Source organism: Streptomyces sp. Y20 (assembly GCF_043195475.1).
In the GTDB taxonomy this organism is placed as follows: domain Bacteria; phylum Actinomycetota; class Actinomycetes; order Streptomycetales; family Streptomycetaceae; genus Streptomyces.
This window is the reverse complement of the sequence record NZ_JBIDDP010000012.1, coordinates 57,672-258,711: the sequence shown is the minus strand read 5'-3', so window position 1 is coordinate 258,711 and position 201,040 is coordinate 57,672. Positions and strand designations below refer to the sequence as shown.

Below are 201,040 nucleotides of genomic sequence, written 5' to 3'. Positions count from 1 at the left end.
TCTCCCGTCCGAGAGGCGGGCGGCACGACAGGGCTCCTCCTCACCGGTCGGCCCCGGTGGGTGCCCGTCACCCGTTCGCCCGTCCCCCCGCACGAGGTCTCGCCGGCTGGAGATCCACCTGATGAACACCATCGTTGTCAAGCGCCCACCGCGAGCAACGGGACCCCAGACGCCGGAAGGCCAGATCGAGCTGGCCCAGCCGCCGGTGCTCGGCGAACCGGCCATGGCCGACCTCGGTTCCGTCGTCGTCATGCTGCCCATGGGCATCGGCGCCGGGGCGATGGGCATGATGTTCGTCGTCGGCGGCTCCGCGACGACGTACATGATGTCCGGGATGATGGGCGTCGCGATGATGTCCATGGGCCTCGGCCAGCTCGGCCGGTCGGGCCTCGAACGCAAACGGCGGATGCGGGCGGAACGCCGCGACTACATGCGCTACCTGGCCCAGTTGCGCGGACAGGTCCGGGAGGCCGCCGCGGCACAGGTCACCGCGGCCGTGTACGACAACCCCTCGCCCCGGCAGCTGTGGTCGCTGGTCCAGGGCTCCCGGGTGTGGGAACGCCGGGCCGCCCACGACGACTTCGCCAAGGTCCGCATCGGACTCGGCACCCGGCGTGCCGCTCTGGAGCTCGTCCCGCCGCAGACCAAGCCCGTCGAGGACCTCGATCCGCTCACCGCCATCTCGCTGCGCCGCTTCACCGAGGCGTTCCAGACCGTGCCGGGCATGCCGATCCCCGTGGCCCTGCGCAGCTTCACCAGCGTGGAGTTCGCCGGGGACATCGATGACGCCCTGGACCTGGTGCGGGCCATGCTCGGGCAGCTGACCGCCCTGCACTCGCCCGACGAGCTGCGTGTCGCCGTCCTGTGCGACCGGCGGGACCGGGACGACTGGGAGTGGGTGAAGTGGCTGCCCCACAACGCCCACCCCCGGGAACGGGACCAGGCCGGTCCGCTGCGCCTGGTGGCCACCGACCACGGTGAACTGATCGACCTGCTCGGCCCGGACGTCCTCGACCGAGGAGACCACGATCCCCGGGCCACTCCCAGCGCCGCCGAGCCCTTCATGGTGGTCGTCGCCCACCGTGCGCAACTCCCCTCCGACTCGCGCCTGCTGGGCAACGGGCTGCGCAACACCGTCCTGCTCGACCTCACGGGAGCCATGCCGGGCGGCCCTTCCGTCCTGCGCCTGACCGCGGAGAACGGCACCGTCTCCTTCCCGGTCGGTGACGACGCGCGGGCTCGGGCCGAAGCGGACGCGCTCAGCCTGGACGGAGCCGAGAACCTGGCCCGGCTGCTGGCCCCCATGCGCACCGGCGGCACCATCGACCTGACGGACAACCCGTTCGAGTCGAACTTCGAACTGACCGCGCTGCTCGGCATCCGCGACCCGCGCGCCTACGACGTGGCCGCCCAGTGGCGGCGCCGCGCCGACCAGGCGGCGCGGCTGCGCGTGCCCGTCGGGGTCACCGAGGACGGCGAGGTGGTCGAACTCGACCTGAAGGAGTCCGCCCAGGCCGGTATGGGCCCGCACGGCATGATGATCGGTGCGACCGGCTCCGGCAAGAGCGAACTGCTGCGCACCCTCGTCATCGGCCTGGCGGCCACCCACTCCTCCGAGATCCTGAACTTCGTCCTGGTCGACTTCAAGGGCGGCGCGACGTTCCTCAACATGGAACGGCTGCCGCACACCTCGGCCGTCATCACCAACCTCGCCGACGAACTGCCGCTGGTGGACCGCATGCAGGACTCCATCAACGGTGAGCTGGTACGCCGTCAGGAACTGCTCAGGTCCAGCGGGTACGCCTCGCTGTACGAGTACGAGAAGGCCCGGCTGGCCGGTGCCCCCCTGGCGCCGCTGCCCTCGCTGCTGGTCATCGTCGACGAGTTCTCCGAACTGCTTGCCAGCAAGCCGGATTTCGTGGACCTGTTCGTCACCATCGGCCGTGTGGGGCGCAGCCTCGGCGTGCATCTGCTGCTGGCGTCGCAGCGGCTGGACGAGGGACGCATCCACCGCGTCGAAGGGCACCTGTCCTACCGCATCGCGCTGCGCACCTTCTCCTCCATGGAGTCCCGCAGCGTCATCGGTGTCGCCGGGGCGTACGAGCTGCCCTCCACGCCCGGCAACGGCTACCTCCGGGTGGACACCACCAACCTGGTGCGCTTCAAGGCCGCCTACGTCTCCGGCCCCTGCCCGGAGGCACCCGCCACTGGTCCGGCGCATGAGCCCACGGCGGCGACGCCCGGCGAACTCGTGGACTTCGGCCTCGACCAGCAGCGGCCCGTACCCGGCGCGCAGGAGCCGGCCGAGACCCGCCCGGAGCCCGAGCCCGCCGCCCAGCCGGAGAGCGACGAGAGCCTCCTGGACGTCCTCATCGAACGGCTCACGGACGCCGGCCCGCCCGCCCGGCAGGTCTGGCTGCCGCCGCTCGCCGAGTCGCCCAGCCTGGACCAGCTGCTGCCCGGCATCGTCCCCGACCCGGTGCGCGGCATGACCGCCGAGTCCCCCGACCTGGGCAGCCTCCGGGTGCCGCTCGGCATGGTCGACCGACCGCACGAGCAGGTCCGCGAACTCCTCGTCGCCGACCTCTCCGCAGCGGGCGGGCACGTGGGCGTGGTCGGCGCCCCGCAGACCGGCAAGTCCGCGCTGCTGCGCACCCTGATGCTGTCGCTGGCGCTCACCCACACTCCCGAGGAGGTGCAGTTCTACTGCCTGGACCTCAGCGGCGGCGGTCTGGTCTCCACCGCCGGCCTCCCGCACGTCGGCTCGGTCGCCACCCGGCTGGAGCGCGACAAGGTGCTGCGCAGCGTCGAAGAGATCGCCCAGCTCCTGGAACGCCGCGAGCAGATCTTCACCGCGCACGGCGTCGAGTCGATGGCGGCCTACCGCGAACTCCGGCGCGCCGGCGGGGCCGACGACCCCCACGGGGACGTCTTCCTGGTCGTGGACGGCTGGGGGACGCTGCGCCAGGAGTACGAGGACCTCGACGACCGCATCACCTCCATCGCCGCGCGCGGCCTGTCCTTCGGCGTCCACGTCGTGGTGTCCGCGGTCCGCTGGTCGGAGATCCGCAACAAGCTGCGCGACCTGCTCGGCACCAAGTTCGAGCTGCGGCTCGGCGACACCATGGAATCCGAGGTCGGCGCCCGCCAGGCCGCGGGCGTCCCCCAGCAGCCCGGCCGCGGCCTGACCTCCTCCGGCCACCACTTCCTGTCCGCGCTGCCCCGGCTGGACAGCTCGTCGGCCACCGACGACCTCACCGCCGCCACCAAGATCGCCGCCGCCGAGATCGGAACCTTCTGGACCGGGCGCACCGCTCCGGGCGTACGGCTCCTGCCCAGCACCCTGCCCGCCGACCGGCTTCCCCCGCCCGAAGGGGACCTGCGTGTCTGCCTGGGCTGGGACGAACAGCGTCTGCAGCCGGTCTGGCACGACTTCTCCGCCCACGCGAGCCTGCTCGTCTTCGGCGACGGCGAGACCGGCAAGACCAACGCCCTGCGTCTGATCGCCCGGGCGATCACCACCCGTTTCTCACCCGGCGAGGCCCGGATCCTGCTCGGCGACCCCGAGCGCGGACTCCTCGCCGACGTGCCCGAGGAATACCGTGCCGGGTACACCGTCGACGCCGAAGGGCTGCGGGAACTCGCCCAGAGCGTGGTGGTGACCATGAGCAAGCGGCTGCCCGGCGCCGGTGTCTCGCCCGAGCAACTGGCCCAACGGGACTGGTGGCAGGGGCCACGGCTGTTCATCCTGCTCGACGACTACGACCTGTTGGTCGCCAGCAGCCTGGACAGCCCCACCACCCCGCTCGTTCCGCTGCTGGCCCAGGGAGCCCACATCGGCATGCACCTGATCATCGCGCGCTCCACCTCGAGCGCCATGCGCGCCATGATGGAACCGCTGCTGCGCCGGGTGTGGGAACTCGGCAACCCGGCCCTGGTGCTCTCCTACCCCAAGGAGGAGGGCAAGTTCATCGGCGAGGCCAGGCCGCGCACCCTCGTACCCGGCCGCGCCCAGCTGGTCACCCGGCGCGACGTCCGGCTCGTCCAGACCGGTCTGGTGGACGACGCCTGACCGCTCCTCCGGCGGACCGGACCCCGCCGCACCGCCACCGCCCAGGCCGTCCCTCAGGAGTCCCAGCCCCATGTCCCTCTCCAGCATCATGCCGGACCTCGACGGTACGGCCGTCTGCCGGATCACCGTCGTCGGGCCCGAGAGCCGCGCCGACCTGGGCGTGCCCGCCAACGTCACCCTCGGCACGCTGCTGCCGGTCCTCACCGCGCGGCTAGCTCCCGACGGCGCGCCCGCCGGCGGATACGTCCTCCAGTCCCTGGGCGAGGAGCCGCTGGACCCCGACGACACCGCCGACTCCGCGGGCCTGCGCGACGGCGACATCCTCCACCTGCGCCCGGTGGAGGAAGTCCTGCCACCGCTCGTCTTCGACGACATCGCCGACGGCGTCGCCACGGTCGTCGGCTCCCGCTCCGACCGCTGGCGGCCCGAGCTGACCCGGCGCCTCTTCCTCGCCCTGGCCTGTCTCGCGCTGACGGTGCTCGCCCTGTTCACCCTGGCCGCCGAGCCCGGCGCAGCCGCGGCAGCGCAGTCGGGCGCCGTGGCCGTGGCCCTGCTCACCGGATGCCTTGTGGCGGCCCGGTCCGGCGCCGACGCGGCGACGGTGCTGGTGACCGGGGTGGCAGGCTGGGCGTTCGCCGCGGCGGCCGGCCTGACCCCCTGGCGCGGCGCGACCGCGCTCCTGGCGCCGACGGGGCACGAACTCCTCGTCGGCGCCGCCTGCGCGGCCGTGGCCGCCACCGCGCTGCTGCTCTCCGGCAAGGTGTCCGTCCGGGTGTTCGGCGCGCTGCTGACGGTGGCGGTCGCCGCCGAGGCCGGCTCACTGCTCCGTCTCGACCTGGACTGGTCCGCGACCACCGCCTGTTCGGTGGTCGCCGTCACCATGTTCGTGCTCAGCACCGTCGCGCCCCGGCTCTTCCTGCGCCTGGCCGGACTGCGCGTGCCCCAGCTGCCGCGCAACGCGGACGAACTCCAGGAAGACATCGAGCCCGTCACGGAACCGGCCGTCGCGCGCCGGGTCGCCGCCGCCGACGCCCATCTCACGCTCTTCACCGTCGGCGCGTCCGTGGTCTACGCCCTGGACCTCGTGCTCCTGACCCGCCGCTCCGGCTGGTCGGACTGGCTGCTCGCCCTGACGCTCGCCGCCGCCGTGACCCTGCGCTCCCGCAGCGTCACCGAGATCTGGCAGCGCGTCTCACTGGCCCTCGCCGGGACGCTCGGCCTCATCCTCGCCGTCGCCTGGCTGCTGGTGCCCGGCGGTCCCCAGGCCCGGGCCGTGCTGGCCGTGCTCCTGCTCGCCGCGGTGGCGGCGCTGCTCGCCGCACGGCACCTGCGCACCCTGCGCCTGCTGCCGATCTGGGGTCACACCGCCGACATCCTGGAGACGGTCACCGCCGTCGCCCTCATCCCCCTGCTCCTCCAAGTGCTGCACGTCTACTGGTACTTCCGTACCCTGGCCGGCTGAGAGGACCCCGTGCAAAGCCGTCGTGACCACGTCCACGCCTACCAGTTCGCCACCGGAAGACTCGCGGCGGCACTGGTGACGGGAGAACCCGCCACGGGGGAGCCGCCGGCCCGGCGGAGCGTCCTCGGCGTGGTGCTCGGGGTGCTCCTCGCCGTCCTCACCTGTGCCGGATTCGCCGTCTACGGGCTGATCAAACCGGGCGGCAACACGGCTTGGGCCAGACCGCACGCCATCGTCGTGGAGAAGGAGACCGGGACCCGCTTCCTCTACGTCGACGGCGTCCTGCACCCGGTGGTCAACTACGCCTCCGCGCTGCTGGGCGCCGCCGGCGGGGGCGGCGGCAGCGACGTGCACACCGTCTCCCGCAACTCGCTGGCCGGCGTGCGCCGCGGCACCGAGATCGGCATCCCCGCCGCTCCGGACTCCGTACCCCAGGCCGCGGCGCTGCTGAGCGGTGACTGGACCCGGTGCCTGACGCCGGGCCGCAACAAGGGCGAGACGCTGGACTTCGCGCCCGACGACTCGCCCGCGGCCCGTGCCCCGGTGACCGGCCGGCGCGCCCTGCTGCGCGCCACCGACGGCACCGAGTACCTGCTGTGGAACGGCGTCCGGTACCGCCTCGGCGACCGGTCCACCCTCATCGCGCTGCAACTGGACAGCCAGGACCCCCTCCCCGCCCCCGACGGCTGGCTCGCGGCGCTGCCCGCAGGCCCGACCGTGAACGCCGCCGGCCTGCCCGGCCGCGGTAAGCAGGGCCCCCGTGTCGGCGACCGCCCGGCCCGTGTCGGCGACGTGTTCACCTCCGCCGCGGACGGCAAGGGCGCCACCCAGTTCTACGTACTGCGCACCGACGGCCTGGCCCCGCTGACCCGTACCGAGTTCCAGCTGCTCGCGACCAGCGAGGGCGCGGCCGAACCCCGCGAGGTCACTCCCCGGGACATCGCCGCCGTCGGCGGGTCGGCCGACCGTTCCCTGCTGCACCGGCTGCCCGACTTCCTCGCGGGCCCCGTCCTGCGTCCGGGCGGATCGGCCCTGTGCCTGCGCCAGCGCGTCACGGGCGGTACCAGGGTCCGCACCGCGGTGACCCTCGAGGAGCGGCCCGCCGCGACGGCACCGCCCGTCGACGTCCCCGTCGGCCACGGACTGCTGGTCCAGGCCCTCCCGCTGCCGCCGCGCGGCGTCACCCCGCAGCTGTACCTGGTCACCGAACTGGGCGTGAAGTACCCGCTCGCGGACCAGGACACGCTCTCCGCACTCGGCTTCGGCGGCGGGCAGGCGCGCACCGTGCCCCGGGCCGTCCTCGACCTCCTGCCCACCGGCCCGGCGCTGTCCCGCACCGCCGCCCTCGCGACCGTGCCCGCCAACCCCTCCGCCACCCCCGCACCGTCCGCCACCGCCTCGAAGGGCCGCTGATGGCACTGGTGGTCCGGCTGCGCCGGGACGCGGAGGCACCCGACCTGGACACCCGCCGGGTCGGCCACGCAGTGCTGATCCACTCCAAGGGCGAGCCGAGCGCACAGGCCGTCGCCTTCGCCGGGGGGCTGCCCGCCGACGCCGACCACCAGGTCGTCGTCCTCGATCTGCCCACCGATCCCGGCGACGCCGTCTGGACGGCCGTCGCCCGGCTGCTGGGCCGCGGCCACCCCGGCGGCTACCGCCTGATCACAGGCCACCCGCTGCCCGGCGGGATCGTGCCCGTCGGACAATGGCTCGCCGACCGGCTCGACCGCGCGGTCGTCGTGGCCGACGGCGCGATGGTCCCGGCGGCGGGCGGCGTGCTGTACATCCCCGCCGACCGCGGACCGGGATGGGTACGGCTGCTGCCGCGCCGGCCGCCCACCCCCGTCTCACGCCGCTTCCCCGAACCTGCCTGGGAGTTCACCGTCTCCGACCGGACCTGGCGGACCAGCGACCACGCGGTGGTCGATCCGCTGCCCAGCGGGGTGTGGCTGCACGGCGACGGTCCCGAGGACGCGCACTCCCCCCACCGCGGCCTGCTGGTGTCCCGGCTGGCGTACCGGCCCGACCTGCTGACCGTGGTCCTCGGCTGCCCGGGCGGGGACGCCCTGTCGCTGGACGACGTGTCACGGTTCTGGCGCTCGCTGCTGCCCGGCGTCCGCGATCTGGTGCGGTTCGTGGCCTACGGCCCCCTGGCGGTACCGGACGGCCCCGGACCCGGCCAGGCCCTGGCCGACCGGCTCGACGTCCCCGTGACCTTCGACAACGGCCTGCCGGTGAGCCACACCCCGGGGGACGCCCCCGAGGTGCACGCGCTGGACGCCGACGGCTCTCCCGGCTGGGCAACCTTCGCCCGGCAACTGCGCTTCACCCCGGCCCGGTCGACCGGCGGGCGGCCCACCGAGCCCGTGGTGGTCGGCCACCGGCCCGTGTTCGGCGACCTCCCGGAGACAGCGCCGGGCCGCTACCGGTACGACGGGGCCGTGCTGGAGGTGGTGCCCAGCGGACTGTGGCTGCGTCCGTCGGAGGAACCGGACGAGGCGGCGGTCATCCGCTCGGCCGCGCCGTCCGCCCGGCACGTCGACGTCGTCTTCGGCACCACCGCGCACGGCGGCGGCCGTATGCGCGAACTCGCCGAGCGTCTGCTGGAACGGCTCGACCCCGCGCTGCGCGCCCTGGCCAGACTGGTACCCGCGGCGCAGATGGTGCGGCAGGCGGCGCCGCGTGAACCGACCGCGCCCCGTGCCGCCGAGGCCGGGACGGGTGAGGGCACGGTGCCGTTCCCGGGCTGGTACGGCACCGCGGCGCCCGGCTCCGCGGCCGGTCCGGTGCCCGCTCGGCCCGCCTTCCCGGACGGGGCACCGGCGACGGCTCCGGGGCCGGAGGGCACCGGCCCGCGGGTCCGGCTGGCGACCGCCGCACCGGACCTCGGCGACCCGTCCGCCGAGCGGGCCCCCGGGACGGCCACGGCCGAAGACACCCCGGCGCAGGCGGCCCCGGCCGGGGTGGCGGCGGCCGGGGGCACGGCGAACGGCACGGCGGCGGGTGCGGCCGGCGCCGAGCCGTACGGTCCCGGCCGTGCGGGGGACGTCACCTCCCACTCCCGCCCGGACGGGGGCGGTGCCCCCGCGCCCGCCGGTGCCACGGAGCCCGCCGCCCCGGGCCCGCCGCCCCGTCCCTCCGAACCCGCCGGTGCGGCACAGGACGGCGCACCGCCCCCCGGGCGGGCCGCCCGCCCCCTGCCCCCCGGGCCGCCGCTCCCCTCGGTCCGGCTGGTCTCGGCCCCCGGGCTGCCCGCCCCCGGCGCGGTGCGCGAGTCCGCCGGCGTGGACGGCGAGGCATCCGGCACCCCCGTCACCGGCCGGCCGGACGAGGGCGGCGAAGGGCACACCCGGGCCACCCCCGTCCCGTCGCCGGCGGCACCCGAGCCGTCCGCCGACGGCGCCGCCCGCACCGCAGCCGTACTCCCGGCCCCGCCCGCCGTGGCCGGGGCCCCGGAGCGGACCGCGGCCACGGAACCGGCGGCGGGCGGTGAGCGACCGGCGCCCGGGACCGGGCCCGGTTCCCGTGTCCAGGCCGTACCGAGCCCGGCCGCCTGCGCGGTCCCGCCCCGCAAGGGCATCGCCCGGGAACGCGAGTGGATGCGCAACGCCTTCCGGCAGCAGTACAACGACGGCGCCGGCGCCGTCGCCCGCCTCCTCTCCGAGTCACCGGGACTGCGCGGGACCGTCCAGACCCCCACCGAGGACATCCTCACCGACCTGGTGGCCGCCCGCCTCTACCTGCGCGGCGACAGCGCCCTGCTGGACCGTCAGATCCGCGAGGCCACCGTCGGGCCGCACGTGCCGCTCGCCCGCTGCGTGGCCGCCGGACTGCGCAGGCTGCCCTCCTACCGGGGCGCCACCGTCCTGCGCGCCGGCCTGGGCGGCGCCGAGTGGGACTGGTACCGGCGCCGTACCCTCGTCACCGAATGGGCGTTCTGCTGGGCGCTCACCGCCGCCGCGCCGGAGATCCCCGGCGACGCCGACATCCTGATCTGGTCGATGACCGCGCGCCGGACCGCCCTGCTCGACCCGGACCAGCCGTCCCGCGTGCTGTTCCTGCCCGGCACGACCTTCAAGGTGCTGGCGGTCCGTGACGGCGACCGGCGGGCCGTGCTGCTGCGCGAACTGTCCGCGTCGGAGATCTCCGCCGACGGCCGGGTCGACACCGCACGCACGGCACTGGACGACATGGCCCTGTCGGGGCTGGAACAGGCGGACCGCACCTGGCAGGCGGGCGAACCCGAGGCGGCCCCCCACCCGTCGCCCGAGCAGGCCGCCCGGTTCACCGCCCCGCCCGGACTCATCCTTGCCCCACCCCCCGCCCCACCAGCCCCACCCGGAAAGAGGACAACACCATGAGCCGGCAGATGCTGCTGGTCTCCCAGGACGGCTCCGCGCCCTACCGCACCATCGGGCAGGCCCTGGCCGACGCCGACGACGGCGCCCTCATCACCATCTCCGCGGGCACCTACCGCGAGGCCCTCGTCATCGACCGGGTCGTCACCCTGGCGGCGGGCTCCGAACCGGGCGGCGTCCGCGTCGACGGCGGCACCGCCAGCGCGGTGGTGATCGCCGCCGAGGCGGCCCAGCTCAACGGTCTCGCCCTGGAGGGCGGCAGCGAGCAGATACCCGTCGTCGAGGTGCGCCACGGCGAGGCGTCCCTCCAGCAGTGCACGGTCTCCGGAAACGCCTGGGCCGGGATTCTCGCCTGGCAGCGGGGCACCCTCATCGCCCGCGCGTGCCGGGTGACGGGAGCCGGCGGAGCGGGCATCGTGGTGACATCGTCCGGCGCCAATGTGGTGGAACAGACCACGGTGGCCCGGACCGCGTCCTCCGCGATCGTGGTGGCCGAACGCGGACGACTGACCGTGCGCGACTGCCGCCTGGAGGAGCCCGGCGGCAACGGCGTCTGCGTCAACGGAAGCGCCCGTGCCGTCATCGAGACCACCGACATCACCGCCAGCGCGCAACCCGCGCTGGTCGCCGAGCAGGGCGGCAGTGCCGAGATGCGCGCGGTCACCGTGAACGCCAGCGCGGGACTCGACGCCTACCTCACCAGCCGTGGCGAGGTCGTCCTCACCGACTGCGTGTTCACCGGCTCCGGCGCCGAGTCCGTGCTCGTCGGCGGCGGCTCGGCCCCGGTACTGCGCGGCTGCTCGATGACAGGTGCCGCCCGCACCGGCGTGCGGATCACCGAGTCCTCCAAGCCGTACCTGGAGGGCTGCCAGGTGTCCGGCTCACCCGTCGGCATCCGAGTGGACGGCGGCAGCGGCGCCGTGCTGCGGTCGGTGCGGGTGAGTGATGCCGGCGGCGAAGGACTGGTCGCCGACGGAGCCACCGTGGACGGTGAGCGGCTGTCGCTCTCCGGCGCCACCGGCGTACGTCTGGCCGGCGGAGCCGAGCTGGCGCTGCGCGACACCGAGGTGGCGGCCGGGTCCGGCCCGGCCGTCGACGTCCGTGAGGGCGCGACCGCCCGGCTCACCGGTGTGCGCCTCGGCGCCTCGGGCGCGCCGGGCCTGGCGGTCACCGGGGCCGTCGCCGTCGCCGAGGGGTGTGTCCTGCGCGACTGCGGGGTGCTCGTCGCGACCGACGCGCGGGCGGAGCTGAAGGACACGGAGGTGGTCGCGTCGGACGCGGACGGCGTCCGCGTCGCGGGCGGCGGCGACCTCACGGCCGTCGGCTGCCGGGTCCACGGCGCCCACGGCCACGGAGTGCACATCCAGGCCGGCGGTCGCGCCGGCCTCGCCCACTGCGTGGTCTTCGACAACACCGGGGACGGTATCCGCACCAACACCGAGGAACCGGTGCGGATCGACGATTGCGAAATAAGGGACAACGGCGGCCAGGCACTCCACCAGCTGCGCTCCAACTCCCGGTTCGACGCGGTGAACGTGACCGGGACGGACGAGGGCGGGAGCGCGGCACCCGAGGCCGGGCACCGGTGGTCGGACACCGGGAACGCTCCCGGCCGGGACGGGCGGCCCGCCGCGCGCCACGCCGGCACCGGTCCGCTGGCCGAAATGGACGCGCTCGTCGGCCTGGAGAGCGTCAAACAGGAGGTCACCGGCCTCATCAACCTCAACAAGATGGCCCGGCGGCGCGAGGAGATGGGCCTGCCCATGCCGCCGATGAGCCGGCACCTGGTGTTCGCCGGCCCACCCGGCACCGGCAAGACCACCGTGGCCCGCCTCTACGGCGCCGTCCTCGCCGAACTCGGCATTCTCGCCCAGGGACACATGGTGGAGGTGTCCCGCGCCGACCTGGTCGCACAGATCATCGGCGGAACGGCCATCAAGACCACGGAGGTCTTCAACAGGGCTCTGGGCGGTGTGCTGTTCATCGACGAGGCGTACACCCTGACCAATCAGTCCAAGGGAACCGGCCCGGACTTCGGTCAGGAGGCCGTCGAAACCCTCATGAAGCTCATGGAGGACCACCGCGACGAGGTCGTGGTGATCGCCGCCGGCTACTCGGAGCACATGGACCAGTTCCTGGCCTCCAACCCCGGTATGGCCTCGCGCTTCTCCCGCACGGTGGAGTTCCCCAACTACACGGTCGAGGAACTGGTCACCATCGTGCAGGGCCTGTGCGCCAAGCACCAGTACGAACTCACCGACGGAGCCCGGGACGCGGTGAGTCACTACTTCGGGCACATCCCTAAGGGGCCCACGTTCGGCAACGGCCGGGTGGCCCGCCAGGTCTTCGAAACGATGATCAACAGACAGGCGTCCCGGCTCGCCGCCTCCCAGCCGGGCAGCGACTCCGAGCTGAGCCGGCTCACCGAGGCCGATGTCGAGACGGTGCCCGAAGCCCCGGCGCGCCCGGACGAGAACGCCGCGGCGGCCGTGGGCGCGGTGCCGGGCCAGGCCCCGCCCGACGCCGCGCCCGGCCGCGGCGTCGCCCGCATCGCCGGGCTCGTCGGCCTCGACGACGTGCGCCGCGCGCTCCACGACCGCCTGGCCGCACTGGTGCCGCTGCGGCGGGCCGGCGAGCCGCTGGCCGGACGGGCCAACCTGGTGTTCGCCGGCCCGGAGGGCAGCGGCCGTGACGCGGTGGCGGTGCTGTACGCACGGGCGCTCGCCGAACTCGGCCTGCTGCCCACCGGTACGGTGCACCGGACGCTGATGTCGGCCTGGCCGGCCCGCTGGCCCGGCCAGGCCGAGGCCAACGTGCTGACCGCGTTCGACGAGGCGGCGGGGGGCGTACTGGTGCTGGAACTCGACGAGTTCTTCGAAGCCCGCACCCTCCCCGAACGCACCGCGCTGGTCACCGCGGTAGGGGAGAGGGCCGCTTCACAGGACGACGTGGTGCTGATCCTCTCCGGCGGACCGGGGCCGCTGGCCGGCTTCCTGGGCAGCGCGCCGGGAACCGGCCTCGCCGGCGCCTTCGCCGGGCGGGTCGACTTCGCGCCCTACTCGCCCGGAGAACTGGCGCTGCTGGCCGTGACGCGGCTGACGGCGACCGGGCTGGAGGCCGGGGACGGGATGCTGGAGGCCCTGGCCGAGCACTTCACCCGGAATCCCGCCGCGCGGGGGGCCTTCGACGCGCACGCCGTCGCCGACCGGCTGGCCGATCTGGCGGTCTCGCGCGTACTGCGCGGTACCGACGTGTCCGACCTGCTCGCATCGCTCGACGAGGACGCCCTGGACGACGCCCGGGAGACGACGACGGTCCTCGCGTAGGCGGTGTCGTCCACCTCCCGTCGTCCGCCCGCAGGGCGGGCGCCGCCGAGCGGGCGGGAGGCCGGCGACACGGACCGGCGGCCGGCCGGAGGCCCGCAGGCCCGGCGCCCAGGGCACCGCACCGCCGGAGCGCACGGGCAGAGAGCCTGTCCCAGCGGGCAGGGCAGCCACCTGTCACTGTGCTTCGGGCCCGATGGCGAACAGGATGGAAACACGCGGGCGATGAGCCTCGCGACACTCTCGAGCTGACTGGAGGGAATCGGTATGGCATCGTCCACCGAGGCCGTAGACCTACTCGGAATGAAGCAGTCTGCACAGGTCCACCTGCAGACTTTGGAAAGCCACAGAGTGTCCTTCGCGCGGATGAGGGAGCTGGCCAGCAGGGCGGAGCAGGGGTGGACAGGCGAGGCCGGCGCCTCTTTCCAGACGGCCCTCGAAGGGTGGATGAACAACTACAGCAAGGTCGGCTCGGTCCTCGACGCGATGCACCAGCGCATCATCGGAACGGGGAACGCCCACACCCAGGCGCACCAGGCGACCACGCAGACCACGGCCACGCTGGCCAGCGGGAGCGTCGAGCCCGTCAAGCTCATGGGCTTCTGAGCGGCGCGTCCCACCAGCTCTCGCGCGGTGCCGCCGACGCACCCATAGGGGCACTGCGCGCTATCCATCGAGGAGAGACACATGGCCGAGACCTATGCGGTCGACTGGCAGGCCTTCAACGAGACCCTGACTCAGTTGAGCACTGTACAGAAAGAGATCAACGAGCTCAACGACGCGTTCGCCGGCGGCAACACCAAGGCGCTCGAAGGCTGGGTCAGCGAGGTCAAGGAGTTGTTCGACCAGCACAAGATCAATTGGAACCAGACCGTCACCGAGATGCAGGCGCAGGCCGCGGCTGCCCAGAAGGCGGCTGACCAGTGCCGGGAGGAGTACCTGCAGGCCCACAACTACGGCGTCAAGACCTGGGGCGGCTGATCGTGGCAGCCATACCGGTCCGCCCTGACATCCCCAAAGGCAACGACCCCGCTCCGGACCCCGGACCGCCCCAGGCCTGGGACCCCACAACCGTCCACAAGCCGGACACGGTCAACAATCCCAGCAGCGGCGGTGTCCCGGACCCGCCGCCCGTGCCCAAGGGTGGTGAGGGCGGCTCCGGCAAGGAAGCCGTGAACACGGCGTCCATGGACCAGTTCGCCAAGAACATCGCCACTTTGGTGCCGCTCGTCATCGAGGCCCGCAACCGGATGGCGTCCGGCTCGGCCACGATCGTGCTTCCGGGCGCCTTCTACGACGCCTACCAGTTGCGGTCCAGCACCTCGGGCGCCAACGGAGGCGGCGGTCTCCAGCAGCGGTACTACAACGTCCTCGCCGACCTCGCGGAAGGCCTGCAGGACATCAGCGACGGGATGCGGGCGGTCAGCAAGAAGTACACGACGGCCTCCCAGCTCGCCAAGATGAAGACCAGTGAGCTCCAGGACGCGCTGAACGACGCCCTGGCGGACTTCCAGAGACTGGGAACCGAAAGCGGTGCGACCGCCGGCACCACCGGCGGTTCGTCGAGCAGCTCGGGCTCCGGAAGCGGGAACGGCTCCGGTAACGGCAAGACAACGTAGTCGAGGTACCCGCCGCTGCCGGCGGCACCGGACGCCGGTGCCGCCGTCAGTGGCTCAGGCATGGACGTAATCAGCGCTCGGTCCTTCCGCCGTCGTCGTGTTCGCGTGCCGGAGGCCGACGCCCCAGACGAGAGCGCAGGCTTATGCCGGACTACAACCAGGGCGGATTCCACGAGGACGGCAGCGGCATCTACGCCGACCCCACGGTCCAGGGCTCCCCGTCCGACTATGACAGCTGGGACTGGAAGCAGATCATGGCGGCCATCACGGGTGGCTCCGCTCTGGTGCCCGGTGAAGGCGGGGACGGCCGCGCGTCCTCCGTTTCCTCCCCGCAGACCCTGGTGAAGGCGGCGAACGACTTCCAGTACGTCCAGGAAGTCATGGCGATGGTCGCGAAAAGCCTGGCCGACCAGGCCAAAGCCCTGGCCGGAGGCAAGGGCGCGCCCTGGCAGGGCGGGGCTGCGGACGTCTTCATGGACGCGATGACCACCTTCTCCAAGCAGGTCGCCTCGAACGCCCAGGCCCTCGGCGGCGGTTCCACCGGCAGTTCCGTGGCACAGAACCTCGTCTGGAGCGCCAACGCGCTCACCGTCGCCCAGGTCAACATCCATGCCATCGACGCCTGGTACGCCAACCAGGCCGCCCGGCTCGGCGTCAGGCCCATGGCCAACGGCCTCATGCCGATCAGCCAGAAGCCCGAGCTGGTGAAGATGATGACGGACGACATGCGGGCCGAGCTGAAGAAACTCGCCACCAACTACGCCCAGGTCAGCCAGAACCTCGGCCGCGTGCAGCCCAAACCGGTCGTCTCACCGACCAAGGACCCCGGCAGCACCGGCGGCGGCGGCACCGACGACACCAAGTTCCCCACCGGCTCACTCGATCCCAACACGGGCAAGGGTGGCGGTGGCGCGCCCCCACCCGACTTCAGCGAGCTGAACACCGGTGGCGGCGGAGGAGGCGGCACGGGCTCGCCGTCGCCGTTCCCCGGCGGCACATCCCTGGCCGACATGCCCACGACCGGCGGGGGAGGAGCCGGGGACCCAGGCGCGATCGGGGACCCCGGAGGCACCGGAACGATCTCGCCCTTCCCCGGCGGCACCTCGGCCGGGGGGCCCGGATCCGGGGACACCGGCGCCGCGTTGCCCGACCTGACCCTCCCCGACACGGGCACGGGCACGGGCACCGGAGGTACGGGTGGGACGGGGGGCGCCGTGGATCCGTTCACCGGAGGTGCCACGATGCCCGGCCTGCCCACCGGGACCGGTGGCACGGACGGCGGTACCGGCACGGTCGAACCGTTCCCCGGCCCGGCCGGCACCGGTCTGAACGACCTCCTCGATCCGGCCACCGGCTCCGGCTCCGGCTCCGGCATCGGCACCGGCTCCGGCATCGGAACCGGAACCGTCCCGGCCAGTGCCGTCCCCCTGCCCGGCTTCGGCTCGGTGGCCGCACCGACGACGGGCGGCCCAGGTTCCTCGACGGCGGGCCAGGGCCTGGCCGAGCCCGTCACGGCCTGGACCGGCGGCACCCAGCCGCCGGGACTGGAGACCGGCGGCACGGGGAGCACACTTGCGGACACCGGAACGATCGGTACGCCGGACGTCGGGACCGTCGGCGGTACCGGTGCGGCGCCGCTGCCGAGCGACCTCGTGACCGGCGCCCCCGGCCTGGATACGCCCTCCGCGATGCCGTCCTCCAACCTCGTCTCCGCACCGGGCCTGCCCGAGGGATCCGCGTCGGGTGCCGGTGGTGGTGCCGGGATGCCGATGATGCCGATGATGCCTGGTATGGGGGGTTCCGGGGCTGGTGCGCAGGGGGCGGGGGCTGCCGAGCGGCCGGATGCCTCGGGTCTGCTGGGTGGTGAGGTGAAGCCGTGGTCCGGTGGCGCGGAGCTGGGTGCGTTGCCGGAGGTCGAGCCGGTGGGGGGTGCGGCGGCCGGCGGTGCCGGTCTGTCCGGGCTGGACGCGGGTCAGGAGGCCGCTCGGACCCCGGGGGCGGCGTCGCAGCCGTCGTCCGGTGTGCCGGGTGCTGGTGGAACCGCCGGTGCGGCTGCCGGAACGCCGTTCATGCCGATGATGCCGGGCACGGGGGCGGCGGGCGCCGGGGCCGCGGGTGCGTCAGAAGGCGAACGGCCGGACTCCTCGGGGCTGCTGGAGGCGGCGACCGCTCCGTGGACCGGCGACGCGGAAGCGGGCGCGGAGGCGCGAACGGATCCGGTGGCCGGGGCGCCGGCCGGCGGTTCCGCACTGTCGGGTACCGCGTCCACCACGTCGCCGGCGGCCGTGCCGGTGCTGGCCCCGGCGGTGCCGCCGACGGCGCGCAGGGGCACGGACGGCGCGGGTCCGGGTGCCGGCGGGTCCGTGGGTGAGAGCGCCGCGTCCGCGCTGCTGGGCGGATCGGCGGCTGTGTGGTCCCCCGACGACGCGGAGACGGCGACGCCGCCGGCCGCCGCCGCACCGGAACAGGCACGGCCCGCCGTCGCCCCGACCGGTGTTCCGGCCCCGACGGCCGCGCAGGTGGCCGCCGACCCCACCACGGGGCAGGGGGCAGCGGAGGCAACGTCCGGTGAACCGGCGGTGGCCGCCCCGCTGCCGGACCTTCCCGATGACCGTGTCCCCTTGCCGGCGCAGTCCGAGACAGCGGACGACACCGCCACCTGGGACGTGGCGGCGGCCGGCTTCGGCATGCTGATGCTCGCGTTCGCGGGCCAGGGATCGGCCGACGGCGAGCACGGGGAGAACACCTCCGGGTACGCGGTAGCCGCGCCGGACGTCTGGGAGGCGGAGGCCACGAGTGCCGTCCGCGCCGCCGAACGCACGGTGGACCCGGGCACCACCGCGTTCACAGGACCGGAGCTGACCACCTGGCGACCGGCCTCGCGGGCCGCCACGACCGCCCAGGGCCCAGCGGCGGCGGGCATCGCCGACGACGTCGGGATCCGCTGCGGGAACGGGGACGCCGAGCTGCCGGACGAGCCCGAGTCCGAGGCCGCGGGAACCGGGCCCGGAGGGGACGGCGAACAGGAGGACGACGAGGCCGGCGACAAGGGCATGGTCGACCTGCTGACGCAGGACGCCTCGGCCTGGGGCACCCGTCCCGCCGTACCGGACTCCATCGGTTAGGCGCCACCCACCCGATGTGCCCCCCGCCCGTGCCGGACGGCCCGCCGCCGTCCGGCGCGGGCGGATCACCCCGACGTCACTCACCCCCCCCACCGGCCGCCTCGGCCGCCCAGGAGAACGGACCCATGACCGACACCAGCACCGCACCCGCCGCACCTGCCGTCCCGGAACCGCCGGAGGACATCCGGGAGGCCGCACGCCAGGCCCCGGACCACTGGTTCGGAATGGTCGACCCGGCCTGGGACGAGGGGGTGGGACCACCCCCGGACTGGGCCGTCATCGGCCGGTGGCGCGCGGACGCCTCCGGAGAGATCGTCGAGTGGCAGGAGAACGACACCTACCGCCCCTCGCCCGCCGCGCTGGGCTGGGCCCCGCCCACGGATCCGGCGGACCACGCGGTGCAACGGGCCGCCACCGGCTACGGCCGCCCCGAGGATGTCGTGCACGCCCTGGTCGGCAGTGAACTGGCGGTGCACGTCCGCCCGGACGGCGGCGTGGTCACCGCGCTGACACCGGAGGGCACCGCGGTGGTGTCCGCGTTCACCGCCCAGCCCCAGGTGGACGCGGCCGGGCGCCTGGCGTACCGGGTCATGCCCTGCCGGGACGTCGTCGGACTCCTTCCGCCCGGTCATCTGCTCTACCTCAACCCGGCCGGAGCCGTCTCCCTCACCGTGGAGACACAACCGCTCCTCGACGCCCTGTCCGAGGCCGGGGGCGCGGAGTGACCCGCCGCCCCCCACCGGCCCGACGTCTGTTCGGACAAGGCCGGTGTTCGAGCGGGCACGCCTCATGAGCTGCGGTTCTCTCCCGCCCCGGGCCGTGCTTTCGTGAGTGGGCAGAGGCGCTGACCGCCTCATCGTCCCCGGGCCCGCGCCGGGTGCCACCGTCCGAGCGTCCGACCCATGAGGAGTCAGCAGGTGTCCACGCCGTTCGACGAGCAGATCGAGGAACTGCGGGCGGGCTACCAGGCCCAGCTCGCGCAGATCGGTGAACTCCAGAGCCGTATGCGCGAGGTGACGGGCACCGCCACGGCCAAGGCGCAGGCCATGAAGGCCACGGTCGGCCCGCAGGGCGAGGTGCTGTCCGTGGAGTTCCCCACCGGCGCCTACCGCAGCATGGCCCCCAAGGAGCTGGCTGACCTCATCGTCGCCACCGTCCAGGAGGCCAGGGGGAAGGCCACCGCCGCCCTCGCCGAGGTCATGACGCCGCACCTGCCCGAGGGCCTCGACGCGGCACAACTGCTGCGCGGTACGGCTGACGTGGCGCAGCTGATGCCGTCGGAGCCGGCCATGCCGGACGGGGTGCGGGAGTACGTGGACCAGGGTCGTACGGGTCGGCGGGCCGGTGAAGGGCCCCGGATCGCACGCAACTGATCCGTGCCGCCGGCCCGCTCCCGCCCGTGGCCCCGGGCCACGCCCGCGCTCATGGCCGCCGGCCGATCCCACCGACCCGCTTCCTGACCCGTCCGTCCCGAGAGGAGCCCCGCCGTGCCCGAGAAGTTCGTCGTCAACCCCGACGGGATCCAGCGGGCGAGCGTGCCGCTGGTCGCGCTGGCCGAGCGCCTGGGCGGAGCCTTCAAGGAGGCCGCGGCACGGCTGTCCGCGGACGGGTCCAGGGCCTGGGGGAACGACGCGCCCGGCCAGCGGTTCGCGAGCCGGTACGTCCCGACCGCCGAGGACATCATCAAGGCCGGCAGCGGCGTCGGCGAGGTGCTGGGTACGTCTGCCGAGAACCTGCGGCTCATGGCCAAGGTCCTCACGGACGCCAACGAGGCGGCGAAGACGACCACGGGCCGGCTCAACGGGCAGTTCGGCGGGAACCAGGGCCGGGGCGGCGGCGGGCGCGGCGGCCGGGCGTGAGTCCCGTCCCCGAGCCCCTCAGGTGGGCCGCGCTCATCACCGGCACACGGCTGCCGGAGGCCGACCCCGCCCTGCTGCGGCAGCAGGGCGAGGTCTGGGGCGAGCTGGCCCGGCAGGTCCAGGGCATGATGAGCGAGGTCAACGCCGTCCGCACCACTGTGCTGTCCAACGTCAACGGCCAGCCGGCCGAGGCGTTCGACGCGTACATGCGGGCGCTCGGCAAGACGATCCCGGAGCTGGCGCAGGCGGCCGACGGACTGCGGCTGAAGGCTGACGAGTTCGCCCTCGAGGTCGAACACGCCACCTACATGGTCGAGGCGATGCTCGCCTGGATGCTCGTCGAACTGGCCTTCCTGGCGAACACGTTGTTCGGGCTCGCCGCCGTACCCGCGCTGATCACCGGTGTGCGGCAGGTGATCCAGGCGATCCTGCGGCGGCTGCTCATGTCGGCGGCCATCGGCGCGGGCACCATGGCGGGGCTGGAGACCCTCCTCCAGGGCATCGAGATCCTCAAGGGGACCCGCAAGCACCTGGACCCGAACGCCATCAAGAACATGGCCGCCGGCGGGGCGATCGGCGGAGCCGTCTTCGGCGCGTTCTCCGGCGTCGCCTCCCACTTCGTACCCAAGTTCGCCAACTCGCTCATCGGGCGCACCGCGATCGGTGGTGTGGCCGGCGTGGTCGGCGCCGAGATCCTCAACAAGACGCTCGACGCGGACCAGGAACTGTCACTGGCCTTCCTGGCCGGCGCCGTCGGTGCCATGGTCGGCGGCGCGGGCACGGGGGGCCGCCGGCAGGACGCCACACCGACGGAGGGGCTCGCCGACGCGGTCAAGTCGCTGTCCACCAAGGAGCCGTTCACCCCGCCCGACGGGGTGAACAGCACCTCGCTCACGGGCCCCGGCCTGATCGGTCCGGGCGGGCTCAAGGACATCGTGACGGCGGCCGCCCCCGAGAAGGGTGCGGGCGCACCGGGCGGCACGAGGAGCACCGTGACGCCGGGTCCGGACACGTCCACCGGCACACCCGGTGGCGCACGGACCGCGGACACGCCGTACCCGGCCACCGCTGACGGCAGCCCCGGCCACCCGTCCGCCGCCTCCGTGTCGCCGGCCCCCCGGAACGCCGGCCCCGTGCCCGCGTCCGCCGCCGCGGGCACGGGGACGGCACATGGTGGCGCCCCGGAGGCGGGCACGACCGCGGAGGGCGCCGGCCGGACGGGGACGGCGGTGCGCGGCGGGGCGGCGGAGCCCACCGCGACCGGTGCCGTACCCCCGGGCACGCGGCAGGCCACAGGACTGCCCGGCTTCGAGGGCGGCGAGCACGCCCCGGCCGCGGGCGGTACCGGCAGCCGTACGGCACCGGCGGATCCGACGGCGCCCGGGCAGCAGATGCCGCAGGCACCTGACCATGGCCGGACGCCGACCGGAACGAGCCTGACGGACGAGCGGCCCACGGTCCCGTCCGTGGCCCGCACCGGCGGAAGCGCTGATGGCGAGCCGGCCGGGGTCCGGGGTGCGCAGGCGGGTGTCGCGCGGCCGGAGGGTTCCGCTGCGGTGGGTGGCGGTACGAGGGTGGGGGAGACCGGCGGGGTGCCGGACCGTGCGGTCGCCGGTACCGGTGGCGAGCCGGCCGGGGTCCGGGGTGCGCAGGCGGGTGTCGCGCGGCCGGAGGGTTCCGCTGCCGCGGGCGGGAGCGTCGCGCCGGAGCGGGCCGCGGAAGAGAGCGCCGGGGCGCCGGGGCGCGCCGCCGTCGGCCGTCCCGGAGAAGTCCGGGGCACCGGCGGCGAGGCCGGGACCGCGATCGGCGCGGGGCCGGCGTCCGGCCCGCGACCGGGTGTCACCGATGCCGGGGCTGCGGCTGCCGGACGGGCGGACGGAGTGGCTCGGGGTATCGACACGCCTGCGGCAGCCGCGGGAAACGCCGGGCCGTCCAGGCCGTCCGGCACCGAGCAGCCCGGCCCCTCCACCACGGCCCCCGCGGCCGGCGGGACGCGAGTCGCGGCCGGAGGCGACGGGGCCCCCGCGGTCCGTACCGAGGCCGCACCGGGTACCGGAAGCGTGGCCAGGCCCGGGGAGGGGACTGGCTCCGGCGGACGTGCCGCGGTCGCACCGGGACCGGGCCGTGAGGCGCCGGCGACCGGCGGAACGGCACCGCGACCCGCTGGGGCGGACGGCCGCGCCGGAACTCCCGTCGTGCGTACGGAGACCGCGCCGGGCGCCGGTGCGGGACCGCGGCCGGGCACGGCCGGCGAGGGACTGGTCTCCGCCACACGTACTCCGGGCGGACCCGGTGAGGGTTCCGCCACGCGACCGGAGGGCGTGGTCCGTGACACCGGGGACGCGCGGACCGGTACGGCGGCCGGGCAGGCCGCGTCGAACGTGCGTACCGTGAGCCCTGCCGGTGGCGGGGACGCGCGGACCGGTACGGCGGCCGGGCAGGCCGCGTCGAACGTGCGTACCGTGAGCCCTGCCGGTGGCGGGGACGCGCGCGCCGGTACGGCGGCCGGGCAGGCCACGTCGAACGTGCGTACCGTGGACACCGCCGGTGGCGGTGACGTGCGGCCGGGTGCCGTGCGGACCGAGGCGGGAGCCCCGCCCGCGGCGGCCGGCCGCGAGGGCGGAGACGTCCGTCAGGATCCGGCGTCCGCCGACGCCGGGCCGGAGCGGCACCGGACGCAGGAGGCCGCGGACCAGTCGTCGCCGCAGACGCGCGACGGCCACCCCGGCACCGACGGCGGGGACCCCCCGCCCGGCCCGGGCATCGGCGGTAACAGCCCGGACGTTGCCGTGGGCAGCGGCACCGGTCGCTACGAACCGTACGTGTTCCACGGCGACGATCCGGCGCGCGCCCAGCGGTGGAGCGAGGAGCAGGGGCGCCTGCTCGACACGCACCGGGGCCGGTTCGAGGAGGAACAGGACCGGTTCCGGCAGCAACAGGAGGCCGATCGCCGGGTGGAGGAGGCGTTCGCCGGGCGCCTGGCCGACCCGGACCCCGCGTTCGTGGGTCCCGACGACATCGATGCGATCCGCGCCCGCATCACCGACGCGGAACACCTGCGTACGGCCGAGGAGCGCACGACGCTCACCGAGAACGCCGACGGCCCGGCGGCGCGGGATCAGGCCGCCCGGGAGTCCGGTGCCGGAGCGGACGCCCCCAGGCGTGCCGAGGACGAGCAGGCACTCGTCGAGCAGGTGCGCCGGCAGTGGACGCAGGAGGTGAAGTCCCGCTTCGACGAACGCTGGCAGGCGGCGTTCGACGAGTATCTGCGCGGCGACATCTCCCGCTCCGAGTTCGCCGAGACGTTCGACCGGCTCTCCGCCGGCCTGCACGACGAGTTCGAGCTGTCCGCCGCGGCGCACCTCGCCCGGCGAGCGGCGAACGAGGCGTTCGACGACGAGTCCGCAGCGGGCAGCCGGGCCCTGTCACCGGAGGACCTGCGCCAGGTACGCGAGGAGTTCGCCGCGGACGCCGTCGGCGAGGTGTACCGCGCGGCCGCGAGCATGTGGCGCGACGGCGAGCGCGTCGACACGTTCGACTGGTCCCAGGTGCACCGCGCCTACGACAACGCGCTGCGGGACCTCACCCGGGGCCTGCGCACCCGGCTGGACCTGGCGGCCGAGGCCGCGGACACGTTCGAGTTCCTCGGCAGGCGCGTCGGCGCCGACGCGAAGGCGCCGTGGGTGCGCGACGCCCGGACCGACTTCCGTTCCGAGTTCGAGGCGACGACCCGGACTCTGCCCGGCGGCGACGGCACGCCGACCCGCCGGATGGACCACGCCGAGTGGCAGACCGAGCGCCACGCCCTGCGCTCCGAGGTGGAGCGGTTCCGCGAACGGTGGGAAGCACGGCTGCGCGCCCGGGTCACCGAGGAGGAGCTGAAGGCACAGGCCGGGCGGGAGGTCGAAGCCCTGCGCGCGCAGTGGCAGCGCGCCACGAGGCACGATCCGGTGGAAGCCGCCATGGTCGACACCGAGGCGGTGATCGCCTCTCACCGCGCGGACCTGACGGCCGAGGCCGAGAGGATCCTGGCGGGTAGGGACCCGCGGGACCTGACCGGCGAACAGTGGGACGCCTACGCGGCATCGCTGCGCGACGCGCGGGACAGGCTGGCCGGCGAGCTGCCGGCACGGCTGGAGTACCAGGTCGGCCTGGAGCGCGCCCTGACCCGCGCCGACCGGCTGTTCGAGCGTCTGGGTGCCGAGGGCCCCGGTGCGCAGCGCGCCCACGAGGGACTGCGGGAGGACGTCACCCGGGTCTACCGCGAGCTCGCGGGGCGCGGCGAGGACGGCGCATGGGGAATGGACCGCGTCGCGGCGGGCGAGGAGCAGTTCACCCGCGCGTACCTGCCGGCCGTGGAGCGGTCCCTGCCGGACCGGTTGCAGTTCGAGTGGGGCATGGAGCGGGCGCTGCGCGACGGCGGCGGGGCCTTCCACCGGATGTCCGGGCCGAGGCTCGACGAGCTGACCGAGCGGCCCGAGCGGAGCTACACGGTCACCGAGGAGACCTTCGACCGGCTGGCGCAGGACTTCCGCGGCGACTGGGCCCGCCGCTACCAGGACATCTACGGTCCGTCCGGACGTGATCTGCACGGCTGGCTGGAACGCGAGCGGGAGCGCGGTGACGCGTTCGGCAGCACCGTGCGCGAGCAGTGGGAAACGGACAGCACCGAACTGCGGGCGCCGAGGGACGCCGCCGTGCGTGAGCGCGCCCAGGCGGAGAGCCGGGAGTGGCGGCAGCGGGTGGCCGGCAACTTCCAGGGCATGCTCGGCAAGGGCGCGGTGCTGGAGGACCTGGCGCGGCAGACGGAGATCCCGCGCGGCGAGATCCGCTCGGCCCGGGTGTCCGCCGAGTACGAACGCGGCCTGTCCGACCTGAAGTCGTGGTTCTCCCAGGAGTGGGACGCCGCCGCCCGCACGCCCTCGCCGGACGGCGAGCGGGCGGTCCGCGCCGCCCTGGCGGACGAGGCCCGCGGGCGCTGGCAGGAGCTGAGCGAACGGACCCGGGCGCAGGACGAGGCGGTACGGGCCTGGCAGCGCGACCCGCGGTGGTCGCTGGACCTGGCGCGTATGGAGATCACCCAGCTCACCCGTGCACCGTTCGAGGAGCCGGCCGCCGGCGGCGGCGCCGGCCGGGCGGCCAGGGGCGGCGCGGAGGACGGGCAGGTCCAGGCCCAGGAACTCCTCGCCCGCGAGGAGCAGCCGGCACCGCCACCGCTGCCCGCTTCCGTCCGTCCGGCGGCCTCCCGGACCGACGCACCCCCCGCCCAGGCACCCGCCCCGGAGGGCCTGGCGGGGCTGCGTGACACCGTGGAGGCCCGCGACCGGGCGTACGGGGAGTTCGAGACGCGGCTGACGCGGTTCCCCGAGCTGCGCACCCCCCGGGCGACGGGCGAGGTCGCCGCCGCCCGGGAGGCGTTCGCCGACGCCTGGGCGCACGACCGTACGGCCACGGGCCCCGCCGAACTCACCCCCGCTCGCGGCGCGGCGCTCGCGGAACTGTCCACGCGGCTCACCTCCGTCCAGGAGCGACTGGCCGGGTACGCGCACGCGTCGGAGGTGTTCCACCGCGACATCGCCTCGACCGTGCCGGACCCGCGGCACGGCGAGGCCTTCGCCCACGCACAGCCGGCCCTCGCGCTGGCGGAGGAGTTCCAACGGGAGGCCGCCGGGCAATCTCCGGCCCGCCTGGCGGCCCTGGTCCAGGAGTTCGGGCAGCGATACGCCGAGGCGCACGCCGCCTGGGCCACCGAGCAGCAGGCCCGCGCCGCCTTCGACGCCGCCCTCGGCGGCCGCGCGGACCGGAGCGCGGACCTGACCGACGGCCGGGCCCAGTGGAGCGGCCCGACACGCCGCTGGTATGCCGGCCGGCTGGCCCAGCTGCGGCAGCAGTACGTCACCGACCGCGCCGAGGCCCTGGCCGTCGCGGAGGAGACCGAACGTTTCGAACGCCTGGCGCGGCTCGACGAGGACGTGCGCCAGGCGGCGCTGTACGAGCAGCGGCAGGCGCAGACGGTGGTGGCTCACAACCGCCGCTTCGCCGACCACGCGGCCCGTTTCACCGCCGACTCCGCCTGGGACCGTGAGCTGACGGCCTGGTACGAGGAACGGCGCCGGGCACTCGCCGAACCACTGACCGACCGGCTCCACCTGTACACCCCGCGGACGCGCGAGCGGGTCCTGGCGCGGTTCGACGCGCAGAGCGCCGCGCTGCGCGAGGTCGCCGAGGCCCGGCACCAGGCGCACCAGGATGTCGCCCGGCAGCTCGACGCCCGCGTCCAGGGCACCGTGACCCTGTCCCACGCCGCCACGGTCGACTGGACCCGGCGCCACATCACCGCTCTGCGTGACGCGCACCTCGAAACCGCCCTGGCCGCCCGGAACACCGCCGTGCCCGCGGAGTTCCTCGCACCGCACCCGCCGGCCGCCACCGAGGACGACTGGCGGGTCCCGGCGTGGCACGAGGCGCAGCGGGAGCTGCACCGCGAGTACGCCGGCCTGCTGGCACGGGACCGTACGGAGGACCCCGGGGCCGCGCCCGCCCCCCACGGCGGGGAATCCACCGGGGAAACGGCGGCCGGCGCGGCCACGACGGACGAACGGAGCGCCGTCGACGAGGCGTTCGGCCGGTGGGCCCGGGACCGGGCCCCGGGAGTGTCCGAGGAGCGGCTGGCCGCGGTCAGGGAGCGGGTCCGCGAGAACCCCGGCCGGTTCCGGGACACGACCGCCGGCCGCCCGGCGGAGGACGACCTGTGGGACGACTTCTCCCTGCGGGCCGCCCACGAGCTGGCCAGGGTCCGGGGCGAGGAGGCGTTCGGCCAGGCCTTCCGCCGGTGGGGCCTGCGGCTGACCGAGGCCTGGCGCAACCGGCTCACCGACCCTGCCGCGGCGCCGTTCGAGCTGGTCCTGGACATGGCCGAGACGGTGCGCGAGCTGGCCGCCGGCGACTTCCGGGACCGCTGGGAGGCGATGCTCCAGGACACCCTCGTCTCCGGCACCGACGTCCGCACCGGTGGCGGCGGCGCGGTGCGGCAGACGGCCCGGCAGCTGCGCGCGCTCGTCGCCGGTCTCGACGGGGAGTTCGACCGGCACGCGTTCCTCTTCGGGCAACTCGCCCGACTCGACACGGTGTTCGAGCAGCTGGCGGGTGGGTCCTTCCGTGACCGCCTCGACCGGGACGGCCGTGACCTCCTCGCCGCCTTCGGGGCCTCGGACACCGAGGTGTCCGAGGCGGGCCGGGCCCGTGTCCTGGAAGACACCCGCCGGGCACTGAGGGAGGCGTTCGACCGGCTCCTCCCCACCCCGGCCGCCGTGGCCGCGCTGACCACCGGCGGCGGGGCACTTCCGCAGGTGTGGCAGGACCAGGTACGCGACGTCCTCACCGGGCTGCCCCGCCGGCTGGCCCTCCAGGCGGCCCGCGAGGCGCAGATCCTCCGCGCCCGGCAGGACGTCACCGATGCCGTGGACTCCTGGGCCGAGTCCGTACCGCGGGCGGGCCGGGCCTTCCTCGACCGGTTCCCGGTCTCCTCCGACCAGGTGCGCCCCATGCTCCACCGCACCCTGGACGTCTCCGTGGCCACCGCCGTCAACGACCACTTCGAGCAGCTCTTCGGACACGACGGCGTACCGGCCGCCCTGGCGGACGTCCGGGGCCGGCTGGAGGGCTGGCGCACCGCGTACGGCGAGATCACCGGACGTGAGCGGCTGCACACCTGGCTCACCGTGCAGCATGCCCGGGACACCGTGGTCACCACCTCCGGGCGCCTGTTCGACGAGCAGCTCGACCGGTGGCGCGCGGCCCACGGCCACCACTCGCTCACCGGGGCCGACATCGCCCGCGCCCGGGCCGGCCTGGACGAGCGGCTGCTGGCCGCCTTCGACGCGCTGTTCACCGGCCGTCCCATCGCCCCCGACGAACTGGCCGGCGCGGTACGGCAGTGGGACGTCCTGCTCGCCGAGCAGGCCCGCGCCCTGCCCGCACACCTCACCTTCGAGTCCTGGGCCGATGCCGCACTGCACGACGCCGCGCGGTCCTTCCACAGCCTGCGCCCGGACGACGGCACCGCCCGGCAGCGGTGGGAGGAACTCGCCGAGGACTTCCGCGCCGACTTCCTGGCCGCGTACGAACTGCTGTGGGCGCCCCAGCCCCTGTCCACGTCCTGGGCCCAGCACGAGGCGGCGTACGCGGACGCGTTCGGCGCGGGCCTGGAGGCCGCGGACCTGCACGCCACCCGCGGCGACGTCAAGGGCAAGGGGCGGGCCGCCGGGGAGAGGCCGGCCGAGTCGCTGCCGCCGGAGCTGCGCGGACTGGACCACGGCCGGCTGGCCGCACTGATCGGCAAGGCCGGCCAGCTCGTGCCGTCGAAGCTGACCATCAGCGCGGAGGCGGAGACCGAGGCGCTGCGGGAGGCCCACCGCCGGCGCGTGCTGGAGGTCGCCCTCGTCCTGCACACCCAGGGCGAGGAGGCGGCAGGGCACCGGGCCGCGGAACTGGGCGCCGGTCCGGCCCCGGCCGGGATCCGCGCGGGCGCTCCGCTCGCGGGCACGACGGAGCGGGAGGCCGGCCCTTCGTCGTCCTCGCAGGGGCTCGCCGGACTGTTCATGCCCCGCTTCGGACGCGGCGAGCAGCAGCCGGGCGGCATGCCGCGGGAACACTCGGACGACCTGATGGCGGACCTCTTCGGGGACAGCCCCGCCGCGCAGGACCGCGACGAGTCGGAGGAGCCGGGACCCGGCACCCGTACGCGGCCGATCGAGGTGACCGAGGAGGAGCAGGGCGGTGCGGACGCCACTTCGGGGTGGCGGTCGACACGGTGGAGTTCCCGGCCGCAGCCGCCGTCCGTACGCCCCTTCTGGAGCGACTGGCTGACACTGGACCAGCAGGACGAGCTGTTCGACCAGCTGCGGGAACGAGGTGCGCAGTCGCCGGAGGTGACGTTCGGCAGCGTCGCCGACGCGGCTTTCACCACCTGGGGCAAGGTCCTGGAACCGCGGCAGCTGGAATGGCTGCACGCGGAGTACTGGGAGCAGAATCCGCGACGGCGGGGTGGTCCGCCGGTGCCCGGGCAGAGGCACAGGCACCGCAGCTACGTCACCGGAACAGCGGCACATCAGCTGGCAGCGGCGGCGGACTACTTCGCGACGCACGGGCATCTCGAAACGTCCGCCCGGGTGGGCGGACGGCCCGATGCTCTCGGCCATTACGTGGAACTGCTGCGCCGGACGCCATACTCAAGCCTGCCCCAGACGACGGTGGACGCCTGGAACGCGATCGGTATGCGCTGGCCGACCTCTGCTGCGCTGAAGGCCGCCAAGGCGTACCTGAGCAGCCGGGACGTCACCGGTCGGCAGCTCGACGCACCACCGCCGCGGGAAGAGATCCGAGCGGTGCGGGTGCCCGGCTGGACACCCACGTTCGACCTGGCCCACTGGGGCGAGACGCTCCCCCACATGTCCCGGATACCCCAGGCCGAACGGAACGAGATCCGTGACGTCCTCGGTCCGTCCTGGGCCGCGAGCGTCCTGCCGGGCGAGGCGTCACCCACCGAGGGCTGGCTCCAGTTGTGGGGCGCCCCACGGCGCCCCTTGCCCTCGGCCGGCACCCAGGCCGTCGCCCCGGTCCCCCAGGACTCGGTGACGCCCGAGGAACGCGGGAAGCTGTTCACGTACGTGCGGAAGCTGGAACGGCAGCGCACACGCAGGCTCACGTTCAGGGACGTGCACGGCTACGCCCTGAAGGCGCTGGGCAGGAGCCTGAGCCTCCAGCTGGTCTCCCAGCTGAGCAGCGAGTATGCCGACCGGCCCGGCAGGTCCAAAGGCGCTCCTCCCACCGGTCGGCGCGCCGTCCGGCTCCCGCGGCGGTCCGCAGCGCCCGCCCAGGGCCTGACCGGCCCGGGACCGACCACCGCTTCCGGTGCGACGGAGGGCCAGGACGCCCTTACGGGCAGCCGGGGGGAGACGAACACTCTCGGCCCCGTCGGTGACCTGACGGCTGAGCCGGGGCTCGGGCACCTCGTACCCGACGACGCCCTGCCGGATATCGCCGGTCCGTCACACGACACCGGGATGCACGACGGCACCGGCCAGGATCTCCCGGTGGGCTGGGACGCCGGGTTCGACGCCGCGGGCGTCGACTGGGACCAGTTCGGTCTCGGCCATCCGGACGCCGGTGCGATCGACCTGGAAGCCGAACTGGCGACGCTGGCCGGTTTGCTGCCCGATGCCCACCAGAGCCAGGACGTGCTGTCCGCCGACCCCTGGTGGGCGTGGCTCCAGGCGGACACCGCCGGCCCGGCGCCGGACGAGTCGGTACTGCGCCTGCCGGGCGGTGGTCCGGGCGACAACGCGCCGGTGACGCCGCAAGCCGGGCCGTCGTCCATGGGTGCGGTTGCCGACGGGAGGGCCCGTCCGCGGGGTGTGTCCTCGGAGCCCCGCTCCCACGCGAGGGCCGACGACTCGATGCCCCTCCGGCTCCGGGACGTGCCGGCCGCCGACACGGTGCGCGCGCCCCAGGGCGACTCCGGTGCGCAGACGACTCACGCCATGGAACTCCGGCTGCGTCAGGAGTTCGGTGAGGACACTTTCGAGGCTCTCGTCCGTCAGGCGTCCGCCCTGCTGCAGCCCGCCACGCTGGTGCCCGCGGACCCGGCGGGAGAGCAGTTGCGTCAGGCGCAGCACCGGGGGCTGCTGCGCATCGTGGAGACGCTCGGCCGGACGAACAGTGTCGCGAGGGCCGTGGCGCTGGTCGACGAGCTGACGGTGGAGACACCCGGTATCTGGTCTCCCGTCCACATGCTGGGCGGAGGCGCCTTCGCAGGCGCGCCCGCGACGGAAGGGGAGGCCACCCCGTCGGTCCGGGAGTTGCAGCGTGGGCTCGCATCCGGTGTCGACGTCCACCGGGGTCCCGGCCTCGGCGCTGACCCGGACGCCGCTGCGATCTCAAGGATCCTCGGACCGGATCTCTACGGGCAGCGGCAGGCGCCCCCGGCGCCGCAGTTCCTGCGCGGCTACGACTTCTCGCGGCTGAAGGCGGCCCAGCGCGCCGCGTTCTTCACCGCTGTGGACATGACAGTCGGGGCTCCGAGCGCGGACGAGCTGCGGCCCTCCGCGCTGCCCCGGCAGCCGCACACCGTGGTCGAGTCGGGCCGGCGGTCGATGAGCCGCGCCACGGTGCCCGGTCTGCCCAAGGCCACCCGGATCGCCAAGCTCATCCACACCATCTGGCTCGGCGGACCGCTGCGGGACGAAGGGGCAACGCGCGGTTTCCGCCTGAACATCGCCGGACTGGCAGCCTCGCACCCGGACTTCAGCGTCATTCTGTGGACCGACGTGTCGCGGGCCGAATTCGACGCGGCCCGGGCCGCCGCTAAACAGTCGGCCGACGCGTGGGACGCGGACCGCCGCCTGGCCGACGTCCTGGACATGCTCGAGTGGGCCCGCTCCGTGCGGGTCGGACTGGTCAACGTCGACGAGATCTTCTCCGCGTCGTCCCCCATGGTGCTGGAGGGCCTCTTCAAGGCGGAGACCGCCCGGGGGATGGGCGCCGCGTACGCGGCCGCGAGCGACATACTGAGAGTCGAGCTTCTGGCCCGGTTCGGTGGTGTGTACACCGACGGGGACAACGCGGTCTCCGGTGACCTGGCCGGTGAGGTCCGTCGAGTCGCCGACTCCGAACACGGTTTCGGCATCGCGCGCCACGTGGGCCGCCCCTGGAACGCGGCTCTGATCGCACCCGCCGGACACGCTTTCCTGGACCCGTACCGGGACGTGATCCGGGGCAACTACACGCGGACCCCGGCCGAGAACCACCTGCGGGCCCTTCAGCTGCAGAACGACGAAGCACCCCCGGACGACCGGTCCGCGCGCCGTCCGCTCGCCCCCGACGTCCTCAACCACACGCAGCAGACGGTCCGCGACGAGGTGCTGATGCGCACCGGCCCCAGCCCGACGGTCTGGCGAACGCTGGCCCGCCGCGTCGGGCTGTCCGACACGCTGGGCGGACTGCTCACCCTCTCGCCCGAGGTGTTCCGGCTCGGTTCCGCGCAGTCCTGGCTTCCGCCGAATCCCGCCGAGGGCCCGGCGGCGACCGCGGCCACCGCACCGGCGTACGACCCCGCGGAGGAACTCCGGGTAGCCCGCGGCGTGGTGGTCACCCTCGTCCAGGGTCTGCACCGACAGCCCGGCAACCTCAACCTGGCACAGGTCGCGCCGGTCATCCGCAGCCGCCCCCGCCCCGACGAGATGTGGGACGCGGTCGTCGGGTTCCTGGCCTCCTCCCCCGTTCTGCGTGACCTGGTCCGGTCCGTCACCTTCAGCACGCTGGCCGGGAACCCGCTTCGCCCGGTCGACACGGTCGTTCTTCCCCCGTGGTCCCGGCGCCTGGTGCAGACCATGCCCGGCGCGCCCCGCGACGGCCTCGGCAGTCATGTACTGCCCGCCCGGCTCCTCGACCCGGCCGAGGCCGACTCCGGCCTTCTCGGGACCGTTTCCGAGGGCGGGCAGGACCACGGGACCATGCCGGGCGGCGCGCCGTCGCGCCGCGCGCGTGGGCCGCTGCCGGACACGTCGCCGATGGCGGGACCGTCGAGGCTTCGGCCGACCGGGCGTGCGGAGGATGCCGGTTCGTCGTCGCGCGGGTCACTCACGCCGCGTTCGGACGGACGTGAGCCGACGTCCGGCGACGCCCTGATGGAGGAGCTGTCCGACCTCGCTCCGCAGCCGGAGCGGCAGGAGACTCCGGTGGTCGGCGCCACCGCACCGATCGACGTGGACGCCGGCGGGACGCCTGGGACCGTGGAGACGCGGGAGTGGGGGACCACGCCGAGGAACCCCCTGGCGCAGCCGCGAGGCGATGAGCGGCCGACGCCTCAGGAGCCCGACCGTCTCCTCACGCACCGGCTGGGGCTGCCGTCCGATGTCCAGGAGGCCCAGGCCGGGCCGAGCGCCGTCGAGGCCGAGCCGGTCGTCGTGCCGGTGGACGACACGACGGCGGCGGAGCTGGACGCGGCGGTCCTGGGCCCGCGGACCGGGGAGCCGCAGAGCCTGGACGCCGTCCTGCACCGGTTCCCCGGCGACCGGTCGGCGGAGCGGGGGCCCGGGCAGGCACGGCCGGAAGCCCGCCCGGAGCCGCGGTCCGAACAGCAGCCGCGGCCGGCCGGGGCCGAGGCCCTCCGGGAACCGAACCAGCACGTGCGCGCGTACGGTGCGGCGTTCGACGGAGCCCAGGGCACCACCCACCTCGGCCTGGTGCCGCAGGAGACCGTCGCGTGGCTGCGGGACCAGGTGGCCCGGCAGCTGGAGGGGACGACCGGGCCCGACGAGGACCTCCGCCGGCGGATCGGCGCCCGGCTGACCTCGTCCTACCTGGTCCACGAGTGGGCCGACGTACGCGGCGAGACGGGACTGCGCCTGCCGCTGGAACACCGCGGCGCCCCCCGCACCGTCTACGTACGGCTGCGACTGGACGATCCCCGGTACGCGCCCGGGCTGCTCGCGGGGCTGGCCGACGGGGTCCCCGACCGGGTGCAGCGCTGGGGCGCCGGGCATTCGGAGGCGGGGAACAGCTCCGGCTCGGCCGACCTGCGCACCTTCCAGTTCAACTACAGCCACGTGTGGGACGTACCGGCCGCCGGCCCGCTGCGCCAGGTCGTTGTGCAGCCGCAGGTCAACGTGGTACGCAACCAGTTGTCGACGGCCGTGAGCGCCACGGGCGGCGCGCAGTCGCTGTCCATCACCACCGTGCTCGGCGGGACGGTGCCGTTCGAGTACCGGATGCGGTGGCAGGTGCGGACCGACACCGCCCAGGCGGCCGGTGACTGGACGGCCGAGCAGGAGAACGGCCGGATCGCGGTCTGGTTCCCGGAGTACCTGGCCCGGCCCGAGCCGTCGGCCACCGCCCAGGACCCGGCGCGGGAGAGCGGGGCCGGCGCATCCGGCGGCACCGCCGAGGACCGGCGGAGCGCGGCCGGGCGTGAGGCCGCCCCGCTGCGGGCGGCGGTGCACGAGACACCGCTGTACGCCGTCGAGACCATCCTCGGCCCGGACCGCGTGCTGCACGCGGTCGAGGAATCCTTCGCGGCGCACCTCGGCGGGGCGACCGAGGCGTCCCGGGAGGACCTGCGGCGGTTCTTCGGTGCCCGCAACCTGCGCGACGCACTGCCCAGGATGCTCAGCGGATGGCACAGCTCACCGGTGCTGCTGACCGGTGACGGCTCCGTGCTGGGCTACTTCCGGGTGCGCGCGGACCTCACCGGCCGAGAGGAGACCGTCGGCCCGGCGGCTCCCGAGGCGGACCTGATGCAGATGGTGGTGCGCACGGTCCGCGTCACCGGGCAGTCGACCGTCACCAACGCGGCGGGTGGCGACCTCAGTGTCTCGCTCGGCTTCTCCGCCGCCCCGTCCGGCGGCGTGACCGACCCGGTCGGCGGCTCGGTGTCGCTGAACGCCGGAGCACGCCACCAGGTGGCGTACGGACTCGGCTCCGGCGGCGAGGTCACCAGGTCCCAGGCGCTGGAGTGGGGCGGACCGCTCTTCCGGGTGCGCAGCCGGGTGGGCCTCGTGGTCGAGCTCGTGCGCCCCGGCCGGGACCGTGTGTTCCCGGCGCCGGGCAGCCCGCTGGACACCCGCGCCGGGCTGGGCGCGTACCCGGTGGTGTTCCAGGTGCCGTCCCGCGCCGCGCTCGAGGGCGTCCAGGACGACGCCCCCCGCCGGCTCCCGCCCGAGGCGGCGCGGTTGCGTTCGCTGGGCATCTCGACCACGACCCTGCGCGTCGACGGCGGTGAGCCGCTGTTCGCGCTGGCCGAACGCTGGCTGCGCGAGAACGGCTTCCTGCCCTCGGCCACCGGCGGCGGCTGGACCGGCGAGGCCACCCGGGCCCGCCAACTGGCCAACGCCCGAGCCCTGGACCACGCCCGCTCCGGCGAGGCGCTGCGCGCCGTCGCGGACGAACTCCTCGACGGCGGCCACACGGTCTGGTTCGAGCTGCCGACCCTGGCCGACACCCAGCGGGTCGCGCTGCGGCTGTCCGCCGAACGCCGGGGCGACGGACCGGTGGAGGCCGTCCGGGCGCTGCCCGGCGTCCAGGTGAACAACTGGTCCGGGTTCGCCCGCCCCGGCCAGGAACAGCGAACCGTGACCCCCATGGCCTGGTCGGTCACCGGGGCCGGCCAGGTCAGCAACCCCCTGGAGCGCCACGGCGACCTGCCGTTGCAGGGTCTGGGACCCGACTACTCGTACAGCCGGCAGACCGCCACCACCACCGGCACCGGGTCCCTGGTGGGCCAGGAGAAGTACGTGGTCTCCTCGGCGGACGAGGGCCTCCAGCTGTTCGACGTCCCGGTGCGCCTGCGGCTGGAGCTGACCTGGAGCCACGGCCCGGCCCCCCGGCCGGCCGTCGCGGACGGCACCCTCGGCATCGCGGTGCCGACGTACCGCACCGAGACGGCACCGGACACGGCCGAGCCCGCACGGCCCGCGCCCCGGCCCGTCCCGGGGGACGCCGTCCAGGTGAGCGACGAGGAGCTGGAGCGGCTGCGGGCCGCCGCGGACTCCGGCGAGCTGACCCGGCTCCCGGAGACGGCCTTCGTGGACCGCGTGTCGGGCGGCGGCGCCCTGGCCGAGGCGGTGAGCCGGCTGCTGGGGACGGTCCGGCCCGCACCGCGCACCGAGGACCCTCTCGACCTGTCGGCGGGCCTGCCCGACGACCAGGAGGCGGCCGAACGCCTGGTCCGCTCCTGGGCGTCGGACGGCGCACCGGGGCCGCTGGGGCGTGCCGTCCGTGCCGCGGACGGAGCCTGGCGGTGGACGGTGCGCTCCGCGGTGGGCGGCTCGCTCACCGACCTGGACGGCATGGCGCAGCAGGTGCTGCGCTCCGCCCTCTCCTCGCAGCAGCTCACCGGCAACGCCCTCGCGGTGTTCGGTGACGGGTTCGTCCTGGAAGGGGTCGGCAGCTTCGGACTGGCCTCGGGCACCGACGTGTCGGTGACGGTGCGGGGGTACCTGACCGACGCGCAGCTGCGCGACGCACCGCCCCCGATGAGCCTGGAGACCTGGCTGTACTCGGCGGACACCTCCTCGGTCACCCGGTCGACGGGCAGCGGACGGCAGCAGGGCGTGACCGTCAGCGGTGCCTACGGTCCGACGGTCGGGCTCTTCCCCAGCGGGCGGTACGCGTACTCCTCGGGCGCCTCGGCCGGTGTGACGGTCGCGGACAACGCCGCGAACGCCCGGGTCACCGCCGACAACAACGCCCGGGTGCACCGGTTCACCGCCACCGCCACGTTCGAGGTGACGGTCCGTGCGGGGCGCCGCAACGTGGTGTCCGGGACGCTGGCCGCCGGCCCCCACACGGAGCGGACCATCGGCATCCGAGTGCCGGACGCCGTGGAGTTCCTGCTGCCGGACGGCGAGCTGTCCCGGCATTTCCCGCTCACGACCGTTCTCGGCCTCACCCCGGCCGTGCCGGCGGCCGATCTGGTCCTGCCGTCGTGGTACCGGGCGACCGGCCAGATCGGGCAGGGGGCCGTCATGGAGACCGTCCTCCAAGGCCCGCGCGGCGGCTTCCGGCAGCAGATCTCGCACGCCGTGGAAGAGGCGGCACCCGGGACGACCGTTCCGGGGCACGCCGCCTACCTGCCCGGCGTCGCCACCTGGATCGCCGACCGCACCTCCCCGGTGGCGCTGCGCGCCCTGGTCGCCGCGGGTCCCGAGGGACGCGTGAGCGTGCACTTCGTGCACCGTGGCTGGCTCGGACCACGACTGGTGGAGGTGGCACTGGCGGCCGGCCCGGCGCCGGGCGCCGATCTGGACGCGCTGCGCGGGCGTCCCGCCCCTCGCACCTCGGAGCTGACCCGCTCCTCCGCCCACGGCAGCGGGCGCGACGGCAACCTGCCGGTGGCCGGTGCGGTGGGACAGAGCGTCTCCCACTCCCGGGGCCACGAACTGGACGCCATCCCCGTGGTGCAGTACCAGGGCCGGCGGGCGCAGACCACGCTCGGGCTGTCCGCCGGACGCGCGGTGGACGCCTCGGTGTCCTCCTCCCGCGAGGCGCGTTCCTGGCAACGGTCGGGCCAGCTGGCGGAGTTCGAGGTTCCGTACCAGTTCCTCGCCTCCGTGCGCAGCATCCCGCTGACCGGGGCGTCCCTCGCCGGGCTCGCCGACGCGGTGGCCGGCGGCGTCGCCGTCGCGGACCTCCACGCCTCCGTCGACGCGCGGGTGACCCTCCGGTTCGACCGCACCGACCTGCCCGCCGAGCCGGACACCGCGGCAGGGCCGACCAGGCCCGAGCCCGCCGTCCTCACCCACGACCCCGGCGAGTGGCGGGTGGCGCCCGAGGACGCGGTCGCCGTCGACGTGGAGGGCCTGCCGCTCGCCGTACGCCCCGCCCTGACCGGCGGACACTGGGTCCCGGAACGGCCCTTCGCCGTCTACGCCTTCGACGGCGCGCAGCAGCTGGCAGAGGCACTGCGAACGGTCGACCCGGCACTCGCCGGAGTGGACCGGATGCACACCTCGCTGTCGTACGAGGCGCTGATGATCCGGCTCGCCCGGCTGGTACGGCCGGGTGGCGACGACGCGGGTGAACTGCTCGACTCCAGCGCCGTGGGCCGCCTCATGGGACGTACGGGCACCAGTGACGCGACGTCCGTACGGCTCAGGCTGTACCCGCAGGAGATCCTGGCCGAGGGACCCACCGCCCTGGACGACGTCCGGGTCGCCTCCGACACGTCCGCCGCGAGCGCCGCCACCACGGTCACCCCCGCGGTCAGCACCCGGTTCACCACACCGCTGACGGCGGACCAGACCCACCGCGTCCGCCTCACGCTGCCGAACGCGCAGAACCGCGCGAGCCAGGGCCAGTCCTCGGCGACCAACGCCTACCGGCGCGACTACCTCAAGTTCGGTGTCTCGGCGCCGGCCGGCGCGGACGGTCCCACCCCCGGCCACCTGATCCGCTCGCTGGCCGTGCTGCGGGTCGGGGGACCGGCCGGCACCCGCTGGGTGGTCGGCACCATGGTGCTGCGCGCCCTGGACCTGCCGCCCGGCCTGACGGCGGCCCGGACGGCTGAGGAGGCCCAGCGGCCGACGCCGGCGGACACGGGAGCCGAAGCACAGCCGGAGTCCGGGCGCGCGCACGGCGCGGGGCCCGCGTCGGCCCACACGCGGGACTCGCGGGGACCGGCGCGGTCCGAAGCGCAACCGGCCCGGACGCGGCAGTCGGAGCCGGTTCCGGCCGCGCAGCCGGGCCGGCCGGTGGAGGAGCGGCCCGAGCCATCCCCCCGGGTGAGCGACGACGTGCTGATCGAGCTCGCCGGTGACGATCCGGCCCAGGCCCCCGCGGACGCGGCGCCGCGCGGCGGCAGGTCCAAGCGGCGCAAGGCGGGCCAGGGCGGCGCCGACCGGACCGCCGGGCAGCGCACGGCCCCCGCCTCCGCCGGTGAGACCTCCGCCGCCGGCCGGGCCACGGGAACCGCACCTCAGCCCGCACCGCTCACCGCGGAGGGGCGCAGGCTGCTGGAGGCGGCCGTGCGGGAGCTCGCGATACCCGAGTTCGGGAAACACACCGTGCGGGCGCAGCTGATCGCCGCCGCCCAGCGGTCCGGCTGGCACGACACGTGGCCGGCGCGGGCGATGGCCCGGCTGCTCGGCGAGGACGCGCGGTGGACCGAACCCGACAACCTCACGGCCGTGACCCGGATGCTGCAGCCCGACGCCGTCCACCTGGTCGAACAGGCCGCGGAGCACCCGGCACTGACGCCTTTCCTCTTCGCCCACCCGGACATGCCGGAGGTGCTGGCGGTCTCGCCGGCCTTCCTGGACGCGCTGAAGACCCTGCCGGACCGGTTCCCGTACAGCGCGGACGACCTCCTCGACACGCCCGGATACCTCAACGCCCTGCTGGCGAAGTCCCCTTCGGGCCGCCGGGAACTGGTCGACGCGATCGAGAGCCGGGCACCGTGGGCCAACATGCTCCTGCGCTATCCCGCGGTGGCGGACCACCTGAACGGGCACACGGAGCTCATCCGGACCGTGCTGGGCGCGAAAATCACGACGTTCATGATGATCCTCGACGCGTTCCCGGAGGCCGCCGAGGCGCTGCTCCGCGCCGAACGTCCGGCACATCAGGCCGTGTCCCTCCTGGAGGACTGGGCCCTGCTCACCGGCCTCGCGGCGGCCTCACGCGCGTCCTCACCGGTCGAGATCGACTACCGAAGGCTCTTCGCCCACCGGGACCTGCGCGCGGCTCTGCGGACCCACGCCGACCAGACGTACGCCTTGTTCCAGGTGCCCGGCCTGCTGGACCTCGCCATGAGCGACACCGCCGTGCTGGACGTGCTGGCAGGCAGCCCGTGGCTCGTCGACGTACTGCCCGACGTTCCCGGCTTCGGAACCCGGATCGCCCGCTCCAGGGAACTGGTCGGCGCCGCCGCCGGCAATCCGGCGGTCGCGGAGGTGCTCTCGTACGACCCGCACGCCTTCGACGGGGTTCCCGACGGCCGGCTCGCCGCCGCGCTGCGGGCCGCGCGTTCCCCCGAGCGGACCGCACGGGACGTGCCGCCGAACGCTTCACCCGTGGAACGGCTGCGGGCCGCCGACCCCGCCCTGGACGCCGCGCTCACCCGGCCGGACCTGGCGCGGGTGCTGGAAGAGCAGGACGGGCTGGTGACGGCCCTGGAGCGCCACCCCGGACTGCTGTCACGTCCGCACGAGTACCGCAGGCTGCTGCTGCCGAAGAGCGCTCCCGTCAGGGAACGGCTGGCCGGCGATGACGACGGCGCTCTGCTGAGGCCCGACCTGCTCCGGGCGGTCCTTCGCCACGACCAGTTGCGGGGAGAGGTCGTCGGGGCGGACGGTGACGCCGTCCTGGCCCGTATCGAGGAGGCCGCCGACGTCGCCCCCTGGCTGCCCGCCGTGCTCAGTGCGAATCCCGTGATGGCGGCATTCGCCGCGCTGTCGTCCAGTGTGATCGATCTGACGCGCGCGCTGTCCGGCCTGGAGTCCCGGCTGGCCACCGACGACCGGCTCATCACCTTCGGCGCCGGGGCGGTCGGATCCCTCAACCTGCTCCATCGGCTCGGTGGGACGGAGGGCCTGGAGGACGCGCTGCTGGAGCACGACGGCGCACTGATCAGGTTCTTCAGCAGGAACCCCGGAGCCATGGCCGCCGTCGCGTCCCCGCAGCTGGAGAACCTTCGCCCGCACGGGGCCCTCGTGAGCGAGCTGGCGGCCCGGTTCGGCACAGCCGTTTCCGTCAAGCACTGGGAGCGCCTGTTCAGCACGCCTGAGCTGCTCGCCGCATTGGCGGATCCCGGCAACGCCGGGGCACTCGATCTGCTGCTCTCCGCCCCCGAGGCGTTCGCCGAGGCCATCGCGCGCCCCGATTTCGCCAAGGCGCTGGACGACGGGAGCCTCGAAACCGGCTTCACGCGGGTCGCGGAGCTCCGCAAGGCGGGGCGGAAGAAGAAGAGCCGTGCCTGGATCCGGGAACTGCTGACCCTCGTCGGCACCACCGGTGACCCCGTGCTGTCGCCGGAGGGCATCGAGTACCAGGACGGGGACGCCTGGTTGGCGGAGACCCTCAGGTTGCCCCAGGAGGAGGCGGCGAGGCGACTGGACGCATGGGCCGAGGAAGTCGGCGCGGCCCCCGACGTACGCGCATGGATGCTCAAGACGAACACCGCGGTACGGACCGACCAGGGCCTGCTCGACCTGGCACGCGAACGGGAGTCCTTCGCCGCCGCCTTCTACCGCAACCAAGAGCTCTTCGAGACGCTCCGGGCCCGGCCCGCGCTGACCGCGCTGCTCGCGGACGCCTCACAGAACGTCCTGCCGCTGCTCTACGGCAACCGGGAACTGACCCGGGCCCTGCGCACCAACGACTACCTGTACCGGCTCTTCCTCACCAACCCGGGCACGCGCACCTGGCTCGTCAGCACCCCCCAGGCCGTCGCCGAATACGCGGGCAACCCCGAACTGAGCCGGCTGATGCTCTTCGCGGAGGGCACGTACTTCCACCTGAACGGGAGGAGCGACTACCGGCTCATCTCCAGGAGTGCCGACGCCGCACGCGTCTTCGCCGACCAGGGGCCGATCGGCGACGTACTGATGGCCAGCCGGGAGCTGCGGGAGGAACTGTCGGAGCAGGTGCTGCGCGAAGGAGGGCTGGCGACGGTGCGCGCCGCGGTCAGCAGCCTGCCGCTGGTCAAGGCACTGGCGACCCGGCCCGATCTGCTGCTGGTGATCCAGACCGTGCCCGGGCTGGCGGAGGCGCTGGCCGAGCGTCCCGACCTGTTCCCGGACGAGGCCGACTACCTGAGGCTGCTCACCACCAAGCCGCTGCGTTACGCGTTCTCGACGCACCCCGGGCAGGTGCGGGTGGTGCTGGCGGACGCCGAACTGGCGAGGACCGCGCTGGCCGCCCCCGCGGTGGTGGCGGCCCTGGCGGCGGACGAGGGCGTGGCCCGGCTGCTGGCACGGCAGCCGGCGGTCCACCGACTGCTGCGTGAGCAGCCGCAGGTGGCCGGGGACCTGGCCCGCGACGGGCAGGCGCTGCGGCGGGCCCTGACCGCGGTGCGCGGCCTCGCCGAGGCGATGGCGGACCAGCCGCGGATCGCGGAGGAGCTGCGTCAGGCGCCGTGGCTGGTGGGCGCATTGTCGCGCGGCCACGGTCTGCTGGAGCAGGCACGGACGGACGGCCCGCTGTGGCGGGCGGCGCGGGCCGGCGAGGTCTTCGCCGAGGCGCTGACACCTCAGCTGGCGCGCCGGCTGACCACCCGGGAGGCACTGCTGACGGTGCTGGCGGACCGGGCGCCGGTACCGGACGCCATGCCCGCGGCGGACCTGCGAAGGCTGCTGGCGAACGCGGATCTGACGCACTTCCTGAACGACCACCCGGCGTTCGCCGAGCGGTTCCTGCGTACGGCTCAGTGGTACGGGCAGGCGCTGCGGACCACCGACTTCGCCGCCGGGCTGCGCACGCTGGCCCAGGACGCCGGCCGTTTCCGGCAGCTCGTCGAGGACGCCTCGCCGGAGCCGTTGCTGGGCGCGGTGTCCGCCGCCCCCGGTCCCGTACGGACGGTGGCGGGGCGGGAGCGCGCGCCCAAGGACGACCGCCGCGACCGGTCGGCGGGCCCGGGCTCCACCGCGAGACAGGCGGTGACGCGGCCCGCGCGGGGTTCGGTCTGGGCGCAGGCGGTCGGCTCGGTGCCCGAGGCGGCGGAACTGCTGCTCGGACCCGCCGGTGGCGTGGTGAGCGCGGCGCTGGGCGAGAACCCGGAGCTTCTGCCGCTGCTGATCGCCGTGCCGGCCCTGGCCGAGGACCTCAGGCAGCGCCCGAGCCTCTGGACCGACTACGCGTTCGGTACCTTCCTGCGTACCGCCGAAACCGCGGGGGAGCACTTCGAGAGCGACTTCCAGGACTGGCTGGACCGCACCGGTGTGATGCCGGCGGGCGACTACCACGGCCGGGTCGTCGACGCGGCGCGCGCCGTGTGGACGCGAGCGCGTGCCGAACGGGAGGCCCGCCAGGCGGAGGAGGCCGCCCTGATCGCCGGCCGGCTGGCGGCGTTCTCCCCCCACCGGGCCGACAGGTGGGAGCACAGCGGACGGCTCGTGTACGCCAGCCACGTACGTCCGGGGCAGCTGACGCAGGAGCAACTGGCGGTGCTGCGGCGGGTGGCCGAGGGGGAGCTGCGGCCCCGCGAGAGCGAGGTCCGGGCCAACCAGGCACTGCACGTGCACCTGGCAGGCGGCAGCGGCGGAGCCTCGTTCGCCTACGTCCTGGCACCCGACGGCCGTGTGGACACGCTCGTGTACGCCGTCAGCACGGCACGCCAGGGCAACAAGTACAAGTGGGAGGGCCACAGCAGCCAGTACAGCGACGGCCCGCTGGACATCGACGCGGTGCGCAACCATCCGGCGCTGGCGGCGTCGGTGGCCCTGGTGCGGGAGGCGGCGCAGCGCGCCGAGGCGGAAGCGGCGGCGGCGCGTGCCGCGACCGGCAAGGGCAGGGCGAAGCGCGAGGACACCGCAGCGGGCACGGCCGCACGGCCCGCCGTGCCCCCGCTCACGGTGGACCCCGAACTGAGGGGCCTGACCGAGGCGCTGACGAAATACCACACCGCCCTGGCCGAGGAGAACGCCGCACAACGCGCCCACAACACCCGCGCGCTGCCCAAGACGCAGGCCCGGCTGGCGGAGACCCGGCGAGCGCTGCGGGAGCTGGGGCTGGACCCCGACGCGTACGGCGAGGGCATCACGCTGAGCGCCACCGGCCCGCTGGCCCAGTGGGCCGGCACGGAGGCACAGTGGGCAGCCACGGAGGCCGACGCACCGGCGTCCCCGATGTCGGACGACGGCACCGAGGACGGCAGCTCGTCGTCCTCGATGGACGGAGACGCACGGCGACTGCCCGACCTCGACGCCCGGGTGCTGTTCGACACCGTCGGCAACGCCGCGGGACTGGATCTGCTCGGCAGCGCGCGTGAGGGTGACAGGGACGACGTGCGTCCGCTGACCGTGCTGGACGGCTTCGTCCTGCGCTTCGACTACGACCCGGGCGTACCCCCCGCCGCGCCCTCCGTCGTGGCCTACGAGGACGGTGAGCCGGTACGGCTGTCACTGGACGTGTTCGCGGACGTGGCCGCCCACAACCGCATCGGCGACCGCCCGCTGTGGCTGGTGACCAACGACGGCGCGCGGTACGGGCTCGACCTGGCCAGGACGCTGGCCGACCGGGCGGGTGTCACGGTGTGGACGCACAGCGGCCGGGTGGACCTGGTCGGCAACGCCTTCGGGGTCATGGAAGTGCGCACCGTCCGGGACGTGGACGGCAACCTGCCCGAGGGGCACTGGATGCGCGTCGACCCCGGCCAGGCACCGCCGCCCGCGGCCGCGCAGGAGGAGGGCGGCGGATCGGACGACTACGTCCCGTCCGTGACCGGCGAGCGGTTCCACTTCCGTTCGGTGCTGATGACGCCGTTCGCCGACCCGCGCACCGGCCGGGTCATCGGCCACATGTCGCTGAGCACGGACGAACGGGCCCGGACGGAGTTCGCCTTCCGTACCCTTCCCGACACCAGGAGCTTTCGCGCCGGGCGCGCCATGGGAGTTGACATGGCAGTCACCGGAACCAATCCCTGGGAGGACGGCGCCCCACGGCACTATCTGGTCGCCCATGGCCCGATGGGCCGCGCCACCGTCCGTCTGTACACGCGCGACGGCCGCGCGGTCGAGTTCACCGGTGAGCAGACGGGCGCGCTGCTACGCCGCCAGGCCGGCTTCGAGGCGTTCAGGCGTGGCGCGGTGAACCGCGTGGACAGCGCCGTGATCACCGCGATCTGCTACGCGGGACGCCCGGGCTCCCTGACCGAGACGCCCTACATCCAGGGCCTGGCGAACAGCCTGGCAATGACGGTGACCGGTCCCACCGGAACCCTCGGCGTCGGATTCGGCAGGGTGTACATCGAGCCGTTCCGGAACCGGGCCGGCTGGCTGACCGCGCTGCCCGGAATGACGGGCACCACGTTCCGGGGCGAGGAGATCGTGGAGGTCGCCGACGTCGCCGACGACGCCGGCACGGCTTCCGTGGCCGCCGGCGAGGACGTGCTGCGGCTGGCCGCCGAACCCGGTACCCCGGAGGCGGAACGGCTCGACCGCGCCGTGCTGGAGCCGCGCCCGCAGGCCGAGCCCAGCCTGGACACCCTTCTGTCCACCGGCGGCGGTGCCTCCGCGACCGCCGCGCCCCGGCCCACCCGAGAGGAGCCGACCGCCACCGCCGCCCGGCCCGCCCGGACCCCGGGGCGAACCCGCGACCGCCGTGACGAGGACCTGGTCTTCGCGCCGCCCGCCTACACCACGTCCCCTCGCTTCCGCCACGGTCTCGGCGCCGAGACGTACGAGTTCGCCGACGACCGGCTGCCGGCGGCGATCCGCGACGGCGTCCAGGCACTGCTGCCGGAGCGGCTGCGGCAGCCGGCCGAGGACGCGCTGACGGAGTACTTCGACACCGCCGGCCCCGACAACGCCCTGCGCCAGGCCATCGGCGACCGGATCACCCTGGTGCTCGGGCTGCCCGGCGGCCCGGTCGCCGTCACCGTACGGCTGCGGCTGGGCGACTGGACCCAGATCACCGACCCGCGCGGCGAACCGCTCACCGAGGACGCCGGCACCGCGCGGCGGTACAACCGCGACCGGCGCACCCGCCAGGTGCTGGACTGGCGGGAGACGGCATCGGCCAACCGCGCGGTCAGCCACGGACTCGACGCGGCCGTCACCCTGCCCTTCTCGCAGGCGCTCGCGCTCGTACCGCCCCTGGCACAGGCCGGCGCCGCGCTGCGGACGCTGCTCACCGGGTTCGGCAAGACCTCAGACTTCACCCTCTCGTCCACCTTCGGCACCACGCGGACCGTCAGGCCGGTCTCCGACCGGGCCGTGGACTTCCGGTACGACGTGGGCGTCGACCTCGTGGTCCAGCGACGCGGCCGGGCCCCGCAACGGCGGCAGACGGTGGTGGAGCGCTCGCTGACCGGCCGTCACCCCCGCGAGGCCGTACGCGAGCTGCCGCGCCCGGACGGAGTGCGGCACGCCGACTCCGCCCTGTGGCAGCAGTGGTCCGGCGCGGCGGAGGGCGGCACCGCCGGGTTGCGCGCCCTGGAGACCACCGGGGACAGCCGTGCCCTGACGGCCGACGCGCATCACGGGGACGCGGCCGGGCGGGCGCCCCGACCCGCCGTCGTCGGTGAACCGGTCGTCCTTCCCCGCGTCTCGTGGCTGGACTCGGTCACCGGCGCGGCCGACTACCGGGCCGCGGTGTTCGCCGCGGTGGACCCCTCCCTCGCCGACCCGTTCTCCCCGGCCTTCGCACCGCTGGACGCCTTCGCCCGGGTGCAGACCCTGATGGCCGGCCTGCACCAGGCCGCCGCCGGCGGATACCGGTCGGCGCCGGTGTACTCCTCCGCCACCGGCCGGGTCGACGCGGTGCGCGTACGCGCCTCCTTCCACAACCCGAGGGTCGTCGACGGCCCGGACGACCTGACACGGGTGGACGCCGAGGACGTCCGCGTCGGCAACGTGGGCGCGCGGGTCACCCAGTGGGACGCCTCCACCACCGGTGTCTCCGACGCCCTGTCGCTGGCGGCGACCGCCGTCGGGGTCCCGCTGCCGCTGCCCTCGCTGTCCTACGTGCGGTCCGTGCGCTTCTCCCGCCCCGGCCAGCAGGCCGGCAGCGTGGAACTGCACAGGCTCAAGTACACCGACGAGCCCACCGCCGTCGTGGAGTTCGACGTCCGGGTGGAGACCCGGGGGCTCGGCGGACGCGGCGGCCCCGAGACATGGCTCACCGCCCGGGTGCGCATGCTCGCCACCGACGCGGACCGCCTCGGACTGCGGCCCCGGAGCCCGGCGGCGTCGGCCGCGGACCGGACCGCCGCGGACCCGGACGTCCTGGCCAGGAGCGCCACCGGCCGCACCCTGCGCCTGCCCGCGCTGTTCCGTGACTGGCTGCCGCCCACGAGCCGCGTCGGCCGCCTGGACGGCACGGCCGTCGAGCGGGTACGGCTGCGGACGCTGCGGCTGGTCGACGACCACTTCCCCGGGTTCCTGGCCGGCCGCGACCCGTGGCGGGACGTCCCCGTCCCCGAGGCCGCCGCGCTGCCGGCCGGTGACGCGCCGCTGGAGCACCAGGTCCGCAACCAGCTGGCCCTGGACGAGGCACTGAGCGAGACCGGCCTGACCCGCCGCATGCACCTGATGGCCGGCCCGGGCCACACCGTGGTGCTGACCCGGACCGGTCCCGGCGCGGTGGAGCGGATCCGGGTCACCGTCCGCGCCACCGTGAACCCGGACGACTTCACCTACGTCCGCTCCCGGCGCGGGCAGACGGACGTCTACTACGGCTCGTACTTCGACCTGACCGCCTCGGCGACCCGGCAGTGGAAGCTGGCCGCGGGCGTCGAGCTGCCGGTCACCGGCCTGCTCCCGGAGGCGGACGGGTCCGCGGAGGCCGCCGGTGGCCGCCTCGCTCCCGGCCTCAGCTGGAGCCGCTCCGTCACCGAGGCCGGCGGCTTCTTCGCGGGTGGCGCCTCCGGCGGCGGATCGCTGTGGCTGTCCGAGTTCAGCGGCACGGTGCGTCTCGACGTCAGCGTCGAGCGGATCACGGGTCCGGGGCGTCCGGCACCCGCCCCCGCCGCGTCCGGCCCGCTGCCCGTGGAGGCCGGCCTGGTCGTCCCCGAGGACCTGGTCATGGAGGACGACGGCAGCGGCCGTCTCCTGCGCACCCTTGACCTGGAGAGCGCGTTCGACGACAGCGGCACGGCCGTCAGGACACCGCGCACCACCGGGGACCGTCCGGCACTCGCCTGGACTCCCGAGGGCGGCCGCCTGCCGCAGGACGTCCTGCACATGGTGCGCACCGACCACCTCCTGCCCCACATCACCGACCTGCTGCGGCAGACCGGCGTGCCCGCACTGGACCCGCTCGACGAGGCCGCGCTGCACACCGCCGTGACCGGACTGGGGCCCCGGGTGCGGGACTTCGCCGGAGCCCCGTACCCGCTCTGGACCCGGCCGGTCGGCCGCAGCTCTCTCGGCCTGCGGCAGTGGGTGGAGGTCTCGGTGCAGGCCACGGCCGGCCCCCTGACCGCGATCGGGCAGAGCGAGCACGCCTACCTGTACGACCACACCGCGGGCACCGCCATGGTCCGGCACACACAGACCGACGACACCCTTTCCCTGTACGCGGCCCTCGGAACGTCCCTCAACTTCACCCCCGGTGCGGAGGCGGAGGGCAACCCCGTCGACGTGCACGTCTCGGACATCAACCGCGACGGGGTGGAACACAGCTACGGGCTCCGTACCCAGGTGCCCGGGGACCGGGCGGCGAGCGGACAGAGCGACCGGGTCGACGTCACGACCGGCGCGCACGTGTGGGCCGACGCGCCCACCACCTTCCGCGTCACCGTGCGCCGCTGGTCCGATCAGCAGCACGGTGTCCTCGGCCGCTTCGGCCCCCGGCGCGGCTCCCGGCAGGAGACCACCGGCGAGCCGGTCACGGCGCCCGGACTGGCGCTGATGCGGCGTGAGCCGGCACGGGAGCGCGGACTCGTGGCGGCACCGGCGCCGGAGCCGGTCACGGCCCCGGACACCACCACGGCGGCGCGGACGCCGGCGCCGGAGGCGCCGGCACTGGCCCCCGCCAACGTCCTGCGCGGTGACGGCTTCGACCACACCGCACTGCTCGCGGTGCCCGACCTGCGGCCGTTCGTGCGCGACCTGCTGCCCGCGCTCCGCCAGGCGCTCTCCCGTGCGCACGCCGACGCGGTGGAGGCCGAGCTGTGGAAGGTGGCCGCCCAGCAGGGAACCAAGGCGCTGCTGGAGACCATGCTGGTCGGCCTGCCGATCCTGGTGCCCCACCGGCACGAGATCTGGACCACGATGGCCCGGGTCACCCTCACGGCCAGGCTCACCGCCCCGCGGGCGCTGGGCCAGGAACCCGGCGGGCACGTCCTGGAGGGCAGGAACGTGCGCTCCGTCGAGCGCGCCGGCCCCCCGGCCGGCCACGGGAGCGGCGACCTGCGGTCCGCGTACACCGAGCACCGCTCCCTGGTCGACTCCGACGCACCGCAGCGGGCCGAGTCGGGCTTCGCGCCCGCGGTCGGCCACGCCTCGTCCCCGGGCGGGCAGGCGAGGACGGGTCACCAGACGAGCGCCGCCCTTGCGCACACCACCCGGCCCTGGACGACCGCGTTCGACGTGGAGGTCACCGCCCGGCTGGACGCGTACTGGGCCCTGAGCGCGGCGTCGCCCGGCGTCGGCATGGCCCTGCCGCTGATCGGGCGGCACCAGCACCACCTGCTCGGGACCCGGATGCTGCCCGGCGCGCTGCGCCTCGCCTACCGGGAGGAACTCACCCAGCCCCACCCGCGTCCGGCCCCGCGCCCGCCGGCTCTGGTGGAGAAGGCACCGGCCGCGTACGAACGCCGGGGAGTGCGGCTGACCCCGGAACTGCTCCGCGAGGCCTATGTGGGCACCGTCGGCGGCCTGGGAGCACTGCGGGCGGCGGCCGAGGACCTGTTCGCGGCCCGCGGGCTGGGCACCGGCGCGTCCCCGGCCGCCAACTCCTGGCAGGGCGGTCTGTTCGTCCTGCGCTCCCAGATCGCGGCGGTCTTCAGCCCGCCCTACATGAGCCAGTGGTTCCTCGACCTCGCCGGGCAGGGCACCCTCCACGAGCCCGTCACCCTGCCGGGTACGAGCAACGACCAGCACGGCCACCTGGAGATCACCGCCGACATCCGGGGACTGCGCGAGTCGGCACCGCGCCCGGAGGGCGGCAGCACGCTGCCCGACACGATCGTCCGGGACGACCACCGCTCGCTCACCGGGACCTCGGGCACCGTCGGTTCGGGGGCCCGGATGGCGAGTGCGCTCAGCGCGGGCACCCTCACCGGGACGGAACGGCTCCAGCAGGACCACCGCCCGTTCTCCCGGGTGGAGGCGACGTCGATCACCTGGCACCTCGTCCACCGGCCGGTGAGCGGCACGCCCCGAGCGGTCGACGTGACCGTCACCGACGAGGCGGCCGTCTTCTACGTGCCCACCGGGACGCTGGAGACGCTGCTCGCCCGGGACGGCGACGCGGCTCACGCGCGGCCCGTGCCGGACAAGGGCAAGGCGCGGCAGGAACCGGCGGAGCAGGATCCCGCGGAGCCGGCCGCGACCGCGCGCTCCACCCCCGAGGAGGAGGCACTGGCCTGGCAGGAGTACACCGACGCGGCCCTCGAACTCTCCCGCGCCGAGTCGGCGCTGGACGCCCTGACCGCCCACACCAGCGCGGGCGCGCCCCCGGTGGCCGTCGACCGCGTGACGACCGCCCGCAGGCGACTGGCGGAGGCGGCGGCGGCCACACAGGCCCTGCCACGGCGGTCCACGCCGGAGCCGCCCACCGAGGAGGACCTGAGGGCGCGCCCCCGGTTGCTCGGCGGCAGCCCGCTGGACCGCTTCCGGGAACCGGCGGACGATCACGTCTCCCACCGGATCGTCTTCGCCGCCGGCACGATCGTCGGCCGCGCCTATCTGGGACCGGCCGACTGGGCGGCCCGCGCGGGTGACTGGGCCCGGTACGACCCGGCGACCACCGGTGTCTACATGCGTCAGCGGCAGCCGAACCGGCTCGACCAGGTGCCGGAGCCGGTGCCGTGGCGCGAGCCGGGCCAGTACTACCTCACCTCGCACTCCAACGAGGCCCAGTTCGCCATGGAGGACGCGGCGGGCGACCGGCGGCGGCTGTACGGCGCGGAGCTGGCCGCCGTGCTGCGGCGGCGCCCGAGCCTGCGGGAGCTCAGGGCGCAGAACCCGGGTGCGGGCGTGGTGATGGTCGCCTGCGACGCCGGGGCCCTCGACGACGGCCTCGCCCAGCAGACGGCGGACCACCTCGGCGCCACGGTTTACGCGCCGACCACCGTGGCGGGGATGTACCGCCCCACCGTGCCGGCCGAGGAACCGGGCGGTCCCGCCCGGGAGCTGCCCGCCCGCCCGTACGCGAGCGGTCCGGACGGCCGGTACCGCGTATTCCGTCCGCGCCCGCACGAAGCGGTCAGCGTCATGTTCACGAGCGGCACGAAGGTGGCCGCCGAGGACCTTCTGGTCATCGACCGCCTGGCCGCCGAGACAGCGTCGGCCGCGCCGGCGGCCCGGGGCAACCCGCGGCTGAAGCCGGTGGTCACGGTCACCGGGTACGCGAAGGGGCGTTTCCCGGACAGCAAGGGCATCAACACCGGCCGGCAGCGTGCCGAGACGGTCGCCGGACTGTTCCGGCAGAGCCTGGCCCGCCACCTCGCCGCCCGGCAGAACGGCCAGGCGGAGCCGCTCGGCACCGAGGCGGTCGTCGTGCTCGCGCTCTCCCGGGGCCAGGATCTCCCGGCGGAGGACGTCGCCACCGGTCAGGACCGTTCCGCCCTGCTCAGCCGTGCGACGGTCACCCTTCACGTGCCGCGGCCGCGGCAATCCGGACCCGCGCGGGACCGCGAGGCGGTCGCGGCCCCGGGCCGGAGGGGCTTCTCCGCTCCCCGCCCGGAACTCGACAGCAGTGACGCCGGCCCGCCGCACCGCTTCCGCGCGCCGGAGGACGACATCACCAGCCACCGGATCGTCTCCGACGCGGGCACCGTCGTCGGGCGGGCGTTCCACAACGAGCAGGACTGGGCCGCCCGCGCGGAACACTGGGCCGCCTACGACCCGGCGTCGGACACCACCTACCTCCAGGTCGGGCCGTGGTCAGATGTCGAGGCGCCGGTCCCGTGGGCGGGCGACAGGCACTACTTCGTGTCGGCCCACGGCCACGGGGGCATCCTGGCCGTCGAGGACGCGACGGGTGGCGAGCGGAACCTGCACGGCGCGCAGGCGGCGGCGATGCTGCGCCGGCGCCCCAGCCTGCGGGAGCTGCGGGCGCGGCACCCGCAGGCGGGCGTGGTCATGGTCACCTGCGAGGCCGGCGCCTTCGACGACGGCCTCGCCCAGCAGCTGGCGGACCACCTCGGGGTCACCGTCTACGGGCCGACCACGTCGGTCGCTCTCATGCGCACCCCAGGGGGGCCGGCCGCCCGTCCCTGGCTGAGCAGCGTCGACGGCGTCGCCGAGTACCGCACCTTCCGCCCCCGCCCCGACGCCGCGACCACCGTGTCGTTCGCCGACGGCTCCAGCGAGCCGGCCCCCGGGCAGCAGACGGTCGTCGACGACCTGGCCGCCGACACCGTCCGTACCGTGCTGTCCGGCGTCGGCACCCCCAAACTGAAGCCCGTCGTCACGGTCACCGGCTACGCCGCCGGCACCGACACGGACCCCGAGGGCCACGACACCGGCCGCCGACGGGCCGAGAACGTCGCCGCGGCCTTCCGGAGCGCCCTGGCCGGCCACTTCACCGCCCTCGGCCAGGACGGGGCGGCACGTGCGGCGGCCGTCGTGGTGCTCGCGCTCTCCCGGGGCCGGGACGTCCCGGACGACGACCTGGCCGGTGCCCAGGACCCGGCCGCCCTGCTGCGGCGCGCCACGGTCACCGTCCACGTGCCCCGCACCCCCGCCCGGCCGCAGCAGCCGGCGACGGCCGAGGACGACGAGTTCGGCGGTTATGACCAGGATCTCGAGTACGGGTACAGCCGCGTCGACCCGGAACTGCTCAACGCCCTCCCCTCGGGTGCGGACGATCCTGTCTCCCGCCCGATCGTCTCCGGGACGGGCACGGTCGTCGGCCGCGCCTACTTCAGTGAGGCGGACTGGGAGAACCGTTCGCCCGACTGGGTGCGCTACGACCCGTCCGCGACCGATGTCTTCATGCGGCAGCGGCAGTTGTACGACGAGTACATCCCCCAGCCCGTGCCGTGGTCCGGGTCCGGCCACTACTTCGTGTCGTCCCACGCCCACCAGGCCCAGTTCGCCACCCAGGACGCGGCGGGCGACCCGCGGCGGCTGTACGGCGCGGAGCTGGCCGCCGTGCTGCGCCGCCGTCCGAGCCTGCGGGAGCTGAGGGCGCGGCACCCCGACGCGGGTGTGGTGATGGTCGCCTGCGAGTCGGGCGCCTACGACGACGGCCTCGCCCAGCAGGTGGCCGACCACCTCGGGACCACGGTGTACGCGCCCACCGGCCTGGCGGCGCTCGACGGAGTCGCCGAGTACGGTTCGGCCCGTCCCTACGTGACGAGCGCCTACGGCTCGGTCCCGGGCGACTACCGTACGTTCCGCCCCCGGTCCGCCCCGGCCGCCACCGTCGTGTTCGCCGGGGACTCCGGTGAGATCCGGGCCGACCAGGTGCCGGTCATCGAGGGGCTGGCGGCCCGGGTGGCGGCGGACGCCGTGCCGGGGCCGTCGGAGCCGCGGCTGCGACCGGTGGTGACCGTGACCGGCTACGCGGCAGGGCAGGACGCTGACGCACTCGGCCTGGACACCGGTCGGCAGCGTGCCGAGACGGTCGCCGCGTTGCTGCGCACGTCCCTCGCCCGGCGCTTCGCCGCGCTCGGACAGCAGAACACGGCAGGAGGGGAGCCCGTGGTGGTCGTCGCCGTCTCCCGCGGCCAGGACCTGCCCGAGGACGACCTGGCCACCGGCGAGGACCGGGCGGTCCTGCTGCGACGCGCCACGGTCACCGTCCACGTCCCCCGGGTGCCGGACCTCGGCGAAACGTTCGACGACGAGGACCTGGGCGAGATGTCCTTCGGGCCGCCGGGCGGCGGCCACCCCGACAGTTCCGACGAGGACTCGTCGGCCGGTCCCCAGCGCTCCTACTACGCTCTGACCGAGGAGGCGCCGGCGCCGGCCACCGCCCGGACCGAGGCGTCCCCCGTCCCGCCCGGTGCCCTCGCCGAGGCCCCGCGCCCGCGTCCGGAGCACCCGTGGTACCTGGACCACGGCCCGCTCGGTCACGCCTCCGTCAGCGACACCGGTACCTTCGACGACGCGGGTGCCCGCGCCTGGGCCCGGCAGGTCGCCGCCGCACTGCCGCACCCGGAGCTGGCCGCCGACGTCGAGAACGCGCTGCACACGATGCTGGCCACCACCGACCGGCACGCCTGGGACGACCTCCTGGCCCACGGTGTGACGCTGGCCTCCCACGGCCGGCTGGTGTGGCTGCGCCCGCTGCTCACGGACCTGCGTCCCGCCGAGGCGACGGAGTCGGCCGTACGCGAGTACAACGTCCGGTTCGCGACGACCTCCGGGAGCGGGGCACGCACCCGCGAGCGCACGTTCGGCGCGGACTCGGCCCTGCTGCTCGGCCTCAGCACCGCCTCCGCGGTGGCCTCGTCGATGATCCTCGGCGTGCCGCAGTTCCGGGCCGAGTCGGCGGCCGGTCGCTCCGAGACCCAGCGGCGCAACGTCATCTCCGGGCGGACGCTGTTCATCGGCGGGAACAAGCCGTTCCTGGCCGGGCTGCGGGCGGAGGTCTTCGTGGACGGTGTCCGGCACCGGCCCGACGCCGTCTTCGGGCGGGGCCTGCGGGTGGAGTTCCCGGGCGAGTACACCGGCGCCGGCGCCCCGCGTCCCGACATGGCCGAGACCGCCGCCGCCCTCCCACCCGGCGAGGCACGGCTGGGACCCGACCGGGTCGTGCTCAACGCCGTCGACATGGGTCCGCCGGTCGCCGCGCTGCACCGCGAACTGCTGGGGGCCGGGCTGAACGCCACCACGGCCGAGCGGTTCATGGCCCATGCGCGGGACCTGCTCAACGAACGGACCGCCCGCACGCGCAGCCGGTGGTGGCTGACCAACGGCGACATCTCCGGAGAGGTGTACCTGCCGGGCGGCGCCGGCCGGCGCTCGTTCCGCGGCCGGCTCAGGGTGCGGGCCCAGATCGACGGCCTGGAGTTCGCCGGGATCACCGACGGCGTCCAGATCCGCGAGGACCTCGGGGGCGGCGCGGCGCGGGGTCTCGGCCGGGCGGGCAGCGGCAGCGCCGGCATGTCCTTCGGCTACAACGCGTACGGCTTCGCGATGCCGGTCACCGACGGCGCCGCCGCCCCGGCGGCCAGGGGCCTGCTGCCGCTGTTCGGCGTCGGGTTCGACCGCGGAACGAGCAGCGGTCTGTCGGTCACCTCGCAGACCCTGGGACACACCGTCCTCAACTTCCGTGAGACCCAGGCCCGCTACCGGGCCCGGCTGCGGCTCACGGTCACCGTCGAGTCCGCGACCCACCCGCGCATCGGTGCGGTGTCCGAGGTGACCGAGGCGGAGATCGGGGTGCCGTGGCGCGACGGGCACGGCGCGGCCGGCTTCGAGACGCGCGTGCTCGGTGCCGTACGCACCCCCGAGCTCGTGCCGTTGCCGGAGGAAGCGCAGGACCGCCCCGAACCGGTGCAGACCTCCGCCCCCGTGCGGGAACTGCTGCGGCTGTCCGGCACCGCGCCGGTACGGGCGATGGAACCCCCGCGGCCCCCTGCCGCCGGCCGGCGGCAGCCGGACTCGGCACACCCGCCGGAAGCGGGCCCCGCCGAGCCGCCGGCCCTTGCCGCGCGGCGCGGCCTCGGCTTCGCCACGGCCCTGGACATGGCGGGCTCGGAGGTCGTCCAGGACCAGCTGAGCTGGGCGCTGAGGGAGATGGTCCCGCCGGCCGTCCGCCGTTCCGCCGACTGGACGGCGGTGGAGGCCCAGCTCGCCCTGCACTTCGGCAGGCCCGCGCTGGAGGGCCGGCTGCCGCTCGAAGAGACCGTGCACATGGTGACCGTGGGCGGGGAGCGCTACCGGGCGTCGGTCAAGGCCGTCCTGCGCGACCGCAGACCCGGACGCAGCTATGCCATGACCGTCAACGCACGGGCCGCCCGCACCGAGACCGTCACCGGGCAGCGAGGCACCGAATGGGGTGCCGTGGCCGGCGCGGGCGGTGGCGTACTGGTGCCGCTCGGCGGCTCGACACGGCTCCGGATCGGCGGCCTGACGGTCCGGGGCGGATTCGACCGGTCGCGGGAGGAGCAGTTCACCGCGGCCAACACCGTCTACCGCCGCACCGAGACCGAGGGCGACGTCGACGAGCACGTCTACGACACGGTGTACGAGCTGTCGCTGCGGCCGGAGAACCCGGCCCGGGCCCGGCGGGGTGAGCGCTGGTGGATAGAGCGGCCGTACCTGACCACCACGATCGTGGTGCCCCGCCAGAGCGCCCCCGCCCAGCCGCGCGAGAGGATCCCGGCCGCCGAGGTGGGCCGCGTCGCGTTCCTGCGCGCCTGGCCCGCGACCACCCGGACGGAGGTCGACTTCACCCGGGGCGGCACCGGCGGCGTGTACCCCGCCTTCCTCGTCATGCCCGAACTGACGCGCCTGGCCGCCACGGGATACGCCCGGCTGGCCGGACTGCCCGAGAGGTGGCTGGCCGACTCCGCCAACTGGCCCCAGGAGCTGGCGGAACTGACCGACGCGGCGTCTCTCGCGGCGCGCCTGGGTGCCCTGACCGGCCCGGACGGAAGCGGCGCCGTGCTGCCCAAGCGCGACGGATGGCGCTACGAGGTGCGGTTGAGGCTGCGCGCCCTCTCGGCGGAGGACCTGGGCGAGACCGCCGGCGACACGGAGATCGAGCAGTACGCGCAGTCGACGGACCGGCACGCCCGCGCGGAGAGGACCGGGTGGCAGGTCGGCCTGAACGCGAACGCCGGACCGCAGATCGGCGTCGGTGCCCTCGCGAGCGGGGGCTCGCACCACGAGGGTGCGTCCGTACTGGCCCGGCAGGAAGGCGCGGAGGGCTCCGCCCACGAAGGCCACCGGCCGGGCGGAGCCGGCCTGCGGGCCGTCGCGCTGGCTCAGACCGGGGCGCGGTGGGCGTGGGGCCGCGGCCGGGAACGCCTGCGGGGCACGGTGGAGATCAGCCGCGCCACGTACCGGGAGAAGACGCACGTCATCCAGGCATCCCCGGTCTTCGAGGTGACCGTGGCGCGGTCCAGGGGCAGCAAGCGCGAGGAGTCCGTCCGCTATCTGCGGGTGGAGCACGGGCTGGAGATGCTGGTGCCCGCACGCCGCGTGCCGGACCTGCTCCCGCCGCGCACCGCACCCGTTCCCGCCGCGGGGACCGCCCCGACCACCGGGGCGGGGGCGGGGGGCGGCACACCGACCGTACTCGACGACGCGCCGCAGGCCGGACCCTCGCACACCGGGCGGACGGAGGCCGGGCGGACGGAGGCGTCACCGTCCCAGGCCGGACCGGTGCGGCCCGGTCCGTCGTCTTCGGCCCCGTTTGGCGAGCCGCTCGCCCGTACCCACCTGCTCGGCCGCCCCCTGCCCGGCGCCGCCCACGTGGAACGGCTGCGCGCCGACGACGTGCTGCCCGCGATCGTGGAGCGGCTGGACGGACGGGGCGCGCTCGGCCGGGGCGGCTCGGCCCGCGAGCACCTCCTGCGGGCGCTGCGCGCCACCTTCTCCTCGGACGCGCTGCAGACCCAGTACACGGCCCTGACGGGTACCGGCGTCGCACGGTGGTTCCCGGTCAGCGGCCCCTTCGGCAGCACCCGGTACGTCTGGGTCATGGTGAGCGCCGACCTGGCGGCGCCGCACGCCCACCGCTCCCGCCCGAAGGTCAAACTCACCCTGCGCTCCGAAGGGATCACCGAGGAGAAGACCGGCGGCGAGCGCTCCTTCCACGCCGGTGCCGGGCTCAGCGCCCGCTTCCGCATCGGTGACCACGACGGCCACGGCGGCACGGAGTTCGAGGCGTCCTACGGCATGAGCCGGGAGCGGTCGCACGAGACCGCCCGGCAGACCGTGGACATCGCCCGGGCCAACACCCGTGAGGGCTCCGAGGAGTTCGAGCACGCCCTCACCTTCCGCATCCGGATGGGCGCGACCACCGAGCCGCCCGCCGCGCTGTCCGTGCCGGCGCAGGCCGTGCGGGACGCGGTCCTGCGCGTGGCGGCGCTGGTACGGGGCCGCGACTCGGCCCGCCGGAGCGACCCGGTGCGGGTGTGGACCTGGCAGGACGACGGCCTCGGCGACCGTCCGCCGGTCACCGGTGACGTACGGCTGCTCGTGCCGACGCACCTGACGGTCCCGGCCGGACAGCCGGTGCCGCCGGTCGTCGCACCGGTGCGGCCCGAGGAGGCGCCGGCGTGGACGGCTCCGCTCGCGGAGCGGTCCACGGCCCTGCCCGAGGCCCTGACCGACTTCATCCACCCGTGGGACGTGCCGGCCGCGCACGCCGTACAGCGGTGGGCCAAGGCCGCGGCGCACCGGTCGGTGCGCGAACCCGACCTGAACCGCGACAGCACGTGGGAGGTGCCCGGACTCGACCCCCTCACCCCGGCCGGCGTGAGCTACGACCACCACACCTCGACCACGATGCTGCGGGCCAACGTCGCGCGGCTGCTGCGACACCGCTACCAGGTGCCGGTCGGCGGACGCACCGTCACGGTCGGCTTCGAACTGACCACGGCAGAGGTCGTCGGCCCGGTGGAGGGCGTCGAGTTCAAGGCGCGCCGCTACCAGCAGGACCACACCAGCCCCAAGAGCGAGCGGAGCAGTTCCCGCGGCGGTGTGGTCTCCGTCGGTCCCGAGGCGGGCGGCACCGCGCACGGTGACCGGATCTTCGACCGGATGACCCTCGACGTGTACGGGGTGCGCACCGGCCGCAAGGAGGGCTTCGAGGCGGGGGAGACCCGGGAGTCCAACCGGGAGGCCACCCGCAGGTACCGCCACTACCGGTTCGGTGTGAGGGTGGTGGCACAGCTGGAGAACGGCGCCCGCCGGGCGCTCACCGTCACGGTGCCCGACGGTCTGTACGCGATGCTCCCGCTGACCGGCGACGGCCACCTGGCCGGCGGGCTGGAGCAGGCCCTGCCCCACCTCTTCCCGCCGCCCCGGCCCGCCGACAACCCCCAGGGGCCGCCGCCCGGCGAACCGGTCGAGGTGCATCCCGCGGCCCGGACGATCGGCATCCCGCGCGCCGAACTGCCGTACGTCCCCGAGGTCGTGCGGACCCTGCGGACCCTGGTCGAGCGCACGGGACAGAGCGTCCCCGAGGCCGTCTGGGACCAGCTGCCGCAGCGCCTGCTCGGCAACTACCGCTATCTGGTGCCGGGCGAGGGCGACTTCGCGAACGCGGGGCTCCTCGTCCCGCTGGGCGGTGCCGAGGCACTGATCACGCTCGACCCGCGGAGCCCGAGGACGCTGGGCCACCCGGCCGCCTCGTACGACGTTCCGTCGGCCCTGGAAGCCATCCCCGAGGAGCCGGAGCCCGCCGAGTCCGCCGCGTCCGCGTCCGACGCTCCGTCCGGGCCCCTGGGCCTGGTACCGGCGCGCGATGCCGCCCCCGAGCGGTTCCACGCCAACCAGGCGATCAACGCCTCGTACCTGACCGGTGCCCACGTGCAGACCCACTCCGGCCCGACGAGCGCCACGCGGGGCGGGATCTCGATGTCGTACGGGATCGGTCTCGGCCCCGGCGTGCTGGAGGTCGCGCGGGCCGGCGCGGGTGTCTCCGGTACGACCAACGCCTCCATCCGGTCCACGAGTTGGGTGGGCGACGCGGAGGGCGGCCATGTGGAGCTGGCCAACGCCGACTCCACGATGGTCGCCTACCAGCCCCACTGGACGGTGCGCGTGCGCACGGACGCGCAGCGCCGCTGGGAGGACGTCCCCCCGGTCGAGGTCGCGACGGAGGGCGACCGACGGCTGATGCTCTATGTGCCCGAGTACTACCTCCGGCAGGCGCCGGAGCAGGTCGTCGCGACAGGAACCGCAGGGCTGGAGCACCGGCTGCCGGCCGTGTACTACGCGTCCGGTCTCACCGGCCTGCCCGCTCTGTTCGACCGGATCGTCGCCGCCGCGCGACAGCAGGGGCTGGAGCTTCCGGTCGGCAGTGTGCCCCGCAACGAACTGCTGCAGAAGCTGTGGAATCTCGACTCCCACCTGGACGCGGCCGTCGGTGACGCGCACGGCTACGCCTTCGCCCTGCACGACCGGCACGGCAGGCCGGTCGCGACCGTCCAGGTACGCACCCTGCGCCCCTCGCGCGGTACCCGGGTCGGTGCCACCAGCGACAACGCCCCGATCGAGAACGTCAGGACGGCGATCGACGGCACCAGCGGCGCTCACACGATCGGCAACTCCACCACGGTCAGCCTGCCGTCGGCCGAACTCGACCTGGCCCCGCTGCCGTTCAAGCATCCCGACGCAGGCCTCGGGGTGAGCGCCGCGCTGGCGATGACGTGGTCCAACTCCAACGGCGTCAGCGCCGGCCGTACCGGCCTGTGGGTCGTGGTGCCGCGGTTCACCGGGCACACGGCGGCGTACCGGCTGGAGCTCGTCCACAGCGCGGTGGTGGCGGTGCGTGGCGGCGCGGAGCCGGTCGAGACGCCGTCCGTGTCCGGCCAGGGCCTGGTGCGGGTGCCGGAACCCGAGGCGTTCCGGTACGGCTTCCCGGTGGACCGGGAGGCGCTGTCGACGGACGGCGGTACCGCACCGCCCGCCCGCAGCGCGGAGACCGGCGAGGCAGCGGCGATCACGGAATCGGGTGCGGCGACGCCGGTCGCCGGATCCGGTGGGTCGGCGGCGGTCGTGGAGGCCCGTGGGGCGGCGGCCACGGAGACCGGCGAGGCGACGGCGGTCACCCCCGTGCCGTACGAGCCCGACCGGATCCGGGGCACCGTCCGCCGTCCGGACGAGCACGTGGACATCCCGCCGCATGCCGCCGAGGGGCACGGCATCGGCATGGGCATCGTCGAGTTCGACGAGGAGACGGTGCGCAAGCTGCGCGACGGGCTGACGCGGGAACTCGTCCGGCTCGGTTTCCTGCCCGCAGACGAGGCGTCGCCGCTGACCGCGGACCGCTGGTGGAGGCACGCCGACGAGCTGGACAGCCGGCTGGAGAACCTGGAGAAGCTGAGGAAGTGGGTCTCCGCGAGAGGACTCGAGGGATACCACGACCAGCTGCACCAGGGGGGTCTGACCTTCCACATGTACCGGCCCCGCGGCGCCCTCGGTGTCGACGTCGACCTGGACGCCGTGAAGATCACCATCAAGGCGGCCCCTTCGGCCGGCATGGCGCCGGAGTACCTCGGCTCCACCGACGAGATGGCCGTGGTCAACCTGGCGATGGGCATGGACACCGCCGGCCAGTCCAGCGGCGACGGCAGGTCGATCGCGCTCAGCTTCCGGCTCAAGGCCCTCACCAACCAGCTCAGGGGGGCCGTCACCGGCTTCGACGTTCGGCGCGGGGTGGGCGCCACCGACAGCGTCTCCTTCCTCAACAACCGCCCCGAGCTGCTGGAGTACCCCGGCACCGTCCACAAGCACGCCCTGTACGTCGACCTCACGGCCACCCTGGAACTCCAGCACAGCGGCTTGCAGGGCCGGATCCGGCCGGGAGCGCGGGACCCGGAGCCGATCAGGCTGACCCGGCAGCGGACCGTGGCCTACCTGCCGCCGCTCGGCGGCCTCCAGCACCCCGGCAGGACGTCGCTGCGCCGCCACACACCCGCCTCGGTGCTCGACCGGGCGGTGGTCTACCACGTCGACGCCACCGGCCTGCGCGACGCGGCCACGACGGTGCTGGGCGAACTCACCGGCCCCCAGGGGCAGGCCGACCAGGAACTGACCTCCTTCACCAACACCATCCAGGTGCGGGCACACCTGAAGGAGATCCTGAACGGGCGCTACACCAGCGACCAGTTCTTCGACACCGGTTTCCGGAACACCTTCGGCGCGGTCGACGTGCGGGGCCGTATGGGTCCCTCCGCGTTCGCCGGGGCCACCAAGGACAAGTTCGTCCTGGGCGTGATCAGTCTGTGGATGACCCAGACCAACAGCACCGGCGCCTCGTCCGCCGGCGTGTCCTGGGCGCAGGCCGGTGCGACCGTCGGCGGGGCGGCGGGCGGCGCGTCCGTCCAGGGCGAGGTGGGCGCCTCCCGGAGCTGGCAGTGGAACACCTCGTCCAGCCAGGGACGCACCGGTGCCAAGGAACTGATCCAGCTCGACTTCAACCGCGCGTACGCGTACCGCACCACCGTGGACTTCACGGTCTTCAGCCACCTGGAGAAGACCGCGAAGCTGCTGCCGGGCACGTACCGGTCCGACCGGCGGGAGGTAAACGGCCGCACGGTTCTGTACCTGCTGTCCGAGCCGGAGGCACTGGAGCAGTACGCCAGGGACATCGTCCCGGTCTCCGACGAACAGCTCGTCGACGTCATGAACCGCTGGTACCGCGGCGAGGTCAGGCTCAGCGGCAACACGGTCGCGGGCCTGCTGTCGCGCTGGGTGCTGGACACCCCCGGTCCGGAACCGGCTCTCGACCAGCTCGCCGAGAGCCGCACCGCCCTGGCGGACCTGCTGGCCCGGCTGCACGAGGACAACGCGCTGGTGGTGCTGGACCAGCGGACCAGAACCGTGTTCAACACCCGGTTCGGGCATGCCCTGAAGGAGCCGGCCGGTCCCTTCTCCCAGGTCGGGTTCCCCGAGTACCTGACCCGGCAGGACCCGGGCGGCCGGATCCTGGGCCACAGCGGGGTCCACGCGTTCGGCTACCGGGACGGCCGGTCGACGTACGACATCGTGCGCGCACAGGTGGAACGGGTCGCTCCCGGGCTGCTGGCGTCCCGGCCGGAGTTGTGGACCGGTTCCGGACGCAGGGTCGGCAGGCTCCAGGGTGCCGTGAACATCCTCCAGTCCCTGCTGGCCGAAGGCCGCGACTCCGCGATGCTGGAGGACCTCCTCTCACCGAACGGCCATACGTTCTACCTGGTCAACCCCATCGGCTGGCTGCTGTCCGACGTCGTCGAGATCAACCTGACCGCCACCTTGGACTCAGGCCCGCGGGTGTACGACTTCCGGCCCGGCACCGGTCTGGAGAACTACGGACACGGCTATGTGAGCACCGCGGCCACCACCTCCCGGGACGCCTCCCAGACCTTCACCGCCGGCAGGCTCGGAGCCGGTGAGACGCACACGTCCCACAGCGGCGGGATCGGCGTCGGCCAGGGAGCCCACCGGGGTGTCACCTCGGCCACCACGGAGGTCGCGGAGCAGACGGTGGCCGCGTGGAAGGGCGGCGTCTACCTGGCAGCCTTCGACCACACCCTCACCGTCCGGGTCCGCCGCCTCGACATGGCCGGCCGGCCGTTGAACAACTGGCTGACCGGGCTGTACCGCGGCCTGTCCACGGCCCGCTCCACCACCGGCACCACGAGCGTCCCCGGTGTGCTCGAGCTGCAAGTCCCGCGCGGCCTCGGCGAGTTCCGGCCGCTGTTCGGACCACAGGCCGACCGCGACCTGCGGCCGCTGCCCGCGCTGCCCGGCGACGCCTACGTCACCGGCGTCCTGCTGGACGACGCGCTGCCGGCCGCCCTGAAACTGATGACGAGGCTGTTCGGCCCCGACGCGGACGGCGCGCGGGTCCGCACCAGCCTCACGCTGCGGCAGCTGATGAGCCGCGGTCACCTGACCAACCACCTGCTCCCGGCATCGACCGGCCGTCGCCACCGGCTCACCGACGCACTGCACGTGCCGGGCCACTCCCGCGAGCAGGCCAGCCTCGACATCGAGGGACACCTGTTCGACCTGCAAGTCATCGGCCCGGTCCACGGCACCGGAACCGGCCGCTACAGCAAGCACCAGAGCGGTACGACGGTCAGCGCCGGCCACGACCACTGGCGCCCCTCCGCAAGCGCGGGCACCTCCGCGTCCGGAGTCCTGCACCCGCACGACCCGGCGCAGACCCCCGACGGCCACGCCTACCCGCCGTACACAGGGTCGGGCGGCGCGTCGGCGTCCTGGAACACCGGCAGCGGCCTGGCCGGCGCGGGCACCGAGAACTACCGGCGCGAACAGCACATCAAGCAGCAGGGCCCGCTCCACCTGGTGCGGGTGCGCGGTCGCTACCGGCTGGTGGCCGAGCGGTACACCCGGCACCTGCTGCGGCCGTCGGCCTCCGAGCACGGCACTGTGCACAGCGACCCGTTCACCGGTGATGTGTACGTGCAGCTGTTCGAGTCCGAGGTCGAGGAGCTGATGGGCCGCCTGGGGCAGAGCTCTGCCCCGTCCGCCCTCGACGCCGCGCGCTGGGCCGACCTGGACGACGCCGAGGCCTTCGACCTGGGTGCGCTGATGGAGGAGGCCGCGGACGAGCCGGGCATGGCCCCGGCCCGGCTGTACCAGACGGTGGCCCGGCGGGTCCGGGCCGCGTCCGCCGACCCGCTGGACGCGGTGGTGCTCCGCCTGGACCGCACGGCACTGGACGCCCGTGCCCGTGGCGCCGCCCTGCGCTGGGCGGTGCGCACCCTCCGCGCCGACCTGGCCGCCGCCCGGTCGCTGGATTCCACGATCGAGGAGCCCGAGAGCCTGGCCCGGTACGCGCGACTGCTGGACGAGGACCGGACGGAGCAGCCGCCCACCGGCGGCGACTCTGCCGATGCGGTCGTCGGCGATGACGACCGGGTCGATGAGGTCGTCGGCGACGACTCCGTCGACGCCGTCATCAGGGAGGTCAACCGGGTCCGCACGGCGCTGACCACCGGGGAGGGTCCTCTTCCGGCGCCGGCCCGGCTGCCGCTGCTGCTGACGTTCACCGCTGTGTCCATGGACCACCTGGCCCGCGACGTCGCCCATGAGCTGGACCTGCCGGTCCGCCTCGACATCACCGGACCGGGTGACCGGACCGTCAGCCGCTGGGCGGAACCCTCCGGCCGCGTCCACCCCTTCCACCCGCTCGCGCCGGAGGCGGCCGACACGGCCGGGCTGACCGTCGAGCAGGCCGAGGCCGCCGGACTGCTCACCTCGGTGTCCCGCACGGCCATGGAGCAGCTGGGGCTCGACCAGGCGGCACTGGGCGCGTTCCACCGGGAGCCCTGGCGGCCCGGCCTGACCCTCGACCACGTGGTCCGCACCGTGATCGAGGACCGCCTGAAGCCCCTCCACCCCGACCTGCCTGACCTGCTGTACCGAGCATGGGCGGTGTCGGAGCGGCTGGCGGCGCAGCACACGGCCGGCGCGGTCCGCGAGGCCCGGCGGGCCCTGAACTCGCTGCGGGCACTGGCACGCGAGGTCCACGACAGCGAGGACGGCGCGGCTGGGCGGCTGAACGACATCCTGGCGCGCACCGAGGCGCTCCTCGCACCGCACCTGCCCGCCGACGTCCCGCTGACCGAAGAGGACCGGGAACGCCTCGGCCTGGCCTTCCGGCTCAGGCCCGGCCACGCGGCGGTGGAAGCCCTGGAGGACCTCCTGCTGGCCGCCGGACCCGGCGCCCGGTCGCTGGTGGTGCCGGAAGACCCCGCCGGGGGCACCGACGGCCCGGTGTACGCGGTCAACGACCGGGGCCGGGTGGAGTGGACCGGCGCGAACGGCCGCGTGCTCGGGGAGGCACCCCGGCTGACCGGCATGGTGGCGTCCATCGACCTCGATGCGAGTGGACGTCTGCTCGACCCGCCCCGGCAACTGCTGGACCTGGGCCCGAACGCCGTCCGCTTCCCGCAACTCGCGCTCGGCACCGACCTGTCCCGCCTGCTGGAACGCAGGGACGAGCCGCGCCCGGGCCGACCCGTCCCCGGACATCGCCGTCGGCGACCGGACGCCGTGGGGCGTCGCCGCCGCGCGGGCCACGATCAGCGCGCGGTGGGCCGCGACCAGTCCGACCTCGGGAACGCGCCGCGGACCGCGACGGCGAACGCCGCGGGCCGTGCCGACGCCGCCCGAACCGGTGATCAAGGCGTTTCCGACACGCCTCCCTCAGTCGACTACACCCTCATCGCGCCCGGCGAATCGGCGACAGTCAGGGAAAGCCATCCAGAGGAAATACTCTGGCACTTCTCGGACATGCAGGATCCGGGTTCGATTCTGGCCAACGGGTTTTCGGCTCGCAATATTGAGGCCGGCCTCGGACTGTCCCGGTGGGTCCATAATATTCTTCCGTCGCAATTCATAAGCACCACGCGCAACAGGTACATGTCGCGCGATCATACCGTCTACCACGATCGCCGCTATCGATTCAAAATCGAGTCGGCTCGTAACTCCGATCGAACTGGCATCGACATAGGTGCCACTCTCGGAGGCGAGTATCAAGGGGTGTTCCACGAAGAACAAGAGGTGGCGTTCACGCGCCGCATCGATCCGGAAGCCGTCGTGAGCGTATACGATGAGAAAGAGGACAGAACGGGAAGATGGAATAAGGCAACAAAGCAGGTGGACTGGGTCGCTGGGAACTGGCAGAACCCCTTCGGACCTGATGATTTCAATCATGGCGATCATCTCGAACTCACCGCTGCCCTGACTCGCCCACTGTCCACCGACGAGCAGGCGCGCGCGCATCAATTCGCTACAGCCGTGCTTCAGGCCGCCCAGAACGGCCCGGTCGTCGTGTCCATGGAACACGCGCCCTCTTCCCCTCACCAGGAATCCGCACAGTCGGTCATGGAAGAGTTCCTTCGCGCGGATCTGGAGCACCTGCAACGCGACCACGGGCATGCCCCATATGCGATTGCTTACCGCTCCCTCCCCGCAGTCTCGTCCCTGGCTGAAGGCGTGCGCCTCAGGATCGAAGGGCGCTTGCACGTTGATCAGCACATTGCATCCCAAATGGGATTCCACTTGCGTGGCTCTCTCCAGGTGGACCCTGACTCGGTGGTCAATCTCCTCCTGGAACATGCGGGCAGCGGCAGTCCCGTGACGGGTCTGGAGAGCAGGTTCAAGCAGCTCACCGGAAGAACCCTGACGCAAGCAGTCGGCCAGGCGGCCGAAGACATGCTCCTGGACGAGGGTGCGGCACAGTTCATGTTGTCCACCATCGAGGCGGGGCAAAGAATGGCGAGCCAGTCGGATGGTCGGCCGGCTCCGGAGCACGACGGCCATACTTCGTTGGGGATCACCTCGCCAACTCACCGGAGAGAGCCTGATTCTGCAGTCGCCGACGAGGCCACAAGTCAGTCGTCCGGCGAAGTTGACACCGACCGGTGGATCCCGTTCGGTGGAGAGAACGAGGCTTTTTCATTCCACCGAAATCCTGACGGCAAGTCCATTGTCACCCGGCCGGTGTCCTCGGGTGAACGCACGCGAGTCGCCTACTCCTGGACCTGGCACCTCGATGCATCGGGCAACGAGCGGCTGCGATTGGCCAGGCGTTTGCATCTGCAGGCAGCGGATGCAAGCCTGCCCCAGGTCGAGAACCTCAAGAGGGAAATACAGCGGACACTTGACACCAGGGTCAACGAACCGGGCTATCGGGTACCGGTACCAGGGCTGTCCGCCGATCCGGGCCCGGTACTCCAGGTCGAGGTGCAGTTCGTAGCCGAAGCCGACGACGCACATGACGTCATCCAGGTTCGCGCGGGCCTACCGTCGACGGCCCGGGAAATGGTCCAGAACATCTGGTTCACAGGCTTCAGGCCCGAAGCGCATGTACACGAGATCCTGCACGGCCTCGGCATCTGGGACGATCAGGCACCACCTCACGCGCTGCTCACGCCAGGCGGCCGCAACGAGCAGGAAGTCGGCGAAGGCGCGGCCAGCTTCATGGGACCGTTCTCCGGTGAGAACGAGTGGAAGAAGCCCGTTCTGACGCCTGATCACCTGCGCCAGATCGGTGCGGTCCTCGCACCGCATGCCCAGATGCCACCGCCTGTCTCACGGTCAGTGCCTGCGGCACAACCGGCAAACGGCTCTGCGCCCGCGCTCGCACCCGAACGCGTCGACCTCGACCAGGCCCGCGCGGCGTTCGAGCAAGTCCCCCTCCCCGGAATCGGCCGCGCCCCCGACTCCCCGCACGAGCAGGAGGTCGCCTTCACCGGCAGCATCAGCCCGGAGGCGGTCGCCAGGGTCCACGACCACGACAACCGCCTGACGGGCACCTGGGGCCCCGGGGCCGAGCGGGTCGTGTGGACGCCGGGGGACACGGCCGCGCCGGCCGCCGGCCGGCGGCTCAGCGACGTGGCGCCCGGACTGCCGGAAGGCTGGGCGGAGCCCGTCGCCACCGTGGCCGGCGACCACCGAGGATCGCCGGATACGCGGGAGGCCGATTCCGGCGCGGACCCCGAACACCGACAGGGACGGAGCGACGGCGACGCAACGCTCGGGGACGGAACCGGGTCCGCGGTCCTGTCCTCCGACGCGCCCTCGGATCAGGACCTGCCGCCGGCACGAACGGCCGGACCGGCCCTGTCCGAGCCGCCGGCGCGGGTGCCGTGGCAGCGGAGCGTTCCGGTGCCGGACGCGGTGCCGATCGTGGCGGACGCGGGCACCGGTGGCGCCCTGGGGCTGGACTTCCGGCCCGCCGGCGCCCGCCCCCTGGACGTGGCGGCGCCGAGCGGCGACGAAGTGGCCACGGCCTCCGCGGACAGCCGGTCGCCGTGGTCCTCCGCCTCCGCGCCGGCACCGTACTTCGTGCTCGCCGGCGGCACCCACCGGTCCGTCCTGGTGCGTACCGCGACGGAGCCTCAGCCGATGCGTCCCGTGGAGTTCGCGGACCATCTGGGGGCCCGGCCCGAGGTGCGGGCGCTGCCAGCCGACGTGCCCGTCGTGCTGGTCATGTCGCATGGCGGCGCGGGCGGTCTTGAGCTGCCTCGCCTCATCGCCGCCCGTACCGGCCGCACCGTGTGGTCGTACACCGGGACGGTTCGGCCCCGGCTCTCGACGGACAGCGCAGGCAGGCCGGGCGTGGTGGCCGACGGTGACGGCCGGCCAGGAGCGCGGTGGCTGCGCAGCCTGCCCGACGATCTGCTCACCGCGTCGGATCGGGAGCGGGCGAGCGTGGTTCCGCCGGAGGCCGGCCGGCTGACAACCCTGAACGGCCGGTCGGTCGCCGACACGGACATCGTGCAGCACACGATCCAGGACGACCGGAACAGGCCGTTGGGACGCGCCTGGATGACGCCGCAGGACTGGGCCGATGACTTCGCCGCCCGAGCCGTCAACCTGGGAACCCGGAGATCCTCCCGCGTGCGGGACCGCGCCGACGGCAAGCGGGTTCCCCGGCCCGACTCGGTCCGGACGCTGCCCTGGAAACGGGACCTTCCGGGGGTCACCCCCTACTTCTTGATGGCTCACGGGGCCACGGGGCATGTGGTCGTGCCCACCACGGCCGGGACCGTCAGGGTGGATGGGACGAACGTCGGGAGGTTCCTCAAGCGTCGGCCGAGCCTCAGCCGGCTGCCGTCGGAAGTCCCCATCGTGCTCACCGCCTGCCTCACCGGAGGCGACTCGGGCCAGCCGGGCCGGAACGTGGCGCAACTGGTGGCCGACGAAACCGGCCGCGTCGTGTACGCACCCACCAGCAGGGCGCTCGGCAGCCTGGAGCTGGTGGCCGAGAACCCCGTTGAGGCCCCGGAGTGGCTCGCCTTCCGGCCGAGGCGACCGGACACCGACGGGCCGGCGCAGGCGTCCGCGCCGCAGGGGCACGGCACGACCGCACCGGTGAGGCAGGCGGTGGCCGATGTCCCGGCGACCCGGACGGCACCCTCCTCGCCGGCGCACCCGCCGGCCGGTGAGTCGCGGCACGTCGTGCGGTTCGCCGAGCACGCCGAGGTCCTGTCGGCGGAGCAACGGCAGGACCTGCGCCGGTTCGCGCAGGAGGTGGCGCGCCTGGCTCTGGAGGATCACCGGGCCGGGCTGCCCTGGCCACGCCTGCGGGTCGAAGCCGGAGGCAACGGCGGTGTGCTGCCGCTGCCGGGACGGGCCGACGCGGCGATGCGGACGAGTGCGCGGCGGGGCGAGGCGGTGGTGGCCGAGCTGCGGCAGGCGGTGCGCGAGGCGCTGCGGGCGCTTCAGCCCGGTGACGGTGCCGCGGCGGTCATGGACGACTCCCACTTCTTCGTGGTTCCCCTGGGGCGGGCGGCCGGACGCGACCTCCCGCAAGACGCGGCCGAAAGCCGTGAAGGACTGCGGCGGCGGGCCGTGGTGACGGTCGTACGGTCCGAACCGCAGGCCGACACGCTCGGGCTGCCGCTGGGGGACGAACCCGCCTTTGCGGACTCCGCTTCGCTGGATCCCGACGCGCCGGCCGGTCAGGCCGGGCCCGGGGCGCGGTCCGCCGCTCCGGAGTCAGTGGCCTCCGAGCGGAGCGTTCCGGTGCCGGACGCGGTACCGGTCGTCTCGCGCCGGCACACTCGCGGGGACCTCGGTCTGGACTTCCGGCCCGGCAAGGTCCGCCGCCCGGACGTCCAGGCGCCGCCCGAGGTCTGGACGACCTACGTGCCCGGGCCGGCCGGCCCCGAGGGCAGTCGGACCTACCAGCCGGAACGACCCCCGTGGTTCTCGCTCTCGCCGTCGGCGCCGGTGCCTTACCTCGTGCTGGCCGACACGGCGTACGGAGCCGTCCTGGTGCGTACGGCGCAGGGCGGCGGCGCGATGCGTCCGGCCGAGTTCGCGGACCACCTGGCGGCACGGCCCGAGGTACGGGGGCTGCCCGCCGACGCGCCGGTCGTGCTGGTGATGTCGCGCGGCGCTGCGGGCGGCATGGAACTGCCGCGCCTGGTGGCGGCGCGCACGGGCCGTACCGTCTGGTCGCACACCGGGGAGCTGGAACTGCTGCCCTCGCCCGACGGCAGCGCCACGCGGATCACCGCGGTGGGCGAGGGCGCGGGCGAGGCGTCCGGGCGGTGGCTGCGCAGCCTGCCCGACGACCTCGGCGCCGTCGCGGCCGAGGAGCGCGCCCACGTGCTGCCGCCGCGGGCCGCACGGCTGACCTCACTGGACGGCCGGCCGATCGCCGGCGTGGACATCGTCCACCAGACGATCCAGGACGAGCAGCACAGGCCGCTCGGCCGGGCCTCGCTGGCGCCTGAACAGTGGGCCCGCGCGGAATACGCTGTGCGGGCGCGCAAGCTCGGGGCCAGGAGCACCTCCGCCCTGTGGGACAACGTCGACGGTACGTACGTACCGCGGCCCGGCTCGCGCCGGGAACTGCCGTGGCGACGCGACGGGGAGACCGTCACCCCGTATTTCTTCATGGCCCACGCCTCGACGGAGTTCGTGGTCCTGCACACCGGGTCCGGGGAGGCCCTGGTGGACGGGACGAACCTCGGCAGGTTCCTGAAGCGCCGGCCCAGTCTGAGCCGGTTGCCCTCGCGCGTCCCGATCGTGCTGGCCGCCTGCCACACCGGCCAAGCCGCGGGGCCGGGCCCGAGCGTGGCACAGACGGTGGCGGACGAGACCGGCCGTGTCGTCTACGCGCCTACGGTCCGCATCGAGACCGCACTGCAACTGAAGACCTTCAGTCCCCGGGAAACCGGTGAATGGCTGGCCTTCCACCCGAGGCGACCGGAGACCGGCGCGTCCGCCCCGGTGCCTCCCCGCCGCCCGGAGCAGCGCTCGCACGAACGGCCCCGCACCGGAACCGGACACCGGGCCCGAAGCCGTCACCGGGGCCAGGACGACCGACACGGAGGAAACCGATGACGAACGCCGACGACGCACGGACGGCGCCCGGCACGGCAGCGCGGGATGCGCCCCGGGAGACCGGGGACCTGCGCGACGCGCCCGGGATACCGGCCGAGCTGCGGGCGGCCGCCGGGCGGGCGCCCGAGCACTGGCTGGGCATGGTGGACCCCGCCTGGTCCGGCGAGGGGCCGCCGCCGTCCTGGGCGGTGCGGGGGGAGTGGCGTTCGGACGCGGCGGGCGAGATCGTCGAGTGGCGGGAGAACGAGGAGTACCGGCCCTCCCCGTCGGAGCGCGGCTGGCCGCCGCCGACCGACGAGGTCGACGAGGCCATCCAGCTCGCGGTCACCGGCTACGGCCCGGCGGAGGAGGTGACGCGGCGCATGGCGGAGGCTGAGGTGGCCGTACCGGTCGACGCCGACGGACGGCCAGTGCTGGCCGCCACCCCGGACGGCATCCCCGTCATCCCCGTCCACACCTCCGCCGGGCAGCTCGACGCCCTGGGACGGCTGGCCTACGACGCCGTGCCGGTCACCCTGCTGCTCGACCTCCTGGAGCCGGAGCAGCGCCTGCTGGTCAACCCCAGCGGCGCGGCCAGTCTGCTGGTGGAGACGGACGCGCTCCGGCGGGCGGTGGCGGAGGAGCGGTCCACGGACTGACCCCCGGGTGGCCGGGGTGCCGGCCCACCTCGCTCGACCGGCAGCACGGTCGCGGGCGGCGAGTCCACCGTTCGACACCTGTCGGCAACCTTCCCTCCCCTTCGGGTAAGCACGCTGTCCCCTCGGGCACCTCGCGGCGCCGGACCGGGCGGACGGGGGCCGGGCGCCTCCAGACTGCTCCGAGCGGTGCGACCGGGGGCCTCTTCCATGCCCGCGGTCGCCATCGGCGGCCCGTATCGGCACCGGGGACACGGTCCGACGCCATGTCATGAACAGGCCGAAGCGGAGTCCCACGCCGTCCGCCGTTCCCGCGCGCAGCCCCCGGCTCCCGCACAGTGCAGACACTCCGAAGGTGAGCGACCATCATGAACGATCCCCTCACGACCGCGACGGACCATCCGCGGTCCACTGACGCGGCGACGCCCGGCGCCACCACTCACGTCGACGTGGGTGACGCCGGCTACCACAAGGACCTGAAGCCACGGCACGTCAACATGATCGCTGTGGGCGGCGCGATCGGCACGGGCCTCTTCCTCGGCGCGGGCGGCCGTATGCACAGCGCGGGCCCGTCCCTCGCCATCGCCTACGCCGTGTGCGGCGTCTTCGCCTTCCTCGTCGTGCGGGCGCTGGGCGAACTCGTGCTCCACCGGCCCTCCTCGGGCGCGTTCGTGTCCTACTCGCGCGAGTTCATGGGGGAGAAGGGCGCCTACACCGCCGGCTGGCTCTACTTCGTCAACTGGGCGACCACCGGCATCGCCGACATCACGGCGGTGGCCACCTACGCGCACTTCTGGTCCGCCTTCTCCGACATCCCGCAGTGGGCTCTCGCCCTGGCCGCCCTGGCCGTCGTGCTGACGGCCAACCTGATCTCCGTGAAGTACTTCGGCGAGATGGAGTTCTGGTTCGCCATCGTCAAGGTCTCGGCCCTGGTGGTCTTCCTGCTCGTCGGTGTCTTCCTGGTGGTCACCCGGCACGACGTCGCCGGGCACACTCCGGGGCTCGCCACCGTCACCGACCACGGCGGCCTGTTCCCCCACGGCTGGACACCGATGCTGCTGCTGATCCAGGGTGTCGTCTTCGCCTACGCGGGCGTCGAACTGTGCGGTGTCGCGGCGGGCGAGACCGAGCACCCCGAGAAGATCATCCCCAAGGCCGTCAACTCGATCATGTGGCGCGTCGGGTTCTTCTACATCGGGTCCGTCGTCCTGCTCTCGCTGCTGCTGCCGTCCTCGGTCTACGCCGCCGGTGAGAGCCCCTTCGTCACCGTCTTCACCAAGCTCGGCGTCCCCGGCGCGGCCGACGTCATGAACCTCATCGTCCTCACCGCCGCCATGTCGAGCCTCAACTCGGGCCTCTACTCCACCGGACGCATCCTCCGCTCCATGTCCCTGTCCGGCTCCGCGCCCCGGTTCACCGGAGTGATGAACCGGGGCGGCGTGCCGTACGGCGGCATCCTGCTCACGGCCGGCTTCGGAGTTCTCGGTGTCGTCCTCAACTACGCGATGCCGGGCCAGGCGTTCGAGATCGTCATCAACTTCGCCTCGTTCGGCATCATCGGGACCTGGGGCATGATCATGATCTGTTCGCTGCTGTTCTGGAGGCGCTCGCAGCGCGGCACGGTCACCCGGCCCGCCCACCAACTGCCCTGGGCCCCGTACACCCAGGTGGTGACCCTGGTCTTCCTCGCCTCCATCGTCCTGCTCATGTGGCAGGACGGCGGCGTCTCCCGTACCACCGTGGAATGCCTCCCGCTCATGATCGGCGCTCTGGTCGGCGGCTGGTTCGTGGTGCGACGGAACCATTCCACACAGGTGGCGGCCGGTGACGGAACCGACGGATCGGGGCGCGGGTGATCCCATCGGCGTACCGGCTCGCGGATGCCGGGCGCGCGCCGGCCACGCTCGCCGTGGCCGGCGACCCCGGAACCACGCATCAGGCCGTCTCCCGCAAGCCGAAGCCCTGGTAGACGCCCGGCCCTCTCCTGCCGGGCCGACCTCCGGCAGGAGAGGGGGCCGGACAGCGGCCACCGGGCGGGCGTGGCTCGTCGCCGGGTACGGGGTCGCGCGGGCGGCGCTCGCCGGTCCCGGCCCGCCAGGTCATGGAGCGGGCCGCGCCGACGCTCACGCTGGTGCGACCGGCCCTTCGGCCCCACCACATGCCCGACTCCGACCCACCGGACCGCGGGCGGCCGCGCGAGCCGGTCGCGCAGGTCACATCGCCTTCGGCCACGGCGTCCATCACTGCCCCGGCGCCCCGCTCGCGCGGATGGAGGCCCATATCGCCGTCCGGGCCCTGCTGCGGCGCCGCCCCGGACTCGGCGTGGACACACCCGGCGTCCGGGCCTGCTCGTCCACGGCCCGCGGCGGCTGCCGGTGCGGTGGGCGTGACCGGACCGCCGCGCGCGTGACGGTAAGTGCAGAGCCGATGTCTTTCCGGACAGCGAATTCCCGCACGCCATTTCCGGCGTCATCGCGGACGTAGAGTGCCCTCGATCGGCTTTTCCGGGGTGCTTTCGGCGCGCCCCTGAGGCGATCGACCCGTCCTTCTCCCCGTGACCCGCCGCAGCCCTCGACGGCCGCTCCCTTTTCGGGTCCGGGGCCTTTCCCATGCGGTGCCGGACCGGCCCCTGCGTTGAAAACGCGGCCGGTTCCCCGATGTACCGGCGATCAAAGACGAGGCACATGCGGTGAACATGTTCAACCAGTGGCCGGCCCGGCTCGTCCCCGCGGGGCTGGCGTTCGCTCTGCTGTCGGGGTGTGCCGGCCTCGGCGAGAGCGCCCCTGTGGTGGTCGGCATGTCCGACGACGTGCTGGCCACGGACCCGGCTTCCGGGTACGACCCCGGCTCATGGCTGCTGTTCAACAACGTCTTCCAGTCGCTGCTCAGCTTCCCCAGCGGAAGCACGGAACCGGAGCCGGACGCCGCCGAAGCGTGCGCCTTCACCGACGCGCACGCCCGCGTGTACAAGTGCCGCCTCAAGGACGGTCTGCGGTTCAGCAACGGCGACCCCCTCACGGCGCGGGACGTCGCGTTCTCTTTCGAGCGCACCCTGCGGATCGACGACGCGGCGGGTCCGGCGGTCATGTTCAGCACGCTCGGCAGCATCGACACGCCGAACGACGAGACCGTCGTCTTCAGGCTGAAAGTCCCCGACGCCACCTTCCCCAGCAAGATCGCCTCCGGCGCCGGCTCCATCGTGGACCACCGCCAGTACCGCGGGAACGAGCTGCGCACGGACGGCGGGGCGGTCGGTTCGGGCCCCTACAAGCTGGAATCGTTCAGCAAGGGAGAGGCGGTCTTCTCGGTCAACGACCAGTACGGGGGCAGCGCCCGGGTGAAGAACTCCGGCGTCACCCTGAGGTTCTTCCACGGCAACCGGGACGCCCTGAAGGAGGCCGTGCTCGACGGCAAGGTCGACATCGCCTATCGCGGCCTGACCGCCCAGGACATCTCCGACATCGACCTGCGGATCGGCCACAAGGACGTCGACGTCGTCGAGGGCGGCAGCGCCGAGGTCCAGCATCTGGTCTTCAACATGAACGACCCCGTGGCCGGGAAACTCGCCGTACGCCAGGCCGTCGCCCACGTGCTCGACCGCGACACCCTCGTCAAGGACGTCTACCGCGACACGGCGATCCCGCTGTACTCGATCGTCCCGGCCGGCATCGACGGCCACACCACGGCCTTCTTCGACCGATACGGTGGCCGACCTTCCACGGCCGAGGCCGCCGCCGTGCTGCGCGCCGACGGGATCACCGGCAAGGTGAAGCTGACCCTCTGGTCCACCCCGACCCGCTACGGACCGGCCACGGACCAGGAGATGCGGGCGATCGCCGCACAGCTCGACGCCAGCGGGCTGTTCGACGCCGAGGCGAGGTCCGTGCCGTTCGAGCGGTACGAGCGCGACATCGCCGCGGGCGCGTACGGCGTCTACGTCAAGGGCTGGGTGCCGGACTACCCCGACGCCGACAACTTCACGTCCCCCTTCTTCGGCAAGGGCAACGTGCTGGACAACCACTACGAGAACAGCACCCTCACCGACAAGCTGATCCCGCGTACCGCCGCCGTCGGCGACCGCACGGCCGCCGACGAGACGTTCGGCCGGATCCAGGACATCGTGGCCCGGCAGCTGCCCGTCCTGCCGGTGTGGCAGGCCAAGCAGTACGCGGTCGTCCGCGACGGCGTCCACGGCGTCGACTACTGCCTGGACGCGTCCACGGTGTTCCGGTTCTGGGAGCTGAGCAAGGACTGAGACACCCCCTGCCGCAGGAGGGGACCCCCTGCCGCAGGAGGGGACCCCCTGCCGCAGGAGGGGACCCCCCGCCGCAGTAGTGGACCGCCTCACCCCACGGCACCGGGCGCCGCCGCCGGTATCCGGCCGGGGTCCGCGTCACCGTCCGGCGGGCCCCGGCGGGACCGTCACTCCCGCGCGCGCAGGCCGGCGACCACCGCGGCCAGACCCCTGACGGTCGGTGCGTCGAAGAACGCGTGCAGCGGCACCTCGACGCCCAGCCGGTCCAGGACCCTCGCCGAGATCCGGGTCATGGTGAGCGAATGGCCGCCGAGATCGAACAGATCCTCGGTGTCACCCAGGTCCGGGACCCGCAGCACCTCGCACCAGATCTGCCGTACCGACTCCAGCAGGTTCCCCGGGGCCGCCCCGGGCGCGGCGACCTCCTCCGGCGGGGACGGGAGCGCCGGGCGGTCGAGCTTGCCGTTCGGCGTGACCGGCAGGGCGTCGAGGGCGACGAACGCCTCGGGCACCATGTACGCCGGCAGCGACGCCGCCAGCGCGCGCCTCAGCTCCCCCTCGCTCGTGCTGCCGACGAAGTAGCCCACCAGCCTGCCGTCCCGCTGAGCGGCGGCGGCCCCGTCCACTCCGGGAACGGCGAGCAGCCGGGACTCGATCTCGCCCAGCTCGATCCGGTGGCCCCGGAGCTTGATCTGGTCGTCGGCTCTGCCGAGGAACTCCAGCCGTGCGTCGCCGCGTCGGCGTACCCGGTCTCCCGTCCGGTACATACGGCTGCCCGGCGGCCCGAACGGATCGGGCAGGAAGCGCTCGCGGTCCAGCTCCGGGCGGCCGAGGTAACCGCGGGCGAGGCCGGCCCCGGCGAGGTACAGGTCACCGGGGACGCCTTTCGGGACGGGTGCCAGCCGCTCGTCGAGCACGTAGGCCCGGGTGTTGGCCAGCGGACGGCCGATCGTCACCCGTTCGGGCTCGGGGCCGATCTCGTCCGCCGTCGACCAGACCGTCGCCTCGGTCGGCCCGTACAGGTTGACGAGTCTGCCGACCTTCGGGCGCAACCGCCGGGCCAGCGGCAGGGGGAGTGCCTCGCCCCCGGTGATCGCCGTGATCCCGGGTGCGGTGAAGCCCGCGTCCAGGAGCATCGCCCAGCCGGTCGGGGTCGCCTGCATATGGGTGACCCGCTGCCGGTCCACCAGTGCGCGCAGCGCCGAGCCGTCACGCGTCTGCGTCTCGCTCGCCATGACCACCGCGCCCCCGGTGACCAGCGGCAGGAACAGCTCCGGAACGGACATGTCGAACGCCGCCGAGGCCGACGCCAGCCAGCGGTCACCCGGCCGGGCGGCCAGCAGGTCCCGCATCGACAGCAGCAGGTTCACCAGCGAGCGGTGCGCGATCCGCACGCCCTTGGGGCGGCCGGTCGAGCCGGAGGTGTAGATGACATAGGCGAGGTCGTCCGGGGCCGGTGACGGGCGGGCCGTCCCGCCGGGCGCGCCGCACTCCTCGGCGGCCGCCAGCTCGGTGTCGCCCAGTTCGTGGGCGGCTCGGGAGTCCGCGAGGATGAACTCCAGCCGTTCCGCCGGATACTCCGCGTCGAGGGGAAGGTAGGCCGCCCCCGCCTTCAGGACCCCGAGCAGGCCGGCCAGCAGCCGTTCCGTCCGGCTCGCCCGCACCGCGACCAGATCTCCCGGACCGACGCCCCTGTCACGCAGCCGGTCGGCGACCCGCGTCGCGGCGGCGTCCAGCTGCGCGTAGGTGAGCCGCCGGTCGGCATGGAGGACCGCGACGGCATCGGGGCTGCGGGCGACCTGCCGCGCGAACAGGTCCGGGACGGTGGTCTGCGGACGGGCGACGGCCGTGTCGTCGTGGCCCGCGAGCAGGCGGTCCCGCTCCTCCTGGTCCAGCAGGGGGAGTTCGGCCAGCACCGTGTCCGGGGCGGTCGCGGCGTGGGTCAGCGCGGACAGCCAGTGCCGGCCGACACTTCGGACGTCGTCGCCCGTCAGCGAACCCGGCGGGTACTGGAGCACCGCGTCGATGCCGTCGGGCCCGTCCAGCAGGGTGACGCACAGGCGGTGGCGGACGGCGGCGCCCGCGGGAACCGGATCCACCGTGGCGACGAGGCCGGGGAAGTCCGGGGCGGAGGTCCACCGGCTGTAGGACAGATGGACCGGGGCCACCGCCGGACCGGGCCGCGTCCCCGCCGCGACCCCGGCCGGCGCCGCGCCGCGCACCCGGTGCGGGCCCCGCAGCGCGGCCCCGATCTCCCGGGCGAAGTCCGCGAACGCCGTGTCGCCCCGCGGAGCGGAGGAGAAGGGCAGTTCGCCGGCGTAGGCGCCGATGCGCGGGTACTCGTGCGGGGTGCGCGTGTCCAGATCGAGGGCCGTGACCGGGGCGGTGTTGCCGTAGCGGAACAGGAGGGCGTGCACGGATGCCACCAGCAGCTCGTAACGGGTGACGCCGGTCCGCTCCGCCACGTCCTGGAGCGAGTCCCGCACCCCGGCCGGTATCCGCAGCCGCACCGCGTCGTCGCTGCCCACGTCCTGGACGGCCCCGTCCAGGCCCGGGAGCAGCAGGTCGGCGCCGGCCGTGTCGTCCGCCCGGTACCACCGCCCGAGCGGTGACCCGGTGCCGGCCCGGGGCTCCTCGGCCGCGTCCGGACCGAGTTCCGGCAGCGCGGGATCACCACTCCCGGTCTCCGCCCGGTAGAACGCGGCGAGATCGGTCACGAACACCTCCACCGACGGCCGGTCGAAGACCAGGGGGTGCGCCACGACCAGCAGCCGGTGCTCGGCCGCCCCGAGCGACTGGAGCACCAGGCGGCACAGCGGTCCGCGGGCGAGGTCGAACGCGGCGGTGATGTGCTCCCGCGTGTCCTCCCGGCCGGGCCGGTCGAAGACCGGTTCGGGCCGGGTCGCGGCGGGGACGAGGACGGGCACGCCGGCCCGGTCCTCGACGGCGCGGCCGAGACCCGGGTGCCTGCCCAGCACGGCATCGCAGGCGCGGCCGAGCGCGGCGACGTCGAGGTCGCCGCGTAGGTGCACGGCGAACGACAGGTGGTCCACGGCACCACCGTCGCCGGACGGGCCGCCGGGCGGGATGAGGGGGGAGTCGGCCGGAACTTCGGGCATCACAGATCCTGTCACCGTCAGGGTGGAAATGAAATCGGTCTGCCTGATCTTCACTGTCCCCGGCAATTTTTCGGCAGTAGCGGGCAATGCTGCCCGAACGAACAATTCATGTGCCCAGAAGAGCAATTGACAGTCACTCCGGGTGCATCAATGATCGGGGTGTCGACGGAGCCCGGTATCCGATGGACGAATGTTTCCGTCCGTGCGTTGCCGCACGGATCGGAAAGGCGCGGACCGGCTCCCTCTCCATCACCCGGAAACCGCTTCCCGGTGCGTGTCCCCGGGCACGACTTCCCATCCGATCACCCTGGACACAGATGTCCTGCCGAGGGGAAAAGGCCAGCCTTGCCCGCGAACCACACGTTCCACGGTCCTGCCTCCGCATCCACGGAGGCGGCACCGCGGCAGACCACCACCGAAGTGCCGTGCGCGAGCGGGGCGAAGCCGCTGTCGTCGTTCTCGCAGCAGCGGCTCTGGTTCCTGACCCAGATGCGGGGCGCGGGCGAGGCCTACCACATACCGCTCGCCTTCGAGCTGCGCGGGCCGCTGGACCGCGGCGCGCTGACCCGCGCGCTCGACGCGCTGGCCGACCGCCACGAAGCGCTGCGGACCCGTCTGGTCGCCGTGGCCGGTGAGGTCCTCCAGCAGGTCGACCCGCCCGGGCAGGGCTTCACCCTGCGGGTGCACGACCTGACCGGCCGGCCCGACGCGGAAGCCGGGCTCGCCGCCCTGCGACAGCGGGAGGCCACCGCGCCCTTCGACCTCGCGCGGGGCCCGCTGTTCCGCGGCCGGCTGGTGGTTCTGGCGGCGGACCGCCACGTGCTGCTGGTCACCGCGCACCACATCGTGTCGGACGGCTGGTCGACCGGTGTGTTCACCCGGGAACTGGGTGCGCTGTACGCGGCGTTCCGCGAGGGCCGGGACGATCCACTGCCGCCGCTGCCGGTGCGGTACGCCGACTGGGCGGCCTGGCAGCGGCAACAGCTCTCCGAGGACGCGGCGGCCCGCCAGGCCGCGTACTGGAGTGAAGCCCTGGCGGGCGCGCCCGCCCTGCTCGACCTGCCGACCGACCGCCCGCGCCCGGCCCACCAGGACTACCGGGGCGCGCAGCTGCACCTCGAGTTCGACGCGGAGCTGACCGCCGCCCTGAGGGCACTGAGCCGGCGCCACGGCACGACCCTGTTCATGACCCTGCTGACCGGATGGGCGCTGGTGCTCTCCCGGTCGTCCGGGCAGACCGATCTGGTGATCGGCACGCCCACGGCCCACCGCAGTCGTACCGAGTTCGAAGGGCTGATCGGCTTCTTCGTCAACAGCCTGGCCCTGCGCGTCGACCTGTCCGGTGATCCGTCGGTGGCCGAGCTGCTGAAGCGGGTGCGGGGGGTGACGCTGTCGGCGCTGACGCATCAGGACCTGCCGTTCGAGCGGGTGGTGGAGCTGGTCAACCCGGCCCGCAGCACGGCGCACACGCCCCTGTTCCAGGTGATGTTCGCCTGGCAGAACACCGAGGGCGGCGAGCCGGCCCTCCCCGGTCTCGGCGTGACGCCGCTGGACGCGCCCTGCACCGCGGCCAAGTTCGACCTGGCGCTGTCACTGGGGGAGAGGGACGGCCGGGTCGTCGGCACCCTGGACTACGCCTGTGCGCTGTTCGACACCGAGACGGTCGAGCGCCACTGCCGGCAGCTGCGGAGGGTGCTGACGCAGATGGCCGCCGAGCCGCAGCGGTCCGTGACCTCACTGGAGCTGCTGTCCCCGCAGGAGCGCGCACAGCTGCTGGACGGGTGGAACGACTCGGCGCGTGACGTCTGCGCGGCACCGTTTCCCGCGCTGTTCGAGGAACAGGTACGCAGGTCTCCGGAGGCGGTGGCGGTGGAGTTCGGTCCGCTGTCGCTGTCCTACGGGGAGCTGAACGCACGGGCCAACCGGCTGGCCCGGCGGCTGACCGGGCTGGGCGTGGGCCCCGAGCGGGTGGTGGCGGTGGCGCTCCCCCGGTCGGTGGAGTGGCTGGTGGCGATCCTCGCGGTGATGAAGGCCGGCGGGGCCTACCTGCCGGTCGATCCCGACTACCCGGCCGAGCGGATCGCGTACATGCTCCACGACGCCGAACCGGCATGCGTCCTCACCGACGCGGCCACCGCGCCCGCCCTGCCCGGCACGAGCACCCCGCTCGTCCTGACCGGTACCGGCGCCGACACCGGGACTGCGACCGCGACCGCGGCCGGCCCGGGGGAGACGACCGACCTGACCGACGCGGAGCGCGGCGCCCCGCTCCGGCCGCACTGCGCGGCGTACGTCATCTACACCTCCGGTTCGACCGGCCGGCCCAAGGGCGTGGTCGTCACCCACGAGGGCATCGCCGCGCTCTCGGCGAGCCAGACCGAGCGCCTGGGCGTCACCTCGGACAGCCGCGTGCTCCAGTTCGCCTCACCGAGCTTCGACGCCGCCACCTGGGAGGTGTGCATGGCGCTGCTGACCGGCGCGCGGCTGGTGATGGCCCCGGCGGACGAGCTGCTGCCGGGCGAGGGTCTGGCCGGGGTGGTGCGCCGTCATGCCGTGACCCATGCCACCCTGCCCCCCGCGGCGTTGGCGGTGCTGCCGGCCGGCGCCCTGCCGGACGGGATGACCCTGGTGGTGGCGGGTGAGGCGTGCCCGCCGGCCCTCGTCGGGCAGTGGTCGGCCGGCCGCCGCATGATCAACGCGTACGGCCCGACCGAGACCACGGTCTGCGCCACGATGAGCGGCCCCCTGTCCGAAGCCGTCACCCCGCCCATCGGCACGCCCGTGGCCGGTACCCGGGTGTACGTGCTCGACGCGCAGCTCCGACCGGTGCCGCCGGGTGTCCGCGGGGAGTTGTACGTCGCCGGTGCGGGCCTGGCCCGCGGCTACCTGAACCGGCCCGGGCTGACCGCGCAGCGGTTCGTCGCCGATCCGTACGGGCCGCCCGGTACCCGTATGTACCGCACCGGGGACCTGGCACGGTGGCGTGCCGACGGGCAGCTGGAGTTCGCCGGCCGCGCCGACCACCAGGTGAAGGTGCGCGGCTTCCGCGTCGAACCCGGCGAGGTCGAGGCCGCCCTGCTGCGGCAGCCGGGCGTCCTCGAAGCCGTCGTACTGGCCGACAGCGACGGGACCGGCGAGACCCGCCTGATAGCCGGGATCGGACGGGGCGAGGCCGCGCCGCGACCGGTGGGCGAATGGCGCGCGGCACTCGCGCGGCTGCTCCCCGGCCACATGATCCCGCAGCTCTTCCTCGAACTGCCCCGGCTGCCGCGGACCGCCCACGGCAAGACCGACCGCGAGGCGCTGCTGAGGCGGGCACGGACGGCCGGGCCGGCCCAGGTCAACACCTCGACCCCGCGCGACCACACGGAGCTGGCGCTCTACCGGATATGGCGGCGGCTGCTGCTGCACGCCGACATCGGCATCCACGACGACTTCTTCGACCTCGGCGGCACGTCGATCTCCGCCATCAAACTGGCCCACGCCGTCCGCGAGGAGTTCGGTGAGACGCTGCCGCTCCGCGACATCATGCTGCACCCCACCATCGAGGCGCTCGGCGGACGGCTGCGGCGGGGGTCCCCGGCCCGGCCCCCCGGCAACCTCATCACCTTCCGCGACGGCGACGGCCACCGCCGCGTCGTCTGCGTCCACCCCGGTGGCGGCACGGCCTTCTGCTACCTGCCGCTCGCCAGGGCCCTGCCGGAGGACTGCGGCGTCTACGGCATCCAGTCCCCGGGCCTGGACCCCGGTGAGACCTTCCTGCCCACGGTCGAGGCCATGGCGGACAGCTACCTGCGGCTCATCGCCCCCCTGCTCGACGGGCCGCTGGTGCTCACCGGCCTCTCCTTCGGGGGCCTCGTCGCCCACGAGATGGGACGCCGACTGGCCCTCGCCGGACACACCGAGGTGAGCGTGGTCCTCCTCGACACGCACGGTGCGGACGATGACGGCGACGGCGACGGGGACGCCGGCGTCCAGCCGGTGGACATGGCCGAGTTCCGCGAGAAGCTGGTCCGGTTCAACGGCATGTACCCCGGTATCGAGGACGAGCAGATCGAACGGTACTACCGGGTCTACAACCACAACCGGTCGGCCGCGCACGCCTACCGGGCACCGTCCACCCCGGCCCGGCTGGTGCTGCTGCAGGCCACGGAGGGACTCGACGACCGCGAAGTACGGGCGGCCGGGGACTTCTGGCGCCGGCGCGCCGGCACCGGCCTCCAGGTGGAGCGACTGGCCTGCGACCACTGGGAGATCCTGGAACCCGCCGGGGTGCCACGCGTGGCCGCGCTGATCCGATCCGAGCTGGCCCGGCGGCCGGCGTCCCGTCCGGTGCCGCACGAGGCCCGGCCCGTCCAGCCCGATCAGGCGCAGAAGGCATGATGGAACCCACACCGACCGCACCGGCCCCCTCGACCGTCCAGAGCGCGCCGGCCGGTTCCAGGACGGCGGGACTGGCCGGGAGCGTGCTCGCCCAGGCCCGCCGCACCCCGGCCGCCGTCGCCGTCATCGACGGCGAACGGCACCTCGACTACGCCGCACTCGACTCCGCCAGTGCCGCCGTCGCCGACGCCCTGCGCCGTCGTGGCATAGGGCCCGGCCAGGCGGTAGCGGTCTGCCTGCCGCGGTCCTGGCAGCTGGTGAGCGCCATGCTCGGCATCCTGCGCCTGGGCGCGGTGGTGGTACCACTGGACGCGCAGAGCCCGCCCGAGCGGCGCGGCCACATCCTCACCGACTCGTCCGCCGTGGCGCTGATCCACGGCGAGGCGGCACCCGACGGCCTGCCCGCCGGCGTGCTGCCGCTGGCGGTCGAGGCCCTGCTCCACGCCGCTCCGGCCGCCGCGGACATCCCCCCGGCGGCCGCCACCGCCGCACCGGTCTCCTTCGTCTTCTACACGTCCGGTACCACCGGACGCCCCAAGGGCGTCGAAGTGCCGGACGCCGGCATCCTGCGTCTGGCACGGCCCGGTTACCTCGAACTGCCCCAGGGGGCGCGCTACGCCTGCCTGTCCAACCCCGCGTTCGACGCCCTGAGCTTCGAGGTGTGGGTGCCGCTGCTGACCGGCGGCTGCTGCGTCGTCCTCGGCGACGAGGTCGTGCAGTCCCCCGAGGTACTGGCGGCGGAGCTGCTGCGCCGGCGCGTCGACACGCTCTTCATGACCGTGGCGCTGTTCAACACGGTGGTCGACAGGGTTCCGCACTGCTTCGCCGGAGCCGGCCAGGTGCTGGTCGGCGGTGAGCAGCTCAACGCACCGGTGATCCGCCGCTGGTACCGGGACAACCCCGCCAGCCGCACCCGGCTGTTCAACGTGTACGGCCCCACCGAGGCCACGACCTTCGCCCTGTGCCACCCCATCCCCCGGGCGTTCGACCGGGACGTGGTCCCCATCGGGCGGACGCTGCCGGGCACCGAGGCCCTCGTGCTGGCCGACGGCGCACGACCGGCCGTGACCGGCGAGCTGGGCGAACTCCTCCTCGCCGGAGAGGCGCTGGCGGCCGGCTACCGCAACCTGCCGGACGAGACCGCACGCCGCTTCGTCCGGCTCCCCGGGCACGACGGAGGACGGACCCGGTACTACCGCACCGGCGACCTGGTCAGGCGCGGCACCGACGGACTCGTCGAGTACGTGGGGCGCGCCGACCGCCAGGTGAAGGTCCGCGGCTTCCGCATCGAACCGGGGGAGCTGGAGCGGCACATCCTGACCCATCCGGCGGTCCGGCAGGCCCACGTCTGCACACGCCGTGACGAGGAACGGGGCGTCAACGAACTCCTCGCCTACCTGGTGGCCGGGGCCGACCTCACGTTCGACGACTTCGACCGTCACCTGGCGGCCGGTCTGCCGCCTTACATGCGACCGCACCGGATCCACCTGATCGACGAACTGCCGCTCAACGCCAACGGCAAGGTCGACCGGACCGCCCTGCTGCGGCGCGACGACGGCCGGCCCTGGCGGCGTACCGGGGCCACGGCTCCCGCGGCCGACGCCACCGAGTGGCAGCGCCAGGTGCTCGACCTGGCGGGCGAGGTCCTCGGGGTGACGGGTCTGCGCCTGGACGACCGCTGGATCGCCAGCGGGGGCGACTCCCTCAAGGCCCTGCGCCTGCGCTTCGAGGTGCGGCGCCGCTGGGGCTGCGAACTGCCGCAGAGCCTCGTCCTGCGGGCCGACCTCGCCGAACTGGCCGCCGCCGTCCGGGCCGGCCGCACCACGAACCCCTCGCCCCATCCGGCGCCCCCCGCCCCGGCGGGCGCCCGCTCCGCGCCGGCCACCTCCGAGCAGCAGCGGCTCTGGCTGCTGCACCAGCGCGACCCCCGGTCCTGCGCCTACAACGTCGGGCTGTCCTTCCGGATCCGCGGCACCGTCGACACAGCGGCACTGCGCCGCGCACTGTGCCGGCTGGTGGTACGCCACCCGGCGCTGCGCACCGCGTTCGACACCACCGCCGACGGACTGCGCCAGGTGGTGTCCGAGCCGTACGACCCGTGGACGGAGCCACCCGCCGACCTGGGCGGTGACGAGGAGAGCCGCGGCGGCCACGCCCGCCGCTTCTTCGCCACGCCCTTCGACCTGTCCCGGCCACGACTGCTGCGGGCGAGCTGGCTGGCCGAGGACGGGGGCGGCGTGCTGCTGCTGCACCTGCACCACATCGCGGTCGACGGCTGGTCGCTCAACGTGCTCTTCCGCGAGCTGTCACAGGAGTACGCGGCCGCACCGCGCGGGGACGAGGACGCCCCGGCCCCCGCGCCGACCCCGCTCGACTTCGCCACCTGGCAGACCGACTGGTTCACCCGGCCCGCCTACCTGACGCAGCGCGCCGAACTGCGCGCCCACTACGGCGAGGCGGAGGAGGAAGAGGACGAGACGGACGTCCTGACGCCTTCGGCACCGGTCCGCTCCACGGTTCGCGCCGAGGGCCGTCTCGTGCACACGGCCCTGGACCCGGTGCACCGCGCACTCCTGGACCGGCTCTGCTGCGAACTGGGGCTGACCCGCTTCCAGGTGCTGCTGGGTGTGTTCGCCTGGAGCCTGTACGGCGTCACCGGCCGCTCGCGGCTGCGGGTCGCGAGCCCCGTCGCCAACCGTCCCGTGCAGGAGTTCGAAGCCAGCGTCGGCATGTTCGCCAACACGGTGCTGCTACCCCTGCGGGTCGCGCCCCGCGAGACGCTCCGCGCCGGGCTGCTGCGTCAAGGCGCCGCCGCACAGGCCGTACTGGACCGGCAGGACGTGGCCCTGGCCGACGTACTGGCCGACCGGGACGCGCACGACGAGGGCCAGCCGTTCGACTTCCTGTTCGTGCTGGAGAACACCGACTTCTCCGCGCTGGCGCTGCCGGGCTGTGACGCCCGCCCCGAATGGCACGCCCCGGCCGACGCCAAGTGCCCGCTGACGCTGTCCGTGGTCGAGCACGAAGACGGCTTCGACTGCCTGTGGGAGTACGCCGGCACCCACTTCGACGCCCCGGACGTGCGGGCGATGGCCGACCTGTTCCGCACCGGCCTGAACCGGCTGGCCGAGGACCGTGACGCCACCGTCGCCCGCCTGGTGACCCCCTACCGGGCCAGCCTCCCCGACCCCGGACGCGGCGCCCCGGCGGAGCCGGCCTTCACCACGGTGGCCGAAGGCTTCGCCCGCCAGGTCCGCCTGACGCCCACCGCACCCGCGCTGGCGACCGGTGACCGCACCCTCAGCTACGCCCGGCTCGACGCGCACGCGGCGGCTCTGGCCGCCGAACTGCGGGAGCGGTTCCCGTCGCCACCGGACGACGACGGTCCGCGCGGCGTCGCACTCCACCTCGGCCCCTCGGTCGAACACGTGGTGGCGCTGCTCGCACTGGCCCGCCTCAACATCACCGCGGTGCCGCTCGACCCCGGCTACCCACCGGCCGTACTGCGTCAGATCCTGGACCAGGTCGAGCCGCTGTGCGTGCTCGTCGCACCGGGCGGCCAGGACGCGCTCGACGCGATCGCCCCGCCGGGCCTGCCCCGCCTCCCGGTCACCCTGTCGACCGGCCCCGCGCCCACGCCGGCGCCGCACGAGGGCCGACGGCCGCTGTACACGCTGTTCACCTCCGGCTCCACCGGCACCCCCAAGGGCGTGCGGGTGTCCGACCGCACCCTGTGCAACCTCCTCCACTGGCAGAGCGAATCCGGTGGCCTGGCCACGGCCGCCGTCACCCAGCAGTTCTCCATGCTGTCCTTCGACGTCTCCTTCCAGGAGATCTTCGGCACCCTGTGCGGCGGCGGCTGTCTGCACCTGGTGCGGCCCGACTGGCGGCAGGACGCTCCCGCCCTGCTGGCCCAGCTGGAATCGGCCGGCGTGGAACGGGTCTTCATGCCCTACGTCGCCCTCCATCTGCTCGCGGAGCACGCCGTCCACCTCGGCCGCTACCCCTCGCGACTGCGCGAGGTGATCACCGCGGGCGAGCAGCTGCTGTGCACGGACGCCATCCGCCGGTGGTTCGCCGGGATGCCCGGCGCCCGCCTGTTCAACCACTACGGCCCGACCGAGACCCATGTCGTCAGCGGACTCCGCCTGGACGGCGACCCGGCGCACTGGCCGGAACGCCCGGCGATCGGGCGTCCCGTGGCCAACGCCTGGCTGCGCGTGGTCGACGAGGCCGACCAGCCCGTACCACCGGGCTGCCCCGGGCGGCTGCTCATCGGCGGCCCCATGGTCTCGCCCTGCTACCTGGGCGACGCGGAACTCAACCGGACCCGTTTCGTGGAACTGCCCGGACTCGGGCTGTTCTACCGTACGGGCGACCGGGCCCGCTTCGACCGCGACGGACTGCTGCACTACCTGGGCCGCGACGACCACCAGATCAAACTGAGCGGCCACCGGCTGGAACTCGGCCAGGTCGAGGCCGCGCTGCTGCGGCACCCGCGGATCGTCAACGCCGTGGTGGTCCGCGACGGCGAACAGCTGACCGCCTGCCTCCAGTGCCGCGACGTCCGCCCCTCACCGGAGGAACTGGCGAGCCATCTGGCACCGCTGCTGCCCTCCTACGTACGGATCCAGCGCTTCCGGTCGCTGGAGGTGCTGCCGCGCACCCCCAGTGGCAAGCTGGACCGCCGCCGGGCGCTGGACGCCCCCGGCGAGGAGCTGAGCCCGCGCGCCGCCACCGCGCCCCGCCTGTCCCCGCTGGAGGCGCTGCTCACCGAGCTGTTCGAGGCGGTGACCGGCACACCGATCCAGCCCGACCAGCGCTTCTTCGACGCCGGCGCCTCCAGCCTTCACCTGATGCGCTTCCAGCTGCGCTGCGCCACGGAACACGAGCTGCCGCTGACCGTCCCCGACCTGTTCGAGCATGTGACCATCCGCCGCCTGGCACGTTCCCTGGAAGGGCGGCCGACGACGGCGGGGCGGCCGACGCCCGGCACCACGGCGGAGCGGCCGACGGCCGCCGCCACAGCCGCGAGCCGGCCGCCGGCGGCCGATGAGCCGGTCGCCGTCGTCGGCATGGCGGTACGCCTGCCCGGCGCCGACGACCTGGCCGCCTTCTGGCAGATGGTGGAGAGCGGCCGTCGCGGCATCGAGCACTTCGACGCCGCGGACGGTCTGGTCGGCGCCCGCAGCCAGATGTCCGGTCTGCTGGCCTTCGACCCGGAGCACTTCGGCATCAGCCGACGGGACGCGCGCCTCATGGACCCGCAGCAGCGCCACCTGCTGATGAGCTGCGCCCAGGCGCTGGCCCACGCCGGTGTCGCCGACCCGGCCGGGCGGTACGTCGGGCTGATCGCGGCCTGCGGCGAGAACACCTACTTCCAGTCCATGCTCCGCGAAGCCGATCCGGCGCACCTGCCCGACGGCTTCCAGATGGCGACACACCACGACAAGGACTTCCTCGCCACCAAGGCGGCCTACCACCTGGGCCTGACCGGACCGGCGTTCACCGTGCAGGCCGCCTGCGCCAGCTCGCTGGTGGCCGTGCACCTCGCGGCCGGCCTGCTGCGCCAGGGCGACGCCGAGGTGATGCTGGCCGCGGGAGTGCTCGCCGACCCGCAGCTGACCGGCGGGTACACCTACCAGCCCCAGCACATCTTCTCCAAGGACGGACACTGCCGGCCGTTCAGCGACGACGCCGACGGCACCATCGGTGCCAGTGGCGTGGGCGTGGTGGTGCTCAAACCGCTGCGGCTCGCGCGGCGCGACGGCGACACCGTCTACGCGGTGGTCACCGGTTCGGCCCTCAACAACGACGGCGCCGGCAAGCTCGGCTACAGCGCCCCCTCACTGGCCGGCCAGCGCGAGGTGATCCGCGCCGCCCTGCGGCGCGGCGGCCGTACCGGCGCCGACGTCGGCTACGTCGAGGCGCACGGCACCGGCACCCGGCTCGGCGACCCGGTCGAGGTGGGCGCACTGCGCCAGGCCCTGGACCTCGGCGCCTCGGACCGCTGCGCGCTGACGTCGGTGAAGAGCCAGATCGGTCACCTGGGCGCCGCCGCGGGGGTGGTCGGACTGGTGCGGGCCGCCCTGGCCGTCCATCACGGCGTGATCCCGCCCAACGTCGGCTTCCACCGCGTCAACCCGGCGATCGGCGACCTGACGCCGTTCCACGTCCCCACCGAGGCCCGGCCCTGGCCGGCGGACCGGCCCCGGGTGGCGGCTGTGAGCAGCTTCGGCATCGGCGGCACCAACGCCCACCTGCTGCTGGAAGAGGCACCCGCGCCGGCCGAGCCGCCCGCCGCCGCCATGCCCTGCCTGATGCTGTCCAGCAGCAGCGCGGAGGGCCTGCGCGCCGACGCCTCCCGCATCGCGGACTACCTCCAGGGCCGGCCCGAGGCCTACGGCCGGGTACTGCGGCACCTCCAGGCCGGCCGTCCACCGCGCCGCTGGCGGATGGCCGGGGTCTGTCCCGACGCCGCCACCGCGGTGGCCTGGCTGCGCACGGCGGCCGGCGTCGAGGTGGCACCGGACGAGGGAAGCCTCACCGCCGCGGCCCACACGGCCCGGGAGCTGACCGACGCCTGGCTGGCGGGGCGGACGATCCACTGGCCGGCCGGACCGGCGCAGGCGCCCTGGGACTTCCCGCCGCCCGCCTTCCGGCTGACCGACCACGACTTCGAGCGCGCCCCGTCCGCACCCGGGCCGGCGGCCCCCGACGAGCATGCTCGGCGGCTGCCCGAAGCCGAGTGGCTGCACCAGCCGCACTGGGTACGGCTGCGCCGGGCCGTGCCCGCCACCCCCGGCACACCCGAACGCGATCTGCTGGTGGTCCTGACGGCCGCACCGCTGCCCGAGGCCGCGGTGCGGCCCTTGGAAGCGGTCTACACCAGGGTGGTCCGGGTCGGCGCGGCGGACGCCTTCGCCCGGCTGGCGCAGGACCTCTACCAGGTCGACCCGGCCGACCCCGACTCGCTGGGCCTGCTCCTCGACGCGCTGGCCGACGAGGCCCGGACGGGCATCGACTGGCTGCACGCACTGCCGCTCGCGGTCGACGGCGCGGTGGGCGAGGAGTCGCTCGCCCGTGCGCGCTGGGCCTGCGTCGACACCCCCGCCGCCCTGGTCCGGGCGATGACCGCCCGGCCGAAGGTGGGGCCGCACCGTGCCTTCTGGCTCTCGCACCGGGCCCAGCCCGTGGAGGGCGGCGTGGACCGGCCCGAACTCGGCCTCCTGGCCGGTGTCTGCGAGGTGGCGCCGCAGGAGTGCGCCGTCACCGGCCGGTGGCTGGACCTGCCCGGAGCCGGCCTCGCCGACTGGGCGCCGCTGCTGGCGCCGGTACTGGCGGAGGCGGAGCCCCCCGCGCCGACACGGCGCCGGCTGGCGCTGCGGCAGGGCTACTGGTGGGAGCCGACGCTGCTGCCGGTCACCGCGCCCACCGCGCCCACCCCTCCGCTTCCGACAGCGGACCAGGGCGTCCACCTGATCCTGGGCGGCACGGGCGGCATCGGCGGTACCCTCGCGGCCTGGCTGCTGGAGCACACCGGGGGCCGGGTGATCCTCGTGGCCCGGCGGCCGGTCCTGCCGGCCGGCCTGGCACCGTGGGCCGACCGCGTCCAGATGGTCGCGGCCGACCTGGCCGAGCAGGCGCCCGCGGCGGTGCTGACCCTGATCGAGCGGTACACCGACCGGGTCGACGGTGTGGTCCACGCCGCGGGCGTGGCGGCCGGAGGCCTGATCGCCCGGCGCGACGCCACCGTCATGCGTCGCGCCACCGCGGCGAAGCTGAACGGCGCGCTGCTGGTCGAGCTGCTGGTCCGGTGCTACCGGCCACGGTTCGCCGCGTACTGCTCGTCCATGGCGGCCCTGTTCGGCGGCATCGGACAGCTCGACTACGCCGCGGCGGCTGGTCTGCTGGACGGTTTCGCCCGCTACCGGGCCACCCCGGTGGACACCACGCTGCGGCTCGGCATCGACTGGGACGTCTGGAACGAGGCCGGGATGGCCCAGGAGGCCCTGCGGTCGGACGCCCGCCACCAGGCGCACCTCGCGGTCGGCCTCGGGGTCGCGGAGGGCCGCCGGGTGTTCGAACGGGCCCTGCGGCTGCAACTGCCTCAGCTGCTGGTGTCCACCACCTCCCTGGAGGAGGCCCGCGCTTTCTACGCGGCCCCGGCCGAAGCTCCGGGCCGGGCGGCGCAGGAGGCCGTGACCCGCCACGAGGGGACCTCCCGGGCCGCCGCACAGCTCGCCGAACACCTCTGCCGCTGGCTGGGGGTGGAGGAGCTCGACCCGGACGCGTCCCTGTACGACCTGGGCGCGGACTCCCTGACCTTGCTGGACCTGATCAGCGAGGTGAAGCGGCACTTCGGCGTCGACCTCGAACTGTCCCGGCTGAGCCACCGGGTGAGTCTGACGGAGGTGCTGTCCCGGCTCGCCGAGCCGCCCACCGAGGACGGGCCGGCCGCCGGCCACCTCACCGAAGCCCATCCGTCCCGGACCCAGGCGGCCCCGGCCCAAGTGGCTCTGGAGGTGTGGCAGGAGGGCGGGGGACACGACGTGCTGTGCCTGATCCATCCCGTCGGCGGTGACATCCAGGCGTACCGCGCGCTGGTGTCGTCGCTCGACCCGCGGCTCACCGTCTGCCTGATCGCCGACCCCGCCCTGCGAGGGCACGTGCCGCACCGCTCGTTCGAGGAGCGGGCCCGCCACTACCACGCCGCGCTGCGGCACCGCTTCCCGCACGGTGAGGGGCGGCTGTACCTTTCCGGCTGGTCCTTCGGCGCCTGGATGGCACTGGCGATGGCCGCCGAGGAGGAAGCGGCCGGGCGGACGGCGGACGGCCTCTTCCTCATCGACCCGCCCCCGCCCGGTGCCGGGCCGCGCTTCGAGGACTACGACGAAGCGGGGATCGAAGAGGTCTTCACCCAGGAGCTGCGCACGGGCGGCCCGGACGCGGCGGCGGGCCGGGCGGCGCGGGACTACGCCGAGCGGCTGGCCCGCTGCTGCCGGGCCAACCTCGCCGGCATGGCGCGGTACGAGCCGGCGCGCCTGTCCCGCACACCCGTCCGGCTCTGGCTGGCGGCGCGCCCCGCGGCCGGCATGGACGCGCTGGGCACCCCTGACGAGCAGCTGCGCCTGTGGCGGGCACACCTGCCCCGGCCGGCGCACGTGCGGATCGCGGACACCGACCACTACGGCATCGTCCGGCCGCCCCACGTACGGACGGTGGCCGAGGAGATCAACGCGGCGACGTCGCCCGTCCCCGGGAACGACTGACGCGGCCAGCCCCGAACGAACCCGACGTGCACACCGCCCCACCCCGGTCCGGTCCGCAGGACGGCACCGGCCACCGCCCCCGTACCTGACGACCCGAGGCCACGACCGTGCATCCCCATCAGAACCCGTACCAGTCCCTGCCGCCCCGCTCGTTCTGGCGCTCCGCCGTGGCCGAGCCGGACCCCTTTGCCATCGGCGACCTGTGGACGCCCACGTTCTCCCTCGGGCAGGACGAACCTGTCCTCACCGCCGGGTCCTGCTTCGCGCGCCACCTCGGCCCCGCCCTGCGCGACCGCGGCATGAACTGGCGGGAGACCGAGCCAGCGCCGCCCGGACTCACGCCGGCCGAGCGCCTGAGCCGCCAGTTCGGCGTGTTCTCCTTCCGCACCGGCAACATCCACACCGCCGCCGCGCTCCGGCAGTGGCTGTCCTGGGCGAGCGGGGAGACCGGCCCGCCCGACGAGGTCTGGGTCGAGGACGGCCGCGTCTTCGACCCGTTCCGCCCCTCGCTCGAACCCGGCGGGTACGACTCGGCGGAGGCGATGCTGGCCGCGCGCCGGACGACCCTGGCGGCCATCCGCGACGCCGTCGCCACGGCCGGCTGCCTGATCTTCACCCTGGGTCTGACCGAGGCGTGGGAGAACCGTTCCACCGGCGCGGTCTACCCGGTCTGCCCCGGCACCGTGCGCGGGACCTACGACGCCGGGCAGCACGGCTTCCGTGACTTCACCTTCGCCGAGGTGCACCGCGACCTGGCGGCCGCCCTCGGCATCGCGCGCGCCGCCAACCCGCGGCTGCGCATCGTGCTCACCGTCTCGCCCGTACCGCTGACCGCCACCGCCACCGGCGGCCACGTGCTCACGGCCACCACCTACTCCAAGTCGGTGCTGCGGGCCGTCGCCGGGCAACTGGCACGGGAGCACGACCACATCGACTACTTCCCCGCGTACGAGATGATCACCGGCTCCCCCTTCAAGGCGGCGTTCTTCGAGCCGAACCTGCGCACGGTCACGCCGGAGGGCGTCGCCTTCGTCATGCGCCAGTTCTTCGGCCCGCTCGTCCCGCGTCCGGCCGGCCCGCAGCCGGGCACCGGCACCGGACCCGACCACGGAGAGGACGTCTGGTGCGATGACGCCGTACTCGACTACTACAGCCCCCGCTAGGTTCCTGCTCCTGGGCGACTCGCACGCCGGCCCGGTCGGCCGGGCGGCGAAGGAGGCGGGCATCCCCTTCCACGGAGGGCCGATCGGCGCCGGACGGGAGTTCACCGCCGAGTTCTTCGACGTCCAGGGGGACGACATCGTCTTCCGCGGCGCCGCGGCGGACCGTTATTACCGCCGCTTCCTGACCGAGCTGGGCATCGCCGAACTGGGCGCGCTGACCGTCCCGCTGGTGTCGACCCTCGGTTTCAGCGCCCACTTCGTCGCCACCGTGGAGAACTGGAAGGTCTACCGGGTTCGCGGCGAGTTCCCGCCGGGCTTCCTGTCGAGCCGGATGTTCGACGACATCGTCCTCGCCATGTGCCGCGGAGCGCTGGACTTCTACCGGCATGTGCGCCGGCTCGGCCTGCGGACGCTCGCGCTGATGCCGCCCCAGCGCGTGCCCGGCCACTCCGACACCGCGGTGTTCATGGCCGCGCAGGACACCGTCCGCCGGGCCCTCCTCCCGCTCGGGGTCGAGATCGTCGACCTGCGCGACCGGGCCACCGACGCCACGGGCCTGCAGCGCCCCGAGCTGTGCGAGCCCCACGACACCATCCACGGGAACCTGGCCTTCGGCCGGATGCTCCTGGCCGAGTTGCTGGCGCGCGGGCTGTGACCCCGCACCGCGCGGACGAACACGAAGAAGGAAGCCGCATTCATGGAGACGTTCGCACTCGATGCGCTCGAACGCATCACCACCAGGCCCAGGACGGCGTACGAGACGATCGGGGCCGACCCGCTGACCCCCGTCATCGGCGCCGAGATATCCGGTGTCGACCTGTCCCGCGAACTGCCGGACCGGCAACTGGAGGAGATCAGGCACGCCTTCCTCGAACACCACGTGCTCGTATTCCGCGACCAGACGCTGTCGATCAGCGACCACAAGCGCTTCGCCGCTCACTTCGGTGAACTCCGGCCCCTGCCGGTGGCCGTCCCCGAAGGCCGCGACCCGGTCGTCCTGGAGATCAGCGCCACCAAGGACTCCACCGACGTCGACGGCCACGGCTGGCACGCCGACGGGACCTCCAGCGCCGAACCGGCACTCGGCTCGATGCTCCACATCACCCGCACGCCGGACGCCGGCAGCGGCGGCGACACCCTGTTCGCCAACATGCACCTCGCCTACGAGATGCTGTCCCCGGCGATGAGGGCCTTCCTGGACGGCCTCACCGCGATCCACGACGACGCCGTCGCCTGGCAGGGCCACACCCCACCGGAGGGATACGTCCTGCCCAGGAACGAACACCCGGTGGTGGTGCGCCACCCCGAGACCGGCCGCAAGCTGCTGTTCGTCAACCCCGCCTACACCTCGCACATCGTGCAGTTGTCCGGCGACGAGAGCAGGGCGCTGCTCGGCATGCTGTTCGACCTGGCCGCCCGCCGGCCGATGCTGAGCTGCCGGGTCCGCTGGACCCCCGGCACGCTGGTGTTCTGGGACAACCGCTGCGTCCAGCACCACGCGATCTGGGACTACTACCCCCACGCGCGCCACGGCCGGCGGGTGACCGTCAAAGGCCGGCGGCCCGAGGCCTGAGGGCCGCCGGTGGCACGGACGGCTCAGGCCGCCGCCCGGGCCAGGCTGTCGACGAGTCCGCCGGCCAGCCGCCGGTGAGCCGTGCGGAGCCGTTCCTCCCGCTCCCCGGTTCCTTCCCGGACCGCCGTCCGCTCCCGGCCGGCCCAGGCATGGGCGTAGACCCGCGCGTGGGCGAAGGGGCAGGCCGCCGCGTAGGCGTGCGCGTCCGCCGCGGCCCAGGCCACCGCTGTCGCACCGGCGTTCGCCAGGGCGTTGCCGTCCGCGAAGGACGTGACGTTGGCTCCGGTGTTCAGCTCGGCGTAGCCGTGCGCGAACTCGGCGGCCCGCTCCGCCCCGTAGGCGTTCGCGACGGCGTAGGCGTGGGCCCCGGCGTACGCGTGGGCGAACGCGTCGTCGTAGGCGTAGGCGAGACGGTACGCCTCCCGCAGCGCCGGTCCGAGCACCGCCTGCCACTCGGACGCCGCCGTCCGTTGACCCGCCAGCGCGCGGACGTGCAGGTCCTGGACGGCCCGCTGCGGCTGCGGCGACCAGCCCCGCCGGGCGCACGCCTCCGCCAGCATCGGCGCGACGGCGTGAGCGTGCCAGTCGTGCACCACGGTGAACGGCACCCGGCCGCCCAGACGCCCCAGTTCCCCGTGCAGACGAAACGCCCAGTCCTTCGCGGCGGCGGTGCCCTGGCCGTCGTACAGCACGGCGACCACCTGCCACAGCCAGTCCGGCAGTCCGGGGCCGGACGAGGAACCTTCCTCGGGCGGGCGGGCTGGGACCACCAGGCCTGCTTCGAGCCGCGCGAGCAACTCGCCGAACGACGCGGGGACGGCCGGGGGACGGCTCATACGGTTCTCCTGTCTCGACGGTACACGCCTGCGCGGACACCGCTACGGGACTGCCGGCAGGCTTCGGAGCCTCCAAGAGGAGCACGGCAGGACCCGTCGGGCGGGCGCATCCTGCCCCGAAGGGCACGGTCTGTGCCCTCACGGAGCGAAGCGCCAGGTCACGCCGGGCGGTGGCGCCGGCCGCGGTGGACCGGCGGACCGGCGCGTTTCTACAGTTGACCGCCGGTCCCCGGGTGCGCCGGCCGGTCGCATCCCGCCCACGGGCAGGGAGACCGCCCTCTCAGGGAGAACCAAGCGCATGAGCGGCAACCAGACAGGAACGGAAGCCGGCCCGCAGCCGACGGCGTCCGCTCGCGCGGGCACGGCGAGGCCCGGGGGCCGGCACAGTGCCCCCCGTCCGGAAGCGGTCCGTACGTCCCCCTGGCACAGCAGGCGGCAGCAGGCCCCGGCGGCAGCACGCCCCTCCTCGCCGCGGGGCGGCCCCACGGCGCCTTCCTCACCCGAGGCACGCCGCGCCACCGGACCGGCCGACGCGGCAGCGGCCCGCGAGGGAGCGTCACCTCGTGCTGCCGGCCGCTCAGGAAGGAGCGTCCCGGCGCTCACGGCCCACCGCGCGGGTGAGGCGTGGCTGATCTCCCCGGCCGGCACCGCGGATCCGCAAGCCCTGTCCTTCGCGGCCGGCCTCGCCCGGGATCCGGGGTGCGCCGTCCTGGTGGTCGACCTGCCCGACGAGACCGACGACCGCACGCTCGAACAGATGGCACGGGCGGTCCCCCCGGGGGAGAACGGCATCCGGCTGGTCTTCGGCCGCTCTCCGCTACCCGGGGCCGTGGCCGTGGCCCGATGGCTCGCCGACCGGCTGGGCAGGACGGTGATCGCGGCGGCCGGGTCCCCGCTGCCGTCCTGCGGCGGCGGCCTGTTCATCGGCGCGGACCGCGGAGCGGGATGGGTGCGCTGCGAACCCGGCGCACCCGAGGCGTGGGACTCCAGGGGCTTCCCGAAACCGTCCTGGGAGTCCTTCCTGCCCGACCGGCCCTGGTCGCTGGGCACGGTCGTGGCGGAACCCGTCCCCGCGGGCCTCTGGCTGCGCCCGGCGGAGGAGGGCACGTCCACCGACGACCACCGGATGCGTCTGTACGGCAGGCTCCCGGTCTCCTCCGAGCTGCTCACCGTGGTGGCCGGCGTTCCAGGAACGGAGCCGTTGCCGCTGGCGGATGTCGCCCGTCTGTGGCAGGGACTGCCTGCGCACCTGTGGCCGGCGGTGCGGTTCCTCTGTTACGGGCCCACCCGCCTGAGCGGAGGACGGCACTTCGGGGACGTCCTCGCCCAGGTGATCGGCGAACCCGTACGGATGTACAACGGGATGCCCGGCGGAGCCGACGACGGCGGTGAGGTGCTGCTGGTGCGGGCGGACGGCTCACCGGGCCGTCCGCTGCTGGGTCAGGAGTTCGTGCACCTGCCGCCGGCCCGCTCCGCCGGGCCTTCACCGACCCCGTACGCGGCGGCTCACCGCTGGCCGCTCGGCGACCTCCAGGAGATCCGCCCCGGCCTCCACATCCTCGCGGAGGACGCCGTCGTCGAGGTGGTGCGCAGCGGTCTGTGGGTGCGCCTGCCGCACAACCCCCCGCACGCGGCCGAGGTGCGGTCGGCCGACCCGGACCCGGGCCGGGAGCGGGTCCTGTGCGACGCCCACTCCGAAGAGGCGCTGCCCCGGCTCAGGCAGCTCGCCGCGGACCTGGTGCAGAGCTTCCCGCCCGAACTGCGCCGGGCGGTACGCCTGGGCGTCTGCCGCCCCGCCGTCACGGCCGGCGGCCGGACCTCGGCCAGGTCCGCCCCGCGGGCCGGCGGCCGCCCCGCTCCCGCACCGTCCCACGGCGGTCCCCGCCCGGAGCCGGGCGCCGGCCGGACCGGCGGGGCACGGTCGCGCACCGCGCCGGACACCACGGACGAGGGCTCCCTGTCCATCGCGGCCGAGATACTGCGCAGGCATCCCGGACTCACCGCGGACCGCCGGCATCCGGACGCCGTCGCCGGTCTCGCGGCCGTGCTCCGCCGGCTGGCGGGGACCGGGGAGGCGGACGGCGCCGGAGCGGAGGCGGCGACCGGCGGGTCCGCGTCGCCCGGCAGCGAACTGCTGCGCACGGGGCTGGGCATGCTTCCCGTGCACCGCGGGGCGACGGGCCTGCGGGCGACGCTCGACGAGGCGATGCGGCAGTGGTACGCCGGGCAGCCGCTGGTGGTCGACCCCCAGGTGTGCGAGGCGTCGGCACTGGGACCCCGCGACGAACCGGGCAACACCGACTTCCTCATCTGGTCGGTGGACGGCCGCCGCACGGACCTCCTCGACCCGCTGTGCCCGGACCGGGTGCTGTTCCTGCCCGGCTCCCGGTTCCGGGTGCTGCAGGCCGAGGCCGGTGTCCCGGACGTCGTCATGATGCGCGAGGTCGGCCCCGGCGAGGCACCCGAGGACCCCGGACTCGACCGGGCGGCGGTGCGGGAACTGACCCGGGCATGGCGCGACTGGCGCGGCGGGGACGGAACCTGACGGGGTGTTCGGACAGATCCCCTGGCCTTAGGGGCACGGTGACGGCCCCGCGCTGGTGGGCGCCGGCCACCGGCCACAAGGATGACGCGCGGAGGCGCTCCGTGCACCGATGACCGGGGCGATCCCGGTACCCCGGGGAGCGCCTCTCCCCGTTCCCAGCCGGGCAGACCGCCCCCTCCGTGCGACACGCGTCGGGACGCACCGCGTCGTCGGCCGGGGGTGCGTCACGCAGGCTGCCGAACCCGACGGAACTGGCCACCGGCTCCTGGAAGGCGTGCCCCATGTTCAACGCACTTCTCCGCCGATCATCCGGGCGTTATACGGAGAAGCAGAAACGAGTCGCCCTCGGCGCCCTGATCGCCACGCTGATGACGGCGGTCGTGGCGGTCCCCGCGCTCGCGGGACAGGACGGGGACCCCTCCCCGCCCACGGCGTTCGCCCACCCGGGGGTGATGGAGAGCGGACCGCAACTGGACTTCGTGCGCGAGAAGGTGCGGGCGGGAAGCCAGCCCTGGAAGGGCGCGTTCGACCAGATGATGGCGAGCCCCTACGCCTCCCTGTCCCGGAACCCGAGCCCCCGGCAGACGGTGGAGTGCGGCTCGTACTCCCAACCCGACAACGGGTGCACCAGCGAGCGGCAGGACGCGATAGCCGCGTACACCGACGCCCTCGCCTGGTACTTCACCCAGGACGAGAAATACGCCCAGAAGGCCATCCAGATCATGGATGCGTGGTCGTCGACGATCACCTCGCACACCGACAGCAACGCGCCGCTACAAGCCGGCTGGGCCGGGTCCGTGTGGCCGAGAGCCGCGGAGATCATCCGCTCCACCTATACCGGATGGCCCCAGGTGGACCGCTTCGCGACGATGCTGCGCGAGGTCTACCTGCCCGAGGTCGCCAAGGGATCGGACAGCAACGGCAACTGGGAACTGAGCATGATGGAGGCCGCGGTCGGCATCTCGGTCTTCCTCGACGACCGAGCCGGTTACGACCAGGCGGTGGCCCGCTACCTCAAGCGGGTCGCCGCCTACGTCTATCTGGACTCCGACGGCTCCCTGCCCAAGACGGCGTCAGGAGCCGAGGGCGACAGGTCGGCGACGGTCGGCTTCTGGCAGGGACAGTCGAACTTCGTCTCCGGCCTCACCCAGGAGACCTGCCGCGACCTCACCCACACGGGGTACGGCATCTCCGCGATCTCCCACGTCGCGGAAACCGCCTGGATCCAGGGGCAGGACCTGTACGCCCAGGTGGGCGAGCGCCTGCGGCAGGCACTGGAGTTCCAGTCGAAGTACGCGCTCGGTGCCGCCGTACCGTCCTCCGTCTGCGGCGGCAGCCTGAAGCAGGAGCTGGGGCCCGTCACGGAGGTCGCGTACAACGCCCTGCACACCAGGATGGGCCTGGACATGCCCGAGACCGCCAAGCTCACCGAACGCAACCGCCCCTCGGGGACGAACGACCTGTTCGTCGCGTGGGAGACCCTGACCCACGCCGACAACCCGGCCGGCCCCGCGACCGCGCGGCAGCCTTCCCCGTCCGCCTCTTCGGCCGCCGGTGGTGTGACCGGTCTCGGCAAGGGAACCATGGGCTTCCCCTCGCGGTATGCGGCGCCGTACGTGGAGACGTGGGGGTCGCCCTCGGAGCTGGAGAAGGCCCGTCAGGCGGGCCTGCGGTACGCCACCCTGGCGTTCGTCCTGGACGGTGGTGGCTGCAAGGCCACCTTCAACGGCAACACGCCGGTGACTGATCAGGGCTGGAAGGCCGCGGTGCAGAATCTGCGCTCGTCGGGGGGCGACGCGATGGCGTCGTTCGGTGGGGCCTCGGGTACCGAGCTGGGTCAGGCGTGTGACTCGGTCCCGGCGTTGCAGGAGCAGTACCGCGCGGTGGTCGACGCGCTGGACCTGTCCCGGCTGGACTTCGACATCGAGGGTGCCGCGCTGGCCGACAGCGCGGCCAATCACCGTCGTGACCAGGCGTTGGCGGCGTTGCAGCAGCAGTCCGAGGCGGCGGGGCACCGGCTGGACGTGCAGTTCACACTGCCGTCGGGCGCGCACGGTCTGGAAGCGGGCGGTGTGGCGATGCTGCGGGACGCCCAGAGTACGGGGCTGCGGGTGTCGCTGGTCAACATCATGACGATGGACTACGGCTCCGCGGTCGACGACATGGGACAGGCCGCGATCGACGCGGCCACGGGTCTGCACGACCAGCTGGGGCAGATCTGGACGTCGAAGACGCCCGAGGAGTTGTGGGCGATGGAGGGGAACACCCCGATGATCGGGGTGAACGACACCCCGGGTGAGGTGTTCACCACCGAGGACGCCGAACGCCTGGCGAAGTTCGCCGTCGACAAGGGGATCCAGCAGTTGTCGTTCTGGGCGGTGGGCCGTGACAAGGCCTGTCCCGAGGCCGGCAAGCTCTCCGAGTCGTGCAGTGGCACCGAGCAGAGCGACCACCAGTTCCTGAAGACCTTCGACACCGTCACCACCACAAGCCCCGGCACCGCACAGGGTTCGGAGCCGGTCACCGGACTGGTGACGGGCGGCAGCGCCACTCCGGCGCCCTCGGCCAGCGCCACTCCCGGCGTACCGGACAGCGGCAGCCGGGGCGGCACGGGCGGTGCCGGCCCGACGACCGCTCCGGGCGGCGGCATCGACCTGTCGCCCTGGCAGCTCCAGGAACCGGTCGGCTCCCAGGGATCCCCGGCCACCGTCGCCGCGTCCCGGCTCCAGGGCGGTTACCAGGATCCCTACTTCTCCACCGACAGCGACGGCGCCCTGGTCTTCTGGTCGCCGGAGAAGGGCGTGACCACGCCCAACTCCAAATACGCCCGCTCGGAACTGCGCGAGGTGAACGACTGGCCGCTCGACGGCACCCACCGCATGAGCGCGACCCTGCGCGTGGTGTCCGTGACGTCCAACGTGTGCGTGGGACAGATCCACCTGGGCGAGGGCGGCTCGTCCACCAAGCCGCTCCTGGAGCTGTACTACCGCTCCAGCGGCGACATCGTCCTGGGCACCGAGAACTCCCCGTCGGGCGGCCAGACCCTGCACACGGTGGGACATGTCCCGGTCGGCGAGAAGTGGAGCTACACCATCGGCGTCTCCGGCGGTGACACCATCGACCTGACGGTCGACGGAAGCACCACCCACTACCCCATCGCCGACTCCTTCAAGTCGTACAAGCAGTACTTCAAGGCCGGGGCCTACAACCAGTCCGCCTCGGACAGCACCACGAACGGGGCCCGGGTCGCGTTCTACGCGCTCACCGTCTCCCACGGCTGATCCGGCGCACACACCGACGGCAGGGCCCGACGCCTGGATGGCGTCGGGCCCTGCCGTCGTCGCGCCGGGAAGAACCTCAGTACAGCTCGGTGCACCTGCCGTTCTGGAACACGGGCCCCTCGACGACGGGAAGACCGGGGCCGGGGTCCCGCACCACGGTGTTCAGCCCTCCGTGCGCGCCGGCGGTGACCTTGTCGGCGCAGGCCTGCACCGCGGACTCGCTGTCCCCGCTCTCCCCGCCGACGTACATGTCGAGCCAGGTGGTGGCGCCCTGAGGAGCCGTCTTCAGGCTGTGGCAGGGGCCGTTCTGCGGGCTGCCCCCGTCACCGCAGGCGTCCTCGACGATGAAGTACCGGCGTACCCGCGGCATGTAGAACCGGGTGCCGGCGGGATAGTCCAGCGTGTCCTTGCCGCCCTCCATGCTGTGCCCGACCGCGAGCGTGATCGGATCGTCGTACGTACCGGTACCGCCGGCCTGCTGGTGCAGGATCGGGTCGGAGATCCGGGCGCTGCCCCGTGGGGTGTTGTCGAACCAGGTGTATCCCGTGGTGAACGCGGTGTCGATGGTCTGTCCGGAACCGCCCGTCCCCTTAGAAGCCGTGGAACCCGTGGTAGCCGCGGATCCGCCCCGGCTGCCGCTGTCCGGTACGCCGGGAGTGGTGCTGGCCGAGGGCGCCGGCGTACCGCTGCGCGTGGGCACGGGAATCGCGCTGCGCGTGGGCTCCGGGCTGGTGCCGGGGCTTGTGGTGGTGACGGTGTCGAAGGTCTTCAGGAACTGGTGGTCGCTCTGCTCGGTGCCACTGCACGACTCGGAGAGCTTGCCGGCCTCGGGACAGGCCTTGTCACGGCCCACCGCCCAGAACGACAACTGCTGGATCCCCTTGTCGACGGCGAACTTCGCGAGGCGTTCGGCGTCCTCGGTGGTGAACACCTCACCCGGGGTGTCGTTCACCCCGATCATCGGGGTGTTCCCCTCCATCGCCCACAACTCCTCGGGCGTCTTCGACGTCCAGATCTGCCCCAGCTGGTCGTGCAGACCCGTGGCCGCGTCGATCGCGGCCTGTCCCATGTCGTCGACCGCGGAGCCGTAGTCCATCGTCATGATGTTGACCAGCGACACCCGCAGCCCCGTACTCTGGGCGTCCCGCAGCATCGCCACACCGCCCGCTTCCAGACCGTGCGCGCCCGACGGCAGTGTGAACTGCACGTCCAGCCGGTGCCCCGCCGCCTCGGACTGCTGCTGCAACGCCGCCAACGCCTGGTCACGACGGTGATTGGCCGCGCTGTCGGCCAGCGCGGCACCCTCGATGTCGAAGTCCAGCCGGGACAGGTCCAGCGCGTCGACCACCGCGCGGTACTGCTCCTGCAACGCCGGGACCGAGTCACACGCCTGACCCAGCTCGGTACCCGAGGCCCCACCGAACGACGCCATCGCGTCGCCCCCCGACGAGCGCAGATTCTGCACCGCGGCCTTCCAGCCCTGATCGGTCACCGGCGTGTTGCCGTTGAAGGTGGCCTTGCAGCCACCACCGTCCAGGACGAACGCCAGGGTGGCGTACCGCAGGCCCGCCTGACGGGCCTTCTCCAGCTCCGAGGGCGACCCCCACGTCTCCATGTACGGCGCCGCGTACCGCGAGGGCCAGCCCGACCCGCCCGACGCGCCCGACGCCGGCACCCCGCTGCCCTCCGGTTCCGGGGAGGTGGAAGGGGGTTCGATGGCCTCGCCGCCATCGGTGACGAACTTCCAGCTGATGCCCTTGACGAGGCCCTTCTCCAGGGGGGCGAGCTTCCGGAACGCCGTCTGGCTGAGGTCCAGGTGGCCGGCGTCGCACGAGGGGCACATGTCCTTGACGGGCACGGTGATCGTTTTGCCGTTGTACGTCACCTGGACGTCAACTCCCCGGCACAGCCGGTCCTGGTTGGGGTCGGCGGACGTCCACCACTCGTGGGAGACGGCGACGAGGTCCTCGGTGGCCGCGTCGACCACGCTGCCGCACGCGCCGTACCCGCTGTCGTTGTAGTACGTCATCTGGCCGGAGACGGTCCGGGTACTGACCGGGTTGTCAGCCAGTGCCAAGGACACACCTCCCAAGGTGACGGTCACCAGGGCGACGGCACCGCCCGCGATGATCCGGTTCCGGATGAACACGCAATCTCCTGGTCGGTCTCATGTGCTGTGGATCGGTTCTCGGCTCGGAACCCGGAGGCCGGCGGTCGGGCGACCCGGACCCGCCCCGACGCACCTGGGACGGTCGGGGACGGCCGCCGCGCAGGGCCGATCATCGGAGAAGCGGACGGGTCATGGCAGCGATCCGCCCGGGCGTCTGCCCGGCGAGCCACTCACTCCGCCTCTTCGGTCACTGGCTGGACGGCGCCGGGGCGCAACCGCCCGCCCCCGCCGCGCCCTTCACCGCAGGAGGGGCCATGTCACCTCGTGCACGAGCCACCGTCCGAAAGGGCACGGCCGCACCCGTCTTCTTGCGGTCCGTCGTACGCGCCTGCTGGGATGGACGGTGCCGGGTGGACAGCTTTTCCCCGGAAGAGCCGCACGACACGAAGCCACGGCGACCAGTGAGAAGGGCATGAGCGAGACTCCTGACCGGCCCACCGGACCGGAGCGGACCGCCGGAGCCGGCAGGTGCCCCACGGGCAGGCGTACCACCGCGTCGGGCGACGCCCTGTGAGGCGACGGACGACCGGCCTCGGCCCGCTGCGGACGCTCGTTCCCCGGCTCGGCGGACCGGGCCGTCCGGCCCGGTCCGGACCCGTCCATCTGCTCGCGTCCGACTCCGAGGAGTCGGCGCGGCTCGCCGAGACGGTCGACGCGCTGAGCGGCGGGGAGCGGGACCGGGCGACCGTCGTGGTCGCGGCGAGCCTCTCGGACGCCCCGCACCTGTGGAAGCGGCTCACGCCGGTCCTCGACGAGTGCCGCCGGTCCGGCATCACCGGTGTGCGGCTGCTGTGGTCCGGCGCGGGAGCCGACCTGCCGGGGCGTCCCGCTCCCGCGAGGCACATCTGCGACACCTGGGAGATGGAGGTCATCGCCCCCGCCGGTCCCGTGGTCGTCGCTCCCGGCGGGTCGCTCTTCACCCCCACCGGACCGGACGGCTGGTGGCACTTCACCCCCGGACTGGGCCCCCGGCCGCTCGGGCTCCGTCATCCCGTGCCGAGCTGGGAGGACGCGGCGGCACACCTGACGCCCGACGCCGTCGGCGGCCACGTGGTCGAGCCCGTGCCCGCGGGGGTGCTGATCCGCACGGCCGGACCGGTGCCGGACGGCGAACGGGCCGTCGGCGCCTCGATCCCCGTGGACGAACACCGGCTCGCCGTCGTGGTGGGCACCCCCGGCACACCCCCGGTCCCCGCACCGGCGCTGGCCGAGCTGCTGGCCCTCCTGCCCTCACGGGCCCGCGCCACCGCACGCCTCGTTCCCGGAGACGGGCGGGACCTGCTGCACACCGGCCAGGAGACCGCCGATCTGCTCGGCACCGAGGTCGAGGTCCTCAGCGGCGTTCCCGCGCTGCTGGAGCGGGCGGACGGCACCGGGGCCGAAGAGGCCGTCGTGCTGATCGGAGCGGACGGCGAACCGTCGTGGCGGTCCTACGTGGAATCCGTCGCCTGTCTCCCGGCGCACGGCGGGCCCGCTCCGGCCCCGCGCCTTCTCCGGTGGCGCCCGCCCGTCGCCGGACCGGCCGCCGCCGAGGACGGGGTGCTGGTGCTGGACGCCCGGTGGCAGGTCGCCGTCACCCGCGCCGGACTGTGGGTGGGGTCCCACGGCGGCACACCCCCGGAGGCGTCCGGACGGGCGCTCGCCCGCGAGACGATGATGGTCCATGTCGGTGTGCCGGGGCAGCGGCTCGACGACGGGCTGTGGCCCGTGCTCGACACGCTGGTGGAGCGACTGGAGCCGTCCGTGCAGGGGCGGACGACGCTGCACGTGCTCGGGAGTTGCGGCGCACAGGGACGGCGTCTGATGCGACGCGTCGCCGACCGGCGGGGACTCGCCCTGGAGTACCGGCAGGAGGCGTCCGCCGGCTCCGCGGAGGATCCGGCGCAGGAGCGTTCCCGGCCGGAACAGCCGCGTACCGCGGCCCGGCCCGCGCCCGACGCCCCCGCCGCCGAGGCCCCCTGGCACGCTTCGCCGATGAGCGTGACGATCCGGCGGGTGGCCGCCCCGCCCGCGCCGGCCCCCGACGTCCGGGCCGTCCCCGCCTCCGCCGGCAGAAAGGCCCCGGCGCCGCCGGGTTTCGCCCAGGCACTCGCCGCGAGCCGTTCGGTGGGCGGGCCGGGCGGCCGTGTTGTACCGGTGCCCTGGAAGGTCTCACACGAGGCCCCGGCCCAGGAACCGGCCGCCCCCGCGCGGAGCACGGCCGCCGCTCCGCCCCCACCGGTGTCGTCCGCGGCGCCGTCGCCCGCGCCCGCCCCGGCCGTCACCCGGGAGCGTCCGCCCGCGCCCGCCGCCCCCGCGCGCCGGGCCGCCCTCCCCGTACGCGTCACTCCGCTGCACCGGAGCGATCCCGCCGACAGACAGGTGCTCCAGGCCCTGGCCGGTGAGCAGTGGTGGCAGCAACAGGCGGCGGTCGCCCGGACATTGATGGTGGTGCCCGGGCTGCGCCCGCACAGCCGGAACGAGGAGGCGCATGCGGACCTGGTCGCGGTGCGCTGCTTCCTCACCCTCGACGACGGCCCGCTGAGCTGGACCTGGCTGGAGCAGCGCCTGGCGGAGGGGGCGGACGACGCGCTCGCCTACCTGTCCTGTCTGGCGTCCGGTCTGCGCCGGCTCCCGTCGTACCGCGGGATCGTGGTCCGCGACGCGGGAGCCCTCCCGCCGGAGGCGGCAGCGCCGAGCCCGGGGAGCGAACTGCGCGAGGCCGGGCCGGTCGGCACGCTGACCCTGGACGGGGCTCCCGTGCCGGCGGCCGACCGGTACCTCATCTGGTCGGTGACCGGGCGGCGGGTGCGCGGCCTGTTCGCCCCGGTTCCGGGGGCGGTCCAGGGTGAGGAGGTCGTCTTCGCCCCCGGTACGCGCTTCCGTGTCCTCGGGACGCGGGGGCGGCCCGGAGCCATGACGGTACTGCTGCGAGAGGTCGCCGAGGGCGACCCCACCGCGCGTTCCGGTCAGCACGAGGCGCAGGACAGGGGCGCCCTGGCAGCGCTCACCCAGGTGGTGGACCGGGCCCCGGGCGCCGGTGCCGCCGCCTCGTGGCCGCCCCGGCTCGCCGGGCAGCTGGCCGAGCGGCCCCGGGACGGCGACCGCGCTTGACCACACCGGCCGGCTCCGCCGTGCCGGTCGCATCCACCCCCGCAGCAGAGGAGAAGAACATGTCCGCTGAGCGCAGGACGCCGAGGCGCGGTGCGCAGCCGGAAGCCACCGAGCAGTTGAGGATGCGGCGAGCCGTGGTGCTGTCCGCACCCCCCGCCACCGCCCCCGCCGCACCCGGGACCGAGGAACCGCGGCGGAGGGACTCGGGGACGGCCGCGCGGGCGGCTCGCGGCGGGGCGGCGGCCACCGGCCTGCGCGATGCGGGTGCGCACCGCTCGGGGGAGGGGCCGCGGTCCGGCGACCGGCCGGAGGGACGCGATCGGCGCAGGGCCGCCGGAGGGGGATCCGGCGCGCAGGGCGGTCCGGCGGAAGGCGCCGCGCCCGCCGGTGACGCCAAACCCAGCCAGCGGCCGTTGCTGGCCGCGGCGGCGGTCGCCGGAGCGGTGCTGGTCGCGTTGCCCCTGGCACTGAACCACAACGACGGTGACCACGAGGCCGACGTCGAGTCCTCCGGCCGGCAGTCGCCCTCGCCGCAGACGGTCGGACCGGACTTCACCATCGACGTTCCCACCCACCCGGCTCCCGCGACCACCTCCCGTTCCCCGCTGTCCTCCTCGTCCGCCACGCCCTCCTCGTCCTCGCCGCCCGCCCCGTCGGCTTCCGGCATCCCCGTGTCTCCCCGCAAGCCGTACCAGGGCCCCGGTATACGCGCCCCCCACCCCGAGGTCTCGTCCACGCCCCGCTCCTCGCCGCATGCCCCCGTTGTCCTCGCCGACGGCGCACCCCGCCGGGAGAGCCACGCCGCGTACGCGTCCGGGGACGGGGGGCGCCGGGGGACCGCGCACACCACGGTGGCGGCGGCGGCCGCCGCGGGCACCAAGCCCTCGTCGGCGTCCGGTTCTCCGGCGGCCTCGGCCGCCTCCGTCCCGTCCATGTCCACGGGGCCGCTCCGTACCGCCGCGGTCAGGAGCACGAACCGCCAGGGAACACCGGCCGGTCAGGGCCCGTCGGTCCCGAACGGCCAGGGAACACCGGCCGGTCAGAGCCCGTCGGCCCCGCCGGTCGCCCCGGCCGTCCAGACGGTGGCGGCCGCTCGGACCACGCCCGACCCCACCGGGCGGTCCGCCACGGCGCCGGCCGCGGACGGCCTGGTCGTCCAGGCCACCCGCGTCCTGGAGATCGGCGCCTCGATCGAGTCGGACCGGGCCCGGTTGTCCATGCAGGACGACGGCAACCTGGTCATCACCGACGAGAACGGCACGGTCCGCTGGTCCTCCCACACCGAGGGCCGGGGCTACAAAACGGTCTTCCAGGCCGACGGCCACCTCGTCGTCTACACCCGCGACGACCAGACGGCCTGGTCCTCCGGGACCGCCGGGCACGACGGCGCCGAGCTGGTGCTCCAGGACGACGGCAACGTGGTGATCCAGCAGGACGGCACGACCCTGTGGGTCAGCGGAACCGCTCACTGAGCCGGACCGGTCGGTCCGCGGCGCCGGTTCCCCCCGGCGCCGCGGCCGGGTTCCCCAGGCCGGGTGGCCGGGCGAAAGGATCCGGCGTGCCGCACCGCACGAGACCGCTCCCCTCGTCCGCGCGCCAGACCCGCAGCGCCTCCTGGAGTTCCCTCACGACCGTCCGGACGGGGACGCTCGCCGCGGACCGCGCCGGGAGTTCCCGCATCAGCAGGACGGTACGCTCGCCCCGCCGGACCCGGACCCCCAGGACCTCGAACCGCGTCCCCGGCGCGAACAGCACCCGGTCCGGCAGCTCCGGTTCGAGCAGGGCCGTACGGCGGCCGGTGACCGAGCGGATGACGATGTCGGTGTTGCCCGCTCGCCCGGGATTCCCGGTGAGGGACGCGGAGCACACGCCCCGCTCGACGACCTGACGGTGCGTGTCGTACCACCGCGTCTCGGCCTCGCCGAGATCCGCGCGCAGCGCCACCACACCGTCGTGCGCGGGCAGCAGGGCCAGTCCCTCCAGGGCCGACGCGGTCGGCACCGGCATCTCACCCCCCGGGTCCCCGTGTTCGTGGCCGGTGCGCCGGGCGTGAACGGTCAGCTGGAGGCGGGCCGCGACGAGTCCGGCCAGTACGGCCTCGGGCGGGTGGTTCCGGCCCAGCTCCGGGTTGCGCTGGAGCGCCAGGGCGACGATCGCGGCGTCCTTGGGTGAACCCGCGCCGGCGAGCGGGCCGTCCGTCGGCCGCTCCGGCTCCGTCCCGGCCTCTTCGGACGGCGACCCGTCCGCGGCCGGCGGCAGTTCCCCGGCGACCCGGGTCGTGACCCCCGCCCCGGGTCGTACGCCCCAGGGGCGGCCCGCGGTCAGCACCCGTACCAGCAGGCCGGTCTCCGGGGGCAGCCGCCGCACGACGTCCTCGGCCAGCTGCTGCGACCGGGGCAGCGCCTCGTCCACGCTGTCGTCGCACAGGATCAGCTCGTGGTGCGGGTCGGGGGGAGCGGCGCGTACCTCGTCGGCGTACGGCGGTGCGGCGGAGGGCCGTATCCACAGACCCCAGGGGAGGACCTCCAGCGTCACACCCGACCCGCCGCGGTACAGGCCCCGGCGGAGCATCGGCAGGTGGTCCAGGGGCCAGTGGTGGTCGACCACGAGCACCGGGTCGGACGGTCCGCCCGGTTCCGGGGGCAGATGGAGGTACTCGCGGGCGAGGACGGGACGGCCCGGTGTCCCGTCCCGCTCCAGGAGCAGCACCTCGTCCCGCGGCGCGCGCCCGACGACCGGGTCGCTGGTGGGAAAGCCGTTGTACACGTGCACCGGCTCCCCGGTCATGGCGGCGAGCGCCTCGCCGAAGGGACGGCCCCCGGGCGTCCGCGCCTGCCCGGACAGTACGACGCGCATCGTGGCCCTGGCATCCTCGTCCAGGTCCTGCCAGAAGCGGGCGATGTCCGCCGGTGCCGGTCCGGGAGCGTCGGGAGTGCCGATCACCACGGTGGCCGCGTCGCTCCGGCAGCGCAGGCGGGCCGCCAGGTACCGGCGGTGGCGGTGCTGGGCGGCGTCCTCGCGCGCCGGGCGGAGCCACACCCCGGCGTTCACCGGTTCGGCCACGGCGTACTTCCCCACCGGCCAGGGGCGGTCCGGCAGCGTCCCGTCCCACGCGGGCCGGGGGAAGCGGCGGGACACGTACCGTTCCCGGCCCTCCGGGGTGCAGAGCACCCAGCCGCGGCCCCGGTCCGCTCCGATGAACAGGGCGCCCCCGGCGGACGGGAGCAGCACGCCGTCCGGTACGACCACCTGCTGTCCCAGCCGCCCGGCCAGCCAGCGTCCCGCGGCGGCGGGCCCCTGCGACGGGGCTCTGCCGAACACCAGCCGCAGGCCGCGCGGACCGGCGGGCACCGCACGCGCCACGGCTTCCTCCACCGCGTCCAGCGCCGTTTCCGGCGGAAGGTCCACCACGACGACCGAGTGCTCGGGGTCGGCTGCCAGACCGGCGGCGAACAGCAGGGACCGCCGGTCGGGGCCGGTGGCCGGGTGCACCAGCCAGGCGCTGCCGACGCGTTGCACCGCCAGCTCGGCGGACGGCGGTTCGCGGCGTTCGACGGCAAGAGAGCGCGTCCTCGGTGGCAGCCACGGCCGCTTCCTGCCGGCCGTACCGGTGCCGTCCCTGCCGCTGGGGATCAAGTCCCTCTCCGGCACGCCGCGGAACCGCCGGGGGGGAGCGCGCCGTCGGCGCGGGCGTCCCGGGAGAGGGGCCGGCGGCGGAGGCGGGCACGGGATGTGCCGGCCACCGCGGCGGGGGACGACGGCCGGGGTGCGACCGGTCCGGTCACCTGACAGGGGTTCATCCGCGGCATCTCCGTCGTCGTGCTGGGGTCCCGCTCGTGCGTGCCGGAACCCTCGGACTCCGCGTCACGTCCGGGCCGATGATATAGAGACCGGCCGCGGCCGGCACGGCCGTCGCGCGGCCTCGGAGCCAGCGTGTCCGTCCGGGCGGAATGACTGCCCGTACGCACACGGGTGCCGCGGGCCGCCGCCCGTCAGCGCGTGTGCGCGGAGGGAAGGCGGAGCCATATCTCGAAGTGGCCCGTGCCCACGGAGGTGCGGTACGTCAGGGCGCTGGCCAGCCGGTACCTGCCGCTGGTGCGCATCTCCCCGCGGATGAGGGTCTGGACGTCCCCCGGCTCGTCGGACCAGTCCAGTACGACGCCGTCGAACCAGCCGTCGTCGACAGCGGCCCGGTAACCGTCCGGACCCGTGAGATGGCGTCCCTGACGTCCGGTGTAGTCGATGTAGTAGATCGAGGTCCACAGGGTGTAGTCGGTGAGGCCTTCGCGGCCGAGGTAGTACACGGGCGCCTCGTGCGGCTGACCCAGCCACTTCTGCCCCGGCCGCACGTTCTTCGCCAGTTCCGGCATCAGGTAGGTGGTGTCGGGCCAGATGCCGTAGTTCTGCGCCGACTGCGACATGCCGAGGGTCAGGGCCAGCACTCCCACGGTGATGGCCGCCTGCGGGAACCTGAAGTGCGCCCCCATCAGACGGCTGACGCCCACGCCCGCCATCGGGGCGGCGAACAACAGGCCGTATCCGATGTGCTTGTGGAGCGAGACGCTGGTCTGGAGGTGGAACTGGTACGCGGGAGCGAGCAGCGCGGTGCCGGTGAGAACGACCCCCAGGGTCAGGCGCCAGCCGCGCCCCGGACCCGTCCGGGGCCCGCCCGGCACCTCGCCGAGGCGGTCGCGGCGCGTGTACAGCCCGGTGCCGAGGCAGGCCAGGAGGAAGATCAGGCCACCCCAGCGGAAGCAGTCCCAGGCCATGGTCATGAGGGAGGTGCTGCCGTGCGCGCGGTCGGTGGTGGTGCTCCGGATCGCCTGGAGGTAGTCGGTGGCGGCCAGGCCGATGCCGAGCAGGACGGTCACGCCGGCCGTGAACACCGCGCCGCGCAGGAGTGCCCGACGCCCGCCGAGGCGCCGGTGGGCGGCCAGTACCAGTACGGCGGCGACGGTCGGGAGGAACAGCGCGGACGCGTACTTGACCCCCACCGCGAGGGCCGCCACCGGTGCCGCGGCCAGCGGCAGTGCCCAGTGGCCGTGGGCGACCCGGACGAGGATCCAGGCGCTGAGCGCGAGCAGGAGGATGGCCATCGCGTCGTAGGTCGCGAAGTAGCCCAGGAACAGCGTCGACTGGCAGACGGCGAAGACTCCCGCCGCGCAGAGCGCGGTCCGCTCGTTGAAGAGCATGCGGGTGAAGGAGTAGAGCAGGCCGGTGGCGCCCAGCATGAAGGCCAGGCTCATCAGGCGCACCGCGGTCAGCCCCCCGGCGGAGTCGATCCAGGCGGCGAGCACGGGGTAGAGGGCGGGCGAGCCGGAGAAGTAGCTGCTGAAGCCGCCGTAGTCGGGAACGCCGTGGAACAGGTGGTCGATCATGGCGTGGCCGGCGTAGACGTACAGCGCCTCGTCCTCGAAGGCCGTGTTGTGCAGGCGCAGGGACAGGACCGCCTGGACCAGCAGCAGGCAGGCCAGCAGGGCGCGGCTGACCCAGGTACGGCGGGCACCCGGCTCGGCGGACCAGCCCCGGTCGGGAACCGGCCCGAGCACCCAGTCCGCCCGGGTGATCTCGTCGAAGGTGTACCCGGGCGCGGGTTCAGGGCCGCGGGCGGGCAGCACCCGCAGCCGCAGGGTCGACTCGGGGTCGAACGGCCCGGGATGCGCGGGGCCGGCGGTACCCGGGACGGACGTCCCGGCGGCACGACCGGGGACGGCGACCACCGGGTCCTCTGCGGTCGTCACGGGCGCCTCACATCGAAGCCGAAGTGCGGGTCGGCGACACCGCGGCGGAAGGCCGCGAGCGCCTCGGTGCTGCTGTCGATCCGCCAGTCGGTCTTCTTGTCCAGGTCCAGCCAGACGAAGCCGACCACGTCCCGGTGGGCCGTCACCCCGCGCATCAGGTCGGTGATGTCCGCGGGTTTGCGGGCACCGGGCTCCGCGGCGGTCTCGGCGACGAGCACCGGAATCCGGGTGAAGGCCCTGGCCTTCTTGATGGTGGGGGCGAAAAGCGTGCCGAACGTGTGCGGTCCGGTCCTGGTGTAGTACCCGACGAGGCCCAGCCAGTCCGCGTAGGCGTCACCCGGGTAGTACGACCGCAACCGCGCCGACGGGCCGGGGCCGGGGCCGGCCACCGTGGGGCTCCAGACCCAGATGACGTTGGACACCCCCGTGTCCTGGAAGAGGTCGTGGAGGTGCCGCCACGCGCCCACGAACTCCTCGGGCGCGGCCTTGCGCGTGCCCCACGGGTAGCGGTCGCCGTTCATCTGGGGGGCGAACCCGATGGCGACCGGCACGTTGAGGTCGCGGACGGTCTGCGCGGTGCGCCGGATGTAGGCGTCGTCACGGCCCCCGGAGATGTCACGGAGCGTCGAGGTCCAGGGTTCCCAGACGATGTACGGCAGCACCTTGCGTCTCCAGATCGCCAGGGTCCCGTCCGTCGGGAAGCCGGCGCCCCAGGCGAGGCGGTAGGAGAGCAGGTTGGGCGCTTTGCCGGCCTTGACGGCGAAGGCATCGAGGGCGCCCGCTGTCGCGGTCCCCCCGGCGAACGCGGCTCCGAGGTACTTGCGGCCGCGCTCGGGCCGGATCATCCAGGTGACGTCGAACGGCAGGTACGGCGCGGTCCTGACGAGGGGCCCCCGCCCGCCGGCGCCGATGGGCGCCGTGCGGCTCGGGGCGCAGCCGGCCGCCGAGGAGGCCGCGGCGGCGAGCGCCCAGGCCAACGCGCTCCTGCGCCCGACGGCGGTCATACGGGAGCCCTTCCGGCCGTGACGGCGGCCTGCCCGGGAGAGCCGGCCGCGCCCGCGGGCTCGTCCGGGCGGGGCAGGACGAGGAGGCGGAGCACGGCCGCCGCGTAGAAGAGCCCGGAACCGAGCGGCAGGGCGAAGTCCTCCGGCACCATCGTGTCCATCCGCCACACGGCGGCTCCGATCCAGAGCGCGGTGACGGGCACGGTCCAGGCCCAGATCCCGATCCACAGGCGCCGGACGTCGTTCCTCCGCGCGCCTCCCGCCCCGGTGGGCTGCCAGCCCATGGCGCGGCGGCGCAGCACGTCCCAGATGGCGAAGGTGTGCGACCAGCTGTAGAGGACCCGGGCCGCCCATGCCTCCAGGCGGTACGGACTGCGGTGCCACAGCGGGTAGACGACGACGAGGTAGACCATGCCGGGCAGGAGCAGCCACATGTCGGTGAACTTGACCTGCTCGGGGAAGAACAGCAGCAGCACGCACACGATCAGGGGGCCGGTGAAGATCATCAGCGCCGACTCGATGTAGTAGACGAACCCCGAGACGTAACACAGGCGGCTGACCAGGCGCATCCTCACCCGCCAGAAGTTCTCCAGGCTGCCCAGCATGCTCATGGAGGCCATGCACCAGCGGTACTGCTGGCTGTAGTAGGCGCCGATGGTGTCCGGGCACAGGCCGGTGGCGAGCGCGAGAGGGACGTACCGCAGGTCCCAGCCGCGCGCCCGCAGGTCGAATCCGGTGTGCATGTCCTCGGAGTGCTCGATCAGGCTGGTGCCGCCGACCTCGGCGAGCGCGGTGCGCCGGTAGACGGCGCAGGAGCCGACGCAGATGGAGCCGTCGCTCCGCTGCCGGGAGACCTGGACCGACCGGTAGAACAGCTCCTGGACGGCGCCGGCGCCGCGCTCGATCCAGTTCTGCTGGTGGAGGATGCGGAAGAACTGGGGGGACTGCACGATCCCGGCGTTCGGGTCGGCGTCCATGTACGGCAGCAGCTCGTCGAGGAGATCGGCCCGGGGGGCGAAGTCGGCGTCCAGGATCAGGATGAACTCGCCGTCCGAGCGTTCGAAGCCGTAGCGCAGGTTGCCGGCCTTCTTGAACCAGCCGCGGTTGGGCCGCACGAGGTAGCGGAAACCGAAGTCGTCGGCCATGGCGGCGACCTCCGGGCTGTCGGAGTCGTCGAGGACGAGGGGGGTGACCCGCCCCGGGTAGGTCTCGGCCAGCCGCCGCAGATGCGTCCAGGTGTTGTGCAGTACCGCGATCGGCTCGCCGCACACCGGGAGGAAGACGTCGACCGACGGGTACTCCCGTGGCTTCCAGGAGCGCACCAGTTCGCGGTGGGCTTCGAGGCGGAAGTCGGGAGTGAAGAGGTCCAGCCTGAGCGCTATCAGGAAGCCCAGCGCGGACAGCAGCAGGACCGGGGTGAACAGCCAGATCCACGGACCGTGCCGGGCCGAGTCGATCTGGCTGTAGGCGACGCACACGAACCCGACGAACGACGTGAGGCTGAGCAGCCAGGTGCGGCGCACGACGTACGCGTGCTTCTCCCGGTCATCGGGAGGCGTGGGGAGCAGTCCCTCGGGAGCCGCCGGGCGTGGCGCCCGGCCCTCCCCGGGGCGCCCCGCCGCGCGGGACGGCCGTGCGGACCCGGTGGGAACAAGAACACGGTGGGCGGCCATGACGTCGGGCTCCAGAGGCGGCTGGTGAGGGTGCTGTCACGGCGCGCCGAGGTGGCGACCGACGCCGCTCGGCCGACAGCATGACGGCCAGGCTAGGGACCCGTCCGGCGAGGTACGCACACGCCGGCATACCCGGGGCCGTTGGGGCAGGACTCCTGCACCAAGGGACGGAAGGCGCGCCGCCGGGGCGGCGATGAGACCGCCCGCGGACCAGGAAGGCGACCTGGCACGGGCGATGTCGCCCCGGTCCCCACGCGGATGCCTCGAGCCGGCTCGTGGGGGATGTGAGTGCTCGCGGGCACCGCTGCGGCCCTTAAGGGCAGGAACAGGCATCCGCTTTGGCGTACTCGGTGCAACAAGATCAACATTTTTCTCGGAAGCCGCAAGGAAGAACGTTCACTTCCACGTCCCGCAAGGCGCCCCCGTACCCGCTCACGCGGCCGGCGGGGCACCCCCATGTCCGTCAGGAGCCTTCGTGCAGTCACCGCACCAACCCGCCGCTTCCGTCGACCGAGCCCGCGAGGACTACGAGGAGCACCGGCGCTACTGCCGCCAGTGCGCGCTCAGTCCCGCCCCTTGCTCGGCGGCGAAGCATCTGAGACGGGTGTACAACAACGCCACCCGGGCGATCCGGTCCGGCGAGTCCCGCCGCACGACGCCCCGATGAGCACCCCTCTCCTTCGTGCAGGGAAGCCTGCGCGCCGCGGAGGCCGGCCGAAGGGACACGTCGAAGCGGTCCCGCCCGGTTAAGACGGGCTGCCGTGGCGGGAAGCCGGGAGGGCACAGCCGTGACGTGGACCGCGCGCGGGGCCGACTCCCGCCGTGTGCACGGTGTGGATCAGTGCGCTGTCGGTAACGGCCCGGTGCGCTGACCGGAAACCCGGCCGGGCACATCGGCATAGCTTGGCGTCGCGGCGCTTCACGGAGACGGCTTCGCACCTTGCGAGCACGCGCCGGTGACCCGGCGCCTCGCCGAAAGCCCATGCTGCATGACTCACAGGAGGTCGTAAGGTGTCCACGATGCCGGTCGGTGGTCCGACTCCCCGCGCCAGCGCTGACGCGGCGGACCTCGTCGTCCGCAACGCCAAGATCCACACGAGAGATCCCCGGCTCCCGCAGGCCGAGGCGATCGCCATCCGCGACGGTGTGATCACCGCTGTGGGCGGGGACAAGGACGTGGCCGGCCTCGTCGGGCCGGCCACGCGGGTGGTCGACGCCCTCGGTCGCAGGATGATCCCCGGCCTCAACGACGCCCACCTGCACGTGATCCGCGGTGGCCTCAACTATGTGCTCGAACTGCGCTGGGACGGTGTCCGCTCACTGCGCGAGGGGCTGGCCATGCTGCGTGAACAGGCAGCCCGCACGCCCAAGGGCCAGTGGGTGCGGGTGGTCGGCGGCTGGTCGGCCGAGCAGTTCGCCGAGCGCCGGCTGCCCACCGTCGCCGAACTGAACGCCGCCGCGCCTGACACGCCCGTCTTCGTACTGCACCTGTACCAGGCCGCGGTCCTCAACCGCGCGGCGCTCCGGGCGGTGGGTTACGACCGGGACACCCCCGACCCAGCGGGCGGTCAGATCGTACGGGGCCGCGACGGCGGACCCACGGGCATGCTGCTCGCCGCCCCCAGCGCCCTGATCCTCTACTCCACCCTGGCCAAAGCCCCGTTGCTGGACGAGGAGCACAGGAAGACCTCCACCCGTCACTTCCTGCGGGAGCTGAACAGGTTCGGGCTCACCTCGGCGATCGACGCGGCGGGCGGGTTCCAGGCCTTCCCCGACAACTACGAGACGGTCACCGAACTGGCGCGGGAAGGCCAGCTCTCGCTGCGCATCGCCTACCACCTCTTTCCTCAGACAGCCGGTCAGGAGATCGACGACCTCACCCGCTGGACCGGCATGGTCCGCCCCGGGGACGGTGACGAGTGGCTGCGCTTCAACGGCGCCGGCGAGAACCTCACGTGGGCGGCGGCGGACTTCGAGAACTTCGCCCAGCCACGCCCCGAACACGCCGCCGACTACGAGGTGGAGTTCGAGAAGGCGGTACGCCTCCTCATGGAGAACGGCTGGGGGTTCCGGCTGCACGCCACGTACGACGAAACCATCCGCCGAGACCTCGCCGTGTTCGAGAAGCTCGCCGCGGAAGGACTCTTCCCGGGCGAGAACCGATGGCTGTTCGACCATGCGGAGACCGTGTCCGCCGACAGCCTCGACCGCATCGCCGCACTCGGCGGCGCCATGTCCGTCCAGAACCGGCTGTCCTTCCAGGGCGAGGCGTTCGTGCGCCGCTACGGCATCGGAGCCGCCGCCGACGCCCCGCCGGTCCGCGCCATGCTGGCCCGGGGGCTGACCGTCGGTGCCGGCACCGACGCCACCCGGGTGTCGTCGTACAACCCCTGGGTCGCGCTGCACTGGCTGGTCACCGGCCGGACGGTGGGCGACCTGGCCATTCACCCGGCGCACAATCTCGTGGACCGCGAGACGGCCCTGACCATGTTCACCGAGTCGGGTGCCGCGCTGACCGGCGAACAGGATCTCAAGGGGGTGCTGCGCCCGGGTTGTCTCGGCGATCTCGCCGTTCTCTCCGAGGACTACTTCGCGGTCGCCGACTCGGAGATACCGCACATCGAGTCCTTGCTGACCGTCGTCGGCGGACGTGTCGTCTATTCGGCCGGCGAGTACGAGGGCATCGACGAGGCGCTGCCTCCCGTGACCCCTGCCTGGAGCCCGGTGGCGCACTTCGGTGGCTACCAGGCCGCACCTGCCGCACTTCGTCCGGGCGTCCGGCAGGCCGAAATGCTCGGTGATGCCGTCGCGGAGTCGGAGCTGCACCGCCAGTGGCGCGTCCGCCGCGGGGTCGCCCCGCAAGCCGGCGCCACGGCTTTCGACCCCTGCTTCTCGTTCTGAACCGGCGGACTGCCGTGTCCGTGACCGCGCCCGCGGCGCCCCGCCCGGGCCGGGTCGCCGTCTCCGCGGCCCTCGCGCCCGCCGGCCCGGGCCCCCTTCTCGACCAACGGCCTTCCACCGCCGCGCTCCTGACCGCCGCTCCTGCCGACGGTGACCGCGATCAGCCACCAGCGGCGGTTCGCCCGTTCGCCCGGTGCTGCGGCAAGCGTCGGCCCGCGGTGCGCACCTACGAAAGGACTCCCCATGCCGCACCGGCTGCCGAGTGACGGGGCCCGCGCCTCGGTCCCGTCAGAGGAAGGCCGCCCTGGCCCCCGGCCGCCGCTGCCGGCGGTGGTCACCGGTCCCGCGAGCCCGAGCGGAGCGCGGCCGTGGCCGGGCAGCGCAGGACACCGACAGGCGCGGTCATGAAGCGCGCGGAGGTCTCGGCCTGGGCGCCACTGGCCGCCCGTGTCTTTCGTGCCCTGTGGATCGCGCAACTGGTGTCCAACACCGGCAGCTGGATGCAGACGGTCGGCGCCCAATGGCTCCTCGTAGGGCACAGTGCGGCGCTGGTGACGCTCGTGCAGACCGCGGCCAGCCTCCCGGTCGTCCTGCTCGCCGTGCCCTCCGGTGTGCTGGCCGACCGCTACGACCGCCGGTCGGTGATCCTGGCCGCCCAGTGCGCCATGCTCGCCGTCTCCACCGTCCTGACGGTGCTGGCCTTCAGGGACGCGCTCACCGCGCCCATGCTGCTGTGTCTCACCTTCCTGCTGGGTTGCGGCACCGCGCTGATGGGGCCGGCCTGGCAGGCCATACAGCCGGAACTGGTCGAACGGAACCAGCTGGGGCAAGCCGCGGCACTGGGCGCCGTGAACATGAACCTGGCCCGCGCCGTCGGCCCGGCCCTCGGCGGCGCCCTGGTCGCGGCCGCCGGCGCGGGCTGGGTCTTCGCCTTCAACGCCCTGTCCTACCTGGGTATCGCCGCCGTGCTGCTGCTGTGGCAACGACCGCGGGCGCAACGGCCCCCTGCTGGGGAAGAGGGGCTGCTGGCGGCCGTGCACGCCGGTCGGCGCTATGTGTGGCACGCGCCCGGCGTTCGCCGGGTCCTGCTGCGAACGATCCTGTTCATTCCCGGTGGGGCGGCGTTGTGGTCGCTGCTCCCGCTGGTGGCCAGTCGTTCCCTGGGGCTCGACTCGGGCGGCTACGGACTCCTGCTGGGCGCGGTCGGAGTCGGCGCCGTCAGCGGCGCCTTCGCTCTGCCCGGGCTCCGTCGAGTGCTGGGAAGCAACGGCACCTTGGCCGCCGGAGCAGCCGTGTTCGCGGCCACCCTTGCCGTACTGGCCCTGGTCCGCTCCCCATGGGTCGCGGCGGCGTCACTGCTGCCCGCGGGCCTTGCCTGGATCGGCGTCCTGTCCACCCTCAACGCGGCGATCCAGCAGCGGCTGCCCGGCTGGGTCAGAGCCCGCGGGCTCGCCTTCTACCTGGTGGTCTTCCAAGGCGGACAGGCGCTGACGGCACCGCTGTGGGGCGCGCTCGCCGACGGAGCGGGACTGACGGCCGCCCTGCTCACCGGCGCCGGCCTGCTGCTGGCCGCCGCCGTGAGCGTGCGCCGCTGGCCGCTGTACACGACGGACGGCATCGACCCGCGACTCTCCGACCACTGGCCCACCCCGCCCCTGGTGTTCGAACCGGGACCGGCCGACGGCCCGGTGCTCGTCTCCGTCACCTACCAGGTCGCTCCCGGCGATCAGGCCGCCTTCACGGACCGCATGCGGAACCTCGCCCGTTCACGGCGCCGCACCGGCGCACTCACCTGGGGCCTGTACCAGGACGGTCGGCATCCCGAACGGTTCACCGAGAACTACCTGGTCGCGTCCTGGTCGGAACATCTGGCTCAGCACCACGGCCGTCTCACAGCCACAGACCGCCACATCGAAGAGCGTGCCCGCCGGCTCCTGGCACCGGGTACGTCCCCGGAGGTGACGCACGCCTTCGACGCGTCAGCCGGACCCGTGGCCACGGCCACCGCTGACCAGCGAGGGGCGACGATCGCGGAAACCTAGGCAGGCCCCGCGCCGTCATCGGCAGCCCTCCCGGCGTCGGTACCCCGGCAGCGGAGCCCCGTGGCGGGGCCCGCACCGCCGAACCGTCCCGGCGAGGCCCCGCGCCCGGCCCGTCGGCGGTGCACGGTCCGGGCGCGGGGCAGCGAAGAGCCGCGCGGACACGGGCGGTGCGTGTGTCCGCGCGGCCGTCAGCTCCTCGCGTGGTCCGCCTCGCGGATCAGGTCCGCGATCTCCTCCACCGGGAGACGGCGGCGGTGTGCGAAGTGCCCCCGGGTCAGTTCGAGTGGAGGGAGGCGCGCAGGGTGGTGACGGCGAGGGTGATCGCGGCCTGGGCGGCGTGGGTCTCGCGCAGGGCGTTGAGCATCACGAAGTCGTGGATGATGCCCTGGAAGCGTACGGCGGTGACCGGGACGCCGGCCTCGCGCAGCTTGTTGGCGTACGCCTCGCCCTCGTCGCGCAGGACGTCGGCCTCGCCGGTGATGACGAGGGCCGGGGGAAGTCCGGTGAGCTGCTCGGTGGTGGCGCGCAGCGGGGAGGCGGTGATCTGGGCGCGTTCGGCCTCGTCGGTGGTGTACTGGTCCCAGAACCACTGCATGCCGTCGCGGCGCAGGAAGTAGCCGGTAGCGAACTGGTGGTAGGAGCCGGTGTCGAAGTTCGCGTCGGTGACGGGGTAGAACAGCACCTGCTGGACCAGGGATACGTTTCCGCGTTCCTTGGCCATCAGGGTCAGGGCCGCGGCCATGTTGCCGCCGACGGAGTCACCGGCGACCGCGACGCGGGCCGGGTCCAGGCCGTGGTCGGCGCCCTGTTCCATGATCCACCGGGCGACGGTGTAGTTCTGCTCGATGGCGACGGGGTAGCGGGCCTCGGGGGAGAGGTCGTACTCGGGGAAGACGACGGCGGCCTGTGCGCCGACGGCGAGTTCGCGTACCAGGCGGTCGTGGGTGTGGGCGTTGCCGAACACCCAGCCGGCGCCGTGGATGTAGAGGATCACCGGCAGGGTGCCGGTGACGCCGGCGGGCCTGACGACGCGGGTGCGGACACTGCCCGTGGGGCCGCCCGGGACGGTGATCCACTCCTCGTCGACGTCCGGCTTGGCGATGTCGCCGGACTGCACCTCGTCGACCGCCTTGCGGCCCTCGACGGGGCCGAGGTCGAAGAGGTAGGGCGGGTTGGCGGTCGCCTCGGCGAACGCCCGGGCGGCGGGTTCCAGCACCGGCGAAACCGGCTCGACGACGTCGGACATGAGTATCTCCTGCTGCTATCGGTGTGCGTTGTGCTGCCTCTTCACGCTAGGGCCGCAGGGTGCCCGGACAATGACTGCACGTGCACCCGCTCTGTCCGCACAGCGCACAGAGCGCCGCGCACCCCGTGCCGTGGCGACGGGTCAGCCCCGGCCCGCGCCGTCCCGCCACTCGCGTGGGGTCATGCCGTAGGCGGCGCGGAAGACGCGGCTGAAGTGCGCGGCGCTGGCGAAGCCCCACCGGCCCGCGACGGCGGCGATGGTCCGGCTTCCACGGCCGGGGCGGGTCAGATCGCGGCGGCACTCCTCGAGGCGGCGGTGCAGGATCCAGCGGCCCACGGTGATCCCCTCGGCCTGGAAGAGCTTGTGCAGGTAGCGCACGGAGATGCGCTGGGAGCGGGCGATGACCTCCGGGCAGAGGCCGGGCTCGGTCAGGTGCAGTTCGACGTAGTCCAGGATCCGGGCCAGGATCGGCGCCCGGCTGCCCGGCGGGCCCGGCATGCGCGCGCCCAGCTGTTCGGCGGCGAGGGGCCGCAGGAGATCTAGGGCGTTGGCGGCGAGCATCTTGCCGACCGGCGGCCGGGCCCGCGACATGGTGCGGGCGAGATCGGACAGCAACGGTGACAGCAGGGCGCCGAGCTGGGAGGCACCGGCGACCGGCGTACGGGTGACCCGCGCGGCGTCGGCCGCCGTCAGCCCGAGCAGGCCGGCGGGCACGAGGAAGACCGTCGCCCGGAACCGCTCGGGGAAGTCCAGGGTCGCCGGCCGGTGGGCGTCGTAGAAGCAGACGACCTCGGGGGAGAGGTGCAGGGTGACCGGCTCGGTGCCCGGTAGGCCGGCGGCGGCACGCAGGCCCACGAAGAGGTACTCGCCGACGTCCCGGGCGTACAACCGGTGCTCCGGCCCCGGCGCCCGATCTCCCGGCAGCTGCCCCGGGCCCATTTCGCCGGTCATGATCTCGACGCCCATGGGCGTCCGACAAACGGGTGCGCCGATGCTGCTGGTGATGGACATCTTCCGCCGTTGCCTCCGGAGCGACTGTCGAACTCGTCGCCCGGACCATAGGACCAGGGAAGCGCGAAAGAAGTGATGATGCAGTGACAACGCAGTGACAGCGCCCGGGCACGGCACCGGCGCGCCTCTCGGGAGGCTTCCCGAAGTTCGCGTGGCGCTGCCGCGCGGTTCGGCGGCGAAGACCCCATGCGGGTCGCGGGTGGGCTCTGCGGACCGGCGGACCGGCGGGCGCGGCGGCCGGCGCCGGAGCGAGGCCGGTGCGGCGGCTCAGGCTCCGGCGGGCGGGACAAGGGACGCTCCGACGTGGCGCGTACGGCGTTCAGCGCTCGGCGGGCGGCTGCCGGGGCCACCGCACGTCGGGGATCCCGTCCGGTCCCAGCGTCTCGACCGGGCGACCAGGGACGGTCAGCCGACGCCGGCCCGGCCGTCCCAACCGGTCAGGAGTGCCTCGACCCGCTCTGCGTCGGGGTGACCCAGGGACCTGAAAAGGGCAAGCGCCCGGTCCCAGACGGCGCGAGCGCCGTCCTCGTCGCCCATGGCGCGGTGGGTGTCACCGACGCGGACGAGGACGCTGGCCTCGACGTAGGGCGCGCCGAGGTCGCTCAGCAGGGCCAGGGCGTTGTGGTAGCCGAGCAGGGCGTGCGGGTGGCGGCCAAGGTGCTGGTGGGCGTAGCCGATGCTGTCCCAGGTGACTGCCTGGCCGTAGCGGTCGCCGAGGTCCTGGAGCATGGCCAGGGCTTCGAAGCAGTGCGTCAGGGCCGGCCGGTACTCGCCGAGGAGGGCGTGGTACCAGCCGACGGAGTTCAGGACGCTGGCCTGCGCGGCCTGGTCGCCCAGGGCGCGGAACAGGTTCAGGGCGAGCTGGTTGTGGCGCAGCGCGCCGGGCAGGTCGCCGCGCTGTTCGCTCTCCCAGCCGAGACTGCGGTGGGTGTGGGCACGGCCGGTGTCGTCGCCCAGCTGAGTGAAGAGTTCCAAGGCGTGTTCGAGGCGGGGCACGGCTTGGTCGTCGAGGCCGAGCCGGCCCTCGATGCGGGCCAGTCCGCGCAGCCCCCGGGCCTCCAGGGGGGTTTCGGCGAGCCGCCGGGCGGCGTCGAGCGCGGTGCGCTGCACGACGAGCCCGTCGTGCCAGTGGCCGCGTCGGTCGAAGAACGGCTCCAGGGACCAGGCCAGATGGCAGGCGAGACGTTCCTGCCCGGAGGCGGCGGCGGTCTCGACGACGGCGAGGAGCGCCGCGTGCTCGGCGGTGAGCCACGCCAGGGCCTGGTCCTCGTCGGCGAGCGGTTCGGGTCGCACACCCTCAGGTGCGGGGGGCGGAGGCAGCGGGTCGGCGTTCGGGGCGAGCAGCCGGTCCGCGGCGTGGGCGGTGTGCAGGTAGTAGTGGTGCAGCCGGTGGAGGGCCTCGCGTCGCTCGGCCTCGGTGTGCCTCTCCTCGAGGAGTTCGCCGGCGTGGGCGCGGAGCAGGTCGTGGAACGTGTAGCGGGCGGGGCTGTGCTCGGTGACGAGGTGCAGGTCGGTCAGCTCGGCCAGCAGCGGTCGGGTCCGGCGCGCCGGCAGGCCGGCCAGGGCCGCCGCGGCCGGTGGCGAGAAGTCCGGGCCGGGGTGCAGGGCGAGCAGACGGAACAGCCGGGCCGCCTCGTCGGAGACCTCCCGGGAGGACCAGGAGAACACCGTGCCGACGTCCACGGAGGCGTCGGAGCGGGCGAAGGCGTCCAGGCGCCCGCGAGTCCCGCGCAGTTCGGCGGCCACGGCGGAGAGCGGGAAGTGCGGGTGGGCGGCTGCCCGGGCGGCGACGCAGGCGAGGGCGAGGGGCAGCCCGGCGCACAGCACGGTGATCTCGTCGGCGGCGCGCGGCTCGGCCCCGACCCGCTCGGCGCCCAGCCGGCGGGTGAGGAAGGCACGCGCCTGATCGCTGCCGAAAGGCCGCAGTGTCAACGAGTGGGCGCCTTGCCCGGCGACCAGCCCGGACAGTGTGTTGCGGCTGGTGACGACGGTGAGGCAGCCGGGGGTGCCGGGCAGCAGCGGTCTCACGTGGTCGCTGTCCCGGACGTTGTCGAGGACGACGAGGACACGCCGGCCGGCGAGCACGCTGCGGTAGAGCGCGGCCTGCGCGTCCAGGCCGCGCGGTACCCGGTCGGGTGGCACGCCGAGCGCGTCGAGGAAGCCCCGGATGGCTTCCCCCGCCTCCACGACCGCGCCGGACGGGTCGAAGCCGCGCAGGTTGACGTAGAGCTGTCCGTCGGGGAAGCGGTCGGCGACGCGGTGGGCCCAGTGCACCGCCAGGGTGGTCTTGCCGACGCCGGCCATGCCGCTGATGACGCTGATCGGCGCGGCGTGCGGCAGTGAGTCGTTCCCGCACGGCATCGCGGGAACTTCGTCCAGCTCGCCGCTGCGGTCGATGAACGCCGCAACCTCGTGCGGGAGTTGGGCGGGCACGGGAGAGGACGGGGTGACCGGCGCCGGGGCGGCGCGGTGAGGGGCGTTCGCGGGAGGGGCGGGCTGATCGGTGGTCGGCCCGCCAGGGGCGGACGCTCCCGCGTCCACGGCGGGGCCTGCCCGCAGTACGGCGTTCCGCGCCTCCCGCAGTTCCGGCCCCGGGGTGATGCCCAGTTCCCCGGCCAGCCGGGTCCGTACGGCCTCGTGGACGGTGAGCGCCTGGGACCGGCAGCCCGCCGCCGTCAGCACGCGGATCAGCCTGGCCTGCAGGGGTTCGTCCAGCGGGTGTTCCGCGGCGGCCCGGTGCAGTTCCGGCAGGACCGCCTCGGGCAGGCCGGCGCGTAGAGCCGCGTCGGCCGCCTCCCGGACCGCCGCGAGCCGTTCGCGGTCCGCCGCGCCGAACACCGGGTGCGCGCGGGCCTCCGCGGACATGCCGGTGGCGATCGGTCCGCGCCACAGGGACAGCGCCTCGGTGAGCAGGCCGACGGCGTGCGCGGGCGATTCCCCCGCGGCCCGGCGTCCCGCCTCCCGCAGCGCGCGGAAGCGCAGCAGGTCGAGCGAATCACCGTCGGTCACGAGCCGGTAGCCGCCCGCGTCGCGCACGATCCAGCGGCCCTCCGAACGGGTGGCGAGGCCGGGCTCCAGCAGGCGCCGCAGTGAACCCACGTGCCGTCGGACCACGTTGACCGCGCTGCGCGGCGGATTCGCCCCCCACAGCACGTCGACGATGTCGTCCATGGTCACCGGCCGGGCAGCCCCGGCCAGCAACAGCGCCAGCAAAGTGCGCTCCTGCGGTCCGCCGAGCTCCAGCTCGGCCTCACCCCGCAGCACCCGAACGGGCCCCAGGACCGCGAACCGTACGGCAGCCGTTCGCACACCGGTGCACCCGGTGTCGTCGGCTCTCGCCTGCCCGGACGTGACGAGCGGCTCGTGGACGGACTCCGCCGGCTCGGACATGCCGGCCGCTTCCAACACTGCCGGTTCTCCTCCGGGACGGCGCCGCCAGGACACCTGAAAACGTACTACAGGAGGAGAAGTGGCCGACGAGGGAAGAGGGCGGGACCGCCGTCCGCCATCCCGGGGAGGCGTCCGTGCCGGCGGCACCGGTCACGGCACCTGACGACGGCGGCCGGTGCCGGGCCGAGACCGCCACCGGCCGCCGTGCGCTGACCGGCACGACCAGGTGCGCTCCCGGGCAACCACGTACCGGTGTCGCGCCTACGTTCACCGGCATGGATGCGGGCGCAGGCCCCTGGGCGCGTCGCGGTGGACGAAAGTCGCGCCAGGCGAAGCGGAACCCCGGAGGCGGCCTCACGGCATCTTCACCGGCGGTACCCGCACTGCTGCGGTCCGTCGTCCGACGAGACAGGGAGAGACAATGAGCATGCCGAACGGGGTCGATGTCGATGTCCCGCCCAGCGGCCCCGGCTGTGTCGAGTGCGAGGCCACCGGTGCCTGGTGGTTCCACTTGCGCCGCTGCGCTCTCTGCGGTCATGTGGGCTGCTGCGACGACTCTCCGTCCAAGCATGCCACCGCGCACGCCCGGTCGGCCGGCCACCCCCTGATCCAGAGCTTCGAACCCGGCGAGAGCTGGTTCTGGGACTACGACACGTCCACTCTGTACGAGGCGGGACCGGAACTGGCCCCGCCGCACAGCCACCCCGCCGGCCAGCCCGTCCCCGGACCGGCGGGACGGGTACCGGACGACTGGGCCGAGCACCTGGGCTGACGTCGTGCCGTCACCGTCGCAGCAGCGCGGCGGCCCTGCCGCGTCCGATGCCCTGGTGCACTCCCGGCGGCGGCGTCTTCCGTTGCCGGGAGCGCGTCCCACTGCCGGCGTGCGGCCACCCGGTGAGCGCGCCGGAGCCGGGCCGGTGGCCGAGGCCGCAGTCCGGCGCGCGTGCGGGCATGGGGCGCGGACGGCTCAGTGAACCCTGTCTCCGGTGCGCGCCTGCGTCGGTGCGGCGCCGTGCGGTGACGACGTGCGAGAGCCGCGGCGGCCACCCTCCGCGCCGAACGTCATGCGCCGGCCGGTGACCACACCGCCTTCGGCGGGCTGATCGTCGCCACCGCGCCTGCGCTTCGAGCCGCCGCCCGTGTCGTCACACCCCACCTCCGGACGGACGCTGCGCCATTCGCGAGGTGAGAGGCCGTAGGCGTCCCGGAACACCCGGCTGAAGTGGGTGGGGTTGACGAATCCCCATCGCTGGGCGATGGAGGACACCGTGGGCGACGTGCGGCTGCGGCGGGCGAGTTCGTGGGCGCACTTCTCCAGCCGGCGCCGCTGGATCAGCCGGCTGATCGTGATGGCCTCGTCTTCGAAGAGGCGGTGAAGATAGCGCACCGAGATGTGGTGAGCCCGCGCCACCGATTCCGGGGACAGGGCCGGATCGCCCAGGTTCTCGTCGATGTAGTCGCGGACGCGCTGCACGAGGAAGCTGCGCGTGGTCCCGGACCCCGCCGCCGTTTCCTCGGTCAGCTCGGTCACCAGGGTGCCGAAGAGGTCGACGAGGCCGTTGGCCAGCCTGCCCGCGGCGGACGGTGAGTAGACGTGGGCGGAGGCGACCACCGTGGCGAGGAAGGGCCTCAGGATCGCGGCGCACCCTTGCCCGGTGTCGATCGCGGTGCCGGTGATCCTGCCGAGATCCTCGTCCGACAGAGCCGTCATGCGGCGGGGGATGTGCACCACGCGCGTGGCGAAGCGCTCCGGATGGTCCAGGAAGTACGGGCGCGAGGTGTCGTAGACGAAGAGGTCGTCCGGGTCCGCCGTGGCCTGCCGGCCGTCCTGGACGAGTGTCGTCCTGCCCGCCATCTGTACGCCCACGGCCACGAACGGCTCGGGCGAGCGCGCGATGTGGGCCGCCGTCCGCCGGACACGCTGGGGGGCGGCCTCAGTGGTGGAGACCCGCAGGGTACCGACTCGGGCAGTGCAGACGCGGCCGAGGAACGGACCGTCGTCGCGTGGAACGACGGTCACGGGCACCAGCGCCCGCTCCACCACGTCGCGCCAGTGGGTGAGTCTGTGTTCATCGGGTACCGAAGCAGTCGTCAATACCGGGTTCATCCGGCTCTCCTCTCCAACCAGGTGCAACCGGCGGAGATCGTGGGCTCCTGGAGCGCACAGGGACCGGGCGGATGCGTGCCGCCGGAGAAGGCGGCACTCGGTGCCCGGGCACGTGCGGAGGTCCCGTCGCGTCGCGGAACCCCCCCGCGACGGAAGTCAGGCAGCAACACTGCGGCCCGTGTTCCCCGCCTTGACCAGCCAAGCAGCTGATCGTTTCCGGCTCCAGGCACTAAGCAGGCAGAAAGGGCGGCGGACCGGACGACGACCGGACGTCGCGGACAACGCTCGGGACGCCGCCGATGCCACCGGTGGCCGGCCCCGGTGGCCCACCGGTCAGCCACGCCCGCGCCGCGGCACTTCGCGGCTCCCGGGCTCTCCGGCAACGGCATGGACGCCGTCGCCGTCCTCATGGTGGCTCGGTGGCCGGTGCCCGCATCACCGCCCGTGACACGGGCGGAGCTTGCCACGCCTCGCCTACCGTGCCCGGCGCTGTCTCACCGGCCGGGGCACTTACGGGCGCGGGATGTTGCGCAGGTTGGTGCGGGCGAGGTGGATCATGCGTCCCACGCCGCCGGTGAGGACGCTGCGCCCGGCGGACAGGGCGAAGCCCTTGACCTGCTCCGCGGTGGCCTTGGGGGGGATGGCGAGTGCGTCGGGGTCGGTGACCACGTCGACCAGGGCCGGCCCGTCGTGGTTGAAGGCCTCGCGCAGAGCGCCGCGCACCTCTCCCGGACTCTCCACACGGATGCCGAGCGCGCCCGCGGCGGTGGCGATGGCCGCGTAATCGGTGTGCGGGTACGCGGTGCCGTGCGGAGGCAGACCGTCGACCATCATCTCCAGGTCGACCATGCCGAGGGACGAGTTGTTGAAGAGGACCACCTTCACCGGCAGGCCGTACTGCACCAGGGTCAGGAAGTCTCCCATGAGCATGGAGAATCCGCCGTCGCCGGAGAGGGACACCACCTGGCGCCCCCGGTCGAGGAACTGGGCGCCGATCGCCTGGGGCAGCGCGTTGGCCATGGAGCCGTGCACGAAGGAGCCGAGGATGCGACGGCGCCCGTTCGGGGTCAGGTAGCGGGCCGCCCAGACGCAGCACATGCCGGTGTCCACGGTGAAGACCGCGTCGTCGGCCGCCTCCTCGTCGAGCACCGACGCCACGTACTCGGGGTGGATCGGGGTGAGTGTTCCGACGTCGTGGGTGTAGGCGCCGACCGCCTTCTCCAGGGCGTGGACGTGTCGGTCCAGCATCCGGTCCAGGAACCGCCGGGACGGCTTCTCCCGCACGGCGGGGGTCAGGCACTTCAGCGTCTCGCGTACGTCTCCCCAGACGGCGAGGTCCAACTGCGTGCGGCGGCCGAGTCGTTCGGGCTGGATGTCGATCTGCACGGTCTTCACGTCGCGCGGCAGGAAGTTGGAGTACGGGAAGTCGGTGCCGAGGAGGATCAGCAGGTCGCACTCGTGCATCGCCTCGTAGGCGGCGCCGTAACCCAGCAGGCCCGACATGCCGACGTCGTACGGGTTGTCGTACTGGATGTGCTCCTTGCCGCGGAGCGCGTGGCCCACCGGGGCCTTGACCTTCTCGGCGAACGCCATCACCTCGGCGTGGGCACCGGCGACGCCCCGGCCGCAGAACAGCGTGACCTTCCCGGCGGCGTCCACCAGTTCCCGCAGGCGCGCCAGTTCGTGGTCGGCCGGGCGGACGGCGGGCCGGTCCAGCGGTATCGCCAGCTCCGCTCCGTCGCTCGGGGTGTCCTCGTCCGCGACATCACCGGACAGGGCGACCACCGACACCCCGCGCCGGCCCACCGCGTGCTGGATCGCCGTCTGCACCACCCGGGGCATCTGCCGGGGCGAGGAGATGAGTTCCGAATAGTGACTGCATTCTTCGAACAGCCGGTCCGGGTGTGTTTCCTGGAAGTACCCGGTGCCGATCTCGCCACTGGGTATCTGTGCGGCCAGCGCGAGGACCGGCGCCATCGACCGGTGGGCGTCGAACAGGCCGTTGATCAGATGGAGGTTGCCCGGTCCGCAGGAACCGGCGCAGGCCGCCAGCCGACCGGTGAGCTGCGCCTCGGCACCGGCGGCGAAGGCCGCGACCTCCTCGTGCCGCACCTGGACCCACTCCAGGGACCGGTGCCGTCTGACGGCGTCCACGACGGGGTTGAGGCTGTCACCGACCACACCGTACATACGGTGCACACCCGCACGGGCCAGAAGATCTACGTACTGTTCGGCAACGCTCTGCTTCGCCATGGAACTCCTTGAGCCGGTCAGTCATGGGGCGCGGTCAGGCTAGTGAGAGCGTGAGGCGCCTTTTTGCCGGTCAGCGCACCGCATGAGAACCGGCAGCGCACTCGACGGGTATGCGGTGCGCCATGCCGGGACGCCGTGCGTATCGGGCGAAGGCCGGGGAGTTCCGGATCTCGGATACGGAGCGGACTCGATCTCCCCCACACACTTGGCGCGATACTTTTCGGCGAACGGCCGTCGCCCGGTGTCCGGGATGCCGGCGCCCGCGTCGGCGCCACCGGCGCGGGCGCCGCGCTCTGCCCGGCCCTGTGCCGCGCAGAGCGCGGCCACGCTCGTTCACGATGACGCACTTGCCGAGTGAGATCGCTTGTGGCGTGGCCGGTGAGCCGGTTGGAAGCGCCGCGCCGAGCGTCACGCCATCGCCGGGGGGTCCCCTCGTGATGCGGTGACCGCCGACGCCGAGGCCTTCCGCAGCGGTGTGACCGCGCGTTGAAGGCCTCCTCGCCCAGCACGGTGGATCCGCTTGGCAGTGTCTGAAAATCGTTCTTGCAGAAGCAACCGCTCATGCACGGGCCGACAAGTTGCACGGTGCACGGGTTCCTACGGTCGCACAGAGGGCCAATCTGTCGTGATCCTTTCTTTGGGGGAGTCCATGAGTCAGCAGCTCGCTTCGGTCATGTGCGACGTCACGGTGTTCGTCAGCGTCTCGGGGGAGCCGCGGGTGCCGCTGCCCGCGCGGTTGCACTACGACCGGAGTGACCCGTACGCCGTCCGTCTTTCCTTGGGCGCGCCCCCGGCGCGGCCGGTCGTCTGGGTGTTGGCTCGCGACCTGCTCGTCGAGGGACTGCGCCGGCCGGCAGGTGCGGGAGACGTACTGGTCCTTCCCCGGCACGGGTGCTCCCCGGGCGTCATGCGCATCGTCCTGCGGTCCGCCGGCGGGGCGGCCCTGCTCGAGATCGTGGTGTCGGAGGTGACGAGATTCCTGGAGGGGGCCTGTGAACTGGTGCCCCTGGGGGCGGAGGGTTCGCACGTCGACATCGAGAGCGCACTCGCCGAACTCACGGGCCGCACCGACTGACTGCCGGACGGGGGCGAACCCGTACGCCGTCCGCCTTGGGGGCTCGAGTGAGCGCGACGGGCAGCAGCTTTTTGATCAGGAGTGCACCGCTTCTTGCCCGGGAGTGCACTCGCGTGGCCGGTTGAGTCCATCGTCACAGCTTTCCGCCCCGGCCCCGTCATAGCGTGCCCTCGTATGGCAGGAGAAAGTCGAAGGGACGCTTGATGTCGGTGCGCAGGCTGGGACGAGTGGCCCGTGAGGCAACCGGACGCGACTCATGAGCAGTGGTCGCCGATCACCGTCGATCATCCGTCCTCCACAGCACCTCCCCTTACTTCCCTGAGCGAACTCTTGTGGATCTGCGCGGCCGATCAGTCGCGCTACGGCGCGCAGATGAGTTGACCGTCTGATTGTTGCGAGGCACTCGCAGGTCATCGGGTTATGGATGAGGTGCGATAAAGCATGACGGCCGTGACAACAGGAACGATCGAGGGAGTGCCGGACTTCGGCTCCACGCTTCGCGAGCTGCGCCTGGCGGCCTCCCTTACCATCGAAGGCCTGGCCGAGGCGTCAGGACTGAGCGTTCGCGGCATCGGGGATCTGGAGCGGGGACGGCGTGCGGCTCCGCAGCGGCGCACGATAACGGCCCTGGCCGCAGGGCTGCGACTGTCCGACGCGGAGCGGCAACGGCTGCTGGGCGCGGCCCGCGCCGGGCGAAGTGACGGATACGCCCCCGTCGGTGTGCAGGCGGTGCGGCGCGAGATCACCGATTTCGTCGGCCGGGAACGCGAACTGTCATGGCTCATCGAGCTTGCACGGCAGATCCCCGGCGGCCGGACATCGGATGAACAGGCCGCCGCGTCCGGCCCGGGCGTACGGCCTGTGATCGCGGCGGTGTCCGGGCCACCGGGCGCGGGCAAGACGACGCTGGCGCTGCACGCGGCTCGCCGGCTCGCCGACCACTTCCCGGACGGTCAGGTCGTAGTGGACATGCGGGGACTGGACGCGGACCCGCCGGAGCCGGGCGAGCTCATGCTCGGTGTGCTGCGAGCACTCCGGGTCGCCGACCGGGATCTGGTGAAAGTCGGCCCGCAAGGCCATATCGGACTGTACCGCCAGACCTTGGCGGAACGGCGATTCGTGCTCGTACTCGACAACGCCCGTGACGAGGCGCAGGTGCGCCCGCTGCTGCCCGGATCCGGCACGGGGATCGTGGTGGTCACGAGCCGGCGCATGCTCACCGGTCTGGAGGGCGTGCACCGCCTGCTGCTCGACGGGTTCGACACACATGAGGCCACGGCGCTGCTGACGGCGTTGGTGGGCGGGGAGCGGGCGTCCGCCGACACCGGCGCACTGGAAAGGGTCGCCCGGTACTGCGGACATCTACCGCTCGCCCTGCGCCTGGCAGGCAACTGGCTGGCCTCGCAGAAGGCATCGCCGGTGCACAGACTCGCCGAGCGGCTCGCCCCCGACGACGGCCGACTGGAGGCACTGGCCGCCGGAGACATGCGCGTGTCCACGGCGTTCGACCTTTCCTACCGCCGGCTCACCTCCGAAGCCGCCCGCCTGTTCAGGCGACTCGCTCTCGTCCCGGGGCCCGACGTCTCCGCGGCCGGGGCCGCCCAGCTGTCCGGGCAGCATGTCTTCGACGCCGAGGACACCTTGGAGGAACTGGTGGAAGCAGGCTTGCTGGGTGCCGAACGCGACCGCTACCGGCTGCACGACCTGTTGCGGCTCTACGCCCGGACGCGCTTGCACGCCGAGGAGACCCCGGACGACATCGGGCGTGCTCGGACCGCTCTGTGCGACTGGCTGCTCCGGACCGCGATCGTGGCCGGCCGATGGTTCGAGCCCGGCTACGGGGCCCCGTCCGCCGCCTGGGACGGGGGAGTGGACCTGTCCTCGGCGAACAAGGGGCGGGAATGGCTCCAGGTGGAGGGCGCGAACTGGCTCGCCGCCTTTCGCGTGGCCGCCGAGGCCGGTGAACACACCACAGTGGTCGAGGTGGCCGAATCCCTGCACTGGTTCTCCGACCAGTGGATCTTCTGGGGGTACTGGCCCGAGGTCTACGCCACCGCCGCCGACTGCGCGCGGGCACTGGGCGACCCCGTCCTGCAAGCGACTCAGCTCAATTACCTGGCATGGGCGCGGCTGTTGTGCGAGGGTCGTCACCGCGACAGCCTGACGCACTCCGCCCAGGCCCTCGCCCTCGCCCGAGCCGCTGCCGACACACCCCAGCAGGCGTGGGCCCATTTCTACCGGGCCTGGGCTTTCAGCCGCCTCAGCGCACACGAGTCCGCGGCTGACCACATGAGTCAGGCCAGCCACCTCTTCACGTCGATGGAAGACGCGCAGGGCAGCCTCACCGCCCTGCAGGGAATCGCCATGGTCCTTTCCTCTTCCGGTCGCAACGAGGAGGCGATCGAAGCATTCCGGCGCGCGCTCGCTTTCCTCGAAGAGGCAGATGACCGTATCGAGGGGCATTGCGCGGAGTTCGCCCGGACGGCGATCTACACCGGTATCGCCCATGTCAGCCAGCGGCTGAAGAAATGGGATGAGGCCGTCGTCTACCTGCGGAAGTCCATCGAGCTCAGCAGTAAGAGCGGAAACACCGCACTGGAGAGCCGGAGTCTCAACAAACTGGGCGGTGTTCTGCTCGGTACGGGGCGCACGGCGGAGGCGCGGGATGTCTTCGCACGGATCATTTCTCTGGGGCCCTATGCGGACCCCCGCACCGCTCGGGAAGCGGCGGTGCGGCTCGACTCCCTCGACGCTCGCCGCCGCGCCGTGCAAGAGACGGAGCGGGCATGACCCGGGCGGATGACACCTCACACCGCTCACGACGGCATGAGGGCGGCAGCTGGACAAAACCGGCAGAGGTTACAGTCGTCAGCGATGCCGCTGGTCCCTTGAGACTGTGCACTTCGAATCAGCGCTCCCGGTTCGGCCGAGACTGTCCTTCGAAGACCGGACCGCGGCGCGGGCAACGAAGGGGACGAGCCACGTGAGCGCCGGAGGACAGGAATTCGGAGCGCTGCTGCGGCAGTTCCGGGTGAGCGCGTTCCTGACCATCGAAGGCCTCGCCGAGGCCTCGGGCGTCAGTGTCCGAGGTATCGGGGATCTGGAGCGGGGCCGGCGTGCGGCTCCGCAGCGGCGTACGGTGGCTGCCCTCGCCGACGGCCTGAGGCTCGACGGGAACCAGCGTGACCAGCTGCTGGCTGCCGCGCGAGCGGGACGCGCGAACGACTTCGGCCCCGTTGCCGTCCGCACCTTTCCCCGGGGGATCAACGACTTCGTCGGACGCGAGCACGAGTTGGTGTCGTTGGCGACGCTGGCGGCCGGGAAGGCGACACCCGAGGCCGACGGGGAGGAGTCCGCGGGCGTCGGCTCCCGGCCCGTGGTGGTGGCCGTGTCGGGGCCGCCCGGCATGGGGAAGACCGCGCTCGCCCTGCACGCGGCCCAGAAGCTGGCGCATCGATTTCCCGACGGCCAGATGGTCCTGGAGCTGCGCGGCATGGACGCGGAGCCGCCGTCCACGGCGGAACTCATGCTGGGCGTGCTGAAGGCGTTCCACGTAGCGGACGCGGAACTCGTCAAGGCCGGCCCGCAGGGTCAGGCCGCGCTGTACCAGAACCTTCTCGCCGACCGGCAGTGCCTGCTGGTGTTCGACAACGCCCGCGACGAAGCCCAGGTACAGCCGCTGCTGCCCGCGCGTGGTCGGGCCATGGTGATGGTGACCAGCCGACGGGTGCTCACCGGGCTGCGGAACGTGCACCGGCTGAGCCTGGGGGAGATGGCCGCCGAGGAGGCCGTCGCCTTCCTCACCGGCGTGATCGGGGAGGAACGCGCCTCCAGCGATCCGTCCGCACTCAGTGATGTGGCCCGGCGGTGCGGCTACCTTCCGCTCGCCCTGCGCTTGGCCGGCAGCTGGCTGGCGACACGGACCGGCTGGACGGTGCGCCGCCTGGCCGACCGGCTGGCCGTGGAGGAGCGCCGCCTGGACGCTCTGGTCGCCGGGGACAGGACCGTGTCGGCCGCGTTCGACCTCTCGTACCGCCAGCTGACTCCGGACGCCGCCCGGTTGTTCAGACGCCTGTCCGTCGTGCCCGGGCCTGACGCGGGGGTGGCTTGTGCCGCACTTCTGCTCGCGCAGGACCTCCTGTCGGCGGAGGACGTCCTGGAGGAGTTGGTCGAGGCAGGTCTGCTCGGCACCCACGGCGACCGCTTCAGGATGCACGACCTGCTGCGCCTGTACGCATACGGCCGCCTGGAGGCCGACGAGGGCCGGGAGGGAGGGGAACAGGTGCGGGCCGACCTGTACCGGTGGCTCCTGGAGACGACCATCGTCGCGGGCCGCTGGTTCGAGCCCGGCCACGGTGCGCCTCCGGCGAGCCGGCAGGGACTGGTGGACCTGTCCTCCGCCGACCTGGCTCGCCAGTGGCTGCAGGTTCAGGGGATCAACTGGCTGGCCGCCCTGCACGCCGCGGCGGAAGCCGGGGACCATGCCATGGTGGTGGAGGTGGCCGAGGCCCTGCACTGGTTCTCCGACCAGTGGATCTTCTGGGGACACTGGCCCGAGGTGTTCAGCATGGCTGCGCGCAGCGCTGAGGCTCTGGGCGACGAGACCTCGAGAGCCGCGCAGCTCAACTACTACGCGTGGACCCTCATCGTGTGCGAAAGCAGTCCCGCCGACAGCCTGCCCGTGTCCGAAGAGGCACTGGCGGCGGCGCTGCGCGCCGGAGACATACCGCAACAGGCGTGGTCCTCCTACTACCGGGCCTGGGCCTACCGGAACCTCGGGAGCCTCGTGGAGGCGAGCGAGTGCTACAGCCGGGCAGCGGCGCTGTTCGAGTCGGCGGGCGATCTGCACGGCAGTCTCCAGTCCCTGCTCGGCCGGTCCCTCAACCTCCTGACACAGGGCCTGGGCGCGGCAGCTCTCGATTCGTACCAGCGGACCCTGTCGTTCCTGGACGAGGCCGGCGATCTCATACAGCCGTACGTCGCCGGGACGTCACGCGTCGGCATCATCTCCGGAATCGGCCGGACCTTCGCCCTGCTGGAGAGGTGGGACGAAGCGATCGCGCACATCAGTACCGCGATCCGCCTCTGCGACGACCTCGGGAACACGTCGGTGAAGAGCATGCATCTGTGCCACCTGGGAGAAGTCCTCCTTTCCGCCGGCCGGGAGAGGGAGTCCCGGGAGGCTTTCCGGGCCTGCGTCTCGCTCGGCTCCGAGGCCGACCCCCAGCGCCTCTCGGAGGCGCGTGTCCGACTCTCCCGGCCGGGCTCCGTGAAGTCACGGTGATCCTTTTCTCTGCGCGCAGGGAAGTGTGCCGCCACCGCACGAGGGGTCGGCAGGCGGCGTGGGACACGTTCTCGCGGGCCTTTGCCGAGAGCGGAAAGCCGTGCTCTGAAGGGTTCCCACATGGCCACGTCGACCGTCTGGAAGTTCGACGCGCCCGAAAGCGCTCCGCAGGTGGAGCAGACACTGCTCGCCCTGCAGAAGCAGGAGCTGATCAAAGTGGTGGACGCCGCCGCCGTCAGCTGGCCGGCAGATGCGAAGAAGCCCAGGACCAAGCAGCTCACCGACCTGGTAGGGGCGGGTGCCCTGTCGGGTTCCTTCTGGGGCCTGCTCTTCGGCCTCATCTTCTTCATGCCGCTCCTGGGCGCCGCCGTCGGCGCCGCAGCCGGCGCCCTGGGCGGCAAGCGGGCCGATGTCGGCATCGACGACGACTTCATCGAGTCGGTCGAGTGGCAGGTGACCCGAGGCACCTCCGCGCTCTTCCTGCTGTCCGAGGGCGAGGTGCTGGACCGCGTGAAGGAGGCATTCCCCGAGGAGCACGCGGTGCTGATCCGATCCGGCCTCGCCAGGGAGCAGGAAGCCCGGCTGCGCGAAGTGTTCGAGGGCTGATGCGCGGGTAGACCGGCCGGCAGGGTGCCGGCAGCACCAAGGCCGCACCTGGGCCGCTCGGCGCCGTGAAGCGCCGAGCGGCCCATTTCCCGTGCCCGGAACAAGAAGCGGTGGGCGCCGGCCGGCCGGTGGAGGTCCCGAAGAGGACTCCGGGCGGCGTCGGAGGGGCGGACGACACCGGCACCCTGGCCGAGGCATCCCGGCAACGGCGCGGCGTGCGGGGCGGCACCATACGAGTTGAGGGCGCTCACGGAACCGAGGACATGCACACTCGGGCAAGTCGGCTTCCGGGTCCTGAGCAGACTCGGCCTCGGTGTTCGGTTTCTGCCTTACGAGAGCACGAGACCGAGCCGCCCATCCGCTTCCGGGCCAGCACAGAAGGATCCGTCATGTCCCTTTCCGAGAGTCCGACCGTTGTTCTGGTGCATGGTGCGTTCGCCGACGCGTCGAGCTATGCGAGTGTCATTCCCGAGCTGTTGAAGCGTGGTCTGAAGGTCGTGGCTCCGGCGGTGCCCAACCGGAGTCTGATCGGGGACGCGGCGTACGTGGCCTCGGTCGTCCGTCAGATCGAGGGTCCGGTCGTCCTGGTCGGCCACTCCTACGGTGGTGCCGTGATCACGGTGGCCGGTGTGGAGGACAACGTCAAGGGGCTGGTGTACCTGTCGGGTTATGCCCTTGAGGTGGGGGAGAGCCTGGGTGAGCTCCAGGGCCGGTTCCCGGATTCGGATCTGGCGGCGGCGCTGGTCTACACGCCGTTCCCGGTCGAGGGGTCCGACACGCCGGGTACCGATGTGTCGGTGGAGGTCGGCAAGTTCCCGGCGATCTTCGCTGCGGACGTCGACCCCGATGTCGCGGCGGTTCTGGCTGTCTCCCAGCGTCCGCTGGCCGCGCAGGCGTTCGCGGACGCCGCTCCGGCGGCGGCCTGGAAGACGAAGCCGTCCTGGGGTCTGGTGTCCTCCTCGGACCACACCATCAACCCCGATGTCGAGCGCTTCGGTTACCGGCGTGCCGGCATGACCACCGTCGAGGTCGACTCCTCCCACCTCGTCATGCTCGCCCACCCCGAGCGCGTCGTCGCCCTCATCGAGGAAGCCGTCAAGGCCACCACCGGCTGAGCATCCGGCAGCGCGGAGCGGCCCGCGGGCGAAGTCGCGCACAGGGCGGAGACAGTCGCCGCCCTGTGCGTCGCTCCGCCCAGGTACATGCCGCCCTGTCCCCATACCTGAGGAGCCTGCGAGTCAGCATGACAGTTTCGACGGAGATCACGCACCACACGGCGGTGCTCAACGGAATAAAGCAGCACTGGGTCAGTGCGGGCCAGGGCCCGCCTGTCTATCTGCTGCACGGCTTCCCGGAGACCTGGTACGGCTGGCGCAAGCAGATTCCGGTACTCGCGGAGAAGTACACCGTCATCGCCCCGGATCTTCGTGGGTACGGCGACACCGAGAAGCCCGCATCCGGTTACGACAAGCGCACGATGGCCAATGACACCGTCGCCCTGATGGACCACCTCGGCCACGAGAGGATCGCGCTGGTCGGCCACGACCGCGGCGCGCGTGTGGGTACACGCTTCGCTAAGGATCACCGCGACCGCATCGACCGGTTCGTCGCGATGGACAACATCCCGACCCGGGTGATCGCCGACACCTACGACGTGGCCCTCGCGCGGCAGGGTTACTGGTTCTTCACCTTCCTCCAGGTTCCCGACCTGCCCGAGGCCCTGATCGCGGGCAATGAAGAGGCCTGGCTGACGCACTTCTACCGCGACTGGTCGTACGACCCGGAGATGCTGACGCCGGAGGAGATCGATGTCTACGTCCGTGCCTACCGGCAGCCGGGGGCGGTCCGTGGTTCGTGCATGGACTATCGCGCGGCTCCCCAGGACGTCGCTCAGGACCGGGAGGACGAGGACCGGCTCATCGACTGCCCGGTGCTGACGATGTGGGGGGAAGACTTCAGCGCCGTCGGCAGGGCCTACGACGTCCTCGACGTGTGGAAGGGCATGGCCCGTGACGTACGGGGAGTGGCGATCCCCCAGTGCGGTCACCTCTGCCAGGAGGAACAGCCCGAGGTGGTCAACGCGGAACTCCTGGCCTTCCTGGACGGCTGGAACGGCTGAGCGGTCCACATGCCGCTGTTCCCTGTCACCGCCGGCAAGGCCGGCGGGCACGGAACGCCGGAGGGCGGCAGCGGCGCGGTCCCGGCCGCTGCCGCCTTCTGTCTGCCGGTCCCGGGTCCCGCGGACAGGAACGACGCACACGAACGACGGACGCGAACGGATGGAGCGCTCATGGGTCATGCCAGGGCGCGCAGAGGCAAGTGATCCGTCCACGTAAGCCGTAGCGTTTCCTCCGTACCCGCGGCTTAAGTCCCGTAAGCCAACTGCCGGTTCCGGCCGGGAGCCACCGGCCGAGGTACCCGCCGACCGATCGGCGGCCCTCGCTACGCAGACCCGTGCCGCGTCCGGCGTTCACCCCCGCAGCGTCCGCACGCCGCGGACCCGGCAGTCCGCAGCGAGTCTCCGTAGCCGAACACCACATCTCATGAGCGAAGAAACGAGCCCGATCATGTCCCTTTCCGAGAGTCCGACCGTTGTTCTGGTGCATGGTGCGTTCGCCGACGCGTCGAGCTATGCGAGTGTCATTCCCGAGCTGTTGAAGCGTGGTCTGAAGGTCGTGGCTCCGGCGGTGCCCAACCGGAGTCTGATCGGGGACGCGGCGTACGTGGCCTCGGTCGTCCGTCAGATCGAGGGTCCGGTCGTCCTGGTCGGCCACTCCTACGGTGGTGCCGTGATCACGGTGGCCGGTGTGGAGGACAACGTCAAGGGGCTGGTTTACCTGTCGGGTTATGCCCTTGAGGTGGGGGAGAGCCTGGGTGAGCTCCAGGGCCGGTTCCCGGATTCGGATCTGGCGGCGGCGCTGGTCTACACGCCGTTCCCGGTCGAGGGGTCCGACACGCCGGGTACCGATGTGTCGGTGGAGGTCGGCAAGTTCCCGGCGATCTTCGCTGCGGACGTCGACCCCGATGTCGCGGCGGTTCTGGCTGTCTCCCAGCGTCCGCTGGCCGCGCAGGCGTTCGCGGACGCCGCTCCGGCGGCGGCCTGGAAGACGAAGCCGTCCTGGGGTCTGGTGTCCTCCTCGGACCACACCATCAACCCCGATGTCGAGCGCTTCGGTTACCGGCGTGCCGGCATGACCACCGTCGAGGTCGACTCCTCCCACCTCGTCATGCTCGCCCACCCCGAGCGCGTCGTCGCCCTCATCGAGGAAGCCGTCAAGGCCACCTCCAAGTAACCCGCCCCGCCGGTACTCGGCCCCCCCGGAGCGCGGCCCACCGTCGCGCCCGGGGGCGCCGCCGACGGCACGGCAGAAGACCACCTCGAACAGAAAGCACACAATGAACGCTTCGATCCCACGTCGCACCATGACCGTCTCCATGCTGGCCGGTGCCGCAGCCCTGGGCACGGCCGGTGTCGCGAACTCGGCCCCGGAGAGGGGCCTGGCGGCCGTTTCGGCGTCCGAGGACAAGAAGACACTGCCCACCATCGTGCTGATCCACGGCGCCTTCACCGACGCCTCCAGCTGGGCTCCCGTGGTGAAGAGACTCCAGCGCCACGGCCACCGCGTCGTGGCCCCGCCCGTCCCGCTGCGCGGCCTCGCCGGTGACGCCGCCTATGTGCGCAGTGTCCTGGACAGCATCCAGGGCCCGATCGTGCTGGTCGGCCACTCCTACGGAGGATCGGTCATCAGCCGCGCGGCGGTCGGGGCCGCGAACGTCAGGGGGCTGGTCTACGTGGCGGCCTTCGTCCCGGACGTGGGCGAGAGCGCCTCGTCACTGGCCGCCAAGTATCCGGGCAGTTCCCTGGCCGAGACCACTGTGGCCCAGAAGTACCCTCTGCCCGGTGGTGGACAGGGCGATGAACTGCTCATCCGGCAGGACCTGTTCCGCCACCAGTTCGCGGCCGGTGTCCCGCTCGTCACGGCGCGGACGATGGCCGTCGGACAGCGTCCGATCACCGTGGCGGCGCTCGAGGAGCGAGCCACCGCCGCGGCCTGGAAGACGCTGCCCAGCTGGTACCTCATCGCCTCCGAGGACCGCAACATCCCGCCGGCCGCGCAGCGGTGGATGGCCACGCGCGCCAAGGCCCGCACGGTCACCGTCCGCGCGCCGCACGCGGTCTCGGTGAGCGACCCACGCGCGGTGACCGACCTGGTCCTCGACGCCGCGCGCACCGTCCGAGCCGGTCACTGACCGCCACCGGGACACCCGGGTGACCGATGCCGGCGTGCGCGGGGCGGCACACGCCGGCGTTCCAGGGTCCTGGCCCGAGCCGCACCCGGGGTCCGGTAGCGCCGTCTTCCGCTGATGGCGGAAGCCACGGAAGGCGGCGCGCCATGGCTTCCCGAAAGGGCGGAATCCTCCGTGGCGTGGACGGACGCCTCGTCCTGCCACGAGACGTGGCCATCCCGGGCCACAGCGCCGGCCCACGACACGGAAAAGAAGGAGAACCGCATGCCGCTGCTCGATCCGAAGCCGGGAATGCTGCGCCCCCGCACGACGGAGGGACCGTCCGTCGACCGGGTCGCCGACGGCCGGGCGTCCGGTACCCCGGACGGTCTGCGGGACGCCCTCGTCGCCGAACTGGGCCCGCACAAGGTCCTGCACAAGATCTCGGATCTGGTGAGATACGCGTCGGATGCCAGCCCGTACCGCCTGGTGCCCCGCGTCGTGGTCATCGCCGAGACCGTCGACGACGTGGCCACCGTGCTGCGCTACGCTCGCGACAACCACCGTCACGTGGTCTTCCGTGCGGCCGGCACGTCCCTCAACGGGCAGGCCCAGGGCGACGACATCCTGGTCGACGTACGTCGCCACTGGACCGGGCTGGAAGTCCTTGACGGCGGCGCCAGGGCGCGGATCCAGCCGGGCACGACCGTGGGGCGGGCCAACGTCACGCTGTCCCGGCACGGCCGGCTGATGGGACCGGATCCCGCCAGCTCCAGCGCCTGTACGGTCGGGGGCGTCGTGGCCAACAACGCCTCCGGCATGACCGCCGGCATCACCCGCAACTCCTATCGGCTGCTGTCCTCCCTGACCGCGGTACTGCCCTCCGGCACGGTCGTCGACACGGCCGCCCCCGACGCCGAGGCGCGCCTGCGGACGGCCGAGCCGGAACTGTGCGCGACCCTGCTGGCGCTCAAGGCCGAGATCGAGAGCGACAGCGCGCTCGTGGCGCGGATCCGCGCCAAGTACGAGCTGAAGAACACCAGCGGATACCGGCTGGACGCCTTCCTCGACGGTTCCACCGCCGTGGAGATCCTGCGAGGTCTCATGGTCGGCTCCCAAGGCACACTGGGCTTCATCGCCGAAACCGTCTTCGACACCGTTCCCCTCGACAAGCTGACCTGTACGGCACTTCTCTTCTTCCCCGACCTGCCCTCCGCTGCCGCCGCCGTGCCGCTGTTCAACCACGCGGGAGCCCGTGCCGTGGAGCTGATGGACGGCAACACCTTGCGCGCCTGCGCCGCCGTGGACGGCGTGCCCGATGACTGGCGGGACCTGCCGCAGGACACCGCCGCGCTGCTGGTCGAGTTCCGCGCCGCGACGGAGGACGACCACCTCGCCCACCAGCGAGCCGCCGCGGATGTCGTCAAGGGGCTGAGGCTGGTCTCTCCCGTGGCGTCGGTGACCAACGGCTTCGTCACCGATCGAGGCGTGGCGCGCACCTACTGGCACGCCCGCGAGGCGTTCATGACAGCCGTGGGCAAGGCGCGGCCCACCGGTACGACGCTGATCACCGAGGACTTCGCCGTTCCGCCCTCGCGGCTGGCCGAGGCCTGCGAGGCGCTGGCGGGGACGCAGCGGCGCCACGGCTTCGACGCCGCGGTGGCCGGGCACGCCGCACACGGCAACCTGCACTTCCTGCTCGCCTTCGACGCCTCCCGGCCTGAGGACGTACGACGGTACGCGGCGTTCATGGACGAGTTCTGCGCCATGGTGACCGAGCGGTTCGACGGTTCCCTCAAGGCGGAACACGCCACCGGCCGGAACATGACCCCCTTCCTGGAATCCGAGTGGGGGGCCCGGGCCGTGGAGATGATGTGGCGGGTCAAGCGGGCACTCGACCCCCACGGGGTGCTCGCTCCGGGGGTGGTACTGAACCGGGACCCGAAGGCCCATCTGAAGCATCTCAAGACGATCCCCACCATCGAGGCCGTCGCCGACCCCTGCATCGAGTGCGGCTTCTGCGAACCGGTGTGCCCGAGCCGTGACCTGACGACGACGCCGCGGCAACGGATCGTGCTCCGGCGCGAGATGATGCGCCAGCCTGCCGACTCGCCCGTCACGGACAGTCTGCTGGAGTCGTACGGCTACGATGCCGTGGACACCTGCGCCGGTGACTCGACCTGCAAGATCGCCTGCCCGGTCGGCATCGACACCGGAGCCATGATGAAGGGGTTCCGGCACCAGCGGCACGGGCGTCGGGCCGAGCGGAACGCGGAGCGCGTCGCCGAGCACTTCGCGGCCGTGGAGGCGACCGTCCGCGTCGCTCTCGGGGTCGCGGAACATGTCGACGACCGCCTCCTCACCCGCACCACCTCCGTGGCCCGCAAGGCGGTCACACCCGACCTGGTGCCCGAGTGGATCAGCGCGATCCCCGCCCCCGCGTCCTCCCGGCTGCCCCTGACCCGGCGCGAGGGCGCCGCCGCCGTCTACTTCGTGGCCTGCGTCAACAGGATCTTCGCGGGACCCGAAGGAGGGGAGGACCTCCCCCTGCCGGAGGCCGTGGTGGCACTCTCCCAGCGGGCGAGCCGTCCGGTCTGGGTGCCCCCGGACCTGGCCGGCTCCTGCTGCGCGACGATCTGGCACTCCAAGGGATACGACGACGGCAACACGTTCATGGCCAACCGCACCGTGGAAAAGGCCTGGGAATGGACGGACGGCGGCAGGCTGCCCCTGGTGGTCGACGCCTCGTCCTGCACCCTCGGTATCGGACACGAGATCACCCCGTACCTGACGCCGGAGAACAAGCGCAGGCATGAACAGCTCGACGTCGTCGACTCCCTGGTCTGGGCGGCCACCGAACTGCTGCCGCATCTCACGGCGTCCCGGAAACTGGACCGCGCGGTCATCCATCCGACGTGCTCCATGAGGCACCTCGGCGACGTGGAGCACCTCGACGAGCTGGCCCGGTTCGTGGCGCACGACGTGAGTGTCCCGGTCTACGCGGAGTGCTGCGGCTTCGCCGGTGACCGAGGCATGCTCCACAAGGAGCTGACCGAGTCGGCCACCACCCACGAGGCGCAGGAGGTCGTGGCGGGTACCTACGACGCGTACCTCTCGGCGAACCGTACGTGCGAGATCGGCATGGAACACGTCACCGGCCGCCCGTACCAGTCGGTACTCCTGCTCCTCGAACGGGTCACCCGGCCCCTCTGACCGCGGCCCGTCCGGACCCGGGACCCCTTCCCGAAGCCAGCACAGGAGAATGTCATGCGTATCGCCAACGTGTCCGGACGGCTGTCCCTGGTCTCGGGTGGACGGGCGGTGGACGTCCATGAAGCCAGTGACCACCGTTTCCCGCCCGACCCGCAGGCGATCTTCGAACGTTGGTCCGAATTCCGGACGTGGGCCGCCGACGCCGACATGAGCACCGGCCGCCCCTACGCCCCGGCCGACCTCGGCGCCCCGGCGCCCGCACCGCGCCAGCTCCTCGCCGTCGGCCTCAACTACCGTGAGCACGTCGACGAGGCCGGTTTCGGCATGCCCGAGGGCATGCCGCCGGTGTTCACCAAGTTCGCCAGCAGCATCACCGGGCCGGTCACCGACGTGGTCCTGCCAAAGGGCGGCAACACGGACTGGGAGGTGGAACTGGTCGTCGTCATCGGCCGTCCGGCCCACCGGGTGCGGCAAGAGGACGCGTGGGACCACGTGGCCGGTCTGACGGTCGGGCAGGACCTGTCGGAACGGGTCCTCCAGATGAGCGGGCCGGCGCCCCAGTTCGGCCTCGCGAAGTCCTACCCGGGTTTCTCGCCCATGGGTCCGTGCCTGGTCACCCCCGACGAGTTCGACGACCCGGACGACCTCGAACTCGCGTGCAGCGTCAACGGCGAGCAGGTGCAGCACGGATCCACCCGGCAGCTCATCTTCCCCGTTCCCGCTCTCATCGCGAAGCTGTCGGAGGTGCTGCCGCTGCTGCCCGGGGACGTCCTCTACACCGGTACGCCCTCGGGAGTGGGCCTCGGCCGTACGCCCCGGCGATGGCTGACGGCCGGCGACGAACTCGTCAGCTCGATCCGGGGCATCGGCGAGCTGCGGCAGCGGTTGCTGCCCGCGTAACCCCCAGGGGCGGAGACGGCCGGAGCGTTCGACACACGCACGGCTGAAACCTCCCCGCGGCACCACCGGTGAAGGCCTCCAGCGGGTGTCGGGCCGTCACCGACCCGCGCCACGGCCGGCCGCCGCCGGGGGCCCGGGCCTCCCCACGGCGTCCGCGGCCGGCGGAGGTGGATCCGTCACCCGGCGACACGGTGCGGTCTTCGTGCACTGTCGGGCACCACCGTGTGCGTCGCGGAGCAAAGAGGGCCACATCGTCCTGCCTAGCCTCATCCCAGAACTTACGGCACCGCAGGAGGCACATCATGACCAGCAGCTCGAACCACGTGAGCGGCAGCCAGCCCTGGCTGCACCAGAAGGGCGAGGTGATCCAGGCCTTCGGGACGGTGAGGCAGTACCCGCTCGGCCTGTCCTACGAGGCGCGGATGTACTCCTGCCAGCGCCTGAACAAGGCTCTGGCGGACACACAGATCCTGTACGGCCTGTACAAGAAGCACCACTGGCTGCTGCGCGGGGCGACCTTCTACCAGTTGCACCTCCTGCTGGACAAGCACGCCGCGGAACAGCTCGAACTGGTCGACACCATCGCCGAGCGGGTGCAGTCCCTGGGCGGCGTGGCGGTGGGCGATTCCCGGCACGTCGCGGAGATCACGTCGATCCCGCGGCCTCCGGACGGCGTGGAGGAGGTGCCGGCGATGCTCTCCCGTCTGCTGGAGGCTCACGAGACGATCCTCATCGACGCCCACGACGCCGCTGCCCGCGCCGCCGAGATGGGGGACGACGGCACCAATGACCTGCTGGTGTCGCAGGTGATCAGGACCGGCGAACTCCAGGCGTGGTTCCTGGCCGAGCACCTGGTCGACACGCCGCTGGTCCGCGTCTGACCGGACGCTCGGGGCGCGCGGGCCGCTGCCGCTTCCACGGAGTCACACCGCGTCGCCAAGCGGAGAGGGTCGCGGCGGGGCAGTGAGGTGGGGGGGACGGACCGCGGCCACGGGGGACACGAGAGCAGTGACCGAGGGCCGCACCCCGCGCCGGGACGCGGCCCTCGGCTCATGTGCTCGGCAAGCTCGGGTGAAGGACCCCATGCCTTCTCCCCGCGGCGCCGCGGCCCGCACCGGCGCCGCACTCTCCACCGGCTCGGACGCCCTTCGCCGCACATCTAGCGTGTTCACGCGATGTGCCGGTCGCGGTGAGTTGGCACGGTGTCCGTAGACACACCGGCTGAAGGGCGCAGAACATGTCATCGGACGCAGGCTCGAGGGCAACAGGAAGACAGCCGACGGAGGTCCTTTACACCACGGCGGCGGTGCCTGCCCACCGGAGACTGGCTTACTGGGGCGACGCCCTGTCCCGCACGTTCACACAGGTCGACGTCTCCATACCCGACGGCACGGACTACTCGGGAACCATCCGGACCTCTCAGCTCGGTCCCGTGCAGGTGACCACGGTGCAGGGCGGCGCCATGCGGGTACGGCGGCCCGAGCGTCCGGCCGCGTCCGGCCCTGACGAACCACTGATCGTCATGTCGGTGGTCAAGGGGGCCGTTGCCGTCGAGAACGACGACAGGGTCGCGCACCTGCGTCCCGGGGACACCCTCTTCTTCGACATGACCCGGCCGGTGAGGGTCGACTTCGACTCCGTGTTCCACGTGACATGCCTCCTTCTCCCGCAGCGGCTCCTGGGCCTGACGGATTCGGCCCTGCAACAGCTGATGACGACCCCCATAGGACCCGACACGCCGTCGGGCTCGCTGCTGTCACCTCTGCTGATCAAGCTCGGGGACACGGTGCCGACGTTGTCCTCCGGCACCGGCGAGTCCCTGGTGCGCCATGTCGTGGACCTGTTCTCGATCCTGACCGAGGAGCGGCTGCACCAGGAGATGGGGGACGCGCCGGGCGCCGCACGGTACCTGCTGCCGCGCATCCAGGCGTTCATCGACCGGCATCTCGCCGATCCGGACCTCACTCCGGACTCCATCGCCCACGCCCACCGCATCTCCGTCCGCTACCTGCACAAGCTCTTCGAGCACGAGGACACCACCGTCAACCGGTGGATCCGGCGCCGTCGGCTCCAGGAGTGCCGTCGTGAGCTGGCTCGCTGCGGGACGGTGGACCGGACCATCTCCGCGGTGGCCCGCCGGTGGGGGTTCACCAGCGCCTCCCACTTCAGCCGCGCGTTCCGGGCGATGTACGGAATGTCCCCCGCCGAGTGGCGGCGCTCGGCTGTCCGGGAGCCCGGTACGTCTGCCCCGGGTGACACGTCGCCCGGGCCGTATGTGCGGCGCCCCGGCCCGCCTGCGTCCCGGCGTGAGGTCGGGGACACCGCGGCATGAGACGTGGCCGTCATGACGGGCCCGCGTCACGCGCGCCCGTCGACGGCCCTGCCGGCCGACGCGGCACGGCGGGTCGCGCGCCGAACCGCTTCGACTACCCCGGCGGGAGTCCGCTCATGCCTGCTCGTCCCCCCTCATTTTCCGGAATCTCCGTGAGCGGCTTTACGATGCTCCGGTCACGGCGGGACTTCTCGGATCGGCTCCCGCTCGCGACAGGTGGACGAATGTTTTCCGAGCAGGGGTAAGCGTCATGGGCTCAGCGGTCAGACCGGCCGTGCGGCGGATCGCCGCTCTTCTCGTGTCGGCCGCTCTGGCATCGGCTGTCCCCGGGTGCGCGAACGGGAGCGGGGCCTCGTCCGCGGACGAGGCCACCACCATCACCGCGCTCGACTACTACACCGACAGCACCGAACACGCCCAATGGGGCGCGCGGCTCACGGCCTGCGGCAGGACAGCCGGCGTCAAGGTCGAGCACCGCAGTGTTCCGGGGCCCGCGCTCGTCCCCACGGTCCTGCGGCAGGCGTCCTCGCGGACCCCTCCCGACCTGCTCATGCTGGACAATCCCGATGTGCAGCAGGTCGCTCGGACCGGCATGCTGACCCCTTTGAGCCGGTACGGCATCGACTACAGCGGTTACGCCCCGGGCATCCTGTCGGCCGGAACCTACAAGGGACAGGTGTACGGGCTGGCGCCTGCGGTGAATACCGTCGCCCTCTTCTACAACAAGGACATGCTCGCCGAGGCGGGTGTCGCCGTGCCGCGGACCTGGGACGAGCTGGAGGCGGGGGCGGCCGCGCTGACCCGCCCCGGTCGCTACGGGCTGGCGGTCGATGCGAACGCGACTTTCGAGGGCAGCTGGCAGTTCCTGCCCTTCCTGTGGTCCAACGGCGGCAAGGAGACGGAGCTGGACAGCCCGCAGGCCGCGCAGGCGCTCCAGCTGTGGGTGGATCTGGTGCGCAGCGGTTCCGTGTCGAGGTCGGCGCTGAACTGGAACCAGGCCGACGTCCACGACCAGTTCGCCGCGGGTAAGGCCGCCATGATGATCAACGGACCCTGGCGGATCTCCGCCCTGAAGGAGGTCCGCGACCTCCACTGGGGGATCGCGCCCCTGCCGGTCCGCAAGAAGGGGCAGTCCGTCGTCACGCCCCTGGGCGGCGAGGTGTGGACGGTCCCCCGGAGCGCCTCCGAGGCTCGTCAGGAGAAGGCCGCGCAGGTGCTCGCCTGTCTCAACAGTCCCCGCGACTCGCTGGCCGTGGCCAAGGCGTACTCCACTGTGCCGTCGCGCACCTCACTGGCCGCCGAGTACGCCGAGCAGACACCGTCCATGGCCGTGTTCGCCGACGCCGTGCGCAAAGCCCGCGCCCGCACCAGCCGGGTCGGCGTGGAGTGGCCGAAGGTGGCGACCGGCATCTACACGGCGATCCAGTCGGCGCTGACGGGCGAGGCGACACCGGAGGAGGCACTGCGGCGGGCCCAGCGCATCGCGACCGGGTCCTGAGGATCGAGTCGGCCGCTTGGTGCCTGTTTTCGATCCCCCACCCCGGCCGACATGACCGACCGCAACGCGGCCAGGGAAGTGCTGTTCCGACTGCGGCTGATGCACCCCGAGATCACCATCGTCTGGGCCGACTGCGCCTATGCCGGCCAGCTCGTGACCTGGGCGAAGACATACCTGAACCTGACGATCAAGACTGTCAGCCGCCCGAAGAACGTCCCCGGGTTCGTCGTTCCGCCCCGGCGCTGGGTCGTTGGGCGCTCGCATGCCTGGGTCATGCACGGGCGCGACTACGAGCGACTCATCCAGCTCTCGGAATCGCTCCTCACCTGGGCCGCGATCACCCTCATGACCAGGCGAATCACCCGCCGAAGCTCCCGCAGGAGCGGACAGCCAGCCTCCCGCGAGGCCCGACGAGACTGATCACCCCGGCCCTGACGGCCAGCAACGCCGCCAAGAGGTCGCCGGGCCCGGATCGCGGCCCTGAGCGACACTCTCCCACCGCCACCGAAGCCTGTTCAGCGACTTCTGGCTCACAGCCACCGCTTGGCTGATTCGACGCTGTCGCCGCCGCTCGTGTTGAACGCGATCGCAGCCTTCGACGCATGACGCCGGACCAGATTCACGACCTGCTCAAAGAGCGGCAGGAGCGGCTCCGGCTTGCGGATCCCGCCCCCGATGACGACGACGTCCCAGTCGTGTTCGGACAGCGCTGCAACGATCGCCGGCTCGGCCGACTCATCCAACTCGATCAGCGTCATGGACGCATCGATGGCGTGTTCGCCGAATCGGGCCAGTTCCTGATCGAGGGCCGCTCGAAGGGCGTCTCCGTCCATACCGGGCACTGCACGCGGGTCGATTCCAAGAATGAGAACGCGAGGCATGCCTAAGAGGACGATCAGCCATCCGCCCAGGTTCCCACGGCACACGGCCGGTGTCCGATCTCAAGGACGACCCCCGGGGGAATGATGCGGACTTCGACAACTTCACGCTCCCAGCGTTTGCGGCAAGCACCCGAACCAGCACCGTTTCGCATCCTGAGCGGGCAAACGCGCAGCTCAGGATCGAAAACAGGCACTTACCTCCGCCGCACGTGGTGGCGTGCGGCGGAGGTCGCGGCGGACCGCCCGGCTGTCGCCGAACGGCTGGTGCGGTGCCCACTCGCGGCGTCGGGACGTCAGTATTCGTCCGGACCGGGGATGACGAACATCGCCGCCTCCTCCGCCGACGCTCCCGCGCCGTCCAGCCCCACGTCGGAGGCGAACAGGTCCGACTCGGTGTTCTCGTGGCTGCCCTCGTCCGGCGCGACAAGCCGTCCCGCGCGCTCGTCGCCGACCTCGTAGTCGATCAGCTCACCATCGGTGTCCCAGGTGTCGCCGATGCCATCGCCCTCCGGGACACCGATGTCGGGCAGTTCCTCCGCGAGGCGCTCGTCCAGGGTCTCCCCCCTTTGCTGCTCGGAGGCCGTGACGCCGGTGTGTTCCACACCCCAGGGCCTCTCCGGGGGTGAGTAGCCCTCGTCCAGGGCCTCGGTGCCGCTCCGGTAGTCCAAGGTGTCCGACGCGTCCAACAGGCCGGCGTCGTCCTGCACTTCCGCCCCGTTCGGCTGGTAGACCTCGTCACCCATCAACTCGTCGGTCATCGTCTCGTCCCTCACCTGTGCTCATCGTCGATCCGGGTCGGACGACCGGAAGCCGCCATCCTCGAAGGGTCCCTCACGCCCGCCGGCGCCTTCTCGGCAACGGTGACGCGGTACCAGTATCCGAGCGGTGCCACTGAACACGACCGCCGTTCGCGGCACTGTGCGCTCCTGATCCGCAGGAGTGCGTGGACGGAACATCCCGAGGGAGTCCGCGACTGGTCTGCTTGTACGCGCTGCCGTCCGAACGGTTGGTCCGCTGAAGTGTCACGTGGCCGGATCCGGAACGCGTCGGCCCGACCGAGCTGCCCATACGGGTACGTGACCGGACTCTCGAGGGATTCACGCTCGGTGGATGCCTCGTCCACCACGCCGGAGGTCTCGATCACCATGTCCGGGCGCGGCGCATCGAATATTCAGAAAGGTTCGAAAAAGCATGTTCCAACGCATTCTCGTCGCCGTGGACTCAAGTCCCGCCCGCCGTTCCGCTGTTCGTCTGGCAGGCGACATGGCCCGGCTGACCGGGGCCAAGGTCACCGTTCTGCACGTCGCGGTCTCCGTGGCCGACCTCACCGCCGTGGTTCCGCTGGAGGACGACGCGGAAGCCAAGGCCGTTCTGGACGAGGCCGTCACCGCACTGCGTGACGCGGGCATCGACGCCGAGGGCGCCGTCGTCAGCGCCCTGAACACCCAGATAGCCACCACCATCTCCTCCGCCGCCGAGGCGTACCTGGCCGATCTGCTCGTCCTCGGCCCCCACCACCACGGACTGCTCGAGACGCTGTTCAGCCCCCGTGTCAGCGATGCCGTGGTGCACGCCGGCCGCACAGCCGTACTCCTGGCGCCCCGGGAAGGGTGACAGCGGCCGGCACCGAGGCCGGGCCGAGTCAGTGCACTGTCGATCTTCATGCGGTGCGCGGAGAGACAGCCGAGCCGACCTGAGCCCAATAGATTCAGCGGCCCGCCCGCAGTGCGACCGGCCCACCTCGGACCGGACGCCGCTGACCGACGGCCCCGGAGCGCCCCTCCACCGGTGCGTTCGCCGCGGCCCCACATGCGAGGAAAGAGATGACACATGCCTGAGTTCCTGACGACGAGAATACGCAGCGGCCTCCTGGCCTCGGCCGTGGCGGCAGCCGTCGTCGTGTCCGCGGGGCCGGCGACCACGGCTGCCGCCACTGCGCACCGGAGCGTCCACTTCGTGGCGCACCTCGACATCGCCAAGGGCCAACGACCGGAGAACATCACCCTGGAGCCCCACGGCGCCGCCGTGGTCACCTTCGCCTACAGCCGGCAGATCGCCCGGATCGCGCACGACGGCACGGTGCGTGTCCTGGCCACCTTGCCCGAGCCCCCGGCCGGTTCCACCACTCCCGCGCTGTCGCAACCGTTCCTCGGCGGCATCGTCCGTACTCACGACGGAACGCTGTACTTCCTGTACGCCACCGGCAGCAGCGACCTGACCGGCGTGTGGCGCCTGCGCGCCGGCGGTACCCCGCATCGCATCGCCGCGCTTCCCGCCGGGAGTCTGCCCAACGGCCTCGCTGTCGATGAGAGCGGACACCACCTTTACGTGGCCGACTCGGTCCTCGGCACCGTCTGGCGAGTGCCCGTGACCGGGGGGACTCCCACCCGGTGGAGCACCGGTCCCGAACTGGCCGCCGCCGCGTTCCTCGGCGCCAACGGCATCAAGACGCACAAGGGTGCGGTGTGGGTCTCCAATCTCGACAAGGGCACCGTGCTTCGGATACCGGTCACCCGGCAGGGCACCGCCGGAGCCATCCAGACCCGCGCCACCGGACTGACAAACATCGACGACTTCGCGTTCACCGGTTCCGGTGACACGCTCCTGGCGGCGATCAACGCGGACAACAAGATCGTCCGAGTCGAGCGGAGCGGCAGCCACAGCACGGCGCTGACGGGCGAGGACGGACTGGAGAACCCCACGTCGCTCGCCGTACGGGGCGCGACCGCCTACATCGCCAGCGGCGCCTACTTCACCGATGACGACCCCAACCTGCTTGCCGCGCCCGTCACCTCACGCAAGTGAGCCGGCGCCTCCAGGTCGGGACCGGGGGCACACCCAGCCGCTTCCCCCGGACCGGCACCGCAGATCGAGCAGAAGGACAGCCTCATGGCACAGCCCAGCACAGAATCGGTGACAGCCGCATCGGAGCCCTTCGATCCGGACGCGTTCCTCGTCGTTCCGGCCAGGACGTTCGAGGACCTGCGCGTCGGTGAGGTCTTCCGTGCTCCGAGCCGCACTCTGACCGACGCTCACGCGGCCGCATTCCAGACGGTCTCCGCGGACAATCACCCGGTGCATTACGACGCCGAGTGGGCTCACCGGCACGGGCACGCCGCACCGGTGGTCCACGGCCTGCAAGTGCTCGCCTTCACAGCCCCCGGCGCCACTCTGTTCCCGCACTTCATCGGTGAGGTGTTCATCTCCTTCCTGGAACTGTCCTGCACCTTCCTCAAGGAAGTGCACTCCGGGGACACCCTGTACCCGGCGCTCACCATCACCGGCCTCGAGCACCTGGACGACAAGGGTGTCGTGATCACCGCTGCCACGATCCACAATCAGCGTGGCGAACTCGTGCTGTCCGGTCAGCATAAGTACCTGTTGCGCCGCCGGCACCCCGCGAACGAGCCCTCCAGCCCGAGCGACGGCGGCTGACTCCACCAGCGGGGAACCACGAGCGGGAAAGCGCTCGTCGACGTCATGCCGTCCGCCGCATCGCAGCCCAGGCTCCGCCGGTGGCCGGGTGATGCCGGTCTGCGGTGCCGAACTCGGCCGGTGTCTCGGTTGAATCCCCCATAGCAGGGTGCCGTGGCCGCGACCGGACCGCGATACGGCGAGCCGTAGGCGCCGGCGCCGAGGCGGAGGTCGGTGCCGCCGGGCCGTGTCGGCTCCGCGGTCGGGGTGGGCGTAGGCACCGGCGTGGTCGGCGTCGGGGCGGGCGTCTACGCCGAGCAGCTGCCGTCCGACACCTTCAGCCCGGTGCCGGCGCCGGCCGTCCGCGTCACGATCGACGGGACGCACGCCGCGTCGTCGAGGCGGTAGGAGTACGGAATGCCGACGGTGGTGTTCGACGTCGGGTCCGGACCGGCCGGGTGGTTCTCCGCGCCCGGCGCGGACCAGGTCACGTTGTCGAAGATGTTGCCGCTGACCTGCCAGTATCCGGCCGCGTCCGTGTAGAAGGTGCCCAGGACGTCCTTCGAGTCCTCGAAGTAGTTGTTGTCCACCTTCGCGCGGGCGCCCGCACGGGAGTTGATGCCGGACTTGTTCAGCCCCTTGTAGTAGTTGTTGTACATGTGGGCGGTGCCGCCGCGCAGCAGCGGGGTGCGCGAGTCGATGTTCTCGTACAGGTTGTGGTGGTACGTGATGTAGCCGTTGGAGAGCTGCGTGTCGCTCGACCCGACGAGACCGCCCCGGCCGGAGTCGCGCATGATGCTGTACGACAGCGTCACGTAGCGCGTGTTGTCCTTCAGGTCGAACAGGCTGTCGTACCCCTCCGACTCGCCCCCGGACGCTTCCAGGGTCGCGTGGTCGACCCAGACGTTGTGGACGTCGCTCTCCATGCCGATGGCGTCGCCCCCGTTGGACGTGGGCGAACCCGATTTCTTGACGTTCTTCACCGTCACGTTCTGGATGATGACGTTGCTGGACTCGCGGACGTGGATGCCCACCTGGTCGAAGACCGCCCCGCCGCCGACTCCGACCAGCGTCACGTTGCGGATCCGCTTCAGCTCGATCACGCCGTCGGCGGTGTCGCAGCTGCTCCCCGACACTTTGGCGGTGTTGCTGTGGTTGATCGTCCCCTCGACCTCGATGGTGAGGGGCGTGTCGCTGCTCGCCCGGTTGCACAGCGCGGCGTGGATGGCGGTGCCCGTGGTGGCCCGTACGGTGGCGCCGCCCGCGCCGCCGGTGGTGCCGCCGTTCTGGCCGGCGTAGCCGGTCGCAGCGCCGGTCACCGCCGATGCGGATGTTGTGGACATGACAGTTCCGGTTGCGGCTGCGAGCGCTACGGCGGCCCCGGCCGCGTAGAGCCGCACTGCGGCTGAACGTCTCATTTCCAGCTGCTCCTTCGTCCGTTGGCGCGGGGGCGATCGGGTGTGCGCGGTACGTCCGCCAGGGCGCCGACGTGGCGGTGCGCAAGCGGCTCACGCACGGCGGCACGGAGGAGCGGCCCACGCGGCAGCGCTCCCCGCTCCTGAGAGGGAAAGCGCTTTCTACATCCCGGAGAGTAGGAGTGCGGCGACGGGTTGGCAAGACTTCGCGCAGCCGGGCAGGGACGGCGGGCGACGGGACGACGGCCCTGCGGCGGCGTGTCCGGAGCCGGCCCACGGCGTCGGTGGCGGCTGCGGGCCCGGCCCATCGCGTCGGCGGCGTGTCCGGAGCCGGCTCACCGCGTCGGCGGTGTCACGGTGCCTGGGTCGCCGACGTCCGTCCGCGCTGCCGGCGAGCCGCCATCACCGCGTAGACGATGATCCCGGCGAACAGGAACAACGCGCCCTGGTATACCGCCGCGTAGCCCGCGCCCGCCATCAGCCACACCGAGAAGGCGGCGGCCACCGCGGTGACCGCGGAGTCCCGGACCAGCCGTCCCCGGTCGACCGCCCCGGGACGGCCCGAGACCAGGTGGAAGATCTGCGCGGACGCGGCCAGCAGGTACGGCACGGTCGCGGTGAACGTGGTGACGAGGACCAGGACCTCGAAGACCCGGCCCGAGCCCGACAGGTAGTTGTAGCAGGTGAGCAGCGAGGCCAGGACGACGGTCACGCCGACACCCACCGTGGGCACGCCCCGCCGCCGGCGGGTGAAGGCGGCCGGGAACAGGCCGTCGCGTGCCGCCGCGTACGGAGTCTGCGCGCTCAGCAGCGTCCAGCCGTTGAGGCAGCCGGTCATCGACACTAGTGCGGCGAGGGCCACGGCCGTGCCGCCCCACCCGCCGCCGAACATCGTGTTCACGGCGTCCGAGAACGGCGCGGTGGAGGTGACCAGGCGGCCGTGCGGGACCGTACCGAACACGGACAGCGTGCCCAGCAGATACACCAGCGCGGCGCCCGCGGTGCCGATGACGGTGGCACGCCCCACATTGCGGCGGGCGTCCTTGACCTCGCCCGCGCTGACCGCGGCGGACTCCACGCCGAGGTAGGAGAACAGCAGCAGGGCGGCGGAGGCCGAGACCGCGCCGACCGCGCTGTGCCCGCCGGCGTTGAACGGGCCGAGCTTCGAGGGGTCGAAGAAGAACAGCCCGCCGACCGCGACGAGCAGCAGCGGCACGAACTTCAGCACCGTGGACACCAGCTGGACGGCGCCCACGTAGCGGGTGCCGGCGAAGTTGGCGAGGGCGGGCAGCCACTGGAGGGTCAGGGCCGCCAGGCACGCGCTCCAGCGATGCCCCTCGACCGGGATCAGCACGTCGAGATACCCGACGGCGGCCACGGCGAGCGCGGCGTTCGACACCCAGGTGGTGATCCAGTACGACCAGGCGGCGAGGAAGCCGGCGAAGTCGCCGAACGCCTCGCGGGCGTACACGTACGGCCCGCCGGTGCGGGGGTCGCGGGCGGCGAGCCGGCCGAAGACCAGGGCAAGGGCGATGGCGCCGACGGTCAGCACCACGAAGGCGACCAGGCTGACCGTGCCGTAGGGGGCGATGGAGGCGGGGAGCAGGAAGATGCCCCCGCCGATGATGTTGCCCATCACCAGCGCGGTGGCGACGGGCAGGCCGAACCGGCGGGCGTGCCTGCCGGACTCTCCTCGCGGGTCCTGCGCGGGAGCCGCGAGGGTCTCCGCGGGAGCCGGAGCCGACGGTGTGGCGGTCCCGGTGCTGTGCATGGGTGGTGCGCCTCTCATGGAACTGACGTTCCCGGGATCGCCGGGACGGGCCCATGGTCGGGGATGCGGCATTCCGGCGCAAAATCGGCGTTTGTTGTCCCGTGCGCTCGGCCAGACGACGCAAAATGCGTCGTGTTGTGGCCTGTCGGCCGTCATATGTGCGGCGCAGGGGGGCCTGGCGAGGGCGGGCAGGGAAAGGGCGGGGCAGGGCGGTGGAGGTCGGGCGGACCGGGCGCGGGGGTGTGCGGTGGCGGAGGGCCTCGGCGGTGTCCGGAGCGCAAGGGGCACGGGGCCGGGCGGCGGAGTCCGGTGGTGGAGCTGCGGCGGCGGGCCGGTACAGGCGTGCGGCGGTGGAGCGCCACGGCGGTATCCGGCGGTGGAGGCGCGACGGTGGACCGGGCGGCGGGGGTCGGCGGTGGAGCTATGGCGGCGGAAGTGCGGCGGCGGTCCGCGGCGGACGTGTGCGGCGGTGGAGCGCCACCGCGGTATCCGGCGGTGGAAGCGCGGCGTGGCGCGGCAGGGCGGCGGCGTCCGGTGGCGGACGTGGTGGTCCGGCGGGGTGTGCGGTGGGGAAGTGCGGTGAGGGTGTGGCGTGGGGTCCGGGACACCGGGGCGGGGCGCGGGTCAGTCCGTCGCTGCCCAGAGGCTGCGGACGTGCCCCAGGTGCCGGGTCATGATCGCGTGTACGGCCTTCTCGTCGCGCTCCAGCAGGGCGTCCAGCAGTTCCAGGTGCTCCTCGGCGGAGGCGAGCAGCCTGCCCGCCTCCACCAGCGCGGTCAGTCCGTACAGACGGGAGCGTTTGCGCAGGTCGGCGACGACCTCGACCAGGTGGGCGTTGCCCGCCAGGGCGAGCAGGCCGAGGTGGAAGCGGGTGTCGGCCTCGACGTAGCCGATCAGGTCGCCCGCCACCGCGGCGGTGACGATCTCCCGCGCCGCCGGGCGCAGCGCCTCCAGCGAGACGCGGTCGGCCGTACGGGTCAGCTCCACCACGGTGGGGATCTCGACGAGGGAGCGGATGTGCGTGTACTCGTCCAGCTGCCTGTCGGAGACGGCGGTGACCCGGAAGCCCTTGTTGGGCACGGTGTCGACCAGCCCCTCCTTCGCCAGGTCCAGCATCGCCTCCCGCACCGGCGTCGCCGAGACGCCGAAGCGGGTGGCGAGCGACGGCGCCGAGTACACCTCGCCGGGGCGCAGCTCACCGGCGATCAGCGCGGCGCGCAGCGCGTCGGCGACCCGCTCGCGGAAGCTGCTCCGGCCGCCCAGCCGGGGGAGTGCGGGCGGCTCGGCGCCCTGGCCGTCCTGTGCCATGTCACGCATCACCCGGTGAGTCTAGAGGACGAACCCCTCCGGGAACGGGTCGGTGGGGTCCAGCAGGTACTGCGCGGTGCCGGTGATCCAGGCGCGGCCGGTGAAGCTGGGCAGCACGGCCGGGAGCCCGGCGACCTCCGTCGTGCCCAGCAGCCGTCCCGTGAAGCGGGTGCCGATGAACGACTCGTTCACGAACTCGGTGTGCAGGGGCAGTTCGCCGCGCGCGTGCAGTTGCGCCATGCGCGCGCTCGTACCCGTGCCGCACGGGGAGCGGTCGAACCAGCCCGGGTGGATGACCATCGCGTGCCGGGAGTGCCGGGCCGTGGCGCCGGGCGCGAGGACGTGGACGTGGTGGCAGCCGCGGATGGACGGGTCCTCGGGGTGCACCGGCTCCGCCTCGGCGTTGACCGCCCGCATCAGCGACAGGCCCGCCGCCAGGATGTCGTCCTTGCGGGCGCGGTCGAAGGGCAGGCCGAACGCGTCGAGCGGGAGGATCGCGTAGAAGTTGCCGCCGTAGGCGAGGTCGTAGGTGACCGCGCGGCCGTCGGGCAGGGTGACGGCGCGGTTCAGGCCGGCGGCGAACGACGGGACGTTGTGCAGGGTCACGTGTTGTGCGGCGCCGTCCGCCACCGCCACCTCGGCGACCACCACCCCCGCCGGGGTGTCGAGCCGGATGGTGGTCACCGGCTCCACCACCTCCACCATGCCTGTCTCGACCAGCACGGTCGCCACCCCGATCGTGCCGTGCCCGCACATCGGCAGATAGCCGGAGACCTCGATGTAGACGACCCCCCAGTCGCAGTCCGGCCGGCTGGGCGGCTGGAGGACGGCGCCGCTCATCGCGGCGTGGCCGCGCGGTTCGTTCATCAGCAACTGCTTGAGGTGGTCGCGGTGTTCGCGGAAGTACAGCCGTCGTTCGTTCATCGTCGCACCGGGGACGGTGCCGATCCCGCCGGTGATCACGCGGGTGGGCATGCCCTCGGTGTGCGAGTCGACGGCGTGCAGGACGAGCTTGCTGCGCATGGTCCCGCCCTTCTTACGCGAGGCCCGCGGCGACGGCCTTCTCGGTGGCCGCGCGGACCGCGGCCTCCTGCTCGGGCAGCAGCGGGACGCGCGGCGGTCGCACCGGGCCGCCGTACCGCCCGACGACGTCCATCGACACCTTGATCGCCTGGACGAACTCCGTTCTGGAGTCCCAGCGCAGCAGTGGGTGCAGTTGACGGTACAGGGGGAGCGCGGTGGCGAGGTCACCGGCCACCGCGGCACGGTACAGCTCCGCCGAGGCCCGCGGCAGCGCGTTGGGGTAGCCGGCCACCCAGCCCTTGGCGCCGGCCACCGCCAGTTCCAGCAGGACGTCGTCGGCCCCGGCCAACACGTCGAGTTCCGGCGCGAGTTCGGCGATGCGGTAGGCCCGGCGGACGTCTCCGGAGAACTCCTTGACGGCCTGCACCAGCCCCTCGCCGTGCAGCCGGGCGAGGAGTTCGGGCACCAGGTCCACCTTGGTGTCCACCGGGTTGTTGTACGCCACCACCGGCAGGCCCGCCCGCGCCACCTCCCCGTAGTGGGCGAGGACGGACCGCTCGTCGGCGCGGTAGGCGTTGGGCGGCAGCAGCATCACCGACCCGCAACCGGCCTCGCCCGCCTGCTCGGCCCAGCGGCGGGCCTCTGCGGAGCCGTACGCGGCGACGCCGGGCATCACCCGCTCACCGCCGACCGCGGCCACGGCGGTCTCGACCACCCGCCGGCGTTCGTCGGGGGTGAGCACCTGGTACTCACCCAGCGAGCCGTTCGGTACGACGCCGTCGCAGCCGTTCGCCACGAGCCAGGCGCAGTGTTCGGCATAGCGGTCGTGATCGACGCGGAGGCCGGCGGTGAGCGGGAGGGCGGTGGCGACGAGGATGCCGCGCCAGGGACGCTTCGATGCCTCGGACATGGACGTTCTCTCTTCCGTAGTGTGTGACATATTACTGACGAGGGCTCAGGTGTGACTGCGGGGCGGGCTCAGTCCGTGCCGGGCCCGGCGCCGGTCGGGGGAAGCGCGGCCAGCACGCCGAGCGGTACCGGCCGCGCGAACGGCCGGCGTCCGGCGTCCGGCGGGCAGCCGGCCAGCCCGGCCACCCCGGGCGCGCACATCCGGCCCTGGCACCAGCCCATCCCGGCCCGGGTGAGCAGCTTCACGGTGCGCAGGTCACCGGCGCCCAGCGTGCCGACGGCCTCCCGGACCTCCCCGGCGGTGACCTCCTCGCAGCGGCACACCACGGTGTCGTCCGTGACCGCCTCCACCCAGCCCGCCGGTGGGGCGTACACCGCGTCGAGGGCCGTGGCGAACGCCCGCAGCCGGGTCCTGGCCCGGGCGGCGGCGGCCCAGCGGCGCGGGTCCGGGGCGGTGCCGTGCAGGCGGGCGGCGGCCGAGCGGCCGGCGATGTGGCCTTCGGCGAGCGCGAGGGCCGCTCCGCCGACACCGGTCGCCTCCCCGGCCGCCCAGACGCCGGGCACGTCGGTGCGCTGTTCGTCGTCGACCCGGACACCCGTGCCGGACAGGGCGCAGCCGAGGGTCTCGGCGAGGTCGGTGTGCGGCAGCATGCCGTGACCGACGGCGAGGGTGTCGCAGGGGATGCGCCGCGCGCCGCCGGGGCGGGGATGCCCGTCGTGGCCGAGTGCGGCCACCGTCACGGCCTCCAGCCGGTCGGTGCCGTGCGCCTCCACCACGGTGTGCCGGGTCAGTGTGCGCACACCGTGCCGCAGGAGCCGTACCGCGTAGCCGGCGCCCTCGGCGAGTTTGCCGGGCTGCGCGGCCAGGGCGGGTGCCGTGCGCAGCAGCGCGCCCGGGCCGGCGGACTCCACCAGCGCCGTGACCCGGGCGCCGGCCGCGGCGAGCCCGGTGGCCACCGGCAGCAGCAGCGGCCCGGTGCCCGCGATCACGGCCGTGCGGCCGGGCAGCACCAGGGCGCCCTTGAGCATGGCCTGCGCGCCGCCCGCCGTGACCACGCCGGGCAGCGTCCAGCCGGGGAAGGGGAGGACGCGCTCGTAGCCGCCGGTGGCGAGGAGCACGGCGTCGGCGCGGACGGTGCCACCCTCCTCCTGCGCGGGGCCGAGCAGGCTGTGCACGGCGAACGTCGCGGAGGACTCCTCCCGTACCACGCACCACACGTGATGATCGGTCAGGTGAGTGATCCGGCCGGCCGCGCGGTGGCGGGCGAGACCGTCCCGAAGCCGTTCCCAGGTGCGCCCCTGAAGGTGCGGGGCGTGTGCCGGGCGGGCGGCGAGGGCCGGGGCGGGCTGCCGGTAGAACTGTCCGCCGGCCCGGCCGCCCGCGTCCACGAGGGTCACCCGTACACCGCGGGCGGCTGCGGCCAGGGCCGCGGCGAGCCCTGCCGGGCCGGCGCCGACCACGGCCAGGGTCGGTCGTTCACCCATGGTCCGGCTCCGCGTCCCGCGGCCGGCTGCCGGCCCATCCCGTCCCCGGCTGGGTGCGGATGGCGTCGCCCGGGCGCACCGGGACCAGGCAGGCCCGCTGGTTCGGGCGGTCGTCCACGGTCACCAGGCAGTCGAAGCACACGCCGATCCCGCAGAACAGCCCCCGGGGCCGGCCCGCGCCGCGGGTGTCGCGCCACGCGGTCACGCCGGCCGCCCACAGGGCCGCCGCGACCGTCTGCCCGGGCAGCGCCGGCAGGGGCCGGCCGTCGAAGGTGACGGTGAAGGACCCGTCCGGCCGGGCCGGGGCCGGCTCCGGTGGGTGCGCGGGATGCCGTCTCAGTGGACGCACGGGTTCTCGCCTCCGTCGGTGTCGAACCGTTCCGGCCGGAACGGCGTGAGGTCCAGCTCCGGTGCCTCCCCCGTGAGGGCCCGAGCGACCAGCCGCCCGGTGGCCGGGGCGAGCCCGATGCCGGCGCCCTCGTGCCCGCAGGCGTGGAACAGGCCGGGCACCCGCGGGTCGGGGCCGATCGCCGGCAGGTGGTCGGGCAGGTACGGCCGGAAACCCGCGTACGTCCGCAGCGCACGGACCCGCGCCAGGAACGGGAACAGCGCGACGGCCCCGGCCGCGAGCGCCCGCAGCGCGGGCAGGGACAGCGAACGGTCGAAACCGACCCGTTCCCGGCTCGCGCCGATCAGTACCGGACCTGCGGCCGTCGCCTCCACGACCGGCGAGGTGCGCAGGCCGGCCGAGTCGCTCGCCACGTCGGCCACGTAGTCCGCGGCGTACACCTTGTGCCGGATCGCGCGCGGGGGCAGCGGCTCGGTGACCAGCACGAAGCCGCGCCGGGGGAGCACCGGCAGCCGGACACCGGCGAACGCCGCGAGGTCACCGCCCCAGGTGCCGGCCGCGTTCACCACCGCCGGCGCGTGGATGTCGCCCCGATCGGTGCGCACGCCGCGGACCGCGCCGTCCGCCGCGCGCAGTACCCCGGTCACGGTCCGGCCCGTGTGCAGCCGGGCACCGGAGGCGCGGACCAGGTGCGCGGCGGCCAGCGCGGGCATCACCTGGGCGTCCTGCGGATAGTGGACGCCGCCCGCCATGCCGGACGCCAGCCGGGGTTCCAGGGAACGCAGTCCGTCCGCGTCGACCGGCACGGCCGTGACCGAGGCGGCCTGCTGGCCCGCGGCGAACTCCCGCAGCGCGGACAGGGATTCGGGTGTCCGGGCGACCACCAGGCCGCCCTTGGGCTCGTACTCGATCGCCGTGCCCAGTTCCTGCGCCAGGTCCGCCCACAGCGCGGCCGACAGCAGGGCGAGCCGCAGTTCGGGGCCGGGTTCCTTGTCGGAGACGAGTACGTTGCCCTCGCCCGCGCCGGTGGTGCCGCCGGCCACCGCGCCCCGGTCCACCAGCCGTACGTCGAGGCCGGCCCGTGCGGCGTACAGCGCGCAGGCCGCACCCACCATCCCGGCTCCTACGACGACGACGTCACAGGTCGGTCGCTTCGTCACGGCAGTACTATGTCACATACCGCAGCTGCTGGGGAGACCTCGCGCGGTCTTCGCCCCGCCCTCGCCGGCCCCCCGCTCACCCACCCGGAGTCCCGGGTGTGGACGCCCCCTTGACGCCGCGGGGCGGCGGATCGACACTCCAGGGAGGGAATCCTAGTGAACGGGTAGGAAATCATGGCGCGCCTCGAAGCGGTCACCGGCCCAACGGGCCGGACGCCGTCGCGCGCACTCCTGCTCACCTCCCGCCGTCACATCGACCTGCTGCGGGTCTGTAGCGCGATCAGCCTCCACCGCTGAGCCGGGCCCCTCCGCGCCCACCGCCCGGCCGTTCCCGCCCGCCCGGCCGTTCGCCCACCACCCGGCCGCTCCCGTGCCCGCGCACTCGTCCGCACGCCCATCACCCGGGGAGACGCATGTCCATCGCTCCGCTCACCGCCGCGCCGACCGTCCACCGCACCGCCCCCCTCTTCCGGGGCCGGATCGGCCGGGACGCCCGCAGCGGCCACTACGCCGTGCCGCACCGCTACCGGCTCCACCTGTCGACCGCTTGTCCCGACGGGCTGCGCCTCGCCGTCGGACACAGCCTGCTCGAACTGGACACCAGCTGTCCGGTCACCCTCCTGCCCGCCGTCCCGGACCAGCCCGGCGGCGGCCACACGGCGCTGCGCCCGCTGTACGAGGCGAGCGTCCACCACCACACCGGACCGGCGCTCGCACCCGTGCTCAGCGACGACTGGTCCGGGCGCATCGTCAGCACCCACGCCCCGGACATCCTGCGCGACCTGGACCGCTTCGGGCACACCGGCGACGCCCAACTCCACCCGCGCGGCCTGGAGTCCGTGATCGAGGCAGTGGAGCGGATGTGTGCCGAGGGTGTCGAGGAAGCCGCGCAGCGCGCCGGCCGGGCCGGTGCCGCCCCGGCCGAACGGGCCGCCGCCCTGGAGGTTCTGCTCGACACCCTGGGCCGGCTGGAACGGCGGCTGAGCGGGGAGGAGTACCTGGTCGACGGCCGGCTGACCGCCGCCGACATCGAGCTGTGGGTGTCCCTCGTGCAGCTGGACACCGTCCACCGCTGCCACCTCGACGCCGCCGCCGTGCACCGCATCGCCGGCCACCGCGCGCTGTGGGCCTACGCCCGCCGCCTGACCGCCCGGCCCGCCTTCGGCCGCCACCTCGACCTCGACGGCATCGCCCGCCGCCACCACGGCCGCTGCCAGGGCCTGGAAGCCGCCGGAGCCGCCGTCCAGATCCTGGACTGGGCGGGTCACGCCGCGGAGGCATCGGACGCTTCTCGCAGGTGAGTGTGGGTTGTTGGCGTCCAGTGCGCGGACAGCCGTTGACATCCGGACGGACGACTGCCTTACTTACGGCTCAGAACGGTCATGAGTGTCAGCGCCAAGCCCTGGCTCGCTGACCGGCAACCCTCGCACCGCGGTGGGGTGCCCCAGGTGACGACCGGACCGGATGACGTTTTCGGTAAGCGCGAGGCCCCACAGGCCGGAACAGTGACAGGTGACGCCATGTACGCAGCTCCCAGGACGGCCGACAGCCGCCCCCAGGGCCGCGTACCGTCGTACGCCGGCCTCCTCGTCGCCGACCGCGCCGTCGACCTGCTCCGCGTGAACAGCGCACTGTGTACCGCGCCGGGCCTCGCCCGCTGCCGGGGCTGACGCCTCCTCCCAGCCCCTCGCGTTCCCGCCGCACACCGTGTTCGTGGTGTGCCGTCGTCCACCCAGCTCCCGGTTCCGCGCGTTCCCGTGCGCCGCCCCGCGCCCAGTGCCGTCGGGGCCCGCAGCCGCTCGCCGCCGTCCCGGGGTGTCCGATCCCGCCGGAGTCCGCCATGAGTGAACCCCCAGGCGCCGCCCTCTCCCTCGCCGAGGCGCCACCACACCCCGACGCCCCGTCAAGACCACTGGTCGCACAGCGGGTCCAGCCGCTGCGCCGGCCCGGCCGGTGGATCGTCACCGCCGTCGTCCTCGTGCTCGTCACGCAGATCCTGCACGGGCTGGCCACCAATCCCTTCTACCAGTGGGACCGCTTCCGCTACTGGTTCCTGCGCCCGGCCGTTCTCGACGGACTCCTCGTCACCCTCGAAGTCGCCGCGCTCAGCGCCGTGCTGGGCCTGCTCGGCGGCGTCCTGCTGGCGCTCGCCCGGCTCTCCGGCAGCCCGGTGCTGCGCGCGGTGAGCTGGACGTACACCTGGCTGTTCCGGTCCGTGCCGCTGATCGTGGTGCTGATCTTCCTGTACAACTTCAGTGCCCTGTACAGGACGTTGAGCCTGGGTGTGCCGTTCGGCCCGGCCTTCGTCAGCTTCGACGAGTCCAGGCTGGCCACCGACATGACGATCGCCGTCGTCGGCCTCAGCCTCAACGAGGCGGCGTACGCGTCCGAGGTGGTCCGCGGCGGCATCCTCTCCGTCGACCAGGGCCAGCACGAGGCCGCCGCCGCGCTCGGCCTGCCCAAGGGGTACCAGTTCCGCCGGATCGTCCTCCCGCAGGCCCTGCGCTCCATCACCCCGAACTACGTCAACCAGTTGATCGGCCTCGTCAAGAGCACGTCCCTGGTGTTCTACGTGTCCCTTCTCGACCTGTTCGGCTCGGTGCAGTCGCTGGGCAGCACCTACCCCGGCGACATCGTGCCGCTGCTGCTGGTCGCCACCGTCTGGTACCTGATCCTGACCAGCGCCGTGTCCGTCGTCCAGTTCTACGTCGAGCGGTACTACGCCCGGGGCGCCACCCGCACCCTGCCGCCGACACCGGCACAGCGGGCCCGGGCCGCGCTGGCCGGCCTCCGGGCCCGGTTGCGCGGGGAGGCCGCCGTATGACCACCGCCGGCACCCTCGACAAGACCGTCCCCGCCGCGCTCGAACTGCGCGACGTCCACAAGTGGTACGGCGCCCACCGCGTCCTCGACGGCATCGACCTGACCATCCGGCCCGGCGAGGTCACGGTCATCCTCGGCCCGTCGGGCTCCGGCAAGTCGACCCTGCTCCGGGTCGTCAACCACCTGGAGAAGCCCGAGATCGGCCACGTCAGCGTGGGCGGCGAACTGATCGGCGTGAAGCGGCACGGCGGACGGCTGAAGGAACTCAGCGAGCGCGCCATCCTCGCCCAGCGCAGCCGCATCGGCTTCGTCTTCCAGAACTTCAATCTGTTCCCGCACCTGACCGTCCTCGACAACGTCGCCGCCGCTCCCGTCGCCACCGGGAAGCTGACCGGGCCGGCGGCCCGGGAACTCGCCCGCGAACTGCTCACCCGCGTGGGCCTCGGCGACCGGACCGGCGCCTACCCCCGGCAGTTGTCCGGCGGCCAGCAGCAGCGCGTCGCCATCGCCCGCGCCCTCGCCCTGCGGCCCGGGGTGATCCTCTTCGACGAGCCGACCTCGGCGCTCGACCCCGAACTCGTCGGCGAGGTGCTGGCCGTCATCAAGGACCTGGCGACCAGCGGCACCACCCTGGTCATCGTCACCCACGAGATCGGCTTCGCCCGCGAGGTCGCCGACCGGGTCGTCTTCATCGACGGCGGCCGGATCGTCGAACAGGGCCCGCCCGGAGAGGTGCTGGACCGGCCCCGCCACGAACGGACCCGGGACTTCCTCGCCAAGGTGCTCTGACTCCCCGCGCGCCGGACCCACGACCTCCCCCCAAGGCACCACTCCCACCACCGTCATCAGCGGGACAAGCGAGACAAGGACAGCCACGCCATGCCTACCCACCTCTCCCGACGCAGCCTGATCCGGGGCATCACCGCGGCGACCGCCGTCACCACCCTCGCCACCGGGCTCGCCGCCTGCGGGGGCGACAGCGAGGCCGCCACCAGCACCGATGCCGCGGGAAAGGTCACCGTCGGACGGCTGTCCAACGGGGCCGCCGAGGAGACGACGCTGAAGGTCTCCGAAGTGAAGTCCATCCGTGCCGAACTGCCCGCGTCCATCCGCAGGAGCGGCAAGCTCGTCATCGGCGTCGGCGGCCTGCCGGCCGGATCCGCGCCGCTCGACTTCACCGGCACCGACCAGAAGACCCTCACCGGCTCCGAGCCCGACTTCGGCCGCCTGGTCGCCGCGGTGCTCGGACTCGAGCCCGAGATCAGGAACTTCACCTGGGAGAACCTCTTCGTCGGCGTCGACAGCGGCAAGGTCGACGTGGCCTTCTCCAACGTCACCGACACCGAGGAACGCAAGAAGAAGTACGAGTTCGCCTCCTACCGCAAGGACAACCTCGCCTTCGAGGTGCTGAAGAAGAGCACCTGGAACTTCGACGGCGACTACGAGAACCTCGCGGGCCGGACGGTCTCCGTGGGCGCGGGCACCAACCAGGAGAAGATCCTCCTGGAGTGGAAGACGCGGCTGGCCAAGGAGGGCAAGAAGCTCACCGTCAAGTACTTCCCGGACCAGAACGCCACCAACCTGGCGCTCAGCAGCGGCAAGATCGACGCCTTCCTCGGTCCCAACCCCTCCGTGGCCTACCGGGCCAGACAGACCGCGAACACGCCCGCCGCGACCCGCAACGCGGGCACCTTCTCCGGCGCCGGCGCGACGCTCCAGGGCCTGATCGCCGCCACCGCCAAGAAGGACAGCGGGCTCGCCAAGCCGCTCGCGGACGCCGTCAACCACCTCATCGAGCACGGGCAGTACGCCAAGTGGCTGGCCGCCTACAACCTCTCCAACGAGGCCGTCGCCAAGTCGGAGGTCAACCCGCCCGGGCTGCCGCTGACCAACTCCTGACCCGGCCTCGTACCCACCGGAAGAAGAGAGGACCCCGCCTTCCGTGGCACACCCGAACGACGTCCGCGCGGCCCGCCACCGGGCGGACCGGTGCGTCCAGCTCGCCGGCACCGCGCGGCGCGCCGAACCGGCTCCGGAAGCGATCCCGTCGGGCCCCGCCGACCTGCCCGAGATCCTCGGCCCGGTCGCCCGCACCCTGCCGGGCCCGTTCCTGACCCGGATCCCCGAGCTGGGCACCGGTCCCGGCTTCCGGCGCCGCGGCAGGCAGGTCGCCATGGCCGGGCAGCGGCTGCGACTGCCCGGCCGGACGGAGATCAGCGCCGTGTGCACCGCACACCGCGGCCGGGGACCGGCGACCCGGCTGGTGCGGGCGGTCGCCGCGGGCATCGGGGGCCGCGGGGTCACCCCGTTCCCGCACGCCGCCGGCAGCACGGCCCGCGGTCCGGCTCCACGAGTCGATCGGCCTCACCCCGCGCCGCCGCTCCCGCGTCGGGCATCTGCGCGCCCCGGGAACAACCGTCCCCGGCCGGGCGTTGAGCGTCGTGACGAGATCCGCCGGGCGGACGCCGATCGGGCCCGCCTCACCGGACGGAGGGAGGTGACGGCCGTGATGCCCGTACGACCGCGGCAACGCCCGCTGTGCGACCCGCACCCCTACCGGTCCGTCCGTCTGCACTCCCGGCCGCACATCGACCTCCAGCGCGTGTCCGCCGCGCTCTGTCGCCGCTGACCCCTGCCCCCGGCCTCCCCGGCCCGGATCTCCTCCTGCCGCGCTCGCCCCTCGCCGCACCCCGCCCGCGAGCCGGACCTCTCGTACGGACATCAAGGAAGGCACCGACGTGTCCTCGACCCCCTCCGCACACCTGCATCTCGCCGTCGCCCTGGACGGCACCGGCTGGCACCCCGCGTCCTGGCGCGAGCCGGTCGCCCGCCCCCGCGACCTGTTCACCGCCGGATACTGGGCCGGCCTGGTCGCCGAGGCCGAACGCGGCCTGCTCGACTTCGTCACCCTGGAGGACGGCCTCGGTCCGCAGTCCGACCAGCTCCTGGCACCCGACGAGCGCACCGACCGGGTCCGCGGCCGCCTCGACGCGGTCCTCGTCGCCTCCCGGATCGCCCCGCTCACCCGGCACATAGGCCTGGTCCCGACCGTGGTGGCCACACACACCGAGCCGTTCCACATCTCCAAGGCCATCGCCACCCTCGACTACGTCAGCGCCGGACGCGCCGGCCTGCGCGTGCAGATCACCGCCCGCCCGGACGAGGCCGCCCACTTCGGCCGCCGTACGGTCCCCCGGATCACCGGCTTCGACAGCCCGGGCGCGCAGGAACTGATCAGCGGCCTGTTCGACGAGGCCGCCGACCACGTGGAAGTGGTGCGCCGGCTCTGGGACAGCTGGGAGGACGACGCCGAGATCCGGGACGCGGCCACCGGCCGCTTCATCGACCGGGACAAGCTGCACTACATCGACTTCGAGGGCCGCTTCTTCCACGTCAAGGGCCCCTCCATCACTCCCCGCCCGCCGCAGGGCCAGCCGCTGGTCACCGCCCTCGCCCACCAGACCGTCCCCTACCGGCTCGTCGCCCGCCAGGCCGACATCGGCTACGTCACCCCGCGCGACACGGCACACGCCCGCGCGATCGTCGCGGAGATCCGCGCCGAGCAGGAGGCGGCGGGCCGCGCCGGGGACACCCTGCACGTCTTCGGTGACCTCGTCGTCCTCCTCGACGACAGCCAGGCCGAGGCCGAGGCCCGCCTCGGCCGCCTCGACGCCCTCGCCGGTGAGCCGTACACCAGCGACGCCCGCGTCTTCACCGGTACGGCCGCCCAACTGGCCGACCTGCTGGAGGAACTGGCGGCCGGCGGGCTGACCGGGTTCCGGCTGCGCCCCGCGGTCGCCGGCCACGACCTGCCGCGCATCAGCCGCGAGCTGGTGCCCGAGCTCCAGCGCCGCCACCGCTTCCGGGACGCCTATGGGACCGGCACCCTGCGCGGCCACCTCGGCCTCGCCCGCCCCGCCAACCGCTATGCCGCAGCAACCGCCTGAGCCAGGAGGACCGCCCCCATGAGCAAGCCGCTGAAGCAGATCCACCTGGCCGCCCACTTCCCCGGGGTCAACAACACCACCGTGTGGAGCGACCCGGCCGCCGGCAGCCACATCGAGTTCGAGTCGTTCGTGCACTTCGCGAAGACCGCCGAACGCGCCAAGTTCGACTTCCTGTTCCTCGCCGAGGGGCTCAGGCTGCGCGAGCAGGGCGGCAAGATATACGACCTGGACGTGGTCGGCCGCCCCGACACCTTCACCGTGCTGGCCGCGCTCGCCGCCGTCACCGACCGGCTCGGCCTGACCGGCACCATCAACTCCACCTTCAACGAGCCCTACGAGGTGGCCCGCCAGTTCGCGAGCCTCGACCACCTCTCCGCCGGCCGGTCCGCGTGGAACGTCGTCACCTCCTGGGACGCATTCACCGGCGAGAACTTCCGCCGCGGCGGCTTCCTGCCGCAGGAGGAGCGCTACTCCCGCGCCAAGGAGTTCCTCGCCACCACCCGGGAACTCTTCGACTCCTGGCAGGGCGACGAGATCCTCGCGGACCAGGCCACCGGCACCTTCCTGAAGGACGCCGCGGCCGGCGCCTTCGTCCACCAGGGACAGCACTTCGACATCCACGGCCGGTTCAACGTGCCGCGCTCCCCGCAGGGCCGCCCCGTCATCTTCCAGGCGGGCGACTCCGACGAGGGCCGCGAGTTCGCCGCCTCCACCGCCGACGCCATCTTCAGCCGTTACGCCACGCTGAAGGAGGGACAGGCCTTCTACACCGACGTCAAGTCCCGCCTCGCCGCGTACGGCCGCCGCCCCGACCAGCTGCTCATCCTGCCCGCCGCGACCTTCGTCCTCGGCGACACCGACCAGGAGGCCGCCGAACGCGCACGCGAGGTCCGCCGGCAGCAGGTCAGCGGCGCCACCGCCGTCAAGCACCTGGAGTTCGTCTGGAACCGTGACCTGTCGGCGTACGACCCGGAGGGCCCGCTGCCCGACGTCGATCCCGTGGTCGACGAGGAGCACATCTCCCGGGGCCGCGCCCAGGTGCGGATGTACCGCGACCCGATCGCCATCGCGCGCGAGTGGCGGCAGCTCGCCGAGGCCAACAAGTGGTCCATCCGCGACCTCGTGATCAACACCGGCAACCGGCAGACCTTCGTCGGCACCCCGGCCACCGTCGCCCGGACCATCAACGAGTTCGTGCAGGCGGACGCCTCCGACGGGTTCATCCTCGTCCCGCACATCACGCCCGGCGGACTCGACCCGTTCGCCGACAAGGTCGTTCCGCTGCTCCAGGAACAGGGCGTGTTCCGCACCGACTACGAGGGCACGACCCTGCGCGACCACCTGGGACTCGCCCATCCCGACGCCGCCGGTGCCCCGGCGGAACGCGCCGCCTCGTGAGGTTCCTCGCGATCACCCTGATCGTGCACCGCCCGGACCCGGTCACGGGCGTGCGGAAACCGCGGCGCTAACACTCGTGACCGGTCCGGCCGCCCCGGCTCGTCACCGCCGTCGAGCCGGGGCGCCGGGTCGCCCGCGGGCCTGCCGTGACGCCCGCGCCGGCCCGCCCCGGCACCGTGCCGCCTCACGCGGTGTCCCGTCCGCCGGCTCCGGTGCCGCTGCTCCAAGCGTCCGGTGCCCGCGGCGGGACGGGCCGGTCCGAGGCCGGCGCGGCCGGCCCGTGGTCACGGACAGCACCGGCGCGGCGGCCAGGAGGCGCACGCCCCGCGTGGCCGCGTACGCGGTGCGCGGCGGACCCCCCGTACGGGTCGCGCCCCGCGCGGGCGGTGGCGTGGCCGCGGACGTCACCTCCCCCGTGGGTGACGTCCGCGGCCGTTCCCCCGGCGCCGGACCGTGGCCGCGTGCCGCCCGGGTGCCGTCACCAGCACATGACGGCCGTCTCTCCCGAACCCCAGGTGGAGTACAGGCGGACCCGGACGGTGTAGCGGCGGCCCCTGACGAGGCGGACCCGGACGGCGGCGTTGTCCGGCGTGCCGCCGTCGTCGTGCCCCGCGAGGAAGCGCGGTTCCCCGTCACGCTCCTCGAAGACCACCAGCACGGTGTCGGCGTCGCCGAAGGTCCCCACGGTGTACTCGCGGGTCTCCGGCGGCTCGAGGGTGAAGTCGGCCTGCCCGCCCGCCCCGAGCCCGATCGGCGCCGACCGGAACGGCACCAGCGCGGCCGGCTCGGACAGCCCGGTGGGCGGGTACCAGCGCAGCACGAACTCCTTGTCGGCCGGGGACGGGGAGCAGGGCGGGCGCAACCCCCCGCGGTACTGCTCCGGCTCCAGCACCAGCCCCGGCCCGATCGGCAGCGTCATGACCGACTGCGGATCCCACACCGAGCCGTCCGCCGCGCAGGCGTCCAGCCGGCGCAGCACGTTCGTGTACGTCGTCTCCCGGCTCCAGAAGTTGGGCGGGCCCGCCAGCTCGGCGTACACGGCCTCGTCGTCCCAGTGGAGCCCGGCGACCGGGCTCTGGTGCTCATGCACCATGCCGAGCGCGTGCCCGATCTGGTGCAGGACCGTCCCGCGCTCACCGGGCGCGGTCACGTCCCAGCCGAAGTTGACGGTGCGCTCACCGCGCCCGGCCGACAGCGCCTCCCGGCCGACCGCCGACCAGGAACCGGCACCGGCCTGGAACCCGATCCGCAGCTCCGCCTCGTGACGGTCGCCGACCTCGGTGAACGTGACGCCGATACCGAGGTCCTGCCACTCGTGGAAACACCCGCGGACCACGTCCCGCTGCTCCTCGCCGCCCGCCCACGGCACCCGGCGCAGCTCGCCTGTCCCGGGGACCGGGATCACCGAGGCGTCGGAGCGGGTGTCCAGGAAGCCGTAGTGCAGGACCGTGCCGTTGACCCACATCCGCCGCCCGGCGAGCAGCGCGCCCAGCCGCCCGGCGGTCAGCCCCGGTGCGAAGGCCGGGGCCGGCTGCCGCGGAAGCGAGCAGAGGCGTCGGGTCATGCGGCCAGCGTGCCGCACCGCCGGGCCGCACGCCTGAGTCGGGGGCTACTCAAGTCACCCTGTATCAAACCTGAGTACGCTCGCTCAGGATGACGTGAGAACTGACGAGCAGGACGCGACCACGCCCGCACAGCCCTGGCCGTTCACGGGCCGGACGGACGAACTGGACCTGGTGCGCGGGGCGTCGGCCGCCGGCCGGCCCGGCATCGTGGTGACCGGACCGGCCGGACGCGGCAAGACCCGGCTGATCACGGAGGCGGTGCGGGGCACGGACCACGCCCGGGTGACCGGTACTCCCGAGGCCCGCGGCCTGCGCTTCGGCGCCTTCGCCCCGCTGCTCCCCGGCACCCTCTCGCTGCACCACGCGGTCCACGCCCTGTCCGGGGTACGGCTGCTCGTCGTGGACGACGCGCAGCTGCTGGACGAGGCCTCGGCCGCTCTGGTCCACCAGCTCGCCGTGCACGGGCACACCCGCCTGCTCGTGGCCGCCGCCGACGAGACGCCCGCGCCGGGCGCGGTGTCCCGGCTGTGGACCGGGGAGCTGCTGCCCCGGCTGGCCCTCGCCCCGCTGTCCCGGGAGGACACCGCACGGCTGCTGGCCGGCGCCGCACTGGAACCGCTGACCGTGCGCAGGCTGCACCGGGCGTGCCGGGGCGATCTGCGGCTGCTGCGCGACCTGGTGACCGGGCTCGCCGCGTCCGGACGGCTGACGCCTGTCCCGAGCACCGGCGAACGGGCCTGGCGGGGCGCGCCACCGCTCACCCCGGCCGTCCGGGAGCGGCTCGCCCCCGCGCTGGAGCGGTCCGGCCCGGGTGAGCGTGACGCCCTGGAACGCCTGGCGTTCGCCGAACCCCGGCCGCTGCCGGTGGACGGGCTGGATCTGGACGCCCTCGAACGCCTGGAGGCGGACGGCCTCGTCGACGTCGACGACCAGGGAGCCGTCACCCTCGCCCACCCCCTGCACGGCCCCGTGCTGCGCGCCGCGGCCGGCCGCCTGCGGGCCCGCCGGCTGGGCCGCGCGCCCTTCGCGTACGGGCCGGCGCTGGCCGCCGAACAGCGCGTCCTCGTCAGCCGGTTGGAGCGGCTGGACGTACGGACGGTGCCGACGCCGGTGGGGGAGTGGCTGGTGGCGGAGGGCGGTCCGCTGCCCGCCGGGTACGCCGCGGTCCGCGCCCGTTTCGCGCGGCTGCGGGGCGAGCTGCGCGAGGCGGCGGCCTGGGCCGGGGAGGGGCTGCGGGAGGCGCCCGGGGACACCGGGTGCCGGACGGAGCTGGCCCTGGCGGAAGGGGTGCCGGGCGAGACGGCCGATCCCGACGACGTCCACGCGCTCTACGGCGCGGTACGACTCGGCGCTCCCCGGGAGGCCGTCGGACGGCTGCCGGCCGGCAGTGTGTTCGCCCGGCACGCCGAGGCGCTGGCCCGCGGCGACGGGAGTGCGCTGGACCGGGCCGCGCAGGCGCTGGCGGGGCGGGGTTTCCTGCTGTACGCGGCGGAGGCCCACGCCCAGGCCGCACGGGCCCACCGTGACCCGCGTGCCGCGCGGCTGTCCCGCACCCGGGCCGTCGCCCTGGCCCGCCGCTGCGAGGGGGCCCGCACGCCGGCCCTGACCGGGCTCCTCCTCGGTGAACTCACCGCACGGCAACGGCAGATCGTCGCGCTGGCGGCGGCCGGGCTCAGCAACCGGGAGATCGCCGAGAAGCTGACCCTGTCCGTGCGGACGGTGGGCAACCACCTGTACGGCGCCTACACCCGGCTGGGTACGGCGGGCCGCGGCACCCTGCCCTGGCTGGTGGACGCGCCCGAGCGGGAGACGGCGTAGAGGCGCGCCCGCACACCGTCCCTCACGCCGCCCCGCGTACCATCCCTCACGCCGCCCCGCACACCGTCCCTCACGCCGCCCCGAACGCCGCGAACGCCCAGCCCGTCGCCTGGTGGACCGCGTCGCCCGGCAGCGTCGTACGGGCGTCCCGCAGGGCCTCGGCCAGGGAGAGACCCGCGCCGAGGCCCTTGTGCAGGGCCAGCATCAGCGGCACCACCGCCGCGTCGTTGACCGGCGCGCTGCTGGCCACCACCCCGGCCGTGCCCAGCGGCAGCAACGCGGTGACCAGGCCGAGCAGTTCGTCGGCGCCGACCGAGGCGAGGCGGGCGGTGTCGCAGCTGGACAGGATGATCCGGTACGGGCTGCGGGACAGCCGCTCGAAGTCGTGGACGATCAGCGGCCCGTCGGCCATCCGCAGGGCGGAGAACAGCGGGCTGTCCGCGCGGAACGTGCCGTGCGCCGCGAGATGGGCGAGGCCCGCCCCGTCGAGTTCCGCCAGCACCCGCGGCACCTGGGCGTCGTCGCCCTCCAGGACCGTCGCCGCGCCGTACCGGCCGGCCAGTTCGGGCACCTCCGCACCACCCGTCGCCAGGCCGGGACCGCGCACCAGCACCGGCCGGCCCTCCGGCGGCGGCTCCGTCTCCCGGGCCCGCAGCCAGCTGCCCGCCGACGGCGACACGCTCAGCACCCGCTCCCGCAGCGCGGGCAGCAGCGCCCACGGCACCCGGTGCAGCGCTCCCGGCGGCACGACCACCACCGGGCCCGGACCGAGCCACTTCGCCGCCCCGGCCAGCAGCAGCTCCTGCAACCGCCGGCCCGCCGCCTCCACCAGCGGCAGCCGCGCCTCGGCACCCGGGTGCGCGAGCCGCCGCAGCCCGGCCTGCACATGCCCGGCCTCCGCCACCGCCTCCGCCAGCGACCCGCCGGCGAACCGCCGTACCCGGCCCTGCCCGCACAGCAGCACGTGCACCCGGCCGTCCACGACGGCCAGTTCCACCAGCCACCCGTCACCGAGCCGGTCCAGCAGCCGGGCCACGTCCAAGCGGTCTCCCGCGCCGGTGGCGGCGCCGCCCATGTGCCGGGTCCGGGAGCGGATCTCCCGCTCCAGGCGCCGCTGTTCGCGTTCCAGTGCCGGTACCGGGCGGCCCTCCATCCGGGCGGCCTCCGCGCGGGCCGCGATCTCCCGGTAGGCGGTCAGACCGCTCAGCAGCGCCGGATCGTGCGGCGGCCGGGCCGGCGGCGCGGACAGCACGGTCGCCCGCCACCGCTCGCTCCACACCAGCAGCCGCCGCGGACCGCCCTGGGCGAGGCTCACCTCCTGCGCGAGCGCGGCCAGTTCGGCACCCTGCGCGGTGGCGTGGGCGCGCAGCTCCGAGGCGCCCAGCGTCATCCGGTGGTCGTCCAGCACGTCCAGGCCGCGCCGGCACGCCTCCAGCACACCCCGCCGCGAACCGGCGGCCCGCGCCCGCAGCGCCTGCGCCGCCCAGCCGGTCATCCGGGCCGGTGGCAGCCCGCAGTTCCGGCTGCGGGCGGCCACCGCCAGATGCCGTTCGGCGTCCGCCGTCCAGCCCAGCTCCAGCGCGATCCGGCCGGCGAGCAGCGAGGCCTCGGGGGCGGCGGGCGACCCGAAGGAGGCCAGCCGCTCGGCGACCGCCGCCGCGTCCCCCACCAGCCGCCCCGAGCGCCGGCCGGCCGCCACCCGCGCCTCGATCAGCACCAGCCGGGCGTGCGTCTCCCACCATGTCCGGCGCTGCGCGGCGAACAGGCGTACGGCGACGGCGGCGCGGGCGGTCGCGGTGTGCGGGTCCCCGGCCGAGCGGGCGGCCCGCGCCGCCGCGAGCAGCAGCTCGGCCCTGCGGGTGGACTGCCCGCCGATCCGGTCCAGCACCGCGCCGGCCGCGTCCGCCTCGGCCAGCGCCTCCGGGGCGAGCCCCGCCGCCATCAGCACCTCGCAGCGCCGGATCGACAGGTTGTAGGTGGGCGTGCCCAGCTTGGCGTACCGCTCCTCGGCCTCGTCCAGCAGCCGCAGCGCCGCCGGGATGTCCCCGGAGCGGAACGCGGCCAGCCCCCGGCTCTCCACCGCGTCCGCCTTGTCGTGCTCCTGGCCGGTGGTGTCCCACAACCGCTCCGCCGCCGTGAAGTCCGCGACCGCCCGGTCCACCGCCCCGAGCGCCAGGTGCACGGTCGCCCGCAGCGTCAGCGCCCGCGCGGTCCAGATGTCGTCGCCGGCCTGCCGCAGCACAGGCAGCGCCCGCCGGACGTCCTCCAGCGCCTCCCGGTGCCGCCCCAGCACCCACCACACATACGCCCGCCGGAACAGCACCCGGGCCCGGGTGTGCCCGCTGCCGCGGGCGACCCCCCGCTCGAACGACGCGAGCCCCTGCCGCGTGCGCCCCGCGTGCACCAGTGCGACCCCCAGCGTCGCGAGCACATCGGCCTCCCGGTCGGCCGACTCGGCGCGCGCGGCCAGGTCCCGGGCCCGCCGCAGATGCCGGAGCGCGATGCGCAGATCCCCGAAGTCCCGCTGCCAGATGCCGAGCACCTGGTGGGCCACGCTGGCGTGCAACGGCGGCGCGGCGGAGCGCAGGACGTGTTCGGCACGTGCCCGGGCCTCGCCCGGATCGGCGAACACCATGGGCAGCAGTTCGAGCACCGACTCGCTTCCCGCTGTCACGTCTCGCATGGTAGTGGCCTGCTGTATCAGACGGTGGTCCCGCGGCTCTCACTGTCGGACACCGTCCCGAGGGGGAGATCACGACATGGCACTACAGCGATTCCACGAGCAGTTCGAGCACATCCGGCGCTCCCTGCCGGACGTCCCCCTCACCATGGGGCCCGACGACACCCCCGGCCTCCTCTACGAGAAGGGTGTCGTCCTCGTCCGGGGCGGCGAGGACGCCCGGTTCGTCGAGGACGCCGTGCGCGCCCACTTCACCGAGACCCCGGGCCTCGTCCCCGACCACGTGGGCCGCGTGGACCCGCCGGCGGACCGCACCGGCGTCACCCGCGTCCGCGTCGGCGATCCCGCCGGGGGCGAGGACACCGTGCCGCACGCGCTGCGCGCCGTACGGGCGGCCGAGCGGCGCCGGGGCCGCCGGCTGGCCGGCCGCAACCACGTGCTGCACATCGCGGTCAACGCCTGCCCCGGCGACGAACCCGTGCCCGCCGCGCGCACCGAGGCCGCCAACCCTGCCGTCCGGGGGGCCCGTCACGACCCGGCCACGGCCGTCGGCGTCCTCGTGATCGACACCGGCCTGGTGCACGACCACCTCGCCTACCCGCCGCTCGCCCACACCACCGGCGACGCCCAGCTGACCGAGACCGACGGCGACGGGGTGCTCCACCAGTACGTCGGCCACGGCACGTTCATCGCCGGGATCGTCGCGGCCCTCGCGCCCAACACCGACATCACCGTCCGGGGCACCCTCAACGACGCCGGTGCCGTACTGGAGTCCGAGTTCGCCGGTCGGCTCTTCGAGGCCGTCGACCGGGACGGCTGGCCGGACATCATCAGCCTGTCCGCCGGCACCCCCGGCGCGGACGCCGACGGCCTGATCGGCCTCGACGGGTTCATGCGGGAACTGCGCGAGCGGCGCACCCTGCTGGTCGCCGCCGCCGGCAACAACGGCAGCGACACCCCGTTCTGGCCCGCCGCCTACGCCGCCCTGCCCGAGTACGCGGACTGCGTGCTCTCGGTCGGCGCCCTGCGCGCGGACGGCGAGTCGGGGGCCTGCTTCACCAACCACGGCCCCTGGGTGCGCGTCCACGCCCCCGGCGAGCGCCTCACCAGCGCCCTCACCGGCTTCGTCACCCCCGTGCCGTACGTCTACCAGCACTCCACCTACGACGACTGCCGGTTCGGCGCCGACTACGCCTGCACCTGCCAGTACCCACGTCACACCGGCGTGCTGAGCGAGGGCCGGGAGAACACCGGCGGCAAACCCGACCAGGTGATGTTCGACGGCCTCGCGCAGTGGAGCGGCACCTCCTTCGCCGCACCGGTGGCCGCGGGACTCGTCGCCGCCCGGATGACGGCGTACGCCGAGCGCGACCCGCGGGTGGCCGCCGCCCGGCTGCTGGCGGCCGGCACCCACCGGGCTCAGGTGCGCGGGGCGCACGTCCCCGCGCTCATGCCGCCCACCTGGCGCCCCGTCCGCACCGTGATCCCGGCGCTGCCCGCATGACGGCCGGAACCCTCCGCTCCGCGGCGTACGATGACGTGCCGTACACAAGGGGTGGAGCCGTGGAGCGAGCAGAGGTCGGCGCGCTGGTCCGGGCCGCCGTCGACGGGGACGCCGCGGCCTGGAAGGCGCTGGTGGAAGGAATGAGTCCGCTGGTGTGGTCGGTGGTGCGCGCACACCGGCTCTCGGACGCCGACGGGCACGAGGTCTTCCAGACCGTGTGGTTCCGCTTCGCCCAGCATCTGCGCCGGATCCGGGAACCCGACAAGACCGCCGCCTGGCTGGCCAGTACCGCCCGCCACGAGTGCCTGAAGGTGCTCAGGCAGCTGACGCGGCTCACCCTGACCGACGATCCGCAGCTGCTCGACCGGGCCAGCCAGGACCGGACGCCGGAGGAGTCGCTGATCGACAGCGAGGAGGCGGCGGACCGGGCCGAGCGGATCCGCCGGCTCTGGCAGGAGCTGGACTCACTGGGCGAGCGCTGCCGGCAGCTGCTGCGCGTGCTGATGGCCTCGCCACCGCCCAGTTACGGGGAGATCTCCGCCGCCCTCGGTATCGCGGTCGGCAGCATCGGCCCGCTGCGCCAGCGCTGTCTGCGCCGGCTGCGGGCCCGGATGGACACACGGGGTGCGGTGTGAACGACGACGAGCTGCGCCGGGAAGCGGTCCCGGACGAGGACGGGTACGCGGACACGCTGCTGGAGGAGGAACTGCGCCTGGCCGCCGCCGTCCTGGACCCCGTCCCGGCCGAACTGCTCCAGAGCGCCCTGGACGCCTACGCCCTGCACGACCTGGACGCCCGGCTCGCCGAGCTGACCTTCGACTCGCTCGTGGACGCGCTGCCGGTCCGGGGCGCCACGGACGCGCCGCGCATGCTGACGTTCCGGGCGGGCGAGGTGACCGTCGACGTCGAGGTCACCGCCGACGGGCTGATCGGCCAGGTGCTGCCGCCGCAGCCGGCCCGGATCGAGGTGCTCGGCGGCCCCCGGGCCCCGCGCCCGGTCGCCGCCGACACCCTCGGCCGGTTCACCAGCGACACGCCGCCGGCCGGCCCGTTCGCCCTGCGGTTGCGCACCGGCGCGGAGGTGATCGTCACCGAGTGGCTGCGGGCCTGACCCCGTTCACCGGACGGGGGCGGGGCCTGGGCTACAGGGCGTCGACGAGCGTGGCCAGCGCCGAGGCGAGCCGGTCCAGGCCCGGCCCGGTGGGGCCGCCCGGCTCGGTCATGTAGACGTCCCGCCGGATCTCCACCATCAGCGCGCCGACCCGGGCGTCGGTGCCGTAGAAGTCCAGCGGTACGTACGTCCCCGCGAACGGGGTGTCCAGCCCGGTCTCCCCGCATCCGGCGAACGCCCGGCGCGCGGCCTCGATCAGCGCGGGCGGGGTGTGGAAGGCGTCCGTGCCCAGGCACACCGGCGGGCGCGGCCCGGTGCCGTGCAGTTCGTAGGGGAGCGGTGCGGCCGGATACGAGTGCACGTCGATGATCACGGCCCGTCCGGTGGCGGCCAGCCGTCCGGCGACCGCCTCCGTCATGGCCTCGGCGTACGGCCGGAAGTAGCGGGCGAGCAACGGCTCGGGGTCGGTGTCCGCGGGCCGCAGTTCACCGCGGTGCGTGGTCCGCGTGTACACGGCGCCCATCCCGGCGGCGAGCATCTCCTCCCGCTCGTCGGGGAACCGTTCCGGGTCCACGACCAGCCGTGACAGCCGGTTCACGAACCGCCAGGGCCGGACCCCGGCGAGCGCGGCGGCCCGTTCGGCGATCTCGGCGGTGTGCGCGTCCGTGATGTGGTCCAGCTCCCGTTCCAGTTCCGCGTCGTCCAGCAGGATGCCGCCGCGTACGTCCCCGGGTACCGCCCGCGCGGAGTGCGGCACGTGCAGCAGGACGGGCGAGCCGGCGGCACCGGGCAGGAGGTCGAAGGAGGACACTGGCGGCTCCCGGGGTGCGGTGGGCAGTGGGTACGGCTCCGCCCCGGCCGGGTGGTGCCGGCCGGGGCGGAGACTACGGCGACCAGGGCGACGGTCGGGCCGCGAGCGTCAGCTCAGCGACGCCAGCGCCTCGTTCCAGGTGGCCGACGGGCGCATGACCGCGTCCGCCTTGGCCTGGTCGACCTGGTAGTAGCCGCCGATGTCGACCGGAGAACCCTGGACGGCGTTCAGCTCGTCCACGATCCGCTGCTCGTTCGCGGCGAGGTTCTCGGCCAGTGGCGCGAACGCCTTGGCCAGCTCGGCGTCGTCGGTCTGCCGCGCCAGCTCCTGCGCCCAGTACAGGGACAGGTAGAAGTGGCTGCCGCGGTTGTCGATGCCGCCGACGCGCCGGGTCGGGGACTTGTCCTCCTCGAGGAAGGTCGCCGTGGCGCGGTCCAGGGTGTCGGCGAGCACCTTGGCACGGGTGTTGCCGGTGGTCTCGGCGAACTGCTCGAAGGAGGGCACGAGCGCGAAGAACTCGCCGAGGGAGTCCCAGCGCAGGTAGTTCTCCTTGACCAGCTGCTGGACGTGCTTGGGCGCGGAGCCGCCGGCGCCCGTCTCGAACAGGCCGCCGCCCGCCATCAGCGGGACGACCGACAGCATCTTGGCGCTGGTGCCCAGCTCCATGATCGGGAAGAGGTCGGTCAGGTAGTCGCGCAGCACGTTGCCGGTGACCGAGATGGTGTTCTCGCCGCGGCGGATGCGCTCCACCGACAGCTTGGTCGCCTGGACCGGGTCGAGGATCCGGATGTCGAGACCCTCGGTGTCGTGCTCCGGCAGGTACTGCCGGACCTTGGCGATGAGCTGCGCGTCGTGGGCGCGGGTCTCGTCCAGCCAGAACACGGCCGGGTCGCCGGTGGCGCGGGCACGGGTGACGGCCAGCTTCACCCAGTCGCGGATCGGGTCGTCCTTGGTCTGGCAGGCGCGGAAGATGTCGCCCGCGGCGACCGGCTGCTCGATCAGCACGTTGCCGGCCCGGTCGGTCAGGCGGACGGTGCCGGCGGCCGGGACCTCGAAGGTCTTGTCGTGGGAGCCGTACTCCTCGGCCTTCTGCGCCATGAGGCCGACGTTCGGGACGGAGCCCATGGTCGACGGGTCGTAGGCGCCGTTGGCCCGGCAGTCGTCGATGACGGCCTGGTAGACACCGGCGTAGGAGGAGTCCGGGATGACGGCGAGGGCGTCGTGCTCCTGGCCGTCCGGGCCCCACATGTGGCCGGAGGTGCGGATCATCGCCGGCATGGAGGCGTCGATGATGACGTCCGAGGGCACGTGCAGGTTGGTGATGCCCTTGTCGGAGTCGACCATGGCGAGGGCCGGGCCCTCGGCGATCTCCGCGTCGAAGGAGGCCTTGATCTCGGCGCCCTCGGGCAGCTGCTCCAGGCCCTTCAGGATGCCGCCGAGGCCGTCGTTCGGGGTGAGGCCGGCCGCCTTCAGGGTCTCGCCGTACTTCGCGAACGTCTTCGGGAAGAAGGTGCGCACCACATGGCCGAAGATGATCGGGTCGGAGACCTTCATCATCGTCGCCTTCAGGTGCACGGAGAACAGGACGCCCTCCTCCTTGGCCCGGGCGACCTGCGCGGCGAGGAACGTGTTCAGCTCGGCCACGCGCAGCACGGAGGCGTCGACGACCTCGTCCTTGCGGACCGGTACGGACTCACGCAGCACGGTGGTGGTGCCGTCCTCGGCGACCAGCTCGATCCGCAGCGCGCCGTCCTCGGCGATCACCACGGACTTCTCGGTGGAACGGAAGTCGTTCTCGCCCATGGTCGCCACGTCGGTGCGGGACTCGCTGCTCCAGGCACCCATGCGGTGCGGGTGCGCCTTGGCGTAGTTCTTCACCGAGGCCGGGGCGCGGCGGTCGGAGTTGCCCTCGCGCAGCACCGGGTTGACGGCGGAGCCCTTGACCTTGTCGTAACGGGCGCGGATGTCGCGCTCCTCGTCGGTCCTGGGGTCGTCCGGGTAGTCCGGCAGGGCGTAGCCCTTGCCCTGGAGCTCGGCGACGGCGGCCTTGAGCTGCGGGATCGACGCCGAGATGTTCGGCAGCTTGATGATGTTGGCGGCGGGGGTCTTGGCCAGCTCGCCCAGCTCGGTCAGCGCGTCCGGGACGCGCTGGTCCTCGGTCAGGTACTCAGGGAAGACGGCGATGATGCGCCCTGCCAGCGAGATGTCGCGGGTCTCCACGGGCACACCGGCCTGCGAGGCGTACGCCCGGATCACCGGCAGGAACGAATGCGTCGCCAGGGCCGGGGCCTCGTCTGTGTAGGTGTAGATGATGGTCGAGTCAGTCACCGGGTGCTCCGCTCCACGTCTGCAACATTGCTCGACATCAAGATATCTCGTGACCGGGGTCGGTGGGACAGGGGTCCTGGCCGGAAAACTCGCCGCCGTCCTCGCCGCCCGCCATCTCGCGCGCGATCCAGCGGCATATGACGTCCACCACGTACAGATGTTCGACGCGGGTCAGCTCCCGTCCCGCGGGGATGCCGTGCCAGCGTGCGAGGCAGCCCCGGCAGCAGGTGGCGGTGGCGTGCTGGGCCACGAACACGGGGTGCCCCCGGTACGGCGTCTGCCTGCCGTCCTTGTACGGCTCGGCCGGCGCCAGCCGCTTGGCGACCAGGTCGTACGCGTGCCACCGGAGGGTCGCCGGGCCCTTCAGCGCGGCGGTCGCCCGGTCCCGGCCGCGCAGGCGGAAGCCCGCCCGGAACGGCTGCCGGGCGAGCGCGTCCAGCCGCCGGTCCAGGGAGCGGAGCGCGCGGGCCCGCTCCTCGTCCATCACCGGCCCCCGCCGGCTCAGGCCAGCAGCCGGCGCTTCTGGCTCTCGAACTCCTCGTCCGTCAGCACTCCCTGGGCCTTGAGGTCGGCCAGCTGCTTGAGCTGGTCGATCCGGTGGCTCATGTCGTCGGAGGCGGGAGCGGCAGCGGAAACGGGGGCGGTCGCCGGGGGCGCCGCGGGCGGGGGCGGCGGGGCCTGCTGCTGTGCGTACTGCTGCTGTTCGTACGCCTGCTGCTGTTCGTAGTCCTGCTGCGCCCAGCGGCCCGCCTGCCGCCGGGAGACCCGGTTGGACACGGCGGTGGCGGTTCCGGCGACGACGGCTGTGCGTGCGACGCCCCTGAGCAGTCCGGGCATGTCGGTCATCTCCAAGTCGATCGATGCGCCGGCCGGTGCGGGACCGGCTCAGGCGGCTGCGGAACCGCCGGGCGGCACGGTGTCCTCCATGGCGTCCAGGGAGGCGAGCAGGGCCTGTACGGGGATGCGGCCGCTCGCGACGAGCTGCCCCCCGCTGCGCCGCAGCGCTCGGGCCAGCGGAGCCGCCCACAGGTTCTCGTACACCAGCACCGCGGACGCGTTACCGGGTTCCAGGGCGTTGGCGGCCTCCTCCAGATCGCTCTGGTCCAGCACGCCGGACGAGGCTCCCTCGAAGACGGACAGATCCACCTCGCCGCCGAGGTCCTTCAGTTCCAGCGCGACGACCGAGCCGTCCGCCTCCTTGCGTACGAACGCCAGGTCGATGATGCGGATGATGCCGCGCTCGGCGAGATCGACCAGCAGGGGGAACGCCTCGCCCGTCATGCGGTTCCCGGGGAACTCGATGACCAGATAGTCGACGGGGCCCATCTCTTCGACACTGTCCATGGCCACTCCTCATCGAAACCGGACAAAGGCCGGACGGGAGCCTGGGCGGCCGCAGGTCCGGCCGTACCGTCGTCCTGGCAGCACCTTCACGGCCGATGGCCGGCGGCCCCCGCCTGCCATTGCAGCACGCGGCCCGCAGGCCCGCACTTCCGCGCCCGCGAGTCGGGCGGCGCCCCGGGCCGAGGCGCGGTCCGTCTTCCTCACGGGCCGCGCGGACGGCGCCTGCCCGTCCGCGTGAGCCGGCCCGACGCCCGCCCGGATGCCGCCGGCCGGCTCACGCCCCACCCTGGACGCAGCGAACGCGGTGGCAGTGCGGACAGGGGCAGCGAAGGGACCAACGTCATGCCGTGCCCGGAACCCTGATGGCGGCGGACGGGCGTGCCCAGCGGCTGATGGCCCGGGCGAGGTCGGCGCACCGGCGGGCGGAGAGCCGCCTGCCGGTCCTCACGCACCTCGCGGACCGCATGGTGTCCGTGAACATCTTCGACTCCGCCACCCGCCTGGCCGCGCAGTGCTTCCTGACCGCGGTCCCGCTGCTGTTCGTCGTCGGGGCCTACGCCCCGCCGCAGGTGCGCCATCAGCTGGTCGACTCCGTGCAGGCGGTGTTCGGGCTGTCCGGTTCGGCGAGCACCGAACTGAAGCACGTGCTCCAGCCCACGACGCACGACCTCCAGCAGGCCACCGGCGTCGTGGGCGCCCTGATGGTGCTGCTGTCGGCCACCGCGGTCAGCCGGGCGCTGCAACGGCTGTGCAAGCGCGCGTGGGAGATTCCCCGGGCGGGCACCAGGGTCGCCCTCTGGCGCTGGCCGGCCTGGCTCCTCCTGTGGCTCGGTGTCCTGGTCCTCCAGGGACCCGTACGGGACGGGTTCGGGGCCGGCGCCTGGCTGGGCGCCCCCCTCACACTCGTCGTCCAGACGGGCCTGTGGTGGTGGACCCAGCACCTGCTGCTGGGCGGGCGGATCGGCTGGCGACCCCTGCTGCCGGGTGCCGTGATCACGGCGACCGTCCTCACCGCGCTGACGGTCACCGCCCGCCTGTACATGCCGCGCGCGCTCGACCGCGCCTTGACCGAGTACGGTCCCGTCGGTTCCGTGTTCGTGCTGCTCTCCTGGCTGATCGTGGTCTGTGTCGCGGCCGCCGTCAGCGTCAGCGCGGGCGCCGTCCTGGCCCAGGAGCCCTTCCTGGCCCGCCGCCTGGGCAGCCCGCCGCCCCTGCGTGACCTCCGCCCGCCCGCCTCCTGACGATCCGCCGCGGCGTGCCCGGCGTCGTCCGTCCGGTCCACCCGGCGTGCGACCGCGCCACGGAGCTGAGGCAATGGGGCGTGTCCAGGCACCTACCGCGCCGGAGAACCCCGTGACCGAGCCGACCGACCCGCACCCGCCGGACCCGGACCCGGACCGGACCCCGGACCCCGGCCGGGCCCCGGGCTCCGACCGGCACCCGGACCCGGATCGGCACCCGGACCCGGATCGGAGGCCGGATAGGGACCGGACCTCGCCGGACCGTGACGCCACCGCTCCCGGCGGTACGGGGCGGCCACCCGGAGGGCAGGCCGGCGGAACCGCCGCCGGTGCCGCCGGCCGCACGGCGCGCAGCGTGGCCTCGGCCGTGCTCATCGTCCTCACCTGCGTTCTCGTCCCGGTCGCCCTCATGGCCACCTGGGTGCACGACATCGCGCTCGACACCGACCGCTACGTCTCCACCGTCGCGCCCCTCGCCACCGACCCCGCCGTCCAGGACGCCGCCGTCCACCGCATCACCGAGGCCGTGGACACCCGCGTGAACGGCACGCAGGCGGCCGCGGACATGGCCAACTGGCTGAGGTCCCAGGGCCTGCCGCCGCGCGCCGCCGACGCGATCCGTGGGCTGGGGCCCCAGCTCGACTCCGCCGTCGACCAGGCCGTCACCAGGATCGCCACGCGGGTCGTCCGGAGCGACGCCTTCGCCACGGTGTGGCGCACCGCCAACCGGGCGGCCCACAACGCCGTCGTGCACGCCCTGACCGGCAAGGGGCGCGGCGCGGTCGGAGTCAGCGACGGCACGGTCACCCTGGACGTGGGTACGGCCGTCGACCGGGTCAAGAAGGAGCTGGTCGACGCGGGCCTGAAACCCGCCGACAAGATCCCGCAGGTGAACAAGGAGTTCGTGCTGTTCCAGTCCGACCAGCTCGCCAAGTACCGCAAGGCCGCACACCTCCTCGACATCGTCGGGAACTGGTTCCCGGTGCTCGTCGTCGTCCTCGGCGCCGCCGGAGTGCTCCTGGCCCACCGGCGCCGACGAGCCCTGGTACGCACCGCGCTGGGAGCCTCCCTCGCCTGCCTGGCGGTCGCCGTCGCCCTGGTCGTGGCCCGCCACTACTACCTCGACCACCTGCCGCCCCAGGTGCAGTCCGAGGCCGCAGCCGCGGCCGTCTTCGACACCCTGCTCCGCTTCCTGCGGGTCAGCCTGCGGACGGCCGTCGTCCTGGGCGTCGTCATCGCCCTCGGCGCCTATCTCGTCGGACCGGGCCGGCTGCCCGTGGCGATCCGCGGCGCGTCCGACCACACGGCGGACTCCGCGGCGCGGTGGGCGGCGGGCCACCACATCGGCACCGGGCAGGCCGGTGCCTGGACCCTGGCCCACCGCCGGTGGCTCACCCTGGCCGCCCTGCTGGTCATCGCGTTCGTCTTCGCGCTCTGGAACCACCCGACGGTTCTCACGGTCCTGCTGCTGGTCCTGGTCCTCCTCGGCATCCTGGCGCTGCTCGCCCTGCTGGCGGCCACCGCCCGCGTCCGGACCCCCGCGGCGGGCGGGCGGACACCTCCGCCCGGCGACGAGCACTGACGGCGGCACCCGCCCTGGTGGCGATTCCGCGCCGCGCGGGACCGGGCGGGACCCGTGCCCGGCCCCGCCCGGTCCCGCGCGAACTGCGCCGGGGCCGCAGGACTGGGATGCTGATCGAGTGGAGCCCTCCCCACGGTCCGACGGACAGGTGGTGATCCAGTGTCCGAGAGGCAGCAGAGCGCGCCGGGTCCGGCCGTCGCGTACGTCGATCCGCTGGGCGAGCCGTTCCTCCGGACCCGGCTCGCGGTACCGGCCAGGCCGGCCACCTTCCTGCGTCGGCCACGGCTCGCCGCACACCTCGACCAGGCCTTCGACACCCCGCTGACGGTGGTCGACGGCTCGGCCGGCGCGGGCAAGACCCTGCTGGTCGCGGACTGGGCCGCCGGGCTCCGCCGGCCGGTCGCCTGGCTGACGGGCGAGCCGGGGGACCAGGGCTGCGGGATGTTCTGGGCCTATGTGCTCCAGGCCCTGCGCGCCTCCGGCGTGCCCCTCCCGCCCGGCATCGGCTGCCCGGGGGACGCCGGCCGGGTGGAGCACAGGCTGCTGGTCCGGCTCGCCGACGACCTCAGCGGGCGCGAGGAGCCCGTCGTCCTCGTGCTCGACGACTCCGACCGGATGACCTCCGCGCCGATCGCCGAACAGCTGGAGTTCGTCCTGCACCACGCCGGACCGGGTCTGCGCCTGATACTCGTCTCACGCACCGAACCGCTGCTGCCGCTGCACCGCTACCGGGCGGCCGGAGCCGTCACCGAGATCCGGGACGCCGAGCTGGCCTTCACCGAGGAGGAGGCCGCGGCACTCCTGGAACTGCACGGACTACGGCTTCCCCCGGAGGCCACCCGCGCCCTGGTGAAGCGCACCGGGGGCTGGGCCGCCGGGCTGCGCCTGAGCGCTTTGGCCGCCGAGCGGAGCCCGGACCCCGAGAGGTACCTGAAGGACTTCGAGGCGGGCCGCGGCACGATCGCCGACTTCCTGCTCGCCGAGGTGCTCAAGCGGCAGACGGCCCGCACGCAGGATCTTTTGCTGCGGGTCAGCGTCACGGACCGGTTCTGCCCCGCTCTGGCCGCCGAGCTGACCGGCCACGGCGGTGCGGAGCCGATCCTCGCCGCGCTGCGCGGCCAGAACGCGTTCGTGGAGGACCTGGGACAGTCCTGGTACCGCCTGCACCCCCTGTTCGGGGAGATCCTCCGGGCCCATCTGCGGGCCCGCTCGCCCGGGCTCGAACCGGAACTCCACCGGCGTGCCGCGCGGTGGCTGCGGGCCTGCGGCCTCCTCCCCGAGGCGCTGGCGCACGGCGCCGCCGCGGGCGACTGGAACTTCACCGCCCGGGCCCTCGTCGACGACCTGGCGATCGGCCAGCTGCTCGGCGGACTGCGCGCGGACGGCCTCACCGAGCTGTTCTCACCGATGGGACCCGAGGTCAAGGGCGCGGCGGCGGACCTGGTGCGCGCCGCCCGCGACCTGTCCGAGCGCGAGGTGGACCGGGGTCTGGCCCATCTGCGCCGGGCCGAGGAGCAGCTGGCCGCGCAGGGGCCCGACGCCGCACAGGGGTCCGACGCCGCGCTCCGGCTGAGCTGCCTGCTGCTCCAGACCCTGGGTGCCCGGCTGTCGGGGTCGCCCGGCACGGCCGAGCAGGCCGTGGCGGCCGCCGAGGACCTGCGGGGCGAGGTCTCCGCCCGGCTGCTGGAGAAACACCCCGAACTCACCGCCCTCCTGCTGACCCACCTGGGCTCGGCCCGGCTGTGGGCCGGCCGTTTCGACGACGCACGTGCCGCGCTGTCCGAGGTGGCCTCGGGTCCGGGCGGGGCGGCGACCGCCCTGCCCCGGGAGGACTCCCTCGGGCAGCTGGCACTGATCGACTATCTGGACGGCCGGCTCTGCCGTGCCGAACGCACCGCGCTGGCGGCCCTGACCGGGACGGAGACGTCCGGTGCGGGCCACTCCCGCTCGGTCGGCGAGGGCCTCGGCCATCTGGTGCTGGCGGCCGTGGCCGTGGACCGCGGCGAACTCGGGCGGGCCCGGACCCTGCTGGACGAGGCGGCGGGCCGCGGTTCGCCGCGCGATCCGGTGACGGCCACCAGCCGGTCCCTCGCGACGGCGGGACTGCTGCTGGCCCGGGACGAGCCCGTGGCCGCCGCGGCGGCGGCCGTCCCCACCGTGCCGGCCCTCGTGGCCTCCCCCTGGGCGGAGGTCCGGACGGCGCTGATCACCTCCGCGGCCCATCTGGCCGAGGGCCGCCCGGACAGTGCCGTCAAGGTCCTCGACGACGTGTCCTGCGCCGCTGAGCCCGCGTACGCGGCCGAGATCGCCTGGGCCCAGCTCGCCGCCGGGAACCGCGAGGCGGCCATCGGCCTGCTCGACCAGGTCGGGCCCGGGGACCGTACCGACCCGCGGACGACCGTCCGGGCCGCGCTGGTGCGCGCCCGGGACGCCGAGGAGGCGGGGGACACCGCCACCGCCCGCAAGCAGCTCGCCCACGCCCTTCTGGAGGCCCGGCAGGAGCGGCTGCGGCGGCCCTTCCTCGACGCCGGGCCCGGTATCCGGCGCCTGCTCGACTCGCCGCCCCTCCAGGGACTGGCCGCGGGCTGGCTCACGCCGGACCGCCGCGGCCCGCAGGACGGCCCGGAACCGGGCGCGTACGCCCCCTGCCTCGTCGTGGAGGAACTGAGCGGGCGTGAACGCGAGGTCGTGGGCGGGCTGGCCGACATGATGTCCACGCAGGAGATCGCCGCCCACCTGTACGTCTCCGTCAACACGGTGAAGACCCACCTCAAGAGCGCCTACCGCAAACTCGGGGTGAACACACGCGCCGACGCGGTACGCCGGGCCCGTGAGCACGGGCAGATCTGACCGTCCGCCGGGCGGGACCGTCCGCGGCCGGCGTGGCGGCGCCACGAGTGCACGAAAGGCGACGCCGATGTCCCCGACCGACCGGGCCGCGGCCCCCGAACGCCGGATCGGGCGCCGCTCCCACGCCGACTACACGGGCGCCGTCTACGGGTCGATGCTCGCCGCGTCCGTGGTGATCGGCGCCTCCGGCCTGGGTGAGTTCCCCCGGCTGGAGCTGATGCTCCTGCTGCTGGGCACCGGCCTTGTCTTCTGGGTCGGCCACATCCACGCCCACCTGTTCGGGGCCCGCCTCGCGCAGCGCTCACTGGACCGGCCGACCGTGCTGCGCGTGTGCCGCGAGGAGTGGCCGATCGTCGAGGCGGCCGTCCCGCCGGCCGTCGCGGTGGCCGTCAGCCCGCTCTTCGGCCTGGGCGTGCGGGGCGCGGGCTGGCTGGCGGTCGGGGTGGCCGTGGCCGGTCAGGTGGGCTGGTCCGCGGTCGGCGCGCGGCGGGCGGGAGCGTCCTGGCGTCTGGTGGCGGGCGCCGCGGCGGTCAATCTGCTGCTCGGTCTGGCGATCATCTCGGTCAAGATCGTTGTCACTCACTGATGCGGCGTAGCCGCCCCCGGGGGGCAGGTCACCTGTGCCGGGTGAGGCCCCGCGCGGCCTGAGGTAGCAGCATCACGAGGAGACCGCAACCGGCCCGCGGCGGGAGAAGGCCACATGCGCTACGAGATCCGTGTCGACGGACACATGTCGGAGACCATGGCCCAGGCTTTTCCGGAACTCGAACGGGTGCTGATGTCCGGGCAGACGGTCCTGTTCGGTCCCGTCATCGACGAGGCTCACCTGTACGGGTTGCTCAACCGCTGCCAGTCGCTCGGACTGCGGGTCGTGGAGATGCGGCAACTGCCGGAGTGAACGGCGCCCCGGCCCGGCACCGCCCTTCCGGCCGTGCGGTCCGCCCACGGCCCACCCCCACGCCACGCCGGGACCGCACCGCGAGGATCACCCGCGGTGGGTGATCCGGCGCACCGCAGCTCCGGCCATGCTGTTGAGCCGAGGGGCCGTGTGCCGTCCTGTCGGGGATCCGCGGACGGTCCGGTCAGGGACACGCGAGGAGGAGCCATGACCGAGTCGCGTGGACAGGCGCCGCGGACCGGACAGTCGTATCCGTCCGGCGGGACGGCCACCGGTCCCACCGAGACCATGACGGTGATCGCCCGCTCCTGGACCTGGACCCTGGGAGCGGCGGTCGTCACGCTCGTACCGGGCGTGCTGATCCTCGTCTGGCCGGACGAGACGCTGCATGTCCTGGCGGTCATCATCGGGCTCTGCCTGCTGCTCAACGGCGCGTTCCGGTTCGTGACGGCGTTCGCGCGCCAGGAGCACGGGGAACGGCTTCCCGGACTGCTGGCCGCGGTGCTGTACGTCCTGGCCGGAGTGCTCTGCCTGCGCAACCCGCTGCAGACCATCGCCGCCCTGTCGCTGATCGTCGGGCTGGTCTGGCTGGCGTCGGGCGTCCTCACGCTCTACACGGCGATCGCCGTCCGGGAGCTGCCGCACCGGGTGGTCGTCCTGGGTGCCGCGCTGCTCGGCATCGTCGCCGGGATCGTGGTGCTGGCGCTGCCCGCCGAGTCGGCGCGCGCGCTGACCCGGCTGCTCGGTCTGTGGCTCGTGCTGCTGGGCCTGGTCGAGCTGGGCGTCGCCTTCGCCTGGCGGGCCGCCCTGCGCAGGAGCGGCGGCACGCTGCCGGGCGCGCCCGGCCCCGCCGCCTGACCCGCGCGGACAGGCTCACCCGCTCCGGGTGAGGACGCGATCCGCTCGCCGTGTGCACGCTGAAAGCGGCAGAAGCCGGCTCGGCGAACCGTACGTGCCGGCGCCCCGGACGGAGGAGAGACATGAGCGCGCAGAACTACCTCGCGTACGACTATCCGCTGCTGAGCGCCTTCTGGACCATGCTGGTGTTCTTCCTGTGGATCCTGTGGTTCGTCCTGCTGTTCCGGATCATCGTCGACATCTTCCGCGACGACGACATGAACGGCTGGGCCAAGGCCGGCTGGACGCTGTTCGTCGTCGTGCTGCCCTTCCTGGGCGTCTTCGTCTACCTGATCGCCCGCGGCAAGGGCATGGGCGAGCGCGAGATGACGGAAGCGCGCGCCCGGCAGGAGGCCCTCGACTCCTACGTGCGGGAGACCGCGCGGTCCGGTGAGGCACGGCCGAGCCACGCCGACGAACTCGGCAAGCTGTCCGAGATGCGCTCCCGCGGCGACATCACCGACGACGAGTTCCGCAGGGCCAAGGAGCTGGTCCTCACCGGGGCCGGACCGGCCCGTCCCTCCGACACCGTGCCCACCGCCTCCGGGCGCTGAGCGGCGCCCACGACAACGAATCGAGGACTCCGTATGACCGCCACACATCCCACCAGTGCCCACACGCGCTCCGCCAAGCAGGCGTGGGCGGGCGGCCTGACGTCCTTCGCCGGGGTCATGCTGTCGATCGCCGGACTGCTCGCCGTGTTCCGGGGCATCATGGCGATCGCCCACGACGCCGTCTTCGTCTCGACACCCAACTACGTCTTCAAGTTCAACCTCACCAGCTGGGGCTGGATCCACCTGATCCTGGGCGTGCTCGCGGTGATCGTGGGCTTCGGCCTGCTGGGGCGGGCGACGTGGGCACGCGTGTCCGGCGTGGTCGTCGCCGGACTGGTCATCATCGCCAACTTCCTCTCGCTGCCGTACTACCCGCTGTGGTCGATCGTGCTGATCGCGCTCTCCGGGTTCATCATCTGGGCCCTCTGCGTGCTCGAGGACGACGACCTCGCCGCACGTCCGTAGCGGGGACGGGGAGGAGACACGATGGACAGGTATCCGCCCATAGCGGAGCACGGGCTGGTGGGTGACCTCCAGACGGCGGCCCTGGTGTCGTCCGGGGGGACCGTCGACTGGTGGTGCACCCCCCGCTTCGACTCACCCAGCGTCTTCGCCTCGCTGCTGGACAGCGAGCGCGGCGGACACTGCCGGCTCGCCGCGGAGGACCTCGGCGGCAGCGTGTCGGTCCGGCAGCTGTACCTGTCCGACACGGCGATCCTGATCACCCGGTTCATGGGGCCGGGCGGAGTCGGCGAGGTCGCCGACTTCATGCCCCCCGTCGACTCCTCGGCACCCACCGACCGGCACCGCCTGATCAGGGTCGCCCGGGTCCTGCGCGGCAGCCTGCCCTTCACCTTCACGTGCAGGCCGCGCTTCGACTACGGGCGGGCCCCGCACACGCTCGGCGTCACCGACGACCACCAGGCCGTCCTGCGCGGCCCGGGTACCGACCTGCACGTCCAGTCCACCACCGGGGTCGCCCTGCGGGCCGACGGCGCCGACGTCACCGCACGCTTCACCCTCGGCGCGGGACAGGCCGTCGCCTTCGTGCTGACCAGCGCGGCCGGCGGCGCCCCCGCTCCGCGTGCCCCCGTACTGCCCGAGATCGCCGAGGACATCGACAAGTGCCGCCTGTTCTGGCTGTCCTGGCTGCGCTCCAGCACCTACCACGGGCGCTGGCAGGACATGGTGAACCGGTCGGCCATCACCCTGAAACTGCTCACCTACGCGCCGACGGGGGCGCCCATCGCCGCCGCCACCATGGGACTGCCCGAACAGGTGGGCGGCGAGCGCAACTGGGACTACCGCTACACCTGGGTACGGGACGGCTCGCTGTCCGTGGGCGTCCTGAGCGACCTGGGATTCAAGGCGGAGGCGTACGCCTTCCGGCGCTGGCTGCGCGACCGCGTCGAAGCCGGCGGCACCGCCTCGGGCGACCCCTTGCAGATCATGTACCGCGTGGACGGCGATCCCCACCTGGGCGAGGAGATCCTCGACCACCTGGAGGGCTACCGGGGTTCACGGCCGGTACGGGCGGGCAACGCGGCCGTCGACCAGCTCCAGCTGGACATCTACGGCGAGGCCTCGGACGCCCTGTCGGTCGGCGGCGACATCGGCGCGGTCCGCGGCTGGAAGGCGCTGAGCGACGTACTGGACTGGCTGGCCGACAACTGGGACCGGCCCGACGAGGGCATCTGGGAGACCCGGGGCGGCCGACAGGACTTCACCTACAGCCGGCTGATGACCTGGGTCGCGTTCGACCGGGGCATACGGGCGGCCACCGACTTCTCCCGCCCGGCCGACACCGCCCGCTGGACGGCCGTCCGGGACGCGGTCTTCCACCAGATCATCGAACGGGGCTGGCACGACAAGCGGCAGGCCTTCGTCCAGCACTTCGACACCGACGTCCTGGACGCCTCGCTGCTGCTGATGCCCCGGGTCGGTTTCCTCTCCCCGCGCGACCCCGACTGGATCAGCACCCTCGACGCCATGGACGGGGAGCTGGTCAGCGACAGCCTGGTCTACCGGTACGACCCGGCGGCCTCCCCGGACGGACTGCGCGGCTCCGAGGGCACGTTCAACCTGTGCAGCTTCTTCTACGTCGAGGCCCTTGCCCGCAGCGGCCGGCTCCACCAGGCCCGGTACGCCTTCGACAAGATGCTCACCTACGCCAACCACGTCGGCCTGTTCGCCGAGGAGATCGGTCCGTCGGGGGAGCAACTCGGCAACTTCCCGCAGGCGTTCACGCACCTCGCCCTGGTCACCGCCGCCGTGGCCCTCGACGAGGAACTGGGCCGGGCCGCGACGGCCGCCGGCACGGCCCGGCATCCCGCCATCCAGGGTCTCACGGTACCCACCGACGCCACGGGAGAGGGGACCGCGGGTGACTGACGGGGCCGGTCGGACACAGCCGCCGCCGGAGCAGCGGCGGATACTCGCCGCGCTGGCCCTCGCCCAGTTCATCTGCAGCTTCGCCGGCTCCAACATGAACGTGATGATCAACGACATCAGCAAGGACCTCGACACCAGCGTCCAGGGCGTCCAGGTGGCCATCACCGTCTTCCTGCTGGTGATGGCCGCGCTGATGATCCCCGGCGGCAAACTGACCGACCGCTACGGCCGCAAGCGCTGCTTCGTCGGCGGACTCCTGGTCTACGGCGTCGGCGCGCTACTGAGCGCGGTGTCCCCGGGGCTCGGTGTCCTCATCCTGGGCAACTCCGTCCTGGAGGGCGTCGGCACGGCCCTGCTCATCCCGCCCGTCTACATCCTCACCACGCTGCTCCACCCGGACCTGACCTCCCGCGCCCGTGCGTTCGGGATCATCATGGCGCTGGGCGGCATCGGGGCCGCGGCGGGACCGCTGATCGGCGGACTCATCACCACCGGCATCAGCTGGCGCGCGGCCTTCGTGTTCCAGGCGCTGGTCATCGCGGTGATCGTCTGGCTCAGCCGCCGCATCGAGGACCCCCTGCCCCCGGACCCCACCCGTTCCTTCGACACCTCCGGAGCGGTCCTCTCCGCGACGGGCCTCGTCCTGGTCGTCATGGGCATTCTCGCGGCGGACAACAACCTCTGGCTGATGATCGCCCTGATCGTCCTCGGCATCCTCGTCCTCGCGTGGTTCCTCCGCTCGTGCGGCGCCAAGGAACGGGCCGGCAAGGAACCGCTGCTCTCGCTCGGCCTGTTCCGCGATCGGACCTCCAACCTCGGACTGATCACGCAGAACGCCCAGTGGCTGCTGCTCATGGGCACGTCGTTCACGGTGGCCGCCTACCTCCAGGTGGTGCGCGGCTACGACGCCATCCAGACCGGCGTGATCTTCACGGCGGCCACGCTCGGGCTGCTCGTGACGTCGCTGTCCGCCGAGGCGCTGGCGCGGCGGCGGTCCCAGCGGACGCTGATCACGACCGGCTTCGCGGTCGCCGTGACGGGCGTCGTGGTACTGGTCGGCCTGGCCGGCGGTTTCTCCACCGCCTGGGCGTTCGTGCCCGGACTGCTCCTCGTGGGGCTCGGCCTGGGCCTGATGCTGACGCCGTCGGTGAACGTCGTCCAGTCGAGCTTCCCGGAGGAGCGGCAGGGCGAGATCTCCGGCCTGTCCCGCAGCGTGTCCAACCTGGGCTCGTCCTTCGGTACGGCGATCGCCGGCACCATCCTCGTCGCGGGACTCACCAAGGGCGCCTACGCCGTCGCCATGATCGCACTCGGGGTGATCGGCCTCGGCGGCCTCGCCGCCGGGGCGCTGCTCCCGCGGACCCCGGCCCCGGCCCAGGCCCAAGGCGCCCCGGCCGGCGCACCGGGGACCCGCACGTAGGGCCGTACGGCGGGAGGCAGGCGCCGCAGGGGCGTCGCGAGGCCGTCCTACTCCGTCCGGAAGGACTCCGGGTTCATCTCCTCGGCGTTGCGCTGCTGCGGGATCACCACCGTGCCCTGCTGCAGGGACACCGTGCGCGTGGGAGCCGGGATGCGGATGCCCTCCTCGCGGTAGCGGCGGTGCAGGCGCTTGATGAACTCGTGCTTGATCCGGTACTGGTCACTGAACTCGCCCACGCCGAGGATCACGGTGAAGCCGATCCGGGAGTCGCCGAAGGTGTGGAAGCGGATGGCGGGTTCATGGTCGGGGACCGCGCCCGAGACGTCCGTCATGACCTCCGTGACCACCTCCGCGGTCACCCGCTCGACGTGCTCCAGGTCGCAGTCGTAGCCCACGCCCACCTGCACCAGTACGGTCAGTCCCTGCTCGGGACGGGTGTAGTTGGTCATGTTGGCCTTGGCGAGCTGGCCGTTGGGGATGACCACCAGGTTGTTGGAGAGCTGGCGGACCGTCGTCTGACGCCAGTTGATGTCGACGACGTAACCCTCCTCACCGCTGCTCAGCCGGATGTAATCGCCCGGCTGCACGGTCCTGGAGGCCAGGATGTGGACGCCCGCGAAGAGGTTGGCGAGCGTGTCCTGCAAGGCCAGGGCCACGGCCAGACCGCCCACACCCAGGGCGGTGAGCAGAGGCGCTATCGAGATGCCGAGGGTCTGCAGGACGATCAGGAAGCCGATCGCCAGGACCAGCACCCGGGTGATGTTGACGAAGATCGTCGCCGAGCCCGCCACGCCCGAGCGGGACTGGGTGACCGAACGCACCAGGCCGGCGATGACCCGGGCCGCGGAGGACGTCACCACGGCGATCAGCCACACCTGGAGCCACTGGTCGGCATGGTGCCGGACGGCTCCGGTGAGCGGCAGCACCGCCGCTGCCGCCGCCGCGCCACCCGCGATCGCCGCCCACGGCACGACCGAGCGCAGCGCGTCCACGATGACGTCGTCACCGCTCCAGCGGGTCCGCTTGGCGTGCCCCGCGAGCCAGTGCAGCAGGGTGCGCGACAGGAAGGCGACCAGCAGGCCCGCCCCCAGGGCGATTCCGGCGAGGACGAGGTCGTCCAGGGTCGGCGTGCGGTTCACCGCTCACCCCCCGGGCACGGAACCGCTACGGAAGGCCTGCGGGGAAGTCTCGTCACGTTGTCACCTGCTCGATGTCCGGAATGTGCGACCGCGCCGGCCCCGGAACTCCGGTGACCGGCGCGTTCGTTCATCCTGCCGTATCCGGTACGCGCGTCCGCACCGGGACCGGCGCTCACCGGACAGCCCGGCTCAGACGATGCCCTCGGCGAGGTCGGCCTGTTCGCGGTCGCTGCCGTAGGCGGCCGTCGTGGGCGTGCCGTACGACCGGCGGGCGACGTACCACCAGACACTGGCGAGGACCAGGACCACGGCGAGCGCCACCGACGCGTAGTTCATCGTGTCGGCGTTCACCGGTGACGACTGCGGCAGGCAGAACAGGACGGTCACGCACGCCACCCACACGACCGCCACCCAGCCGACCGGTCTGCTCCAGCGGCCCAGGTGCCACGGCCCCCGCTGGAACCGGTCGCCCGCGCGCAACCGCAGGTAGACGGGGATCGCGTAGGCCGGGGTGATGCCGATGACGTTGATGGCGGTCACCGCGTTGTACGCCGTCGCCGAGTACAGCGACGGCAGGGCCAGGACGCAGGCCACGACCACGGACAGCCAGACCGCGGCGACCGGGGTCTGGGTGCGGTCGCTGACCTTGCGCCACAGGTGCGAGCCGGGCAGCGCCCCGTCCCGGCTGAACGCGAACACCATCCGGCTGGCCGCGGCGACCTCGGCGTTCCCGCAGAACAGCTGGGCGACGATCACCACGAGCAGCAGCGCGCTGGCGCCACCGGTGCCGAGACCGTCCAGCAGGATCCGGGCGGGCGGCACACCGGTGTCCGTGGTGCGCGTGGCGTCGTAGTCCTGGATGGCGAAGGTCAGCCCGGCCAGCAGGGCGAAGCCGGCCAGCCAGGAGACCCAGATGGCCCGGACGATGCCGCGGGACGCGGCCACCGAGGCGTGCGAGGTCTCCTCCGACAGGTGGGCGGAGGCGTCGTAACCGGAGAAGGTGTACTGCGCGAGCAGCAGGCCGATCGCGGCCACGTACATCGGGTTGTGCCAGCCGGTCTCGTTGACAAACTTCGTGAACACGAAGGACGGCGACCGGTGGTGGTCGGGGACGACCGCCAGCGCCCCGACGATCAGCGCGACACCCGCCAGGTGCCACCACACGCTGACCGAGTTGAGCACGCTGACCAGGCGGACACCGAACAGGTTCAGCACCGCGTGCAGCAGCAGGATCACACAGAAGATCAGCATGGTCCTGCCGGGCGTCGGCTCGAAGCCCCACTGGAGGTTGGCGAACGCGCCGGTGAACAGGGCGGCGCCGTAGTCGATGCCGGCGATCGCGCCGAGCAGCCCCAGCAGGTTCAGCCAGCCGGTGTACCAGCCCCAGCGCCGGCCGCCTAGCCGGTCGGCCATGTAGTACAGGGCGCCCGAGGTCGGGTAGGCGCTGGTGACCTCGGCGAGCGCGAGCCCGACGCACAGCACGAACACGCCGACGCCGGCCCAGCCCCACAGCATCACGGCGGGGCCGCCGGTGTTCAGGCCGAAGCCGTACAGGGTCATGCAACCGGACAGGATCGAGATCACCGAGAAGCTGATCGCGAAGTTGCCGAAACCGCCCATGCGGCGGGCCAGCACCGGCCGGTAGCCGAGTTCACGCAGGCGCTGCTCCTCGTCCTGCTGCGGCAGGCCCCTGGCGGGGGCGGACGAGGGCTCGGGGATGGGGGACACGCGGGGACCTCCGGGATCAACGGGCTGTCGAACAAGGCACGTTCAGGGTGGTGAGCGGGGATTGCCTGGTGCGGGGAGTTCCTGGGCGGTGCGGGGTGGGGCCTCGGTTCCGGGGCAGGGGCCGGTCAGGTGGGCCGGCAGCGGTCAGGGGCGGGGGCCGTCCGCGGCGGCCCGGCAGCGGTCCCGGGCCTGGACGAAGATCTCCACGGCACGCTCCCGGTCCGGGGTGCGGTACATCCAGGGCGGGGGCGTGAAGTACGGCCCGATCGCCTCGAACACCCGCGCGGCGTCCGCGAACTGGAGGGAACCCCACAGGGCGTGCGCCAGATGGTTGAGGTCGGACAGCGAGCGTTCGGCGGGCTCGGTGTGCTCGAACCAGGTGTGCAGGGCGTGCTGTGCCTCCCGGGCCGCCTCGTCCACCACCCAGTGCAGGTCCAGCGCCGCGTCGTGGCCGCTGTCCCGGCGGTAGCGTTCGACCCGCACGTACAGCGGCAGCAGATGCGCCGCGGCACCGGGCGGAGCCTGCCCGGCGGCCCACTGCGCGTACCCGGCGGCCTCCGCGAGCCGGCGCGAACCGCCGCGCGCGTACAGGAACTGGAGCATCCGGTGGTGCGCCTCGCGGTTGTGCGGGTCGCGCCCGCGGGCCTCGGCCAGCAGCCCCCAGGGCCCCGGCGGCAGCATCGGTTCCGGCGCGGCGGCCCGGTGCTCCTCCCAGCGCTGCTCCGGGTCGAGCTGGGCCAACGCCAGCAGGCACACCCAGGGCACGGGGTCCCGCGGGGCGGTGGCCGTGGCGGACTGGGCGGCGTCCCACGCCTCGATCCACAACTCGTGGGTACGGCGGTGCCGTTCGCGCCGGGCCCGCAGCGCCCGCTCCACCAGGACCCGGGCGTGCATCACCGCGGCGTGCACGTTCCCCGGCTCCTCGGCGAGCCAGGCCCGCACCACGTCGGTGCCGGCCGCGGCCGCCGCGAGGATCTGGGTGCGCTGGGTCCACCGCCACCACTGCGTGGTGTCCCCGAGCAGGGCGCGCATGGCCATCCAGCGGCCGGTGCGCAGATCCTGGAGGGCGGCGCGGAGCGCCTGGTCGGGGCCGGCGGGATCGTAGGAGGGGCGGACCGCGTCTCTGGCCATCAGCCGCCGGCCCCTTGCCACGGGCGCACGGGCGTGGTGGCGGGGTGACGTAGCAACAGCCCTCCCCTGGGCGGTCATGAAGATCTCGCATGTGGTCGGCGGTCACTATAGAGGCGCGGGTTCCCGTCGAACCATTATTGCCAACTCAACCATCGAGCAGATCAGTTGGCCGAATCCGCACACCCTTGACGCCGCCCCCCGTGCGACGGCAGGCTGATGCGGTGATCTTCAGTGCCGCGGCGGAGGGCGGGCGATGACGGGGCCGGTGCTCGCCGTCGACCAGGGCACATCCGGCACCAAGGCGCTCGTCGTCTGCCCCGAACGCGGTGTCCTCGGCACCGGATTCGCCGAGGTCCGCCCCCGGTACCTGCCCGGCGGCCTGGTCGAGGTGGACCCGGCCGGGCTGTACGACTCGGTGGTCGAGGCCGGCCGCCGCGCGCTCGCCGAGGCCGGTGAGGACGTCGTCGCGCTCGGCCTCGCCAACCAGGGCGAGACCGTCCTCGCCTGGGACCCCGCCACCGGCCGTCCGCTCACCGACGCCCTGGTGTGGCAGGACCGGCGCGCCGAGACCGTCTGTGCCGCACTGGCCGCGCACGCGGACGAGCTGCGGCAGCTGACCGGCCTGCCCCTCGACCCCTACTTCGCCGCACCCAAAATGGCCTGGATCCGCCGTCACCTCACCCGCGAG

99 protein-coding genes, 3 pseudogenes and 1 riboswitch (1 of these 103 running past the window's edge) are annotated in these 201,040 nt (G+C 73.5%); of the genes and pseudogenes, 70 read left to right on the top strand and 32 right to left on the bottom strand.

Going from position 1 to position 201,040, the window contains the following annotated elements; translation table 11 throughout:
* Positions 1-121 precede the first annotated feature (121 nt).
* The 16 genes from eccCa (at position 122) to ACGFT1_RS27360 (ending at position 75,539) form a co-directional block, all read left to right on the top strand.
* Positions 122-4,072 carry a type VII secretion protein EccCa gene (gene eccCa, locus ACGFT1_RS27435; protein WP_373911661.1) on the top strand — a complete coding sequence of 1,317 codons (3,951 nt, stop codon included), beginning with the start codon at positions 122-124 and terminating at the stop codon, positions 4,070-4,072.
* A 70-nt stretch (positions 4,073-4,142) separates the two neighbouring features.
* A complete protein-coding gene (gene eccD, locus ACGFT1_RS27430; RefSeq protein WP_373911660.1) occupies positions 4,143-5,534 on the top strand; it encodes a type VII secretion integral membrane protein EccD in 1,392 nt (463 codons plus the stop codon).
* 9 nt (positions 5,535-5,543) lie between these two features.
* Positions 5,544-6,947, top strand: a complete 1,404-nt coding sequence (gene eccB, locus ACGFT1_RS27425) for a type VII secretion protein EccB (protein ID WP_373911659.1) — start codon at positions 5,544-5,546, stop codon at positions 6,945-6,947.
* On the top strand, positions 6,947-9,895 hold the full coding sequence (locus ACGFT1_RS27420; protein ID WP_373911658.1) for a hypothetical protein: 2,949 nt from the start codon (positions 6,947-6,949) through the stop codon (positions 9,893-9,895). The genes eccB and ACGFT1_RS27420 overlap by 1 nt, the downstream gene beginning before the upstream one ends.
* Positions 9,892-13,218: a right-handed parallel beta-helix repeat-containing protein gene (locus tag ACGFT1_RS27415; protein WP_373911657.1), complete on the top strand. Its 3,327-nt coding sequence runs from the start codon at positions 9,892-9,894 to the stop codon at positions 13,216-13,218. The genes ACGFT1_RS27420 and ACGFT1_RS27415 overlap by 4 nt, the downstream gene beginning before the upstream one ends.
* A gap of 363 nt (positions 13,219-13,581) precedes the next feature.
* On the top strand, positions 13,582-13,821 hold the full coding sequence (locus tag ACGFT1_RS27410) for a hypothetical protein (RefSeq protein WP_373911656.1): 240 nt from the start codon (positions 13,582-13,584) through the stop codon (positions 13,819-13,821).
* A gap of 81 nt (positions 13,822-13,902) precedes the next feature.
* Positions 13,903-14,196 (top strand): hypothetical protein, encoded by a 294-nt coding sequence (locus tag ACGFT1_RS27405; protein WP_373911655.1) that lies wholly within the window; start codon positions 13,903-13,905, stop codon positions 14,194-14,196.
* A 2-nt stretch (positions 14,197-14,198) separates the two neighbouring features.
* A complete protein-coding gene (locus ACGFT1_RS27400) occupies positions 14,199-14,834 on the top strand; it encodes a hypothetical protein (RefSeq protein WP_373911654.1) in 636 nt (211 codons plus the stop codon).
* Positions 14,835-14,977: 143 nt separating this feature from the next.
* On the top strand, positions 14,978-17,959 hold the full coding sequence (locus tag ACGFT1_RS27395) for a hypothetical protein (RefSeq protein ID WP_373911653.1): 2,982 nt from the start codon (positions 14,978-14,980) through the stop codon (positions 17,957-17,959).
* 125 nt (positions 17,960-18,084) lie between these two features.
* Positions 18,085-18,684 (top strand): type VII secretion system-associated protein, encoded by a 600-nt coding sequence (locus ACGFT1_RS27390; protein ID WP_373911652.1) that lies wholly within the window; start codon positions 18,085-18,087, stop codon positions 18,682-18,684.
* 177 nt (positions 18,685-18,861) lie between these two features.
* Entirely contained in the window at positions 18,862-19,332 is a 471-nt protein-coding gene (locus tag ACGFT1_RS27385; RefSeq protein ID WP_373911651.1) for a YbaB/EbfC family nucleoid-associated protein, read from the top strand.
* A 114-nt stretch (positions 19,333-19,446) separates the two neighbouring features.
* Positions 19,447-19,818: a hypothetical protein gene (locus ACGFT1_RS27380; RefSeq protein WP_373911650.1), complete on the top strand. Its 372-nt coding sequence runs from the start codon at positions 19,447-19,449 to the stop codon at positions 19,816-19,818.
* Positions 19,815-70,649 (top strand): hypothetical protein, encoded by a 50,835-nt coding sequence (locus ACGFT1_RS27375; RefSeq protein ID WP_373911649.1) that lies wholly within the window; start codon positions 19,815-19,817, stop codon positions 70,647-70,649. The genes ACGFT1_RS27380 and ACGFT1_RS27375 overlap by 4 nt, the downstream gene beginning before the upstream one ends.
* Positions 70,646-71,287 (top strand): type VII secretion system-associated protein, encoded by a 642-nt coding sequence (locus ACGFT1_RS27370; RefSeq protein ID WP_373911648.1) that lies wholly within the window; start codon positions 70,646-70,648, stop codon positions 71,285-71,287. The genes ACGFT1_RS27375 and ACGFT1_RS27370 overlap by 4 nt, the downstream gene beginning before the upstream one ends.
* Before the next feature lie 365 nt (positions 71,288-71,652).
* Complete coding sequence (locus ACGFT1_RS27365; protein WP_373911647.1) at positions 71,653-73,140, top strand: amino acid permease; 1,488 nt, start codon at positions 71,653-71,655, stop codon at positions 73,138-73,140.
* 833 nt (positions 73,141-73,973) lie between these two features.
* Positions 73,974-75,539 (top strand): ABC transporter substrate-binding protein, encoded by a 1,566-nt coding sequence (locus ACGFT1_RS27360; protein ID WP_373911646.1) that lies wholly within the window; start codon positions 73,974-73,976, stop codon positions 75,537-75,539.
* Between the two features lie 167 nt (positions 75,540-75,706).
* Here ACGFT1_RS27360 and ACGFT1_RS27355 read toward each other — a convergent pair whose 3' ends face one another.
* On the bottom strand, positions 75,707-78,658 hold the full coding sequence (locus ACGFT1_RS27355) for an amino acid adenylation domain-containing protein (RefSeq protein WP_373911645.1): 2,952 nt from the start codon (positions 78,656-78,658) through the stop codon (positions 75,707-75,709).
* Positions 78,659-79,003: 345 nt separating this feature from the next.
* Between ACGFT1_RS27355 and ACGFT1_RS27350 the strand changes: the two genes are divergently transcribed.
* The 5 genes from ACGFT1_RS27350 to ACGFT1_RS27330 all read left to right on the top strand — a co-directional run bounded on the left by ACGFT1_RS27350 (position 79,004) and on the right by ACGFT1_RS27330 (position 95,049).
* Positions 79,004-83,041, top strand: coding sequence for an amino acid adenylation domain-containing protein (locus ACGFT1_RS27350; protein WP_373911644.1), 4,038 nt, complete (start codon positions 79,004-79,006; stop codon positions 83,039-83,041).
* On the top strand, positions 83,038-92,313 hold the full coding sequence (locus tag ACGFT1_RS27345) for an amino acid adenylation domain-containing protein (RefSeq protein ID WP_373911643.1): 9,276 nt from the start codon (positions 83,038-83,040) through the stop codon (positions 92,311-92,313). The genes ACGFT1_RS27350 and ACGFT1_RS27345 overlap by 4 nt, the downstream gene beginning before the upstream one ends.
* Positions 92,314-92,420: 107 nt before the next feature.
* Entirely contained in the window at positions 92,421-93,476 is a 1,056-nt protein-coding gene (locus tag ACGFT1_RS27340) for a GSCFA domain-containing protein (RefSeq protein WP_373911642.1), read from the top strand.
* Positions 93,442-94,131, top strand: a complete 690-nt coding sequence (locus tag ACGFT1_RS27335) for a hypothetical protein (protein ID WP_373911641.1) — start codon at positions 93,442-93,444, stop codon at positions 94,129-94,131. Before ACGFT1_RS27340 ends, ACGFT1_RS27335 begins: the two co-directional genes overlap by 35 nt.
* A 42-nt stretch (positions 94,132-94,173) precedes the next feature.
* On the top strand, positions 94,174-95,049 hold the full coding sequence (locus ACGFT1_RS27330; protein ID WP_373911640.1) for a TauD/TfdA dioxygenase family protein: 876 nt from the start codon (positions 94,174-94,176) through the stop codon (positions 95,047-95,049).
* Positions 95,050-95,072: 23 nt separating this feature from the next.
* Here ACGFT1_RS27330 and ACGFT1_RS27325 read toward each other — a convergent pair whose 3' ends face one another.
* Positions 95,073-95,885 carry a SpcZ gene (locus tag ACGFT1_RS27325; RefSeq protein ID WP_373911639.1) on the bottom strand — a complete coding sequence of 271 codons (813 nt, stop codon included), beginning with the start codon at positions 95,883-95,885 and terminating at the stop codon, positions 95,073-95,075.
* A gap of 712 nt (positions 95,886-96,597) precedes the next feature.
* Here ACGFT1_RS27325 and ACGFT1_RS27320 point away from each other — a divergent pair.
* The 3 genes and pseudogenes from ACGFT1_RS27320 to ACGFT1_RS27310 all read left to right on the top strand — a co-directional run bounded on the left by ACGFT1_RS27320 (position 96,598) and on the right by ACGFT1_RS27310 (position 101,711).
* Positions 96,598-98,430, top strand: coding sequence for a hypothetical protein (locus ACGFT1_RS27320; RefSeq protein ID WP_373911638.1), 1,833 nt, complete (start codon positions 96,598-96,600; stop codon positions 98,428-98,430).
* Positions 98,431-98,798: 368 nt separating this feature from the next.
* Positions 98,799-99,932, top strand: a pseudogene (locus ACGFT1_RS27315) (alginate lyase family protein); the annotation flags it as partial.
* Positions 99,933-100,013: 81 nt separating this feature from the next.
* Positions 100,014-101,711 carry a polysaccharide lyase family 7 protein gene (locus ACGFT1_RS27310; protein WP_373911666.1) on the top strand — a complete coding sequence of 566 codons (1,698 nt, stop codon included), beginning with the start codon at positions 100,014-100,016 and terminating at the stop codon, positions 101,709-101,711.
* 76 nt (positions 101,712-101,787) lie between these two features.
* Here ACGFT1_RS27310 and ACGFT1_RS27305 read toward each other — a convergent pair whose 3' ends face one another.
* Positions 101,788-103,860 carry a cysteine/serine endopeptidase inhibitor gene (locus tag ACGFT1_RS27305; protein ID WP_373911637.1) on the bottom strand — a complete coding sequence of 691 codons (2,073 nt, stop codon included), beginning with the start codon at positions 103,858-103,860 and terminating at the stop codon, positions 101,788-101,790.
* 531 nt (positions 103,861-104,391) lie between these two features.
* On the opposite strand from ACGFT1_RS27305, the gene ACGFT1_RS27300 reads away from it, so the two are divergent.
* Both ACGFT1_RS27300 and ACGFT1_RS27295 read left to right on the top strand, forming a co-directional pair.
* The gene (locus ACGFT1_RS27300; RefSeq protein WP_373911636.1) at positions 104,392-106,974 is read left to right on the top strand and encodes a hypothetical protein; all 2,583 of its coding nucleotides are present in this window, start codon (positions 104,392-104,394) and stop codon (positions 106,972-106,974) included.
* Positions 106,975-107,033: 59 nt separating this feature from the next.
* The gene (locus ACGFT1_RS27295) at positions 107,034-108,446 is read left to right on the top strand and encodes a hypothetical protein (RefSeq protein ID WP_373911635.1); all 1,413 of its coding nucleotides are present in this window, start codon (positions 107,034-107,036) and stop codon (positions 108,444-108,446) included.
* On the opposite strand, the gene ACGFT1_RS27290 is transcribed toward ACGFT1_RS27295, so the two are convergent.
* From ACGFT1_RS27290 to ACGFT1_RS27275, 4 genes are all read right to left on the bottom strand, one after another.
* Positions 108,427-110,610 (bottom strand): hypothetical protein, encoded by a 2,184-nt coding sequence (locus tag ACGFT1_RS27290; RefSeq protein WP_373911634.1) that lies wholly within the window; start codon positions 110,608-110,610, stop codon positions 108,427-108,429. The genes ACGFT1_RS27295 and ACGFT1_RS27290 overlap by 20 nt on opposite strands.
* A gap of 356 nt (positions 110,611-110,966) precedes the next feature.
* The gene (locus ACGFT1_RS27285; RefSeq protein ID WP_373911633.1) at positions 110,967-112,715 is read right to left on the bottom strand and encodes an ArnT family glycosyltransferase; all 1,749 of its coding nucleotides are present in this window, start codon (positions 112,713-112,715) and stop codon (positions 110,967-110,969) included.
* Complete coding sequence (locus ACGFT1_RS27280) at positions 112,712-113,719, bottom strand: glycoside hydrolase family 26 protein (RefSeq protein ID WP_373911632.1); 1,008 nt, start codon at positions 113,717-113,719, stop codon at positions 112,712-112,714. Before ACGFT1_RS27280 ends, ACGFT1_RS27285 begins: the two co-directional genes overlap by 4 nt.
* Positions 113,716-115,392 (bottom strand): glycosyltransferase family 2 protein, encoded by a 1,677-nt coding sequence (locus ACGFT1_RS27275; RefSeq protein WP_373911631.1) that lies wholly within the window; start codon positions 115,390-115,392, stop codon positions 113,716-113,718. Before ACGFT1_RS27275 ends, ACGFT1_RS27280 begins: the two co-directional genes overlap by 4 nt.
* A 1,020-nt stretch (positions 115,393-116,412) precedes the next feature.
* Here ACGFT1_RS27275 and ACGFT1_RS27270 point away from each other — a divergent pair.
* Positions 116,413-118,293 (top strand): amidohydrolase, encoded by a 1,881-nt coding sequence (locus tag ACGFT1_RS27270; protein ID WP_373911665.1) that lies wholly within the window; start codon positions 116,413-116,415, stop codon positions 118,291-118,293.
* A gap of 404 nt (positions 118,294-118,697) precedes the next feature.
* On the top strand, positions 118,698-120,335 hold the full coding sequence (locus tag ACGFT1_RS27265) for an MFS transporter (protein WP_373911630.1): 1,638 nt from the start codon (positions 118,698-118,700) through the stop codon (positions 120,333-120,335).
* Between the two features lie 274 nt (positions 120,336-120,609).
* On the opposite strand, the gene ACGFT1_RS27260 is transcribed toward ACGFT1_RS27265, so the two are convergent.
* From ACGFT1_RS27260 to ACGFT1_RS27250, 3 genes are all read right to left on the bottom strand, one after another.
* Positions 120,610-121,581, bottom strand: a complete 972-nt coding sequence (locus ACGFT1_RS27260; protein ID WP_373911629.1) for an alpha/beta hydrolase — start codon at positions 121,579-121,581, stop codon at positions 120,610-120,612.
* A gap of 141 nt (positions 121,582-121,722) precedes the next feature.
* A complete protein-coding gene (locus tag ACGFT1_RS27255) occupies positions 121,723-122,547 on the bottom strand; it encodes a helix-turn-helix domain-containing protein (protein WP_373911628.1) in 825 nt (274 codons plus the stop codon).
* 450 nt (positions 122,548-122,997) lie between these two features.
* Entirely contained in the window at positions 122,998-125,982 is a 2,985-nt protein-coding gene (locus tag ACGFT1_RS27250) for a BTAD domain-containing putative transcriptional regulator (protein WP_373911627.1), read from the bottom strand.
* A 421-nt stretch (positions 125,983-126,403) separates the two neighbouring features.
* On the opposite strand from ACGFT1_RS27250, the gene ACGFT1_RS27245 reads away from it, so the two are divergent.
* Positions 126,404-126,754 carry a UBP-type zinc finger domain-containing protein gene (locus tag ACGFT1_RS27245; RefSeq protein ID WP_373911626.1) on the top strand — a complete coding sequence of 117 codons (351 nt, stop codon included), beginning with the start codon at positions 126,404-126,406 and terminating at the stop codon, positions 126,752-126,754.
* Positions 126,755-126,949: 195 nt separating this feature from the next.
* Here the strand turns inward: ACGFT1_RS27245 and ACGFT1_RS27240 are convergent, their stop codons facing one another.
* Together ACGFT1_RS27240 and ACGFT1_RS27235 are read right to left on the bottom strand one after the other, a co-directional pair.
* Positions 126,950-128,089, bottom strand: coding sequence for a helix-turn-helix domain-containing protein (locus ACGFT1_RS27240; protein ID WP_373911625.1), 1,140 nt, complete (start codon positions 128,087-128,089; stop codon positions 126,950-126,952).
* Positions 128,090-128,599: 510 nt separating this feature from the next.
* Positions 128,600-130,342, bottom strand: a complete 1,743-nt coding sequence (locus tag ACGFT1_RS27235) for a pyruvate dehydrogenase (RefSeq protein WP_373911624.1) — start codon at positions 130,340-130,342, stop codon at positions 128,600-128,602.
* A 649-nt stretch (positions 130,343-130,991) separates the two neighbouring features.
* On the opposite strand from ACGFT1_RS27235, the gene ACGFT1_RS27230 reads away from it, so the two are divergent.
* The 14 genes and pseudogenes from ACGFT1_RS27230 to ACGFT1_RS27165 all read left to right on the top strand — a co-directional run.
* Positions 130,992-131,417, top strand: coding sequence for an SsgA family sporulation/cell division regulator (locus ACGFT1_RS27230; protein ID WP_373911623.1), 426 nt, complete (start codon positions 130,992-130,994; stop codon positions 131,415-131,417).
* 474 nt (positions 131,418-131,891) lie between these two features.
* Positions 131,892-134,207 carry a tetratricopeptide repeat protein gene (locus ACGFT1_RS27225; protein WP_373911622.1) on the top strand — a complete coding sequence of 772 codons (2,316 nt, stop codon included), beginning with the start codon at positions 131,892-131,894 and terminating at the stop codon, positions 134,205-134,207.
* 193 nt (positions 134,208-134,400) lie between these two features.
* The gene (locus ACGFT1_RS27220; RefSeq protein WP_373911621.1) at positions 134,401-136,701 is read left to right on the top strand and encodes a helix-turn-helix domain-containing protein; all 2,301 of its coding nucleotides are present in this window, start codon (positions 134,401-134,403) and stop codon (positions 136,699-136,701) included.
* A 120-nt stretch (positions 136,702-136,821) separates the two neighbouring features.
* The gene (locus ACGFT1_RS27215; protein WP_373911620.1) at positions 136,822-137,307 is read left to right on the top strand and encodes a DUF1269 domain-containing protein; all 486 of its coding nucleotides are present in this window, start codon (positions 136,822-136,824) and stop codon (positions 137,305-137,307) included.
* A 389-nt stretch (positions 137,308-137,696) separates the two neighbouring features.
* Positions 137,697-138,422, top strand: a complete 726-nt coding sequence (locus tag ACGFT1_RS27210; protein WP_373911619.1) for an alpha/beta fold hydrolase — start codon at positions 137,697-137,699, stop codon at positions 138,420-138,422.
* Between the two features lie 128 nt (positions 138,423-138,550).
* Positions 138,551-139,426, top strand: coding sequence for an alpha/beta fold hydrolase (locus ACGFT1_RS27205; RefSeq protein WP_373911618.1), 876 nt, complete (start codon positions 138,551-138,553; stop codon positions 139,424-139,426).
* 448 nt (positions 139,427-139,874) lie between these two features.
* Positions 139,875-140,600, top strand: coding sequence for an alpha/beta fold hydrolase (locus tag ACGFT1_RS27200; RefSeq protein ID WP_373911617.1), 726 nt, complete (start codon positions 139,875-139,877; stop codon positions 140,598-140,600).
* Between the two features lie 103 nt (positions 140,601-140,703).
* A complete protein-coding gene (locus tag ACGFT1_RS27195; protein ID WP_373911616.1) occupies positions 140,704-141,558 on the top strand; it encodes an alpha/beta fold hydrolase in 855 nt (284 codons plus the stop codon).
* A 261-nt stretch (positions 141,559-141,819) separates the two neighbouring features.
* Positions 141,820-144,747, top strand: a complete 2,928-nt coding sequence (locus ACGFT1_RS27190) for an FAD-binding and (Fe-S)-binding domain-containing protein (protein ID WP_373911615.1) — start codon at positions 141,820-141,822, stop codon at positions 144,745-144,747.
* Positions 144,748-144,801: 54 nt separating this feature from the next.
* Positions 144,802-145,647: a fumarylacetoacetate hydrolase family protein gene (locus ACGFT1_RS27185; protein WP_373911614.1), complete on the top strand. Its 846-nt coding sequence runs from the start codon at positions 144,802-144,804 to the stop codon at positions 145,645-145,647.
* Positions 145,648-145,949: 302 nt separating this feature from the next.
* Positions 145,950-146,528 (top strand): Dps family protein, encoded by a 579-nt coding sequence (locus ACGFT1_RS27180; protein WP_373911613.1) that lies wholly within the window; start codon positions 145,950-145,952, stop codon positions 146,526-146,528.
* 425 nt (positions 146,529-146,953) lie between these two features.
* Positions 146,954-147,979, top strand: a complete 1,026-nt coding sequence (locus ACGFT1_RS27175; RefSeq protein ID WP_373911611.1) for a helix-turn-helix domain-containing protein — start codon at positions 146,954-146,956, stop codon at positions 147,977-147,979.
* Between the two features lie 250 nt (positions 147,980-148,229).
* The gene (locus tag ACGFT1_RS27170) at positions 148,230-149,477 is read left to right on the top strand and encodes an extracellular solute-binding protein (protein WP_373911610.1); all 1,248 of its coding nucleotides are present in this window, start codon (positions 148,230-148,232) and stop codon (positions 149,475-149,477) included.
* Positions 149,478-149,516: 39 nt separating this feature from the next.
* Positions 149,517-149,895 (top strand): annotated as a pseudogene (locus ACGFT1_RS27165) (IS5/IS1182 family transposase); the annotation flags it as partial.
* A gap of 112 nt (positions 149,896-150,007) precedes the next feature.
* Here ACGFT1_RS27165 and ACGFT1_RS27160 read toward each other — a convergent pair.
* Complete coding sequence (locus ACGFT1_RS27160; protein ID WP_373911609.1) at positions 150,008-150,358, bottom strand: hypothetical protein; 351 nt, start codon at positions 150,356-150,358, stop codon at positions 150,008-150,010.
* A 293-nt stretch (positions 150,359-150,651) separates the two neighbouring features.
* A complete protein-coding gene (locus ACGFT1_RS27155) occupies positions 150,652-151,116 on the bottom strand; it encodes a DUF5709 domain-containing protein (RefSeq protein WP_373911607.1) in 465 nt (154 codons plus the stop codon).
* Between the two features lie 433 nt (positions 151,117-151,549).
* Here ACGFT1_RS27155 and ACGFT1_RS27150 point away from each other — a divergent pair, with 433 nt between their 5' ends.
* The 3 genes from ACGFT1_RS27150 (at position 151,550) to ACGFT1_RS27140 (ending at position 153,793) form a co-directional block, all read left to right on the top strand.
* Complete coding sequence (locus ACGFT1_RS27150; RefSeq protein ID WP_373911606.1) at positions 151,550-151,972, top strand: universal stress protein; 423 nt, start codon at positions 151,550-151,552, stop codon at positions 151,970-151,972.
* Between the two features lie 216 nt (positions 151,973-152,188).
* Positions 152,189-153,163 (top strand): hypothetical protein, encoded by a 975-nt coding sequence (locus tag ACGFT1_RS27145; protein ID WP_373911605.1) that lies wholly within the window; start codon positions 152,189-152,191, stop codon positions 153,161-153,163.
* 84 nt (positions 153,164-153,247) lie between these two features.
* Positions 153,248-153,793 carry a MaoC family dehydratase gene (locus ACGFT1_RS27140; RefSeq protein ID WP_373911604.1) on the top strand — a complete coding sequence of 182 codons (546 nt, stop codon included), beginning with the start codon at positions 153,248-153,250 and terminating at the stop codon, positions 153,791-153,793.
* A gap of 179 nt (positions 153,794-153,972) precedes the next feature.
* On the opposite strand, the pseudogene ACGFT1_RS27135 reads toward ACGFT1_RS27140, so the two are convergent.
* From ACGFT1_RS27135 to ACGFT1_RS27100, 8 genes and pseudogenes are all read right to left on the bottom strand, one after another.
* Positions 153,973-155,190 (bottom strand): annotated as a pseudogene (locus ACGFT1_RS27135) (polysaccharide lyase family 1 protein); the annotation flags it as partial.
* 349 nt (positions 155,191-155,539) lie between these two features.
* Complete coding sequence (locus ACGFT1_RS27130) at positions 155,540-156,958, bottom strand: amino acid permease (RefSeq protein WP_373911603.1); 1,419 nt, start codon at positions 156,956-156,958, stop codon at positions 155,540-155,542.
* 624 nt (positions 156,959-157,582) lie between these two features.
* Positions 157,583-158,275 (bottom strand): GntR family transcriptional regulator, encoded by a 693-nt coding sequence (locus ACGFT1_RS27125; protein ID WP_373911602.1) that lies wholly within the window; start codon positions 158,273-158,275, stop codon positions 157,583-157,585.
* A gap of 12 nt (positions 158,276-158,287) precedes the next feature.
* Positions 158,288-159,289, bottom strand: coding sequence for a proline racemase family protein (locus tag ACGFT1_RS27120; protein WP_373911601.1), 1,002 nt, complete (start codon positions 159,287-159,289; stop codon positions 158,288-158,290).
* 13 nt (positions 159,290-159,302) lie between these two features.
* Positions 159,303-160,199, bottom strand: coding sequence for a dihydrodipicolinate synthase family protein (locus tag ACGFT1_RS27115; RefSeq protein ID WP_373911600.1), 897 nt, complete (start codon positions 160,197-160,199; stop codon positions 159,303-159,305).
* 68 nt (positions 160,200-160,267) lie between these two features.
* Positions 160,268-161,683 (bottom strand): NAD(P)/FAD-dependent oxidoreductase, encoded by a 1,416-nt coding sequence (locus ACGFT1_RS27110; protein ID WP_373911599.1) that lies wholly within the window; start codon positions 161,681-161,683, stop codon positions 160,268-160,270.
* Positions 161,676-162,032, bottom strand: a complete 357-nt coding sequence (locus ACGFT1_RS27105; protein ID WP_373911598.1) for a (2Fe-2S)-binding protein — start codon at positions 162,030-162,032, stop codon at positions 161,676-161,678. Before ACGFT1_RS27105 ends, ACGFT1_RS27110 begins: the two co-directional genes overlap by 8 nt.
* On the bottom strand, positions 162,020-163,192 hold the full coding sequence (locus ACGFT1_RS27100) for an NAD(P)/FAD-dependent oxidoreductase (RefSeq protein ID WP_373911597.1): 1,173 nt from the start codon (positions 163,190-163,192) through the stop codon (positions 162,020-162,022). Before ACGFT1_RS27100 ends, ACGFT1_RS27105 begins: the two co-directional genes overlap by 13 nt.
* 174 nt (positions 163,193-163,366) lie before the next feature.
* Here ACGFT1_RS27100 and ACGFT1_RS27095 point away from each other — a divergent pair, with 174 nt between their 5' ends.
* From ACGFT1_RS27095 to ACGFT1_RS27055, 9 genes are all read left to right on the top strand, one after another.
* A complete protein-coding gene (locus ACGFT1_RS27095) occupies positions 163,367-163,489 on the top strand; it encodes a putative leader peptide (RefSeq protein ID WP_373911596.1) in 123 nt (40 codons plus the stop codon).
* A 116-nt stretch (positions 163,490-163,605) separates the two neighbouring features.
* Positions 163,606-164,493: a glutathione S-transferase C-terminal domain-containing protein gene (locus tag ACGFT1_RS27090; protein ID WP_373911595.1), complete on the top strand. Its 888-nt coding sequence runs from the start codon at positions 163,606-163,608 to the stop codon at positions 164,491-164,493.
* Positions 164,494-164,570: 77 nt separating this feature from the next.
* Positions 164,571-164,681, top strand: a riboswitch (SAM riboswitch).
* Between the two features lie 31 nt (positions 164,682-164,712).
* Complete coding sequence (locus ACGFT1_RS27085) at positions 164,713-164,862, top strand: hypothetical protein (RefSeq protein WP_373911594.1); 150 nt, start codon at positions 164,713-164,715, stop codon at positions 164,860-164,862.
* 170 nt (positions 164,863-165,032) lie between these two features.
* Positions 165,033-166,016, top strand: a complete 984-nt coding sequence (locus ACGFT1_RS27080; RefSeq protein ID WP_373911593.1) for an amino acid ABC transporter permease — start codon at positions 165,033-165,035, stop codon at positions 166,014-166,016.
* Positions 166,013-166,804 (top strand): amino acid ABC transporter ATP-binding protein, encoded by a 792-nt coding sequence (locus ACGFT1_RS27075; RefSeq protein ID WP_373911592.1) that lies wholly within the window; start codon positions 166,013-166,015, stop codon positions 166,802-166,804. The genes ACGFT1_RS27080 and ACGFT1_RS27075 overlap by 4 nt, the downstream gene beginning before the upstream one ends.
* A 90-nt stretch (positions 166,805-166,894) precedes the next feature.
* A complete protein-coding gene (locus ACGFT1_RS27070; RefSeq protein WP_373911591.1) occupies positions 166,895-167,914 on the top strand; it encodes a transporter substrate-binding domain-containing protein in 1,020 nt (339 codons plus the stop codon).
* A gap of 43 nt (positions 167,915-167,957) precedes the next feature.
* The gene (locus tag ACGFT1_RS27065; RefSeq protein ID WP_373911590.1) at positions 167,958-168,644 is read left to right on the top strand and encodes a GNAT family N-acetyltransferase; all 687 of its coding nucleotides are present in this window, start codon (positions 167,958-167,960) and stop codon (positions 168,642-168,644) included.
* A 109-nt stretch (positions 168,645-168,753) separates the two neighbouring features.
* Positions 168,754-169,962: an LLM class flavin-dependent oxidoreductase gene (locus ACGFT1_RS27060; RefSeq protein WP_373911589.1), complete on the top strand. Its 1,209-nt coding sequence runs from the start codon at positions 168,754-168,756 to the stop codon at positions 169,960-169,962.
* Positions 169,963-169,980: 18 nt separating this feature from the next.
* A complete protein-coding gene (locus tag ACGFT1_RS27055; RefSeq protein ID WP_373911588.1) occupies positions 169,981-171,360 on the top strand; it encodes an NtaA/DmoA family FMN-dependent monooxygenase in 1,380 nt (459 codons plus the stop codon).
* Between the two features lie 478 nt (positions 171,361-171,838).
* Here the strand turns inward: ACGFT1_RS27055 and ACGFT1_RS27050 are convergent, their stop codons facing one another.
* A complete protein-coding gene (locus tag ACGFT1_RS27050) occupies positions 171,839-172,924 on the bottom strand; it encodes a M12 family metallopeptidase (RefSeq protein WP_373911587.1) in 1,086 nt (361 codons plus the stop codon).
* Positions 172,925-173,018: 94 nt separating this feature from the next.
* Between ACGFT1_RS27050 and ACGFT1_RS27045 the strand changes: the two genes are divergently transcribed.
* Positions 173,019-174,743 carry a LuxR C-terminal-related transcriptional regulator gene (locus ACGFT1_RS27045; RefSeq protein WP_373911586.1) on the top strand — a complete coding sequence of 575 codons (1,725 nt, stop codon included), beginning with the start codon at positions 173,019-173,021 and terminating at the stop codon, positions 174,741-174,743.
* Between the two features lie 70 nt (positions 174,744-174,813).
* On the opposite strand, the gene ACGFT1_RS27040 is transcribed toward ACGFT1_RS27045, so the two are convergent.
* Positions 174,814-177,426 (bottom strand): CHAT domain-containing protein, encoded by a 2,613-nt coding sequence (locus ACGFT1_RS27040; RefSeq protein WP_373911585.1) that lies wholly within the window; start codon positions 177,424-177,426, stop codon positions 174,814-174,816.
* A gap of 76 nt (positions 177,427-177,502) precedes the next feature.
* Here ACGFT1_RS27040 and ACGFT1_RS27035 point away from each other — a divergent pair, with 76 nt between their 5' ends.
* The 3 genes from ACGFT1_RS27035 to ACGFT1_RS27025 are packed head-to-tail and all read left to right on the top strand — an operon-like array spanning position 177,503 to position 180,038.
* The gene (locus ACGFT1_RS27035) at positions 177,503-178,927 is read left to right on the top strand and encodes a S8/S53 family peptidase (RefSeq protein WP_373911584.1); all 1,425 of its coding nucleotides are present in this window, start codon (positions 177,503-177,505) and stop codon (positions 178,925-178,927) included.
* Positions 178,924-179,562 (top strand): RNA polymerase sigma factor, encoded by a 639-nt coding sequence (locus ACGFT1_RS27030; protein ID WP_373911583.1) that lies wholly within the window; start codon positions 178,924-178,926, stop codon positions 179,560-179,562. The genes ACGFT1_RS27035 and ACGFT1_RS27030 overlap by 4 nt, the downstream gene beginning before the upstream one ends.
* A complete protein-coding gene (locus tag ACGFT1_RS27025; protein WP_373911582.1) occupies positions 179,559-180,038 on the top strand; it encodes a hypothetical protein in 480 nt (159 codons plus the stop codon). Before ACGFT1_RS27030 ends, ACGFT1_RS27025 begins: the two co-directional genes overlap by 4 nt.
* Positions 180,039-180,069: 31 nt before the next feature.
* On the opposite strand, the gene ACGFT1_RS27020 is transcribed toward ACGFT1_RS27025, so the two are convergent.
* The 5 genes from ACGFT1_RS27020 to ACGFT1_RS27000 form a co-directional block, all read right to left on the bottom strand.
* Entirely contained in the window at positions 180,070-180,849 is a 780-nt protein-coding gene (locus ACGFT1_RS27020) for an N-formylglutamate amidohydrolase (RefSeq protein ID WP_373911581.1), read from the bottom strand.
* A 108-nt stretch (positions 180,850-180,957) separates the two neighbouring features.
* Positions 180,958-183,177, bottom strand: coding sequence for an NADP-dependent isocitrate dehydrogenase (locus ACGFT1_RS27015; RefSeq protein ID WP_373911580.1), 2,220 nt, complete (start codon positions 183,175-183,177; stop codon positions 180,958-180,960).
* Between the two features lie 37 nt (positions 183,178-183,214).
* The gene (locus tag ACGFT1_RS27010) at positions 183,215-183,661 is read right to left on the bottom strand and encodes a DUF4186 domain-containing protein (RefSeq protein WP_373911579.1); all 447 of its coding nucleotides are present in this window, start codon (positions 183,659-183,661) and stop codon (positions 183,215-183,217) included.
* A gap of 17 nt (positions 183,662-183,678) precedes the next feature.
* Complete coding sequence (locus tag ACGFT1_RS27005) at positions 183,679-184,014, bottom strand: SHOCT domain-containing protein (protein ID WP_373911664.1); 336 nt, start codon at positions 184,012-184,014, stop codon at positions 183,679-183,681.
* A gap of 48 nt (positions 184,015-184,062) precedes the next feature.
* Positions 184,063-184,521, bottom strand: a complete 459-nt coding sequence (locus ACGFT1_RS27000; protein WP_373911578.1) for a DUF6325 family protein — start codon at positions 184,519-184,521, stop codon at positions 184,063-184,065.
* Between the two features lie 347 nt (positions 184,522-184,868).
* Here ACGFT1_RS27000 and ACGFT1_RS26995 point away from each other — a divergent pair, with 347 nt between their 5' ends.
* From ACGFT1_RS26995 to ACGFT1_RS26950, 10 genes are all read left to right on the top strand, one after another.
* The gene (locus tag ACGFT1_RS26995; protein ID WP_373911577.1) at positions 184,869-185,762 is read left to right on the top strand and encodes a YhjD/YihY/BrkB family envelope integrity protein; all 894 of its coding nucleotides are present in this window, start codon (positions 184,869-184,871) and stop codon (positions 185,760-185,762) included.
* Between the two features lie 355 nt (positions 185,763-186,117).
* Complete coding sequence (locus ACGFT1_RS26990) at positions 186,118-187,344, top strand: hypothetical protein (RefSeq protein ID WP_373911576.1); 1,227 nt, start codon at positions 186,118-186,120, stop codon at positions 187,342-187,344.
* Positions 187,345-187,503: 159 nt separating this feature from the next.
* The gene (locus ACGFT1_RS26985; protein WP_373911575.1) at positions 187,504-190,194 is read left to right on the top strand and encodes a LuxR C-terminal-related transcriptional regulator; all 2,691 of its coding nucleotides are present in this window, start codon (positions 187,504-187,506) and stop codon (positions 190,192-190,194) included.
* A 67-nt stretch (positions 190,195-190,261) separates the two neighbouring features.
* On the top strand, positions 190,262-190,780 hold the full coding sequence (locus ACGFT1_RS26980) for a hypothetical protein (RefSeq protein ID WP_373911574.1): 519 nt from the start codon (positions 190,262-190,264) through the stop codon (positions 190,778-190,780).
* A gap of 114 nt (positions 190,781-190,894) precedes the next feature.
* Positions 190,895-191,092 (top strand): hypothetical protein, encoded by a 198-nt coding sequence (locus ACGFT1_RS26975; protein ID WP_373911573.1) that lies wholly within the window; start codon positions 190,895-190,897, stop codon positions 191,090-191,092.
* Positions 191,093-191,299: 207 nt separating this feature from the next.
* Entirely contained in the window at positions 191,300-191,950 is a 651-nt protein-coding gene (locus ACGFT1_RS26970; RefSeq protein ID WP_373911572.1) for an HdeD family acid-resistance protein, read from the top strand.
* Between the two features lie 122 nt (positions 191,951-192,072).
* Positions 192,073-192,543 carry an SHOCT domain-containing protein gene (locus ACGFT1_RS26965; RefSeq protein ID WP_373911571.1) on the top strand — a complete coding sequence of 157 codons (471 nt, stop codon included), beginning with the start codon at positions 192,073-192,075 and terminating at the stop codon, positions 192,541-192,543.
* A 33-nt stretch (positions 192,544-192,576) separates the two neighbouring features.
* Positions 192,577-193,008, top strand: coding sequence for a hypothetical protein (locus ACGFT1_RS26960; RefSeq protein ID WP_373911570.1), 432 nt, complete (start codon positions 192,577-192,579; stop codon positions 193,006-193,008).
* Positions 193,009-193,029: 21 nt separating this feature from the next.
* The gene (locus ACGFT1_RS26955; protein WP_373911569.1) at positions 193,030-194,934 is read left to right on the top strand and encodes a glycoside hydrolase family 15 protein; all 1,905 of its coding nucleotides are present in this window, start codon (positions 193,030-193,032) and stop codon (positions 194,932-194,934) included.
* The gene (locus tag ACGFT1_RS26950) at positions 194,927-196,354 is read left to right on the top strand and encodes an MFS transporter (RefSeq protein ID WP_373911568.1); all 1,428 of its coding nucleotides are present in this window, start codon (positions 194,927-194,929) and stop codon (positions 196,352-196,354) included. Before ACGFT1_RS26955 ends, ACGFT1_RS26950 begins: the two co-directional genes overlap by 8 nt.
* 47 nt (positions 196,355-196,401) lie before the next feature.
* Here ACGFT1_RS26950 and ACGFT1_RS26945 read toward each other — a convergent pair whose 3' ends face one another.
* The 3 genes from ACGFT1_RS26945 to ACGFT1_RS26935 form a co-directional block, all read right to left on the bottom strand.
* Positions 196,402-197,493 (bottom strand): mechanosensitive ion channel family protein, encoded by a 1,092-nt coding sequence (locus ACGFT1_RS26945; RefSeq protein ID WP_373911567.1) that lies wholly within the window; start codon positions 197,491-197,493, stop codon positions 196,402-196,404.
* Positions 197,494-197,682: 189 nt separating this feature from the next.
* On the bottom strand, positions 197,683-199,221 hold the full coding sequence (locus tag ACGFT1_RS26940) for an amino acid permease (protein WP_373911566.1): 1,539 nt from the start codon (positions 199,219-199,221) through the stop codon (positions 197,683-197,685).
* A gap of 144 nt (positions 199,222-199,365) precedes the next feature.
* Complete coding sequence (locus ACGFT1_RS26935) at positions 199,366-200,352, bottom strand: hypothetical protein (protein ID WP_373911565.1); 987 nt, start codon at positions 200,350-200,352, stop codon at positions 199,366-199,368.
* 253 nt (positions 200,353-200,605) lie between these two features.
* On the opposite strand from ACGFT1_RS26935, the gene ACGFT1_RS26930 reads away from it, so the two are divergent.
* On the top strand, positions 200,606-201,040 hold the 5' portion of the coding sequence (locus tag ACGFT1_RS26930; protein ID WP_373911564.1) for an FGGY family carbohydrate kinase. 996 nt of this gene lie beyond the right edge of the window; only the first 435 of its 1,431 coding nucleotides appear in the window; it begins with the start codon at positions 200,606-200,608; its stop codon lies beyond the right edge, outside the window.

Excerpts from the sequence above, each read along its gene's own strand:
- eccCa (WP_373911661.1), top strand. The coding sequence starts at position 122 with ATGAACACCATCGTTGTCAAGCGCCCACCGCGAGCAACGGGACCCCAG.
- eccD (WP_373911660.1), top strand. The coding sequence starts at position 4,143 with ATGTCCCTCTCCAGCATCATGCCGGACCTCGACGGTACGGCCGTCTGC.
- ACGFT1_RS27420 (WP_373911658.1), top strand. The coding sequence starts at position 6,947 with ATGGCACTGGTGGTCCGGCTGCGCCGGGACGCGGAGGCACCCGACCTG.
- ACGFT1_RS27415 (WP_373911657.1), top strand. The coding sequence starts at position 9,892 with ATGAGCCGGCAGATGCTGCTGGTCTCCCAGGACGGCTCCGCGCCCTAC.
- ACGFT1_RS27410 (WP_373911656.1), top strand. The coding sequence starts at position 13,582 with ATGAGGGAGCTGGCCAGCAGGGCGGAGCAGGGGTGGACAGGCGAGGCC.
- ACGFT1_RS27405 (WP_373911655.1), top strand. The coding sequence starts at position 13,903 with ATGGCCGAGACCTATGCGGTCGACTGGCAGGCCTTCAACGAGACCCTG.
- ACGFT1_RS27395 (WP_373911653.1), top strand. The coding sequence starts at position 14,978 with ATGCCGGACTACAACCAGGGCGGATTCCACGAGGACGGCAGCGGCATC.
- ACGFT1_RS27390 (WP_373911652.1), top strand. The coding sequence starts at position 18,085 with ATGACCGACACCAGCACCGCACCCGCCGCACCTGCCGTCCCGGAACCG.
- ACGFT1_RS27385 (WP_373911651.1), top strand. The coding sequence starts at position 18,862 with ATGAGGAGTCAGCAGGTGTCCACGCCGTTCGACGAGCAGATCGAGGAA.
- ACGFT1_RS27370 (WP_373911648.1), top strand. The coding sequence starts at position 70,646 with ATGACGAACGCCGACGACGCACGGACGGCGCCCGGCACGGCAGCGCGG.
- ACGFT1_RS27365 (WP_373911647.1), top strand. The coding sequence starts at position 71,653 with ATGAACGATCCCCTCACGACCGCGACGGACCATCCGCGGTCCACTGAC.
- ACGFT1_RS27355 (WP_373911645.1), bottom strand. The coding sequence starts at position 78,658 with ATGCCCGAAGTTCCGGCCGACTCCCCCCTCATCCCGCCCGGCGGCCCG.
- ACGFT1_RS27345 (WP_373911643.1), top strand. The coding sequence starts at position 83,038 with ATGATGGAACCCACACCGACCGCACCGGCCCCCTCGACCGTCCAGAGC.
- ACGFT1_RS27335 (WP_373911641.1), top strand. The coding sequence starts at position 93,442 with ATGACGCCGTACTCGACTACTACAGCCCCCGCTAGGTTCCTGCTCCTG.
- ACGFT1_RS27330 (WP_373911640.1), top strand. The coding sequence starts at position 94,174 with ATGGAGACGTTCGCACTCGATGCGCTCGAACGCATCACCACCAGGCCC.
- ACGFT1_RS27325 (WP_373911639.1), bottom strand. The coding sequence starts at position 95,885 with ATGAGCCGTCCCCCGGCCGTCCCCGCGTCGTTCGGCGAGTTGCTCGCG.
- ACGFT1_RS27310 (WP_373911666.1), top strand. The coding sequence starts at position 100,014 with ATGGGCTTCCCCTCGCGGTATGCGGCGCCGTACGTGGAGACGTGGGGG.
- ACGFT1_RS27295 (WP_373911635.1), top strand. The coding sequence starts at position 107,034 with ATGTCCGCTGAGCGCAGGACGCCGAGGCGCGGTGCGCAGCCGGAAGCC.
- ACGFT1_RS27280 (WP_373911632.1), bottom strand. The coding sequence starts at position 113,719 with ATGACCGCCGTCGGGCGCAGGAGCGCGTTGGCCTGGGCGCTCGCCGCC.
- ACGFT1_RS27275 (WP_373911631.1), bottom strand. The coding sequence starts at position 115,392 with ATGGCCGCCCACCGTGTTCTTGTTCCCACCGGGTCCGCACGGCCGTCC.
- ACGFT1_RS27270 (WP_373911665.1), top strand. The coding sequence starts at position 116,413 with ATGCCGGTCGGTGGTCCGACTCCCCGCGCCAGCGCTGACGCGGCGGAC.
- ACGFT1_RS27265 (WP_373911630.1), top strand. The coding sequence starts at position 118,698 with ATGAAGCGCGCGGAGGTCTCGGCCTGGGCGCCACTGGCCGCCCGTGTC.
- ACGFT1_RS27260 (WP_373911629.1), bottom strand. The coding sequence starts at position 121,581 with ATGTCCGACGTCGTCGAGCCGGTTTCGCCGGTGCTGGAACCCGCCGCC.
- ACGFT1_RS27255 (WP_373911628.1), bottom strand. The coding sequence starts at position 122,547 with ATGGGCGTCGAGATCATGACCGGCGAAATGGGCCCGGGGCAGCTGCCG.
- ACGFT1_RS27250 (WP_373911627.1), bottom strand. The coding sequence starts at position 125,982 with ATGTCCGAGCCGGCGGAGTCCGTCCACGAGCCGCTCGTCACGTCCGGG.
- ACGFT1_RS27245 (WP_373911626.1), top strand. The coding sequence starts at position 126,404 with ATGAGCATGCCGAACGGGGTCGATGTCGATGTCCCGCCCAGCGGCCCC.
- ACGFT1_RS27240 (WP_373911625.1), bottom strand. The coding sequence starts at position 128,089 with ATGAACCCGGTATTGACGACTGCTTCGGTACCCGATGAACACAGACTC.
- ACGFT1_RS27235 (WP_373911624.1), bottom strand. The coding sequence starts at position 130,342 with ATGGCGAAGCAGAGCGTTGCCGAACAGTACGTAGATCTTCTGGCCCGT.
- ACGFT1_RS27230 (WP_373911623.1), top strand. The coding sequence starts at position 130,992 with ATGAGTCAGCAGCTCGCTTCGGTCATGTGCGACGTCACGGTGTTCGTC.
- ACGFT1_RS27215 (WP_373911620.1), top strand. The coding sequence starts at position 136,822 with ATGGCCACGTCGACCGTCTGGAAGTTCGACGCGCCCGAAAGCGCTCCG.
- ACGFT1_RS27210 (WP_373911619.1), top strand. The coding sequence starts at position 137,697 with ATGTCCCTTTCCGAGAGTCCGACCGTTGTTCTGGTGCATGGTGCGTTC.
- ACGFT1_RS27205 (WP_373911618.1), top strand. The coding sequence starts at position 138,551 with ATGACAGTTTCGACGGAGATCACGCACCACACGGCGGTGCTCAACGGA.
- ACGFT1_RS27200 (WP_373911617.1), top strand. The coding sequence starts at position 139,875 with ATGTCCCTTTCCGAGAGTCCGACCGTTGTTCTGGTGCATGGTGCGTTC.
- ACGFT1_RS27195 (WP_373911616.1), top strand. The coding sequence starts at position 140,704 with ATGAACGCTTCGATCCCACGTCGCACCATGACCGTCTCCATGCTGGCC.
- ACGFT1_RS27190 (WP_373911615.1), top strand. The coding sequence starts at position 141,820 with ATGCCGCTGCTCGATCCGAAGCCGGGAATGCTGCGCCCCCGCACGACG.
- ACGFT1_RS27185 (WP_373911614.1), top strand. The coding sequence starts at position 144,802 with ATGCGTATCGCCAACGTGTCCGGACGGCTGTCCCTGGTCTCGGGTGGA.
- ACGFT1_RS27180 (WP_373911613.1), top strand. The coding sequence starts at position 145,950 with ATGACCAGCAGCTCGAACCACGTGAGCGGCAGCCAGCCCTGGCTGCAC.
- ACGFT1_RS27170 (WP_373911610.1), top strand. The coding sequence starts at position 148,230 with ATGGGCTCAGCGGTCAGACCGGCCGTGCGGCGGATCGCCGCTCTTCTC.
- ACGFT1_RS27160 (WP_373911609.1), bottom strand. The coding sequence starts at position 150,358 with ATGCCTCGCGTTCTCATTCTTGGAATCGACCCGCGTGCAGTGCCCGGT.
- ACGFT1_RS27155 (WP_373911607.1), bottom strand. The coding sequence starts at position 151,116 with ATGACCGACGAGTTGATGGGTGACGAGGTCTACCAGCCGAACGGGGCG.
- ACGFT1_RS27150 (WP_373911606.1), top strand. The coding sequence starts at position 151,550 with ATGTTCCAACGCATTCTCGTCGCCGTGGACTCAAGTCCCGCCCGCCGT.
- ACGFT1_RS27145 (WP_373911605.1), top strand. The coding sequence starts at position 152,189 with ATGCCTGAGTTCCTGACGACGAGAATACGCAGCGGCCTCCTGGCCTCG.
- ACGFT1_RS27140 (WP_373911604.1), top strand. The coding sequence starts at position 153,248 with ATGGCACAGCCCAGCACAGAATCGGTGACAGCCGCATCGGAGCCCTTC.
- ACGFT1_RS27130 (WP_373911603.1), bottom strand. The coding sequence starts at position 156,958 with ATGCACAGCACCGGGACCGCCACACCGTCGGCTCCGGCTCCCGCGGAG.
- ACGFT1_RS27125 (WP_373911602.1), bottom strand. The coding sequence starts at position 158,275 with ATGCGTGACATGGCACAGGACGGCCAGGGCGCCGAGCCGCCCGCACTC.
- ACGFT1_RS27120 (WP_373911601.1), bottom strand. The coding sequence starts at position 159,289 with ATGCGCAGCAAGCTCGTCCTGCACGCCGTCGACTCGCACACCGAGGGC.
- ACGFT1_RS27115 (WP_373911600.1), bottom strand. The coding sequence starts at position 160,199 with ATGTCCGAGGCATCGAAGCGTCCCTGGCGCGGCATCCTCGTCGCCACC.
- ACGFT1_RS27110 (WP_373911599.1), bottom strand. The coding sequence starts at position 161,683 with ATGGGTGAACGACCGACCCTGGCCGTGGTCGGCGCCGGCCCGGCAGGG.
- ACGFT1_RS27095 (WP_373911596.1), top strand. The coding sequence starts at position 163,367 with ATGGCGCGCCTCGAAGCGGTCACCGGCCCAACGGGCCGGACGCCGTCG.
- ACGFT1_RS27090 (WP_373911595.1), top strand. The coding sequence starts at position 163,606 with ATGTCCATCGCTCCGCTCACCGCCGCGCCGACCGTCCACCGCACCGCC.
- ACGFT1_RS27085 (WP_373911594.1), top strand. The coding sequence starts at position 164,713 with ATGTACGCAGCTCCCAGGACGGCCGACAGCCGCCCCCAGGGCCGCGTA.
- ACGFT1_RS27080 (WP_373911593.1), top strand. The coding sequence starts at position 165,033 with ATGAGTGAACCCCCAGGCGCCGCCCTCTCCCTCGCCGAGGCGCCACCA.
- ACGFT1_RS27075 (WP_373911592.1), top strand. The coding sequence starts at position 166,013 with ATGACCACCGCCGGCACCCTCGACAAGACCGTCCCCGCCGCGCTCGAA.
- ACGFT1_RS27070 (WP_373911591.1), top strand. The coding sequence starts at position 166,895 with ATGCCTACCCACCTCTCCCGACGCAGCCTGATCCGGGGCATCACCGCG.
- ACGFT1_RS27055 (WP_373911588.1), top strand. The coding sequence starts at position 169,981 with ATGAGCAAGCCGCTGAAGCAGATCCACCTGGCCGCCCACTTCCCCGGG.
- ACGFT1_RS27050 (WP_373911587.1), bottom strand. The coding sequence starts at position 172,924 with ATGACCCGACGCCTCTGCTCGCTTCCGCGGCAGCCGGCCCCGGCCTTC.
- ACGFT1_RS27040 (WP_373911585.1), bottom strand. The coding sequence starts at position 177,426 with ATGCGAGACGTGACAGCGGGAAGCGAGTCGGTGCTCGAACTGCTGCCC.
- ACGFT1_RS27035 (WP_373911584.1), top strand. The coding sequence starts at position 177,503 with ATGGCACTACAGCGATTCCACGAGCAGTTCGAGCACATCCGGCGCTCC.
- ACGFT1_RS27030 (WP_373911583.1), top strand. The coding sequence starts at position 178,924 with ATGACGGCCGGAACCCTCCGCTCCGCGGCGTACGATGACGTGCCGTAC.
- ACGFT1_RS27010 (WP_373911579.1), bottom strand. The coding sequence starts at position 183,661 with ATGGACGAGGAGCGGGCCCGCGCGCTCCGCTCCCTGGACCGGCGGCTG.
- ACGFT1_RS27005 (WP_373911664.1), bottom strand. The coding sequence starts at position 184,014 with ATGCCCGGACTGCTCAGGGGCGTCGCACGCACAGCCGTCGTCGCCGGA.
- ACGFT1_RS27000 (WP_373911578.1), bottom strand. The coding sequence starts at position 184,521 with ATGGACAGTGTCGAAGAGATGGGCCCCGTCGACTATCTGGTCATCGAG.
- ACGFT1_RS26980 (WP_373911574.1), top strand. The coding sequence starts at position 190,262 with ATGTCCCCGACCGACCGGGCCGCGGCCCCCGAACGCCGGATCGGGCGC.
- ACGFT1_RS26975 (WP_373911573.1), top strand. The coding sequence starts at position 190,895 with ATGCGCTACGAGATCCGTGTCGACGGACACATGTCGGAGACCATGGCC.
- ACGFT1_RS26970 (WP_373911572.1), top strand. The coding sequence starts at position 191,300 with ATGACCGAGTCGCGTGGACAGGCGCCGCGGACCGGACAGTCGTATCCG.
- ACGFT1_RS26965 (WP_373911571.1), top strand. The coding sequence starts at position 192,073 with ATGAGCGCGCAGAACTACCTCGCGTACGACTATCCGCTGCTGAGCGCC.
- ACGFT1_RS26960 (WP_373911570.1), top strand. The coding sequence starts at position 192,577 with ATGACCGCCACACATCCCACCAGTGCCCACACGCGCTCCGCCAAGCAG.
- ACGFT1_RS26955 (WP_373911569.1), top strand. The coding sequence starts at position 193,030 with ATGGACAGGTATCCGCCCATAGCGGAGCACGGGCTGGTGGGTGACCTC.
- ACGFT1_RS26935 (WP_373911565.1), bottom strand. The coding sequence starts at position 200,352 with ATGGCCAGAGACGCGGTCCGCCCCTCCTACGATCCCGCCGGCCCCGAC.